The organism is Streptomyces sp. NBC_00829, assembly GCF_045161795.1.
Classification (GTDB): Bacteria; Actinomycetota; Actinomycetes; order Streptomycetales; family Streptomycetaceae; genus Streptomyces.
Map to the genome: position 1 here is coordinate 806,063 of NZ_CP108867.1, position 228,093 is coordinate 1,034,155.

Sequence of the window (228,093 nt, forward strand, 5' to 3'; positions counted from 1 at the left end):
CGGGCACCGACCTCGGGCAGTGGCCTCTCATCGAGAGCGAATTACGCGAGGCGGGCGCCGACAATCCGGTGACCAAGGCGATCGAGGACTTCCTGCCGCACCCGGCGCTCCCCGTCGACATCCGCCACAACGCCAAGATCCGCCGCGAGCTGCTGGCCGGCTGGGCCGAGGACCGGCTCACCGGAAGCCGCCGGCCGAGCGCCGCCACCTGCGCGCTGCGCGCCGTACCGCTGCTCGGGTGGGCCTACCTGGCGGCATGGCCGCTGCTGCCTTGGGACCATGTGGCGCTCACCGCCCTGTGGTGGGTCGACGCCTTCTTGAGCGTCGTCGTCCACGCGGGCCAGATACCGGCCGCCCTGCGCGCGGAGTACGAGCTGGCCACGGGGCGCCGGCCAGGGGCGACCGCCGCGCTCACGATGCTGTTCGGAGCGACGTGGTGGCGTCGGCACAGTCGCGAACCGAAGGGTGTTGCCGCGTGAAGGCGCTCGTGACAGGCGCTTCCGGGTTCCTGGGAAGCCATATCGTCGACGCCTGCGTACGCGCCGGTGACGAGGTCCGGGTCCTTGTGCGCAGGGAAAGCGACCTCACCTATCTGCGCACGGTTCCCGGCGTCGAGTTCGCGTACGGAGATCTGCGTGACGAAGCCTCGGTGCGCCGTGCGACGGACGGCATCGATGTCGTGCACCACAGCGCGGCCCGGGTCACCGACCGGGGTACCAGGGCACAGTTCCAGGACGAGAACGTCGCGGGCACCGAGCGCCTGATGACGGCGGCCCGGGAAGCGGGGGCACGGCGTTTCGTGTTCATCAGCAGCCCCAGCGCGCTGATGGGCGTACGGGGCGGTGACCAGATCGACATCGACGAGAGCGAGCCCTACCCCGCACGCCATCTCAATCTCTACTCGGAGACCAAGGCCGCCGCGGAGCGTCTGGTCCTCGCCGGGGAGCGTGCGGACTTCACCACCGTCGCACTGCGCCCTCGGGCCGTGTGGGGACCGCGCGACCACTCCGGTTTCATGCCGCGGCTGATCGCGAAGATGATGGCGGGCAGCCTGCCCGATCTCTCCGGCGGCAGGCGGGTGTACGCCTCGCTGTGCCACTGCACCAACGCCGCCGATGCGTGTGTGCGGGCGGCGCGCGCCGACGGTGTCGGCGGCCGGGCGTACTTCATCGCCGACGAGGAGCCGGTGGAGGTCTGGAGCATGCTGGCACTCCTCGCGGAGCGGTTCGGGGGCAAGCCGCCTACCAGGCAGGTCTCCCACGGTGTGCTGCGTGCGCTCGCCTTCACGGCGGACATGGTCTGGAAGCTGCCGCCGCTGGCCAAGAACTCCTCGCCTCCATTGTCCCGGTACACGTTGGCCCTGCTGACCCGTTCGGCGACGTACGACACATCGGCGGCCCGCAAGGACCTCGCCGCGCCCCTGGTGGACCACGAAACCGGCATGGCCGAGCTGGAGTCCTGGATCGACAGCATCGGCGGCGTCAACGAGTTCATCAGGAAGGTGCACTAGTCATGACCGCGCAACACGCCGTCGGCAGCGGCGGCACCGGTTCCGGTCCTCGCGGCAGGAGCACCTTCCACAGGCCCGTCTCAGCGACCGAGTGGTCGTATCTCGCCGCCACGCGGCTCGGTGAGCTGCTGGTGCTCCAGCTGGTGGTCGAGGGCACCGGCCCGATCGACGCGCCGGCGCTGAGCCGAGCGGTGGCCGAAGCCTCGGCGGCCTGCCCGGGCTCGCGGCTGGTACGCCGCGGCAGGATGTGGGTCGACAGCGGACGACCGGCCCGCGTCGTGGTCGCCGACGGACGGAGTTTCGAGCGTACGACGCTCACCGGTCTGCCGGAACTCACCGGACCGCTCGCCGAGTCGGAGAGCAGCCCGGGCTGCGAAGTGGTACTGCTCACCGGCGAACCGGGCACCGTGGTCTTCCGGGCCTCCCACGCCGTGATGGATCTCAAGGGCGCATCGATGTGGGCGGCCGAGGTGTTCCGCGCGCTGCGCGGCGAGCCGCTGCACGGCGCCCGCGACCTGCTGGCCGACCATCAACTGCTGGACGCGGTGGGCCGGACCGGGCAACGGCCACGCCTCGGTCTCGACCGGCGCTCGCCACTGGGCGGGCGCCCGGGGAACGAATCGGTGTGGCGACGGCGTACGGTCGCTGGCCGGCACCCGGCGCTGGCCGCGAAGGTGGCCGCCGCGGTCGCCGGAGCGGTCACGGGGTCCGCGGCCCGGATCATGGTCCCGGTGGACCTGCGGCGTCACGCCCCCGGCGTGTCGTCGACGGCCAACCTGGCACTGCCGGTGTTCCTCGACATCGCGGCCGGCCATGGCCCGGACGCGGTTCACCGGCGCCTGCTCCATGCGCTGGCCTCCCGTCAGGAACTGGCGTCCGGCACGGAAGCTGCCCTGGCCCGGCTGCCGCTGCGTGCGGCCGCCGCGCTGGTCGGCGCCTCACGCACCGCCACCACCGCGCGGAACCGCTATCTGGCGTCGGCCATCGTGTCGAACGCGGGCCGGCTCGACCCGTCGGACTTCAGCACGCGGAACTTCACCGCGACAACCGTCTACGCCCTGCCTGTCCATGCGCCCCTGGTGCCGGTCAGCATCGCGCTGCTCGAACTGCCCGAGCACACCGAACTGGTGGTCTCCGCGCGCGGGTCGGCGGATGTCGGCGCACGCTGCGACGCGCTGCTCGACCGCATCGAGTCCGCGCTGGACACCGCGCCACCGGCGCCCTCCGCCCCGGCCATGACACCGCCGCGTGAGACCGGCGCGGCCGAACTGCTGCTGGCACCCGGCCCCGGCGGGCTCTCTTCGCTGGACACCACGGTGGTGCAGCTGTTCCGGGCACAGGCGGCCCGGCGCCCGGACGCACCCGCTGTGCTCGGCGACAAGCCGGAATGGTCGTACGCGGATCTGGACCGCCGCTCCGACGCCGTCGCCGCCGAACTGCTCGACCGAGGAGTCGGGCGCGGCGAGATCGTGGGCGTCCTCGCGGACCGTTCGGCACTCGGTCTGGCCGGAGTCTGGGGCGTCCTCAAGGCGGGCGCGGCCTTCCTTCCCGTCGACGTACGCAATCCGGCGCGCCGGGTCGATGAACTGCTGCACGACGCCCGGGCCCGCTTCTGTCTCGCGGAGGTCACCTCGTCCGCCAAGGCGGAGGGAGGAGACTGCACGACGATCCTCCTGGAGGACCTCGCGGGCGATGGCGCGCGGGGCGGCGTTCAGGACCGGGCGGCACTGATGGCGGCGGCTCCTGGCCCGGACGACCTGGCGTACGTCATCTACACCTCGGGCTCCACCGGCAGGCCCAAGGGCGTCCAGATCGAGCACCGCAGCCTCACCAACGTCGTGGGCTGGATATCCCCCTTCATGCGGTGCGACGAGGACACCCGGGCCGCTTACTCCTACTCCCCCGGTTTCGACCTCTCGATCACACAGATCTTTCCTCCGCTGCTGCACGGCGGCGCGGTCGTACCGGTCCCCGGCGAGCTCGACCATCTCAAGCTGCGCGAGATGTTCTCCGGCCGACAGGCCAACACCCTTGGGCTCACTCCGACCCACCTCGACCTCGCCGCACGTCTCGGCATCCATCCCCAGGGCATCCGGGCACTCCAGTCCGGCGGGGAGAACCTCACGGCGGCCACCGGCCGCCGGACACGCGCGTCCTTCGGACCCGACTGTCTGTTCGTCAACATCTACGGCCCCACCGAGGCGACGGTGGCCTGCACCGTGGCCGTGGTCGACAGCGACAGCGGGCGCACCTCCACACCGATCGGCGTACCGGTGCACCGCACTTCCGTGGCCGTACTGGACGAGCGGCAGAACGAAGTCCCGGACGGTGAGCCGGGCGAGCTTCATGTGACCGGTGTACAGGTGGCCCGTGGCTACCTCGGACGCCCCGACCTCACGGCCGAGCGTTTTGTGTATCTGAAGGACGGGCGACGCGCCTACCGAACCGGCGACCTGGTGTTCCGTCTGCCCGACGGACAGCTGGAGTACGCGGGCCGCATCGACTCCCAGGTGAAGATCCGGGGCCACCGGGTGGAGCCGGGCGAGGTCGAGGCGGCGCTCACCGGTCTGCCCGGCATCGGACAGGCCGCCGTGGTCGCCCGCCTGAGGCCCGACTCCGACACGCAGGCGTTGTGCGCATTCGTGGTTCCCGCGGAGAGTTCGACCGCGTTCGACGAGGCAGCCGTACGAGCGGAGCTGGAGCGGTCGCTGCCGTCGCACCTGGTGCCTTCGGTGGTGCGTGCGGTTTCGTGCCTGCCGGAGACGGCGAGTGGAAAGACGGATCGCAACGCGCTGCCGAATCCGTTCGGCGACGAGGCCGACACCCCGGGGACGGCGGTCGCGTCGGCCGCGGGCGCCCCTGGTCCGGGGCCCGACATCTCGGCGGTGACGGCCGGGATCTGGGCCCGCATTCTGCACTGCGAGACGGCGGACCTCGATCCCTCGTCCGAGTTCCACACGCTGGGTGGCGATTCACTCGCCGTCCTGGAGATGCTCACCGCGCTCGGCGAGGAAGTGCTGGGGCGAGCCTCGGAGCAGCAGTTCCTGGACCGGCTCGGCTCTCTCAGCGAGAATCTGACGCTCGGCCGGGTCGTCGATGCCCTCGAAGCGCTGAGGAGCACGTCATGATCTTCGTCGGGGAAGGCTCGCTGCTCTGGCGCGCCGTACAGCACACGCTCGACAGCGACCTGCCGGTGGACCTGGTCTGCGGCCCCGCCCCGTCCGGACCCGCCGCTCGGCCGGACGTTCCCTTTCGCGCCGTCACGGACGTCAATTCCGTCGCCGACGAGCTGGTAGCCGCCGGCACGGACGGTGTGGTCTGGTCACTCAACAACCGGATGATCTTCCGCGCGCCGGTGCTGTCCGCCGGGCTCCGCATCCTCAACATCCACCACGGCCCGCTGCCCGCCTACCGGGGGATGCCGGAGGTGGCCCTCGTGTACGCGATGCTGCGGGGTGAGCGGGAGTTCGCCGCGACGCTCCACGAGGTGGACGAGGGCATCGACACCGGTCCCACACTGGCCGCCGACTCGTATCCGATCGGCGTGGACGAGCCGTACCACGTGGTGCTGCGCCGCGGACTGGATGTCTGCCACCGGCTGTTCGAGCGCTGCGTGCCTTTGGTGGCGGCCGACCCTGCCTGGACCGGGGAGTCCACCCTGCCTGACGGCGTCAGCGGCGGCGGCAGCTACTTCGGCCGCAGGGCGCTGGCGGACCTGGCTCGGCACCGCGGTGACCCGGACTACCCGCGCGCCACCGATCTGGGTTTTCTGGCCGGCTACCTCCCGGAGCTGGCCGCGGCGCTGCGATGACGTGAGGGGCGTGTGCCCGCAAAGACGAACGTGTGCTGTGCCCGGATCAAGCGTGGGCACAGCACACGTCGTCATTCAATCCTGCTCGGTCAGCGCCTCAGACCGGGCGGGATGCGGTTGGGAGTACCGCTGAAGGCCAGGTCACCCTTGAAGCCCTTGGCCCTGAGGGACCCGGGGACAGGAGTGGTCTGTGCCGTCCAGCCTTCGTCCCAGACGAAGCTCGTGCCCCCGACGTCACCATGCGTCTGGAACACGGTCCCGGCCGTGGTCACCACTCTGACCCACGCGTTGGCGCCCAGACTCGAGATGGTGATCCCACAGACGTTGGAGGGATAGCCCGGATTGTCGCCGTTGCTCAGGTCTGTCCAGGTGATCGTCCCGCCCGCGGTGGCCGCTCGGCCGGCGTAGGCGATGCCGTTGGTGAGCACCGCGCTGAACTCCTCGGTGACCACGGGAATGTAGCTGTCGATCTGGGCGCACGCTCCGGTAGCGCCCGTGGCACCGGTGTCACCCGTCGCACCGGCAGGACCGGTGTCACCCGTCGGACCCGTGTCACCGGTACCGGCAGGACCGGTGTCACCCGTCGGACCAGCAGGCCCGGTGTCACCCGTCGGACCCGTGTCACCGGTACCGGCAGGACCGGTGTCACCCGTCGGACCAGCAGGACCCGTGTCACCCGTCGGACCCGTGTCACCAGTCACACCAGCAGGACCCGTGTCACCCGTCGGACCCGTGTCACCAGTCACACCAGCAGGACCCGTGTCACCCGTCGGACCCGTGTCACCAGTCACACCAGCAGGACCCGTGTCACCCGTCGGACCCGTGTCACCAGTCACACCAGCAGGACCCGTGTCACCCGTCGGACCCGTGTCACCAGTCACACCAGCAGGCCCAGTGTCACCCGTCGGACCCGTGTCACCAGTCACACCAGCAGGCCCAGTGTCACCCGTCGGACCCGTGTCACCAGTCACACCAGCAGGCCCAGTGTCACCCGTCGGACCCGTGTCACCAGTCACACCAGCAGGCCCAGTGTCACCCGTCGGACCCGTGTCACCAGTCACACCAGCAGGCCCAGTGTCACCCGTCGGACCCGTGTCACCGGCAGGACCCGTGTCACCGGTCGGACCAGTGGGACCCGTCGGTCCCGTAGGACCGGTGGGTCCCTTGCACTTGTCGTGACCGTTCCGCGTGAGCGGGTGCTGCCCCGGCATGTACTGCTCGGCGCCTTGCGTGTACTGCAGCAGCTGGCCGTCCATGAAGTTCGGCGGCAGCCCCATGTTCCCGTCCTGCTCGGGGCCTTGGGCCTGCTCGGGGCCTTGGGCCTGCTCGGGGCCTTGGGCCTCCTCGGGGCCTTCGGCGCCGCGCGGAGGCGGACCGTTCTCCTCGTGCGGCGGCGGACCGTCCTCGTGGTGCGGCGGCGGACCGTCCTCGTGGTGCGGAGGCTTGATCACACAGTCGTCGTCGCCGCCCATCGGGCCTGCCAGGGCGACGTCGGCGGTCGTCGTGGCACGCTGCGACACGGCAATCGCGGGATTCGCGACACCCGTGAGCACAAGGGCGAGCGACGCGATGGCGCCGCCGGTCAGCCAGGCACTGCGTCTGGGAAGCGGGCCAAGGGTGGACCTTGTCCTGTGTTCAGGACTCATACATTTGCTCCTTGTCGAACCGGATCGAGTGTTACTCCGGAAGCAAGTTCGAGCTTCCCTAGGGCTCATCGGATCGCATCCGCAACGCCTTGAGACTCCTGCAGTCCTATTAACGGATTGGCGTACAAGGCATGCCGCAATGGATGCGTACGCGGCAGCGAATCCGGCATCGGCCCTCGGCGTGCCGTCACTTGGGCGTTCGTGCCCCTGCATAAGGTCGCCCGGACCGACTCGCCAGGAGGTTGGTGTTGCCGTGAAGCCGTCCATCTGCTTGTGCATGATCGTCAAGAACGAGGCCAACGTCATCGAACGATGCCTCGCCTCCGTCCACGACCTGATCGACACCTGGGTCATCTCCGACACCGGCTCGACCGACGGAACCCAGCAGCTGATCCGCTCGACCCTCCAGGGCATCCCGGGCGAACTCCACGAGGAGCCCTGGGTCAACTTCGGCCACAACCGGAGCCTGAACATCAGGCATGCCCGCGACAAGGCCGACTATCTGCTCCTCCTCGACGCCGACCTGGTGCTCCGACAGGAAGGCCCACTGCCCGAGCTGACCGCCGACTCCTACATGCTTCGGCACGAAGGGACGACGGAGTACCGCATCAAACGACTGGTCCGGGGCCACCTCCCCTGGCGCTATGAAGGCGTGACCCACGAGTACCTGACGGCCGACCAGAACCACGGCCAGGAGAACGTCGACGCGCTCGTCATCGAGGACTTCGCCGACGGAGGCTCACGCCACGACAAATTCGAACGTGACGCACGACTGCTCAGCGCCGAACACCAGCGCGACCCCGCCAACACCCGCACAGTCTTCTATCTGGCGCAGACCATGCGCGACATGAAGAAGACCGACGAGGCGATCGCCCTGTACGAGCGCCGTGCGCAGATGGGCGGTTGGGTCGAGGAGGTGTACTACGCGCTGCTCCAGGTGGGCGTCCTCAAGGCCGACTCCGACGACTGGCCGGGGGCCATGGATGCCTTCTCTCGTGCCTGGGATTCGCGTCCGGAGCGGCTCGAAGCCTGCTACGAGCTGGCCGCGCGGCTGCGCCGGATGAGGCGCCATCACTCCGCTCACGCGATCGTCCGCGCCGGGCTGGACCGGAAGCCGCCGGACGACCTGCTGTTCATCCAGCCGTGGGTGTACCGATGGGGACTGCTGTTCGAGTTCTCGATCACCGCGTATTGGGTGGGCGACTTCACCGGTTCCCTCGCGGCCTGCGACCGGCTCCTCGCGATGCCCGACCTGCCCGAGCCCTATCGCACGCAGACCGTCACCAACCGGGAGTTCGCCGTGCAGCGCCTCTCCCCGATTCCCGAGCCGGCCACGGGCGACCAGGCGGTCGACGCGCTGCCGGTCGGGCCCCCGCAGCGAGACTGAGGCTTCGACATGGCACTTCTCTCCCCGTCCTCGGCCCAGGACCGTACGCCGCCCGCTCGCGACGGCGGCGGCTCCGGGACTCCCGCGGCACGGGACGCCCGCGGAATACTGCGCAGCGTATGGATCTGGCCAACGCTCATCACCTTTGTGCTGACGGTGTACCAGATCGGCATCCCACAGTTGTGGGAGGACGAGCTCAACAGCTGGGACATGGCCGCACGCGGCACCGGGGAGCTGCTGTCCGCCGTGCGGAACGTGGACGCGGTGCTCGGTGCCTACTACCTCTTCCTGCACGGGTGGATGGCGGTCGTCGGGGAATCGGCCACAGCGGTGCGGCTGCCCTCGGCGCTGGCGATGGCGGGTGCCACCGCGTGCACGGCGCTGATCGGGCGGCGTCTGTTCGGCCGGCGCGCGGGACTGACCGCCGGTCTGCTGTTCACGCTCGTTCCGGTGGTGACGCGTTACGGCCACGAGGCCCGCCCCTACGCGCTGGTGGTTCTGGCCGTGGCCCTGTCCACGCTGCTGCTGCTCCGGGCCCTGGACCGCCCCGGAAACCGGTGGCGCTGGGCGGGCTACACGCTGTCCTTGGCGGCGGTGGGCCTACTGCATCTGGTGGCGCTGACCGCCCTGGCCGGACACCTCGTCGTGGTGGCGCTGCATGCCCGCTCGGAGCGCCGGACGGCCGTGCGTTTCGGTCTCGCCGCGCTGATCGGTGTGGCCGCCTCGGCCCCCGTCGCGCTCCTGGGCAGAGCGCAGGCCGGACGGCAGATCGCCTGGATCCCAGAGCCGGACCTGTCGAGCCTGCTCACCTTCTGGCCTCAGTTGTACGCCTCGGCCCTGGCGGCCGGTGCGGTGACGACGCTGGCCGTGCTGGCATGGGGCGAGCGCCGTGACGCCGTCCTGTCCGCCACCGCGCTGGCCGTGCTGCCGCCGCTCGTGCTCTGGGTCGTCTCGCACGGGGACGTCTCGTACTTCTACTACCGCTATCTGCTCTTCACTCTGCCGGCCTGGGTGGTGCTGGCCGGGGCGGGACTCACGGCCGCGCGGTCCCGGGCCCTGGTCGCGGCGGCGCTGGTCGTCGTCGCGCTGCTCACCCTTCCCGAGCACCAGGCGATGCGGAAGCCGTACGCGCACTTCTGGCACGGCGTGGATTACGAGGGCGCGGCGCGCACGATCCAGAAGTACCACCGGCCCGGGGACGCGGTGGTGTACGACCGTGGCCCCGACTACTGGCGCATGCTCGACGTCGGAGTCCGCTTCTACCTTCCCGACGGGCTGCGGATGCGTGATGTCTTCCTGGCGGAGTCGGCCGCCGACCGCAACGATCTGTGGTCCACCGAATGCCCGGATCCGGCCGCCTGTGTGAAGGACGAGCGCCGGATCTGGCTGGTGGTCGGCGGCAACGACGCCGATCCGTTCGAGGCGCTGCCGGGACCCCAGGCGCGGGCTCTGCGGGCGCGCTACACGGCGAGCGGCACCGAGCGGCTGACGGGGGTCACCGTGGCACTGCTGCGGCGCCGGTCATAGGCGCCCGGCAGGTCTCGAAACGGAAGGCTTCGCCGTCGATGTCGCGCTCGACGGCGGGGGCGGCCTGTGGCGGGCGCGGGAGAATTCCTGCACCGCCACCGTCCTCGACATCGTGCTGCCGGGGATCGACGGCCACCGCGTCTGTCCGCCCCGCGCGCCGAGGGCGGCCAAGGGCCTTGGACCTGTACCGGTCCAAGGCCCTTGCGCGGTGGATGGCGTCAGTGCGCCTTGCCCGCCCGTTCCAGGACGAACACCGGGATCTCGCGGTCCGTCTTCTTCTGGTAGTCGGCGTAGTCCGGGTAGGCGGCGACGGCTCGCGTCCACCACACGGCCTTCTCGTCCCCGGTCGCCTCATGCGCCGTCATGTCCTGGCGCACCGAGCCGTCCTGGAGTTCCACCCGGGGGTCGGCGACGACGTTGTGGTACCAGACGGGGTGTTTGGGCGCACCGCCCAGGGAGGCCACCACCGCGTAGGACCCGTCGTGTTCCACCCGCATGAGCGGTGACTTGCGGATCTTGCCGCTTCTGGCGCCGCGGGTGGTCAGGACGATGACGGGCATCCCCCGCATCGTGGTTCCCCTGGTACCGCCGGAGCTCTCGTACAGCTCGACCTGGTCGCGTACCCACTTCTCCGGGCTCGGCTCGTACTCACCCTCAAGAGGCATGGCGTCCTTCCCTCGTCGATGACGCGTGAACAGTTCAACGCATGAGGGCCAGGCAATCATCCCGCCGGGCACTCGTGGCGGAGGAGAACCGTCCGCGCGTCGAGGGTCCGTGACGTGACCAGGTCGAGGTCGGTCCGGTCCTTCCGCCGATCGGGCCGGGCTCCGTGAGCGCGGGTTCTCGCCGAGGGCACTGCAACGGGGTTGCAACCTCACCCGTGCTCCCATGGCCCGATGACCGATGCCCCCCGCGTGGAGCTGACCCCCGCAGCCGCCGATCTGTTGCGGCGGCTGCGGGCCGCCCACGGTCCGTTGATGTTCCACCAGTCGGGCGGCTGCTGCGACGGCAGCGCGCCCATGTGCTACCCGGACGGGGAGTTCCGTACGGGCCAGTCCGACATGCTCCTCGGGGAGCTCCGGGTGGAGGGCGTCGAGGAGACGGTCGCGTTCTGGATCTCGACGAGTCAGTACGCGGTGTGGAGCCACACACGGCTCGTCGTCGATGTCGTCGAGGGCCGGGGCAGCGGCTTCTCGCTGGAGGCTCCGGAAGGCGTACGGTTCCTGATCAGGTCGCATGTGGTGGGCGGCTGATCAGCCCCATCCCGTGCCGCTTCCCGATCACACCATGCGGAAGCCGGGCGGACCCTGAGCCATGGCCTCAGGGCCTGAGGCTGCCGACCACGTCCGCGGTGGCCGCGATGCCCTCCTGGATGGTGGGCGCCATGCTGGTGCTCGCGAGATAGAAGCCGAGCAGGGCGCAGACGATCGCGTGGGACAGCTTCAGTCCGCCGTTGCGCACAAAGATCACTGCGAGAACCAGCAGCAGCAGCACGATCGAGATCGAAATGGCCATGGCCAACCTCCTCCGCCGCGCCAGGAATGCGGCATTCGGCCGTCAGTCTGGCGCAGCGGAGGGCCCGGACGGCCGACTGGCATGTCCGCCGTACGGGTGCTGTCGTGCAGATGTGTTCGATCAGCCGCGAGCGCGCAGGAAGCGCTCCAGACCTGCCAGATCGTCGGTGTTGATGTGATCGACGCCCGCGGCGAGCAGTTCGGTCCACAGTGCGTCGCGGTCCGGCCCGGCCACGTCGGGCGTGGCCCAGAAGCGGACCCGTCGGCCCTGGTCGTGCGCGTGGGCGACGACGGCCCGCAGCTTCTGCCGCTCGGCAGGCGGGAATTGGCCGGTACCGAGCCAGCTGAAGCTCTCCGTCCAGCTGCCGGAGATCAGCGGGATGAAGGAAGCGGGGGCGGCGGTGCCCAGGTCGTCGAGCCGGCCGTCGTAGAAGGCGTACCGCCGTCGCTGGGCCTCCATGGGGACACGGGCCGCGCGGTCACCGGAGACGACGGGGGTGACGGCGCCGAGGCGGACGTGTCCGTGGGAGAAGCCGCTCAGGATGTGCCGGTAGTGCCGGAGCTGGCGGTCGAGTTCGAGATAGGCGTCGGCGCCGTCGGTCTTGATGTCGATCAGGAGCTGCACGGGCCGCCGGTGCCCCCGGTAGACGCTGCCGTGGTTGGCCCTCACGCGGGCGAGCAACGGGTCGAGGTAGAGGGAGCGCAGGGTACGGGTGGGGTCGAGGTCGGCCGGATCATGGGCGACGAGCAGGTCTCCGTCGACGAGGAAGATGTCGGCCTCGACGCTGGTGAAGCCGTGCGACAGAGCGTCGGACAGCGGCCGCGGGTGCAGATAGTCGTTGTGGGCGTGGGCCCGGCGCAGGGGCTGCGGGCCCGATGGCCCGCCGTGCTTCTCCGCGGCCTGCGCGTAGGCGGGCGCGACGAGAGCGCCGGTCAAAGCGGCGGCGAGGGTGGTGACGGCGCTGCGACGGGTGGTCAGCACGATGGTGCCTCCGGGCTCCGGGGGTCGGGAGGGACATCGGTGAGTATCCGTCCGGCAGGGCCCAACAGGCAGTGGTGCGCAAGGAGTTCGGCCATCCGTCACTTGGTGCTCAGTGGGCACACCACGACAAGGGCCGCCGCACCTGGGGTCGGTGCGGCGGCCCGGAGGTGCCCGTGGTCGCGGCTACGGAGCCTGGAGGCCGACCAGTTCGGCCAAGGTGTCCTTGTGGCGGCCCGGTGTGCCGAGCGCGATCTCGTCGGCCTTGGCCCGCTTGAGATACAGGTGGGCGGGGTGCTCCCAGGTCATGCCGATGCCGGCGTGGAGCTGGACGCACTCCTCGGCGGCGTGCACGGCGACACGGGAGGCGTACGCCTGGGCGAGGGACGCCGCGAGAGGGGCCTCGGGGCTGTCGGTGGCCAGCGCGTCGGCGGCGTTGCGCGCCGCGGCGCGAGCGGAGACGACCGCCAGCCACAGCTGCGCCATCCGGTGCTTGAGCGCCTGGAAGGACCCGATGGGCCGGTTGAACTGGTGGCGCTCGCGGGTGTGACGGACCGTCTCCTGAAGACACCACTCGGCAACGCCCAGTTGCTCGGAGGCGAGCAGGGCGGCCCCGGCGAGGAGCCCCCGGCGTACCGCGCGCTCGGCGACGGGCGCGTCGGCGAGGCGGGTGGCACCCGCCGTGTCGCCGGTCGTGACGGCGGACAGCGGACGGGTCAGATCGAGCGGAGTCAGCGCCTCGACGGTGACGTCCGCGCGGCCGAGGGCGTACAGCCCGTCGGACCTCAGCAGGAGGAACACATCGGCGACCGGGGCGTCGGCGACGCCGGTGATCCTCGGGGCGTCGAAGGGGAGCGGCCCCCGCGGCGACGCCGACAGCGGCACGGCGAGCACCGCGGTCTTCGCCCCGGTCGCCAACTGATGGATGAGGGTGGCCACTTCGGTGGATTCGACGTCGAGGTCCAGCAGCGTCGTGGTCGCGATCACCGAGCTCGTGAGGTACGGGATGGGGGTCACGGCGCGGCCGAGCTCCTCCAGGACGACGGCCGCCTCACGGTGGCTCGCACCCTGCCCGCCGAGTTTCTCGGGCACGAGCAGACCGGCCGCGCCCATGTTCCCGGCGAGTGCCTTCCACAGCTCGGGGTCGTACGGTGTCCCGGCCTCGGCACGCACAAGGAGGGACGCCGTGTCGCTCCGCTCGGTGAGCAGGGACCGCACCGCGGCACGCAGATCGTCCTCGGCCTCGGAGTACAGCAGGTCGGGCTGTGTGGGCTGCGTAGTCATCGAGCCAGGTCCTTCCAGGCGACGTCCTTGTCGTTGCGCGGCTCGGAGGGCAGTCCCAGTACCCGTTCCGCGACGATGTTCAGCAGTACTTCGCTGGTGCCGCCCTCGATGGAGTTGCCCTTGGAGCGCAGATAGCGGTAGCCGGCGTCCCGGCCGGTGAAGTCGACGAGCTCCGGGCGGCGCATGGTCCAGTCGCCGTACAGCAGGCCGTCCTCGCCGAGGAGTTCCACCTCCAGGCCGCTGATCTCCTGGTTGAGGCGGGCGAAGGCGAGCTTCATGCCACTGCCCTCGGGTCCTGGCTGGCCTGCGACGAGTTGCTGGCGCAGGCGTTCTCCGGCCAGGCGGGCGACTTCGGCCTCGACCCACAGGGTGAGCAGTCGCTGGTGCAGTTCGTGGGTGCGCAGCTCGGGGCGTTCGCGCCAGGTCCGGGCGATCGGGCCGATCATGCCGCCCTCGCGCGGCAGGCGGCTGCCGCCGATCGAGACGCGCTCGTTCATGAGGGTGGTCTGGGCGACCTTCCAGCCGTCGCCGATCTCGCCGAGGCGGTGCGCGTCGGGGATGCGGACGCCGGTGAGGAAGACCTCGTTGAACTCCGCCTCGCCGGTGATCTGACGCAGAGGCCGCACCTCGACACCCGGGTCGCTCATGTCGCAGATGAAGTAGGTGATACCGCGGTGCTTGGGCAGATCGGGGTCGGTGCGCGCGATGAGGATGGCCCAGCGGGCCACGTGCGCGCTGGAGGTCCACACCTTCTGGCCGTTCACGACCCAGTCGTCGCCGTCGCGGACGGCCCGGGTGCCGAGCGCGGCGAGGTCGGATCCCGCGCCGGGCTCGCTGAAGAGCTGGCACCACACTTCCTCTCCGGCCCAAAGGGGGCGCAGGAAGCGCTGCTTCACCTCGTCGGAGCCGTACGTGAGGATCGTCGGCGCGGCCATGCCGAGGCCGATGCCGATCCGGCGCGGGTCGTTGTCGGGCGCGTTCGCCGCCGCCAGCTCGGCGTCGACGACGGCCTGGAGCGAGCGCGGCGCTCCGAGTCCGCCGAGTCCTTCGGGGTAGTGCACCCAGGCGAGGCCGGCGTCGAAGCGTGCCATGAGGAAGTCGGTGCGGTCGGTCGTGGCCGGAGGGTGGGCGGCCAGCAACTCCTTGGTGCGACCGAGCAGTTCGGCTGCGTCCGTCATCACTTGGCGCCTTCCGGGATGACGACCAGGCGGCCGGTGGTCGTGCCGTCGGCGACCCGCTGGACGGCGTCGGCCGCGTCCTGCATGGCGACGCGTCCGCTGACGAGCGGCTTGATCACGCCCTGGGCCGCGAGCTGGGCCAGTTCCTCGTGGCAGCCGCGGATCGCGGCGGGGTCGAGCTGGTTGTACAGGCCCCAGTGGAGGCCGACGATCGAGTAGTTCTTCACCAGGGCGTGGTTGAGGGCAGGGCTGGGGATCGTGCCGCTGGCGAAGCCGACGATCACGATCCTGCCCTCGAAGGCGACGCACTTGGCGGACTTGGCGTAGGCGTCACCGCCGACCGGGTCGTAGACGACATCGGCACCACGGCCGCCGGTCGTGTCCTTGACCGCGGCGACGATGTCGTCCTCGCGGCGGTCGAGGACGACGTCGCATCCCAGTTCCCGGGCGGTCCGGGCCTTGTCCGCTCCGCCGACGACTCCGATGACACGGGCTCCGGCCGCCTTTCCGAGCTGGACGGCCGCGCTGCCGACGCCGCCCGCCGCCGCGTGCACGAGCAGGGTCTCGCCCGCCCGGATGTGGGCGCGGCGGTGCAGTCCGAACCAGCCGGTCTGGTAGCCGATGTGCAGGGCGGCCGCCTCGGCGTCGTCGAGGGCCTCGGGTGCGTCCAGGACGGCCGCGGCGTCGGCGACGACATAGTCGGCGAGTCCGCCGTTCGGCAGCGCGGGGTTGGCGATCACGCGGCGGCCGTCCTCGGTTTCGCCGCAGATCTCGACGCCGGGTGTGAACGGCAGCGGCGGCCGGATCTGGTACTGGCCGCGGCAGAGCAGGGCGTCGGGGAAGTTGATGTTCGCCGCGCGGACCCTCAGCAGCAGCTGTCCCTCGCCGGGCGTCGGCCGGTCCACCTCTTCGAGCCGCATCACCTCGCTCGGCTCGCCGTTGCGGTGCACTCGCCATGCCTGCATCTCGGGGCCTCCACAAACCGTAGGCAGTACCATGCTCGTCGCATACTAAGCGGTCGCTTGCCGCTCGGGAAGCCCCCGCCGAAAGGCCTGGTCAGCCGCGCTTGGGGCGAGCCCGTACATGCATCCGCTCCCCCTGAGGGCCGAAGAGACTCAGGAACTCCACGGGCCCCTCCCCGGCAGGGCCGAACCAGTGCGGCACGCGCGTGTCGAACTCCGCGGCCTCCCCGGCGTCCAGCACCACGTCGTGGTCCCCCAGGCGCAGCCTGAGTTTGCCGGACAGCACATAGAGCCACTCGTAACCCTCATGGGTCCGCAGTTCGGTGTCGCCGCCGCTGGTCTCCTGCACCACCTTGTACGCCTGGAGCCCGCCGGGCTGACGCGTGAGCGGCAGCATCGTCCGCCCATGCCGGACGATGGGCTTGGCGCGCACCCGGGGATCACCGACCGGCGGAGCGCCGACCAGCTCGTCCAGAGGCACCTGATGGGCGCGGGCAATGGGCAGCAGCAGTTCGAGACTGGGTCTGCGGCGGCCGGACTCCAGCCGCGACAGGGTGCTGACGGAGATCCCGGTCACCTCGGAGAGCGCGCCGAGGGTGGCCCCGCGCTCACGCCTGACCCGGCGCAGACGGGGTCCCACCTCGTTCAGCACGGCATCGAACTGTGTGTCGTCGTCCATGCCTCTATTGCAGAAACGGCAAGCCGCTTTGTCAAATACGCGAGACGGCCATCGGCAGCCCGAGGGACGCCCCGGGAGGACAGCGCACGGTACGGATGCGTCGCGATCCTGACAAACGTCAGGGTCAGGGCACGCCCGGGCCCGGCTACGTTGCATCGCGAACGACAACCACCCACTGAGGGGGACCTTCATGCGCAGGATCGCAAGAGCCGCCGCGGCGATGACGCTGGCCATCGGGGCGCTCACCACCGTCGGTGCAACGAGTGCCCAGGCCGCGACGGAGCACGGGTGTCCTGACGGATACGTCTGCATCTACCCGGAGAACACAGGCTGGAACAACGACACCCCGTCGCACTCCTACTACAACTACGGCACCTACAACCTCAGCGGCATGTACGGGGTCCACCGCATCCTCAACAAGCAGACCGACGGTGCGACCCTGCGGACCTGCACCGGTTACAACGGCACGGGATGCGAGGGCTATCTGCCCGGCGGTGGCTGGTGGATCGACAAGGACATGACGCCGATCAACTCGATCACCCTTCAGCCGTAGGCGCGTTCGACGGCACCGCGGCGCCGGACCGGACCTCCGACGGGAGATCCGGTCCGGCGCCGTCCGTCCTCGCCGTACCGGCACAGGAGACCGAGCCGCCCCGGAACCGGCGCGAACGGCGGCGGAGCGGTCACTGCCGGGAAACGCGTCCCTCGGCCTGATGACGAACCGCCCGATGTCCGCGGCACCCGGCGCCACGACCGTGAGCTTCTCGGTGGCGACGGTTCGGCCGTCACTGGTTGCCGTGATCAGGTACGTTCCCGCGATGTTTCGTCCGCGCTGACCTCGAAAGCCGGCCCGGCCAGCGGGAACGGGACAAGGCCGGCCGTATGTGCGGCCATGGCTGCTCCACGGAACACGAAATCCCCTTTCCCCCGGTGCTCTTCGTCCAGGAAGAGCCCGTCCCGACGGATCGGGTTGCGCCGCTACGCAGACCTTCCGGCCATATCGATCTTGCGGTGTCCGCACATGAGGGTTTCCGGTCAGGAGCCGCTCGCCGAGCATCCGGCCTGATCTCCCTGCCACTGCCGAACGGCATGGGTCGCCGTCGGCTCACACCATCTCCCGGATGTCGGCCGTACACGGGCATGGCGGTTTCGGCCTCAAGCGGCTATCGATGCGCCATGACGGACGAGAGCGCCTCCCCGCGAAGGACCGGACTTCCCGCCCCTCCCCCACTCGGCGCCAGCGCGCTGCAGCCAGGGGCCTACGAAGGCAGCACCGTCCTGGTGACCGGTGGCGGATCCGGGCTGGGCAGAGCCATCGCCGCGGAGTTCGCGCGGCTCGGCGCGGATCTGATGCTGGTGTCCCGCAACGCCGAGCGGCTGAAGGCCGCCCAGGAAGAACTGTCCGCGATCGGCGGGCGGGTGTGCGCCGCCGTGTGCGACATACGCGAGCCCGACCGTATCGCCGAGGTTTTCGACGCCGCCGAGGCGGCCCTCGGTCTGCCTGATGTCCTGGTGAACAACGCGGCGGCCAACTTCCCCGTCCCGGCGGAGGAACTGTCCGCCAACGGCTGGCGCGCCGTCGTCGACATCACCTTGACCGGAACCTGGTTCATGACCCGGGAGTTCAGCCGACGCCATCTCGCTACAGGCCTGCCGGGGTCGGTGATCAATGTGGGGGCGTCGTACGCCTGGACCGGCGGCCCCGGGTTCGTGCACTCCGCCGCGGCCAAGGCAGGCGTGAAGAACCTCGTCGAGACCCTGGCCGTCGAGTGGGGACCCTACGGAATCCAGGTCAACGGGCTGGTCCCCGGGCTTGTCCCGCACGACGACATGACCGCCGAGATCCGTGGCGGCCTGGACAGGGCCGACGGCAAGGACGGGCGTCAGCCCGCTCTGCGGGTCGGGCAGCCGCGCGAGATCGGCTGGGCGGCGACCTTTCTGGCCTCTCCGTACGCCCGGTTCGTCAGCGGGCACACGCTGGTGGTGGACGGGGCGAACTGGCAGCGCCGGACCCTGGTCGCAGCGCCGGTGGAGACGGTCCGGGAGCAGTTGGCGCGCGGAGGGCCCGACGACTGATTCACCCGCCCCCGAAGTGCGGTGACCGCTTCGCCGCACTCGCCGCGTACCCCTCCCGGGAGTCCTCCGAGGTGAGGGTGAGGGCCGCGCCGAGTGCCGTACGGTCGAGTGCCGCCGCCATGCCGGCGTCCGCGTAGGCGTCGATGCCGCGTTTGATCGCGCGGACGGCGAGCGGCGCGTTGGCCGCGATCTCGGCGGCGACCTCTCGCGCGGTGCGTTCGAGCTCGTCACGGGGCACCACAAGGTGGAGGAGCCCACGGCGTTCGGCCGTTCCGGCGTCGATGCGGCGGCCGGTGAGCGCCAGGTATTTCGCCCACCCCGCACCCGCGTCCCGGGCGATCCGCAGATCGCCGCCCGCGTCGACGGCGACCCCGATCTGTGCCTCCGGCAGGGCGAAGACGGCGTCGTCGGCCGCGACGCGGATGTCCGCCATGAGCGCGAGTTCGAAGCCGAAGCCGAGGCAGTAGCCCTGGACGGCCGCGACGATCGGCTGCGGAAGGCGGGCGAAGGCCGCGAACCGTTCGTGCACCCAGCGGATGCCCTCGTAGGAGCGGTGGGTGCGCTCGGCGGGCGTGCGGCCGGTGATCGCACCGCCCGGCGCGGTGACGTCGATTCCGGCGCAGAAGGCGCGCCCCTCGGCGCGCAGCAGCACGGCTCTGATCGTGTCGTCGAAGCGGATCCGGTCGGCCATCAGTCCGAGCTGGCGGCTGGACTCCCAGCTCCAGCCGTTCAGTTTCGCGGGGCGGCAGAGGGTGAGGACCCCGATACCGTCGCTGACGTCGAGGCGTATCCGCTCCTCACCCTCGGCGATCTCCCGGTCCAGCGTGTCGATCATCGCGGCACCCCTTCTGACGCAGCATCAGAATGCGGTGCAGCGTACCTCCTGCGTCAGCGGCCGAACAGCTCGAAGGCGACGGCGGGCCGGCCTCCGAAGCGCTCCGCCATCCGCTGGGCGTTCCCGGTGAGGAAGCTCCGGCAGTACTCCTCGGGGTTCTGGTCCGTCAGCACCTCGATATACGTGCGGTGCTCCATCAGCGACAGGACGGAGCGCTCGAGGCCCGCCGTGGCGTCGACCGCGTGGGTGGGCGTCGTGGTGCCCGCCACGGCCACCCAGCGCACCCCGTTCCATGGCTCAAGGCCCTGCTCGGTGATGAGTTCGGGGAAGATCCAGCGGTTTCCGGCGTCAGCGGTGGCGTCGAGCGTCGCCCGGCCGACGGCCCGGTGGTCGGGGGTGTTCCAGGCCGTCCCGCCCCAGGTGTCCCGGTGGTTGAGCGTGATCACCAGCTCGGGGCGATGACGGCGGACAGCCGCGGCGATGTCCCGGCGGAGCCCGGTCCCGTACTCGATCACACCGTCCTTGTGGTCGAGGAACTCCACCGTCGACACGCCCACGACCGCCGCGCTCGCCCGCTGCTCCCGCTCGCGCAGGGGGGCGCACGTCGCGGGGTCGATCGTGTCGATGCCCGCCTCGCCCCTGGTGGCGAGGAGGTACGTGACCTCCCGGCCGCCGTCGGTCCACCCGGCCACGGCCGCGGCGCAGCCGTACTCCAGGTCGTCCGGGTGGGCGACGACGGCCAGGGCGCGCTGCCAGTCGTCGGGCATGGGTGCCAGCTGTTCGGTCACAGGGTCGGTCATGGCCGCAGGATACGGCGCCGAGTCCTCGTCAGGCGTCCCCGCGGGCCAGCGCGAGCAGCCTGTCGAGCACCCGCGTCCCGCTCGCCCGCACACCGTCGTGCTCGTACTCGTCGGTGACCCAGGTACGCAGTCCACGGACGGTGTCGGCGGTGCGCAGTGAGTGCTCGGCGTCGACGTACATGTCGGCGTGGTAGACGGCGGCGGCGACGGGCACCTCGTTGGCGGCGAGCCGGGCGGGGTCGTACAGCGGCGTCCAGTCGGTGCGGGCGGCCAGCAGCTGAGCGGTCTCGCGCAGCGGGCGCAGGGCGGGGTCCACGTCGAAGTGCCAGGGGTGGATGCTCTCCCCGGTGAACAGCAGGGGACCGTCACCGTTCAGCGGGGCGGCGGCGTCGAACTGCGGGAAGTCGGCGCGGACCCGCTCGGCGGCCCAGTCCGTGGGCTTGCCGCCCTGGGCGTAGATCGCCTCGTGCAGTGCCGCGTACAGCGGATGCCCGGCGAACGAGAGGGTGCCGAGCACGGCTTCCTGGAAGGCGTCGGAGAGTTCGTGTCCGGCGCCCGTGCGGACGAAGGCGTCCTCCAGCAGATAGTGCAGCTGATGGCTGCCGTCCCCGCCGCCGAGCAGGATCCCCAAAGACTGGAAGGCCTCGGGCGTGAGGGTGTAGCCGCCGGGCAGCACGGTCTTGTGCTCGGTGAGGTGCTCGACGATCCGGCGCGCCCGGGGCACGTCCTGCGGGTAGCGGGCGTAGTGCGCCTCCACCTTGCGCTGGATGCGCGGGTACGCGGCGCGGTAGACGTCGTCGGCGTGGGCGTCCAGGGCGGGCAGACCGCCCGTGATGATCACCGTCCGCAGCCCTTCGGGGGCGGTGGAGAGATAGTGCATGGCACAGAAGCCGCCGAAGCTCTGGCCGAGCACGGTCCAGGGCGCGCCGCCGGTGAGCGTCCGGCGGACCGCCTCGCAGTCGCGCACGATGCTGTCGGCCCGGAAGTGGGCGAGGTGAGCCGCCTGCTCCTCGGGGCCGCCGCGCAGGGGAAGGTTCTGACGGTTCTGGGGCGTGGAGCGGCCGGTGCCGCGCTGGTCGAGGAGCAGCACCCGGTACTCCTGGACGGCCCGTGCGAGCCAGGCCTGTTTGCCGGCGAAGCGGCGGGCGCCGAAGCCCGGCCCGCCCTCCAGATAGACCAGCCAGGGCAGATCCGCTCCGCAACGCCCGGCGGCGACGACCTCGCGGCCGTACAGTTCGAGCTGCTCCCCCGCCGGTTCGGCGTGGTCGAGCGGAACGGTGAAGTGCCGGTCGGTGAGGACGAGTCCCGGCTGGCGATAGCTGGTCACTGGCTGCTCCTGTTTCTGTTCTTGTCCGCCCATGGGATCACATGGGCGGACGGGAACCGCAGGAGCGGGGTCAGCCCGTCGGGAAGCCGTCGGACCGGAGCCAGGCCGTGCGTACACGGAACGGGTCCGGGAGGCTGCCGCGAAGGAGTGATGCGTTCCGCCGGGCGGCTCGGCGCGCATCCTCGTCGGCTACGGTGCTGGGTGTGGTGATCAACGGAGGGGACACGGCAGAACCGGGAACGGCGCTGCTCATCGCGGCCGCCCCGGTGGGCAAGGGGCGTCTGATGGACGCCAGCTCCGCACTGCCCGCGCTGGCCGCCGTACCGCCGAGCGCGCTCACCGGCACCCCCGCCGCGACAGTGATCGAGCTCGCCGATCCGCTCGATCCACAGACCGTGCTCACCCGGATCCGGGCAGCCGCAGCCGCCGAGGGACCGCTGTCCGTCTACATCGCCGGCCAGCTCCAACTGGACCGCAAGCAGCGGCTGCTGCACCTGGCCCTCGCCCGGACCACGCCCACGACGATGCGCTATACGGCGCTGCCCTGGCACTGGCTCGCCTCCGAGACCGCGATCCGGCGTCCCGGCACCACCACCGTCGTCGTCGACCTGGTCGCCGACGCCGACGCCTGGCAGCACCTGACCGCGGCGGGCCTGACCCTCGGTCACGGCATCCGGCTCTTCGGCCGGATCATGCCCGCTCCCGCGCGCCGCGTCGCGGCGAGTCCGGACTACCTCAAGGCATGCGCCGCGATCTGGCGGAGCGGAGCGCGGCCGGACCTGGCCACGCTCCACGAGCAGGCAGCGGTCAGGGCGGGGGGCGAGACAGCACTGCTGCTGACGGACGGCGCTCCCTCACGGGCCGGTGCCCCCGAGGCGGCACAGGCGCCATCCCATCCGCTCGCGTCCGCCGCCGAGGATCCGCACCCGGCGATCCTCGCCGCCGCACAGGCCGGGCGCCACGGGGAGGCCGCGTCGGCCGCCGCGGTCTGGGAGCAGAAGGAGGTGCGCACGCACGGTCCGGGGTCGGTGCAGGCGATCCACTGGCTGGAGGTCCGGGCCGACCTCGCCCGGCTCGCCCAGGACCCGGGGCTCAGCTGCGAGTTGTGGATGGCCGCCGCCGAGGCGCGCCTGACGCGGCAGCAGGCCGCCGACGACGCCGATGTGGAAGCCGCGGTCGACCGGGCCCACCACCAGTGGGAGCAGATCCGGGACCTGCCCCGGGCGCGGTCGCTCGCACCGGCGCTCGTCACCCTGCGCCGCAGCGTGCCGGGCCGTCAGCGCGGTGCTCTGCAGGTGCTGCAACGCCGTCTGGAGAGCCTGCACGCCGGACCGGTGGCCTGACCCCGACGCGACGCCTGCCGGCGTACCGCGGAGAGGCCCCGCGCCGGGCCTCCGGACGCCGCGTGAGCCGGGCACGTACCGGCGGTCGGGCAAGGCTCTCGGCCGGACGGTGACCTGTCGGGCCGGGCGGTGACTCTCGGGCCTGGTGCGGTCAGTTCTCGGCAGGGTAGGTCTTGAGCACCGCGCCGTTGAAGTCCGCGGCCAGGTATCCCGACGAGCTGTAGGCGTCCGACAGGTAGATGTTCACCGTCGGCACCGCCTCGAAGACCGGGCCTCGGACGATGACGTAGCGCATGGTCGGCTTCGCGATGCCCAGGTCCTTGTCGGCCTTCTTCATCAGTGCGGGGAGGATGTCCCACTTGACCTTGCTGACGTCGACCGGACCTCCGTCGGTGCCGATGACGGTACCGCCCGGGCCCTCCTTCGCGGCGTAGCCGTTCCTGTAGACCCAGCGGTCGTACTTCTTCCGGCTGCCCTGGACCGGGACTTCGGCGATGGCGTACTCCTCGTACACCGTGAACTCGAAGAACTTCGTCGTCTTCGTCTTGTCCTCGAAGGCCTTGACCGCGGCCCGCACGCTGTCCGGTGTGAGGAGGTTCTTGGTCTCCTTGGAGGGTGGGAGGGTGGCCGTGTCCGCCTGCGCCGCGCCGTCCTGTCCTGCCCCTCCCGTCGCCCGGCCGTTGCCCGCGTCCGTGTCACCGCTGCTGGAGGACGGCGTGTTCGACTTCCCGTTGTCCGTATCGCCTCCGCCCGGCAGGCCGTTGACCGCGAGGACCACCACCGCGGTGAGCGCGGCGGCGGCGCTGACCACGATGGCCGTCGTCCTCCACTGCTTGCGCCGCGGCGGGGGAACCACCGTGGGATATCCGGGAGGCCGGAGGCCGATCACGGGGCCGAAGGGCGCCGGAGGGCCATAGCCGGTCGGCGGTGTGTCGGATACGGGCATGCCGTACGGGCCGGGCTGCGCGGGGTGGCCGGCCGGAGGGGTCGGGTTCTGCGCGGCGTACGGGTTCGAGACAGCCGGCGGAGTCGCGGACGACGCGGCGTACGGGTTCGAGGCGGCCGGCGGAGTCGCGGACGGCGTCACACCCAAGGGTGGGGACGGCGCCCCGACCGCGGACGTGGGCGTCCAGCGCTGAGCGTCGCCCTCGGCTTCGGTGAACATCCGCTCCAGCCGAGCCGCGTCAGGACGCGCCGTGGTGTCCCGCACGAGCAGGGCGTTCAGCACGGGCGTGAGCGCTCCGGAACGCACCGGCGCGGGGATCGGCTCGTCGAGGACCGCGACCAGCGTCGACAGGCTGGTGTCGCGTCTCAGCGGGTGCACCCCCTCCAGAGCCACGTAGAGCAGCATTCCGAGCGACCAGAGATCCGAGGCAGGGTTGCCTTCCTCACCGCGGATGCGTTCCGGGGCGATGTACTCCGGCGAGCCGATGAGATCGCCCGTGGCGGTGAGGCTGCTCGACTCGCGCAGTACGGCGATGCCGAAGTCCGTCAGGACGGGGCTGCCGTCCGTCCGGAGAAGAACGTTGGCCGGCTTCACATCGCGGTGATGGATGCCCGCGTCGTGGGCGGCGCGGAGTGCCGACAGGACGCCGCGGCCGACGCGCAGCGCCTCGAGGACGGGCAACGGGCCCTGGTCGAGTCTGTCGTGCAGGGACTGTCCGCGCACCAGCTCCATGACGATCCACGGATGGGGTTCGTGGGGGCTCTCGACGATGTGGTGGATGGTGACCACCTGCGGATGGGCCAGCCGGGCGAGCGCCCGCGCCTCGCGCAGCACGCGCTCACGCAGCATGCGGACGCGGGCCGGGTCGGTCTCCTGCGCGGAGGGATCCGGCGGGCGTACCTCCTTCAGTGCCACTTCGCGCTGCAGCATGATGTCGCGAGCCCGCCACACGGTGCCCATCCCGCCGCTGCCGAGCCTGTCGAGCAGCTCGAAACGGCCGTCGATGAGCCGTCTGTCAGGCCCCCTGGTGTCCATGGCGGGTCAGCATACGAGGGCCGGGGGCGGCGGCGTGCACCGGACGGCCCTCGCTGCGCCCGAGGGCGTCCCCGGTCGGCGCCCCCGGGACCGCCCTCGTGTTCCGGCGCGCCGGAGCGCGGAGCAGCTCGGCCGGCTGCTCCGCGCCCTCGCCCACCGCGGGCCCCGTGGCCGGAGGTGAACCGGAGTGCCTCGGGCCCCGGTCGTGCGTGTGGAACCCGCGGCCGCTCCTGGCACGTGGTCCGCGGGCCCGGTGGACAGGGCAGCGCGGTCCCGCCCGGACACGTGTGCGTCGCGGGACGGCGACCGAGGCAGCCCCGGTCCACCCGGCAAGACCATCGGCGGGCCTCCCGGACGGGACCACGGGACGGGACGCGGCTGCCCGTCCCGGGTGGCCGAATCCCTTTCGTCCAGGACGTTTTGGCGCATCTTGGTTGTTTGGCGTACGCCTAGTCGAGTAGGTGCTCATGTGTGCGCGCATCACGTTCTGTCGTGTTTCGGTTGCTGATGGGTCCATACGTGGCGTCGCCATGCCGGACCGCCGACCGGATAATCCGCGGTGGCGCCCAGCGCCCCGCCCGACACCAGGAGTGCCGTGAGCCCGATCCTGTTCGTCTACGCCAAGGGTGGCCCGCCGCTGGAGTACGCACTCCCGAGGATCGCGGTGCACGCCGATGTGCACGTACTGGCACTTGCTCCCCTGCCGCACACCACCGAGCCGGCATGGATGCCCTGGTGCGCCTCGGTCACCCAGGCGCAGCCGAGCGACGGCCGGGCACTGGTGGATCTGATCTGTACACACGCGGACCGCGTCGAGGCCGCCGCCGTGCTGACGCTCTCGGAGTACGCGGTGGTGGCGGTCGCCCATGCCTGCGTGCGGCTCGGCCTGGCCGGTGCCGGCGAGAACGTGGCGGCGGCCCGGGACAAGCGGCTGATGCGGCGGACCTGGCGCGACGCGGGGGTGCCTGTTCCGGGATTCGCCGAGGTCCGCTCGGCCGACGACATCGCCCTCGCTTTCGAGCGTCTGACGCCGCCGCTGCTCCTCAAGGCGGCGTGGAGCGCCGGTTCCACCGCGCACCTCACGGTCCGGAACGGGCCTGAGGCGTTACGTGCCTGGCAGATCGGACGCTCCGTCATGGAGGCCTCGTCCGCGCAGGGTTACGCGGAACTGCACTCCGCCGACGACGGCGTGAGCGACTTCCTGCTCGAAGAGATCGTCACCGGAGACACCGGCGCCTGGTTCGAGGGCCCCGGCTGGGGTGACTACGTCAGCGTGGAGGGAATCGTCACGGACGGCACCTACCACCCCCTGTGCATCACCGGGCGGATGCCGACCATCCCTCCCTTCACGGAACGTGCCAGCATCGCCCCGGCCGCGCTGCCGCAGGCACTGCAGCGCCGCATCGAGGAGGTGTCCCGTTCCGCGGTCGACGCGCTTGGGCTCGACACCTGCGCCACCCACACCGAGATCAAGCTCGGCGCGGACGGCGCGATGTGGCTGATCGAGACGGCGGCCCGCTTCGGCGGCGTGATGACCACCCGCCAGGTGGAGAACGTCTTCGGCCTGGACATGATCGGCATGCTGGTACGTCAGCTGCTCGGGGAGAGTGTCGAGTATCCGTCCCGGATGCTCACCGAGGGCTCGGGGGCCGCGGGCTCGCTGGTCGTCCTCGCCGCCGACGGCGCGGGTGAACCATGGCCGCACCTCCCACGCTGGGACTTCGACGCGGTCGACTGGCCCTCCCTGCTCGGTGACGGGTCCCGCATCGAGCTGGTACGCGAGCACAGCCTCGCACCCGGCACGGTCGTGCCCGCCTACGAGGAGGCCGGAGGAGCCAACTCCATGGCAGCCCTGTGCTTCGTCACCGCCGATTCCGGTCCCGCGCTGCTCGCCGACTGCGAGCGCATCGTCGAGGCCCTCCCGCACGCACTCGCCGCCCGTAGGACCTCGCGGAGCGCCTCATGAAGAACACCGGCACACCCCTCCCCCGGACCGGCGCACCGACGACGGCTCCCCAGGGGGCAGTGGTGGGCAGCGTGCTCACCCTTCCCCTGTTCGAGCAGTTGTGCGGCGTCCTCGGCGGCCACCCGTACGTGAAGGTCGTCGTGGACCGGCAGCAGGGTGTCTGGCACATCCTCGACAGCGCCGTGCACTCCTTCCATGTCAACTACATCGCCACCGAGGTCCAGGGACTGACCCTGGAGGAGCTCGACGCCGAGCTCGACCGTTTCAACCACAGCGTCTACCAGGACCCGGAGCGCCGGTTCCTTCTCGGCGTCCTGTCCCTGCACTCCGGCGGCGGGCCGCAGGAGCAGCCGCAGCCGTTCCTGGTGCTGGAGACGACCGAGGCCGACACGATGGGCGCGGAGCTGCTGACCGAGTTCTACCGCTTCGTACGCGAGCAGCTCGACAGCGCGCTGGCTCTGCTGGTCAAACCGGCCAACCACGGCCAGGAGAACGCCCTCACCAGCGTGCCCGAGACCGTGCTGCCCCGCACCCAGGGCCATGAACTCTTCGCGGCGGCCCCCTTCGTACCGCTCACTCTCGGCTCGGCCGTCGGCCGACTCCGTGCCTTCGCCTCCGCCGAGGAGTATCGCGCCGCCCGGCCGCACCTCACGTGGTACGACATCGTTGCCATGCCGGTCGTGCCGGACGACATACCCCGGCTCGCCGGTCTGCTCAACGGCCTGCCCACCACCCCTCTCTCGCACACCAACATGCTGGCGGCCGGCTGGGGCATCCCCAACGCCATCGTGCGGGGCATCCTCGACCGGATCGCCGCCGAGGACCTCGACGGCGCCTGGATCCGCTACGACGTGACGGCGGACAACGCCGTCGTCGAACGCGCTGAACAGCCCTTGGACCTCAGCGAACCGGCCTGGCACACCCAACGCATCAGGCTCGACGCCCCACAGGTGGCGGACGACCCTATCCTGCCGCTGAGCGAACTGCGCTCCCAGGACCGGCGCGGCTACGGCACCAAGGCGGCCAACCTGGGCGAGCTCCACCATGTGCTGCGCCACGGCTCCGCCCGGCTGACCGGTTACTACTCCGTGCCCCGCCCGCCCAGGCCCGACCTCCTGGGCCACCTGGCGGGCCGTCTGCAGGCGCCCGAGCACGTCGATCTGGCCGAGGCCGCGGGCGAGTTCCTGGCCCGGCATGTCAGCGCACCGGAGGGCATCGCCGTTCCCTTCGCGGTCCAGCAGCGTTTCCTCGATTCCTCACCCGCGGTGCAGCAGAGCATCGGCAAGCTGAAAATGGCCCTGGAGCTGGACGCCATGGACGCCGTGGACACTGTCTGCGTCCAGTTGCAGCATCTGGTGCGCACCGTGCCGGTGCCCGACGACCTGGTCCGGGCCCTGGACACGCACCTGGTCAAGCATCTGGCAGGAACGAGCCGCTTCGCCGTGCGCTCCTCCTCCAACGCCGAGGATCTGCCCGGCTTCTCCGCCGCCGGCATCTACGAGTCCCACACCAAGGTCACCGATCTGCCCGGGCTCCTGGACGCCGTACGTCAGGTGTGGGCGTCGCTGCTGTCCCCGCGCAGCGTGCGGTTGCGCCACCAGGCAGGCATCTCGCTCGACGACACCTATATGGGCGTGATCGTCCAGCGCTACGAACCCTCTCCGCTCGGGGGCGTGATGGTCACCTGCAATCCGATCAACAGGGCCGACTTCCGGAACGTGTACCTCAACTGCGCGCACGGTTCCACCGCGGACGTCGTCGACGGCACGACGCTGCCCCTGCAGTACCTCTACAACACCGTGGAGGGCGGCGGCCGTACCATCTCGCTCGGTGCAGCCGCCGAGGATCTGGACCCGGAGACACAGGCCCGCCTCGGCCGGCTCGCGCTCGCCGGACGGCTGCTTCAGTCCCACTTCGCGACCGACTACACCTTCGCGGTACCGCTCGACGTGGAATGGCTGCTCGCGCCCGGCGGCCGGCTGCACATCCTCCAGTTGAGGCCCTACAGCGCCTGAGCCCGGCGGGCGGACCCACCACGACAGGACTCGGTCGGGGTGGCTCCGCCCCGGCGCTCGCCCGCCGCCGGCGCGGAGGCCGGCCACGCTCCCCTCCCGTACACCCACGAAGGTCACCCATGCCCCTTGTCCTGCTCCCGCGCGCGAAACGCCGTACCCGCGTACCCGATGCCGTCGTGCGCGTGGTCCGCCTGAACAACGGCTTCCAGCTCCTGTTCAACCTCCTGTGGTGGATGCCGGTCTTCTACGAGTACCAGAAGCAGGCAGGGCTGTCGGACAGTGAGATCTTCGGTGTCCAGAGCATCTACTACGTGGCGTTCTGCCTGCTGGAGATACCCACCGGTCTCATCGCGGACCGCATCGGGCAGCGCCGTTGCCTGCAACTGGGAGCGGCGGTGATGACCGCCGCCAACCTGGTCCCGGTGGCCTGGCCCTCCTTCACGGGCTTCCTGTTGCACTTCCTGGCCATCGCCGCGGCCCGGTCCCTGGTGTCCGGCGCCTCCAGTGCCTACCTGTACGAGTACCTTCACGCCAACGGCGCGGGCGAGCACTACGTCCAGGCGGAGGGCACCGCCAGAGCCCTCGGACTGTGGGCAAAGATCGCCTGCTGGCCGTTGGTCGGCGTCCTGATGCACGTACAGCACCAGGCACCCTACGTACTGACGGCCCTGTGCACCCTCGGGTCACTGGTCTGTGCCGGAGCGCTCCCCGCCCTCGCCGCCGGGCATGACGGGAAGCGCCCGCCCGGGGGGCGCGCCGGTCTCCTCGGCTCCGCCCGTCAGGCGCTGACAGTGCTCAGGAGCTCAAGGGCTCTTGGGCCTTTGATGGTGCAGGGCGTGGCGATCTTCACCCTGGCACGCATCTGCCAGGTCAACCTCTTCCAGCCGCTGCTCCTCGACAAGGATGTCCCTCTCGCCGACCACGGAGCCGTGCTGTCGGCCATGACGGTGGCGGAAGCCGTCGGTTCGGCGAGGCCGGGCTGGGTCCGCGGCAAGCTGTCCGACACGGCCCTCGTCACCGTCCTGAGTGTGGTGATGGCCCTCTCTCTGGCTGCCACGACGACGTCCGGGGCCATGGCCACGATCGGATGGCTGTGTGTCTTCGCGACGGCGACCGGTCTCGCCTACCCGGTGCAGCGGAACCTGATCAACGCGGCCATCCCGCAGACCCCCTACCGCGCGACGCTCCTGTCGCTGGAATCCATCATCGACCGCGGGGTGTGCGCCCTGGTGGCGCTCGCCGTCGGCGCCTACCTCGCGGCCGGCCGCCTCGACGCCCTTCTGGTCCATGCGGCCGTGGGCACGTGCCTGCTGCTTCTTGCCGTCGGCGTCGTCCTGTGGCTGATCCGTCGCGACCGGGCCCGTACGGCTCCCGATGAATCGTGATCCCCGCTCAACCACCCGAGAGCTCACCCGTCGCCCGCGGCGGCCAGGCAGTGGCGTCAAGGATGCCCAGAGCATAGGCGCGCGCCACCATCGCCGGACGTGATGCCGCGTTCAGCACACCGCGAAGCCGTCGCAGATGATAGTCCAGCGCCTGCCGCGACAGTCCCAGGCAGGAGGCTATGACGCTGTTCGGCTGGCCTCCCGCCATCAAGGTGAGCACCCTGAGCTGCACCGGGCTCACGCACGGGCTGCCGGTGAACTCGGCGCTCAGCGGGGTCAGTACGGCGGTTATACGGTCGGGGGCTCCTTGCCGTCTGACCACCGCCAGGTCCGTACGCAGCACCCTGCTGTCGCCGGAGGCCGTACGGCAGACCACCGACCCGCTGTACCGGGAGGCCTTTCCCGCAACGAGGTCCGCCCACGATCGCCGCACCGCGCCGATGTCGAAGCCGCCGTCCAGATGCTCGGCGGCCCGGCTTCCCTCCAACGTGGTCCGGCCGCTGCCCAGCAATTGGGCGGCGCCACAGCTGACCCGCTGGACCCGGCCCTTCAGGTCCAGCGTCACGACCGCCAGCCCCGAGCGTTCCCGCAGAGCGTGCAGTTCCTCGTCGGCGGCGGCCTTCTCCTCCAGGGCGCGGGCATGGTCGGTGACGTCCACATAGATACCGCCCACGCGCGGTCCGTGGCCGACGTCCAGGACGAAGCGGTGCCCGGTCACCTGGCGGAGCATCCCGTCGGGGTCTCTGAAGGAAAGGGTGTGACGGACGGGTCGGCCGGACAGGAGCACTGCGCGGTCCAGCGCGCTGAACACAGCCGCGTCGGCGGGTGTGTCGACCTCCTCCACGGTCCGGCCCACAACGGCGTCCGGCTCCATGCGGTAGAGGTGCGCATAGGCGGCGTTCACCCAGAGGTACCTGCCCTGCCCGTCCCGTATGAACGCCGGTGCCGGCGCGTACACGGCAAGCGCCTCGAACCACCGAGCGGCTTCGGAACCGTCGTGATCCACCGGCGGCCTCCACCACGGCTCCTCCCACCTGCCGAGCTCCCGCCCGCCCCGCCCGTGATCGGATTCCCCAACCATCCTTGCTCTCCAACTCGCCATCGGAGCCCCCCTTTTCGCGGCCCCGTCCTGACCCGCCGAGATGTGCCCGGCCACACCCGGAACAGGCACCGCACAGCGCGACACCGGTGAGGTTCCGGCCACGGCCTGCGCGCCGCTCCGAAAAGCGTGAACGGTTCATCCACCCGGCTCCCCCCGAGTGTTCACGCAGCTCAACCTAGGGCCTCTCGTTTGGATCTTGCCGGGCTCGCATGCCCGGGCATCGCACCGGGGGTGGGGCCAGTTGCGTTACTCGCCGCGGCGTGCGGCAGGATGACCGGGTCGCGCCGCGTCGAGTTCGTAGCTCCCGCCGCGGGCGCACAACCGCACTCCCAGAATGCACAGGTGGCAAGGTGACGGAACATCACATCCGGCTCACGGCGGCAGGCGCCGCCCGAACGCTTCCCCGTTCGACGGGAGGAGCGCGGTGAACCGGGATCTCACACTGCACGACCTGGTCGTCGCGGGAATCGCGTGCGCGGCCGGCATCGCGGCCGCACTGCTGCTGCGCGTGCTCCTGAAGTGGCTCGGCGTACGGGCCGGCAGAACCCGCTGGAGCGGCGACGACATCATGGTCGACGCGCTGCGGGCCCTGGTCCCCTGGGCCGCGATCACCGGAGGCGCGGCGGTCGCGGCGTCCGTGCTGCCGCTCAACGCCACGGTCGGGCACAACGTCTCGATGACGCTCACCGCTGTGCTCATCATGGCCGCGACCCTCACGGCCACGAGGATCGTGGCCGGGCTGGTGCAGGCCCTGGCACAGTCCAGGTCCGGGGTCGCCGGGTCGGCCACCATATTCGTGAACATCACGCGCGTCGTGGTCCTGGCCATGGGTTTCCTTGTCGTGCTGGAGACCCTGGGCGTTTCCATCGCCCCGCTGCTCACCGCACTCGGCGTGGGAGGTCTGGCGGTCGCCCTTGCCCTGCAGGACACGCTGGCCAACCTCTTCGCGGGTGTGCACATCCTCGCCTCCAGAACCGTGCAGCCCGGTGACTACATCCGGCTCAGCAGCGGCGAGGAGGGCTATGTCGTCGACATCAACTGGCGCAACACCGTGGTGCGCCAGCTCTCCAGCAACCTGGTGATCATCCCGAACACCAAGCTGTCGGGCACCAACATGACCAACTTCCACCGGCCGGACCAGCAGATGACGCTCAACGTCCAGGTGGGAGTCGGCTATGACAGCGACCTGGACCACGTGGAGCAGGTCACCACCGAGATCGTCGAAAGCGTGATGGCGGACATCACCGGCGCCCTCCCCGATCATGAACCGGCCGTCCGTTTCCACACGTTCGGCGACTCCAGGATCGGCTTCACGGTGATCCTGGGGGTCGGCGAATTCAGCGACCAGTACCGGATCAAGCACGAGTTCATCAAGCGTCTGCACCGCCGCTACCGCGACGAGGGCATCAGCATTCCCGCTCCGGCACGGGCGGTTACCGTGCAGCGGGGTGAGCTGCCGATTCCGCACCAGCGCTCCGCCACGGAGCCGGTGCCGACCGACACGCACTGGGACACGACGGCCTGACACCACCACGACACGACCGCGTGGCCGCGTGGCCCGCATGACCGCAGATCAGCGCACTCGCCCGGGCGCGCTGGCCGCTTTCCCGCAGCCGTTGCGGTCGCCCCCGCCCGGCCCTGACTTGGCGACGCCGACTCATTGTGCGATATCCTTACCAAGGAATCTCTGTGCCCGCCGGTCGCTCCTCGAGCAGCTCGACCGCAGCATCCGACCTTCGATTCTGTTGCTTGAGGTTGCACCGGTCCCCGCGCGCGATCGTGACCCCGCCTCGACATTCGCCGAGTGCACCGAGCCGAATGTCCGTAATCGAGAAAGTGTAGTTGGCAGCCCTCCGCGATGTGTCGAACACGGGCGCCTACGGCAACCACGGTGGCGAAACGCTGTACGCGGGCAGCGCTGCCGTCATGATCTACCGCTGCCCCAACAAGAAGTACGACGCGTTCTCCGTCTACACGAACACCGTTCCCAGCGGGGCGCTGCGCGGTTACGGGATGACGCAACCGGCGTTCGCCGTGGAATCGGCGATGCACGAGCTGTCACTCGCCTTGCACATCGATCCACTCGAACTGCGACGACGCAACATCGTGCGACCAGGTGATCCACTCGTCGCCATGCACGACGGCCCCGACGACGTGCTGTTCACCGAGGACGGACTCGCGAAGTGCATCGATCTGGTGGATGACGCCATGGCCCGTACGGCCGATGCGCCACCCCCCGGCCCCGGGTGGCTCGTCGGAGCCGGCGTCGCGAGTTCATTGCACGAGACCGCGCCCCCGACAGAACACATCTCAGAGGCCTGGGTCACCCTCGGCGACGACCTCATCTACGAGCTGGCCGTCGGGACAGTCGAATTCGGCGAGGGCACCTCGACCGCCCATGTCCAGATCGCGGCCAACCAGTTGGGCACGACGCCGTCGCGGATTCGCCTGGTGCAGTCCGACACCGACCGCACAGGATTCGACACCGGCGCCTTTGCGAGTGCGGGTCTTTTCGTGTCGGGCAACGCTGTACTGCGAGCGGTCAACGCCGTGCGCGACCGCATCCTGGAGTTCGCCGCCGCTCACACAGGAGTCCATCTTGTGATGTGCTCGATGGACGACGAGGGTGTCGTCTGCGGCGACCGGCGCGTGTCGTTGGCCGAGCTCGTCGCATCGGCCCGGGCACGGGGCATTCGATTCACCGCCGCCCGCAAAGGCTACGGCTCGCCCCGAAGCGTCGTCTCCAATACGCAAGGGTTCCGAATCGCCGTACATCGGGTGACGGGTGAGATCCGTATCCTCTACAGCGTTCAGGCGACCGACGCTGCGGTAGTCATCAACCCCGCGCAGGTCCGGGGCCAGGTTGAAGGCGGCGTCGCCCAGGGAATCGGCTTCACCCTGACCGAGAATTACCACGTCGACGCGAACGGCGTCATGGTCAACCCGAACTTCCGCAACTATCGCATCCCCGCCTACGCCGATGTCCCCCGCACCGAGTTGCTCCTGGTGGACTCGACGGATTCCGTTGGACCCATGCGGTCGAAGGGAATGGCGGAGTGCTGTATCAACCCGGTGGCCCCCGCGTTGGCGAACGCGCTTCAGGACGCCACGGGCGTTCGCTATCGCGCGCTTCCCCTGACCCCGGAACGCATTTACCGCCGACTCAACGAAAGGCCGGTCGGCGCCGAGGGCCTGAGAAGATGAACACCGAAGCGCACGAGGACGGCGTGGCGACGGCAATCATCGGCCAGAAGGTTCTGCCGGGACTGGAGCGTGAGTACGCAACGTGGCAGGAGGACGTGAACTCGGCTGCCTCCGACTACGCCGGGTACCTCGGCGCCGAGATATCACCGCCGACATCCCTGCAACCCGACTGGGTCGTCGTATACCGGTTCGACTCGATAGCCCATCTCCAATCGTGGATCAACAGCACAACCCGGCAGGCGCTTCTCGATGCCGGCAGCAGGTATTTCGACGGTCCCGCAACCCAGCAGGTTGTCAGCGGCGGCACGCAATCAGCGGATCCGCTTGTGACCGTTGTGATCACCCACCGCGTCCACCCGAGCCACGTCGACGACTTCCTCGACTGGCAACGCCGCATGAGTGAGGAGGAGAGCAGGTTCGAAGGCTTTCGCGGTACCGAGATCTTCCGCCCGGTCGAGGGGCTTCAGGACGAATGGACCACGCTGTACCGATTCGACAACGCCGAGCACCTCGATGCCTGGCTGACATCGGCCAAGCGACAGGAAGTTCTCGCTGAAGGCGAGAAGTTCAACGACTTCAAGCTGCGTACGATCGACAACTCTTTCGGCAGCTGGTTCGCCTTCGAAGAGAACGGCAGGGAAGCGCCGCCGCCCTCGGAAACCAAAACCGCCATCGCGGTCTGGGTCGGCTTGTACCCGACCGTTGTGCTGCTGACGCTCGCCCTGTCGCCGCTGGAGATGCCGCTCTGGCTCGGGCTGCTTGTGGGCAACCTGCTGTCGAGTTTCATCATGAGCTTCTTCACGATGCCCTACTATGTGAACCGACTGCTCAAGCGATGGCTGCGGCCGTCGCCGGACGAACCGGCGGCGAAGAGCAATCTCGTCGGCCTCGGCATCGTCGCCGCGGTGACCATGTTCTGGGGCGTTGTCTTCTACCTCGTGACGACCCAGATCTGGACGCTGCCATGACCTGGGCCGTCGTGCCGCCCCTCACTACGCTGGCCCCGCTCACTGGGCTCCGTTACATACGATCCTGCCCCAGACCCATGTCGTCGGGACTCACGATGGTCTGCTCGGTCCAGAGGACCTTGCCGTCGGCGGTGTACCGGGTGCCCCACCGCTCAGCGAACTGCGCCACCAGGAACAGGCCCCGGCCACCCTCGTCGGTTGCGGCGGCTCGGCGCAGGTGAGGCGAGACACTGCTGCCGTCGGACACCTCGCAGATCAGTGCCCGATCACGGATCAGGCGTACCCGGATGGGGCCGGTGCCGTATCGGATCGCGTTGGTGACCAGTTCGCTGAGGATCAGTTCCGTGGTGAACGCCTCCTCCGCCAGACCCCATTCCACCAGCATTCGGACTGCCTCTCTACGCACATGGCCGACGGCCGAGGGGTCCGAGGGCACATCCCAGGCGGCGGTTCGGTCACCGGCGAGAACCCGGGTCCGGGCGACGACCAGTGCTATGTCATCGCGTGGCCGTTCGGGCAGCAGTGCTCCGAGCACCGCACGACAGGTCTCTTCCGGGTGGCGGCCTCCGTGGGCGAGTGCTTGCCCCAGCAACGTCATGCCCGTGTCGATGTCACGGTCGCGGTCCTCGACGAGGCCGTCGGTGAAGAGCACCAGGCTGCTGCCCTCGGCCAGAGGCAGTTCGGTGGTCTCGAAGGGGAGGTCGGCAAGCCCCAGCGGGAGTCCTCCGGGTATGGCGGGGAAGTGGACGCTGCCGTCGGGGCGCACGAGGGCGGGTTCGAGGTGTCCGGCGCGGGCCAGGGTGCAGATGCGGGTGACCGGGTCGTAGATCGCGTACAGGCAGGTGGCCCCGGTTACCGCCGAGTTTGTGGCGTCGCTGTCCTCGTCCTGGTCGATCCGCGACACAAGTTCGTCCAGGTGCCCCAGAAGCTCATCGGGCGGCAGGTCCAGCGCGGAGAAGTTGTGCACGGCCGTGCGCAGTCGCCCCATGGTGGCAGCGGCGTGAAGTCCATGACCGACGACGTCGCCCACAACGAGTGCCACTCGGGCCCCCGACAACGGGATGATGTCAAACCAGTCTCCGCCGACCCCGCCCAGGCCTGCCTGCGCGGGCAGATAGCGATGGGCGACGTCGAGGGCGTTCTGCTCAGGCAGGGCATGGGGCAGGAGACTGGTTTGAAGTGATACGGCTGTGGTGTGTTCGCGGGTGAAGCGGCGGGCATTGTCGATACTCACCGCTGCCCGCGCGACCAGTTCCTCCGCGAGCGAGAGGTCCTCCTCTGCGAACGGTTCGGGTTGCTCCGATCGCCAGAACGTCGCCACACCCAGAATGACGCCGCGGGCACGCAGCGGAGCCGCGATCATTGAATGGATTCCTGCATCGACAAGCTTTCGAGCTCGCTCCGGGTCCTGCTGCTGCCACCCGGCGAAGGCTGTCATGTCAGCCTCAAGGACAACATCTCCCGTGCCGAAACCGGAGGCCTGCGGCGAAGACGGAACGAACCGGATCAGCTTGCCGGGCGGATAGAAGGGGACTGCGTCACGGATGCCGCTGAACGCGACGCGCTGCATGTCGGGCGTGGTATCGGAGGGCTCCTCCCCGTATACCACCCGATCCGCAAGGTCGACCGTCACGAAGTCCGCGAACCGGGGGACGGCGAAGTCGGCCAGCTCTTGGCATGTCTGCTCCACATCGAGAGTGGTGCCGATCTTGATCCCGGCGTCGTACAGCAGCCCGAGGCGCTGCTGGGCTTCATCCGCCCGGCCGGTGACGGTCCGCAACTCGGTGGTGTCCCGGAACGTGGCGACGCTGCCAGGAGGCCCACCGCCCCGGTCCGTCGGCCGCTGGTTGACGGCCAGCAGCCTGTCTCCGACGGGATGGACCTCGTCCGTGGCCACGCGGCCCGAGACCAGCAGCCGCGCGGTGTCGACGGCGAGCCCGAGCTCGGATACGGAGCGCCCTTCCGCGTCCGGGGGCAGGCTCAGCAGCCGGTGCGCCTCGTCGTTGGCCAGCGCCAGCCGACCCTCTCCGTCGACGATGACCACGCCCTCCCGGACCGCATGCAACACTGCGTCGTGGTGCTCGTACATCCGCGTCATCTCAGCAGGTCCGAGGCCGCGCGTCTGACGGCGTAGCCGTCTGTTCACCAGGGCGGATCCAGCGGTGGCCAGCGCGAGCACACCTGCGGCGGTACCGAGGATCAGCGGGAGCTGGCGCTGGGCCGCGACACTCACCGCGCGGACCGTGATACCGGCCGAAACCAGGCCGATGACCTTGCCCGACTCGTCGGTGACAGGGACCACCGAGCGCACCGAGGGCCCTAGTGTTCCGGTGACGGTCTCCGTAACGATTCCGCCCGCGGCGGCAGGGGCGATCGTGCCGATGTAGTGCCGCCCGATCTGGGCGGGGTTGGGATGGCTGTAGCGGATTCCCTCCGTGGACATCACGACGATGAAGTCAACTCCGGCCGCCTTCCGCGCCGCCTCGGCCTGCGGCTGCAGCACAGCGGAAGGGTCCGGGCCATTCAAGGCCTGGATGACGGTCTGCGAATGTGCCACGGTCTGCGCCACGGCGAGCGACCGATTACGGGCTTCGCGAGTGCTGTCCGCTCGGGACTGCAGCATCAGGGCGGCCACCGCCGCCGCGACGAGCAACACCACGACCGCCACCTGCAGCACGAGCATCTGACCGGCGACGGTGCGTACCCCCGGCAGCGCCCGGCGCCGCCGGGCGGAATTGCCCATATGTTCATATAACACCGTCCCGCCCGCGTGCGCAGGCCGGTGGTGGCCCTGGTCAGACACAGGCAGAGAGGTCAGCGTCACTCATACCGGTGCGATCACGCCCTCGTAGCCGCCCCGCCCGAGCGCGTCCAGCACCTGGGCGTACCGCACCGCCGCGACCGGCATCTCGATGCCCCTCGGCTTCGCCCACGCCACGACTTCGTCGACCAGTGCATGCACGACATCGCTGCGTCCCCGGGCGGCGGCACTGAGCCCGCGGGGCGAGGACCAAGCCCGGCGGCTCAGCGCCGACGACGCCGGACGTGCGAACGACCGTCGTGCCGTGGGCGCGGGCGGTCCTGACAGCCGCGTCCAGCAGTGCGCTCTTGCCCGCACCCGGTTCTCCGTGCATCAACAGCGCCGGTCCTTCCGGTGCCCGCCCGGCCAGCACGTCGGATACGCGCACCAACAGATCCTCTCGACCCACCAGACGTCGACGGGCCGCTCGACGTCCGGCTGCCTCGCCACCGGGCCCCCTCCCGGTGACGGGCGGGTAATTCGCGGATCGGTCATGGTCCGTGCGACCTTCCCGTTGCGATGCGGGGCGGCTGCTATTCACCGTCGACTCGCCCGGTGTCCGGAACGGCGGCCCTCGCCGGTCATCCGTGCGCCGCGCGGGTGGGCACTGTCGGCGGGCGCGATGGTCAGGCTGAAGGACAGAGCAGGTCGAACACGGCTCGGATGCGGGGCGGTTGCTCCCGGCCCCGGAGGGCGGCGAGGTAGATCGAGTTGCCGACGGTCTCGGTGGGGGTGTGCAGCACCGTCAGTTTCCTGGCGTCGAGGGCCTCCTGGGCCAGGTACCGGGGGACGACGCTCAGCCCCGCACCGCCCACCACCGCGGACACCAGCAAGGTGCCCACAGCAGCGATGTCAGCAGTGAAGGATTCGTCACCCACCCCGAGATGCTGTCCGCGTTCGCGTGCTTCGCGGCCCGTTCGGCGCTGGGCAGACGTCCTCACCCGCAGCGAGATCCCAGGTCAGCGCACCCTTCCCCGGGGTTTGAGGGCCACCGGCGGCAGTTCGGGAGCAGGTAGCGGACCCCCGTCGTACCCGTGCACCTCGCCGAAGCGGGATCCCTCCGTCCAGTCTCTCCGGGCTGCCTCGATTTCCTCGTGGGAACGCCCGATGAAGTTCCACCACATGACGATCTCCTCCTCGAAGGGCTCACCTCCGAGGAGCATCAGGCCCGCGTCGGACTCGGCGCGCAGCGGTAGTTCGGTACGTCCGCAGCCGAGGTAGAGCATCGAACCGGGCAGCACGGGCACGCCGTCCACATGGGCCTCGCCCGACATCGCGAGCACGGCGTACTCGAAGTCGGGGTCGAGGGGCACGCGCGCCTCGGCGCCGTGTGCGAGCGCCAGGTCCGCGCCCACGAGAGGGGTGTACGTGGTGCCGGGTGAGGCCGCGCCGTCCAGGTCGCCGAGGATGACGGTGGCGGTCAGACCGGGCGCGGTGACGGTGGGCAGGTCGGTGTGGTGCTGGAAGTGCGGCTCCACATCGCGGTGCTCGTCGGGCAGCGCGACCCAGAGCTGGGCTCCATGGAGGAGACGCGCATGCGGCTTGGGGCTCTCCTCCGAGTGGCTGATCGCGCGGCCCGAAGTCATCAGTCCGAGTTCGCGCGGCAGGATGGTGGCGAGGCTGCCCGTGCTGTCGCGGTGCAGCACCTGGCCCTCGTGCAGCCAGCTGACGGTCTGGAGCCCCATGTGCGGGTGGGGCGGGACCTGCATGCCGGGCTCGTCGGCGATGTCGTCGGGCCCGTAGTGATCGACGAACGCCCAGGCGCCGACCATCCGGCGGCCGAGGTTGGGGAGAAGCCGGCGGACCTCGGTGGACTCGCCGAGCTGGACCCGGCGGGGGCTGAGGAGTTCACGGACGGGCTCGGCGACGACGAAGCCACGACCGCCGCAGACGGAGGGGGTGGCCTGACGATCGAGATTGCTCATGGCGCTCAACCTATTCCCGTACGGGCGGGAGCTGTCCATATCCACGCCCTGAGGAATGATCGAACAGTCAACCATCCTTCTCTGTTGACGAGCGCGCACGCAGCGGCCCGGGTTCCGAGGAGGAGTACACGTGAACGAGACCCGAGCAGCGGCCGGACTGCGATCTTGAGGGCGACCAGTAGCCGGCGCTCGGCGCGGCACACCGCGTCGGGGCGCTCTGTGCGTGCGTTCAGGGACATCCCGAGGGCGAACAGCGCGGCGGGCACGGCCGCGCCGCCGAGCATCTGGGCCGGAGCGGTCACTTCGACAGGCAGTCTCCAGCCCGTCGCGGCGACGCTCACTCCGGCGGCGGAGGCGGCGATGATGGGGTTGCGCAGGGGCAGCCGCAGGATCCGGCCCCACCGCTCGCGCGCGTCACGCCGTACATCGAGGAGGACGGTGACCCGGCCATCCTGCCGGACGACGATCACCGTTCGGCAGCCGCCCCCGGGGCGCTCATGCGTCGAGGAAGTGGAAGCCGGGCCGGGGATGCATCAGGAAGTCATGGTGGGAGATGTTCCAGGCGTACGCCCCGGCCAGCGCGAACACCACGCGGTCACCGGCGCGCAGGCCGGCGGCCGGGACCCCCCGGGCCAGTACGTCCTTCGGTGTGCAGAGCTGGCCGGCCACGGTGACCTGCTCGCGCCGGGCCTCGGACCTCGGCCAGGGGTGGGGCCAGGCGTGCACCGGCAGGACGGTGCAGGGCTGGTCGTGGCCCTTCGTCGCCGGGGTTCGCAGATGGTGCGTGCCGCCGCGGACCACCGCGAACTCCTCGCCGTGGCTCGGCTTCACATCCAGCACCTCCGTGGCGTACCAGCCGCAGTACGCGCTCAGTGCCCGGCCCGGCTCGATCCGCAGCGTCAGGCCGGGGTGTGCGGCGGCCAGAGCACCGAGGCCCGCGCCGTAGGCGGCCCAGTCGAACCGGGTCCGAGGGGCCGCGTAGTCCACGGTCATGCCTCCGCCGACGTTCACCTCGCGCAGGCGGATGCCGTGCCGGGCGCCGAGGTCCACGGTCCAGGCCACGACGGATTCGGCGGCGGCGAGTTGCTGCGGGGCGTTGAGGCCGCTGGCCAGATGGGTGTGGACGCCGAGCAGTTCCAGCCGCGCGCTTGTGCCGTCCGTGAGCATGCGGACGGCCTGGTCCGCCTGAGCCGGGTCGAGACCGAACGGCGTGGGCCGTCCGCCCATGGACAGGGCGCTCGCCTCCAGCGATCCCTCGGCCAGGGGAAGGTTGAAGCGGAGCAGCACGCCCAGAGGTGTGTCGCGGGACCGCCGGGAGGCGAGCTGCGCCAGCATCCGGAGCTCGTACAGGCTCTCCACATGGAATCGCTCGACGCCCAGGTCCAGCGCGGTGTCGATCTCGGCGGGCGTCTTCCCCGGGCCGCCGAAGGCCAGCGGACGGCCGGGAACGGCCTTGCGGACGTGGGCGAGTTCTCCGCCCGAGGAGACGTCGTAGCCGTCGACGTACGGGGCGAGCGCGCAGAGGATCTCCGGTTCCGGGTTGGCCTTGGCCGCGTAGTACAGCTCGATGCTCCGGGGCAGCGCCGACCGGACGGACGCGGCATGCCCGCGGAGCGCGGCGAGGTCGTACACATACGCGGGCAGGCTCTCGGACGGCAGCGAGCGGACGCGGTCGCGTACGGAAGCGGTGGGGGCGGTCATCGGGAGCTCCGGACGTCGTCGGTGCGACGGGCCGGGCTGTGGGCGCGACGCGCCCGCGCCCGGCTGTCGGCGAGGTCTGCCGCGTCGCCGCGGTCCACGCCGGACGGCACGTCCGCGGCGAGCGGAGAGCGGAGACGGACATAGCCCGCCTCACGGTCGGCGGTGCGCCGCCAGCGGGTGAGCAGATTGGCTTTGGCGGGCAGCGGGGCGCCGGCCAGCAGCGCGCCGAGGCGGGGCGGGCAGCCGTGTGTGTCGGCGTACGCCCGGAGCGTGCGGCGGACCTCGGACCACAGGGCGGGTTCGCTCTCCGGGTGGAGATCGGCGAGCGCGCCGAGCACCTCGGAGACATGGTTGACCAGGAGGCAGTAGACGACGCGGTCCCAGCCGCGCCCCGCGTCGTACGTCAGCGGGCCCGCGACGTCGGGCGGCAGCGCGGCGAGCGTGGCGGCGTGGTGCTCGGGGACGAGCTTGGTGCCTTCCAGGTCCCGGAAGAAGACCTGGGAGGGCCGCCCGTCGGCGTCGACGCCCACGAGGACGTTCTGCAGATGTGGTTCGAGGACGAGGCCGTGGTCGAAGTAGGCGGCGAGGACGGGCGGGATCAGCAGCGCCAGATAGTCCCGCCACCATCCAAGGGCCGTTCGGGGGTCCGTGTCGGGCAGGAGCCGGGAGATGTGGGCGGGTCCCGTGGGGTACTCGTCGCCGACGGCGCCGGCGAGCAGCGGCGTGGTGCCGGGCAGCAGACGGCCGGTGAGCCCTTCGCGGACGATCACGCCGAAACCTTCGAGGAGCCGCGGGTCCGGCCGGCCGTCGGGGCCGGGGATCGCGAGGCTGCGGTAGGCGGGTTCACGCAGTACGCCGGTGCCGGGACAGCGGGTGGCCAGGTCGTCCAGGGCCGGTGCGAGCGCCCGGGTGAGGGCGACGGCTCCGGAGAGTTCGTAACTGGCGTTCTTGCGGAGGCAGTTGGTGATGCGGACGTTGAGGCTGAACTTCAGGAACGTCTCGCCGTCGTAGAGGGTGCGTACGGACGCGGTTGCCGCGAAGCGCGTGTGGCCCGGCCCCAGGTCGAGCATGTCGCCGCGGGCGAGAGCGTCCCGCACCGCTGTGTGTCCGTGCAGCAGTTGGTACTGCCAGGGATGTGCGGGCAGCAGCCGGAAGCCCGGCGGCACCGGGTGCAGCCGGTCCAGCGGGTCTGTGGCACCTGGTTCGGCCGACTCCTCGGCGATCAGCTGCTCGCGCACGGCAAGCATCCGCAGGGGGAACACGGCTCCCGCCTCCGGGGCGTACGCGGACCATGCGCCCCGGTCGCCGCCGAGGGCCTTGGGCGTCGGGTGGAAGCGGTGACCGAGCTTGAGCGACTGCTCGGACGCCACGTAGGTGGCGAGCGGGTCCATGCCGGTCGCGGGCCGGGGCGCGGCCAGTGCGGCGCGCACCCCCTGGTGGCTCGCGGCGACCTGCGCCAGGAATTCGTCGTTGGCGACACCGGTTCGGAGCGAGAGCTCGGCATGCATGTGTTCGGCGAGGCGGCGCCAGCCGATCTCGGACCAGCCGTCGTCCGTCTCCTCGGCGACCGGGCCCCTGAAGCGGTGGGCCCCGATGAGGGACGTACGGCGCAGGGCGACCCGCAGGAGCACTCCGCGGCGGGGCAGCCGCAGCAGCAGGCGGCCGTCGATGACGGCGCTCCCGTGGTCCGGGCCGCAGACCTCGCGGAGCAGACAGTTGAGGAGGGTGTGTGCGACCGCCTCGTCGGCGGTGGGCAGCGCGGTGGGCGCGCAAGGGGTGGGTGCGGCGGGACGGGCGGGCGCGGTGCCCGTGGGCTGTGACATCAACGGCTCCAGCGATGCGGCGAGCGACAGGGTGGGTGGTGTACCGGGCCGTCGCCGGTCACCCGCCCCGCAACAGGTAGTTGGGGCCGGTGGTGTAGTGCTTGTTGATGTCGGATGCGCCCGAGCGGGCCTTGGTCAGGAGCGTGCCCGCGGTCACCATCGCTTTGACGGGCAGGCGGGGTGCGTCCAGCAGGTGTTCGCGCAGGACCGCGCCGGGCTTCCCGGGCTCTGTCCCGAGCCGCGCCACGGCCTCGGCGACCCGGTCGCGGACGAGCGCCAGCAACCGTCCGAGCGGGGCGCGGCCGTGGCGGGCGAGCCCGAAGGCGTACGCGCCCGCGCACAGATGGACCGTGATGGTGGTGAACAGGTCGACGACCGGCCGGTCGCACTCACCGAGTATCCGCCTGTCGTCGAACGCAGAAGGGCCGGGCGTCTCCGCGCCGAGGGCCGCGCGCATCCGGACGCTGTTGATGCGCGGTCCGTCATTGTCCTTGAACAGCAGCCTGGTCCGGACCCTTGCCTCGTGCGTGTCCAGGACCAGGGAGATGTTCTGCTGGTGGGACTCCAGCGCGATGCCGTATCCGAAGAGTGTCGTCTGCCAGTCCAGGAGCAGGGTCAGTACGGAGTCGAGCAGGGCGAGCGGATCACCGCCGTGGAAGCGGTCGGCGAGGTGGTCGATGAGAAGTCGCCCGCCGGGGGCCTCGCTCAGCAGGGCCGCCATCGGTACGACGACGGCGTCGTCCAGACCTGCCGGGCAGCGCCGTAGAAGCACGGCGAGCAGCTCGTGGCCCGCGTGCGCGAACGCCGTCTCGTCGGCGTGCAGGATGCTGCCGTGGAAGCGGCGCTCGCGGGCGAGGACCGTCTCCAGCAGGCGCTGGGTCGCGGCGCCGTCGAGGAGGGTGCCGGGCTTGATCGTGCGCCGGTTGAGCAGGCCCAGGGTGGCGGTGGCCAAGGGCAGCTTGAGATGGATGCGGGGGTGCTGGGCGAGGGCTACGGTCCGCATCGACAGCGTCGGTACGGCTTGCAGGTACGCGCGTTCGGACAGCACGGCGCGGTCTTCGAGTCCGGTGGCGCGCAGCGCGTCCCGCAGCGGAGCGCCCACGGTCAGCGGATGGACGGGCAGGGCGATGTGGGTGGAGTCGAGCTCCGGCAGGCCGAGGGCGGACGGCAGCGGCCACGGACCGGCCGGGTCCGACGTGGGAATCGCACCGTGGCGGGTGACCGCGTCCTTGGGGACGGCGAGCCAGCGCAGGGGGAACCGGGGGTGGAACTCCGGTGCGTAGGACCGCAGTTGGTTCGCCGTGAGCCCCAGGCGCCCGCGCGCGGTGGGGTAGACGGGGTGGTCGTGGCGGGCCGCGAGGGTGTCATGGGCAAGTCCGCCCGCGAGGCCTCTCCAGTCCGCGGGATCGCTGCCGTGCGCGGCGGTGAGCATCGCCATGACCTCGTCGTGCGTGGCGGCGTGCAGTCGCAGGGCCGCGAGCGCCTCCCGGCATTCGTCGGCGAACGCGGTGAAGCCGGCGCGGTCCGCCGGATCCGCGAGTGCGCCCAGCGCGTCCAGGATGTCTTCCGTGGTGGCCAGTTCCCTTCCGTCCGACTCACGGAGCAGCAGCGGCAGGCGGGCCGTTTTCTCGTACTGGAATCCGTCTTCGCGTACGGGCAGCAGGAGCGCGTCCCCGTCTCCCGTGTCCAGGCGCAGCCAGCTCCCGTCCGGGCGCTCGACCTCAGTGGTACGGGTGCGCAGGCCGACGGCATCCTCGCGCAGCAGTGCGCCGAGCACGCTCAGCAGGAGGTCCCGCCCGATGGGCGCGTCCTTCACCGTCACGGCGTGATCTCCCAGCGGTGTGCGGCGACGAAGGCGGTCACGGCACGGTCCACGCTCTCCTGGTCGTCGCCTGTGGCCCGTACGACTCCGAGCAGATCGCGGTTGGTGTGGTGGAGTTCGTGCCGCTCGCCCACCGCTCGCAGCGGCCGGTAGGTCAACCGGACGCCGTCGACAGTCAGTTCGGCCGGCGCGGGCGCGGCCGTGAGGGTTCCGGCGCGGTCCGCGCACGGGTAGTCGAGGCGGGCCGCGCCGTCGGTACGGGCCCCGAGGACCGCCGGCAGGGGCTCGCCCAGATGGGTTCGGAGGATGTGCTCGAAGAGCTCCGTGCCCAGGAGTTCGGCGAGGAGCAGGTCGCACTGGTCGCCTATGGCGCGGTAGTTGACCTCGATGATGCGCGCCCGTCCCTCGTGCACGACGAACTCGGTGTGACAGGCCCCGAATCCGACGCCGAGTGCGTCCAGCCGGCGAAGAATCTGTGCGCGGACGGGCTCCGGGTGGGCCGGGACGAAGGTGAGGCGCTCCTCGATGAAGTACGGCGGCGGGGAGAGCTTTGTGCGGAAGCCCCCCAGGACATGGAGGAGACGTCCGTCGCCGAGCGTCTCCAGCGTGAACAGCTCGCCGGGCAGGTACTCCTCGACGACGAGTGCCGCGTGCGGCCGGCGCTCCCGGATCTCCTTGCACCGCTCCACCAGTTCCGTGGGTCCCTCGGCCAGGACGACGTCCTCGCTGGCCACGCCCTCGCGCGGCTTGACGACACACGGGTACGGCACGTCGATAGCGGCCACGGCCGTGTCCGGGTCCTGCCCGGCGAGAATCTCCGCCGACCGGACGTCTCCCATGCCGTGGGCGGCGAGGGTACGGCGCATCTCGGCCTTGTCCTTGGTGCGCAGCGCGGCCTGCCAGCTCTTGGCGGGCAGTCCGAAGTAGCCGGCGGCCAGGGCGGCCTGGGTCTGGAGATGGTCGCTGTTGGTGAAGACGGCGTCCGGGGGCCGGTGGGCCGAGATCCGGCCGATGACAGCGCGGAAGTCACGCACGTCGCAGTCGAGGATCTCGATGTCCGCGCCGGTCGCCCGGTGAGCGGCCGGCTGGTCGGTGAGCAGGGTGACGCTCAGTCCGAGTCGGCGGGCGGCGGGGAGGAACCCTTCGGTGACCGAGTCGGTCGGCTTGAGGGCAAGCAGGTACATCTGCATGAAGGGTTCACTTCCGCGCGCGAGGCCGAAATCGGCCGAATGGGTGACCCAAGTGTTCCGGGACACGAAACGGGAGCCTAAGTTAGGCATACCTAACTCTGTCAATTCGCCACGGCGCGACCCTGATTCGCGGCAGCGAGCGCCGATGTGGTTAAGGTGAGCCTTGCCTTATCCCCTGTGATCATTTCTGGTGTGTGAGGAGTACCCGTGACCCTGGCCCCGGCAGAACCACTGGCCGGACCCGGAGTGAGCTGCTCGGCCCTGCTCGGCTCGGCCTATCGGCGGCTGACCGAGATGTGCGCGCCGCTGCACATGGACATCGTGGCGCCCGGGCCCCCGGCAGCCCAAGGGTGGGCTGACGGCGCCGAACTGGCGGAGCGTCCGGAATTCCTCGACGCCTTCCTCGACGCCGAGGCGTGGCGCATCGAGAAGACACACGCACACACCGCGCGGCGGGATGTCGTCGCCTCACGCGCGCTGCACGACTACCTCTGGTCCGTCGGCCTGTTGATGAGCGGCCCCTGGTACCTGGAGCGGCGCGTGCCGCGGATCCGGCCGCGCGACATCAGGATCAGCCTCACCACGGGCGCGTTCGGCATCGTCCCCGGCGGCTTCGCCTGCCTTCCCGACGACCCGGCGGCCGGGCTGCCCGGCGTGCGGGTGCTGCCCCACGAGGAGGCGCTGCGGGCCGAGTTGCGCGCCGCGTTCGCCGACCACATGGAACCGCTGCTCACCGCGATCGGCCCGCAGGCGCGACGCGGGCCGCGGGCGCTGTGGGGCATGGCGGGCGACGACCTGATCTCGGGCATCTGGTACCTCGGCCGGGTGCTGGGCGAGGAGGAGCGGGCCGTACGGACGGCGGGCGAACTGCTGCCGGGGCCCGTGCCGCCGTTCCCCGGCGGCGCGGACTTCCGTCGGCTGGCGGGCCGGGACGGGCAGGCCTACCCCACCCGGACCCGTATCGGCTGCTGCCTCTACTACACGATCCGCCCGGCCGAGGCATGCGGGACCTGCCCGCGCACCTGCGACACGGAGCGGCTGTGCCGGCTCCAGGGTGACCCGCCCGCGCAGGGGTCGGCCCCGGTGGGGTGACGGGGGTTGACGACACGGCCGTCGGAGCCACGGACGAAGAACCGGCACTGGTCCTGCCTGCCGGCAGATTCGTACAGCGGCCCCCTGCACCCTTCGTGGCGCTGCCGTGGCCTGACCCACGATCAGCCGCGGTACGCCTCCAGAAGCCGCAGCCACACCTCGCTGATCGTCGGAAACGCGGGTACCGCGTGCCACAGGCGTTCGATCGGCACCTCGCCCGCGACCGCCACCGTCGCCGAGTGCAGCAGCTCGCCGACGCCGGGTCCCACGAACGTGACCCCGAGCAGGATCTCGCGGTCCAGGTCCACCACCATCCGCGCGTGGCCGCGGTAGCCGTCGCCGTACAGTCCCGCACCGGACACCGACGCCAGGTCGTGGTCGACGGCGCGGACCCGGTGCCCTGCCGCCTCGGCCTCGGCGAGGGAGAGGCCGACGGCCGTGGCCTCCGGGTCGGTGAAGACGACCTGCGGGACGGCAGCGTGGTCGGCGGTGGCGGAGTGCTTGCCCCAGCGGTCGGTCTCCAGCAACGGGACGCGCTGTGCCCGTGCCTCGATGACCGCGCCGACGATCCGGGCCTGGTACTTGCCCTGGTGGGTGAGGAGAGCGCGCCGGTTCACATCGCCGACCGCGTAGAGCCAGTCGCTGCCCTCGACCCGGCAGCTGTCGTCGACGGACAGCCATGCGCCGGGTTCGAGGCCGACCGTCTCCAGGCCGACGTCGTCGGTGCGCGGGGCCCGGCCGGTGGCGAAGAGGACCTCGTCGGCCTCGATCCGCTCGCCGTCGTCAAGGACGAGCGTGACGGGCCCGGTGCCGCCCATCCGCTCGACGGACGCGACGTTCGTTCGGGTACGGACGTGGGTGCCGGCCTCGGTCAGCGCCTCGACGACATGCTCGCCGACGAAGGGTTCCATCCGGGGCAGCACTCCCCCGCCGCGTACGAGCAGGGTGACCTGGGAGCCGAGCGCCTGATAGGCGGTGGCCATCTCCACACCGACGACTCCGCCGCCGACGATCGCGAGCCGCCCGGGCGCCTTGTGGGCGCTGGTGGCCTCGCGGCTGGTCCATGCCTTCGCGCCGACCAGACCCGGGATGTCGGGCAGCACGGCCCGGCTGCCGGTCGACACGACCACGGCATGCCGGGCGGTCAGTACATGGTGCTCGCCCTCGGGACCGTCGACGCGGACCGTCTTCGGGCCGCGCAGTCTGCCGTGCCCGCGGTAGACGCGGGCACCGATCGAGTCCAGCCAGCCGACCTGGCCGTCGTCCTTCCAGTGGCCGACGTACTCGTCACGATGGGCGAAGACCGCCTCGGCGTCCAGCGGCCCCTGCACAGAGTGGCGCAGACCCGGGACACGGCGGGCGTCGGCGCGGGCGATCGCGGACCGGAGCAGGGCCTTGCTGGGAATACACGCCCAGTACGAACATTCACCGCCGAGCAGCTCGCTCTCCACGACAGCGGTGCTCAGGCCCGCGGCCCGAGTGCGGTCCACCACGTTCTCCCCCACCGGACCCGCGCCCAGCACCACAACGTCGTACTCCACAGGTTCCGTCATAGGGACAGTCTGGTCCCGGGTGTGCGACCTGGCCACAGGGGCAGGGGCAGGAATAGCACGGCCCCGGGCACCGTTGTCCGGGGCGAGTCCGTCGGACGTCAGGAAGAGGTAGCACGTCATGAGCACTGTTGAGCTCACCAAGGAAAACTTCGATCAGGTCGTGAGCGAGAACGACTTTGTCCTGATCGACTTCTGGGCTTCCTGGTGCGGCCCGTGCAGGCAGTTCGCCCCGGTGTACGAGGGCGCCGCCGAGCGCCACCAGGACCTGGTGTTCGCGAAGGTCGACACGGAGGCTCAGCAGGAGCTCGCGGCGGCCTTCGAGATCCGCTCGATCCCGACGCTGATGATCGTCCGCGACAACGTCGCGGTCTTCGCCCAGCCCGGCGCGCTGCCCGAGGCCGCGCTGGAGGATGTGATCGGTCAGGCGCGCGCGCTGAACATGGACCAGGTCCGCAAGTCGATCGAGGAAGCCCGGAGCGGTGCCGCCGGGGCCGAAGCCCCGACGGAGGCCTGAGAAGACGGCTGCGGCCGGCCGGTGCGGACGCCGGCCGGCTCAGCGCTCCAGGACCAGGGCCAGCCCCTGGCCGACACCGATACACAGCGCCGCGACGCCGGTTCCCGAACCGGCTGCCGCCAGCTGGTGAGCGACCGCGCCGGCCAGCCGGGCACCCGACGCTCCGAGCGGGTGGCCGATCGCGATGGCCCCGCCGCGCGGGTTGACCACCGCCGGGTCCAGGCCCGGCCACTCGGCGAGACAGCCGAGCGACTGGGCCGCGAACGCCTCGTTCAGTTCGAACGTGGTGAGATCGGCGAAGGACCTGCCCGCCTTCGCCAGCGCCCGCCTCACCGCCTCCACCGGGCCGAGCCCGAAGAGATGCGGCTCGACGCCGGTCACCGCCGAGGCCCGGATCCGGGCCAGCGGCTCACGGCCGGTGGCCCGCAGCCCCTCCTCGTCGACCAGGAGAAGGGCGGCGGCACCGTCGCTCAGCGGTGAGGCATTGCCCGCCGTCACCGTGCCGTCCTTGCGGAAGGACGGCTTCAGCCTGGCGAGCGCCTCCATGGACGTGGTGTCGCGGATGCATTCGTCGCGCGGGAGCTCCACACCCTCGTACGCGACGACCTCACCGTCGTAGAGCCCCTTGGCCCATGCCTCGGCGGCCTTCTGGTGGCTGGCGAGCGCGAATGCGTCCTGCTGGTCGCGGGTGATGCCGTGCTTGTCGGCGATGAGTTCGGCGCCCTCGCCGAGCTGGACAGTCCACTCGGCGGGCATCTTCGGGTTGGTCATCCGCCAGCCCAGCGTCGTCGAGTACAGCTGCTGGTGACCGGCGGGGAAAGCACGCTCGGGCTTCTGGAGCACCCACGGGGCGCGGGACATCGACTCGACACCGCCGGCGACGGCGATCGACGCGTCGCCGAGTGCGATGGCGCGGGCCGCCTGGATGACGGCCTCCAGTCCGGAGCCGCAGAGACGGTTGACGGTGACACCCGGGACGGTGACCGGCAGGCCGGCGAGCAGGACGGCCATGCGGGCCACATCGCGGTTGTCCTCCCCGGCGCCGTTGGCGTCGCCGAAGACGACATCGTCGATACGGACCGGGTCGAGCTCGGGAGTGCGGTCCACGAGCGCCCTGACGACGTGCGCGGCCAGGTCGTCGGGGCGTACGGGGGAGAGCGCTCCCCCGAACTTGCCGATCGGCGTGCGGACGGCGTCGACGATGTAGACGTCGCGGATGGTCATCGGAACTCTCCCAAGCTTGGCCGAGCACAGCGGGTTGTTCGCCCAGTGAACTATGGTTCATCATTGACTGCCTGCCCGAGTCTCTGCCGGGCATCGCCCGCTGTCAACGGCTGCCCAGAAGGAGCCCCCGGATGCCGCCGCCGCACCGACCGCGGCCACGGTGTGAGAGCCGGGCAGCCGCAGCGGCCACCGACGGTCACACCTGCTCGGCGGGGAAGTCGACGTTCCACCCGTTGTGGTCCCAGATCTGCGCGAGGCGCCCGTCGATGGTGACCGCGTACAAGGACTTCAGATTCCGGGCGAGATCCCTTCCGAACCCGGCCGGGCTGCCCTGGAAACGCAACTCCGGGAAGCCTGCGCGTTCGGCCGGATGGTCGAGATTCCAGCCGTGGTGGTCCCAGATCTGGGTCAGTCGGCCGTCCGTCGTGGTGGCGTAGACGGCCTTGAGGTTCCGAAAGGGGTCGCGCGGGAAGACGGCCGGGGTGCCGAGGAAACGCAGATTGTGTTGCCCGGCCAGCTCGGCGGGGAAATCAAGATGCCAGCCCTCATCGTCCCAGACCTGCGCGAGGCGGCCGTCCGTGGTCGTCAGATAGAGGGATTTGAGATTGCGCACGGGATCCCTGGGGAAAACCGCCGGACTTCCCTGGAACCTGATGGAGGAGAATCCGGCGAGCTCTGCGGGGAAATCTAAATGCCAGCTCTGGTGGTCGTCCCAGATCTGCGCAAGGCGGCCGTCGGACGTGAGCGCGTAGAGGGATTTGAGATTGCGGTCCGGGTCCCTGGAGAAGACGGCCGGGTCCGCCTGGAACCGGAGATCCGGCGCTCCGGCCAGTTCCGCCGGGAAATCAAGATGCCAGCCCTGGTGGTCGTCCCAGATCTGCGCAAGAGCGCCCTCCACCGTGGTCGCGTACAGGGACTTGAGGTTGAGGCAGGGGTCGCGCGGGAAGACAGCCGGACTGCCGCGGAAGCGCAGACCCTGCCCGGCCGCCAGTTCGGCGGGGAAGTCGAGGTTCCAGCCGTCGTGGTCCCAGATCTGCGCGAGACGGCCGTCGTCGGTGGTCGCGTACAAGGACTTCAGATTCCGGGCGAGGTCCCGCGCGAAGACCGTGGGATGACCCTGGAAACGGAGATCCTCGAACCCCGCGAGCTCTGCCGGGTGGTCGACCTGCCAGCCGGCCGCGTCCCAGAGCTGGGTCAGACGGCCGCCGGAGCCGGTCCAGTACAGAGACTTGCGATTGCCGGAGAGGTCCCGTCCGAAGGCGGTGACTCCCTTGCCCGCCCAGTGCAGCGGCGCCAGCGACGCGAGCGCCTGGAAGGCGTTGATCCGGCCGTGGCCGAGCAGGTCGGCCCGACCAGGATTGGCGGCGTCGACGTTGTCGCACGTCGTCTCGATCGCGGCGCGCACCTGCCGGTTGGTGAGGTTCAGGTTCTGTGACCAGACGAGCGCGGCGAGCCCGGCCACGTGCGGGGAGGCCATCGATGTGCCGTCGAGCAGGCGGTATCCGCCGCCGCTGTAGGCCGAGTGGATGTTGACGCCGGGGGCGGACACGTCGACCGCGCGGCCGAAGTTGGAGAACGATGCCCTGCGGTCGTCCTGGTCGGTCGCGGCGACCGCGATGACTTCGGGGTAGACGGCCGGATACTGGGGGACCTGGTCGATGTTCCGGCCCTCGTTGCCCGCGGCATAGACGATGACGACGTTGCTTTTCACGGCGTTGACGATGGCGTTGTGCACTCCGGTGTGGTCGCCGTTCATCCGCCAGCTGCAGTTGACCACATAGCGGCGGTCGGGATGGCCGGCCGCCTGCTGCGCGACATAGTTGATCGCGTCCGCGCGGTTCGCGTTCATGCCCGTGCCGAGGTCCACCCTCAGCGGCATGATGCGGCAGCCGGGGGCGACGCCGATCACCCCTGCTTCGTTGCCGACCGCGGCGGCCGTGCCCGCCACGTGCGAACCGTGGCCGTCGGCGTCCTCCGGGGAGGGATCGCCCGCGTCCGCGAAGTCCCAGTCCTCGGCACCGCGCGGCAGGATGTTCGCCCGGAGGTCCTCGTGGTCCAGGTCGGCGCCGGTGTCGATGACCGTGACGACGACGTCCGGGCTGCCGAGCCCCAGGTCCCAGGCGAGCAGCGCGTCGATGTCCGCATGGGCCGTCCCGGCGGTCTTGTTCACCGTCTGGCCGGTGTTGTCCAGCCCCCACAACAGACCGAAGTCGGCGTCGTCGGGGCGCTGGAGGACGGCGCTGTTGAAGCTGACCTCACTCGGTTCAGCGAACAGCACGTCCTTGTGCGCGCCGATGTCCCGAATGACGTCGAACAGACCGCGGCCTTCGGGAACGGCGATGGTGAAGTAGCCGGGCGTCCGCTGCCTGGTGATCACACGGCTGCCGAACCGGGCGATCTCGCCCTCCGCCTCTTCCTCGCTCACATGGTCGGCGAACTGGACCGTCAGCTCGTCGGGCAGGAAGTGACGCGGCAGACCCTCGTCGTCGATCATGACGGGAATGGCGTTGGCGACCCCGTCGCACGCCAGGGCCGCCGGCATCTGCGTGGTCAGGTCACTCTCCGCGGTCTCGACCGCCGCGAAGCCGCGGTCGAGATTGATACCGGCACTGACCGTGAACGGGGTCGCCCGCATCACCGCGTCGGCCTCGGCCTCGCTCGGCCGGTCATGGAAGGTGATGACCGCCTCTGTGGAACTCGGAACGAAGGACCGGCGTCGTGAGCTGATCTTGTCGGTGTAGAAGAGGTCGCTCTCCTCACGGGCCACAGCATTGCGTCCGGAATGGGCAGGCATGATTTCCCCCTGGTTCGCTAAATTCCGCGTACGTCGAAGCTCGCCGACACAGGTCGAAGCGGCGTACGGCCGCGGCGCGCACGGATCTCAGGAAATCGCCCCCCTGGCGAATTAATGACGGCACTCCGGCGCACGCACTGCCCGCCAGCAAAATATGCCGCGGGGAACGGCCCTGGGAAGGGCCCAAAGGAAAAATCCCGGAAAACCGCAGCATCAGCCAAATCATTGGCCAATGGTGATGAAACCACGGCGACTTCACGGGAATGGCGAGGCGTCAGCTGTCCCGTGGGTCGACGACTCTCACCGAGAGCCCGTAGTCCAGCTCCGTCCCGTCGACCAACAGTGACTCGACGGTGCGTGTCGCCGGGTCGATGTCGGCTTCAACGCCCTCACCCGCGTAGTGCGGATAGCCGGAGGATCCGATCCGGCCGGTGGCCACCACGACGGCCGAGCGGAGGGCACTCGCGGCCGACGTCGCACCGTCCCTGCCCTGGACGTGCTCGGGCACCAGCAGGATCTCGAAGCGCTGCGGATCTGTGCTCATGCAAGCGACGCTAGACAGGCCCGGCCCGGCCCGCACGTCGTCATGCGTGCGAAGGCGCGACGCTTCAGCCGATCCGTTCGACCGGGCTCATTCAGGGGGGCTCATTGAGGCGGGCTCGATCAGCCGGACCCGATCAGCCGGGCTCGTTCAGCTGGACTCCCGGCGCAGGGCCCGCGCACCCATCAGATCCTGCGTGACCGGCCCGGCGCCGGGATCGCGCACCACACGGTCCACCAGTTCGGCCAGGCGCTGGCCGGTCACCATGTCGATCTGGACCGTACTCAGCCGCGGCCGGAGCAGCTTACCGAGCAGCAGATCGTCCGCTCCGACGACCGCGGTCTCGGCCGGCACACCGATGCCCGCGTCCTGGAGCGCGCGCATCAGCAGCATCGCGTACTGGTCGTTGTACGCGTACACACCGTCCAGACCGATCGTGCGCCACCTGTCCGCGAGCGCGGCGGCCGAGTTCTCGTCGTACGCGAGGGGCAGCGGCTCGACGCGGGCGCCGTCCCCCGCCGCGGCGCGCCGGGCGCCCTCCAGCCGCGGCTCGCAGAAGATCTTCATGCCCGGCTCCTCGGGCATGACGACACCGATGGCGCGCCGGCCCCGCTCCACCAGATGGGCCACCGCGCAGGCGCCGATCTCGCTCTGGTCCATGACGAGAGAGTGGGCGCCTTCGACGGGGCGCGGTCCGAGCGTGATGACGGCCTTCGCACCGGAGCGCTTGAGCACCTCGACACCGTGCGGGGTGAGCGCGACCTCGCCGAGGGAGACGACGGCCACGGGGCGCAGTTCGGCCCAGGCGCGGGCGGCCTCGTCCCCGCCGAGACCGAGGCTGCCGTACTGCACGGCGGTGTAGTCGAGGCGGCGCAGTGCCCACTGGAGCTCGTTGAAGAAGCGGCTGTAGAGGGGTCCCGCCGGGACGTGCGCGGTGGGCAGCAGCACCATGCGGGTGTGCCCGGCGCGCAGGCTGCGGGCAGCCGCGTGGGGTACATAGCCGAGCACTTCGGCGGCCTCGCGCACCCGGCGGCGGGTGGGCTCACTGATCCGTACGGCAGTGGTGTTGTTGAGCACGTACGAAACCGTGGCCCGGGAAACTCCGGCCAGCCGGGCGACATCGGCGCTGGTCGGAACGGAGCGTTCTGCGGACTGTTCGGGTGGCTGGCTCATCGCGCTCGGCATCTTTCCAGAACAGTTCCGCACAGGCTCCGGCGGATGGCCGGAAAGCGGTGCCGCAGGGCCGTGCTCACGGTCGAAGACCTACCGTGTGCCACTGCTGAAAGGCACCGACATGGCGCTCGCCGACCCGGTGCACTCGTCTGTGGGGAGCATGCCGCTCTGCTCGCCGGACGCCGCTTCGACGTGCGTACGGCGCGGGTCGCGTCCTGCATCGTGACGGCTTCGCGTGCGTCATGTCCTTGCGGGCCAAGATGTCGGAGGCGACGCGGGACAGCGAGATCCTGCGGGCCGGCTCTCAGGCGGAGCGGGACAAGGCGGCGCGAAGGCGAACCAGGCCCGCGGACTCGCGGTGGCGGCCTCGGTGAGGGCGAAGGGTCTCGCGGAGGCGGGTGAAGGACGAGCCGAAGGAATGAGTGCGGACACCCGCCCTGCGGGCCCGGAACGGCCAGGTCCTACCGTGGGGCGGGTGACGAGCTTCCCTGACGCATCCGACGGCACCGCCGACCTGCCGGGCCGCACCGGCCCCTCGGCCACCACCGAGGCCGATCCCGTCGAGGCCGGCCCGGTAGCCACCTCCTACGCCCCCGACCGCGACGGCGATCCCGACCCGGGCGAGATCGTCTGGACATGGGTGCCGTTCGAGGAGAACGACGGACGCGGCAAGGACCGTCCCGTCCTGGTGGTGGCCCGCGAGGAGGGCGGCACACTGCTCGCCGTCCAGTTGTCCAGCAAGCGCCACGACCGGGACCACGAGTGGGTGCCGATCGGCGTCGGGCCCTGGGACAGGGCCGGACGCGAGTCGTGGGTCGATCTGGACCGGGTTCTGCGGGTGCACGAGGACGGGATGCGCCGCGAGGCGTGTGCGCTCGACCGGCCGCGCTTCGACACGGTCGTGGAACGGCTGCGGGAGCGCTACGGCTGGAGCTGACCGGCGAACGTCCCGCGGAAGGCCGCGAGCGTGGGTCCCTCGTCCGTACGGTCCAGTACGGCGAAGACGATCTGCTCGAACTGGCCCGCGAACCGGCCGCTGCCGGTGAGCAGGGCGTGGAAGGCCGCCGCGACGACGCCGGGGGCGTTGCGGAAGACCCCGCAGCCCCAGGCTCCCAGCACCAGCCGCCGGTAGCCGTGTTCCGCGGCCGTCTCCAGGACCCGCTCGGCACGGGAGGAAAGGGCGGCGGGGACACGGTGGGCCTGGTCGGGGGTGCGGGCTGCTATCACTCCGGCGTTCGGCGCGGGTGAGGTCAGAAAGGCGACCGTGTACGGCGTGTCGAGGAGCCGCCCACGGTCGTCACGGAAGACCGGGACCGCCGGCGAGTGAATCACCCGGTCGGAGTAGAACGGGCTGCGGTCAGCACGGTGGTGTGCGTAGAACTCCGGGGCGCGCAGCAGCGTGGCATAGAGCGCTGAGGCCCGGCAGAGCGCCTCCTCCTGCGCCTGCGCGCCGTTCAGAAAGCCACCGCCGGGGTTGCGTGCCGAGGCGAAGTTCAAGGCGGCGACGGGCGCGGTGTCCGCCGCGGTCAGCCGACGGGCCGCTTGGGTGCTGCTCTCGCCCGTGACTTCGAAGGATGTCGTGCGATCGGTGTCCGGGGTGATGTCCAGCGGCCCGGGTCCGTACATCCGCGTACCGGCCAGTGCGGCGGCCACGTCCCGCCCGATGTCCACTTTCCGGCCGTCCGGGGCCGGATAGTGGCCCCTCGCAACGATCTCTTCGGTTTCTTTCGCGATCCCCCGCAGTCGTGCACTCATGGCGGACATCGTCGGCGGAGCCGGCCTGCGCGGCAATCGGATTTCTTACGTCCCACGAACAACACGGGCACTCTTGTGCGAACCCGCGGCCGTGGCCTTAGGTTGGCAGAGTGCCTTCGAGCAGGAGGAACTGATCATGCACCCACCGGATGCCGGTGACTATGGCCGGCCGATAGATCTGGACGAAGCGGAGGATCTGCTGCGATGTATCTGCTTCAAGACCGGTCCGCCCCGAACCGTAGGGGTCGAGGTCGAATGGCTCGTACATGAGCTGGACCGGCCCGAGCGCCGCCCCGTCCCCCCCGACCGCCTCACCGAGGCACATGAGCAGGTACGTTCGCTACAACTGAATTCGGCCCTCACCTTCGAGCCAGGTGGCCAGCTGGAGCTCAGCTCGCTCCCCGCCGCCTCGCTGATGGAGTGCATCGACTCCACAGCCGCCGATCTCGACGCCGTACGCGCGGTCCTCCGCCCGGCAGGCCTGACCCTCAGCGGATTCGGCCTCGACCCCTGGCACCCGCCGCGCCGACTGCTCCACGAACCCCGCTATGACGCCATGGAGGCGTACTTCGACCGGACGGGTCCGTCCGGGCGCGCCATGATGTGCAGTTCGGCCTCGATCCAGGTGTGTCTGGACGCGGGCGAGGAGGAGCCGGGACCGCTCGGCCACGGCAGGCGCTGGCAGCTGGCGCATCTGCTGGGCGCGGTGCTGATGGCGGCCTTCGCGAACTCCCCGGCGCAGGAAGGGCGTTACACCGGATGGCGCTCGACGCGGCAGGCCGTGTGGGCCGCGCTCGACGACGTACGGCCCATGTCACCCGTACTGGACATGGAGCCGCGTGCCGCCTGGGCCGCCCACGCGCTGGACGCCCCGGTGATGTGCGTCCGCAGGACCGAGGGGGCGTGGGAGCTGCCCGCCGGCCTGACGTTCCGGCAGTGGCTGAGTTCCAGGAGCCCGCGCCCGCCGACCCGCGAGGATCTCGACTACCACCTGACCACCCTCTTTCCGCCCACAAGACCGCGTGGACATCTCGAACTGCGCATGATCGACGCCCAGTCCGGCGACGACGGGTGGCTGGTGCCGCTCGCCGTCACCACCGCGCTGTTCGACGACGCCGAGGCCGCGGAGACGGTCTACCGCGCGGTGAAACCCCTGGCGGAGTACGCCGGTTCGCTGCGCGCACCGCGCAATCCGCTGTGGGCCAACGCCGCCCGTCACGCACTGGCCGACCCCGAGCTGCACGCCGCCGCCGTGATCTGCTTCGCCACCGCCCTGGAGGCACTCCCCCGGATCGGTGCGTCCGACGCCGTGCGGGACGCGGTCGCCGACTTCAACGAGCGCCATGTACTGCGGGGCCGATGTCCCGCCGACGACCTGCGGATTCCCTCCCCGGGGGGTCTCAGGAAGGAACCGAGCACATGACCGAAGACCTCCGGCGCCTTGCCCTGGACGCGCTCACCACCGCCCGAGCCCGCACCGCCACTCTCACGGAGTGCGTCGACGACCATGAACTGACGGCCCAGCACTCGCCGTTGATGTCCCCGCTGGTCTGGGACCTGGCGCACATCGGCAACCAGGAGGAGCAGTGGCTGCTGCGCACGGTCGGCGGCCGTGAGGCGCTGCGGCCCGAGATCGACTCCGTCTACGACGCCTTTGAACATCCGCGGGCCCTGCGGCCCACGTTGCCGCTGCTGGCCCCCGCCGAGGCGCGCACCTACGCCTCCGACGTGCGCGGGCGCGTCCTCGACATCCTTGAGTCCACGCCACTGGAGGGCCGTCGACTCGTCGATTCCGCGTTCGCCTTCGGGATGATCGCCCAGCACGAGCAGCAGCACGACGAGACGATGCTCATCACCCATCAGCTGCGCAAGGGCCCGGCGGCTCTCACCGCGCCCGAGCCTGCGGCCGGCAGCGCGGAAGGTCTGCCGGCCGAAGTCCTCGTCCCCGGCGGACCGTTCACCATGGGCACGTCGACCGAGCCGTGGGCGCTGGACAACGAGCGGCCCGCGCACCAGCGGACGGTACCGGCGTTCTTCCTCGACACCATGCCCGTGACCTGCGGCGCGTACATCGCCTTCATCGAGGACGGCGGCTATGGGGACCGCCGTTGGTGGGCGGCCGAGGGCTGGGACCAGATCCGGCAGCACGACATCGGCGCGCCGCTGTTCTGGCGACGCGACGGCGGCCAGTGGCTGCGCCGGCGGTTCGGAGTGACCGAGCCGGTGCCCATGGACGAGCCGGTGCTGCATGTGAGCTGGTACGAGGCCGACGCATATGCCCGCTGGGCGGGGCGCCGGCTGCCCACGGAGGAGGAGTGGGAGAAGGCGGCGCGCCACGATCCGGCGTCGGACCGCTCGCGCCGCTTCCCGTGGGGCGACGCCGATCCCTCCACGGCACATGCCAACCTCGGCCAGCGCCATCTGCGCCCCGCCCCCGCCGGAAGCTATCCGGAGGGAGAGTCGCCGCTCGGCGTACGACAGCTGATCGGCGATGTCTGGGAGTGGACGGCGAGCGACTTCCTTCCCTACCCGGGCTTTGCGGCCTTCCCCTACCGCGAGTACTCCGAGGTGTTCTTCGGAAGCGCCCACAAGGTGCTGCGCGGCGGCTCGTTCGCCGTCGACGCGGTGGCCTGCCGGGGCACGTTCCGCAACTGGGACCTTCCGGTGCGCCGGCAGATATTCTCCGGGTTCCGTACGGCACGGGACGCAGCCGTACACGGGGAGCGGTCCTGATGTGCCGGCACATCGCCTACCTCGGACCCGAGCTGCCGCTCGGGCGGCTCCTGGTCGAGCCCGTCCACGGTCTGTTCCGGCAGTCCTGGGCGCCGCGCCGGCAGCGCTACGGAACGGTCAACGCCGACGGATTCGGTGTCGGCTGGTACGCGCAGGACGATCCCGTACCCGCCCGGTACCGCCGGCCGGGCCCCATCTGGGCGGATCTCTCCTTCGCGGATCTCGCCCGGGTGGTCCGCAGCGGCGCGTTGCTCGCCGCCGTGCGGGATGCCACCGAGGCGGGTGCCGACGGTGAGGCGGCGGCTGCGCCGTTCGCCGCCGGACCGTGGCTGTTCAGCCACAACGGCGCGGTGAAGGGCTGGCCCGCGGCCCTCGCCCCGCTCGCCGCGACCCTGCCCCCGGCCGAACTGCTCTCTCTGGAGGCCCGCTGCGACTCCGCGCTGGTGTGGGCCCTGGTGCTGCACCGGCTGCGGGACGGCGACGAGATGGGCCAGGCACTGGCCGACACGGTCCGCGAGGTCGCCGCGTTCGCGCCGGACTCCCGGCTCAATCTGCTCCTCACCGACGGCGAGACGGTCGCCGCGACGGCGTGGGGGGACAGCCTCGCGTATCTCGCCGAGCCCGGGCGCCGCACGGTCGTGGCCTCGGAGCCGTACGACGACGATCCGCACTGGCGCGAGGTCCCCGACCGCACCCTGCTGGCGGCGACCCGCACCGATGTCCTTCTGACCCCGCTCAAGGAGCCACCCGCGTGAGCCCGTACCTGCTGACCCGAACCCTGCCCGAGGACGCCACCGACGCCGCTCTGCGCGCGGATGTGCTGAACGGGCTGACCCGAACGCCCAAGACCCTGCCGCCCAAGTGGTTCTACGACGCACGCGGCAGCGAGCTCTTCGAGGAGATCACCCGGCTCCCCGAGTACTACCCGACCCGGGCGGAGCGCGAGATCCTGCTCGCCCGCGCGTCCGAGATCGCCGCGGCGACCGGGGCCCGCACCCTGGTGGAGCTGGGCTCGGGCTCCTCGGAGAAGACCCGGCATCTGCTGGACGAGCTCGGCGCGCTGGAGAGCTATGTGCCCGTCGACGTGAGCGAGAGCGCACTGGCGGGCGCGGCCAGGTCGCTGCTCGCCGAGCGGCCCTCGCTCCATGTCCATGCCCTGATCGCCGACTTCACCCGAGGTCTCACCCTGCCCGGCACGCCGGGGCCGCGGCTGATCGCCTTCCTCGGCGGCACGATCGGCAATCTGCTGCCGGACGAGCGCGCGGTGTTCCTGCGCTCCGTGCGCACCCTGATGGACCCCGGTGACGCGCTTCTGCTCGGCACCGACCTGGTGAAGGACGAGGAGGTGCTGGTGCGGGCGTATGACGACGCCTCGGGCGTGACGGCCGCCTTCAACAAGAACGTGCTCTCCGTCATCGCCCGGGAGCTCGACGCCGACGTCGACCCCGACGACTTCGATCATGTGGCGCTGTGGAACAGCGAGCGGGAGTGGATCGAGATGCGGTTGCGGGCCCGCTCCGCGCTGACCGTGAAAATCCCCGAACTGGACCTCGTGGTCCCCTTCGCAGCGGGCGAGGAGATGCGCACGGAGGTGTCGGCGAAGTTCCGTCAGGAGGGTGTACGGGCGGAACTGGCCGCCTCCGGGCTGGAGCTGACGAACTGGTGGACGGACACGGAGGGCAGGTTCGCGCTGTCCCTGGCAACAGCCCGCTGAGCGGCACGGGCCAGTGAACGGCGGTCGGGGAAACTCGAAGCGGGGATGACGGGCAGCAGCCGGATCTCCGCGGCGAGCCCTCCGGCCGCCGCGACCCGCCACAGGGAGGCGGTCAGCGAGTCCTCACCGACGAAGGCCGCGGCGCCCGTGGGCAGATAGCTGATCGCCACCGGCTGCACTGCGGCACCCGCGTCCAGCGCCGCCTGGAAGACGGCCGGCCTGAAACGGCCCTGGGCACGGCCGCACCAGGTGGATCCCTCGGGAAAGGCGATGACCCTGGCGCCGCCGCTCATGGCCGCCGCCATCTCGCGGACGGTGCCGGGCAGCGCACGGAGCCGGTCCCGCTCCACGAAGAACGTGCCGCCGCGTGCGGCGAGCGGCCCGAGCACCGGCCAGCGCCGGACTTCGCTCTTGGCCAGCATCCGTCCGGGCAGGGCCGCGGCGATCAGTGGTATGTCCAGCCAGGAGATGTGGTTGGCGACGACGAGAGTCGCCCCGGGGCCCTGGGGGCGGCCGACGATCCTGATGCGTACGCCGAAGGCACGGACCACCGCACGGGCCCAGCTGCGGGTCATCAGATGCCGGAACCGTCTCCCGAGCACCGTCGCGGCGAGCGCGACCACCGGCCCGAGCAGGAGGCCGGCAAGCACGGTCAGCGTCCCCGCAAGGAGCCGGGCGGCCACCTGGAGCGAGCCCGCCGCCGGTCCCGGGTGGGTGGCACAGCCCCGCGGGGTGCAGGGCGCACTGGGCAGCCAGACGCTCATCGCACCGGGGCGAGGGAGAGGAAGTGGCGCAGGTAGCGGGGGTTGGTGCGGCGCAGCGAGAGCAGTACGTAGAGGTCCGCCACGCCGAAGTCGGGGTCGTGGGCGGGGGCTCCGCAGACCCATGCGCCGAGCCGCAGATAGCCGCGGAGCAGGGCGGGCAGTTCTGTGCGGCCCTCGGGCCGGGCGACGGAGTCGGGGTTCCAGAGCTTGTGCGGGGTGACCCAGTACTCCTCGGGGGCGAGGTTCCTGGCCCTGACCGTGTCCCAGGTGGCCGCGGCCAGCGTGCCGCCGTCGGCGAGCGGGATGGAGCAGCAGCCGGCCAGCCAGTTGTGCCCGGTACGGCTCATGTAGCGGGCGAGTCCGGCCCAGATGAGGGCGATGACGGCGCCGTTGCGGTGCAGGGGGTGGACGCAGGAGCGGCCCACCTCGACGAGATCGTCGCGGATCGGAGCGAGCCTGGCCAGGTCGAACTCGGTCTCGGAGTAGAGCCGACCCGCCACCCGGGCGCGCTCCGGCGGCAGGAGCCGGTAGGTGCCGACGACATCGCCGGTGTCGGCCTCGCGGACCAGCAGGTGGTCGCAGTACGCGTCGAAGGCGTCGATGTCGAGGCCGGGCTCGGGTCCGTCGAGCCGTGCGCCCATCTCTCCAGCGAACACCTGGTGGCGCAGACGCTGCGCGGCCCGTACGTCCGCCTGGTCCCGGGCCAGGGAGACGACATAGCGCTGGTGGTCCCCCTCGCCCAGAGACGCGGGGGCGGGCGCCGGCAGCGGGGCGGCAAGCTGCGCGGGGACGCTGAGGGGGGCGGGGACGACAGCTGGCGATGCGGGCATGACGGTCTCCTGTGCCGGACGGAAGGGGACGGACCGCGGGTGCGGCGGCCCGGCTCCTTACTTCTTCCGTGGTCGGCTGGATTCGACATGACACCCCGGCGGAGAGTGGATGTGCGACGGCTGAATGGCGGGGAATGGGGCGCCTGCGGGGCGACGGAGGATGGGCGCGGCCGAACGCTCGGTGGATGGCGAGCGGAGCCGCCCGTGAAGACCGCGCCGGGCTTGGCGGCGGTCTTGCCCGGCACGGGGAAGAAGCCGGGTCTGCCCCTTCAGGCGGACCGCTCGTCGCGCTCCGGGCCGCCCGGCAGCTCACGAGGCACCAGGGTCGGATTGACGTTGTCGAGCACGGTGTCGCGGGTGACCACGACCCGGGCCACGTCGTCCCGGCTCGGCACCTCGTACATCACATGCAGCAGTACCTCTTCGAGGACCGCGCGGGCTGCTCGGGCTCCGGTCCGGCGGAGCAGCGCCTGTTCGGCGATCGCGCCGACGGCGTCCTCGGTGAACTCCAGCTCGACGCCGTCGATCTCGAAGAGCCGCTGATACTGCTTGATCAGCGCATTGCGCGGCTCGGTGAGGATGCGCATCAGGGCCGTGCGGTCGAGCGGCCGTACGCTCGTCACCATCGGCAGGCGGCCCACGAACTCGGGGATCAGCCCGAACGCGATGAGGTCCTGGGGCAGCACCTGCGCGAAGACGTCCCGCTCCTCCCGCTCCGCCTGCGTAAGGTGCGTGGCCCCGAAGCCGATGCCCTTGGCTCCGGCCCGCGACTCGATGATCTCCTCGAGACCGGCGAAGGCGCCGCCCACGATGAACAGCACGTTCGCCGTGTCGATCTGGATGAACTCCTGCTGGGGCTGCTTGCGTCCGCCCTGCGGAGGCACGCTCACGACCGCGCCCTCCAGAACCTTGAGCAGCGCCTGCTGGACGCCCTCCCCCGACACGTCCCGGGTGATCGACGGGTTCTCGCTCTTTCGCGCCACCTTATCGATCTCGTCGATGTAGACGATCCCGGTCTCGGCCCTGCGGATGTCGTTGTCGGCGGCCTGGATGAGCTTCAGGAGGATGCTGTCGACGTCCTCCCCCACATACCCCGCCTCGGTGAGCGCCGTGGCGTCGACGATCGCCATCGGGACGTCGAGCATGCGGGCGAGCGTCTGGACGAGATGGGTCTTCCCGCAGCCGGTCGGGCCGAGCAGCAGGATATTGGACTTGCCGAGCTCGACGGGCGGATCCTCCGCAAGGGACCCGCCGCCCACGCGCGCGCGAATGCGCTTGTAGTGGTTGTGGACCGCCACCGCCAGCGTCTTCTTGGCGGTGTCCTGTCCTATGACGTACTGCCCGAGGAAGTCATGGATCTCGCGCGGTGTCGGGAGCTCCCATGGCCCACCGCCGCCGGGCTCGGTGCGGTCCTCGTCGATGAGCTCGGTGCAGAGCCCGACGCATTCGTCGCAGATGCAGAGCCTGTCCGGACCCGCTATGAGCCTCCTGACCTGCTTCTGGGTCTTGCCGCAGAATGTGCACGTCGGCAGGTCGCCTCTGTCGCCGATGACTGCCACTCTGAAACGACTCCTCAAGAGGTACGGGCCCACTCGAAACGGCCAGGCCAGATGACGTCATCATCTGAATGGCCACGGTATCTTGAACCGGAACGGGCGGCAACGCCGGGAATGCTGGAGCGGGTGAGGGCAATGAGCCGGCTCAACAGGGCGCAGGTGCAGGAACGCAACCGTGCCAAGGTACTGGCAGCCGCCAGGGACGAGTTCACCGAGCACGGCTTCCGGGACGCCAAAGTGGATGCGATCGCCGAGCGCGCCGGGCTGACCCGAGGCGCCGTCTACTCCAACTTCCCCGGCAAACGCGCGCTCTACTTCGCGGTGCTGGCCGACGTGGCGGAGCACGCACCCGAACCCCCGCATCCGAAGCCGGGCCGCACCGGGCGCGAGGCGCTGGGCGCATTCGCCCGCTCCTGGATCTCCCAGCTCCCGCTTGCCGGTACGGAGGGACAGCAGGACCCGCCCCGGCTCGGCAGGTACCTGATGCCCGAGATCCTCGCCGAGGAGTGGATCCGGCGGCCGTTCGCCCAGCTCATGAAGCTCGACGCGGTGCTGCTCGGGCTCGCTCTGGAGCAGTCGCCGCGCTCGGGTGTGCGGGCCGCAGACCCGCTCCCCGGCCGACTGGTGCGCATCGCCGAGGCCACGCTCACCACGCTGTACGGCGCGAGCCAACTGGCGGACGCCGCACCGGGCTTCATCGACCCCTTCAACGTCGTCGGCACCTGCGAGCGACTCGCGGACCTCCGCCTTGATGACACCTGGCCCCCACCGCACCTCGCCTTCGTCCCGCCGGCGCTGCCGGCCGACGAGCCCTGGGCACCGCCGCCGGTCGCCGTCGACCTGGTGCGCGGTCGGCCCGTGCGGCTCGGCGGCGACGGTGTACTGGCCGTGCTCGGCCTGCACCGGCTGGAGGCCGCGGAGGAGTTGGTGCGGGCCGCACCGGCGGGTGCGGCCGTCACCGCCGTCCTGGCCACGGCCAGCCCCGGCGAGCTGGGTCCGCTCGCGCGCCTGGCCGTGGCCGATCTAGGCGGCTGTCTGCGCGGCGCCTTCCCCGAGTCGGCGTGGCCCCGCCTTCGGGTGGTCCCCGACGAGTCCGGCGCCGTCGCCGCGGCAGCCGGCGTGGCGGTGGTCGGCGACGGGACGGAGGCCGCCGTCCGTCTCGACGGCGGCCGGATCGTCGCCCGCGCGCACGGCCGCGGAGCCTGCCACGCCGCGGCCTCGGCCCCGGCCGGGAAGCGGACCTGCCGGGCTCCGGCGCCGACCGTGCGGTTCTCCTGACCGGGCGGTTCCCGGAACCGGCGGTTCGGGTGGAACTCAGGCGCCCTTGCTGGAGTCGAGATGGGCGAACACGACCACGTTGTCGCTGTAGTCCTTGGCCTTCCGGTCGTAGGAGCCGCCACAGGTGATCAGACGGAGCTGCGCGTCGGGGGTATCGGTGTAGACCCGATTGTCGGGGAAGTTCGCCTTGCTGAAGGTCTCGACGGAATCGACCTTGAAGGTGGCCACCGTGCCGTCCTCGCGGGTGACGTCGACCTTGCTCCCCTTCTTGAGCGTGTTCAGCAGGAGGAACACGGCCGGTCCCGTCCTGGTGTCGACATGCCCGGCGACGATCGAGGCTCCGCGCTCGCCGGGCGTCACGCCGCCCTTGAACCAGCCGACGAGGTTGTTGTCGTCCGGGGCAGGCGCGTTGAGCTGTCCCGACGCTCCGATGGACAGGCCGGTGAAGGGGGCGTCGACGGCGATGTCGGGGATGGACAGGCGCTTCGGTACGGACCGGGGCAGGCCGGGCGCGGTCTCGGACGCGGGAACCGAGGACGTCGAGGTGGACTGTTCCGTCGTCGAGACGACGGCGCCGGGAGAAACCTGGGCCGTTCCCTGGTCCGAGGTGTCCGGGGAGTTCAGGATGAGCAGGAGGCCCAGCCCCATCGAGGCCACGGACCAGAGCATCTGGCGGCCGATGGGACGCGCGGCGGAGGGGGTTCCGGTCCAGCTGTTCGAACCGGGTTTCTGCTGGACGGCCATGGGTGCGGGCCTTTCGTGGACAAGGCGTCAGCGGGACGCGTGCGGACGGCCCGTCGGGTCCGCCACAGCGCGGGAAGCGGGCACCGCGGCCACCGTCCCGGAGGATGGCGGCCGCGGCCCGACTGCGACTTACGGGAAGAAGGGGCTATCAAGCCGCCGCGCCACCCCCGGCGTTGCGGCGGCGCAGCGTGTACACGCCGGCGCCGAGACCACCGAGGAGGAGCACCGTGCCGGCGGCGAGGCCGCTACCGGACAGGGCCAGGCCGCCGCCACCGGTGTGGACACCGCCGCTGGGCTTCTCCCACTTGCCGGACCACTCCTTGCCGGAGTCTTCCTTGCTCCACTCCTTACCGGAGTCTTCCTTGCTCCACTCCTTGCCCGACTCCTTGCCCGACTCCTTGCCGGCCTCCTTGCCGGACTCCTTGCCGGCCTCCTCCTTGCTCCAGCCGCTGGAGGAGGTACCGCTGGACGAGGTGCCGCTGGAGGAGGTGCTGTCGGAGCCGACGCTGGCGCTGGGGCTGCTGGAGGAAGATCCGGTGTCCTTCTCCCAGTCGCCGGACATCGTCACGGCGCCTGCGACGGGAGCTGAGAGGGCGAGGACCGCGGTCACGGCGGCCGAGGCGAAAAGGGTGCGGGCAGAGCGCATGGGAACACTTTCCTTTCGCCGCTGCTGCGAAGGCTGACACTTCGTCGGCTCATCGGATCGCAGCGCGACATGATCCACCGTCAGCCGGTTTCCCGATCCGCACCATTCGAGAGCACCGCATTCGAGGGACGCCCTGGGCCCTTCGAGTGGCGTAGGGCCGATAATCACCCTTTGGAATGTGCGCCACGCCGAGGCAAGGTTTGGCGCGGAGCGGCTCGCGTCGCCCCGCCCGTCGAGGGCACCGCAGGCTCGGGCGGGCACCTCCGTCCCCGCTCCGGCGGACCGTCCGGCCCGGCTGCGGGCCGCCACTCCCGGCCGACGCCTCGCGCCCCGCGTCACCCTGGGGCACGGTGGAGTGAACGCATCGAGAGGAGTGCGACACACATGTCGAATCACACCTACCGGGTCACCGAGATCGTCGGCACCTCACCCGACGGAATCGACCAGGCCATCCGCAACGGCATCGACCGGGCGTCCCAGACCCTCCGGGCCCTCGACTGGTTCGAGATGACCGAGGTCCGCGGCCAGATCGTCGACGGGCAGATCCAGCACTGGCAGGTCGGCCTCAAGGTCGGATTCCGCCTCGAGAACGGCGAGTAGTCCCGGGGCAGGCCGGGCGGGCGGCAGCCGCCGCAGCTGGACGGGAGGGGGGTCGGAGGGCCGAGGCGGGTGGCCCGGCCCGCTCGGTCGCGTCTCAGCCGGCCGGGGACACGGCAGCGAGGTCTCCTGCGCCCCCGCGCCCCGGCATCAGCGCCCCGGGCGGGCCCGGTCACGGCGTCTTCCGGAGACTCGGGCGGGCCATGACGGCTCCGCAGGGCTCAGGTGCGGCCCTGGTTCTCCTGTGCGTCCTTCAGCGCCTCGGACGCGTCCGTCCACCGCGCCCGTACCACTGTGAAACCCGCCCGCTCGGCCGCGTCGCAGACCAGTTCGTCGTCGTCCACCAGCATCCGGATCTCACGGTCGCCGCCCAGTCTGCGCAGGATCTCCAGTTTGGTGTGGCGGGCGGGCCTGCGGTCGTCGTTGCGCCGCATGAAGATCCGCCCCTCCGGCAGTCCCTGCTCCACGAGCCACGCCACGGTGTCCCGGCGGCAGCGCTCCGGCCTGCCCGTGAGATACATGACCTCGCACTCCCGCGCCGCCTCCTGGCACAGCTCCACGCCCTCGGCGAGCGGAGGGTCCTGCGGGGCCGCCGCGAAAAAGGCGCTCCAGTCGCGCGGCTTGCGCTCCAGGAAGTGTTGCCGGTGGCCGGAGTCGGCGAGCGTTCCGTCCAGGTCGAATACGGCCAGTGGCCTGCTGTTTCGCGTCACGGTGCCCAGAGTAAGGGCTGTCCCGTCATCCCCGGCGGGTCAGCGCACGGCGTCAGATGCGGCGCATCGCACGGCGGAGGGTCGTCCTCATACGGGGCGTATTCGGCTGAGCCCGACAACGCGGCGAGGTGGCGCGGGCGGCCGGGAGCCGCACCGCGCCCTATCTGCTCCGGTCCCTCGGCTGACCCGCGCTACGCCGCCGTGTCGAAGGTGTAGTACCGGGTGTGGTCGAGCATGTCGGCCGGGGTCACGTTGTTCCACGGGCGCATGGTGTCGCGCAGGTCGACGACGTTGGGCGTGCCGGCGGCCGGGAGGTAGGTCGAGCCGGGGTGACGGGCCTGCCACTCGGCCCAGAGCTTGTCGATGAACGCGTGGTGGAGCCAGAACACCGGGTCGTTCGGGGATACCCCGGTGCCCATCTGGCCGCCCACCCAGACATGGACCCGGTTGTGCAGATTGACCCCGCGCCAGCCTTCGAGGTGGTTGCGGAAGCCGTCGGACGCGCTGTTCCACGGCGGTGCGTCATAGGTCGCCATGGCGAGTACGGAGTCGACCTCGGCACGGGTCGGCAGCTGCCGTCCGCCGGCGCCGAGCTCCCGGCGCAGATAACCGCGCCCGTCGACGCGTATGGACACCGGCCACTTGCCGGAGGCGAAGGCGAACGGCCCGTCCATCACCTGGCCGTCCCGGCGGCGGCCGGTGCCGCCGAGGAAGTCGGCCGCCCAGATCGACGAGGCGGCGGTGCGATCCTGCGTCCAGTCCCAGTAAGGGAGCGCCACGGACGGGTCGACGGCCTGGAGCGCCTGCTCGAACTGTATGAGGAACCTGCGGTGCCAGGGCAGGAAGGAGGGCGAACGGTGCCCGACACGGTCGCCGTTGTCGGTGTCGCTCATGATGAAGGCGTTGTGGGTAGTGACGAATGTGTCGTACCGCCCGGAGCGCTTGAGCTCCAGCAGGGCGTCGACGAACCGCTTCTTCTCGGTGGTGGAGAGCTGGGACTGGTTCTTGCGTACGGTCATGGTGAGAGTGCTCCCGGATCAGGCGACGGCGAGGGGGACGAGTTCTGCGCCCTGGAGTTCCAGCACGGCGGCGCGGGCCACGGCGCGGGGCGTGGCAAACGTCTCGTAGTGGTTGACGACGCTGATCCAGGTGCCGTCGGCGTTCTGCATGACGTGCAGTTCCTCGCCGTCGATGCGCACGGCATAGCCGCCGCCGTGTCCGCCCCCGTGATGTCCGCCCCCGTGCGACGGCGCGCCCTGTATACGGCGGCCCTGGTAGACCTCGTCGAACGCCGCGGGATCGGCGGCGGCCGGCTTCGGCCGTACGGCAGCGGCGGCAGTGCCCGCTACGGTCAGCGCGGCGGCCGCTCCGGCGACGGCGCCGAGCGCACGTCGGCGGGTGATTTCAGGCATGGCAAACCCCCAGAGAAAGCTGTGGTCGGTACGTCATGGGCGTGGTCGGCACCCATGACGTCGCCATACCTACCGGCTCGGTCGAACTCCGGGGAAATCGCCGGGAATTGGTTGACTGCTATGCGGACATGTCGCGATACGCTGTGCAGCGTTGAACAAAGTTGATCTTGCTGTCCGCGCCCTCTTTTGCCGTCAAGGACGTAAATCCTGCGGCCCTTATGGCAGTTACGTGAAGATTTTATTGCCGACGTGGGGAAAGTGTGTGCGCCCTCACATGGCAAAGCTGTCCTGATACCCGTGCCTCAGCGGCGTGCCTTCCGGGTCGCCCGCAGCCACTCCTTGTTCATCGCGGCGATGGAGGGCAGCGGGATTCCCTTCGGGCAGGCGGTGGCACATTCACCGGTCAGCGTGCAGCCGCCGAAGCCCTCCTCGTCCATCGTCGCGACCATGTCGAGGACACGGGTCTCGCGCTCGGGAGCGCCCTGAGGCAGCACATTGAGATGGTTGATCTTCGCGGAGGTGAAGAGCATCGCCGAACCATTGGGACAGGCCGCCACACAGGCGCCGCACCCGATGCATTCGGCGTGCTCGAAGGCGAAGTCGGCGTCCGGTTTCGGCACCGCGGTGGCGTGCGCCTCGGGTGCCGCGCCGGTGGGTGCGGTGATGTAGCCGCCGGCCTGGATGATGCGGTCGAAGGCGCTGCGGTCGACCACCAGGTCCTTCACCACAGGGAAGGCCGAGGCGCGCCACGGCTCGACATCGATGGTGTCGCCGTCCTTGAAGGAGCGCATGTGGAGCTGGCAGGTCGTGGTGCGTTCGGGGCCGTGCGCGTCGCCGTTGATGACCAGGCTGCACGCGCCGCAGATGCCCTCGCGGCAGTCGTGGTCGAAGGCGACCGGGTCGTCGCCGCCGAGGATGAGTTCCTCGTTGAGCGTGTCGAGCATCTCCAGGAAGGACATGTCGTCGGAGATGCCTTCGACCTCGTAGGTGGCCATGGCACCGGGGGCTTCGGCGTTCTTCTGGCGCCAGACGCGCAGGGTGAGCTTCATGCGTAGCTCCGCTGAGTGGGGTGGACGTACTCGAAGACGAGGTCTTCCTTGTGCAGGACAGGCGCCCGGCCGGTGAACTCCCAGGCCGCCGCGTAGGAGTACTCCTCGTCCCTTCGGGCGGCTTCGCCCTCCGGGGTCTGGGACTCCTCGCGGAAATGGCCTCCGCAGGACTCGGAGCGGTGCAGTGCGTCGAGGCACATCAGCTCCGCGAGCTCCAGGTGGTCGACGATGCGGTTGGCCTTCTCCAGCGACTGGTTGAACTCCTCGCCGGTGCCGGGCACCTTGACGCGGCGCCAGAACTCCTCGCGGATCTGCGGGATCCGGTCGAGTGCCTTGCGCAGGCCCTCGTCGGTACGCGCCATGCCGCAGAACTCCCACATGAGTTCGCCCAGTTCACGGTGGAAGGAGTCGGGTGTGCGGTCTCCGTCGACCGCGAGCAGCAGGTTGAGCCGGTCCTCGGTCTCGGCCCGTACCTCGGCCGCCACCGGGTGCGAGGCGTCGATCCGTTCGCTGAGCGGATGGCGGGCAAGGTAGTCGTTGATCGTGGACGGCAGCACGAAGTACCCGTCGGCGAGGCCCTGCATCAGCGCGGACGCGCCGAGCCGGTTCGCCCCGTGGTCCGAGAAGTTGGCCTCGCCGATCGCGAAGAGACCGGGGACGGTGGTCTGGAGGTCGTAGTCGACCCAGAGACCGCCCATCGTGTAGTGCACGGCGGGATAGATCCGCATCGGCACCTCGTACGGGTTCTCCGCGGTGATCCGCTCGTACATGTCGAAGAGGTTGCCGTACTTCTCCTCGACCCCCTCCCTCCCCATCCGCCGGATCGCGTCGGCGAAGTCCAGGTAGACGCCCTGCCCGCCGGGGCCCACACCGCGGCCCTCGTCGCAGACGTTCTTCGCGGCGCGGGAGGCGATGTCGCGGGGGACGAGGTTGCCGAAGGAAGGGTAGATCCGCTCCAGGTAGTAGTCGCGCTCGTCCTCGGGGATCTCGTGCGGCGGCCGGCGGTCGCCGTTTGCCTTCGGCACCCAGATGCGACCGTCGTTGCGCAGCGACTCGCTCATCAGCGTCAGCTTGGACTGGTGGTCGCCGGTGCGCGGAATGCAGGTCGGATGGATCTGTGTGAAGCAGGGGTTGGCGAAGTACGCCCCGCGCCGGTGGGCGCGCCAGACGGCGGTGGCGTTGGAGTTCATGGCGTTCGTCGACAGATAGAAGACATTGCCGTAGCCGCCGGTCGCCAGCACGACGGCATCCGCGGTGTACGTGGAGATCTCGCCGGTCACCAGATCGCGGGCCACGATGCCGCGTGCCCGCCCGTCGACGACGATCAGATCGAGCATCTCGGTGCGGGCGTGCAGGGTGACCGTGCCCGCGGCGATCTGCCGGGAAAGCGCCTGGTAGGCACCGAGCAGCAGCTGCTGGCCCGTCTGCCCGCGGGCGTAGAAGGTGCGCGAGACCTGGACGCCGCCGAAGGAGCGGGTGTCGAGCAGGCCGCCGTACTCCCGGGCGAAGGGCACGCCCTGGGCCACGCACTGGTCGATGATCTCGACCGAGATCTGGGCGAGCCGGTGGACGTTGGACTCGCGGGCGCGGAAGTCGCCGCCCTTGACGGTGTCGTAGAACAGCCGGTGGATCGAGTCGCCGTCGTTGCGGTAGTTCTTCGCCGCGTTGATGCCGCCCTGGGCGGCGATGGAGTGCGCCCGGCGCGGGGAGTCCTGGTAGCAGAACTGCTCGACGTGGTAGCCCTGTTCGGCCAGGGTCGCCCCGGCGGCGCCGCCCGCGAGGCCGGTGCCGACCACGATGACGGTGTGCTTGCGGCGGTTGGCCGGGTTGACCAGCCTGGCCTCGAATCGCCGCCGGTCCCAGCGCTCGGCGATCGGGCCGCCCGGAGCCTTGTCGTCGGCGAGGGGAGCGCCGGTCTCGAAGTCCGAAAAGCTCATGTCAGCTCACCATTCCGGTCATGACGGCGACGGGTACGGAGATGAACCCCGCGGTCAGGACGAGCGCGAGAAGGTTGGCGACGGTCTTGAGCACCCGGTCGCGGGTGGCGTTGCCGACACCGAGGGTCTGCGCGGCGCTCCAGAAGCCGTGGCGGACGTGCAGGCCGACGGCGAGCATGGCGACGATGTAGACGACGTTTCCGTACCAGGTGGAGAAGGTCGCGACGACGTTCTCGTACGGATGGCCCGGCTCGGCGTTCTCGTTGACGGTGAGCGTCGTCAGGTCGAGCAGGTGCCAGACGATGAAGAGGGCCAGGATGATGCCGCCCCAGCGCATGGTTCGGGTGGCGTAGCTCGCGCGCCTGCGCCGGTGGGAGTACCGCACCGGGCGGGCCTTGATGTCCCGCCTGCTGAGCTGGAAGGCGGAGACCGCGTGGCCCACGACGGCCGCGAGCAGCACGACGCGGACGATCCACAGCCCCCAGGAGTAGTGCAGGACTGGCTCGCCCATGGTGCGCAGCCAGTGGCCGTAGGCGTTGAACTCCTCCGCTCCGAAGAAGACCTTGAGGTTGCCCATCACATGCGCGACCAGATAGCCGAGCATGATCAGGCCACTCACGGCCATGACCGTCTTCTTGCCGACCGTCGATCCCCAGAAGGTGCGGGAGGGCGACGGTTTTCGATCCGTCCGCGTTGCCAGAGCCATGCGAGGAACGCTAGGGCCGGAGCGCTTCAGAGGTCCAAGACATGATCCGGCTGATCTCCATAGGCATGGCCTATCGTATGGCCATGCAGTTCCAGCAGCTTCTCTATTTCGTGGCGGTCGCGGAGACCCTGCATTTCACCCGTGCCGCCGAGCGGGTGCATGTCTCGCAGCCCTCGCTCTCCCAGCAGATCCGGGCACTGGAGAAGGAGCTCGGGGCCGATCTGTTCAGCCGGGCGCGGGGAAATATCGCGCTGACGGACGCGGGTGAGGCGCTGCTGCCGCTGGCCCGCCGGATCCTCGCCGACACGGACACGGCCCGGCACGAGGTGCAGGAACTGGCGCAGCTGCGGCGCGGCAGGGTCAGGCTCGGCGCCACACCCAGCCTCTGCACCGGTCTGCTCCCCGATGTACTGCGGGTCTTCCACGATCTGCATCCCGGAATCCAGCTGCTGATCGAGGAGAGCGGCTCGCACGATCTCGTACGGGAGCTGGCGCGCGGCTCCCTCGATCTGGCTCTGATCGTGCTGCCGCTGCCTCCGGCATCACCGGCGCTGACCACGGTCGAGCTGCTGCGGGAAGACCTGGTCGTGGTGTCGTCGGCCACGGCGAAGGCACCGCGGCGGCCGGTGCGCGTCGCCGATCTGCGCGATCAGCCGCTGGTGATGTTCCGGCACGGCTACGACCTGCGCGAGCTGACGGTGGCCGCCTGCCGCGCGGAGGGCTTCGAGCCGGCCTTCACCGTGGAGGGCGGCGAGATGGACGCCGTCCTCGGATTCGTACGCGCCGGGCTCGGCATCGCGGTGGTGCCGAGCATGGTGGCCGACCGGGCGGGGCGTGATCTGCGGGTCACCCCGCTCGCCCGGCCGGGGCTGCGGCGCACGATCGCTCTGGCGCACCGCAGCGATGTCGCGCCGCCGCGGGCCGCCCGAGAGCTTCAGCGGGTGCTGTTCGACTCAAGGGCGGCGGTTTTGTGACCTCTCTTTGCCGGGGCTCCGGACCCCCGCTCCCCCATCGCCCCGAGGGCTTGATCGAGGCTGCGCTCGTCGCGGGGGCGTGAGCTCCCGGATACCCGGCCCTGTCACACCGCGTCCGCCAGGGAGAGCGCATGGAGCTTGTCGGGCGGTCCGGGGCGGGCGTAGTACCAGCCCTGAGCCGTGTCGCAGCCGAGCTCCCGCAGCTGTTCCGCCTGCGCGCCGGTCTCCACGCCCTCGACCGTGACCGCGAGCTCCAGGCTGTGCGCCAGCGAGACGATCCCCTCGACGATCTTCAGATCGACGGGATCCGCGGGGTGGCGCTGCATCCCCTGGGTGAAGGAGCGGTCGAGCTTCAGGATGCTGACGGGCAGCCGGCGCAGATTCGCCAGGTTCGAGTAGCCCGTGCCGAAGTCGTCGAGCGCTATGTCCACGCCCATTTCCGCGAGCTGCCGCAGGGGCTTGAGGAGATCCTCGTTCGCGCCGATCAGCGCGGACTCGGTCACCTCCAGGCAGAGGGCACCCGGTTCCAGTCCGGAGCGCTCCAGGACGTCGACCGTGTCGGCGACCAGACCGGGATGGTGAAGCTGGGTGGGCGAGAGGTTCACATTGATCCGCAGCGGCCCTCCGTCGGAGTGGCGCTCCTGCCAGTAGCGGGCCTGGCGTACGGCCTCCTGGAGCACCCAGCGCCCCAGCGGCACGATCAGCCCGGTGTGCTCGGCGAGCGGAATGAACTGGTCCGGCCCGAGGACGCCGTGCTGCGGATGGCACCAGCGCACCAGCGCCTCCGCCCCGTGCACGGTTCCGTCGCCGAGGTGCACCAGCGGCTGGTACTCGATGAAGAACTCACCGCGCTCCAGCGCCGCGGGCAACGCGGTGGTCAGACCGTGCCGGGTGATGGCGCGGGCGTCGGCCTCCGGGTCGGCGGTCTCGAAGCGGTTGCCACCCGCGGACTTGGCCCGGTACATGGTGATGTCGGCGCTGCGCAGCACCTCGGCGGTGGTGCGCTCGCCCGCGGGGCCCTCGACGATGCCGATGCTCCCGCGGACCGTGAATTCCCGGCCGTCGACGCTGATGGGCGAGGCGAGCGCGGCGAGGATACGGGCCGCCAGCTCGTCGACCTCGCGCTCGGTGCCGGGTCCGGTGGTCAGCGCCACGAACTCGTCGCCGCCGAGGCGGGCCACCATCTCGCCGGGCGCGGTGGCGCAGCTCTGCAGCCGGTCGGCGACCTCCACCAGCAACCGGTCCCCCGCCGCGTGGCCGAGGCTGTCGTTGATCGCCTTGAATCCGTCGAGATCGAGGTAGCAGAGACCGAAGCGGGAGCCCTCACCGCCGGACAGGGCCTTCTCCAGGCGTTCGAAGAAGAGCGTCCGGTTGGGCAGCCCGGTCAGGGCATCGTGCGTGGCCTCGTACCGCAGCCGCAGATTGAGGAGCCGGCGCTCCGTGGTGTCCTCCATGAGCGCCAGCTGGTACTGCGGATTGCCTTCGGGGTCCCGCAGCAGAGAGACCGTCAGGTTGGTCCACAGCACCGTGCCGTCGTTGCGGTAGAACGGCTTCTCGACGCGGTAGTGGTCGCGTTCGCCGCGCACGAGCTCCCTGTAAAGCTGCCATACGTGGGGCCGGTCCTCGGGATGGGACCACTCGGTCACCTTCCGCCCGCGCACATGGTGTTCCAGGCCGCCGAACATCCGCGTCAGGGTCTCGTTGACCTCCAGGATGTTGCCTTCCAGGTCGGCGATCCCGATCCCTATGGCGGCTCCCTCGAACACCGCGCGGAAGCGTTCCTCGGTGGTGTGCAGCGCCTGCACGGCGTCGCTGCGGGCCAGCAGCGAGGAGCGGGCGATGGACTCCTGCTCGGCGAGGGTGCGCTCGCGCAGACCCTGGGCGAATCCGGCGGCCAGCGCGTGCTGAAGCTTCGCGCAGCGGGCCCGGCTCTCCTCGGCCGGCTGAGCGGGATCACCGCTGCCGCAGTACAGGACCAGATAGGCATCGACGACGCCGAGCGTGCGGCTGAGTGCCTCGGGGTCCGTGCAGTGCACGTCGATGAGGGCCGCCCCGACGCGTTGCGCGGTCGCCGGGTCGAAGGGCCGCGCGTGAAGTGAGTCGCGCAACCTCCGCGCCAGCGGCAGCAGATGTTCCTCGACCTCGGGCCGGGTCAGCGAGGTGGCCGTCACCGGGAAGACCGCCCGGCTCCAGATCGTCGCGAACCGGCGGAGTCTGTCCTCCAGGCCGTCCGGGTCCGCCGGGAAACCCGCGGCCTGCGTCGGCGCCATCACGCCTTGCGCCCCACCCCGGCGAACCCTGAGAAGGCATATGGATCCTCCTGCTCGGCGGGGGCGTCGGACCGCCACTGCGGCATGGACACCAGACCGGGCTCGACCATCTCGTACCCCTCGAAGAATCGCGCGATCTCCTCGCGCGGGCGCATGACCAGCGGATTGCGTATGTTCCGGTAGACGTCGACGGCGCCGCCCGCCTGCTCCTCGGGCACCGGCACCCCCTCGAACGAGGCGTGCGTGAGAATCACGATACTGCCGGGCGCGAGGGCGTCGCGCAGCTCCGCGACGGCGCTGAAGGGGTCGTCCTCGTCCTCGATGAAATGCAGGACGGCGACGAGAAGCAATGCCACCGGCCTGTCCAGGTCGAGCAGTTGGCCGACCTCGGCGCTGTCGAGTATCTGCCGTGGCTTGCGCAGATCGGCGGAGACGACGGACGCCTGCGGATTGCCGTCGAGGACGGCGCGGCTGTGGGCGACCGCCACCGGATCATGGTCGACGTAGACGACGCGGGACTCGGAACTGGCCTGGTACGCCACTTCGTGGACATTGCCGAAGGTCGGAATGCCGGAGCCGATGTCGAGGAACTGGGTGACTCCCTGATCGGCCGCGTAGTTCACGGCCCGGCGCATGAACGCCCGGTTGGCCTGCATGATCTTGGGGAGGCCCGGCATGAACTCCATGGCCCTGCGCGCGGCTTCCCGGTCGACCTCGAAGTTGTGCGAGCCGCCCAGGTAGTAGTCATAGATGCGGGACACGCTCGGCACCGAAATGTCGATGCCCTGCGGGGCCCAGGCGGGACGCTCCATCGATGTCTCCAACAAGTCGCCACGGGGGGGAGATCGGCCATGTCCATGGCCAGTGTTCGAGCCGAGGCTACTGATCGCCCGCCAAGAGAGCGAGCCCAAACGGAAATTAGCGGTCCGTTCTTGGTCACACGTCTGGGTCATACGTCTCGGTCATAGGGCCGAGGCATGGGTTCCGGTCATGCGCCTCTCACAGCAGCCGGCCCGCCGTCACGCGAGGGGCGTGGGACGGGCCGACCGGGCCGGAGGCGCAGCGTGGGGACTACTTGGGCGCTCCGACCAGCTTGGCCTGGGGCGAGACCACATACCAAGTGCCGCCCACGCCCTGGCCGTTGGTGTCACCCGGCTTCTTGTCGCCGGAGAAGGTGTAGATGGGCCAGCAGTCGACGCTCTGCTGCTTCTGTCCGTCGGGACGGTTGAGGGTGCTGAAGCCCTTCAGCGTGATTCCCTCGACATCGCTCTTGTCGACGGGGGCGACAACCGGCCACTTCTTCAGGCACTCACCGACGCAGGCCGACTTCATGGGCCAGGCGGAGTCCTTCTTGAACCGGTAGACCGTCATGCCGTTCTTGTCGACGATGATCTCGCCGAGCTTCGGGTCCTTGCGGACCGAGAGGCCGGCCAGCTCCGCGGCCTCGCCGCCGGCCTCCTCGCCGGAGCCGTAGTCTGCGCCCTCGCCTGATCCCTCGCCGGACTCCTCGCCTGATCCCTCGCCGGACTCCTCGCCGGATCCCTTGCCGCCTCCGGCCTTCTTGCCGTCGGGAGCGGAGGCGTACCAGGTGCCGCCCACACCCTGGCCCTTGACGTCACCGGGCTTGGTGTCCATGGCGTAGCGGTACATCGGCCAGCCGCCGATGGTCAGCTGCTTGGAGCCGTCGGCCCGGGTGACCTCGCCGATCAGCGAGGCGTCGGTGCCGGGGGCGGCGGAGGCACCGCCGGCGGAGACAACCGGCCACTTCTTCGCACAGTCGCCCTCGCAACTCGCCTTCGGCGGGGAGGCGGTGTCCTTGTCGAAGCGGTAGAGCGTGAAGCCCGCGCTGTCGGTGACGACCTTGCCGAGTTCCTTGCTGTCCCACACGGCCAGCTGACCGGCAGGCTTCGCGGCGGCCTGGTTCGCGGTGCCCGCACCGCCGTCAAGGTCCGAGCCGTAGCCGCCGCTTCCGGGCTGGGCCGCGGCGGCCGCGCCGACCGCCTGGCCATTGGGGTTCTCGGTGCCCTTTTCCTGACCGCACGCCGTCGTCAGCGTGAGTACGGCCGCCGCAGTCACCGCGAGCGAGGCGTTACGCCAGGTGTTCATGTCGACTCCCGTTTTCCCTACTAGCCTGTTGCGACGCCTGGGTGCGCCGTGTTCATGGCCCTAGGTACGGACGCGGGGGTTCGAAGTGTTCAACGCGCGGGAAAAATTTCTTCGGAGTCGCGAACGCGAATAGTGGAAATCCCGCCTCCACCAGGGGAATTCATCCCAAGCCGGAATGGCTGGATCCCAACCGCGCCGCAGGCTTCGCATGCCACTCGGGGCACAGGCGCGGCCTGCGGGAGCGGAGGGCGGCCTGCGCGAGCGGGGGCGCGGTCCGCACCGAGGCCGCCGCGCCTGCCCCGCGGAACCGGCCCCGGGTCACGGTCCTCCCGGCATGGCGCGCTGGCGTGGTGCGCGGATGTCGTGCGCGGATGTCGTGCAGGGACGCAGGGACGGACTCGGCGGACGGCCGGCTCGGGCGGGCGGGGCAGCCGCCGTGGCCGTGCGGCCGGTACCGGCCGCACGGCCACGCCTTTACCTCATCCACCACCCCGCACGACCGCGCGACACGCCTGGGCGTCCGCCACTCGGGGGACATCGGTGCCCCATTCGCCCGTCAGGGATCGCGGGGCGTAACAGCCGCTCCTACCGTTTCCCGCATCGAGGTGCATTTCCCGCCTTATGTGGAAACCGTTCCGCAGCTGCTCCTCGGAGACCCGGAGGACTGACCATGCGCGCGATACGTGCCGCATCCGCCGCTCTGCTGGGAGTGGCCTCACTCGCCCTGACCGCACCCACCGCCACGGCCGACGACGCGAAGGTCTCGTCGCCCGTCTTCAGTGTCATCCCCTCGACCGTCTCGCCGGGCGGACGCGTCACCCTGTCCGCCAGCGGGTGCAACACCACGGCCACCGCCAGTTCCGGAATCTTCGACACCGTCAGTATCAGCCCGCGCTCCTCCGCCACGGTCACCGTCGACACGGGCGCCAGGCCGGGCGCGCAGTACTCGGTGCAGTTCAACTGCCCGGGGCAGGGGACGGGCTCGTTCAACCTGACCATCTCCGGCGGACGCTCCACACCCACCATCAGCACCACCTCGGCCGCAACCGCCGCGGCCACCACGCCCGCGGGTGTCAGGGGCGGGCTCGGAGGCAGCATCGGCGGGCTGAACGGCGGGGAGATCGCCGCAGGCACCGCCCTGGTCGTGCTGGCGGCCACCGGGACGGTCTTCGCCGTACGCCGGCGCGCGGACGGCCGCCGCCACTGATCCCCGCCCGTACCGACCCGTCATACGCCCGCCGCCCCGAGTCCTGGCCAGGACTCGGGGCGGCGGGCGTATGCGGACCGGGAGGTTCGGCCGGTCAGACCTTTCCGCTGATCATGCGGCGACGACGGGCGATGAAGAGAGTGCCGCCGACGGCCGCCGTGGCAACCAGTCCGCCGCCGATCGCCATCTCGGTGCTGCTCGGGCCGACCGAGCCGCCGAGACCGCCGAGCGCACCGCGGCCGGAGAGCACGGTGAACTGCTGGGTCGCGACATTCCGGTTGTCGTTGCACCGGACCGCCAGGTTGTACTGGCCGGGCGCGGCGTCGTCGTGGATACGGGCGGTGGCGGTGGAGACCCCGCCACGGGGACCCGAGAGGTTGCTCTGCGGGAAGGCGTTGGACGTGACGGTGCCGCCGCGGTCGCAACCCCGGACGGTGATCGTCAGGGTGGCACCCTGGTGGACGGACTGAGGGCTGACGGAGACGCTGATCGGACCGTTGTTCGGCTGGTCGCCGCCCGCGGCGGCCAGCGGGGCAGAGAGCCCGACGGCCGCGCAGGCGGCCGCGGCGACTGCGAGAGCGCGTGAAGCACGCATCGTTGAACCTCCAGTGGAAGACGCCCCAAAGCGGCGCTCCGGGAGATTCGACGAGTACGCCTTCCATGACGAACACTCACCGGGGCGGACATGTGGCGCATTTCGGCACCGGTCCGGCACTGGTCCACCCCGGTGAGGCGACACGCCGGAGGATCTGACGGAGCCGCAGGTCACAGACCGTCAGAAGTTTTTGCCCGCCCCAATACCCGGATGGTCCATCGCTCTTGCCCCGCCACCCGTTCGCCCCTCCCTCCTCGCCGCTCCCCCGGCGCTCACTTAGCGTGCGTACAGGGCGCCCCGGAGAGCCGGGCGGCCACTCCTTCGAAGCCACTGATGGCAGAGAACCGTCAGCCACACCCGGCCCTCCCGGGCCGCCTAACAACTTACGGAGAACCATGGGCGAGGACTACAGCGGCTCGGAGTCGAGGAGACGCTCGCCTTGGGGCGTACTGGCTCTCGTCCTGCTCTCAGGGGCGGCGCTGATGCGCAACGGCGCGGATGTGGCCCTGGGCCCGCCGCAGCCGGCCGCAGCCGCCTCGCTGACCCGTCCGGGCGAGACATTCGCTCCGCTCGTCGCCTCGGCGAGCCTGCCGTTCTCGCCGGCGGAGCGGGTGACGATCCCCTCCATCAAGGTCGATGCGCCGATCATGGACGTCGGCCTGGACACCGACGGCTGGATCGAGGCGCCACCGCCCCAGGACCCCAACATCGCCGGCTGGTACCAGAACGGCATCGCCCCCGGACAGCGCGGCACCTCGGTCGTCGTCGGACACGTCGACAACCTCTCGGGCCCTGCCGTCTTCTACGGCCTGGGCTCGATCGAGAGGGGGCAGCACATCGAGGTCAGGCGCTACGACGGCAGGACCGCGGTCTTCGAGGTGTACGGCGTCGAGGTGTTCTCCAAGGAGAACTTCCCCGGGCCCCGGGTGTACGGCGACACAGGCTACGCCGAGCTGCGCGTGATCACCTGCGGCGGCGGCTACTCGAAGGCGCACGGCTACAGCGGCAACGTCGTCGTCTTCGCACGGATGGTCAAGACGCGCTGACCCGGGCTCCGGCCGCCCGCCCAGGAACGTCCGACCCTCTCAGCGGCGTGGAACGGTGATCCGGTACCCGGCGTCCAGCAGCCGCGGCAGATAGCTCCGCAGCGCCGTGACGCTCTGCGAACGATCGCCGCCCGCGTCGTGCGAGAGCACCACCACGCCCGGCCCCGCGCCCTCAAGCACCCTGCGCACGATCGTCCCCGTCCCCGGCTCGGCCCAGTCGAGGGTGTCCACCGTCCAGGCCAGCGGCTCCATCCCAAGTTCCGCGCCGATCTCGAAGGAGTACTTGTTCCATGCCCCGTACGGCGCCCGGTACCAGAGCGGCGCCGCGCCCAGCGTCTGTTCGATCACCTCGCTGGTACGGCCCAGCTCCTCGCGGATCCGTGACGGCGGCAGCTTGGGAATCAGCGGATGCGACCAGGTGTGGTTGCCCACGACATGCCCGGCCCCGGCCATCTCGGCGAGCAGGTCCCGGTTCTCCCTGGCCATCTCGCCGCAGACGAAGAACATCGCGTTCACGTCGTACTCGCGCAGGGTGCGCAGAATGCCGGGGGTGTAGTGCGGATCGGGCCCGTCGTCGAAGGTGAGCACCATCGTGCGCCCGGCGTCCGCCAGCCGCTCGAACGGGCGGGTGCGCACCGGCGGCAGCGCCCGGCGGAACACCGGCGGGGTGTACTCCGTCATGGGCTGCAGTCGGTAGGCCGACTCCTTCTCCGGTGCTCCCGCGACGGCCGGAGGAGCCGCCGCCGGGCGAGGTGCGTCCGCCCGGCCGGGGCCCCGCTCGGTGAAGAGCGCCCCGGCGGTGGCTGCCGCGCCGAGGCAGGCCGCGATACGGAGCACTGACCGACGCCCCGGAATCATCTGGTCTGTTTTCATGAACAACTGCTCGCACGGCGTTCGGGCCAGGCACCCGCCCCACACCGGTGACACGGGGGAAAGCACCCGATGGGAGCAGCGTGAGGGCACACGGCAGGGCGGCGCGGTGCCCGGCCGCCGTCGCTCCCCGGGCTCGCACCGCCGCGTGCCCGTGCGTCAGGTGCGCCGGACCAGGGGGAACGGCAGCGTCTCCCGGATCGTCAGCCCGGTGAGGAACATGACGAGCCGGTCGACCCCGATGCCCAGACCGCCGGTCGGCGGCATCGCGTACTCCAGCGCGTCCAGGAAGTCCTCGTCGAGCTCCATCGCCTCCGGGTCGCCGCCCGCGGCGAGCAGGGACTGCGCGGTGAGCCTGCGCCGCTGTTCCACGGGGTCGGTCAACTCCGAGTAGGCGGTGCCCAGTTCCGTACCGAAGGCGACCAGGTCCCAGCGTTCGGCCAGACGCGGGTCCCGGCGGTGCTGACGGGTGAGCGGGGAGACGTCGGTCGGGAAGTCCTTGTAGAAGGTGGGCATCTTGGTCCGCTCCTCGACCAGCCGCTCGTACATCTCCAGGACCACGTCACCGCGGGTGTCGTCGGGCGTGTGGGGCACCCCGACCCGGTCGCAGTACCGGCGCAGCACCTCCTCACCGGTGTCGGCGTCCACCTCCTCGCCGAGTGCCTCGGACACCGCTCCGTACAGCGTCTTGACCGGCCAGACACCCGAGATGTCGTGCTCCACGAGCCGCCCGTCCGGACCGGCCTTGTGGGCGATCGGCGATCCGAAGGCCGCGATGGCCGCGCCCTGGATCAGCTCACGGGTCAGATCGAGCATCACGTCGTAGTCGGCGAAGGCCTGATAGGCCTCCAGCATCGTGAACTCGGGGTTGTGCTTGTACGAGACGCCCTCGTTGCGGAAGGTGCGGCCCATCTCGAAGACCTTCTCCAGGCCGCCCACGCACAGCCGCTTCAGATACAGCTCGGGGGCGATGCGCAGATAGAGGTCGAGGTCGTAGGCGTTGATGTGGGTGGTGAAGGGACGCGCGTTCGCGCCGCCGTGGATCTGCTGGAGCATCGGCGTCTCGACCTCCAGATACCCGCGTTCCAGCAGCCCCTGGCGGAGCGCCTGGACGGCGGTCGAGCGGTGGCGTACGACGTCGCGGGCGCCGGGGCTGGAGACCAGGTCGAGATAGCGGCGGCGCACCCGGGCCTCGGGGTCGGCGAGTCCGCGCCGCTTGTCCGGCAGCGGGCGCAGGCACTTGCCGGTCAGCTGCCACGCGCCGACGAAGACCGACAGCTCGCCCTTGTCGCTGGTGCCGATCTCGCCCGTGGCGGTGATGTGGTCGCCGAGGTCGATGTCGGACGTGAAGCCCCTCAGCACGTCGTGGCCGGTGCCGTCACGGGTGAGGGCGAGCTGGAGGTCGCCCGACCAGTCGCGCAGCACGGCGAAGACGACGCCGCCCAAGTCGCGCACTGCCATCACGCGCCCGGCGACGGTGGCCTGTCTGCCCGTTCGGGTTCCGGGTTCGGTCACGGGGTAGGCGGCACGGATCTCGGCGAGCGTGTCGGTGCGCGGGGCGATGCCGACGGGGTAAGGGTCGGTGCCGTCGGCCCGGAGCCGCTCCAGCTTGCGATGGCGGACCCGTACCTGCTCGGGGAGCCGCTGTTCCCCCACCGCGGCCTGCGAGTCCGGGCCCACCAGGCCGAGCGAGTCGATGGACGGCAGGCCGTGGGTGGTGACGGGACTGACGACGCCCTTGGGCCGCTCTTTCCCCCTGCCCCAGAGTGTGCGCAGGCTCGGTACGGAGACGAAGCCCTCGGCGATCGCGGAGGCCATGCCGACGCGGGCGAGGGAGCCCGCGTCGCCGAAGCAGAGGAAGCGCGGGTACCACTCGGGCTGGTACTTGACGTTGGACCGGTACAGGGCCTCCAGCTGCCACCACTTGGAGAAGAAGAGAAGCAGCCGCCGCCACAGTCGCAGGACCGGGCCGGCGCCGATCCGGGCACCTTCCTCGAAGGCCGAGCGGAAGACGGCGAAGTTGAGGGAGATCCGGTGGACACCGAGCTTTCCGACATGGGCGCAGAGTTCGGCGACCATGAACTCCATGACGCCGTTGGGAGCTGTGCGGTCGCGGCGCATCAGGTCGAGCGAGATGCCTTCCTTGCCCCAGGGGACGAAGGAGAGCAGAGCGATCAGTTCGCCGTCGCCGTTGAACGCCTCGACGAGCAGGCAGTCGCCGTCGGCGGGGTCCCCCAGGCGGTCGAGCGCCATGGAGAAGCCGCGTTCGGTCTCGGTGTCGCGCCAGGTGTCGGCCCGGTCGACGATGCGCCGCATCTCCTCGTCGGTCAGCGCGGAGTGCCGGCGCACCCGGGTGGTGGCGCCGGTGCGCTGCACCCGGTTGACGGCCTGGCGGATGACCCGCATGTCGCGGCCGTTCAGGTCGAAGCGGGCGACGGTCAGGATCGCCTCGTCGCCGAGCTGGATCGCTCCGAGCCCGGACTGGGCGTAGACCTTGGCGCCCTCCTCGGACGCGCCCATGACAGCGGGCGCCCAGGCATAGCGTTTGGCGACCTCCAGCCAGGCCTCGATGGCGGGGGTCCAGGCGGCCCGGTCGCCGACGGGGTCGCCGCTGGCCAGGGCCACCCCGGCCTCGACGCGGTAGGTGACGGCGCCCTTGCCGTTGGGCGAGAAGACGACGGCCTTGTCGCGGCGGGTGGCGAAGTAGCCGAGCGAGTCCTGGGAGCCGTAGGCGCCGAGCAGGGCGCGGATGCGGGGCTCCTCGTCGCCGTGCAGCGCGGCTTCCATCCGTTGCGAGCGAAACAGCGTGGCTGCGGCGCTGAGCAGGGCGATCGCGCCGAAGAGTCCGAGCAGGAAGAAGAGGAAGCGCGGCGGGCGGCCGTCGAACTGGTCGCCGGAGGCGAGCCCGCCGAGCACCCGGTTGGTGGCCCAGAGCAGTCTCTGGTTGGACGGCAGCCCGCCGGGGAACGCCTCGACCAGGCCCCAGCCGACGAGGATGCCCGCGATGAGCATGAGGACGAGGACGAGGAGTGCGCGGCGCAGCGCCCCTCGCCGGGTCCTCGCGTAGAACTCCCCGCGCGCCCATACGAGCACCGCCAGGCCGAGCGAGCACACCACCAGATTGCCGATCCACGTCCACTCGTGGTCGAAGATCAGCACCAGGACGTCCGTGACCACGAGCAGCGCCAGATAGGCCACGACCAGCCACCACGCGGCCTTCTTGCGGGCTCCGACGGCGGCGGCGAGCAGCAGCAGGAAGACGGCGTAGGCGAGGTTCGCGCTGACCGGGACAGTGACCCGGTCCAGGAACACGACCACCGGGCTCAGCAGGCGTCGAAGCGGCGCGATGAGTGCGAGGACGGCGCAGAAGACACCGAGTGCGGCGAAGAACATCGCGAACGCCTCGGGCACGCTGCCGCGCAAGCCGCCACGAGCCTGAGTGGGCTCCTTCACCGTGACACTCATGCTCTGCACTTTAAGGAGACCGCCCACGGCACGCCTCTCGGAAGCCGATGGCGTCGCCGGTGTGACGGAGCAGCATGAGCAGGGATTCGAACGGGGCACGGACGGTCCGAAGGTGATCGTCGTTTGGGTGGACGGATCCGACTCGTCCCCGCGGGCCGCGGCGTACGCCGGTGGCCTCGCCCGGCGCCAGCACGCCCTGCTCGCCATCGTCTACGTCCAGCCGGTGATGCCCGCGGGCGCGGCGCTCGGGGTCCCGGTCGGGGACACGACCGGGGAGATCGCCGAGGGGCTGGTGGCGGAGATCCGCTCCGCGGCCGAACGGGTCAAGGGGATCTGGGACATCCGCTGGGAGTTCCACACCGTCCGCGGCGATCCGTACAGCGGACTGGTCACGGCCGCCGACGAACTGAAGGCAGACGCCGTGGTGGTGGGCGCCTCGGAACAGGCGGGCCACCGGATCGTCGGCTCGGTGGCGGTCCGCCTGGTGAAGGCGGGGCGCTGGCCGGTGACGGTCGTTCCGTAGCGTCCGGGCGGGGCCGCCCTGCCCATATGAGGCCGCCGGCCACACCACGGCTGAGGACGGCCGTCCGGATGGCCGTCCTGTGCCTCGCTCAGCCCGGCCCGGTCCGCCCCGCGGTGCAGGGCGTCGGACAGGTTGATCACGCGCCGGGCGCCGGTGTCCCGCCACGTCGGGACGAACCGGCAGATCCGGGAGGGCTGTCGCCGGCACCGCTTCCGGCCCGACCGCTCGCCGCACCACTCGTCGCTCCGAGCGACCGCTCACCGAGGACCGCCGTGCGCCATCTGTCCCTTCGCCCGCGGATGCGCTCGTATACGCCACGGAGCAGCGATCACAGCGCGAAAGGGTGGTGGCAATGGCGACGGCGACCGCGACCGCTTCGGCACGGACCGACGAGCGGGCCCTGGTGGAGCTGCAACGTGAGCACGGTCCGGCACTGCTCAGTTTTCTGCTCGGTCTGACCTACGGAGACCAGCAGCGCGCCGAGGATCTGCTCCAGGAGACGCTCGTACGGGCCTGGCAGCACCCCGAGGCCTTCGACGGCCCGTACGAGTCGATGCGGCCCTGGCTCTTCACGGTCGGCCGGCGGCTCGCGATAGACGCCCGCCGCTCCAGGCTGGCCCGGCCGGCCGAGATCGGCGACGGGGTCCTGGCCACCACGCCCGACCCCGCCGACGTCACCGAGACGGCCGTTGCCGCGCTCGACGTGCGTGCCGCCGTCGAGTCCCTGACTCCCGAGCACCGGGCGGTCCTGGTGCAGATCTACTTCCGCGGCCTCAGCGTCACCGAGGCGGCGGAGGTGCTCGGCATACCGGTCGGAACCGTCAAGTCGCGTTCGTACTACGCGCTGCGCGCGCTCGCCGGCTGCCTGCCCGGGTACGCACGGCGGCGGCGCTGACCGAAGTGGGGCAGTACCGCTCGTCGCGGCCTTCGTCGCCCCGATCGGCCGCTCAGCACCGAGCCGGGCCATATACCCCAGGTGGCGGATGACTCGGCGGGCGCGCCCCGCCGATCTCTCGGTTTCCTGCTCGGCCTCACCCACGGAGACCCGCAGCACGCCGAGGACCTCGTCCAGGAGACCCTGGTGCGGGCATGGAGACATCCCGATGCCTTCGGTGCGCGGCGGATCCCTGTCCACCGCGGCACGCGGGGCCCGCGCTGCGGGTCGCCCGGCCTGCGCGGATCACGCTGAACCCGGGCCGGGCCGGGCGCGTAATACCGGTGCAGATGGCCAACGTTTCGACTCACCCGAGGACGGTTCCGTGACCTGTACGCCCCCGGCCCGGCCGACGGCGATCGCCGAGACGGCACTCGCCGCTCTTGCGCTCGGCCGGTGCCCCGACGCGGCCGCCGGCCGGGCTGCGCGGCGGGCACGGCGGTGGCTGCGTGATGTGCGGACCCGTCCGGAGGGGTCCGCGACGGAGTTGATCGAGTCGGCGCTGCGTGCGCTGGCACTGCGGGAGAGCGAGCCGGTCGACCTGGGGCACCCGGTGCTGTCCGCCCCAGGCTGCGCCGCACTGACCCGGATCGTCCACGCGGTCGCCGTCCATGTCGACCTGGGCGTCGTCGGCGGAGCTCCGGTGGGCCGGCTGGGCGGGCTCCTCGCGGGTGACATCGCGTCCGGTACGCCCTGCCCCTTCACCGGGCGGCCCGGCTCCCCCGCGCTCGTCGCGGCACGCCTCCTCGTCGACCATCCGGCCGCCGGCCGGGAGCCGGTGCGTGAGGCGGTGGCCAAGATCGCCGCCCTGCGGTGGGACGACGCCCGAATCGAGGACGAGCCGCCCGCCACGGCGCTCGCTCTGCTCGCACTGAGCGCGGCGGACGCGGGCAGCCCCGCGTGGCGGCGGTGCCGGGCGGGGCTGTTGCGCATTCAGCTTCACGACGGGAGCTGGCGTCCCCGGCCGGTGCCCGTCCGCGTGGCCGTCTGAAGCCGCGCGGTGATGCGCGCCCGTCGCACTCCGTCGGCCGTCGCGACCGTGCCGCCGCCCGCCGCCGGGCGGTCACGCGAGCCCCGGATGTCCCTGCTGTGCCCTCGTCTCACTGGGGCCACGTCCAGGGGGCGACAGTATGCGAAACCTCACGCTCAAGTTGAGTAAAGAAGGGCCCTCAACCGTGTTTGACGGTGGAGGCTCGTCGTCGTGTCGGCACGAAAGTCGTCCGGAAAGAAGGTGGGAAGGGTGCGGCCCGAGAGTACGAACGGCACCAGCGGCGGCGGGCTGGCAGTCCCCATGGCGTGGCTGTGCGCCGAGTACATCGCCGACGAGTTGCTGCGCACGGGTGCGCTCGTGGAAAGCGGCTCGCTCGAATACCGGGCGGGAAGACGGACGCTGGCGCTCACCATCTATCTGTGCGACAGCGCGGAAGAGCTGGCGGGCGTCCGGGTGGTCTCCCGCATCGACGAGTGGCTGTCGCTCACCTCGTACGAACACCCCTGGCGGGAATGGGTGGGCGAGCGGCTCGCGGCGCGGCAGGAGCGGGAGCGCGACCTCGACGAAGGGGCCGACCCCGATCTGGCGCTCGCGCTGGACGCGTGGCGCTGGCTGCGGCGGACGGAACTGCTCGCCGCCGATCTCGGCGAGAGCGAACCATGGCACACACCACGTCCGATGGACTCGGTCGTGGATGAGTACGCACAGGTATGGACCCCGGCCTGGCAACTGGGTCTGCCGCTCAGCCACCTGGCCATCCATCTCTTCTGCTGAGCGGAGGCGGACGGACAGCGGCGACGGCCAACGGCCTGTCGTTCGGCTCGTGCCGGGCCCGATCGGGAGAAAGGCCCTATGCCGGCAACTGCCTCGCGCCACGACTGAGCTGAAGGCGGGAAACCGGTGCCGTCTCAGCCTGTCGAACGGCGTCCGGCCGAGGAGTGCACACCCGAGCTGTACTTGGGAATTCTGACCGTGATCTTCATACCGGCGCCCACACCCGTCTCGATGACGAGTCCGTGATCGTCCCCGTACACCTGGCGCAGCCGTTCGTCGACATTCACGAGGCCGACGCCCGACGACACCGTCCGCTCCCCCGCCAGGATCTTCCGCAGCACGTCGGGATCCATGCCCACTCCGTCGTCCTCGACGGTGACCATCGCCTCGGCCCCGGCGTCCCGCGCCGCGATCGTGACCCGGCACTCGTTCCTGGAGTCCTCCAGGCCGTGCTTGACCGCGTTCTCGACGAGGGGCTGGAGACACAGGAACGGCAGCGTCACCGGCAGCACCTCCGGCGCCACCTGGAGCGTCACCTTGAGGCGGTCCCCGAAACGCGCCCCGGCGAGAGCCAGATACTGCTCGGTGGAGCGCAGTTCGTCGGCGAGGTTGGTGAAGTCGCCGTGCCTGCGGAAGGAGTAGCGGGTGAAATCGGCGAATTCCAGGAGCAGGTCGCGGGCCCGCTCGGGATCGGTACGCACGAAGGAGGCGATGGCGGCGAGCGAGTTGAAGATGAAGTGCGGTGATATCTGGGCGCGCAGCGCACGGATCTCCGCCTCGATCAGCCGGGTGCGGGAGCGGTCCAGCTCGGCCAGCTCCAGCTGTACGGAAACCCAGCGGGCGACCTCGGTAGCGGCCCGCACCAGGACGGCGGACTCCCGCGAGCCGTAGGCGACGAGCGCGCCGAGTACGCCCTCCTCGCCGGTGAGCGGGGCGATGACGGCCCAGCGCAAGGGGCACTCCAGGTCCTCGCACTCCGTGTGCACGCTCTGGCTGCGCCCGGAGTCCAGCATGTCGGCGACGCGGACCCTCACCCACTCCTCGTGATGATCGGCGCCAGGCCCGTCCCAGGCGAGCACGGACTCGCGGTCGGTGAGGCAGAGCGCCTCCGTGCCGAGCAGGGAGCGCAGCCGCCGGGCGGCCTTGCGCGCGGTGTCCCCGGTGAGACCGGCCCGCAGCGGGGGCGCGGCCAGCGAGGCGGTGTGCAGCGTGTGGAACGTGGCCCGCTCCACCGGCGTGCCCAGGTCGAGATCAGGTCTGCTGCCACGCCGTGCCGTCAGCCGGCCGAGCGCGACACCGACGGCGAGCAGGACCGCTCCGGCGGCGGCGAGCGCCGCGATGCCCGTCCCGTTCATCGTTCGGCCCCTTCCGGCTGGGGTCTGCCGACGAGGTCCTCCGGGAGATGCAGCCGCGCCAGGATGGCGGCGGCGCCGGGCGGTATGTGACGCCTGGTGGACAGCGACACCAGCACCATGGTCAGAAAGCCGACGGGCACCGACCACACGGCGGGCCACGCCATCAGTGTGTGCGCCCATCCGGCGGGGGCGAGGCCGGCGCGGGTGGCCATCACCGCGGTGAGGGCCGCGCCCCCACCGACGACAAGCCCGGCGGCCGCGCCGGGCGGTGTCAGACCGCGCCACCAGATCCCGAGCACGAGCAGGGGGCAGAAGGAGGAGGCCGAGACGGCGAAGGCCAGCCCCACCGCGTCGGCGACCGGCACATTGGTGGCCACCACACTCACGGCGAGCGGCACCGCCATGGCGAGCAGGGTCGCGAGACGGAAGTACCGTACGCCGCGCGAGGGCAGCACGTCCTGGGTGATGACGCCCGCGACGGACATCGTCAGACCGGAAGCCGTCGACAGGAACGCCGCGAACGCCCCGCCCGCGAGCAGCGCCCCGAGCAGGTCCCCGGCGATGCCGCCGATCATCCGCTCGGGAAGCACGAGCACGGCGGCGTCGGCGTCCCCGGTCAGCGAGAGTTCGGGCGCGTAGATCCTGCCCAGTGCTCCGTAGACGGGCGGCAGCAGATAGAAGGCGCCGATCAGCCCGAGGACGACGAGCGTGGTCCGGCGTGCGGCACGCCCGTGGGGGCTGGTGTAGAAGCGGACGGCGACGTGCGGGAGGCCCATGGTGCCGAGGAAGGTGGCGAGTATCAGGCCGTACGTCGCATAGAGGTGATAGCCGTCCCTGCCGCCGGAAAGGGGCTGGGACCAACTCGCCGGGTCGGAGCCGGACGTGGCCCGTCGGGGCACTTGGGCGCCCTTCGGGAAGCGCAATGTCGTTCCCGACTCGATGCGATGGGTGCCCTTGCCGAGCGCGGCCGTCCCGTCCTCGTAGGAGGTGTGGTCGACGGTGCCCGAGACGGTGAGGGCGAGCGGTGCGTCGAAGTCGACGCGGACGGTGGTGTCGACGCGTACGGAGGTGTGTTCGCGAAAGAGGGCGGGGGCGTCGAACCGGGCGCGGGGAGTGTCGTCGCCCACCCAGGCCGCGACGAGGAACAGCGCAGGCACCAGCAGTGCGGTGAGCTTGAGCCAGTACTGGAAGGCCTGGACGAACGTGATGCTGCGCATCCCGCCCGCCGCGACCGCACCGGTGACGACGACGGCGACGAGCAGGCCGCCGACCCAGTCCGGCGCGCCGGTGAGGATCTCCAGAGTCAGCCCGGCGCCCTGGAGTTGGGGCAGCAGATAGAGCCATCCGATGCCGACGACGAAGAGGCTGGCGAGCCTGCGCACGGCGGCGGACTCGAGGCGGGCCTCGGCGAAGTCGGAGAGCGTGTACGCGCCCGAGCGGCGCAGCGGTGCGGCGACCAGCACCAGCAGGACGAGATAGCCGGCGGTGTAGCCGACCGGGTACCAGAGCATGTCCGGACCCTGGAGGAGCACCAGTCCTGCTATGCCGAGGAAGGAGGCCGCGGAGAGGTACTCACCGCTGATGGCAGCCGCGTTGAGGCCGGGCTTCACCGTGCGGGACGCGACGTAGAAGTCGGAGGTGGTGCGGGATATGCGCAGGCCGAGCGCGCCGATGAGTACGGTGGCGAGCACCACGACGGTGACGGCGGTCACCGCGTAGGCCTGGTTCACCTGGCTTCCCCCGGGAACACGGGTCAGCGTCCCTCGACGAGCCGGGTGAAGTCCTGTTCGTTGCGTTCGGCGCGGCGGACGTACCAGCGTGCCGTCAGCCACAGCACCGGGTAGACGCCCCCACCGAGGGCCGCCCAGACGAGCGGCTCGGGCGAGGAGAGGCGGCCTCCGAGCGTTGCCGGGAGCGCGAACAGGAGCGGCAGCGAGCCCACCAGCGCGGCGAGCGTTCCGAGGGCGCACAGGGCGGCCCGCAGTTGGCTGCGCATCAGCGAGCGCACATAGGTGGCGCCGAGTGTCGTCTGTTCGCTGATCTCGGACCGGGCCGGTGCGTGCCCCGGCGCGCGCCGGGTGCCGCGCGGCACCCCGGTGACCACTTCGCGGCGTGGCTGTTGGTCTGCAGACATCGTCGTCCGCTCCAGCGTCTGTCGGCGAACCCTCGGGAGCTGTGGAGTCTACGCACCCACGATGACCTGCGGTAGGGACCGGCGGCTCGCCGATAATGAAACGCCGTTTCAGCCCCTGGCGCGGCGGATCAGCAGATCGCGCAGGTGGCGCGCGTGCCGGCGGCTGACCGCGAGCTCGGCCTCACCCACCCGCACGGTCGTCGTCCCGGCGTCCAGGCGCAGTTCGTCGATGCGGGCGAGAGCCACGAGGTGGCTTCGGTGGATGCGGACGAATCCTCGGGAGGCCCAGCGCTCCTCCAGGGTGGACAGCGGGATACGCACCAGGTGGCTGCCGTCCTTGGTGTGGAGCCGGGCGTAGTCGCCCTGGGCCTCGACATAGGCGATGTCGTCGATCGGTACGAACCGGGTGACTCCGCCCAGTTCGACCGGGACCTGCTCCACAGCCGCGGCGCCGCCCGGCGCTGTGCCTGGGGACAGGCCCGCCGCGGCGGGTGCGGGCTGCGGGATGTGCGCGGTGGTGGGCACGGCCGGGTCCGGCGGCCGGGGTTCGCGCGCGGAGACGACCAGGTCACGGACGCGGCGCACGGCTTCGGCCAACCGCTCCCTGCGGACCGGCTTGAGGACGTAGTCGACGGCCTTGAGGTCGAAGGCCTGTACGGCGAAGCCCTCGTGTGCGGTGACGAACACGATCAGCGGTGGGCGGGCGAATCCGGCGAGCAGCCGGGCGACGTCGAGTCCGGTGAGTCCGGCCATGTGGATGTCGAGGAAGACGACGTCGATGCCGTCCTCGCCGTCCGGGCCCGCCTCCAGTGCGTGGCCGATGCGGCGCAGTGCCTCGGTGGCGTCCGTGGCTCCTTCCGCGCTGCGGACGCGCGCGTCGGAGCGCAGCAGGTAGAGCAGTTCCTCAAGTGCCGGTTTCTCGTCGTCGACAGCCAGTACGCGCAGCATGCCGCGGAGTTTATGCGCGGCCGCGGTGCGGGACCACGGTGTGCCGTCGCCGAGACGGTCGAGCAGATCCTCTTCCGAGAACAGGCCAACCCGTCACCTCCCGCACGGCCCCGAACCGCGGTGCGGTTGTGCTCGTAGCGCATGGAGTTGAGCACAGCGCGTCCCTGATGCGTACTCCAGGTCGACAGAACGCAGCGAACGCAGCACCGCGAGAGACGAAACGAGGACGCCATGAGCTTGCAGCAGCGGCATCGGGACGTGGCCGCCTATGCGCTGGGCGTCCTTGAACCCGCCGATGCCTTCCGGTTCGAGGAGCATCTGCCCGAGTGTGTGATGTGCACGGTACAGCTCTCCGAGTTCACGGCGATCGCCGCGTCCGTGGCCGAACTGGCCGGCCCCGACCGGATCGAGGCCCTTCCGAGCCCGCGGCTCCTGGACGGGCTGACGGACCAGGTGGTGGTGGCCGGACGCCGCAGCAGCAGACGCCGGCTGGGGCTGGTGGCGGCGGCCGCAGCGCTCGTCGTCGCCCTGCCCGCGGCGGTGTTCGCGATCCGGGCGGGTGGACTGCCGCCCGCACAGCGGGTGGAGGCGAGCGACGCCAGGACGGGTGTCACCGCGTCCGCCGCGGTGGAGCGCCGGGTCTGGGGCACCGCGGTCGCCCTGCAGATCACCCGCCTTTCCGGTCCGCGCACCTGTCGGCTGGTGGCGGTCGCCAAGAACGGCATCGAGCACCCGGTCCTCACCTGGTCGGTTCCCGCGGGCGGTATCGGGATGCCCGGCTCGGGTGAGCATGAGCAGTCGCTGGAGATCGAGGGAGGTACGGACCTGCCGAGCGCCGAGATCGGCCGCTGGGAGGTCCGCGGCGCCGATGGGCAGGCCCTGCTCTCCATCGAGTGAGTTCTCTGCGCCGGGTGATCACTTCAGCAGGCGGGAGAGCCTGCGGTCGGCGAGCGGTTTGCCGCCGGTCTGGCACGTGGGGCAGTACTGCAACGAGGAGTCGCTGAAGGAGACTTCGCGGATCGTGTCGCCGCAGACGGGACATGGCTGACCGGTGCGTCCGTGGACGCGCAGACCGCTCTTCTTCTCGGCCTTGAGCCGGCCCGCGGCCACCCCGCGGGAGCGCTCGACGGCGTCGGTCAGTGTGGTGCGCAGGGCTGCGTAGAGGGCGGTGGTCTCGTCGTCGGTGAGATTCTGCACGGGCTTGAACGGCGACATCTTCGCCGTGTGCAGGATCTCGTCGCTGTAGGCGTTGCCGATGCCGGCGATCAGGCTCTGGTCGCGCAGCGCGCCCTTGATCTGCCGGCGCTCCCCCGCCAGGAGCGCGGCGAATGCGTCGCGGTCGAAGCCTTCGGCGAGCGGGTCGGGCCCCAGGCGGGCGACGCCGGGCACCTCGGCCGGGTCGTGGACGAGATGGACGGCGAGGCGTTTGGTGGTGCCCGCCTCGGTGAGGTCGAAGCCGGCGCCCGACGCGAGGAGGGTACGCAGCGCGAGCGGCCCCTTGCCGGGGCGGGGCGGCGCGGCCGGGAACTCCTCCTTCCACCGCAGCCAGCCCGCCCGCGCGAGATGGGCGACGAGATGGAGGCCGCCCGCGCTGATGTCGAGCCACTTCCCGTGCCGGTCGACGGCGGTGACCTCGGCGCCTTCGAGTGCCGTCAGCGGCGGGTCGTAGGTCTTGAGGACGCTGATGGCCAACGGCAGGACGCGGACGATCTCCTGTCCCACCAGATGGGTGTCGAGGAACTCTCTCAGCGCTTCGACTTCGGGCAGCTCCGGCATGCGTCCAGGGTGCCGCAGGCGCCGCGTGGCCGCAGGTTCAGCTCGCGGGCAGGCCGTAGACGCGGCACGCCGTGAGCTCGAAGACGGCCCGGCGTTCGTCCTCGCTCAGGCCCTCGGTGAGCGCGCGGGCGGTGGCGACGACCTCGGCGTAGCTCGCGGCGAGTGTGCAGACCGGCCAGTCGGAGCCGAACATCAGCCGGGCGGGGCCGAAGGCGTCGAGGACGGTGTCGGCGTAGGGGCTGAGGCCGGGCACGGTCCAGGTGGACCAGGATGCCTCGGTGACCAGGCCGGAGAGCTTGCAGACGGTGTTCGGCCGGGCCGCGAGGGCCCGTACGTCGGCCGCCCAGGGTTCCATCTCTCCGGAGGCGACGGGCGGCTTGCCGAGGTGGTCCAGTACGAACGTGAGCCGGGGCAGACGGGCGGCGGCCTCGGCAGCCGCGGGGAGCTGGTGCGGCTGCACCACCAGGTCGTAGACGAGTCCGGCGTCGGCGACGGCGGCAAGTCCCCGCAGGACGTCGGGGCGCAGCAGCCAGTCCGGGTCGCTCTCGCCCTGGACCTGGTGGCGGATGCCGACGAGGCGGTCACCGCCGGGAAGGCGGCGCAGCGCCGCGAGGGTGTCGGCGGCATCGGGCGCGGTGAGGTCGGTCCAGCCGACGACACCCGCGACGAGTTCGTTTCCGTCGGCGAGGGCGAGGAATTCGGGGGTCTCCTCCGCGACGGTGATCGTCTGGACGAGGACGGTGGCGTGCACTCCGGCGGCGCGCGCCTGGGGGGCGAGGTCGTCGACGGAGAAGTCACGGCGGATCGGGGCCATCTCGGGGCCGGTGATCCACTCCTGGTCCCGTACGGACAGATCCCACACATGGTGGTGGGCGTCGATGATCGTCATGGGCTCACAGCTCCCAGACGACGGGCAGCGGGGCCTCGGCGCCGTCGGCGGAGTAGTCGTGCACCGTGTCGAGCAGTTCGGCCATCCGGGCCTGCCAGGCGATGTTGACGGGGAGTTTCTCCAGGGAGGCGAGGAGCAGGGCGTAGTCGGCGCAGTCGAGGAGGTGGAAGAGGTCGGTGCCGCTGCGCCAGATGGTCCAGGAGGTGACACCGGCGGCGCGGATGGCGCCGGTCAGCTCTTCGGGGACCTCGCGGTGGGCCGCCTCGTACGCGGCGACGCGGTCGGCGCGGACCGTGGTGTGCAGCGCGACTCTCATCGGGCTTCCCCTCTCATTGGTGTTCCCGGTCGTTGGGCAGCAGTCCTTCGGCGCGCAGCTCGTCCCAGAGCCCGGTCGGGACGGTGCGGGCCAGCATGTCGGCCGCGTCGCGTACTTCGGCCGCGGAGCGCGTGCCGACGAGGACGCCTGCGACGGCCGGGTGGGTGAGCGGGTAGTGCAGTGCGGCTGCGCGCAGCGGTACGCCGTGGCGTTCGGCCACGGCACTGAGCCGCAGGGCGCGCCCGAGGATCTCCTCGGGCGCCTCGGCGTAGTCGTAGGGGGCGCCGGGCCGGGGGTCGGCGAGGAGCCCGGAGTTGAAGACCCCGCCGACGACGACGCTCTTCCCCCGGGCGGCAGCCTCGGGCAGCAGTTCGGTGAGCGCGCTCTGGTCGAGAAGGGTGAAGCGTCCGGCGCACAGGACGGCGTCGACGTCGGTGTCGCGGAGGAAGCGGGTGAGCATGGAGGTCTGGTTCATACCGGCGCCGATCGCGCCGACGACGCCTTCGGCGCGCAGCCGTTCCAGCGCCGGGTAGCCGTGGCGGAAGGCCGCTTCCTCGTGTTCGTCCGGGTCGTGCAGATAGACGATGTCGATCCGGTCGACGCCGAGTCGTTCCAGGCTGGCCTCGATGCTGCGGCGCACTCCGTCAGCGCTGAAGTCCCAGACGCGCCGGTGGTCGGCAGGGACGGCGAAGCCGTGGGCGAGGTCGTCGCCTTCGGCGGGGCAGGGTTCGAGCAGCCGCCCGACCTTGGTGGAGAGCGTGTACGCATCCCGGGGACGGGTCCGCAGCGCCTCGCCGAGCCGGCGCTCGGACAGGCCGAGGCCGTAGTGGGGAGCGGTGTCGAAGGTGCGGATGCCGGCGTGCCAGGCGGCGTCGACCGCCGCCGAAGCGGTAGCGGGCTCGACCGCGGCATACAGATTGCCGACGCCCGCGGCCCCGAAGGACAGCTCCGTGATGGCGACCTTGCTGTGCCCGAGCGTGCTCCATCGCATCCGGTACTGCCCTCTCGCTGAGGTTTCCGCCGACCACGATGAATATTCATCGGATCACTTAAGGGCGTCAACACCCAAGGAGGGGCGAAATCTTGCCCCGGGCGGGCGATCTGTCCGATCTCTGCCTACTGCGGGGCCTATGGGTGCGATCTCTGCCCGCTCGGGGGGCCTATCGGGTGGCCGCGAGGAGTTCGTCGAGCTCCTCCCCCAGGCTCCGCGCGAGCCGGTCGAGGTCCGGGACGGCCTTGCCGTCGGCGACCAGTCCGGCATGCACCCGTCCGCCGTACGTCGACAGGGCGATCGCCAGAGACTGCCCCCGGGCCAGCGGCGCCATCGGATAGATCTCGCGCAGCGGGCTGCCGCCGAGCGAAAGGGCCGAGCGCGGCAGCGGCACGCTGGTCACCAGGACGTCGAAGAGCATCCGGGCCGCACCGCCCGCCAGGGGGGCGCCGAAGCGGTGAGCCAGGGGAGGCAGTTGATCGGCGAGCACGGTCAGCGCCCCGGCGCCGCGCCAGGGACCCGCCGCCTTGTTGCGGTCCATGCCGGTCCGCACGGCATCCAGCCGTGAGCGCGGGTCGGGGTCGCCGACGGGCAGATCGAGGAGATAGGCGGAGAACTTGTTGCCCGACCCGGCGGGGCTGCCGGGCCTGCGCCGGGACACAGGCACAAGGGCGCGCGGGTCGGCGGCCGGCAGCGGTTCTCCGCGCTCCTCCAGCCAGCGCCGCAGCGCACCGGCGACCACCGCGAGCAGCACGTCGTTGGCGGTGCCGCCCATCGCCCGCCGTACTCGCTGGACGTCTTCGAGGTCCAGCACGGCGGTGCCGAGCCGCCGGGTTCCACTGGAGCCGGCCGAAAGCGCGGGCGTGCCACGGGCGTCGAGCCTGCTGGCCCGTACGACGGAGGCGCCGACACCCACGGCCCTGCCCAGCTCCTCGATGCGGCCCCGGGCGAATCCGGCCACCTGCCGGGGACCGGTGAGCCAGTTCCCCGGTTCGGCGGTGCGCGCCCGCCGGACGCCTGCGGTGCGGGCACCTGCGATCTCGTCGAAGATCCCCGCGCCGATGGAGACCGCGCGCATACCGTCGGCCAGGGCGTGGTGCAGCTTGACGAGCACGGCGAAGGGGCCGTCCTCCTCCCCGGTCAGCAGATACATCTCCCAGGGCGGCAGACCTCGTTCGAGCGGACGTTCCATCAGTTCACCGGCGATGGCGGCGGCCTCGGCGGCGAAGTCGCCCTCCGGGATCCGGACCTCGCGCACATGACGTCGTACGTCGAAGTCCTTGGCGACCGCCCAGGCCGCCCCGCCGATGGGAAGCCAGACGTCCCGGACCCGCATCCGCAGCCGGCGGATGGCCGCCGCACGGGTGGCGAGCAGGTCGATGACACGATCACCGCTCTGCGCACCCGGGGCCGGGGCGAAGAAGGCCAGCGCGCCGAGATGCATCGGGTGCCCGGCCGATTCGAGGTGCCAGAACGCCAGATCGAGGGGGGCAAGAAGCTCGCTGCTCAAGGGGGACCTCTTGTCCTAGAAGGTGTCCTGAAAAGACCAGGAGGGTGAAGTCAATCGCCTACGGTCGGTTACGGTCAAGTACGATCAGTTCACGGACAGTTAACAACAGGTAAGCATCAATGGCGCACTCGGACGGGGACGATGAATTCGCACCAGACGCACTTGCCGCTGCCCCTCGACTCCACGCCCCAGGCTTCCGCCAGCCGGTCCACGAGCATCAGCCCTCGCCCGGAGACTCCCGACTCCCCCGCGTCCCGCCTGCGCGGCAGGGCGCTGGAACGGTCCTCGACCTCCACCCTCAGCCTCCGTTCAGGACCCGCCAGCACCCGGACCGTCACGATCGCTCCTCCGTCGGTGTGCATCAGCGCATTGGTGATCATCTCGTCGGCCGCGAGCTCGATCTCGTCCGACCGCTCGCGCGCGCCCCAGGCCCGTACGGCCGCAAGGATCATGTGCCGGGCCGAACGCAGCGCCTCGGGGTCGTTCTGCGCCACATGCTGTTGAAGCCGACCGCCCGACTGGGGGGTGTAGGCACCCTTTCGGCGCAGCAGCAGGAGTGCCACGTCGTCGTCCCCGCCCCGCTCGTCCACCACCTCGCACAGCCGGTCGGCGAGCAGCTGAAGATCTCGCGGGCCGTTGCGCACCATCGCGGTCAGCAGCTGCATCCCGTCGTCCAGGTCGGCGCCCGGCTGCTCGACCAGCCCGTCGGTGTAGAGGAGGAGGGTCTGCCCGGGATCCAAGTCGACCGTGCTGACGGGGTATTCGAGCCGGCCGAACTCCGCCGACAGTCCCAGCGGCAACCCGCCCTCCACCGGCAGTCTGCGGCAGTCCCCGTCGTTGTCCCGGATCAGCGGGTCGACATGCCCGGCACGCACCAGCTGGACGACGCCGGTCGTCAGGTCCACCTCGGCGTACATGCAGGTCGCGAACCGTTCGGTGTCCAGTTCGTGCAGGAACACGGAGGCGCGCGCCATCACGGTGGCGGGGGTGTGCCCCTCCGCGGCGTACGCCCGCAAAACGATGCGCAGCTGCCCCATCACCGCCGCCGCGTCGGTGTCGTGTCCCTGTACGTCGCCGATGACCGCCCCGACGCGTCCCCCGGGCAGCGCGATGATGTCGTACCAGTCGCCGCCGATGTCCCGGCCTATCCGCGCCGAGCGGTAGCGCACGGCGATCTGGGCCCCGGGCACATCGGGGATGCGCCGGGGCAGCATCGCCTGCTGGAGCCCCTCGGCGAGGTCGTGCTCCTGCTCGAACAGGACGGCGCGCTGGAGGCTCTGCGCGATGCTGCTGCCGAGGGCGACCAGCAGATTGCGCTCCTCGGAGCTGAAGCCGGTCTTGTCGCCGTACAGGAGACCGAGTGCTCCGATCGGGCGGGCCTGGGCGATCAGCGGCAGATAGGCGGCGGAGGTGATGTGCAGGTCCTCGATATGCGGCCAGAGCAAGGGATAGGAGTCGGCGAAATCCCGCTCGGACTCGATGAAGCGGGGCGTCAGGGTGCGCACCACCTCGCTCATCGGGTACTCCTCGTCCACCCGGGTGTAGCGGGTGCCGGGCACGAAGGAGCCCTCGGGCCCTTCGGCGACCAGATGGATCCGGCCCGACTCCAGCAGCCCCATGACGAGACTGGTCGCGCCGAAGTGCTCCAGGCCGTGCGAGTCCTTCAGGACGTCGATGACGTCCTGGACGGTGCGCGCGTGGGCGAGGGCGGCCGTGGTGCTCTCGACGACGCTGGTCTGCCTGCGGCGGTCGGTGTCGGCCGCCACGAGCTCGGTGGAGTCGGCGAGCTCCTCGGTGGCATCGCGGACGATGCCGATGATCCGCAGCGGCCGGCCCGTCTCGTCCCGGATGACGGAGGCCTGGGTGTGCGTCCAGCGCAGGGTTCCGTCGCGGAGCCGGATGCGGAAGTACACGCCGTAGCGGTCACTGCCGTTCTTGAGTGCCTGCGACACCAGAGTGTCCAGGCGGACGGCCTCGTCCGCCGGCACGCGGAGAGCCAGGCTCTCCGGACGGCCGTCGTACTCACCGGGGCGCAGATCGAACACCTCGTGACCGGGCTGGTCCAGGTGCATCAGCCCGCTGACCAGGTCCCAGTCGAAGCTCCCCATGCCGTTGACGGACAGACTCAGCTCCGAGCCGGCCGGCCAGTCGTCGGGAAGCGACAAGGCACCCGCTGCCCGATCAACCATGTGGCCACTCTGCCATCATTTGTCTGATTCTTCGACCGGTTCGGACCGATCCGCTCAACCCTGGAAGGTGTCCGGCTCGGCCGGGACCTCGGAGGGGATGAGCAGGTCCGGCTGGGACGGGGTGACCGTGTCCCCGGAGGGCACGTCGGGCGCAATCGGGGGTGGGAACTGCTCGCTCGGTGTGCCCGTCGACGGATCGGCGGGCGGATTGACCGGCGCCGCGGTCGACGGCGGGGCGACGCTGCTCGGCATGTCGGGCCGCGTCGCGTCCCCGGACGGTGTCGGGTCACCGGGCACGAGCGGCTCGGCGGTCGGCGGATAACTGAAGATGTCGTCCGGCGTCACCGGCGGCAGCACATCGGGGCGCTTGTCGGCTTCACCGTTGGTCCCGGTCCTGCGCTCGATCCAGGTGTTGTTGACGACGTCGACGATCACAATGCTGTCGACGATCCGCGAGGTCGGTTTGACGACGACCACCTGATCGGGCAGATAGCCCTGCCACGGTGTGCCGGTTGTGACGACGGCACCCCGGACGGCGACCGGCGGCTTCAGCGGGTTTCCGCAGGCGCAGCGCACGCGCGGCGCCCCGTATCCGTCGACGAGCACAGCGGTGCCCGCCTGCAGCACGGCCTGGTAGCCGGTGGCGGAACCCCCGCGGTAGCCGTTGTCGGTCACGCGGGTGTCGGCGCGCAGGACGACGGGGGTCAGACCGCGCAGGAAATCCGGAACGGCTGACGGCGAGATGCCCGACGCGCGGGCGAAGGCGCGCGCCTTCGCCTGGTCCTCGCCGAGGAACCTGACCTGCTGCTCGACATCGCAGCTGCCCACCGACTGCGTGCCGCCGTAGAGGCCGGGCGTCGCACCCGACAGCGTGCGCAGGGTCAGCCCTCTGGCCGGGCTGCTCGATGCGCTCGACGGGGCGGGCGACGCGGGCGACGGAGCACCCTCGGTGACGGCCGTCGAGCCGGTGAACGGGTCGGGCCCCCGGTCCGCGACGGGCTGGAGGTGGACCTCCTTCGAATCCGTCGCCGCACTGCTTGCGCCGCCGCACCCGGCCGCAAGAAGCGCGACGGACACGGCGGCGGCGACCGCGGCGCACCGCCGACGAATGGGTGGACGCACGAAGATCTCCCGACTCTTCACCCCGATGTGTTCCTCAAGTTCTGCCGGATTCCGCCGACCCCCGCGACTTGAACGCGTTCAAGAATGCCCTTAGTGTCTGGCCAAGGAATTGAACACGTTCAAGCCCAGGGGTGGGGTGCGCGGTGTCCGTACTGGTCAACCTGATCGTGATGCTCGGCATGCTGGTCGTGGTGCCTGCCGGACTGCGGCTGATGGACGCCGACGAGCTCGCACCCATTCGGCGGACGTGGCTGTTCTTCGCCGTCCCGGGTGCGATCTCCCTCTGGCTTCCACGTTCGACCGCGGCCACCGTGCTCGCCGGTGTCTACGCACTGGGCACACTCGCCCTCGCCGCTCGGGCCCCGCGCCGGATCGCCCGCACCCGCTCACTCGCGCCCGCCGAGATCGCGGTCCTCACCGCACTGCTGACACCGTCCGTCGCGGGGGTCGCACTCGTCGCCGAGCGCTCCGGGCACGAGTTGTTCGGCTTCGGCCTCGCGATCCTGGCGCTGACCGTGCTGCACTTCCACTTCGCCGGTTTCACCGCGGCACTGGTCGCGGGGCTGGTCTGCCGGGCGACGGCCGGACAGGCCGCCGGCGCCGGACGCTTCGCGGCGCTGAGCGTGCCGCTCGGCACCCTGCTCGTCCTGGCCGGCTACTTCGTGGACGACTGGGCGGAACTGCTGGGGGCGCTCGTACTGACCGCGGGAATGTGGACCGTGGCCCTGCTGACGTGGCGCGATGTCCGTGCGGGCGAACGCGACCGGTTCGCCCGCACGCTGCTGGCCGTCTCCGCCGCCGTCCTGGTGGCGACGATGCTGCTCGCCGTGAGCTGGGCGCTCGGCGAGGCCACGGGCCTCCCCCACCCCAATCTCACCTGGATGGCCGCCACCCACGGCCTCGGCAACGCCCTCGGCTTCGCGCTCTGCTCGGTGCTGGCCTGGCGACGACTGAAGGAGACAGCCGTATGAGGAACGTCCGCCCACTCAACTACGCGGAGGTCGGGGCGACCCGCCTCGGCCCCCTGCCCGACGGATACCACCACCTCCACCACACCGCCCGGATCGGCCGTGGCCGCGCCGCCTACGAAGAGGCCGGGGAGGCAGTCACCACCTGGCGGATGCACCGGGCGGCGGGCGCCCGGGTGCGCTGCACGGCGACGCGCGCCGAGCCCGGCGTCCGCCTGGAGGTCTCGGCCGGCGCGGGGCCCGTGCGGTTCGCCGCGCCCTGCGAGGTGATCTGGACGGCGTACGGGAGCGACCGCACCGGCTTCGCCTACGGAACGAGGACCGGACACCCCGAGCAGGGCGAGGAGTCCTTCGTCGTCGACCTGCGGGACGACGGCTCGGTCTGGTTCACCGTCATGGCCTTCAGCCGCCCCGCGACCTGGTACACCCGGCTCGCGGGCCCGCTGGTGCCCGTACTCCAGCGCTGGTACGCACGGCGGCTCACCCAGACGCTGCGACGCATCGCCACTGACTGAATACTGGAGGTGATGGAGTGGTTCAGCGAAGGTGACTACTGGCTGAGCCGGCTGGTCTTCCAGCGGGCTCTCGCCGCCGTGTATCTCATCGCCTTTCTCACCGCGGCCCTGCAGTTCCGGGCCCTGATCGGAGAGCGGGGCATGCTGCCGGTGCCCGCGTTCGTACGCCGGGTGCCGATGCGCCGCGCTCCCAGCCTGTTCCAACTGCGCTACTCCGACCGGCTCTTCGCACGCTGCGCTTGGACGGGCTGCCTGCTCTCGGCCGCGCTGGTCGCGGGCGCCGCCGACCGGCTCCCCCTGGCGGTGGCGATGGCATGGTGGGCGGTGTTGTGGGCGCTGTATCTGTCGATCGTGAATGTGGGTCAGACCTGGTACGGCTTCGGCTGGGAGTCGCTGCTCCTCGAAACGGGCTTCCTCGCCGTCTTCCTCGGCAATGAACGCACGGCCCCACCGGTGATCGTGCTCTGGCTGATGCGCTGGGTGCTGTTCCGGGTCGAATTCGGCGCGGGAATGATCAAACTCCGTGGCGACCGGTGCTGGCGCGACCTGACCTGTCTGTACTACCACCATGAGACCCAGCCGATGCCTGGTCCGCTGAGCTGGTACTTCCATCATCTGCCCAAACTCTTCCACCGGGTGGAGGTGGCGGCCAACCATGTGACCCAACTCCTCGTGCCGGTTCTGCTGTTCACCCCTCAGCCGATAGCGAGCGTGGCCGCCGCGACGATCGTGCTGACCCAGCTCTGGCTGGTCCTCTCGGGCAATTTCTCCTGGCTGAACTGGCTGACCATCGCGCTGGCACTCTCCGCCGTGGACGGCTCCCTGATCGCCGGTCCGCCCGCGCTGCCCGCCCCACCGCTCTGGTACGAGATCGTGGTGATCGCCGTCGGCGCTCTGCTCATCGCTCTGAGCCACCGCCCGGCGCGCAATCTGTTCTCCCGGCGGCAGTCGATGAACCGCTCCTACGACCCTTTCCATCTGGTCAACGCCTACGGTGCGTTCGGCACCGTGGGACGGGTGCGCCACGAGCTGGTGATCGAGGGCACGGACGACACGGTGCTCCACCAGGGCTCGGTGTGGCGGGAGTACGCGTTCAAGGGCAAGCCCGGCGATGTGCGCCGGCTGCCGCGCCAGTTCGCTCCGTACCATCTGCGGCTCGACTGGATGATGTGGTTCGCCGCGCTCTCCCCCGCCTATGCGGGCTCCTGGTTCGGCCCCTTGGTGGAGCGGCTGCTCGACGGGGACCGGGACACGCTGCGGCTGCTGGGCCGCAATCCCTTCCCGGCCGCGCCGCCCGCGTACGTCCGCGCCAGGCTGTACCGCTACCGGTACACGACCTGGCGCGAACGGCGTGACACCGGTGCCTGGTGGCACCGGACCCCGGTACGCGAATTCCTCAGGCCGACCAGGCTACTTTGAACACCCAGGCGATCCTTCCGGCCTTGCGGGCCGCGGCGGGCACATCGATCACGAGCGCCCCGCCGGTCGTCCGCCAGGACAGCGGACGCCCGTACCCGAGCATGGTCACCTTGTCACCGGCCCGGACCGGGACCGGCGCCTCGACGGTGAGGGTACTCCCGGGCTCGGCGAGCGAGTGGATGTAGAAACCCTTGTCGGGACGGACGGTGAAACGCAGATCCTCGCCCAGCTGCGGCATCCGCGCCCAGTACGTACTGCCGTAGATCGCCTCGCCGTTGACCTTGAGCCACTGGCCCGTCTCACGCAGCCTGCGCTGCATGATCTCGGGGATCGTGCCGTCGGCACGCGGCCCGATGTCGAGAAGGAAGTTCCCGTTCTTGGAGACGATGTCGACCAGTGAGTGCACCACTTCCTCGGTGGTCATGTAACGGTCGTCGGGCGTGGCCGCGTTGTAGCCGTAGCTGAAGGGGTCGAGTCCGCGGCTCGACTCCCATTTGTCGGTGACGATGGAGTCGTACGTCGTGTACTCGGGGGTCGTGAAGTCGTGCGGGCCGATCCCCGAGCGGTTGTTGACGGCCACGTCGATCGGCCGGGCCCTGTTCTTGGCGTGGTTGAAGTACTCCGCGAGGACCCGGTGGCTGTCGTTGGCGCCGCCGATGTCGCACCACAGCAGCTCGGGGTCGTAGTCGTGGATCAGCTCCAGCATCTGCGGGGCCTGGAGATCCTTGATGTAGTCGCCGGGCCGGTGGCCGGTGTACGGCACGGACTCCAGGGTGTACGGATTGCGCGGGGCGTGTCCCATCCAGGGGCTGTCGGGGTTGAACCACTCCGGCATGGAGAAGTACAGGCCGCGGTGGAGCTCGGGGGTGTAGCGGCGCGAGGCGTCGAAGAGCTCCCTGATCAGGTCCCGCCTGGGCCCCATCTTCACGGAGTTGCGGTCGCTGACCTTGGTGTCCCACAGGGCGAAGCCCTCGTGGTGCTTGGACGTCAGGACGTGGTACTGCGCGCCCGCGTCACGGAACAGCTCGACCCAGGAGCGGGGATCGAAGCGTTCGGCCCTGAAGCGCGGGATGAAGTCGTCGTACGCGAAGGACTCGCCGTACATCTGGCGGTGATGGGTGTGCGTGGGGTTGCGGGGGTCCTGCATGTGGTTCCAGTACCACTCGGCGTACTGCTTGCCGACGGGTGCCCACGCGGGCACGGAGTAGATGCCCCAGTGGATGAAGATGCCGAACTTCACGTCCTGGAACCAGTAGGGCGCCTGGTGGGCGGTGAGCGAGGCGTCGGTCGCCCGGTAGTCGGGCACACCGAGGGTGAGGGGTCGTTTCACGGCCGCCGCCTGCCCGCCCCGGCCGCGTGCCACGACGGTGCCGTCCTGGACGGTGCCGGGCCGGGTGCCGGGTCTGCTGCTGATGCCGATGCGGACTCTGGCCTGTTCGCCGGGGGCGAGGCGGCGCACGGAGGCGGGGGCGGTGGTGCGGGCTCCGGGCACGTTCACCGAAAGGGTGAGGCGGTCGGCGGCGAGGACGGGAACGGTACCTGCGTTGACGACGGTGGCTTCGACGCTCTGCGCGCCGGCATCGAGCAGGGAGGCCGTGGAGCGAGCGTCACGCAGGGCCAGCGCCCGTCCCTGGGCGGCTGGTTGGAGGGTGAGGGCGAAGATGTGGAGCGAGGTCCTGTTCGGCTCGGCGGGGTTGGTGACGGGCAGGGTCACTGCCACGGCTTCTCTGGTGGCGTCCATGGCGAGTTCGGCGGTGGCGATGACGACCTGGTGGGGGTCCTTCTGCCCGTCCGGCCGATAGCGGTAGGCGGCGGTGAGCGGACCGCTTCCGGAGTACCAGTCGGGGCCGCCGAGCCCGGCGCGCTGAGTGGTGCCGTCCGCGTAGTGCACGGTGGCCCCGCCGGATGCGGCGCCGTAGCTGCCCGAGACGAGGAACAGGCCGGAGAGATAACGGCCCTTGGGGAGTTCGATGCGCTGTCCGAGAGCGACGATGTTGTTCTTGGCTCCCGCGGTAGCGGTGGGGAAGCGATAGGCGATGCCGTCGATCTCCAGCCGCCCGGAGGGGAGTTCCTCACCGGGGAAGGTGTAGCCGGAGCCGTCGAAGTTGCCGCCGCGGGCGTCCGCGGTGTCGATGCCGTCGTTGTCGAACCAGCGGTCGAGCGGGACGGGCACGGCGGCGGGGACCGTGCCCCAGTCGCCGCCCCGGGGGTGCTGCTGCTCCTTCTGTGATCGAGGGCTCGCATCGGCCGTGGCCGGGAACACAAAGGCGGCGCCGACTGCCGCCCCCGTCGTCATTCCGAGTACGTGGCGCCTGGGGAGTTCGGTCATGACATCCGATGATTGGAGCACGACAGGGTCATGTCAATGCTCACAACCAGACATCCGCCAACTTTCCCCCCTCAGCCATCGGATGACCAGCGCCTCACTTCACCGAGTAACTCTGTTAGTTGTAGTCTCACGGCGGAGCCGGCGCACCGGAACACCTGGGTACCGGGCGGCTTTCAGAGCGGCTTCACCCGCAACTGCCCCCGCGAGGGACCGGACTTGGCGGCTCGCGTACGAATAGCACGCGGGCCGCCGCGCGACCGGCACGGCGGAGGAGTCACAGGCACCAGGGGCGCGCCGCTTCGGCGCCGCTCACCATCGGAGGCACTACGACCGCCACGGTCCGCCTCGTCGTGGAAAGGGACCACACCCATGGACGTTGAGCTCGTCTCCCGCGCACTGACGACGCTTCCGGCGGACGACGAACATCCGTACCGGACCGGACCGTGGCGGCCGCAGACCGCCGAGTGGCGGGCCGACGACCTGGAGGTGGCCGGCGAGATCCCCGCCGATCTCGACGGCGTCTACCTCCGCAACACCGAGAACCCGGTTCATCCCGCGCTCACGCTCTACCACCCCTTCGACGGGGACGGGATGATCCATGTGGTGGGATTCCGGGACGGAAAGGCCTTCTACCGCAACCGTTTTGTGCGCACGGAGGGCTTCCTCGCGGAACAGAAGGCGCGACAGTCGCTGTGGGCGGGCATCGCGGAGCGCCCCTCCCTCTCCCTGCGTGAGGACGGCTGGGGCGCGCGGACCCGGATGAAGGACGCCTCCAGCACGGACATCGTCGTCCACGCCGGCCACGCGCTGACCAGCTTCTGGCAGTGCGGCGACGTCTACCGTCTCGACCCGCTCACGCTGGACACGCTCGGCACCTCGCCCTGGGCGCCCGACTGGGGAGTGTCCGCGCACACCAAGGTCGACGAGGCGACCGGCGAGCTGCTCTTCTTCTCGTACGCGACCGAGGCGCCGTATCTGCGCTACGGCGTCGTCGGACCCGACAGCCGTCTCAAACACCTCACCGATGTCCCTCTCCCGGGCCCCCGCCTCCCGCACGACATGGCGTTCACCGAGAACTACGCCGTGCTCAACGACTTCCCGCTCTTCTGGGACCCGGAGCTGATCGCCCGGGGCAAGTACGCCTCGCGCTTCCACCCGGACCTGCCGAGCCGCTTCGGCGTCCTGCCCCGCCTGGGCACCGAGGTCCGCTGGTTCGAGGCGGACCCCACCTACGTCCTGCACTTCACCAATGCCTACGAGGACGGCGACGAGATCGTCCTCGACGGCTTCCACCAGGGGTGCCCGGAACCGGAGGACCCGCGCGGCGAGGGCATTCATCAGCGGATGTTCCGCTTCCTCGCGGTGGAGCGGCTGCAGACCCGGCTGCACCGCTGGCGGCTCAACCTCCGTACGGGACAGGTCAAGGAGGAGCGCCTCAGCGAGCGTTTCACCGAGTTCGGAATGATCAACCCGGGTCACGGCGGGCGCTCCTACCGCTATGCGTACGCCTCGACCCAGCAGCCGGGATGGTTTCTCATGGACGGCATCGTCAAGCACGATCTCAGGACGGGGAGCGAGGAGCGGTACGCCTACGGGGACGGGGTGTTCGGAAGCGAGACGGCCATGGCTCCGCGCGTCGGCTCGGCCGGGGAGGACGACGGCTACCTTGTTACGCTGACCACCGACATGAACGCCGATCGTTCCGAGTGCCTGGTCTTCGACGCCGCACGTCTGACCGACGGTCCTGTCGCCCGGGTGCGCCTTCCGGAGCGGATCTCCAGCGGCACACACTCCACCTGGGCGCCCGGCTCCGCGCTCCCCGGCTGGCTCGAAGGGCCCGCGGACGTCTGAGAGTCTGGAAGCACCGTGACCGACGAGGCGCCGACCCCGCTGCCGGCCGGCGGGCAGAACGCGATCGCGGTCACCTTCGGCCTGCTGGGCGACGAGTGGACGCTGCTGATCCTGCGCCACGCCCACCTGGGTGTGCGCCGCTACCAGGACTGGCACGCCCTCCTCCCGATCTCGGACGCGGTGCTCACCGGACGGCTCGGCAGACTCACCGAGCACGGGCTGCTGACCCGGTACGCGTACCAGCAGCGGCCCGTGCGCCACGAGTACCGCCTCACCGCGCGCGGGCTCGGTCTCTGGCCGGTGCTGGTCTCCATCTGGGGCTGGGAGTTCCGCTGGGTCGCCGGCCGGCGCGAGGAACTTCCGTGGATGGGGCACCGCTCCTGCGGACGCACCAGCGAACCGGCGATGGCATGCGACGGCTGCGGCGGTGCCGCCGGGCCGCGCGAGGTGCGCTCGGTGACCGGGCCGAGCGGTGCGGCCGTCCGGTCCGTCCCGGCGGGCGTGACACGGCGCCGCAGCACGGCGGGGGACTCGGGCGCGGCCGGTCTCTTCCCGGAGACGACGGCACTGATCGGCAACCGCTGGTCGGTCGGTCTGCTGGGGGCGGCCTTTCTCGGCGACCACCGCTTCGGGGAGTTCCAGGAGCGGCTCGGGGCGCCCCCGGCCATGGTGGCGGACCGGCTGAAGACCTTCTGCTCGCTGGGAGTTCTCTCGGCGACGGGTTCGACGTACCGGCTCACCGCCAAGGGCCGGGCGTTCTTCCCGGTGGTGATGACGCTCATCGACTGGGGTCAGCGCTGGTACGCGGCGCCGGAGGGGCCCGCGCTGGTGTCCGTACACCGCTCCTGCGGGCGGGAGTTCTCGCCGAGGCTGGTGTGCGACGCGTGCGGTGAGCGGCTGGTGGGGCGCGATGTGCTGGTGCTCGACCAGGTACGTGCGGCTCCCTGACCGTCCGTACCCCCTGCCCGTCGGCAGGGGGTACGGGGGCGAAAGCGCACCACTCAGTCGATACCGGGCAGGATGTGCGGCTCCGCGAGGTCTTCCTCGTAGCCGGCGAGGCGGATCGGGGCCGACCGGGCCCAGACTTCGAGACTTCCAAGCTCATTGGACCGGGCGGCCCGGTCGCCGCTGCGTTCTTGCGGCCGCTTCTCGTGCTTCGTCACTTCTGATGTCACCGCGCACTCCTCTGTGTCGCGTAACTGGGACAAGGGCAGTTCGGTCGCGGTGGCGCCGGCACTCGGGCGGGACCGCAGCCCGGTTGAAGGCTTGTCCCAGGACGGCCAAGGGAGATTCGTGGATCCCTTGGTGGCGTCCGTTCACCCCAGAGTAACCATATGAGCAGAGCCCCGCTCGATGGGGCCTGTAAATCTCCTGTAAAGCAACTCAAACCCGGCCAACAATCTGTCCCTGTACGGGGCTTCGCGGGATCGTGCGCGGATGACCTCCGGGACAGGCGCACGGCCGCCTCGACGGCAGAACAGCCCTGGTGACCGGGGTATCCCGCGGCATCGGCCTCGCCGTCGCCGAAAGACCGGCCGAAGCGGGGCCAAGATGGTGGTCACAGCCGGGACACGGATGGAGTAATGCGGGCGACAGCCGGGCTGCGGACGGCGGGCGCCCAGGCCGCGGGCCGCGCGGGCGACATCGGCGGCGACCCGGGCGATGTGGCGGGGGCGGTGCGGTGGCTGGTTTCGGACGAGGCGGCGTGGGGGACAGGGGCGGATCTGCTGGTGGACGGCGTACGAGGTGCGCGCCGCGGCGGGCACCCTCGTACGCCGTCCACGAGGTGCTGAGATCTACCAGTTCGCCGGAGCGTAGTCCTTGAGGAAGCAGCCGTAGAGGTCCTCGCCGTCCTCGCCGCGCACGATCGGGTCGTAGACGCGGGCCGCGCCGTCGACCAGGTCGAGCGGGGCGTGGAAGCCCTCGTCGGCCAGGCGCATCTTGTCCGGGTGGGGACGCTCGTCGGTGATCCAGCCGGTGTCGACGGCGGTCATCAGGATGCCGTCGGTCTCGAACATCTCCTGCGCGCTGGTGCGGGTGAGCATGTTCAGCGCGGCCTTGGCCATGTTGGTGTGCGGGTGGCCGGCGCCCTTGTAGCCGCGGCTGAAAACGCCCTCCATGGCGGAGACGTTCACCACGTAGCTGCGCTTGGCGGCGGCTGCCGCCATGGCCGGGCGGAGCCGGCTGATGAGGATGAAGGGCGCGGTGGAGTTGCACAGCTGCACCTCGAGCAGCTCGACCGGGTCCACCTCGGAGACCGTCTGGATCCAGCTGTTGGTGTCGTGCAGATCGGGGACGAGGCCACCGGCGTCGATGGCGGTCCCCGCCGCGATGCGCTCCAGCGAGGCCGAGCCGCTGACCAGCGCCAGATCGGTGACGTCCTGGGCGGTCAGACCCTCACCGGCGGCCGACGGCAGCGCCGCGACCGAGTCCACCGCGCCGCTGCCGAAGGTGCCGATGACCTGGGCGGGCGGCAACTCTCCCGCGGGCAGCGGGGCGGACTCGGCGGCGACCAGTTCGCTGTACGCCTGCGGGGAGCGGCGTACCGTCTGCGCGGCGTTGTTGATCAGGATGTCGAGCGGGCCCTCGGCTGCGACGGAGTCGGCGAGGGCGACGACCTGCGCGGGGTCACGCAGGTCGATACCTACGATCTTGAGGCGGTGGATCCACTCGTCGCTGTCCGGCATCGCTTTGAAGCGGCGGATCGCGTCGTTGGGGAAGCGGGTGGTGATGGTGGTGTGAGCACCGTCACGCAGCAGCCGCAGGGCGATGTACATGCCGATCTTGGCCCGGCCGCCGGTGAGGAGGGCGCGCCTGCCGCTCAGGTCGGTGCGGGCGTCGCGGCGGGCGCGGTTCTCGGCCGCGCACTTCTGGCAGAGCTGGTGGTAGAAGGCGTCGACCTCGACGTACCGGGTCTTGCAGATGTAGCAGGACCGGGGCCGCTGGAGTATTCCGGCGATCTCGCCGCTGACCGAGGAGGAGGGCAGCAGGCCCTCGGTCTCGTCGTCGATGCGCTCGGCGGAGCCGGTCGCGGTGGCCTCGGTGACCGATTTGTCGTGGGCGGTCTTGGCGGCCCTGCGCTCCTGGCGGCGGCGCTGTTTGACCGTCCGGTAGATGCCGGCCGTGGCACGGCGGACCGCGATCGCGTCGGGGTGGTCGACGTCCAGCTTGTCGAGTTCGTCGAGCACGCCGAGGCAGACGGCCAGGCGCTCCGGGTCGATGCCCGGGCCGAACACCGGGCTGTCCTCTGTCACCGTCATTGCCTCTGCCGTTTCTCGATCACTCACACGCCATGGTTTTCAAAAGCGCAACTTTACTGAGCAAAAGGGTGACGGCAAAATCCGGACGGGCCGGAGAATCCGGCCCGTCCGCCGCTCGGTGACGTTTGCGACGTCTACGCGAAGAGCTGGGCCAGCCAGGTGCGCCAGGCGTCCTCGTTCCTGGCCGCGTCCGCGCCGGGGGCGAAGTCGTGCACGCTCACCCCGACCGGCGCGCCGAAGTGGTTGCGGCCGAAGACGCGGTACATCGCCTCGTCCGTGCGCAGCCCGATGAAGTACGCGTTGCGGTAGTCGAGCACCGCGTCGACGCGGCCTGCTCCGGGCAGCTCGACCTGCACCGCAGCGCCCTGGGTGGCGTCGTCGGACAGGCCCAGTCCGCGGCCGACGACCTCCAGGCCCTGCGGCGCCTTCGAGGCGTCGGGGGCGTCGAGCGTGGCGAAGGCGGCACCGCGTCCGCCGAAGTGCTCCAGATACTGGCGCAGGGTGTGCAGATAGAAGTCCGTGTGCTTGTCGGCGCCGTCGTACTGGTTCTCCCAGTCGTCGACGAAGATGCCGCTGTGCACATAGCGCACCCAGGAGCCGCCGCCCTCGCGCGGTTCGATGACATGGTCGAGCTGGTTGAGGGTCTGCTGCGCGAAATCCTGGAGGTTCTCGGTACGGCCGGTGAGCCGGTGCGGCGGGTCCCACTCGGCGATCGTGCTGCCGAAGGGGCCCGCGCCGCCCTTCTTGGGCTCGTACTCCAAGGGCCAGAGCCAGCCGCCCGTGCCGGTGGTGATCGCGTCCCACACCTCCTGGGGGCTCGCGTCGGTCTCGAACTCCCGGACGATCTCGAATTCCTTGGACATGGTGACTCCTGATGCTCGGGCGCGCTCGGGCGCAGGGACGACGTGCCCGTCCTGGACAGGCGCTTGCCGGTGCCGGCGGTGACGGGGGGTCGATCAGGCCGACGGCTCCTCCGCCTCGACGGCGGGTGCCGCGGGCGGGTTCTTCACGGTGGGGTGGAGGGCGACGACGATGCGGTGCTCCCGGCCGCCGGGGGCGTCCTCGTCGTGGTACTTGGCGATCAGGGCGCCGACGCCCTGGGTCAGCTCCTCCACGAACGCGGCCCTCGCGGCGGCGGACGCGAAGCGCACCTCGCCGTCGAGCGCATAGGTCGCAAGCCGCTTGCGGGCCTTGGCGGCGCCCGTGATGAGGGTGCCGACATCGCGGACGAGGCGGGCGGCGACCGCGAGCATCCAGCGGGCGGAGAGCTGGTCGCGGAAGCGGCCCGGGTCGGGCTGCACGGCGGCCAGGGCGAGCGGCGAGATGACGTACGAGGCCGCGGTGGCCCGCATGAGCCGCTCGGTGACATTGCCCTTCCTGCGCTCGCCGGCGAGCTCGACCAGGCCATGCCGCTCCAGGGCCTTGAGGTGGTAGTTCACCTTCTGGCGGGGCAGCCCGACGCGGCCGGCGAGCATGGTCGCCGACGCCGGACCGGCGGCGAGCTCGGCAAGGAGCCGGGAGCGCATGGGGTCCAGCGAGACGGCGGCAGCCGCCGAATCCTCGATCACGGTCACGTCCAACATGGCTCCACCCTCTCACCGACAACTTTTTTTGTCCAGACTCAATTCCTGTTCGGCGAGCCGCGCCCCCGGCGAGCAGGGGGAAGGTGGCCGAATCCCGTGAGTGACCAGGAGAATTCACCTTGGTCTAGACCCTTGAAGGTCATCGGGCGACGCAAACCCGCCATCATCTCCCCGACCTGGGCTCCCTCCCCCGGTGCCGCGCCCGGCCCGGGGCGAAGTGGGCCGCCCGCGAGGGAGATCCGGGAACGGCCTCGACTGGGGCATTGCATCCGTTTCTCGCCAGGTTTCACAATGTCCACACAGGTTCACCGGCTCTCGCCCCACTATGTGATCCGACAGAGCGGTGGCACGGGGCGTCGTCGACACGCCCCGACCACCGCAGGGGGGCAAGGGCATACCGGACTCCGGTCCGGCATGCCCTCCGGGGAGGAACCGACACTCATGAGGCGCAGCGTCCGCACGGCTGCCTTGTCCACTACGAGCGCACTACTGCTGGCCCTCGCCGCACCGACCGCCACAGCGGCCGGGGCGCCGGCACCGCGTATCGATCTGAAGGTCCTGGTGGTGGACGACGGAGGACCGGCCACCGCCGCCATCGCCGCCGAACTCGACGGCTCGGGAACGCCGTACACCCTGCTCGACCTGCAGCAGGCGGACCGGCCGGTGATCGACGCGGGGTTCCTCGCCGACACCGTGGACGGCCGGCCGCGCGCCAGGTTCCAGGCCGTGGTGCTGCCCAACGACAACCCGTTCGGGGGCGGTTCGGCGGAGATGGCCGCCCTCGCCTCGTACGAGAAGACCTTCGCGATCCCACAGGTGGACGCCTACACCTACGCGCGTCCGGCCGTCGGACTCGACGTCCCGTTCAACGGCGGCTACGCCGGGCCGCTCGACGGGGTGCGCGCCCAGGTGACCGCGGCAGGAAAGGCCGGGCCGTTCGGCTACCTGGAGGGAGCCGTGCCCTTCGAGGACAACTCCCCCTCGGTCGGCGAGAGCTGGGCGTACGCGGCCCGCCCGGCGGCGGGCGCCGACTACACCAGCTACATCGACGTGCCGCTGCCGAACCTGCCGGGACAGCGGGGATCCGTCGTCGGCGAGTACCGCCACGACGGGCGCCGCGAACTAGTCGTCACCTTCGTCTACAACCAGTACCAGCAGCAGTTCCGGCTGCTCGCCAAGGGCATAGCCGCCTGGCTGACCCAGGGCGTGCAGATCGGCGCCGCGCGCAACTACTTCTCCGTCCACGTGGACGACGTATTCGCCGAGGACGACCGCTGGGACACCGTCCTCAACTGCACCCCGGGCGACGTCGACTGCCCGCCGGGGCAAGGTGTGCAGAACCCGATCCGGATGACCGCGGCGGACGCCCAGCACGCGGCGCAGTGGTCCGCGTCCAAGGGCTTCACCCTCGACATGGTCTACAACGGCGGCGGCAGCGAGCAGTACAAGGTCGAGAACGGCGGCACCGACCCGCTCGCCCAGCAGCTCACGGCCGACCGGAACGACTACCGCTGGGTGAACCACACCTACAACCACCCCTTCCTCGGCTGTGTCCAGGACGTCAGCGTCGTCCCGTGGGTCTGCTCCAAGAACCCCGACGGCACCACCCAGTACGTCACCACCGCCGAGATCTCCCAGCAGATCGGGGACAACCGCGCCTGGGGCGAGCGGACCGGACTTCCGCTGCACAACGACGAACTGGTCACCGGGGAACACTCGGGGATGCGTGTCCTGCCCCAGCAGCCGGACGACAATCCCCAGCTCACACCCGCGCTCGCGGCCGGCTCCATCGCCTGGCTCGCCTCCGACAACTCCCGCGAGCCCGCCCAGCGCAAGGTCGGCCCCGCCCTCACGGTGCCCCGCTACCCGATGAACGTCTTCTACAACGCGGGGCACGTCGCCGAGCAGATCGACGAGTACAACTGGATCTACACCCGCAGGGCGGACGGCGGCAGCGGCATCTGCGAGACCGCGGCCAACTCCACCTGCCTCGACGAACCGCTGGACGCCACCACCGGCTACGCCCAGTACGTGGTGCCGCTGGAGGCCAGGATCGGGCTCGGCCACGTCCTCGCCAACGACCCCCGGCCGCACTTCGTCCACCAGTCCAACCTGGCCGAGGACCGTATCGCCTACCCGGTGCTGAACCGCATCCTCGACGACTACGCCTCGCTGTACGCGGACAACACCCCGCTCGTGAACCTGCGCCAGCGCGACATCGGCGCGGAGCTGCGCGACCGGGCCGCCTGGAACACCGCCGTCAAGGACGGCCGGGTGACCGCCTACCGCATCGGCGACACCGTCACCGTGCAGGCGCCCAGAGGCGTTCAGGTGACCGCGACCATGCCCTCCGGCACCGTCCAGGAGCTGTTCCTCGGCACGGCCGCCTTCGGGAGCCCCTACGCGGGCTCTCTCTCCGGCTGGGTCTCGCCCGGGGAGTTCCAGGACCGGGTCACGCTGAACCTGCCCACGGCAGCGCCGGCCGCCGCCCGCACCGCGAAGGCCGCGCCGGTCCAGGGCAGCGCTCCCCGGCTGCCACTTCCTGTCGGCGTGCGCCGCCACGTCCCGTACGGCACCACCCGCTGAAGGATTCGGCGACCGGTCCCGGGCACCGTCACCCGCCCGGGGACCGTGCTCGACGCGCCCCCGCCCGTCCCGCGGGCGGGGCGCTCCCTTCCCTTCTCGCTCTCAGGGGAGCAGTTCCACATGGCCGAATCCCTTGGCGCGCCGAGCTCCGGCGCGCCCCTGGTCACCCTCTTGACCGAAGGCACCTATCCGCACAGCCACGGCGGCGTGAGCGTGTGGTGCGACCAACTCGTAGTCGGAATGCCGGACTTCGACTTCCAGGTCATAGCGGTCACCGGCACCGGGCGGGAATCCCTCGCCTGGGAGCTGCCCGCGCATGTCGCCGAACCCGTCAGCGTCCCGATGTGGGGTCCCGACCCCACCGGGGCACCGCCGCGCGGCCGCAGGCTGCGCCGGCTGATGACCACATACGAACGATTCCTGACCGCGCTCCTCGATCCGGCAGCCGAGGAGCACTTCGGCTCCTGCCTGTACGAACTGGCCCGCTCGGCGCGCGAGGGGGGACTCGCCCCGGCACTGCGCACCGACGGCGCCGTGCACACGCTGGTGCGCGTGTGGAACCGGCCCGAGCTGCCGGTGTACGCGGCCCGGCCCACCCTCCACGACGCCCTCACCGCCACCGACCTGCTCGAACACGCGCTGCGGCCGCTCACCGCCGCGCCACCGGAGCGGGGCGTCGCCCACGCCGTCAGCGGTGGCATAGCCGTGCTGCCCGGTCTGGTCGGCAGCCATCTGCACGGTGTGCCGCTGCTCCTGACCGAACACGGTGTCTATCTGCGCGAGCGCTACCTCGGCTACCGCACCGGCCCCTACCGCTGGCCGGTGAAGGCGCTGCTGCTCGGCTTCTTCCGGCTGCTCGCCGAGGAGACGTACCGCGTCGCGGCCCTCGTCACCCCCGGCAACCGCTACAACCGGCTGTGGGAGGAGCAGGGCGGGGCGCCCCCTGAGCTCATCCGGACGGTCTACAACGGCGTCGATCCGGCCGCGTTCCCGCCCGCCGGCCCCGAGCCCGGGACGCCTACGCTCAGCTGGGCGGGACGCGTCGACCCGATCAAGGACTTGGAGACCCTGATCCGGGCGTTCGCCCTCGTACGCAAGGAGCTGCCACAGGCACGGCTGCGACTGTTCGGCGGCACGCCCCGCGGCGGTGAGGCCTACCGGGAGCGCTGCGAGTCGCTCGCGGCGGAGCTCGGGCACCAGGACGCCGTCGCCTTCGAGGGCCGGGTCGACGACATCCGGGACGCGTACGCGGCGGGCAGTGTCGTGATGCTGTCCAGCATCAGCGAGGGCTTTCCGTTCACCCTGATCGAGGCCATGTCCTGCGGGCGCGCCACGGTCTCCACCGATGTCGGCGGGGTACGCGAAGCCGTCGGCGACAGCGGTCTGGTGGTGCCGCCGCGGGAACCGGAGGCGATGGCCCGCGCGGCACTGGAGCTGCTGCGCGATCCCGGGCGGCGGACCGCGATGGGCGAAGCGGCGCGGCTGCGGGTGATCGAGCAGTTCACCCTCCGCCAGACCGTCGACACCTTCCGCTCGATATACCTCGAACTCGCCCTGGGCGCACAGGAGTCGACGGCCGCTGCCTGGCGGGCGGAGGTACTCGCATGAGTGGCCCGCTGCGCCTTCTGCCGGGCGACGGCGACACCCTGCCGGCCCTGCCCAGACCCCGCGCCCGCACACGGCGCCGGCCCAGCTGGGCCGAGGACCCGATCGACGAGCTCGCCGAGCGTCTGGTCGAGCAGGTCGCCACGGCCGTCCACCCCTACGAGGTGGCAGCTCTGCTGGAGTCCGACGGCCTGACGGGCGATCAGATATCCGAACGCTACGGTCGTCCCGACCTGTTCACGCTCGCCGGCGACCTGTACGCGCGCGTGCCCCGCCACTATCCCGAGCCGCCGCCCGCGCCCGACCCCTGGCGGCCCGACCATCTGCGCTGTGCGCTGCGGGGTCTGGTCTTCGCCCTGCCCGGCCTCGCCTATGTGCTGGGCGCCGGGCTGTGGCACGGCAGGGCGGACCTCTCCGGACTGATCGCATCGGCGCTGGCGGCCTGGGCGTGGAACCAGGGGCTCAGCCACCGGGCGTATCTGCGGCTGGCCGCCGAGGGCCGGGCCGCCGCCGGGCGGACCCTGCGCATCGGCGCACCGGCCGGAGCGCTGGGGGCCGCGGCCACGGGCCTTGCCGTGTCCGGGCCGGGTACGAGCGCGGCCTTCGCGGCCGGGCAGTCCTGCTATCTGGCGGCGGCGAGTGTTCTGCTGGTCTTCGGCCGCGAACGTGCCCTGCTGCTCACCCTGGTGCCCGTCGCGGCGGGCGCGGGGGCCGTGCAGGTGTGGCAGCTGCCGATTGCACTCGTCCTGGGACTGCTGCTGGCGACCGTGCTGCTCGCGGTGCTGGCCGCCGCTCACGCGATCCGCGCGGCCGTCGGGTCGGAGCCGACGGCCGCGGGTACCACTCCTCCCCTTCTACGGTCGCTCCCTTACGGCCTGTTCGGACTGGCGGCGGGCGTTCTCGCGGCACTGGCGGGGGCCGAGGATCCTCGCTCGGTCGTCGTCCTCACGCTCAGCATGGGCTTCGCCGAGTGGCTGCTGTACCGCTACCGCTCGCTCGCGCTGACCGCGCTGCGCGAGAGCACCACCGGACGCGGCTTCGTCCTGCGCTCCGGCCGGGCCCTGGCGTACTGCCTGGGCGCCTATCTCACGGTGCTCGGTGCCGGCGCGCTCCTCGCGGGAACCTCGCCCGCTGCCCTGCTCGCCCTGGGGGCCCTGCTCTGGACCGCGCTGCTGCTCCAGGCGTTCTCACTGGCCTGGGTCCCCGCCGCGCTCACACTCGCCACGGCCGTGGCCGAGGCGGCGGCGCCCTTCGCCGGGATTCCGTCAGGCCCGGCCCAACTGATCTTCCGTACCGCCGCGGCCTCGGTCCTGGTCGCCGCCGCCTGCCGGCTCCTCGGCCGGCCCACCCCACACCGCTGAACCACCGCACCCGACCCACGACAACAGGAGCAACGCCTGTGACATCCAACGCGCTTGTCGCCGTCACCGGAGCCGAGGGCTTCATCGGATCGCATCTCACCGAAGCCCTGGTGGCCTCCGGTTTCCGGGTCCGCGCCATGGCCCAGTACAACTCCTTCTCCTCTTACGGATGGCTGGAGACGCTCGCCCCTGACGTCCTCGAACAGGTCGAGATCGTCCTCGGCGACGTCCGTGACGCGGGCTCCGTGCACCAGCTCGTCGAGGGCACCGAAGCCGTCTACCATCTGGCCGCGTTGATCGCGATCCCGTACTCCTACCAGGCGCCGCACAGCTACGTGGACACCAATGTCACGGGCACCCTCAATGTGCTGGAGGTGGTGCGCAAGCTGGGGATCCCCCGTCTGGTGCACACCTCCACCAGCGAGACGTACGGCACCGCCCAGACCGTCCCGATCACCGAGGACCACCCGGTCAACACCCAGTCCCCGTACGCCGCTTCCAAGGCGGGCGGCGACCGGCTGGCCGACAGCTACCACGCCAGCTTCGGCACCCCCGTCGTCACCCTGCGCCCCTTCAACACCTTCGGGCCCCGCCAGTCGATGCGCGCCGTCATCCCGACCGTGATCGGTCAGGTCGCGGCGGGCGAGAGGGTCATCACCCTCGGGGACCTGCGCCCCACCCGCGACTTCCTGTACGTCAAGGACACCGCCCGCGCCTTCCTCGCCGCGGGCACCGCGCCCGCCGAGGCCGTCGTCGGCCGCACCTTCAACGCGGGCACCGGCTCGGAGATCTCGGTGGGCGAACTCACCCGGCTCATCGGCAAGCTGATGGACACCGACCTCGACGTGCGAGAGGACCCCGAGCGCATCCGGCCGGCGGCATCCGAGGTGATGCGGCTGGTGGCCGACGCCACCCGGCTGCGCACGGCCACCGGCTGGGCGCCCGGACACGACCTGGAACAGGGGCTCGTCCGCACCATCGCGTTCTTCCGCGACCCCGCCAACCTCGCCCGGTACAAGACCGGCATCTACAACATCTGAACGCGTCCGCAAGCGCCACCCACCCGCAACGACAGGGGAGTCTCCATGCACGCAGTGATCCTGGCCGGAGGCAAGGGCGTCCGGCTGCGCCCGTACACGACCGCACTGCCCAAGCCGCTGGTGCCCATCGGCGACCAGCACGCCATCCTGGAGATCGTGCTGCGCCAGCTGGCAGCGGCCGGATTCAAGACCTGCACCATCGCGATCGGCCATCTGGGCCACATCATCCGCGCGTATGTCGGCAACGGCTCGCAGTGGGGGCTGCGCGTCGGCTACTCCACCGAGGAGAGTCCGCTCGGGACCATGGGACCGCTGCTCACCATGATGGACCGGCTGCCCGAGGAGTTCCTCGTCATGAACGGCGACATCCTCACCGACCTCGACTACGGAGACGTGATCGAGCAGCACCGCAACTCCGGCGCGCCCCTCACCGTGGCGACGTACGCCCGCAAGGTCTCCATCGACTTCGGAGTACTCACCACCGAGTCGGGCCGGGTCGTCGGTTTCGCCGAGAAGCCGAGCATGGACTACCGCGTCTCCATGGGCGTGTACGGCCTCAACCGGGAGACACTGGCCGGCTACACGCCCGGACTGCCGCTCGGCTTCGACGAGCTGGTCCTCGACCTGCTCAAGGCGCAGAACCCGCCGCACGCCTACGACTTCGACGGCTACTGGCTCGACATCGGACGGCCCGACGACTACGACAGGGCCAATGCGGAGTTCACCACCCACCGCGGCCTACTCCTCAAGGGAGCGTGAGGGGTTCCGTGCGCATCCTCCTCCTGGGCTCCACCGGATTCCTGGGCGGTCACACCGCCGAGCGGCTGCGCGCCCTGCCGGGCGTGCGGCTGCTCGTCGGCGGACGGTCCGCGGGCGCCGATGTGCCCCTCGACCTCACGGACGGGCCCGGCCGGCTCGCTGACGCGCTGCACGCCGCCGCGCCGTCCGTCGTCGTCAACTGCGCCGGTTCGGTGGCCGGCAGCGCCGTGCACCTCACCGACGTCAACGCGCGCGGCCCGGCCGCGCTCTGCGAGGCCCTGCGGGACGCGGCGCCCGACGCCCGGCTCGTCCACCTCGGGTCGGCCGCGGAGTACGGTCCGACGGCGCCCGCCGAGCCGGTCACCGAAACCGCGGCGACGCGGCCGTCGAGTCCGTACGGCGCCACCAAACTCGCCGGCACGGTCGCCGTCACCTCCTGCGGCCTTGACGCGGTCGTGCTGCGCGTCTTCAACCCGGTGGGCCCGGGGGCTCCCGCGGCGGGCCTGCCCGGGCGGCTGGCCGCGGAGCTGCGGCGGGCCGGTGACACGGGCGACGCGGTCCGGGTGGGTGATCTGTCCGCGCACCGGGACTTCGTCGACGTACGGGACGTGGCGGAAGCGGCGGTGCGGGCGGCGACCGCCGAGCGAGGGCTGCCGCCCGTGCTGAACATCGGCAGCGGCCGGGCCACTCAGGTGCGGGAGCTGGCCGACGGGCTGGTGCGGACGGCCGGATTCCGGGGCCGGCTGGAGGAGTCGGGCGCGGGGTCCGCGCGTTCGACGGCGGTCTCCTGGCAGTGTGCTGACATCACCGCAGCCTGCGACGCGCTCGGCTGGCGGCCCGAGCGCACCCTGGAGGACTCGCTGTGCGATCTGTGGGCGTCCTCGCTCCCGGCCGGGGCGGCCCGATGAGGGTCGCGGCGAGGGCCGAGGGCGGAGCGTCGTGACGCTGCTGGTGCCGATGTATGTCCACCCCGCCGTCGATCCGGGTGCCTGGCGTGTCCTCGCCGCGTCCTCGTCCCGGCTGTACGGCGTGGTGCTCAATGTCGACGACGGTCCCGGAGCCTCGCCCGACCCGGCTTTCGTCGCCGCGGCCGAGGATCTGCGGGCGGCCGGAGTGCGTCTGCTCGGGTACACGGACACCGACTACGGACGACGCCCGGCGCGTGCGGTCGCCCGGGACTTCGAGTGCCATCGCGACTGGTACGGCACGGACGGGTTCTTCCTCGACCAGGTCGCCCCGGACCCGGCCGGGCTGCGCCACTACCGGCGTCTCGCCCGGGCCGCCCGCTCGCGCGGGGGCCGGACTCTCGTCCTCAACCCGGGCGCCCATCCCGCACCCGGGTACGCCGCAGTCGGCGATCTGCTGATCACCTTCGAGGGCGACTGGGACGCGTACTGCACCGCACCGGCCGCTCCGGCCTGGACCAAGGACCATCCGCCCAGCAGGTTCGGGCATCTGGTCCACGGCGTTCCCAGCGGGCTCTGCCGTCTCGCGGCCCGGACGGCCGAGATGCGCCGTGCCGCCGTCCACTGCGCCGTGTCCGGCCACGGCCCCAATCCCTGGTCGGCTCTGCCGCCCGCCCTCCGGAAGGCCCCATGACGCTCCCCACTTCCCGTCGCCGGACGGCGCTGTCCGCTCTCGTCCTGGCTCTCGTCGTCCTGGCGGGCTGCTCGTCCTCCCGGCCGGAGCCCGCTCCCCGGCAGGGGCGCTGGGTGCCGCGGCCGGGCACGGCATGGCAGTGGCAGCTCGACGGACGGATCGACACGGATGTCGACGTGCCCGTCTACGACATCGACGGGTTCGAGAACGACGCGAGCACCGTCCGCACGCTCCACCGAGACGGCCGCAAGGTGATCTGCTACGTCAACGCGGGCGCCTGGGAGTCCTTCCGCCCCGACCACGGTGACTTCCCGGCGTCCGTACGCGGCCGGCCCAACGGCTGGTCGGGCGAGCGCTGGCTCGACATCCGGCGGATCGACATCCTCCGCCCGCTGATGGCCGAGCGGATGGATCTCTGCCGCGACCGGGGCTTCGACGCGGTGGAGCCCGATCTCCTGGACGCCTATCTCAACGAGACCGGCTTTCCACTCACTCCCGCGCATCAGCTGGCGTACAACCGCATGATCGCCGGCCTCGCCCATGACCGCGGGATGTCGGTGGGCCTCAAGAACGATCTGCCTCAAGTCGCCGAACTGGTCGGGGACTTCGACTTTGCCGTGAACGAGGAGTGTGCACAGTACGGCGACTGCGCGGCGCTGACGCCCTTCGTGAAGGCCGGGAAGGCGGTCTTCCACGTGGAGTACGCACTCCCGGTCGACAAGTTCTGCAAGCGGGCGCGCCAGTTGGGTCTCAGCTCCATGCGCAAGAAGCTCGATCTGGGCGTGTGGCGGCAGCCGTGCTGAGGCCGAACGGCGCTGCTGGGGGCGGCGGCCGGAGCCACTCGCTCAGGACGCGGCGAGCACGGCCTGTACGGTCTTGCCGCCGCCGGGTCCGCATCTGACGGCGAAGTGCTGGGTGAGCTCACGCACCATCACGATGCCCCGCCCGCTCTCGTCCGTCTCCAGGGGGGAGCACAGTCTCGGACATATCGGACTGTCGTCCTCCACTTCTACGGTGACCAGCCCGGGGTCGACGTGCAGTCGCAGCCTGCAGCCGCTGTGGCCGTGCCGGGTGGCATTGGTGACCAGTTCGGACACGACCAGCGTCGCGTCCTTGACCTGGTCGCCGGACACCCCGCCGCCGCAGCCTCGGGTGAGGAAGGTCGTGGTCAGATGCCGAGCCCAGCGAGCGGACGTCTCCGCCTGTGGCAGGAGATACGTCGCGCGTGCGGCGCGCCGACGGGAGCGCCTGGGCGCACGCATGTCATCACTCCGTTCCGATAGGAATCAGCCAGTAGGGCGGAGCAGGGCGGCCGCCGGCCATCGCTTGCGCAACGACAGGCCCCTCACCCCTGTGATTCCCCGGGGACGTGATCGGCAATCGGCCACGGGCCTCAGAGCACCGGCGCTCCCCTGCCACGTGCGATGAAGCCGTTCTTGGAAATGGTGCATTGCTCCTGGTCACGCCCGGGGTTGCCTGCCTATGCCTGCTTGAGCAACTCCTCGTACACCTCGTACGTCCGCCGGGCCACCTGGTCCCAGCCGAACTCCCGCACCGCCCGCTCCCGTCCGGCCGCGCCCATCCTGGCGGCTCCGTCCGGGTCGTCGAGAATCCGGTTCACCGACTGGGTGAGGCCGGTCTCGAAGGCTTCCGGGTGCCTGGCGTCGTACGGCACGAGCAGCCCGGTGCGTCCGTCGTCCACGACCTCCGGAATACCGCCGACCGCGGACGCGACGACGGCCGTGCCGCAGGCCATGGCCTCCAGGTTGACGATCCCCAGCGGCTCGCACACGGAGGGGCAGATGAACACCGCGGCGTGGCTGAGCAGTTGGATGACCTGGGGGCGCGGAAGCATCTCGGGGATCCAGTGGACCCCGTCCCGTACCCGGTCCAGCTCCTCGTAGAGCTCGCGGAACTCAGCTCCGGTCTCGGGCGTGTCCGGGGCTCCCGCGCAGAGCACCAGCTGGGTCTCCGGGTCGAAGGAGCGGGCGGCGCGCAACAGGTGCGGCACGCCCTTCTGGCGGGTGATGCGCCCGACGAAGAGGGCGAAGGGGCGGTCCGGGTCGAGCCCGATCCGCTCCAGCGCGTCCGTGTCGTCGTCGGGGCGGTACATCCGGGTGTCGATGCCGTTGTGGACGACGCGTACGCGGTCCGGGTCGAGGGCCGGATAGCAGGCGAGGATGTCGGCGCGCATCTGGTGGGAGACGGCGATCACGGCGTCGGCGGCCTCGATCGCGGTGCGTTCGGCCCAGCAGGACAGCGCGTAGCCGCCGCCCAGTTGTTCGGCCTTCCAGGGGCGCAGCGGTTCCAGGGAGTGGGCGGTCACCACATGCGGTACGCCGTAGAGCAGTTTGGCGAGATGTCCGGCGAGGTTCGCGTACCAGGTGTGGGAGTGGACCACATCACGGCCGTGCAGTTCGGCGGCCATCGCCAGGTCGACGGAGAAGGCGCGCAGCGCGTCGTTGGCGTTCTCCAGGCCGGCGAGGACTCGGTGGCGCAGGACTCCTTCGGCCTCACCCTCGCCCCAGCAGTGCACCTCGAGATCGGCGAGGGCACGTAATTCGCGGGCGAGGAACTCCACATGGACTCCGGCGCCGCCGTAGACGTCCGGCGGGTACTCGCGCGTGAGCAGTCCCACCTTCACCGGTAATCACCTCGCGAAGGCGTTCGGCTCGGACCCGGCGGCCCGATGCGCAGCCAGGAGTCCGGGGGTCGGCCCCCGGGAAGAAACAGCACTCCATGATGGTCACTCACCGAGGGCGTGCGGGGAAGAGCACGGTCAGTGTCACTCCGCATCCGTCGGCGTCGATCGGCGTGGGTGGGCTTCGGTCCGCTCATCGGGCGGACCGCCGGGGCGGGTGGTCGAAAAGGCAGTCGCCGCAGAGACCGCCGCCGGGGCAGCGGTAGTAGAGACAGCAGGTGCGCCGCCGCATGGCGGGGCCCGCGACCGTGTCCGAGAGATCGGGGTGGGCGAAGAGTCCGACGGCGAGCGCCGAGGTGCGCTGCGCCACGTCGGTGCGCCCGCCGCGCAGCGCCCAGGCCCGCAGTTCGCGTACGGCTCCGGCGAGCGCGGAGCCCGCGTTGCCCCACAGCAGCCGCCGTGAGATCCGGGTGTCGGCGGTGAGCGCGTCGGCGAGCGGGACGAGATGGCCGTACTGCACCGCCTCGCGGACCGTGTCGGCGCTCGCCTGAAGGGTGCCCGAGCCGGTCAGGCACAGATCGTCGGGCGAGCCGAGCCGCGGGTCCCAGAGCAGACCGGCCGGATCCAGGTCGGGAAGCTCTCCGTTGATCGCGGCGGACCCGAGGGCCACGGACCAGAGCCGGGCCGCGAGCCCGAGGTGCGCGACCGAGGCGGCGACCCGGCGCTCGGGGGTCCGCAGCCGTGTGGCGACCGTGTCGACCCGGTCCTTGAGGGGGACGGAGTCGCCCGCGTACAACCGAGCCAGCGGCATATGCCCCTCGCCGGGTTCCCCGGTCCGCAAGGCGAAGAATCCGCCCACGGACCCCACCTCGTGCAGGTCCACGCCCACGTTCCGCCCTTCTGCCGTCAGCTTCGTGTCAGCCCTTTGTCCCCCGCTGTCCCCGCCCGCCACCGTAGCGATAGCGTCGGCACAGCTCACCCCCGCTGACCTGCCCACCCGTCGCAAGGGGGACTTTTGACCTAGGCTCGTACTACGTCGGCAGTACGTCCAAGTGCCTGCTCAAGGACGACGACGCGAACGCTGAAGAGGGAGATCGTGGTCCCTATGAGTTCCCTCGCGCTGGCCGTGGTGCTGTCCCTGGTCTCCGCGGTCGCCTACGCGGCCGGGGCGATCATGCAGGAGCATGTCGCTGCCTCCACATCGGCCCGTCCGTACGCCCCGCTGCACCATGCCGCGTGGTGGGTCGCCGTCGCCCTCAACGGCCTCGGCGCCCTCCTGCATGTCGTGGCACTGGCGTACGGCCCGCTGAGTCTGGTCCAGCCGCTCGGCGCGCTGACGATCGTCTTCGCCCTGCCGATGGCCGCGCTGTTCGTCCACCGCAAGGCCGGTGCCGCCGCCTGGCGCGGCGCGATCACGGCGACGGTCGGTCTCGCGGGCCTGCTGGCGCTCACCGGCACGGCGGAGTCCCACTCACTGGACGGCGGGCAGCGCGGGGTGCTGGCCGGAGCGACCTTGGGCGGTGTGGCGCTGCTCTTCCTGGTCGCCCAGACCGTGAACCGGCCGATCATCCGCAGTGTGCTGCTGGCCGCCGCCGCAGGTACGGCCTTCGGCATCGCCTCGGTGTTCACCAAGACCGTCGCGGTGGACTGGTCGTGGTCCTCGCCGTTGGCCCAGTGGCCCAGCCTGCTGGTGATCGCCGCGCTGGCCATCGGAGGTCTGCTGCTCTCCCAGGCCTCCTACCGCGGCGCGGGCCTCGCGGCCCCGCTGGCCACGGTCACGGTCGTCAACCCCGTGGTCGCCGCGGCGGTCGGCCTCACGATGTTCGGCGAGTCCTTCCGGTACGGCGTGCCGGGAACCGTGTGCGCCCTCGCCTTCGGCGTCGTCGCGGCGAGCGGGCTGATCCTGCTCACGACGGAGCGGATCAAGGCGACGCGGGCCGAGGCGGCGGCCGAGGCCGAGGCGAAGGTGCGCTCATCGGCGTCACCGGCGCGCCCCTCCCGGCAGCCTGCGCGCCGCCGGGAGCCGCGTCTGCTCCACACCGACGCGCGGGTGCTCCCCTCAGAGCGAGACTCCGCCGGACCTCAGGTAGGCGACGGGATCGATGTCGGACCCGTATCCCGGACCCGTACGAACCTCGAAATGGAGATGCGGCCCTGAGGCGTTGCCGGTGGACCCGGACCGGCCGATCCGCTGGCCGCTGCCGACCTGTTGGCCGGAACGCACGGTGAGCGCCGACAGATGGGCGTACTGGCTGTACTTGCCGTCATTGTGAAGGATGACGACCTGGTAGCCATAGGCTCCGCCCCAGCCGGCCGAGACGACACGGCCGGCCGCGACGGCCTTGACGGAGGTTCCGGTGGCGACAGGGAAGTCCACGCCGGTGTGGTAGCCACTGGCCCAGGAGGATCCGGCCTTGCGGTACGGGGTGCCGGGGTTCGCGTCCACCGGCGCGCTGAGTCCGCCCCGGTGGGCCGGCGCGGCCGCGTGCACCTGCTTGGCAGGGTGCTGCCTGGGCTTGGCCTGCTGCTTCGGCTTCTCCTGGTGCGGGCGCTGCTCCCGCGGCCTGGGCCTCGGCTGCGTCTGCGGCTTCTGTTTGCCGGGCACCTCGATACGCAGGATCAGCTTCTGGCCGGGGCGGATCAGATCCGGATCGCTTCCGATCACGGTGCGGTTCTGCGTGTACAGCCGGTGCCAGCCGCCGACGACGTCCTCGGCGTTCGCGATCCTGGAAAGCGAGTCTCCGAGGGCGACGGTGTAGCCCTCGCGGTGGGTGGGCACGGTGGTCGGGGTGGCCTTGCGGGGTGCGGCGGGCTTGCGCGGCGCGGGCGCCCTGCGCTGGCCCTTGGCCTCCTGCCCCTTGGCCGGCGCGATCTCGGGGGCAGCGCCTTGGCGGGTGAGGCCGGCGCGGTCGGAGCAGACGGGCCACGCGCCGGGTCCCTGGCCCTTGAGGACCTTTTCGGCGATGGCGATCTGCTGGTCCCTGCTGGCGAGGTCCGCGCGCGGGGCGAACTGCCTGCCGCCGTACGCCTCCCAGGTGGACTGGGTGAACTGTAACCCGCCGTAGTACCCGTTGCCCGTGTTGATCTTCCAGTTGCTGGTGGACTCGCAGGCCGCGACCTTCTCCCAGACGTCCACCGACGCGGCATGGGTGGTGCCCGCGCCGATGAGCGGTAGCGCCATCCCCGCCCCGCCCACGGTCACCGTCAGAGATGCACGATTGATGCGGCTCGGCTGGTATCGGCGGTGCCGACCGGTTGCGGCCATGGTGAAACTCCCCCACTGACATGTTGGTCACGCATGCAGTCACGTAGCAAGCGGCAACCTAGGTGCTGGGCACGGACCGTGACAAGGCTTCAGGCCCGGCGCACTGAGGACGGACGGCCGCCCCCTCGCGCCAGGAAGTCGGCGAGCGGCAGGGTCGCCGCGCCGACGGTGACCGCGTCCGGTCCGAGCCGTCCCAGCTCGATGCCGGTGCGGTGGGCGGCGTGCCGCAGGGCGTACTCCCCGGCGTACCGACGCACCTCGGTCAGCAGGTGCGGGCCGATGAGCAGCCCGGCCCAGCCACCGATGAGGCTCACGGGAGCCGCGCCCGCCGCCGAACCACATCTCGGCCTGGCCGAGGGTCTTGGCGCCGGTGTCGATGAACAGGGGTACGTCGGCGGGTACTTCGACAGCCTCCCGGAGCAGCTTCTCGAACGGCACGGCACTCCAGCCGATGGTCTGGCCGTACACGATCGCGCCATGCGCGCCCTGCTCGATGATGCCGGGGACGCCGATGCCGATCAGCAGTCCAGCGGTGGGCGCGACCCGCAGCAGGGTGCGCGGGAGGCTCGGCGTACTCGGACGTCCGCGCGGACGGGACCGTCGACGACCCGGACCGCGCCCGGTACCTGGAGGAGCATCTGGCCGCGTGCGGACGCGCCGCACGCCAAGGGGCCCCGGTCGCCGGGTACTTCGCGTGGTCGCTGATGGACAACTTCGAGTGGGCGTACGGCCACGACAAGCGGTTCGGGCTCGTCCATGTCGACTACCCGACGCAGCGCCGCACCATCAAGGGGAGCGGGCACCGGTACGCGGGCATCATCCGCTCGGCGGCGCTCCGGGCGCGCCGGGCGGCCTGGTCCCGGGCGGACTCGTCATCCGTGGGCCGACGAAGAAATCCGGGTCGGACACCGTCCGACCCGGATTCTCTTCGTCACCGGCCTCCGCCGCCCGCTCCGGCCACGAGGCGCGGGCCCGGTGCACGAGTTCCTCGGCGCATCGGTCGGGGGCGGGCCCTCCGAGACCCGGCTCAGCCGGTCGCGGCCTCGTCGATGCGCCGCCGCAGGCGCCGCATCCCGCGGAGCCACCGCTCGGTGTCGGTTGCCCGGAAGGCGTAGTGGTCCCGTACTTCCGCGTGGGGAAGGATGAGGAACCGCCCGTCCGCGAGCCCCTCCATCACGGAGTCGGCGACCTGCTCGGGTTCGAGGACGGTGCCGCCCAGCACCGCCTTCGCTGCACCGCCGGTCTTCTCGTACATCTCGGTGCGGACACCCAGCGGGCACACGACCTGGACCGTCAGACCCCGGTCGCCGTAGGTGGCCGACAGCCACTCGGCGAAGGCCAGCGCGCCGTGCTTGGAAACGGAGTAGGGGGCCGATTCGAGGTGGGTGAGCAGGCCGGCGGCGGAGACCGTGGCCAGGAAGTGACCACGCCCCCGCTCCAGCCACGGGCCGATCAGCTGACGCGCGACCCGCACGTGGCCCATGACGTTCACCTGCCAGACCTGGTCCCACACATCCTCGGGGGCATGCTCCCCACCGCCGGGCTCGATGCCCGCGTTGGCGCAGAAGAGGTCGATCTCGCCGAGGTGGGCGCGCGCCGCCTTCACCATGGCGGCCACGCTCTCCTCAGCGCCCGCGTCGCCCGGTACCGCGAGTCCGCCGACCTCTGCTGCCACCCGGGCGGCTGCCGCCGCGTCCAGATCGTTGACCACCAGCCGGGCCCCCGCGGCGGCGAACCGGCGGGCGAGCGCCGCCCCGATCCCCGACCCGGCACCCGTGACGACCACACCTGCGTCTTCGAGCTCCATGGCTGCCACCCCCTACTCCGCGATCTTGAGCACGAGCTTGCCGAGGTTCTCACCGCGGAACAGCCGCAGCAGGGTCTCGGGGAATGTCCCGACTCCGCCGGAGACCACGTCCTCCACCGACTTCAGCCGCCCCTCCGCCTGCCATCCGGCGAGCTCCTTGACGGCCTCGGCGTAGCGGTCGGCGTAGTCGAAGACCACCATGCCGGTCATGGAGGCGCGGTTGACCAGCAGCGACATGTAGTTGCTCGGGCCCTTGACCGGCTCGGTGTTGTTGTACTGGGAGATCGCGCCGCAGATGACGATCCGGGCGCCGCGCGCCAGCCGGGTCAGCACCGCGTCGAGGATGTCGCCGCCGACGTTGTCGAAGTAGACGTCCACACCGTCCGGCGCGTGCTCGCGCAGAGCCTTGCGCACATCCTCGCTCTGGTAGTCGATCGCGGCGTCGAACCCGAACTCCTCCACCACCGAACGGCACTTGCGCTCGCCGCCGGCGATGCCGATGACCCGGCAGCCGAGGATCTTGGCGATCTGGCCGACCACGTTGCCGACCGCGCCTGCCGCGCCGGAGACCACGACGGTCTGGCCCGGCTTCGGGCGCCCGATGTCGAGCAGGCCGAAGTAGGCCGTCATGCCCGACATGCCGAGCAGGCCGAGATGCACGGGCAGCGGAGCCAGCGCCGGATCGACCTTGGTGACACCCCGCCCGTCGGAGACGCAGTACTCCTGGACACCGAACAAGCCAGACACGTGGTCTCCCACCGCGAACCCGGGGTGCCGGGAGGCGACGACGCGGCCCACGGCGCCGGCGCGCATCACCGCGCCGATGTCCACCGGCGGAATGTATGACCTGCCCGCGTTCATCCAGCCGCGCATCGCCGGGTCGATCGACAGACAGAGCACCTGCACCAGAAGTTCGCCGTCGCCCGGCTCACCCACTGGCTCCTCGACGTGCTCCCAGTCGGTGGGCCGGGGCTGCCCCACAGGGCGTGCGGCCAGGCGCAGTTGGCGGTTGGTGCGGCTCATCTCCGCGGCTCCTTGGCGGTGGTGGGCGAATCCGGCATGCGGCGCGAGGCCGCAGCGGGGTACTCGGGCGACTACAACGTACCAACTGGTCGGTACGTGGTAGTCGTGAGGCTAGGTGCTGCCCTGCCGGGAGGCAAGTGGTCCCGGCGGCGCGAGTGGCCGGCGTCACATCACCGGCGAGGTGGGGCCCGGTGGCGTGCGTCCTCGGGCGGTGGTGGGGCGCTGCCGGACCGGACCCGGAGCCGAGCGCGCTGCCCGCTCGGCTTCCGGGCAGCGCCCGAAACGTTGCCCGCGGGCGGACACCTCCGCCCCGGGCCGGTGGGCCCGGCCGGAATGCGGAAGAATCCGCAGGGCTTGAGGATCAATGAATGGCTGGCTTCGCCTGTACGTATGCGTAGGGGCGGACAGGGATTTTCGACGGACATCCAGGAGCACACGCATGAGTGGAACAGCCCAGATCGGTGTCACGGGGCTTGCGGTGATGGGGCGCAACCTCGCCCGGAACTTCGCCCGGAACGGCTTCACGGTCGCCGTGCACAACCGCACGGCGGCGAAGACGCGGGCGCTGGTCGAGGAGTTCGGCAACGAGGGCGGCTTTGTGGCCGCCGAGTCGGCCGAGGAGTTCGTCGCGGCTCTGGAACGGCCCCGCCGTCTGGTCATCATGGTCAAGGCGGGCGATCCGACGGACGCCGTGATCCAGGAGTTCGCGCCGCTGCTGGAGGAGGGCGACGTCATCATCGACGGCGGCAACGCGCACTTCGCCGACACCGTGCGCCGGGAGAAGGAGCTGCGGGAGCGCGGCATCCACTTCGTGGGCACGGGCATCTCGGGCGGCGAGGAGGGCGCGCTGCACGGGCCGAGCATCATGCCGGGCGGCTCCGCCGAGTCGTACGCCTCGCTGGGCCCGATGCTGGAGAAGATCGCGGCGAAGGCGCCCGACGGGACGCCGACCGTGGCGCACATCGGGCCGGACGGCGCGGGTCACTTCGTGAAGATGGTGCACAACGGCATCGAGTACGCCGACATGCAGCTGATCGCCGAGGCGTACCACCTGCTGCGAGCGGTAGCCGGTTACTCCCCCGCGCAGATCGCCGAGACCTTCCGCACGTGGAACACCGGCCGTCTGGACTCGTATCTGATCGAGATCACGGCGGAGGTGCTGGCGCACACGGACGCCGACACCGGCAAGCCGTTCATCGACATCGTCACGGACCAGGCCGAACAGAAGGGCACCGGCCGCTGGACAGTCCAGATCGCGCTCGATCTGGGAGTGCCGGTCTCCGGGATCGCTGAGGCGGTGTTCGCCCGCTCGCTGTCGGGACACGCGGATCTGCGTGAGGCGTCACGTCAGCTGCCGGGGCCGACGGCGCGGCCGCTCGACGCGGACGAGGCCGCGCGCTTCGCCGAGCGGGTCGAGCAGGCGCTGTACGCCTCCAAGATCGTGTCGTACACCCAGGGCTTCCACCAGATCCAGGCGGGCAGCGATGCGTACGACTGGAGGATCGACCTCGGTTCGGTGGCCGCGATCTGGCGCGCCGGCTGCATCATCCGGGCGGCGTTCCTGGACCGCATCCGTGCGGCGTACGACGCCCAGCGCGACCTGCCGAGCCTGCTCTCGGACAAGCAGTTCGAGCAGGAGATCGGCGCGGCCCAGGACGACTGGCGCGAGGTGGTCGCGGCAGCCGCCCGGCAGGGCGTCCCGACGCCGGGCTTCTCGGCGGCCCTCGCGTACTACGACGCCCTGCGGGCCGAGCGGCTGCCCGCGGCACTCACCCAGGGGCAGCGCGACTTCTTCGGAGCGCACACCTACCGGCGGACCGACCGTGAGGGTTCGTTCCACACCCTGTGGGGCGGCGACCGCTCCGAGGTGAGCACCGGCTGACCGACGCGTGGGCCGGGACGGTCAGGCGGGTCCGGGCGCCGGCTCCGGCTCGGGCGCCGGGGCGGGGTCCGGGCCCGGCGGCCTCGGGAAGGGGTCGGGCGCGGGCCCCGGAGGCGGCGGGGGCGTCGGCACCGGACCCGGGCCGGGCAGCGGACCCGGAGTGGGTCCGGGCGGGCCCGGTGCCGGGACGGGCGAAGGCGGTACGGGCGGCTGGGTCATGCCGGACCTCCAGAGGTGCGGAGTCTTGCGTTCCCAATGTCTCCCGATGCGCGTGCCCACGCGCGCCGGGTCCACGCGTCAAGATCCGGACGACATGGATGCGGCGGCGGCCCGCAGTCCGGGCCGGGGGCTGGACAGCAGGGGGACGGCAGTCGTCGTACGCGATGCCGCGTCGGCCGTCGACGCCTGCGCCAGCACGATGACATCGGCGTCACCCACCCGGTCCACCGCGGCGGCGACCGCGTCCAGATACCCCTCGCGGTCGCCCCCCTCCAACAGCGCCCAAGCACCCTCCACCAGCAGGGCACGCAGCCCGATGTCCCGGCCCTTCGCCTCTTCGCGGATCAGCGCGAGGGTCGGATCCAGGGTGCTGCGCAGGGTCGCCACCACCACGATCCGCCGCGCCGCTGTCGCCGCTTCCGCGGCCATCGGACGGTCGACCCGCAGCACCGGCACCCCGAGCTCCCCTGCGCATGCCTCGGCGACACCGCCGATCGTCGAGCAGGTGCACAGCACGGCGCCCGCGCCCTCGTCGACGGCCCGCGCGAGCAGCCCGGCGACGGCCGGGGCGACGGCTTCGGGGCCTTCTTCGCGGGCCCTGGCCAGCAGATCCTCACGCACCAGATGGCGCAGCCGCAGACCCGGGTGGTCCTCGTCCCGCAGGGCCTCGAAGACCGGGACGTGCGCCGACGAGGTGTGCAGCAGCGCGAGCACCGCGGACGGCCCGGACGGCACTACGAGAGCTCCGGGTGGTCGGCCTTCAACTGCGTCCGAGCCTCCCCCACCAGCTCGGCCGGGGCCTCGGGGGCCTCGTCCGGGTGGCGCTCGGCCCACGTGGCGGCGTACGGACACAGCGGCACGACCGGTACGCCCGCACGCGCCGCCATCGCGTAGAACTCCCGCACCAGGGCGCCCGCGATGCCCCTGCCCTGGTACTCCGGCTCCACCACCGTGTGCACGGCGACCAGCGCGGGCGGGGTGGCGTCGAGGGTGAAGTAGACGTCGAGGGTGAAGTAGACGATGCGGCCTGCCACCCGGCCGTCCGCGTACGCCTTGAGAAGACCACCGGGCCGGTCGTCCCGGATGTCGGGCTCTGCCATGACGACTGCTCCTTCGGGCTGCGGGAGGGGAGATCCGCGGGGCCTGACGGGCCGCGGAGGGGTCAGACGACGGCGTGCGGGCTGCGCTCGGTGCCGCTGCCCGGCACCGGGGCGCCGAGGTCGGAGCCGAGGTCGACGATGCGGTTACCGGCGTCGACGTGGACGACGCTGGGCACCAGCGCGCGGGCCTCGGCGTCCTCCACCTGCGCGTAGCTGATCAGGATCACCAGGTCACCGGGGTGTACGAGGTGGGCGGCCGCGCCGTTGATGCCGATGACGCCGGAGCCGCGCTCGCCCTCGATGACATAGGTCTCCAGGCGGGCGCCGTTGGTGATGTCCACGATGTGCACGAGTTCGCCGGGCAGCAGATCGGCGGCTTCCATCAGCGCCGCGTCCACGGTGACGGACCCGACGTAGTGGAGGTCGGCCTGGGTCACGGTGGCCCGGTGGATCTTGGACTTGAACATGGTGCGCAGCACGGCGTCACACTCCTGCGGGACGAAAGGGTCGCGCCCCCGTGCGGGGTACGCGCCGACGCCACACAGGGTACGACTACTCCTGTGTGCCCTCCGAGGGGTGTCCCTCGAAGGCGTCCTCGGACGGCTCGTCGTGATCGTCTTGGCCCTGAGCCTCCTCCTGGGCGGCCTGCACCCGGCTGCCGACCACGGCCGCCGCGGCGAGCGCGCTGCCGATGAACGCCACGGCCACCACCCATGGCTTGTCCAGGACGTGGTCGGTCGCGTGGTCGAGGGAGTAGCGGCCGGCTCCGGCGATGCCGACGGCGGCCGCGGTGAAGCCGAGGAAGGCCGGGTACTCGAAGCCTCCGGACTGGTTGAAGAAGCCCGCGGGGGCGTGGACCGAGACCGCTCCGGCCATGGCGCCGGCCGCTGCCGCGCCTGCGGCCGGGGTGGCCAGGCCCAGCGCGAGCAGTGCCCCGCCGCCCGCCTCGCCGAGACCGGCGGCGATCGCGCTCTCGCGGCCGGGGTGGAAGCCCATGGCTTCCATGCCCTGGGCGGTGCCTTCGATGCCGGCGCCCCCGAACCATCCGAACAGCTTCTGTGTGCCGTGCGCGGCGAGGACCGCGCCGGTACCGACACGCAGGACGAGCAGGCCGAGGTCACGTCGGTTGAGCGGGGCCATGGCGTTCTCCCGGTGCGGATGGGGGGAGTGGGCGCGGGTACAGGACCCGCTCCGATCCACTCTCGTACGGGCCGGGCGGTCGTCCGCTGCGGTGCTGCTCCATTGCGGTGACACCGGAGCACGCGGTACTGGTGATCCACTGGCCGAAACCGTGCGGTAGATTTTGCGCGCCCTTGACCGGCATCACCTCATCGACATGGAGACCGGCCCCTCAATGAGCGACATCGTCAACGGACTTGGCCGCGCGAGCGCGTACGGCGCCCTCGGGGTAGTCCTTCTGATCCTCGGCATCGTCCTGATCGATGTCCTGACGCCCGGAAAGCTCGGCCGGCAGATATGGGAGGACCGCAACCGCAACGCCGCCCTGCTGCTGAGTTCAGCGCTGCTCGGCATCGGGGGCATCGTGTTCACCTCGATCTGGACGACGTACGAGAACTTCGGGAAGGGTCTTGCCTCCACCGCCGCGTTCGGTCTGCTGGGCCTGGTGATGATGGCGGTGGCGTTCCTCGTGGTGGACCTGGTCACGCCGGGCAAGCTCGGAGCCACCCTGGTCGAGCCGGAGCCGCATCCCGCGGTGTGGGTCACGGCGTGCTGCAACATCGCCGTGTCGGCCATCGTTTCGGCGTCCATCGCCTGACGCCTCCCCGAACCGCAGGACCCAAGCCCCGACCGGTACGGCAATCGACATCGTCGTGGCTCGCCCGGAGCCCCCGGGCGAGGCTGTGGGTGACGTGACGAAGCGGCGTCAGGTGCTCGTCGTCACGACGCGTTCCAGAAGTGATGCATCGCGTACGAACTCCAGGGCCGCCACCTCTGCGCACCCTCCTCGGATGCTCCCGCGCGCCGCATCCCCGCCTGAACCGCCACGTCCCCGGGCAGCAGCACATCCGGGTCGCCCAGTCCCCTCATACGGATGTAACCGGCCGTCCAGGGACCGATCCCCGGCAGGGCGAGCAGCTGCCGTTCGCTCTCGTCGCGGTCCGCGCCCGGATCGAGCGTGACCGAGCCGTCGGCCAGTGCGGCCGTCAGTGTGCGAAGTGCCGACCGACGGGCGTCGGGCAGGCCGAGTTCGCTCAGGGATGCCTCCGCGAGGTCTTCCGCGCGCGGGAAGAGGCGTGTCAGTCCCCCGCTCGGCTCGGGCAGGAGCTCTCCGTACGCGGCCACGAGCGCGGCACCCAGCCGGCGTCCGGCGGGCACCGACACCTGTCGGCCGAGCACGGCCCTTACCGCGAGCTCGTGCGGATCGGTCGCGCCAGGGGCGCGCAGCCCGGGGCGTGCGGCGACCAGAGGGGCCAGGGCCGGGTCCGCGCCGAGGCGTTCGGCGACGGCGCACGGGTCGGCGTCCAGGTCGAAGAGGCGGCGCACCCGCTGGGTCGCGGTCGTCAGGTCCCGCAGGTCCGCGAGGTGGAGCCGGCATTCGAGCCAGCCTCCCGGGCCGGGCTGTTCGCCGACCTCGGCGACCGCGGGGCCGCCGGGCAGGCGCAGGGTTCGCCGGTGGATGCGGGAGCCGCGCTCGCCGACGGTCTCCTCGATGCCGGAGATCGCATGGGCGGCGAGGTGGTCGAAGACCTCGACCGCGGCGTAGGGACCGCGGTGGGCGAGCCGCAGGGGCACTCCCGCGGCGGCGTTGACGGGGGCGACCGGGCCGAAGCGCGAGGACCGTCCCGGCCGGGCCGAGCGCAGTTCACCGGGGGTGGCCGCGTAGATCTCACGGATGGTGTCGTTGAACTGGCGTACGCTCGCGAACCCCGCCGCGAACGCGATCTCCGCCGCCTGCATGGTGGTCGTCTGCAGCAGGACGCGTGCCGTGTGGCCGCGCTGGGCGCGTGCGAGGGCGATGGGCCCCGCGCCGAGCTCGGCGTTCAGCTGACGCTGGACCTGGCGGGCGCTGTAGCCGAGCCGTTCGGCGAGGCCTGCCACTCCCTCCCGGTCCACGATTCCGTCGCCGATGAGCCGCATGGCGCGGCCGACGACATCGGCGCGGGCGTTCCACTCCGCCGAACCCGGCACGGCGTCGGGGCGGCAGCGGCGGCAGGCGCGGAATCCCGCGCCCTGAGCGGCCGCGGCGGTCCGGTAGAAGGTCACGTTCCGGCGCTTGGGCGTGATCGCGGGGCAACTGGGCCGGCAGTAGATCCCGGTGGTGGACACGGCGAAGAAGAACACACCGTCGAAGCGGGCGTCCCTGCTGCTCACCGCCTCGTACCGGCTGTCCTCGACTCCACGGTCCCCGATGGTCATACGGCAAGTATGGGCAGGTTCCGCAGGGCGGGGCTGGCGGGAATCGGACATGGCGTTCGGGGCCCCGGGCGTCAGCGCACGGTGATCACCACCGGTCCGCCGGGGTCGTTGGCCCCGCGCCTCCAGTCGACGGACAGGCGCAGGGCGCGGCCGGGCGCAGCAGGCACTGTCGGTGCAGCACTCTGCCGTCCTGGACGACGACGAGGGTAGGGAGGACCAGTGGCTCGGCGGTGCGGAGGCTGAACCGGCCGTGCGGGGGCCGGGGGCACGACGGGTGGGGCGGCGCCGACGACGAGAACGTCGACATGGCGCCCGGGGCGGCTCACCGGCGTGCCTCGAACAGCGCGCGCGAACCTCTTCGGGGTGCGGCCGGTCAGCCTGCTCAACTCGGTCAGCGTGTGGTGGCACCTCGGCGGTGTGGCGCTGATCGTCGGCGCGCTGGCGATCGTGCCGTCCGGTCACCGGTCCCATGGCACAGATCCTGCGCTTCAACGGCGCGGCGGCGCCGGGCCGTTGACCTGCTGGGGGACGGTTGCGCGTCCGAGTTCCCGCCGTGCGGGCGACTGCCTGTACACGGGTTCACCAAGGGTGACCATGCACGGTGCCAGTACCGTCATGCCTGTCCGGATGCCGCCGGACCCTTGGGGATGGACGCTTGAGACATGGCCGTACACCCACCGATCGTCGTGCACCGCATCTCCCCGTCGGGTGGCCGCCGGGTCACCGTGCGTGACCAGATCATGGGTCTCGCACACTCCGACCTGCAGTTGCTGGAGTTTCTTCGCCGAGCCGGGCTGCCGGACGCCGACGCCCTTCTCGACGACCCGACCTGGACGGAGTGGGTCGGCGACCGGCCGCACGAGTACGAGCCCCTGGAGATCACGCCGTGAGCCGGCACACCCGGGGGGCCGCTGGGCCCACCCGGGCCCCGGGGCGGCGGACCGGCCATTGTCAGTGCCACGCGATTCGATGCCCTGCCCGACCGGTCAACCGAGGGTCATCGGCAAGACCGGAGACAAAAGGGACTGGGACACAGCTGCGCCTGGGGGCGATCGCCCCCAGGCGCACAGCCCCGCCCGGCAGATCTACCGGGCTGACGGCTTCTGGACCCGCTCGGCAACCCGCTGCGCGGACTCCTGGGCCTTGCCCATGAGCTGCTCGCCGCTGCCCTCGGCCTGCGTACCGCGGTCGTCCATGACCCTGCCCGCGGTCTCCTTCATGCGGCCCTTGGCCTGCTTCGCCTTTGCCTTGCCCTTACCCATGACGGTTGTCCTTTCGTGTGGGTGGATCGGCGTATCCACCTTGCGCCCATCGCCGTCAGTGCGCAAACGGACGCATAACGTGACGATTGACTCAGCCTGCGAACTCCGGGACGAAGGCCTCGGAGAAGACCCTGTCGGCCGGTGGCGTCCCGGCCTTGTCGAGGCGATGGAAAGCCCTCGCACGCCCGGACTCCCCCGGGAGCAGCTCCGGTTCGCCGCCCGCGTCGGCGAGCGCCCGCCGCGGCTCGGTGAGTTCGATCCGCTCGACCCCTCCGGGGTGATGAGGAACGCCGCTCGCACGGGCCTCACGTCGTTCGTGGGCGTCTCGACGGGATGCGCCCCGCCGTCCACGTCGGCCTTCATCGGGCGCGCCCGGAGTACGGTGAAATATCCCCACGTTCTCACCGTTCTCACTGTTCTCATCGGGCAGCACAAAGAGCAGCGACTGATGGCCCGGCGGTCTGCACGGGCCATCAGCCGCTTGTGGGCGTGGGCGACTACCGCGGGGAGGTGCCCCCGCCGCCCATGCCGCTCTCCTGCTCGCTCTGCTCCTGCAGCTTCCGGGCCTTCTCCTGGAGCCGCTTGCGCTCCTGCGGGTCGGTCATGCGCTCCGCTGCCTCGTTCATCTGCTGGGCCTTCTCGCGCATCTGACGGACTCGGCCACCGGATTCACCTGCAACGCTCATCGTCGTCACTCCTTGGACGGTCGGGAAGAGCGGACCCCTTCAGCGAACCAGCGCCTCGTGACACCCGCATCTCGAACGGTCACGCACCGCAACCAGCGCCCGATCCGGCGCATTTGCGGTGGCGAGTTGCTTCGCCACCACCCTCGGCGTGGCGGTCCCGGCCGGCATGCGTTTCGGTTGCGCCGGCCGTCCACGCACTGCTCCCCAAAACAATCAAGGGGCCGTTTCAGATTGCTCTGAAAAGGCCCCTTGATCTGCGACTTCGAAAAGTCGGGACGACAGGATTTGAACCTGCGACCCCTTGACCCCCAGTCAAGTGCGCTACCAAGCTGCGCCACGTCCCGATGCGCGGTTCCATCCGGTTTCCCTGCCGGGCGCGCAAGAGAACACTACCTCACTCCGCGGGGCCCGTCGGACGCCCCGCCTGCGGTCATGTCCCCTGAGCCGCCGCAGTGTCGACCGGTCCGGCCGCGTTCCAGCCAGGCGCCCGCACCTGTGTCCGAAGGTCCCCGGGGACCGCGTCTTCGCCGCGGTGGCGGCACGCGTGGACCATGTCCGGGCCGTCGTCGCCGCGGTTCGGCGTCCTCGACCGGGAGCACCCGGCCCGGAGCCCGAGCCGACACCTGAACCGGCACCCAGGCCGAGGCCTGAGCCGACTCCTCACCGGCACCACCCCGGCGGCCCGGGGGACAATCGAGACGTGGACACGGAAGACGACACGGCACGCAGGGACCGCGACTCCGAGGGCCGCGCCCGAAACGCCCGGCCGCGCGACGGGCTGGGGCGGCCCCTTCCATACGGGACGCCGGGGGTCGAGCGGCAGCCCGAGGGTGTTGTGCGCACCCCCGGCCAGACGCTCACCGAGGCGCAGCGCCTCCTGGACGCGGGCATGCCCTTTCACGCGCACGAGGTCTTCGAGGACGCCTGGAAGTCCGGGCCCGACGCCGAACGTGAACTCTGGCGCGGACTCGCCCAGCTCGCGGTGGGGCTCACGCACGCCGCCCGCGGCAATACCGCGGGCGGCGCGCGGCTGCTCCTGCGGGGAGCCGACCGTATCGGTGAGTACCACGATCCGTACGCCATCGATGTGGCCGGACTGACCGCCTGGGCCCGGGAGCTGGCGGCCCGCCTCGACGGTCCCGTCGACGCGGGCGCCGAGTCTCCCCGGCTGACCTCAGTCCTGTAGCAGGACGACGTCGAAGGTACGGGGGCCGTGGACGCCCTCGACCCGGTCCAGCTCGATATCGCTGGTCGCGGACGGACCGGAGATCCAGGTCAGCGGGCGGGTCGGATCGAGCCGGGGCATCGCCTGCGGCACTGACGCCACCACCTGGTCCGGAGCCCGTACGACACAGATGTGCAGGTCGGGGACGAGGGTGAGCGCCCGGCGGCCCTGTCCCGGGCCGGCGTCGAGGACGATCGTGCCGGTCTCGGCGACCGCGAGGGCGCAGCCGGTCACCACGGCGTCGACGGCATCGAGCTCGTACGGGGTGAGGGGTCCGTCGTCGCCGCGCTGCTCCACGGCGGACGCGGCGAGCCAGGCGGTGGGCAGGCCGCCGGGAACGGCGACGGATCGGACGCCGCGACTGGTGAGCAACTCGGCGATCAGCCGGGGCAGTTCGGCCTCGGTGGAGCGGTGCACATGGGCCCGGTAGTCGACAAGGTTCTCGTGCAGCAGATCGAGGATCACGGCCGGGTCGTCGGGTGTGTGGCTGTCCAGATAGTCCCGGGCGGCCTCCGGTGCCTCCGGCGCGTCGGCGACGGCGGCGCGGACGCGGGCGAGGATGCGCTCACGCGAGGAGTTGCTCATCGGCGGTTCTTCTTCCACCAGTCACGGAAGGATTGGGCGGGCAGTTCCGGCAGTTCACGGTCCGCGGTCCAGGCCCCGGCTCCCGGCAGCCTCTTCGGGTGCAGTCGGCGGGTCGTCCCGGCCGCCTTCTCGCCCGCGGCGAGCGCGGCGGGATGGTCGAGAACCCAGCCCGCGGCCTTGATCATGGCCTTTTCGATGCGGTGCCCCTTGCCTCCCCGGTCGGCGACCCTCTCACGCAGGTGGACGAGCACCTCGGGGATGTCGATGGCGACCGGGCACACCTCGTAGCAGGCCCCGCAGAGCGAGGAGGCGTACGGCAGTGACGCGTCGATCTCGCTCTGGATTCCACGGAGTTGGGGGCTGAGGATGGCTCCGATCGGACCGGGGTAGACGGAGCCGTACGCATGACCGCCCGCCCGCTCGTACACCGGGCAGACATTGAGACAGGCGGAGCAGCGGATGCAGCGCAGGGCCTGGCGGCCGACCTCGTCGGCGAGGGTCTGGGTACGGCCGTTGTCGAGCAGGACCAGATGGAAGGTCCGCGGTCCGTCCGCGTCGGCTGTGCCGGTCCACATCGAGGTGTAGGGATTCATTCGCTCGGCGGTCGAGGAGCGCGGCAGCGTCTGGAGGAAGACCTCCAGATCGCGCCAGGTGGGCACCACCTTCTCGATGCCGACGACGGAGATCAGGGTCTCGGGGAGGGTCAGGCACATCCGGCCGTTGCCCTCCGACTCGACGACGACGAGGGTGCCGGTCTCGGCGACCATGAAGTTGGCCCCGGAGACGCCGACCTTCGCGCGCAGGAACTTCTCCCGCAGGTGGAGGCGGGCGGCCTCGGCGAGTTCGGCGGGGGTGTCGGCGAGCCCCTCGGGAGCCGCCCTTCCCCAATGGCCCATCTCCTTGCGGAAGATGTCGCGGATCTCGCCGCGGTTGCGGTGGATGGCGGGGACGAGGATGTGGGAGGGGCGGTCGTGGCCGAGCTGCACGATGAGTTCGGCGAGATCGGTCTCGTACGCCGCGATGCCCTCGGCCTCCAGGGCTTCGTTGAGGCCGATCTCCTGGGTGGCCATCGACTTGACCTTCACGACCTCGCTCTCGCCGGTCGCCTTGACCAGGCCGGCGACGATCCGATTGGCCTCGTCGGCGTCGGCGGCCCAGTGGACGGTCCCCCCGGCCGCGGTGACCGCCGCCTCCAGCTGCTCCAGATAGCGGTCGAGATGGCGGAGCGTGTGGTTCTTGATCTGCTTTCCCGCCTCGCGCAGCAGGGCCCAGTCCTCGAGTTCCGCCACCGCCCGGGCGCGCTTGTCGCGGATGGTGTGCGTGGCGTGCCGGAGGTTGGCGCGCAACGTCGCGTCGTTGACGGCCTCCGCGGCTGCGCGGGGAAAGGACGGCATGCCGAGATACGTACCGCTCACAGCAGGGGCTCCTCTTCGGTGCTCGCGAGGATGTCGGCGATGTGCAGGGCGCACTGGGGGGAGTCCTGGCGGCGCAGGATGCCGCCGAGGTGCATCAGACAGGAGTTGTCGGCCCCGCAGAGCACCTCGGCGCCGGTGGAGAGGGCGTTGCGGACCTTGTCGCGGCCCATGGCTGCGGAGACGGCGGCGTTCTTGACGGCGAAGGTGCCGCCGAAGCCGCAGCACTCCTCGGCGCCGGGCAGCTCCCGAAGCTCCAGCCCCTTGACGGCTTCGAGGAGCCTGCGGGGGCGCTCCCCGAGCCCCAGCGCGCGCACTCCGTGGCAGGAGGGGTGGTAGGTGACGGTGTGCGGGAAGTACGCGCCGACGTCGGTGACCCCGAGCACGTCCACCAGGAACTCCGTCAGTTCGTACGTACGCGACGGAAGCGCCGTCTCCCCGAATGCCGGATAGTGCTCCCGCACCATCGCCGCGCACGACCCGGACGGTGTCACCACGTACTCGTACCCCTCGAAGGCGCGTGCCGTCCGGCGCACCAGGGGCTCTGTCTCTCTGCGGTAGCCGGTGTTGTACTGCGGCTGACCGCAGCAGGTCTGCGCGGCTGGGAAGTCCACCTCCACCCCGAGCCGCTCCAGTAGCCGTACCGTCGCGATGCCCGTGGCCGGATACACCGCGTCGTTGACACATGTGACGAAGAGTGCGACACGCATGGTCGGAGGATATGCCCCGACCGGCGGCCCCGGTAGGTCTCCGCGTCAGCCGGGTGCGGCAGACTCGGAGAGTGAGAAAGATCTATGTGATCGGCATCGGGGCGGGCGACCCCGACCATCTGACGTTGCAGGCGATCAAGGCGCTGAACAAGGCGGATGCGTTCTTCATCCTCGACAAGGGTGAGGAGAAGGCGGATCTGACGCGGCTGCGGCGGGACATCCTCGACGCGCATGTCGAGGACCGTTCATACCGTCTCGTTGAGGCACGCGACCCCGAGCGCGACCGGCAAACATCGGACTACTCCCCCGCTGTCGACGACTGGCGCCACCGCCGGGCCGATCTGTACGAGCGGTTCATCGCCGAGGAGCTCGGTGAGACGGAGTGCGGTGCGTTCCTGGTGTGGGGGGATCCCGCGCTGTACGACTCGACGCTCGCGGTCCTGGAGGAGGTCGCCGGCCGGGGCTCGGTCGCCTTCGAGCACGAGGTGGTACCGGGCGTCAGCAGTATCTCGGCGCTGCTGGCCCGGCACCGCACCGGGCTGAACCGGGTCGGCCGCCCGGTTCAGATCACCACGGGCCGTCGGCTCGCCGAGGGCTGGCCCGAGGGCGTGGACGACGTGGTCGTGATGCTCGACGCGCGGCAGGCGTTCACCCGCCATCTCGACCAGGACCTCTTCATCTACTGGGGCGCCTACGTGGGCACGGAGGACGAGATCCTGGTGTCGGGGCGGCTCGCGGAGGTGTCGGGGCGGATCGAGGAGCTGCGGGCCGAGGCGCGGGCCCGCAAGGGCTGGATCATGGACACCTATCTGCTGCGCCGCGACTGAGGGGCGCGGGATCCTCGTCCCGACGCGCTCGGCGCGTCGGGACGGGACGTTTCACCAGGCGAGGTGAAGCGCTTCGGGCGAGCGGTGGATGAGGGTGGGCCGCATCACGGCCGGCGGCTTGCTCTCATCGATCCGCAGTCCGGGCAGTCTGCGGGCGAACAGCTCGATCGTCAGCCGGAGTTGCTCACGGGCGAGCTGCGACCCGGGGCATCCGTGGGGCCCGTGGCCGAAGGCGACGTGCTGCCGCGAGAGGGGACGGGTGACGTCGAAATCGTCCGGCCGCTCGTAGCAGTCCTCGTCGCGGTTGGCGGAGCCGAATGCGACGAACACGGTCGCTCCGGCTGGGAGTTCGGTGCCGGCAACGGCGACCGGCCGCGTCGTCGTCCGCCGGAAGCCCTGGACGGGCGTGTCGTATCGTGCGGCCTCCTCGACCGCGCCCGGAATCAACGCGGGGTCCGCGCGGATCAGCTCCCACTGCCGCCGGTCACGCAGCAGATGCAGCAGCGTGGAACCGATGAGGGCGGTGGTGGTCAGATGGCCGGCGATCAGAAGGTTCTGCACGTTCGACACGAGCTCATGGCGCTGGTCGAGGGTGAGCTCGCCCACTCCGGGCGCGAGCGCGGCGACCAGTCCGGACAGGAGATCATCACGCGGGCTCGCACGCCGGTTCCGTATGTACTGATCGAGCAGCCGTTGCAGCGCGACGACGTCCTCGGCCGCGCGTATCTGCTCCTCGGGGTCCAGCGGCCGAAAGAGCAGCTCCTCGGCGCGGTAACCGCCGTGGACCGCCTGCGGCACATCCTCGGGGTCGAAGCCGAGCAGCCGCCCGATGACCTGTCCGGGTAACCGCCGGGCGTATGCCGCCATCAGCTCGGCACGGCCGTCGGCTTCGAAGGTGCCGACCAGCGCTTCGGCGCACTCCGTGGCGTACGGGACGAGGGCGGCGATCCGGGCGGCGGACAGGCCGCGGTTGAGCGGGGCGCGGTGGCGCTGGTGGGCGGGGCCATCCGTGGAGACGACGGTGGGCCGCTTGCCATACCCCTTGGCGAGCACCTCCAGCGCGTCGGGCGACGGCAGGACGTCGGGGAGCAGCGCGTGGGCCGACGAGAAGTCGTCGGAGCGCCGCAGGACTTCCCGTACGTCCGCGTTGCGCGCGACGAGCCAGGCGTCGAGTTCGGGTACGAAGGTCAGGCCCTCGGCCCGGCGCGCCCGCGCATAGAGCGGATAGGGATCGCGTTGCAGCTCGTCGAGCCTGGCGTGATCATTGCTCGCCACGCGGCGCCTCCAAGACGGAAGGGTTCTGGTGGGTACAGCCGTTCGTGCGGCCATCGTGCCTCAGGCCCTCCGTGCCGGGAAGAGCCCCCTGGGGCCCGTGTCCCGCCGCTCAACTCCGCGGCGGGGCCGCGCTCTTGGGCGCAGAACACCCGGCCGCCGCGCCACGGCGGCGGAGAGGCGGAGGGGGGGAGGGTTGGACCATAGTTCTGTGCGGCCCGCTGCCCCGCCGACAAGAATCCCGCCATGAACACGATCACGGGCACCGGGCCGACGGAACCCCACGGCGCGCTCGCCGAACTGCTCGGCCCCGCCCGACGATGTGGCTCATGACGGGCCTGCTTGCCCGCTGCGGCTGTTCCTGGCGCTCGGCCCGATGCGTGGCCGCCGCGACCTTCCCACGGCGAAGCGGGCCGACCCCTCCCTCGGAGCCGCGCCTGAGCCCGCGCAGGCGCCCGCGTCGACCGTTCAAAGCCACGGGGAGGCGGCGGCCTCCAGATGAAGGTGATCAGGCGCGGGCGAGCTCTTCCACCCGGGCATGAAGATGGTCGACGTACGACTCGGATTCGGGCTTCATCAGCACACTGCGCAGGATGCGGGCGCCGTCGGCGTCGGCGGTGAGCTTCGGGTGCCGGGCGGTCAGCCGTCCGGCGCCGACCCGCAGCGTGCTCAGGAAAACGGGGTCGACCGGGTCCGTCATACCGGCCTGAAGGATCCGCGCGCTCGCCGCGTCCACCCGGGACAGCGTGAGGGGTTCGGTCAGGGCGAAGTAGCCGACGATGTCCAGCTCGGGGGGCTGGTACAGCTCCAGGTGTTCCGACTTCTCGATCAGGTCGGCCCACCGCAGTGCCGCCCTGCGCCCGGCGGCGAGCGCCTGCCCGAGCCCGTCCGGGGTGGGCGGCAGCAGCTGGAAGGTGAGCCACAGCGCCGCCGCGGCCGCGCCGGCCCGTGAGCATTCCAGGCTGATCTCGCCGAGGTGCAGATCATCGGACGTGAAGTAGGTGTAGGGCGAGTCGTGCAGATAGAAGCGCCCGACCGAGGGATCACGGAACAGGACCGCTCCGCAGCCGTAGGGCTGGAGCCCGTGCTTGTGCGGGTCGACGACGATCGAGTCGCACTGGCCGATGGCTCGCCACGGAGCGGCCGGCAGCCCCGCGGGGCCTTCCGCACCGGCGAGCAGGGTGAAGAACCCGCCGTACGCGGCGTCGACATGAATGCGTACCCCGTAGCGCTCGCGCAGCGCCAGTGCTTCGTCGACGGGTTCGACGGCGCCGAGCGCGGTCGTGCCCGCGGTGAGTACGACGGTGCCCACCCGGCCGGTGCGCAGCAGCTCCTCCAGCGCGTCGAGGTCCATCCGGCCGCGGTCGTCCACCGGAACCGCGTGGCCCTCCACACCGAGGACCCCGCACATCCGGCCGTGCGTGTAGTGGGCTTCGGTGCTGTAGGCGACGCCCTTGCCGGGATGGAGCTCCCGGGCCACGAAGAGCGCTTCGAGGTTGGCGACCGTCCCGCTGGTGGTGAGGTGCCCGAGGTGGGTGTCGTAACCGAACATGGTGGCGAGCTGCTGAACCGCCTCGCGCTCCATCTCGGCGGTGGCCGGTCCGCCGTCCAGCGCATGATTGTTGGGGTTGATCAGCATCGTGGCCAGATATCCGACGACCGCGGCCGGGTGCGGCGGCTTGAGCATCTGCCCCGCGTAACGCGGATGGAAGAAGGGGTAGTTGTCCTTCAGCCGCTCGGAGAACGTGGCGAACGCGGCGGCGAAGCGCGCGTCGTCGACTTTCAGCGACGGATGCTCCCGGAGGCGGCCGAAGCCGCTCGACCATGCCTCGTTCGATGCCACGGCCTCTTCGAGCCAGTAACGCAGATCCATGGGTCTCCTCAGCCAGATTTGGCCGGGGCATCAACAGCGGCCCCGAACCTTATCTCGTTTGGCTCCAAATAAGCTAACCATCCGTACACGAGGGGTCAATACCCCTCCCGCCCCGGACGGGACGGGCGGCCCGCAGTTTGGATCCATACGAGCCACAGAGGCCGAATCCGGAGCCGATGCGAGAATCCAGGCCCGCGGAGTCAGGCCCGCGGAGTCAGGCCCGCGGAGTCAGGCCGGGGCCGGCGGCCCGACCGTCGGGGCAGCGGCCCCGACTCCGCGAGCAGTTCCTGCCGCCGCTCCTCCCCGCGCTCCTCCAGCTGGGCGAGGATCGCCCGGAGCCCGTCCGCGAGCTGCACACACTCCTCCGTACTGAGACGCGAGACCACGAACGCCTCCTCGGTGTTGAACGCCGGGAAAAGCTCCTCCATGAGCGCCTCGCCCTCGGGAGTCAGCACCAGCAGCACCCGCCGGCCGTCCTCGGGGTGGACCGAGCGCGCCACCAGCCCCCGCGACTCCAGGGTCCTGGCGACACCGGTGAGCGTGCCCTTGGTGATGCCCGCCTCCTCCGCCACATGGCGCGTCTCCGTCTCGCCCCAGATCCACAGCACCCAGAGCACCACGAAGCCGGTCCAGGTCAGTTCCGAGGGGCGCAGCACCGAATTCTCCAGATGCTGCCTGACGGCAGCGGCGGCCCGGTGAATGTTGGCGACCGCCGCCATCTGCTCCCGCTGGAGCCGGAACGTACCGAGCTTCGCCTGGACAGCCGTCTCGGTGTCGACAATGGAACGGTGGCCGGTCACGGGCTCCCCCTCGGTCGCGGGCCGGGCGCTCGCAGGGCCGGCGCTGGTTCGCTTGCCGCCAAATCTAAGCCCATACCAGGCCGCCCCGGCCACGCCGGGCACCCCGCAGCCAGGGCAAACCCCGGGTCGGCGGCGTGCCGATCTTCCAGCGCGACGCATGTGCCCGGCGTGCGGTCGGAGGGATCCAGGCGGAAAAGGCCGCTCACTCATCTCTGAGAAAGCGGCCTTCGACGCGCGCCGCGGCCGTTCGGGACCGCAGGACGTGAACGTGCACCGATCGGACACCAGCCGCTGATGCCCAGCCTTCCCCGTTCAATCACAACGGAGAAACGGCGGCGATTGAATTCATCTTTCACATTCGCCGTGCATCGCGTGCAGGAAATACGGGGAGTCTCATGCCTCCGTGATCGGTACGGTGATGTTCAGATTACGGATCTCGACCCGCTCGACCTTGTCCTGGATCTGGAATTTCTCTTCGACTTCGGTTTTCGTCTCGACCTCGATGGTGGTCCCACCGGGCGCGCGCTCAACCAGGTTCAGCGTCAGGACATCAGGGGTCGCGACGGTGCCCGGGGATGCAAGTTCCAGGCTGAGCTGGAAGCCCGGCTTCGGGCAGATACAGGTGCCTTTGACAGTCACCTGTCGTTTACCTTCGTACCGCGAAGCCGTGGCGGTGAAGTCTCCACTCTCACATGTACATGCGGGGCCGTTCGCGGTCTCAGACATTTCTTCTCCCGACCGTCGGATCTGATAGTTCACCTACGAAATCCACCATCGACGCCCGCGCTGATTCCCGCAAACCGGAGTGACCTTACTCATCCATGCGGGTGCGCTTGATGTGCGCGACGGATCATTCCGTGCTTGATGGGGGCGACGACTCAAAGGGAAAGAAGCAGGATATTCTCGCCCATGATTCGCCCGCCCGAACACGAGCGCTGGACGGCGTGACCGGACGGAGGGGCCGAGCCGCCCAGGTGTGCGCGGCGGCTGCGGAAGCGCAAGGTGACCCATCCACCTGCAGAAATAGTCAAGGGCCCTGCCTCACCTCAGTGAAGCAGGACCCTGATCTGCGACTACGGAGCGAACTCCCAGTCGGGACGACAGGATTTGAACCTGCGACCCCTTGACCCCCAGTCAAGTGCGCTACCAAGCTGCGCCACGTCCCGGTGCCCGTCTGACCTGGGGTTTCCCCCCGGCTGAACGCGCATGAGAACAATACCGCACTTCCGCCGGTGGTCACGAACCACTTGTTCGCGCCCGGCCACGGCCCGACGACGTCCGCGACCGCTCAGAGCACACTGGCCTCGCCCTCGTCCTGGCCGAGATCAGCAGGGACGGCTTCGACCGGGCCGCCAACGGCACCCGGATCGGTGATCAACGTGGGGATCCGGGATCCCGCTCCGGGGCCTGGGGCTGGGTGTCGGCCGGGAGGGCTTCGGCGCTACGGCCGTCTCGACGAGCGCCTGGCAGCGTACCGGCCGGATCCGAAGGGCCTGCGGGAGCGCATCACAGACTTCCTCGACGGCGCCCCCGCGTAACCAGGTCCACCGGGCGGGACCCGGCGGACCACCTCCGGTCGCCTGGGCACGCGCCGGTGGCCGAACCACGCGCCAGAACCGCGCCGCCCGCACCGTCCCGCACGCCAGGACCGCGCCGCCCGGGGCGAGTCCGGCGAGATCCGAACGGCAGGCCCCGGCCGCTCAACCCGCAGGCGGGCGTGCCACGTCGGGGTGCTGGTCCTGGAGTCTGCGCGGGGCCGCCTGACGCCAGGAGTCGAGCAGGATCGCGTACAGCTCCTCCTCGTCCTCCAGCTCCGCCAGGCGTACCCGCAGCCAGGCGTAGTTGTCGTCGTGTCCCGCGCGGATGAAGAACTTCTCCGGCTCGGCGGCGATCAGCTCATCCCGGTCCTCCTTGGGGCACTTCACACCTATCACCTGGTCGTCGTCGCCCAGCGAGGCGAAGATCTTCCCGCCGATCCCCACGCGGAAGGTGGGCATCCCCCAGGCGAGCTTCTCCGTCGCACCGGGCAGGGAGAGCGCGAGTCTGCGTACGTCGTCGGCAGTAGCCATACGAAGACCGTACGACGCGGCACTGACACTCGCGCCGTCGTCGCCGTCGCCGCCAGCGGCCCGTCGTCGCCGTCGCCCACAGCGCATCACAACGAGCGCTTCCGACCCATGGGACCCGCCCGTGACCAGGGATGGGTAGGGGTGCGGGAAACACGGCGCCGCGCGCAGGCGCAAATGAGGGCAGCGCTCAGGGGATGGGCACGCCGGAGCGGGCGCCCCTGCCACCCCTTGCATGGCCACACGCCGGGCGCCGCTCCCGCGCGCCTGCACCGCCCGCATCCGAGCCCTGCGCGTCCGGCGGCATGCGTTCGTTTCGGGCTGGGTCTGCGCCGTATCGGTTCTTCCGGTGCTCCCCGGATGTCACCTCCGCGCCCGTCCTACGTCCCCTCTTGTCCTTCAGTGCCATATACCCACGAAACCTTTGCCCTTGGCATGTGGCAGAAGGAGACAGACGGGGAATGCCGTACGGCAGAACGGGAGGGACTTTCTATCTCACAGACCACAGGCGCAATCAAACGTCAACGGTCTGCGTCTCGGCCAGAGTCGGCATCGATCTTGTGTCACCCAAGAACGGTCAACACCATGTTGTGGTCGGCCTGTTCGGGACGGGACCACCGCCGATGCACTATCTGCTCGAACAACCGACCGGGCAGGCGTTTCGCAGAGGAGGACTCGCGATGGACGGATATTTCGCAAGTCGACTGCATCATCAGTTACGTGACCAGGTCCGCGCATTCGCGGAGACGGAGATACGTCCGCGGATCCCGACCATGGAGGCCACCCGCTCGGTCCACCGGGACCTTTCCCGGCTCGTCGCCCGACAGGGCTGGCTCGGAGCCACGATCAGCAAGGACCACGGTGGCATGGGAGCCGGCCACCTCGCCAAGACGATCATCATCGAGGAACTGTCCAGGGTCAGCGGGGCGATGGGCGCAATGCTGCAGGCCTCTCAGCTGGGCGTCGCCAAGATCGTCCACTTCGGCAGCGACGAGCAGAAGAAGACCTGGCTCCCCTCCATTGCCGCCGGCGACTGTCTGCCGACCATAGCGGTCACCGAACCCGGGTCGGGCGGCCACGTACTGGGCATGAGCGCCAGCGCCGAACGGGACGGCGACGACTACATCCTCAATGGCCGAAAGGTGTTTGTCGGCAACAGCCACATCGGGGATCTGCACGGAGTGGTCGCGCGGACAGGACCGGGATCCAAGGGGCTGACGGCCTTCCTGGTGGAGTCCGACCGGCCGGGTATCAGCATCGGCGAGCAGCGGCCCACCATGGGGCTCCACGGCTTCGGTTTCGGCGAACTGCGCTTCGACAACTGCCGTGTGCCCGCGCCGAACCGGCTCGGCGACGAGGGCGACGGGCTGGCCGTCGCCTACTCCTCCAGTGTGCTGTACGGACGCGCCAACCTCACTGCCGTCTCACTCGGCATCCATCAGGCGATCCTGGAGGAGACCACGCGCTTCTGCTCCCAACGACAGCGCTACGGCAAGCCGCTGCACGATCTGCAGTCCGTCAAGCTCAAGCTGGGAAAGATGCAGTCCCTGCTGATGAGCGCGCGCCTCACCGCCTACCACGCCGTGCATCTGCTCGACCGGGGACTGCCGTGCGACGCGGAGCTGATGAACGCCAAGCTGGTCAATGTCGAGTCGGCGATCGACACCGCGCGCAGCGCCATGGAGGTCCACGCCGCGTCCGGGCTCTTCACCGACCGCCCCATCGAGCGGTACCTGCGCGACGCGCTGCACCTGGTCGCACCCGCGGGCACCTCCGACATCCAGTTGCTGCGACTGGCCGAGGTGGCGCTGGGGGAGGCGAAGGGGCAGTGGTCGCAGCGGCTGTCGGACACGCTCAGGCTCGAACCGGCGATCTGAGCGGGGGCGCGGACCCGGCCGGCGTTTCCTGCGCGCCGGGCGGTCCGGCGCGCAGGCCGACCGTCCGCAGCCCCTGGCCCGCCGCCTCGGTCGCCGGACAGAACCGAATCCGGCCCGACCGGCGACCGAGGACATCTCCGACTCGGGACAATCCACTCCGACTCGGGAAAATCCGGCAACGAGAGACCCAAGGGCTGTCCCGTCATCCCCACCGCGCGCCCGACGCCGGCTACGGCACTCGCCGCGTTGTCGGGCTCACCCGAACACGCCCAGTATGAGAACGACCTCCGCCTTGCGATGCACCGCATCTGACGCCGTGCGCTGACCCGCCGGGGATGACGGGACAGCCCTTAGATGCCGCCGTCCTCGCGGCGGTGGATCTGCTCGATCAGCTCCGCGGCCAGGGATTTGATGGTCTCCAGGCCCGCCCTGCCCCAGGGCCTCGGCTCGGTGTCCACGACGCAGATCGTGCCGAGCGCGATTCCCGTACGGTCGATGAGCGGCGCACCGAGATAGGAGCGGATGCCGATCTCGTCGACGACCGGGTTCCCCGCGAACCTCGGATAGTCGCAGACGTCCTCCAGCACCAGCGCCTTGCGCCGGACGACCACATGCGGGCAGTAGCCGTGGTCGCGCGCCATGAACCGGCTGACCCCGCCCTCGACCGACGCGGCCGCCGCGTTCAGATCGGCGCCGGTGTGCATACCGGCGGGGGTGTGCAGCCCGGCGAAGAACTGCCGCCGCTCGTCGATGAAGTTGACCATGGAGTACGGCGCCCCGGTCACCTCGGCGAGCTTCCGCGCGAATTCGTCGAAGGCGGGGTCCGGCCGGTCGCCGAAACCGAGCTGGCGCAGCCGCCGCACCCGCACGGGCGCCTCGCGGTCGACGGGGGTCAGCAGCAGATGACCGGTCGGGTCGTATGTCATGTCGGTGCTCCGTAGCTCGGTGCCGGGGCGGCGGGGACCGCGGTGGTGGTGATCAGATGCTGGACGAGGGTGACCAGGGCCCCTATCCCCGAGCTGGCGATCCGTGCGTCGCACAGCACGACGGGCACCTCCGGCTTGAGGTCGATCGCGGCCCGTACCTCTTCCGGTTCATACCGGTAGGCGCCGTCGAACTCATTGACGGCGACGACGAATCCGATCCCGCGCCGCTCGAAGAAGTCCACGGCGGAGAAGGAGTCCTCGAGACGGCGGGTGTCGGCCAGAATGACGGCGCCGAGCGCTCCTTCGGAGAGCTCGTCCCACATGAACCAGAAGCGCTCCTGGCCGGGTGTGCCGAAGAGATAGAGCACATGACTCGCGTCCAGCGTGATCCGGCCGAAGTCCATGGCGACCGTCGTGGTGGTCTTGGACTCGATGCCCTCCAGACTGTCGGTCGCCGCACTGACCTGTGTCAGCAGCTCTTCCGTGCTCAGGGGTTCGATCTCGCTGACGGCCCCCACGAAGGTCGTCTTGCCCACCCCGAATCCGCCCGCGACCAGGATCTTCAGTGCGGTGGGGAAGAGCTCGTCCGGATCACAGACGTCGTCGTAGGCCATCGAGCACCGCCTCCAGCAAAGAACGGTCGGTGGGTGTGTGGTGGCTGCGGGGCGCCCGCGCGGTGACGGCGCCGCAGTCCACGAGATCGGACAGGAGCACCTTGGTGACGACCGCGGGCAGCCTGAGGTGCGCCGAGATCTCGGCCACCGAGGTCGGCCCGTCGCAGAGCCCGAGGGCGAGCGCATGCTCGGGCCCCAAGTGCGTCTGCGGTACGGTCCCGGTGGCCATCACCAGAGAGAGCAGATCGAGTGCGGCCGTCGGACGGGTGCGGCCGCCGCTCACCGTGTAGGGACGGATGAGGCGGCCGGCCGCGTCGTCGAGCAGTGGCCCTTCCTTGGGGGCCGGCATTTTCATTGCCCCGCGACGCTCGGAGCCCCCGCCGATTGTCTGGCCGGCGTTGCCAGATAGGGCCGTACGCTCTTGACCAGCATCGCCATCTCGTAGCCCAGGACCGCGGCGTCCGCCTCGCGCCCGGCGAGGACCGCCAGACAGGTGCCGGAGCCCGCGGTGGAGACGAAGAGAAGGGTGGAGTCGAGCTCGACCACGACCTGGCGCACCTCTCCCCCGTCACCGAAGCGTGCTCCGGCGCTGCGGCCGAGGGAGTACAGGCCGGAGGCGAGGGCTGCCATGTGGTCGGCGCTGTCGGGGTCCAGGCCGTGTACGGATTTCACCAGCCCGTCGGAGGAGAGCAGTACCGCGTTCCGGGTGTAGGGCACCCGCTGGACCAAGCCGCTGAGCAGCCAGTCGAGGTCCGAGGCATGGCCGTTCGGCACATCGCTCGCCATGGTGCATCTACTCCTTGGAAGTGTTGTCGTGGCGCCCTGGCCCCGGTGGTGGGGCGTCCGCGCGGGACTGGGACTCGGCCAGTCCGATTCCGCGCTGGAAAGCCGCCATCAGACCGGGGTCGTGGAGGGCGTGGTCGTCCTTGCGCGGTGACGGGGCGTCGCGCAGTTGCGGGACGAGGTGTTCCTGACTGCGTCGTTTGGGCAGTTGGGGCCGGCCCATGGTGCCGCGCACCACCTGTTCGGAGGGCGCTCCCGCGGCCGGGCGCGGCGCCTCGTCGGCCGGATGCCCCGCGGATGCCGCGTGGTCGGGGCCGGGGTGGTGCCCACCGGAGTGGCCGGCGCCGGTGTGGTGGCCGCTCGCACGGCTGACGCCCGGAACGGCCGCGGCCGGGTTGGGCCGGTCCGCATGCTCGCCCCGTACGGGCAGGGGGCCTCCGGTGAGCGTGGCGTGCGCCGGCTCCCGCTGCGGGTGCCGCTGCTGCTGGTGCGGAAGCTGCGGCGGGGAGTGCGGCTGCTGAGGAATCGGGGCCCTGGTCGCGGTCGCCCGGGTGGCGGTCGTCTGCCCGGCCGGGCTGCCCGACGTGCCGGCCGCCGCGGCGGTGACGGGCTGCTCCAGCCCGTCGGGCTCGGAGCCGAGGAGCCCTTGCGGCAGTACGAGGATGGCCTGGACGCCGCCGTAGATGTTGGCCTGGAGCCGGACGGCGATGCCGTGTCTGCGGGCCAGCGCCGAGACGACGAACAGCCCGATCCGTCCGTCCTGGAGGAGATGGGCGACATTGACCTGATCGGGGTCGGCGAGCAGCGCGTTCATCTTGTTCTGCTCGCCCGTGGGCATGCCGAGCCCCCGGTCCTCGACCTCGACGGCGAGTCCGGCCGTGACGAGCTGGGCACGCATCAGCACCTGAGTGTGCGGAGCGGAGAACAACGTGGCGTTCTCGACGAGTTCGGCGAGGAGATGGATCACGTCGGCGACGGCGTGGCCTCGCAGTGTGCCGTCGATCGGCGGCACCAGCTTGACCCTGGGGTACTGCTCCACCTCGGCGATGGCCGAGCGCAGCACCTCGGTCATGGTGACCGGGTTGGACCACTGCCGCCGGGAGATGGCTCCACCAAGGACGGCGAGGTTCTCCGCGTGCCTGCGGATGCGGGTGGCGAGGTGGTCGACATGGAAGAGCCCCTTGAGCAGCTCGGGGTCCTCCACCTCGTTCTCCAGCTCGTCGAGCAGTTGGATCTCGCGATGGACCAGCGACTGCAGACGCCGGGCCAGGTTGACGAAGACTTCGACCTTCTGTTCATTGCCGACGCTGCTGGAGAGGCGGGAGGCCTGCACCACCGCCGCGACCGCCGCGTCGTGCGAACGTCCCAGTTCCTGGGTGAGCAGGTCGAATTCGTCGCCGCCCGATGTCGGGGGGAGCGGGGCGCGCCGGGCGGGCGGTCCCTCACCCCGGCGGAGCTGTTCGACGACGGTGCGCAGGTCGGCCTGTCCTCGCGCGGTGGAGCGGCGCAGGGCCGCACAGCGGTCGGCCACCGCCCGTGCCGCGCGGTCCGCGCCCATCGCCGCCGCCGCGACGGCGGCGATGGAGATCACTGCTGATCCCGTGAGCACGGCCCACAGCTCGGCGGTCGGCCGGGGCGCGACGGCGCGGATCGTGAAGAGCACCGCTGTGGTTCCGCTGAGGGCGGCGGCGACCGCCGGCAGCACCGCGGTGCGCAGAAGTTGAGGGCGTATACGGGCTTCGGGTGACGACGGCGTGGTCTGTGACCTTCCCGCTGACGGCAGAGAGCGGGCGCCTGGCCGGCCGTGGCGCCCGCCCTCACGGCGGTCCGGCCGCGCGGCGGGTGCGCGTAGTTGAGACATCAGCGTCCTTGGTACGTGGGGCCCCAGGTTCGGCGTGGTGCAGTTGGTCGGTTCGGCTCATCGGGAGACTCCGGATACGCAATATGAGCCCACCGTTGATCACCGGGCACACACGGTAGTCGCCAAGCGCGCAGGTGCGACGGGCAGTTGACAAACTTGCCCGTCATTCGTCCCGCTCTGGTATGAGGGTTCGCACGGCAGCGCGAAAAAGACGTCCGCCCCCTGTTGACGCGCGAAGGCCGCGGGGACCGCGCCAACTACACCGACATCGCCCACTTCATGGCCGGACTGCCCCTGCATGAGGCCCCTCATCAGGCGCACGTTGGATCAACGGAGAAGAAGCCGTCCGCGAGCGGTGGCGGAGCCGTGTCACCGCACGGCGCGACCGCACTCCTCGTTACTGGCTGGCTGAGGTCGCCGAGACCATCGACAACCGGGACACCGCCACGAATCGGTTGGATCTGTAGCCGCGTTCGCAATGCAAGGCGATGCCGGTGGCGGGGGCTCCAGAGTCAGGCGCGGGATCGCCTGCGCCGGATGATGAGCAGCGCGCCGGCGACTGCGGCGAGGGTCGCGCCGCTGGCTGCGGTCCATGTCACCAGCTTCGTACTGGAGTTCGCGCCCGCGAGGGCCGGTTTTCCGGCCGTGCAGGAGCGGCGGGTCGATTCGTCGGCGGGGGCGACGCGGTAGCGCGCCCAGACTTCCTGCTTTGTGTCAGGCGCGTCCTCGTCCTGCTCGTAGACGGGGTAGAGGCCGGGTTTGGCGTCGCATTTGATGGTCACGGTTGCCCACTCCTCGGATTTGCGCTCATGCATGACGGGCCGGTCGGCAAAGGCCGGGGAGACGAGGGGCCCGTCGAAGGAATGGAGGGTGCTGTGGGCCTCGACCTTGCTGCCGGCCGGGAAGACCCTTACGTCCCAGTCGGTCGCGGGCCAATCGGTCTCCTTGGGCCACTGTTCTTCCTTCGAGTCGGGCGGCAGGTTCTTCAGCTTGCTGCGGCAGGTACTCGCGGTCGCGGCGTCGGCTTTCTCCACCCGCACCTGGGTGAACAGCGGGCCGTGATTACTGTCCCGTGCCCCGGCCGGGGGCAGGATCTCCACCTTCTGAACGCCGGGCTTCGCGTCGCATTTGATGGCGACGGTCGCGGTCAGGAGCGGGGCATGTATCCGCAGGACGCCGTCGGTGAGGAAGGCCAGCGAGGTGACGACATCTCTGTTGTGCCGCAGCCCGTCGGGCAGCTTCCCGTCGGGCAGGGTCGCGGTGAGGATGTCGCCGGGTCTGACGGGGAGGACTTTCCCTGGGGCGTAGGGAAGCGTCCCGTCTGCGGCCGCCGGACCGGCCGTGCCCACTGTGCACCCGAGGGAGAGCACGGTGGCGACGACTGCACGCGAAATGCCCATGATAGCCCTCTACATCCGCTCTATCATCGAACTGGTGTGTGATTATTGTCCAGTTGGAGGGGCGGGTCCCCCGTTACTAGAGGACAGTTCATTGCGCTCCTGTTGGTTGCCTGCGCTCGCGCTCGTCCTGTGCGCCGGTGCACTGGGCACCGGTCCTGCCGCCGCAGCGACCCCCGCCCCCACGCCAGCCACGTCCGCAGCATCGGCTTCGCCACCGGCCCCCGATTCCCCCACCCCCACGCCGCCGCCGTCCACCGCGGCGACATCGTCAGCGCCTCCTGCCGAACCCTCCCCCACGCCGTCGGCTGCGCCAGCTCGGCTGGACCAGGAGCCCGATACCGCAGCGAGTTCGTCCCTGAGCGAGGAGGAGGAGTACTGGACGGCCGAAAGGATGGCCGAGGCCGTGCCGGTCGACGCTCAACGGGGCGAAGGGCCCCGAAGGGCCTCCGCCCGGTCCAAGCGCGCTGCGTCCTCGTCAGGTGTCAAACAGGGAGAGCATTTCGGCGGGCTGCCGTTGGTGGGCACCTTCTTCTACAAAGGCCGGGAACTGGGAGGCAAATTGACGTACTGCACGGGCAGCGTTGTCCATAGCAGCACCCGTGACCTGGTCCTGACCGCAGTGGCACTGCGCCGTGAGCCTGAAGGTTGCAATACGAGCGCCCCCAGCACAGCTGCTGGGGGCGCTCTGTCCGAACGGCAGCAAAAAACAGAAACAACCCGTCGCCGTCCCCGATGACGCGCCGCTCGTCTTCGGCTCCGAGCGGCACGGGATCCCGCGTGAGCTGCGGGGCCGGGCGACCAGGCTGCTGTCGCTTCCCGTGACTTCACCGCATTCTCACCGAGGTCCGCATGAACGCCCGCCACGCGACCACGCTCCTACGGGCCCTCCTCGTGCTGACCGCCGCCAAGATCCAGCGTTGACGGTGATCACCTGCTACCGATCACACCCAGGACCGGCACGAGGACCCCAGCCCTCGCCCACGCCAGCCCCATGACCAGCGAATTCAGGTTGAACAACCCTCAATGGCGTTTGCTTCTGCGGCTATTTCTAGATTTGAGTAAGATCTGAGCCGGAAGTGTGGCCTCCGACACGAGACTTGGTGTCGGCCGGTGATCACATGGTCGATGACCACTGAGGACGCCAACGGCCCTGCACACATGCAGGGTTGGGGGAACCGGCGTCCGACCATTGCCATACGTGGAGTTACACACATGACCAGAGGTGCAACCACGCCTCGAAGCGCGTTCACTGGCACCAGCGCCGTGATCGTCGCGGCTGGCTCCCCTGTTCATCACCGCCGCCGGCGCTCAGGCGACACCTCAGCCGGCGTCGTCGCAGCCCGCCGCCAGTACTGTGCTGAGTGTCAACGGAGATGCCGATTTCTCGCCGGAGGAGCAGCAGAGTGCCAAGGCAATCGCGCAGGGTATAGCCAAACTCGGCCTGACCGAGGAGCAGTTCGCCGCCGCGTTCGATGCGGCGCTCAACCGCGAAGTTGATCCGGCAGGCCTGCACGACCGCCTGGCGGCACTGCCCGACAAGCCCACCGCGCAGCAGACGGCGCAGGCGGCTTTCCCCGACGACGGCGCGGCCCAGGCGGCGCTTCTGCCTGTTCTGGCCAATGAGGAAGCGCGTGCTTCCGCTCTCGTGCTGCTTGCCGGGAGTACGGCGGAGAAGGCGCCGCGAGTCGCGTTCGGATGGTGGGACAAGACCAAGTTCATCGTCAAGTGCAGCGCGGCCATCGCGGCCGTCCTGATCTCCTTCGCGCCTGCCGGGTCCAGTATCAAGGTCGTCCGGGCTGTGGCGCTGTTCAGAGGTACGGGGCGAAGAAGACCGCCAGCATCATCTGGCGTTTCGTCAACGGCAAGAGGGTCGGCTCGGCCGAGCGCGAGGCAGTGAAGGCCTTCATCGGAATCAGCGCCATATCCAGCGCCTGCAAGAAGTGAGGCTGATGCAATGACCGTCGAGCAGATTGCCGTGGTGGCCTTGGCGGTCGAGGTGGCCGTCATGGTTCTCGCCCGCGTCGGCACCGAACGGCGTCACTGGATCCATTTCAAGAAGCGCGGGCGCGCTCCGCAGAGCCGGGACGACGTGACGCGTGTGTCCGCGGTGCTGTACGCGGTCGCGGCCGTCGCCATGGCGGCCGCGACTGCAGGCACCCGGGTGGAGCTGACGCTGTCGGCGGTAGGGACGTTCGCCTTCTTCGGCGTCCTGATCCCTGCTTTTGCTGCCAACTCCGTCATGGTGCTGGCCTCCCGGGGCCAGATGAACAACGCCACCGGATGGCACCGGGGGCTCGCCTTCACGGTGGCCGCGGCAGGAGGAGTCGTGTCGGTCGGCCTCCTCTGACCCACACGCCGGCACAGAAGGTCCTGCGAGCAGGTTCCACCGTGACGGGTGGCACTCGTCAAGGGACAGGCAATGAGCGTGAAGGGCCGGAACTTCCCGGTCCCTCACGTCACGACATCTTCCGCGATGAGGCCGACGCCAGACGGCGCGCCCTCCACGAGGCAAGCCAGGCCGAACGAGGGCGGCAACGCCCCATGTGAGCCACCTTGCTGGCACGGCAATCGACGGCGTTGGCCCCCTACCGCAAGCGCGCTCACCTGCCAACGCCCCTCGCCCGGGGCCGTCTGCGGCCTGGCCGTAGCCATGGCTGCGGTCCATCACCCGCCACAGCCCCGACGACCCCGGACGGATAGGTGACGACGGTCCGGGTAACCAGCCCACCTGTGGTTTCACCAGGGCGATACGCGAGTCGATTTCCGTTTCGTCGTTGCGATTGGGCAAGTGAGCCGGTCGTGGACTCAGCGGCTAAGACTTGTCCGGGCGATCAAGTTGCTGGTTAGGGTGCGAGCCTGTCCAAGACGAGCGTGAGCAACGAGACCAGCAGCCTGCTCTGCCTGTGGGTTGAGCCGTGGGAACGGATCACTGGATGTGTCCTGGTGAGGAGTTCACCGTGGTGACCGGGAAGGAGCCGGAGGAGTCGCCGTTCAACGTGGTCGTGCATGAGCAAGGCATCACGGTGTGGGTGAACTCGGGTAACGATGCCGAGGTCTTCGACAAGAACGGTGTCCCGGTGCCGTGTGGGCACCAGCGGCCGGCCGAGGATGGTCTGTGAACTGCGGGACGCGTGTGGCCGCCCGTCCCACCGCCCGTGGCGATCAGTGTGCGGCGATGAGGACCAGGCGCAGGTGGGACCATCCCCGCGGGTGCGGGGAGCAGCAACCCGGCCGCGCCTCACTCGTACGGAACGTGACAACCCTGTTGGAGTCCGAAGACGCCAGGCGCCTTCGGCAAGCCGACCGCAAGCCCGAACTCGCCGACGCCCTCGCCTTCCTGGGGGCCGGTACTCCACAGCTGCTCGGCTACGCCGACGCGCGCAATCCGGAGTCCGCACACGAGGAGCCCCGTCTCGTCGAAGCGCCGCTCGACGAGGCCGTCGGCCGGCTCGTAGCCCACATCCGCGCGTTCAAACCCGACCTGCGCCACCGCACTCCACTTCGGCGTCGAACGGCCCGTAACGCACTATGTGAAGCGACGCACCCGCGCAATGCCAAGGGCCACCACCGACACCCCGGCCAGCCACCCGGCGCGGCTCTGACGGATGCCGTGCACGGATGCAGTGCACGGATGCAGTGCACGGATGCAGTGCACGGCATAGGCCGGGTGTTGGCCAGGTGTGGCTGAGCTGCTGCCGCAGCGCATTCACGACGTGTATGGCGAGCTTGTTCACCTGGCGTAACCACCCGTACAGACCGATTGCCGGGCTGAGGCCGACGGGAAAGGCTTTCTCGGCCGAGTGCCTCATCGCGCGGGACACCCGCGCGATGGCTCGTCCCCTGGCTGATCGGAGATCGGGTGATGGTACGGAGGAAACCCCGCAGGCGGCACGCCGCCCGCGTCGCTTCGACGGCTGCGGCGGCGTTGCTTGTGGTGGCCGGGCCGAGCGCGACGGAGTCCTCCGCAGCGCCCGCCGCATCCGGCACCTACGCCGCACCCGAGACAGGTACCGCACCCGCCGCACCCGAGGCAGACACACCCTCCTACCTGCGGCGGGACACCGAGGCGGTGCACCGGGCGGGGGCGGTCGGGGTTCTGGCGGATCTACGGGACGGGGACAGACGCGCACGGGCCCGTGCCGGAGTGGCGGAGCTGGGCACTGACCGGCCGGTGGCGTGGCACTCCTCGATCCGGGTCGGCAGTGCGACCAAGGCGTTCACCGCGACAGTGGCGCTGCAACTGGTGGGCGAGGGACTGCTCTCCCTGGACGACACCGTCGAGCGCTGGCTGCCCGGCCTGGTCACCGGCAACGGCAACGACGGCCGCGCCATCACCATCCGCCACCTCCTCCAGCACACCAGCGGACTCCCTACCGTCTCCGACCTGCCGGGCTGGGAGAACGCGGAGCAGTTCGAGAAGCACCGCTACGACGCGCACGACCCCCGGTACGTGGTGAAGCTGGCCATGCGGCACCCGCCCAGCAGCGTCCCCGGCGCCCGGTGGGAGTACTCCAACACCAACTACACGCTGGCCGGACTGGTCATCGAAGCAGTGACGGGACGCTCCTGGGATCACGAGGTCACTTCGCGCATCATCGTCCCGCTGGAGCTGACCGGTACCTTCGTCCCTGGTCACCGCCCCTATCTGCCGCTACCGCACCCGCACACGTACTACCAATTCGCCGAGGGTGAGCCGTGGTTCGACACCACGGTGCTCAATATGAAGGACGCGGACGCCGAGGGCTCCATGGTGAGCACCACGGAGGATCTGGGCCGGTTCCACACAGCGCTGATCGGCGGCAAGCTGCTGAAGCGAGCCGAGCTCGCCGAGATGATGAAGACCGTCCCGGTACCCGAGTTCACGCGGTGGGGGATGCGCTACGGCCTCGGCCTGATGTGGTTCGACCTCAGCTGTGGAGGTGGCTACTGGACGCACTGGGGGGACACCCTCGGCGCCTCCACCCGTGGCGGGATCACCCCGGACGGAAAGCGCGGCATCGTGGTCTCCACCAGCGGAAACGGTGATCACTTGAAGATCCCGATGGAAGACGACGCGCTGCATCCCCTGGTGGACAACGCACTGTGCCGAGGGCTGTCGTGAACCTCAGCAGACGGACCGTCGTCACCGCCTTCGGCCTCACCGCTGTCTCCAGCGCTCTCCCGGTCACCACCTCCGCCGCGGCGGACAGTTGCCCGGCGGATGGTGGGCTCCAGGCAGATGTGGACGCGGTAGCCGCTACCGGTCCCGTGGGGGTGCTCGCGCGCGTCACGACCCCGCACGGCACCCACACCGCCCGAGCCGGAACGGCCGTGCTGGGCACCGCCCTGCCAGTGCCCTGGCAGTCGCAGATGCGGATCGGCAGTACGACCAAGGCGTTCACCGCGACAGTGGCGCTGCAACTGGTGGGCGAGGGACTGCTCTCCCTGGACGACACCGTCGAGCGCTGGCTGCCCGGCCTCATCACCGGCAACGGCAACGACGGCCGCGCCATCACCATCCGCCACCTCCTCCAGCACACCAGCGGACTGTACGACTACCCCGCGGACGCGGCCGGAGTGCCTCAGCTGCGTACGGCGGAGGCGTTCCGTACGAACCGGTTCCGGACGTATTCCGCGGCGGAACTCATCGCCATCGCGCTGCGTCATCCGCCGGACTTCCCACCCGGCACCGCGTTCAACTACTCCACCACCGGCTACCAGGTGATCAGTTTGATCATCGAGAAGGTGACCGGCGAAAGCTGGGAACAGCACGTCACCCGGCGCATCATCCGGCCCCATGGCCTGCGTGGCACGACCGCTCCCGGTACCGACCCGCTGATCCACGGCCCGCACCCAAGCGGCTACCGCCCCTTCCCCGACGAGCCGCGCCTGGTCGATGTCACCGTCTGCAACCAGACGCTCGGCGGTGCGGGCGGTGCGCTGGTCGGCACACTCGCCGATGTGAACAGCTTCTTCGCTGCGTTGCAGCGCGGCGATCTGCTGCGCCCGGCCGAACAGGCCGAGATGCACCGGACCGTGCCGACAGCCGGAGACGTCGCGGAAGCATGGCCGGGCTCCCGATACGGCCTTGGCCTGATGTGGACGCCCTCCCCGGACGGCGGGTACTGGGGTCACCACGGTGACACCTTCGGCTTCCACACCCGTGCCGCGACCACCCCCGACGGGCGGCGCGGCTTCACCCTGGTATGGACCGGCCCCGGCGACGAGGCGACCGACGCCGCGGCCAACACCCTGGCCACACACGCGCTCACGGCCGAACGCAGCGGTGGACCGGAACGCGGCTAAATGTAGTTCAGGAACTCAGGTGGTCCCCGCACTCGCGGGGATGGTCCCGGGTTCGGACGATCGGGTGGCGATGCGCTGATGGCAACCTTGAGTGGCTGTGGGCAGTCCAGCGCCTTCTGCTCGACCGGCAGAGGCTGACGTGCACCGAGAACACCAGATCGGTGGCAGCGCGCCTTCCACCACTCCGTCCGCGGGAGACGCACACAAGCGGTCCGCGGGAGACGTACGCAAGCGCTCGATCAAGCGCGTCACCTCCGCGGTGAGGGAGGGAGCCACGGCCGTGCGACTGGTACACGAGTACCTGGACACCTGAGCCGACCCGACCCGGATCCCGCGGGATCATCAGCCGCCGACACCGCTGTCCGACCCGCAACGGGGGCCGGTCCGCCAGACGCCCCGGACCTTGACCGGTCCGGGGCGTATCTGTGTCCAGTGTTTCCCACCGCGTCGCCAGGAACGCGGGCCTCGGCGCGCGGTGCCACCAGCGCCTCGACTGCCTGCGCAACACGCAGAACAGCAGGTGGATCCGATGAGCCGGCCAGCTCGCCATGACCGCGCCCCTCCCTTCACCCGGAGACCAGATGAATGGTGAAAACTGAGTTCACAGGAAAAATTCTGTGAACCCATGGAACCAGCGTGCTGCTGTGTGCGTGATTCAAGGCATAGAAGGTAGTTGACCGCTGCCGTCGATACGCACAGCACGTCCCCATACACAGGAGGCTTCATGTCAGCCCTCAACGCACAGCCGCCGCGTCGGAATCACGGGCACGCAGGGTGGGGAGCCCGTCGGCTCGGATCGGGTCTCGCCGCCTGCGCCCTCTCGCTCGCCCTCGCGGCGACCGCGACGGCCTGCCAGAACAAATCCGGTGTGAACGCACCGACTTCGGGCAGCAAGGCGGAGCAGGTTCCGGCCGGCAAGAAGGGCTTCGGCGATCAGGGCGTCACGGACCCCACACCTCAGACCGTAGAGGCCAAACCGGTCGCCACGCCCTACAGCGGCAGCAAGTTCGGTGGCGCCGTGGGCAGGCTGTTCAGCGACCTTCCCAAGGGGGAGACCGAGGGTTGCACCGCCACAGTGGTGAAGGATCCGGCGCACCCGGGCAAGTCGAACCTCGTCTGGACGGCGGGGCATTGCGTCCACGAGGGCAAGGGAGGAACCTGGCGCCCCAACATAATGTTCTTGCCCGCGTTCAACGACAACGGACTTCCGGTCAGCCGCATCAAGGACGCGGCGCCGGAGGACCTCCTGCCGTTCGGAAGCTGGAAGGCAGACGATGTCTCGACATCCTCCCAGTGGATCTCCGAGGGGAGCACCGGGGAGTCGGGCGATGGCATGCCCTACGACTTCGCCATTGTGCATGTGACGGGCGCCGAGGGATCCAAGTCCCTTGAGGAGACGGTCGGTTCGGCGGTGCCCATCGACTTCGACGCTCCTCGGATGAAGGGCATCGGGAAGGTGGCCGTGCCGGGATACCCCGATGCCAAGCCGTTCAACGGCGTCACGATGCTCTCATGTGAGGACCGGCCAACGCGCCTGACCATGAAGGCCGGCCAGCCGACGCTGTACCGCATCGGCTGCACGATGACGAAGGGTGCGTCGGGCGGCGGCTGGTTCATGGAGGGCGCGGACGGCAATCCCGTGCTGGTGTCGAATAGCTGCTATGGCCACTTCAAGGGGGCGCGATGGCTGGCGGGACCGCACCTCGGCCCCGAGGCGAAGGCCCTCTTCAACACCATGAGCAAGAAGCACGCCGACGCATAGGCCCGGTGGGGCGAACCGGTCGTCGTCGACCGGCCCGAGGCCCGCATGGCGTCGAGCTCTCGGTCCAGGAGGTGGCGGATTCTAGGGATCGTTGCAACACGTGGTCGGTTTGATCAGGCCGCGAGCAGTTTATGCAGGCGCTCGGCTGGGGTGTCCCAGCCGAGCGTTTTGCGTGGGCGGCCGTTGAGTTCGGCGGCGACGGCGTCGAGGTGCTGGCGGGTGTGGACGGACAGGTCGGTGCCTTTGGGGAAGTACTGGCGGAGCAGGCCGTTGACGCTTCTATGTCAAGCGGCGAGCTGGTGTTGGGTGATGTGGTGCTGCCAGGTAGCTCGATCTTGAATCATGGCGCGGTGGATGACATCGATCAGATGGCGTTTGAGGATGCGTCGGGCTCCGCGGGCTCCCTTGGTCGGCTCGTGGCGGGCCAGGAGTGCTCGCGCGCCCGCATGGAATCGCTGCTGGACGATGGACGTCGTGTAGAGCACGCTGTTGAGCCGCCGGTTGCCGCCTCGGTGCAGTCGGTAGCGTTCCTTGTCGGAGGAGTAGACCGGGATCGGTGCGGTCCCGGTGTAGCGGGCGAGCTTTGCTGAGCTGGTGAAACGGGTGATGTCACCGATCTCGGCAAGGAGGACCGCTGCGGAGACGTGGCTGATCCCTGTTATCTCCAGGAGCGCGGGTGCCAGCGGGGTGACCAATTCCCGGATCGTGGTTTCGAGTCCCCGGACACGTTTGTTCAGCCCGTCTCTCTCCGTGATCATCTCGATCAGCACCCGGCGGACGTGCCAGCTCATGTCCGTGGTGTCCACCAGCGCCGTCAGCAAGGTCATGCCAGGCCGGCGGGTGAGGTCGCCCGGGGTGTGGTCGAGCCAGAGGTGCGTGTATGCCTTGATCTGGTGGATCACCATGGTGCGGCGTCGGACGAGGTCGGCCCGTGAGTCGACCAGAACGCGCAGCTCGCGCACGCGGTCATCGATGCGGTGACGGTCAAGGCCGGGTGTGGCGATAGCGGCGTGGGCGACCGCGGCAGCGTCGACGGGGTCGGACTTCGAGCCGGTGGCGGCGTGCAGTTTGCGGTGGGCGGCCATCAGCCGGGTGGGGACCCAGACCACCTCGTGGCCGGTCAGCAGCAGGCCGTCGGCCAGGCGGCGGGCGAAGCCACGGCCGTCCTCGATGGCCCAGGTGACGGGGGTGCCGTCGGCGATCGTGCGGATCCACTTGAGCAGGACGCCGATCAGGTTCGCGTCGTACTTGACGGTCAACGGCCTGGTCAGCCGCCTGCCGTCAGCATCGACGGCCACTGCGACGTGGACGTGCTTGTGCGGGTCGATCCCCACTGTCACCATCGAGTTGTCCTCTTGTCTGCTGTCGCGGATGACGGGACAGATGCGAGGGCCCTGGCCAGGGGACAGACCTATTGCGAGTTGACGGCTCAGCAGGCTTCTATCAAGTCACTCCCGGCCAGGACTCTCGCCCTGTGGACCGCCGTGGACATCTCAACGGAAAGCCTTTCGGCACGTGTTCTCCGAGTCACCCGACGGTCCCGCCGAACCTCTCCCGTCGAAGAAGTCCGGCCCGCCAAGGCTGCACCAATAGGTGTTCTCGTTGGAGCCGCGCTGCCACGGACTGCGCGGGGTCGCAGAAGTAGACCGGGATGTCGGTGGTTACGGTGAAGGATCCGTGGGCGGCCATCTCCGCGCCCTGGTCCCAGGTCAGGGACCGCACCAGAGGTGTGGGCAGCGTCTTCACCGTTGCCACCAGGGCGTCGCGGACGTGTTCGGCGCTGCGGCCGTCGGGCAGGTGCAGCAGCATCACGTAGCGGGTGGCGCGTTCGACCAGGGTGCCGATGGCGGAGCCGTTGTCCTTGCCGATGATCAGGTCGCCTTCCCAGTGGCCGGGCACGGCCCGGTCCTCAGCCTCGGCTGGACGTTCGCTGATCATGACCATCGGGGTGGAGAAACGGGGCTGACGCTGCTGTGCCTGACGGCGGGGCCGCCGTGTGGCCCGCCCCGACCGCAGGGCGCGGGCCAGTTCGCGCCGCAGTTCACCGCGGCCTTGGACGTAGAGCGCCTGGTAGACCATTTCGTGGGCCACGTGCATCTCCGGCCGGTCGGGGAAGTGTCCGCAGAGTCTGGCAGATCTGCTCGGGGCTCCATCGCCGGTCCAGGTGGTGCTGGATGAAGTTCCACAGTTGCGGGGTCCGGCTGATCATCCCCGGCTTGGGGCGGGGCCGGCGGGCGTCGGCGCGGGCCTGGGCGGCGTACGGCCGGTAATGGCCGCTGGCCGGGTGCCGGTTGCGGCGGATCTCCCGGCTGACCGTGGAGGGGCTGCGGCCCAGCTCGGCCGCGATCGCCCGGACTGTGGCCTTCTCCCGCAGCCGGTCGGCGATGTGAATGCGGTCGGACTCGCGCAGATAGCGAGAAGGGCCGGGCGGAGGCGCCACCGTGGTGATCGGTGGCGCCCCGGCATCTCTGCCGGACGGGGCGCGGCCGTTGCGCCACCGCTTCCCCGTCCGGGCGTTAATGCCGACGATCCGGCATGCCTCCGCATTGCTCACGCCTTGCTGCATGAGCTGAAGGTAGAGGCGCCTTTCCTCGGACAAGGGACGGCGCCCCTGATTGACGGACCGGTCCCGGATCTTGAAATCCATCGCATCCCCTGAGCTGGGGTGTTGCGAGGACCACTAGAACTCAAGCCAACTCGGTCAGGGGCCGTTCACCTGAGCGTGGTCCGCTATCGACGAAAAACTGATGCGCGCCCTCGTCTCCGTCCAGACCGTGACCGGGGCAAGCAAGCGGGTCGACGTCCGGGCCGCAGTGACGGCCGGCTTCGACGTGCACTACAGCGGCTTCCCCACCACGGCACCGCACGACGGGGCCCGGCTCGCCGCGTACGAAGACATCCTCACCGCCGCCTACCTCTCCGGCGACGGAGCCCACTGGGGCATGATGGGCCCCGACCTGCTCGGGGCCGCCCTGGTCGCCGAAGTCGAACCCAGCGACCAGCAGTTCATTGCCCCACGGCCACATGCACCGCGCCGCCGACGCCGCAGCCCGACGGGAGGCCGAGGACCACGGCATCGCCGGTGAACGCGCCACATCCCAGGGCCCAGCGCGCCTTCACCCTCGCCTTCACCCTCGCCTTCACCGACCCCACCCACGCAGACGACGGAATCGACCTCGCCCACCAGCTCCTGACCGGCCTCACCCTGCGCGTGACCACCGCGAACATCCATGCGGCCGAACTCATCCGCGATGCCGGCACCACCCACGACATCGAAGACCGTGCCGAACAGCTGCGCACCGAGATCCGTCTCGCCGGTGTCACCGTCGCCGAGCCGATCCTCGAACTCGCCCTCGCCTTCCACCACTCCGTCCGCGAAGACCACGAGACGTCCGCACCGTCATTGCCAGGCTGCGGGAACTGACCCGGAGCAGTGGGCGGAGGCCGGTCGAACGTTCGAGGGATCAGACGGTCGGTGCGGCCTCCGGGCTGCCCGTGCCTGCGGTGGTGACGACCCAGCCCTGGGCGGGCGCGGTCGCCACCGCACGCCACCACAGCTCGGACGGAACGGCCTCGGCGGTCGGCTCGAAGGGCTCGCCAGGTCGCGGCAGCGCGACCCGCGCGCCTTCCACGGCCGCGGCGGCCACCGTGCCCTCACCGGGCTCGGCCCACGGATGCGGTGCGAGGTTGAAGGTCCCCCAGTGGATCGGCAGCATCACCCCGGAGGGCTCCCCGCCCTGGAGGTCCAGGTGGGCGCGCATGCCTTCGGCGAGCGTCATATGGATGTCGGGCAAGAACCACACGAGTTGCATACTGGAACGGTCGTACCTCCTATGGATGTTCGTCTACACCCACACGAAGTGCGTTGGTAACAGAGCGTCAACTATGAGGACTTGTCCAGGGCCACCCCTACTGTTCCGATTGATAGGAATCACAAGTGCATGACGTTGAGTGGTCCACTACTGAGCTGCGAGAACTGGAAGACTTGCGGAAGCGGGAGGCGTCCCTACCTGCCGATGCCCCCCGAGCCCTCCTCTCCATTCGACTGTCTGTCCTCACGGATGAGACAACCTCCCCTGCGCGGCAAGAACTGGACCTTCGCCGCTTCGCCCTCATGCGGGGCTGTCAAGTTGTCGGCGTTGCCCGAGACCTGAACGTGTCGGCAACCAAGGTTCCGCCGTGGAAGCGTCCCGAGCTCGGAGAGTGGATCAACAACCGCGCCCCAGAGTTCGACCAGATCCTCTTTTGGAAGTTGGACCGGTTCGTCCGCCGAATCTCAGACCTGCACCTCATGATCGAATGGTGCAAGGAATTCGGAAAGATCCTTGCGGCCGACAAAGACCCCATCGACCTTGACAGCGCCTATGGCGAAATGATGGTCACCATGATTGCGGGCATGGCTCGCATTGAGGCAGCCAACACAGGCGTTCGCCTTGAATCCCTGTGGAAGTACGCGCGTACAACCGAACGATGGGTGATCGGGAAGCCGATCTACGGATACAAGTCCATCGACACGCCTGAGGGGCGCAGGCTCGTCCACGACCCGAACAAGGTTCGTGTGCTCCGCTGGGTCTTCGGCATGCTCAAGCGCAAGCGATCGCTGCACAACATCACGAAGATACTAAACCGTGCCCAGCTACCCGCGGCTCACGGCGGTAAGTGGTATGCACGAAACCTTCAGTCGATCCTCAACAATCCCGCTCTCAAGGGTGTGCGCACCATCCGGCCCCCCAAGGCCAAGACGAAGGAGATCTCCCGCGTCGTCTACGACACGGAAGGCCAGCCGATGAGGGTTGCCCCAGCGATCTTCGAGGACGCCGAGTTCAACGAGATCCAAGACATGCTCAAACGCAATGCCAAACATGGGAGCAACAGGAGCAGGAACAAGAAGTCTATGTTCCTCAAGGTCGTCAAATGTGGTGTCTGTGGCGAGAACATGTACAAGCACACATCCAAGAAGAAACTCGCATCTGGCGAGACGCGCGTATATCACAGCCTGCGGTGCGCTTCCTACACGAAGACACCGTGCGGAGGTCCGTCCCACCCTGACTGTGACAGCATCTATGCGGCGCTCTCTGACACCGTGCTGGAACAGATCGGGGACTACGAGGTTGTACATCGCCAGTACAGCCGTGGTGCCGAGAACCTAGCCCGCGTCACAGAACTACAGGAGTCGATCAAGCATTACATGAGCGGCTTGGCTCCCAACGGCATGTACCACAACGCCGGGTTCATAACGAAGCAGGCTCAGGAGTCCCTTCAAAATCTCAATGCCGAACTGGCTACCATCGCCCCGGAGACAACCGAGGATCGTTGGGAGTACAAGTCAAAGGGTGTCACCTACCAGCAGCAATGGGCCGCGCGAGGAGTTGCCCAGATGGAGGAAGATCTACTCAGGGCAGGCATCACATTCGTTGTCCATGAAGATCGCGCGGAACTGTTGATCCCCGATGATGTAAGGAAACGCCTCGTGGTCAAAGAGGACTACTTCGCGAGGAAGCTCTAATAGCAAGGGCCCCGCCTACAGGCGGGGCCCTTCTCGTCTAGCGCTCAACAACCTTAACCAGGATGCGCTCTCCGGTCTCGCTGACTTTGTATACGTGAGCATTCAGACGGACTCAACCCGATCCCTCTCAGCGGGGTGAAAGGCAAGGTTCACCGGGTGCCCTCTCTGATCCTGACTGTCCATAAGGAAGTCGACGGCATGAATAGTCGCTATCTGATCGCCCGGCGTGATCGGGTCATCCTCGCAATAACGGGAGTCCCACTCGGCCTTACTCATCCAGCCGTCAGAGGACTCAGCGATTTGGTTGAAGAAGAACCGGCAATACGTGCTGTCCGGGGTCGTACGGTCGTAGAGGATTGTTCGCGTCAGGCCGTCGATGTCGGCCCATACCGCGGATCCATGAGTGCGAATCACACACCGCCCGGGCCCCAGCAGAACGAATCCACTGGGGCCCGGACAAAGGTTGGGCGATTCCCCTCGTTGGTCCTGCCGGCGGTCGCCTTGGGCTTGACAGAGCCCGGCTTGCCACTCTTGAACTGGACGATCGACTTACCGATGTCCAGGCCGTATTCAGCCTCAGCAGGAGACTCCGAGAGCATTCCTCGCATCATGTCTAGGGTCTGATCGGTCTGGTCGAGCGCAGTAGCACCGATCTGCACAACAGGCAGAGGGACGGACTTACCGACAGGCAGACCGAAGGCGTCGAAGTGAGAGAAACCTGCAAGGGCCTAGGAACTCAACGATCGCCAGAGCCGCGAGGAGGGGCGTCTTGCCCCATCCCTTTGCACGGCGGAGGGTTGCAGCGCTGAACTTCCAGGTTCCATCGGGACTGATGGCGTAGAACCACAACACGAACCGGAGCTGTTCCGGAGTGAACTGCCAAGACTCCCCGGCCCGGTCTCCATCAGGCTGGACAATGTACTTCTGAGCCCAACGGATGATCTGGTACCCGAGCGTCTCATTCGGCTTCGGGACTCCTGCGGGGAGATTGCCGGTCTGCACAGGCAATCACCCGCCCCTCTAACCCCCGTTGAGAAGCTTGTAAAGCTCTTCGTCCATGTTCACTTCGGGAGACTGCTCAGGAGCCTTCTCAGGCTCTTCCGTGGACTCAGGGTCCTTGTCGATGGTCATTCGGAGTCGGGCGCGGTCTTCAACCGTTGCGCCCCACTTGGCAACTCGCTGCCGGATCTCACCGGCCAACTTCAGGTCACCGAGAAAGAGGCCATCCACCAACTTGGTAGTGATCTCCAGCTCAGCCCAGTCGGTCTCAGTCCAAGTGGATGTCTGAGGGGCAGAAGCCCAGGTCTTCCAAAAGCGCTTGGCTCCGCCGGTCGTGATACCGAGGGCCTTCGGCAGCTCGCGGCCCGGCTGGGTGCCGGCGGGCAGCTGCTGCGCGTGCGGGTGAGCGTTGCGGCGTACGGCGTTGTCCTTGGGGGCTGGGCCTCGGGTCATCGGATCCTCACCCCAGATGCATCGATGCCGTACAGGTCGCCCAGCTCCTCAAGCTCAAAGAGCGCGTCCTGACGCCAACCCCGGCTCCGCTCAGCACGGTTGGGCTCGTCGGCCGCCCTCAGGCGTGGGCCCTCGGGCTCGTCCTGGTGCATCGCTGCATCACTTCCTTGAGGTAACAACAACAAAGGCCCCTCACGGGGGCCTGGTGGTGGTCTGATCAGCAGGGCTCGAACCTGCGGAGGACGCATGTTCCCTGGGACTGACCTCGTACACATCGAGGTCTACGGAGCGCCTGTCACTGACTCCGCACTCCGCCTACACCTCTCGTCCCGACTGGGACCAGGCCGTCAGGACCTGGGAGGGGCAGGGATCGGTACAGCCCCTCAGGTCCCGAGACCAGTCCAGTGAAACCCCTTCCCCCGCACGGAACTTGGTCCCGTGAACGTCTCTCTGTCTGGCTTCCGCTGGAGGCCTCCGTCGGGGCCTCAGACAGGCTCCTGATCGGGCTCACTCTGGTACGAGGTCGACGGGGAGCCCCAGAGGCACTCACAGACCTCACGAAGGCACACGCGCCTCATGGCGTGGAGAGCGGCTCAGCGAAAGGTTCGCAGAACTCTGAATCAGCACCTTTCGAGCCAAGCGCAATAGCCTCGCCAATAGTTCTAGATTGAACAAATATTCGCACAATTGGAATCAGACGACATCTGGACAATCTGTTTCATTTTGGAATGAAACTGCAAGTGATGATCACGTGATAGCGTTCCGAACGACCAATCATCGGCTCGATGCGTCTCGATTAGAACTGACGCGTGGGGGAAATAATTCAATGCGCATTCAATGCGCAAATTCCTAACACTCCTGATTAGCCTTGCCGTAGCAATGGGGATAGGGCTAATTGCCGCCCCGGCGGCCAGCGCCACTCCAAAGGGCTGTGGGGACCTGACGAATGGTCAGCTCTGTGTCAACAAACTGAGCTCTACCGCCGCGGGCGACTTTGAGACATTGTATTGGAGGCACGGCGGGAAGGGATCAATTGAGGTTAAACTTGGCGTGCAGTTCAAGAACTCTAGCGGTAAGATTTACGGCATTGACTGGCTTGCTACGAGGACCGTCAAGTCGGGTGGACTTGTCAAGGCGAAGAGGTATTTCACAACCGATCCTGGTTGGTGTGTCCGGGGAACCATGGTGTCCGGCGACAGCGCTACTTTCATCACCAAGTGGCTGTGTTACTGATGTAAGCTGACGTTTTGCGGCTAGTGGAGTTCGGCTGGCCGCAACCAGCTACCGCAACCAGCTAGCTACGGGATGCGTATGTGGGAAATTATTCTTTACGTCAATCCACTCACCGTCACCGCCGGAATCCTGGTATGTCAATTTGTGTGCGTGCTAGCTGTCAGGTTTGAGCAAAAGGGCCATGAGTCGGTTACGCGCATCGCGAAGATTCCCCTAGGGATCTTTTTGGGAATCACCCTCCTGGCAACACTCATTCCGTCGCAAGGAATCGGCACGGGTGATTCTACGGTGTGGGTGATCCCGGGCCAAGGAATTTTGTTCGACAATTCGGCAATGGGTGACATGGAGCGATCCATGTACATCTTGCAGCAGGTCGCCAACGCGGCGATGTTTCTTCCGCTGGGCATTTGCTTCAGATTTGCTTTCACGCGAGCCAATCTCTCAACAGCAGCGATCGCAGGGTGCGGACTAAGTCTAATTATCGAGCTTGCGCAGTGGATGATGAATGCGGGACGAGTGGTTGACATTGACGATGTGATTGTCAATACCGCAGGAGCTTTTATCGGTGCCCTGCTCTACACGCTGGCCAAGCATTTCACTCCACCGCAATCAAAAGCGGCCGGAAAATCTCCTCAGCATCGCCGTGGGGTTCAACTCTAATTCTGGACCGTCACCTCCTCCCCCGGCACGTCCGCCCTGCTCCCTTGCTTTTGATCGGCCATCGGATGCGGCCCCCTGCGCAGGGGCAGGGGGCCGCACGGTGCTACTGAGCTACCGTCGTTAGACGGTCAGGTGGTCGAAGTTGCCCGCCTTAGCACCCTCGATCAGAGCCGCGATCTCGCTGCGGCGGAAGACCAGTGGAGTAGCCCCCGCGTCCTTGGTGTCCGCGATGGCCACCATGTTGTTTGCGGCCTCAGCAAGGCCAACGCAGTCGTCCAGAGTTCCAGGGGTGGACTCTGACGACTTCACCCAGTGAAGGCCGGGCATTGCCTTCGGGTTGAATCCTTCGATTGCCACAGCCTTGGCCATAGCGGTCTCCTTCTTTGCCGCGGTACGGGGTACTTCCCCGCGCCGTTGTGTACTTGCTGCCGGCCCGCCCCTAGGGCGTGTGTGGAGTTGTGATCAATGCTGTGATCCGAGGTGTCGGATCCAGAGGAGGCCGGCGCATAATTCGAGTCCGGCCTGGTAGCTTTCAGGCTTTTTGTCGTAGCGGACGGCAAGGCCGCGCCAGTCCTTGATCTTGTTGATGGTGCGTTCGACGCTGTTGCGGAGCTTGTACAGCTGCTTGTCCCAGGTGACGGGCCGTCCGCCGCGTGAGCCGCGGTTCTTGCGATGGGCGGCCTGATCCTTCTTCTCGGGGATGACCGCCTTGATCCCACGCTTGCGCAGGTGGGAACGGTTCTTGCGGGACGAGTACGCCTTGTCGCCCGCGACCGCGTCGGGCCGGGTACGGGGCCGGCCGGCCGGGCCGGGGACGCGGATCTTGTTCAGGACGGGGATGAACTGCGGACTGTCTCCCGCCTGCCCTGCGGTGATCTTGAGTGACAGGGGCAAGCATTGCGGCACACAGGAAAGGTGCGTCTTGGTGGTCAGTCCACCGCGGGAACGCCCCAGGTCAGCAGCGGCGAGCCGGGCCCTGCGGCGACGCCTCACGCGTCGTCGTTCTTCCCGCTCCGGGTCCAGTTGCCCGTCTTGTTCCTCGCTGGTGCCCCTTTTTCCGCGGCGGCCTTCTCCACCGCGTCCAGGGTCTCGGGCTTCATGATCATCCCTGCGGCGTCATGATGGGCCCGGGCTGTGGTCGAGTCCACGCTGACCAGCGACAAGTCCACCAGGCCCCGCTTCGCCGCCTCGGCGATCGCGCCCTGGAACACCGCGGTGAACACCCCGGCATCCCGCCACTGCCGAAACCGGCCGTAAACGGTGGACCAATGCCCGAATCGTTCGGGCAACTCCCGCCATTTCGCGCCGTTCCTGAACCGCCACACGACACCCTCGAAGTGTGCCCGCAGGTTCTCCGGGTACGGCCCGTACTCACCGACCGGCAGAAACGGAGAGATGAACTCCCACTCGGCATCCGAAAGTTGAGGTCGAGACACCCCACCGTTCTACTCCAAGGGCCCCGACCCTCCCAAGCCGGGGGACCCACGAGATCACAACTCCACACACGCCCTAGTCCTGCCTGCTTTGGCGCATAGGCGAACGGGTCGGCGTCTAGCCCGTCCCTGCTGGGGTTCCCTGGGGCGGGATACGTCCCGGCAGGGACGGAGATCAGGCGGGGCTAGTGCCCCGTAGGCGCTGAGCATGGAGCCGGGCTATGGCCCGGAGCTGCTCGTACTCGGTAGCCGGTCTCACGGCTGTCCATCGGGTCTGCCACCGAAATTTGGTGGGGCGGACAAGGGAGAACATCGGCCCATTTATTTCGGCAACAGTTGCGGGCATGTCCATACAGCTGTCGTAGACCACGCTTCCGATTTTCAGGCCGTGTGGGTTCACGTTCGCGCTCACGGCACATCCCCTAACGGGTCCAGGAGATTGGGACCGTGGCCCCTACCGGGATCAGAGCGCGGGGGTCGCTAAGGACATCCGACAGGGGCCACGGGTCTATGGGGCGACGAGATCGCCCAAGTCTTTGGTTCTGAGCTGCTGCTCAATCCTGTAAGTCAGCTCTGCGATACACACCGCGAACGAACATGCCTTCATCTCAGTCGGGCGACGGCAGTCAGGTCACAGGGTTGCTGTCCATCCGCCGCGCGAGAGGGTGAGCGCGCCGTCCGGGTCGATCTGAACCCGAGCCCCGTACACAGGCAATCCGCCCTCGCGGTTGAGGCGGTGCCGGATGCGCTCCAGCTCCTCCCATAGCCGCCGTGGGCCACCCTGGTGCACAGTCGGTGAATCCAGGAAGCCGGTCGCTGTGGCGCGGGCCCACGAGCCGTCAGGGTGCAGCATCCACACGGTGCGCGTGTCCCCATCGGTGGCGGTGCGGTGGTCGATGCCCGGCGCCGTGAGTTCGAGCAGCGACATGATGTCCCACGCGTCCGGCACATACAGCAGTGGATACCGGCTCGTCGTCACCTCCTCGCCGTCTGCCCCCCTTCACCTTCTCCCACAGCACATCGTGGGCCGTGGCGCGTAGTCTTCGCCGTGCCGCGTGCGCATGAACCCGCCCGGTTCTGTGAGGTCTGGCCGATCGCACCGCCGTCCTCAGTCTTGTCGGCTGTGATGATCAGCCCCGTCCCTGCGAGCGTGGTCACCAGGCGCCCGCCGGGACGCAGAGCTGCCGGCCATGACGCCGGCACGGGCCGCACGGACACCGTCGACACGATTCGGTCGAACTCCCCAGGCAGGAGGCCGGTGATGTCACAGACGGCCGTCTGAGGGTGTAGTCCGATGGACTCCAGCCGGTCATCTCCGGTCTCTACAAGGTGCGGGTCCACATCGACGCTCGTCACCTGCCTGTCGCCGAGACGTTGGCAAGCAAGCGCAGTTCCGTACGGGGAACCGGTCGTCACCAACGCGTCCGAGCCGTCCGAGATCATCGCGTGCCGGTACATGTCCACGACCAGAACGGGCAGCGTTGAGGATGACGTGGGGTGCCCTCTGTCACGGTGCCCGGCTTACGGCCTCGGGGGAAATTGAGATCTGGGTGTGCTGGCCTGGCGGTTCGGCTGGGGGGTGATCAGCAGGCAGCGTCGCGGACGAGGACGAGCTCGGTGCTCGCCTGTCGGCGGGTGGCCCGCTGGGCGGATCGGTCGGAGACGAGGCCGGCGATCGCGAGGTGGGTCTCGGCGTAGGTGTCGCGCCGTCCGGTGAACCGGCGCAGGGGCGCCCACTGGCGGAGCTCGGCGTTGGTGTGCTCGACGCAGATCCGGGCCGAGGACTGGCGGCGCCTGGCCTCCTGCCAGGCGTACTTGTCGCCGTCGCACGCCTCGTCCGCGGGCTTCTTCGGCGGTGCGCTGACCTGGTCGGGGAACTCCTTGGCCAGCCCCTGGTACCCGGAGTCGACCCGGGCCTTGACCATGGGACGGGTCCGGAACTGCTCGGCGATGCCCTCGGTGCGTAGGGCGGTCTGATCGTGCATGCGGCCCGGCCGGACCGCGCCGGACAGCAGCATGCGGCCCTGGCCGTCGCTGAACGTGGTGGTCTTGATGGTGTTCTGCCTGCGCTTGCCGGAGACGAACGCCCGGCGGCCCGGGCGTCCCGCCTGAGGGCGGCGGACCTGGGTCTCGGCCCCGTCCATCCGCAGCTCGACGCCCTCGGCCTCGGCATAGGCGAAGACGTCCTCCAGGGTCTTCAGCCGCAGTCCCGCCCGGTCGGGTACGGCGAACCCGCGGGCCGCGAGGAGCGGACGGACCTCACGGATGGCCTCGGAGACGGTGGAGCGGTCCACGGCGAAGAGTTCGGCGAGGACCGCGTGCGGCAACTGGTGGCGCAGATGGACCAGGGTGACCAGCAACCGTTCGAAGAAGACCAGCTTCGGCTTGCGCCCAGCCCCTTCCGCCCGCCGGCGCGGGCCACCCCGTGCCGCACGCAACGCGGACTGGCGGGCCGCTTCCCACGGCCTGGCGAGTTCGGCGAACAACTCGCCGAAATGTGCGCGGGAGACACCGGACAGGGCAGGATGGGAACAGACCGCACGGGCCCAGGTCAGCTTCACAACTCACCCAACCCGTGCGGTCCTTCTCATGTCACGGCCCGACCGGGGCGATCACTATTTCCCCCAAGGCCGTTAGCGTTATCTGCGTACAGCGGTCCTACCCGGGTCACCAACGTGTCGTTGGCGTAGGCCGCTTGCATCCACGCTTCCGGGTCGTCCGTGCCGATCCGCAGATGCCATCGGCCGCCCTTGTTTCCCACCAGCGGGGCACGAACACGTGCCTCGGGGTGGTGGCCAGCGGCTCGTACCAGCGGGATTCGGGCCGGACGGTATCGGCCGCCAGGCGTCGCGCGTGCGTCTTCCATTCCATGGGCGGCTCCTCCTAGTTGTACTTGGGGTTACATGCCGGGGTGCGGGACGGGTCGCAATCGTTTGAGTCCGCAGGTGTACACGCTGCTGTCGCCTCGGTCGCGCCCGGCGAGGGCATGCACGAGTCCTCATCGGGCGTGCATCCGGGTCCCCGGCGCGGGGGGATCGCTGCCGCGATCTCTGCCCACCGGTGAGACGTGAACACGCCCGCGAGGCCCTGAGTCTTAACGTCACCGGCAGGGAGGAACCGCCCCAGTACGCACGGGGTAACCTGCCCGTCCGGCATGATCGCGGCCCGGCCGCGGGCGCAGTTCCCACACAGTTCCGACGTGGACGGAATCATGACCTTCGCCGCGTTGCCGACGCCGCGAACTCGGTCGGTGTTGATGTCGGTCACGCCGAGCGCTTCGAGGTCTGCGCGCGCTGGGACGACGCGCTGACCATCGTGCACGTCCACGATGCCCACCTGCACGTGGATGCTTCGGCGTAGGGCCTCGATGATGTTCGCGCGGGTCGCCGCGTGAGAGCCCTTCCGGTCGGTCACGGGGTCGTGGTCGGCGGCCTCGTCGCTGTAATACGAGGTGGCCAGGCTCAAGCGCGGGTGCTCGAATAGGGCCCAGTGTTCGAACCGGACCCGGTAGAGGTTGCTGTAGACCTGGACGGAGAGTCCGGCGTCCAGGGCGTGGTGGACGAGGTCGGCGAACTCGGGGTGCATGGTGGGATCTCCAGCTCAAGGAAGGTGACGCCGCTAGGCGCGGTCTTGGTCGGTGTTTCCAGTAAGGCGGTCATGAAGTGCTGTCCTCCTACGTTGTTAGTGGCCCCACCCCGGCGCACTCAGCCGGTCCAAGGGTGTGAGATCCACCGGGGTGGGTGTCTGAAGAGCAGTCCCTCACCGGGAGAGGTCGGGGGAACCTCGTCGGTGCCGTCCGGCGAGGGACTGCCGTTTGTGCGCTCAGCATGAGTACTGCTGAGCGTTGTGCTGCTCGACCATGTGTGCCAGTTCGTAGATGCAAGTTGCGCAGGCGAACAGGGGGGCGGTACCGCCCGGACCAGTGACAGGGCCGATCCAGAGAACTCGAATCTCTCTGCGGCGGCAGTACAGCCAGCACATGCCCGTGACCCAGTGGTTTCGGTCGTCAGTTGTGGGGGGACCAGCCGAGAGGGCTGCTGGTAAGTCGATCACTGGTCGGCAATCGACGGGGGGTGACTGCGCCTCAGGTGGTCACAGAGGGACTTGTTAATTTCCCGGACCAGATCGGGATTCCCGATGAGAACGGCCCCTGTAGCTGCCGGTTTTTGCGCGCACAGTAGGAGCAGTTACTCACGCTGCCTGCCGTATCGGTTGTGCTTGCCATCTTCAGTCCAAGTGCGGGTTCAGGTTGGGCCGGTACAGCTCCGCGGGCGTCGTCTTGCCTCCCTGGCGGGCCTTCACCTCTGGACACACATCTCTCCCACAAGCGCAGGGGGACCACGATCCGGCCTGGTGCGCAAACGTTTGGGGCTGCCGGGCTTGCTCGTGGACGCTCACGCCGCCTTCTCTGCAAGGGCCGCCGTCAGCTTGCGGGCGGTTTCCAGGTTGCAGCGGCTCAGCTCGATCAGTGGTGGAGCGGTCCCCATGCAGGAGGCCGGATCAATCCGGAGCGACGGCAGCACTATGCCGACGGCACGTAGGGAGGTTGACAGCTCGTCGCGAACTGTCTCGGCCTCTCTCACCTTGTCGACTGTCGTCCGTTGCTTCTGCGTGCTCGCCATGGGTTTGCCTCTCCCCGGTACCCCGGTGCTTCACCGTGTGTGTCCCACCGTGGACCCAACGCGAGTAGCCTGACCAGTGGTTTGCGTCCCGACCTGCTGTTTGGTCAGCCCGTCATATGCCAAGGCTTCTGACCAGTGGGGATGCGGTGTCAGTCGTGGGCGACCAGAAACGTGGTCATGGGGGATCTAATGCTTTTGGAACACAACTCCGAGGACTCCATGAGCCCTCGGCAGCTCTTCGCCGAGGAGTTAACCTGGATCTTTCGTGACGGTCCGTCGGTTTCTTCGGCGGGCCGTTTCGGTTGTTCGGGCTGGTGGTGGCCAGGCTGATGGCCCGGCTGTCGCGTCGGGTGGGCGCCGGGTTCCACGGCTCCGGTCGGGATGGTGCTGCTTGCAGGGACGGGAAAGTGCTGGTCGGCCGGGGTTGGGGAGAGTCCCCGTCAGCAAGCTGACGGGGACTCATGAACGATCGAGGTTAGAGCCGTCCTCTGTGAGTCAGTGATCAAGCGTCGGATTGCACCAGCCGATGTGATGCGAGATCAGTTAGCCGCGCTTCTGGCGTACGGCGAGGGCCGTACGACGCGGATTCAGGTCCTTCCGCTAGATGCGGAGGCTCACCTACTCATTGATGGCCCCACGTCTTTCCTGACCGGATCAAATCACGTGACGATGGTCTGTGTTGAGACGTACCGTACGGCCTCGATCATTGAGGATCCGGAGCACGTTCGTGTGGCAGCACGAGCCTACGATGACCTCACGGGCGAGGCGCTATCAGCACGGGATAGCGCGGACCTCATCAAAGACCAGATGGAGACACTGTGAACACGAACCCGCCCCTTCAGTGGGTGAAGTCCTCATACAGCAGTCCTGAAGGAGGCAACTGCCTTGAGTGGGCTCCCTCCGTCGCTGCCGCCTCGGGTCTCGTGCCCGTCCGCGACAGCAAGAACTCCGAGGGCCCGGCCCTCACCGTCTCCGCCGATAAGTGGAGTCACTTCGTGGAGTACGCCAAGGGGCAGCCAGTCTGACCTCGTACACTACGGACTGAGGGCTCTCCCCCGTACCCCTGGGGAGGGCCCTCGTCGTGTCTGAGAGAGGCTAGGCCTTTCGGTCCTGGGTAGCGCGCAGAAGCGTCCTAGCTCCGCCCTTGAGGCACCACCCGCGCTGTGATTCGCAGGCGGCAGCCTTGCCGTGTTCGCGGGATCGGTGCGTACTCCTGCGCCTTCTGGACTACCTGCCGAGGCGGCCCGTCGATGGCCCGTAAGACCTGGTTCCGCTCCGCCTCGGTCATCGCGGCGAGGCCATCCGCAACGCGCTTCAGATCGTCCACGATCAGACCTCGCCAACAAGGCCGAGGTCGTCACGAAGGGTCTCCGGGATCGCCTCCGGTGTGGGCCAGTTACGGCTGAGAGGCAGGGAAACATCCCGCCACCACGGGCGTGTAGGGAGTTCTCCAGCGGGCTCGAAGGGCTGGCCTGGGACGGCCGCTGCGACTGCCTGGCCGACTGCCTTCGCGGCGGCCATAGTCCACTCTCCGGGCTCGGCCCACGGGTGCAGTGAGAGGCTGAAGGTCCCCCAGTGGATCGGAAGCATGACGCCGCTCGGCTCACCTTTTTGCAGGTCAAGGTGTGATTGAACGCCCTGAGCGGGGGTCATGTGGATGTCTGGCCAGCCTCCGGGCAGCGGTGTATAGTCCGTGTGGTTCTTGGGCCAGTACTCGCTGTAGGCGCCGATCTGGATCATGGTGGCATCGAAGGGGCCGTGCTCGGCGCCGATGTCCTTGAAGCCCGGGAAGTATCCGGTGTCTCCGCTGTGGTAGATGCGGTGCTCGGTGCCGACGACGGCCCAGGACGCCCAGAGGGTGTGCTGCTGGTTGCGCAGGCCGCGCCCGCAGAAGTGCCGGGCCGGGGTCGCGGTCAGCTTGAGGCCGGCCGCCTCGGTCGATTCGTTCCAGTCCAGCTCGCTTACACGGTCACGGGACACGCCCCAGCGCTCCAGGTGCGCGCCGACGCCGAGCGGCACCGCGAAGACGGTGTCGGTCGAGGCCAGGGCGCGGATGGTGGGCAGGTCGAGGTGGTCGTAGTGGTCATGGGAGATCACGACGACGTCGACCGGGCCGAGGGAGGCGAGCGGGACGGGTACGGGGTGCAGTCGCTTGGGTCCGACGAAGGAGAAGGGCGAGCAGCGGCTGCCCCAGACCGGGTCGAAGAGCACCCGCCGCCCGTCGATCTCGGCCAGGACGCTGGAGTGGCCCATCCAGGTCAGCCGTAGCCCGGTGGCGGGCGGCTTCGCCAGGTCGGCGAGGGTGGTGGGGTGCACGGGCACGCGGCCGATCGGTGAGCGCCGGGCCCGGGCCTCCTTGCGGAAGTAGATCTTGGCAAATTCGATCATGGAGCCACCGGACGGCCGGGTCCTGGCTCCCACCGGGTTCTGGAAGACCCCGTCGGCGAAGTTCGGAGAGCGCTGGATCCGCTCCCACCTCTCTCCGGACGGATCGGCGCCGAACGCGGCGGGCCTCAGCGAGCGCAGCCGGGATCTCAGCGAGTGAGGGGAACCTGCACCGGTCACGGCACCTCCTGGTGTCGGTGGGGTCTCTTCATTATGTGCGGGAGGTACGACAGCGCGGGAGGGAGATCCGCCCGCGGCGCACCCCGCCTTGACCGGCTCAGCCGCGCGGCTGACCGTAGGCCCGTTCGACGCGCAGCCTGAGCACGAGGCGGCGGTCGCGGACCATGGCGCTGCGGTAGTCGTCCCAGTCAGGGTGCTCGCCCTGGATGTCGCGGTAGAGCGCGATCAGTTCCTCGACGGTGTCGTCGTGCGGGTCTGCGGCTACCGGCGAGAGCTCGGCGGTGCCCTCGGCGACGGTCCAGGCCCAGCGGTCGGGGCTGGTCACGTGGTACGACGCGCGGGGGTCCCGGCGCAGATTCGCCGTCTTGGCCCGGCCGTCCGTGAGGGACACCCGGATGATCCGCTCGTTGGGGTAGTAGAAGTGGTTCACATTGGAGAGCTGGGGCCTCCCGTCCCGTTTGAGGGTGGCCAGGACGCCTCCGCCCGAGTCGGCGACCAGTTTGAGCAGTGCGTCCTGCTGCGCGTCGGTTTCCGTCATGACCAGGCAACGCCCGTCCTCGTCCGGGTGTTCCTGAAGCAAGCCCGTCCTCGTCCGGGTGTTCCTGAAGCAAGCCCGTCCTCGTCCGGGTGTTCCTGAAGCAAGCCCGTCCTCGTCCGGGTGTTCCTGAAGACCCCTCCGGGGTTTCCGAAGGCCCTCCGGCAGCCGGAACTGCCGCCCGCCCCGATGCCGACGATCATGTTGACAGGGGCCCCCGCGCCTCCAGATACTGACTCACTATTCAGTTACTCCCCTTGTCGTCCGTGCCGGGAGGCACCATGTCCGAACGTCCTGCCGCGCCACTCCGCTGGATGCTTCGCGCCAAGCTGGAGGAGGTCGAGGACGGCACCCCGGACATCATGGGGCTGATCATTTCGAGGAGCGTGTGACCATGGCCCCTGTGACGGGCGGCGAAGCCGCCGTACGGGCGCTGGCCGCGCACGGCGTGACCCAGGCCTTCGGGATTCCCGGCACGCACAATCTGGAGCTGTACCGGCATCTCACCGCCTACGGAATCGCCCATGTGGCGCCCCGCCACGAGCAGGGCGCGGGTTACGCGGCCGACGCGTACGCCCGGGTCACCGGCCGGCCCGGCATCGCGATCACCACCACCGGCCCCGCACTCCTGAACATCGCGGCCGCGGTCGGCCAGGCGTACTCCGACAGCGTGCCGCTGCTCGTCATCTCCCCGGGCATGCCGCTGCGCCACCCGCGTCAGTCGACCGGGCTGCTCCACGAGATGCGCAGCCAGACCGAGGCGCTGCGGGGCGTGGCGGCCTTCAGCCACCGGGTGTCGAGTGTCGACGAGATCGGCGCGGCACTCGCCCGGGCTTTCACGCTCTTCTCCACCGGGCGCCCGCGGCCCGTGCACATAGAGATTCCGCTCGACCTGCTGGAGGCCGCGGAGGCGGCGGGCGAGGTCCGCGGCGCCCCGCCCGCCGGATCGTCGGCACCCGACGCCACCGAGCTGCGTCAGGCCGCCGACGTGCTGCGCTCCGCCTGCCGTCCCGCGCTCGTCCTCGGCGGCGGGGCACGCGAGGCGGCGCACGACCTGGTCGCCCTCGCGGAGGAGTTGAGCGCACCCGTCGTCACCACCGCCAACGGCAAGGGGATCGTGGACGAGCACCATCCGCTGGCCCTGGGCGTCGCGCTGCACAGTCCGGCCGTGCAGAAGTGGCTGACGGACCGCGATGTGGTGCTGGCCGTGGGTACCGAGCTGGCCGAGTCGGACTTCTGGTCGGCACCGCCCCGGCTCGGCGGGACGCTGGTGCGCATCGACCTCGACCCTGCGCACATGTACGGCGCGGTACCCGCGGACATCGCCCTGGTGGGCCGCGCCCAGCAGGCGGTCGGCGCGCTGCTCGCCGCATACCGCGACGCCGTGACGGGGGAAGCCGGCACCGACGGCACCCCGGTCACCCCGCTCAGTCGTGCGCGGGGCACCGGAACCGGTGCGACCGGGGGAGTCGACCTGCGGCTCGTACGGGACGCCGGGGCCGGCGCCGACGACGGAACGGCCAACCGCGCAGGGAGCGTCCCCTCCGCCGGCCTCCGGCTCGCCGCCGCGGCGGACGGCAGGGAACGGGCCACTCGCGCTGCCGCGCAGGCCGCCGAGGTCCGCGGCGCACGGGACGCCGAGACCAGGGAACGGGACGCGCGCTGGCTCCCTTACCTCCGGGCGATCCGTAGCGTGATCGACGACGACGCCGTCATCACCTCCGACAGCGCCCAGTGCTGCTACTACGGCGCTCTCCCACACCTCACCATCGGGCCCGACGCCCGCTATCTGCACCCCACCGGCTTCGGCACGCTCGGCTACGCCCTGCCCGCCGCCATCGGCGCCAGGACCGCCTGCCCGGACCGTCAGGTGATCGCGCTCAGCGGGGACGGCGGGCTCCAGTTCTCCGTGCAGGAGCTCGCCACCGCCGCTCAGCTCGGACTGCCGTTGCCCGTCGTGGTGTTCGACAACGGCGGCTACGGAGAGATCCGCGACGAGATGACCGCACGCGGAGACGTCCCCGAGGCGGTCGATCTCGCTCCGGTCGATCTGCCCGCCCTCGCCCGGGCCTACGGCGGACACGGCGAGCACGCCACCACCCCCGGCGCGCTCGCGACCGCCCTCACCCGGGCACTGGCCACCCCCGGCCCCACCGTGATCACCGTTCCCGAGGAGACCCCCCGATGACCACCGCTCCCCTGTTGTCGCTCAGCTGGACCGACCATGTCACCGGCCGCCGGGGCCATCTGGTCGTCGACCGGCTGGTGCGCGGGGTCTGCAGCGGCGGGCTGCGGATGCGCGAGGGCTGCACGCTGGAAGAGGTGGCCGGGCTGGCCCGCGGGATGACGATGAAGGAGGCCCTGCACTACAACCCCGACGGCCGGTACATCCCGCTCGGCGGCGCGAAGGGCGGCATCGACTGCGATCCTCAGGACCCCCGGGCGTACGGAATCCTCGTTCGCTATCTGCGCGCCGTGCGCCCGTACGTCGAGACGATGTGGACCACCGGGGAGGACCTCGGCCTCACCCAGGAGGTCGTCGACCGGGCCGCAGCCGAGGCCGGGCTCGTCTCCTCCATCCAGGCCGTCTATCCCTTGCTCGACGACGAGGCAGCGGCGCGGAAGCGGCTGGCCGACGCGTTCGCCGTCGAGGTCGACGGCATCGGCCTCGCCGAGTTGGTCGGCGGCTGCGGAGTCGCCGAGTCGGTGCTTGCCGCGCTCGACCGTGCGGGTACGGCGCACGAAGGCGCCCGCGTCTCGGTCCAGGGGCTCGGCACCATGGGCGGGGGGACCGCCCGGTTCCTGTCCCGCGCCGGGCTCAACATCGTCGCTGTCGCCGACGTCAAGGGCACGGTGGCCAACGCCGAAGGCCTGGACATCGACGCGCTGCTGGCCGCGCGCGACGCGTACGGCACGGTCGACCGTACGGCGCTGCGCCCCGACGATCTGGAACTGCCGGGCGACGCCTGGCTTTCGGTGGACGCCGATGTGCTGGTGCCCGCGGCGGTCTCGTTCGCCGTCGACACCGCCAACCAGGCGCAGATCACGGCCCGTTGGATCGTCGAGGCCGCGAACATGCCGGTGCTGCCGGATGCCGAGGAGATGCTCGCGCGGCGCGGCATCACGGTGCTGCCGGACGTCGTCGTCAACTCGGGTACGAACGCCTGGTGGTGGTGGACCCTGTTCGGTGACATCGGCGCCGACGCGGACGAAGCCTTCGCGCACACCCGACGTTCGATGCGGGCGCTGACCGCTCACATGCTGGCGCGGGCGGAGGCGGACGGAATCACCCCGCGAGCCGCCGCCCACGCGATCGTCGATGACCGGCTGCCGGTCATCGCCGCACGATTCGGCCAGTACCGGTGACGCGCCCTGCACGGGGCGCTGCCGGGAAACCGGGGTCGACGGGTCTGACCTCCGGCAGACCACACCCCGTACAAGATCGGCTGTGTAGGGTGACGGCGTGGCCAGAGTCCGGTTGAACGTCGCGGAACGACGCGATCTGCTCCTCGGCGCTGCCGTCGAGCAGATCGAGGAGCACGGGGTGGCGGCCGTACGGATCGCCGATGTCGCCTCCGCGCTCGGGGTGAGCAACGCCTTGGTCCTCTACCACTTCTCCACCAAGGAGAAGCTCGTCGCTGCGGCCTTCGCCCATGCCGCCGACGGCGATCTCGCACATCTGCGCAAGCTGCTGGGCCGCCGCACCTCGGCACTGCGCCGACTGCGCTCGGCGGTCCGCTGGTACGCGCCGACGGGCACGGCCAAGGGCTGGCGGCTGTGGATCGAGGGCTGGGGGGCGGCGCTGCGCGACCCGGCCCTGCGCGATGTGGCGCGCGATCTCGACCAGCAGTGGAAGGCCGCACTGACCGAGGTCATCGCGGAGGGCGCGGCTGCCGGGGAGTTCTCGTGCGAGGACCCGGCGGCAACGGCCTGGCGGCTCACGGCGTTCCTGGACGGGCTCGCCGTACAGATGACCTCGTACGCCGGGTCGCTGTCGCGCGCCGCGATGCTGGAGTGGACCGACGAAGCGCTCGCCCGCGAACTGGGCGTGGAGCGCGAGGCGCTCACCACCGCCGCCCACTGATCGCCCCTGATTCGACCTTGATCCGCTGAACGCCCGCCCCCGGGCCGCCGGGACACCCATACTGGGCAACTGTGTCTCAACAGTCGCAATACCAGCAGACAGATCATGTCCCTCACGACAAGCGGGGGGTGCTGATCGTTGGCGGCAGCGGTGTCGACACCGTCGTCCGCGTCGATTCCCTGCCCGTACCGCTCGTGGACTCCGTGGGCGTCGGCCCGATCCGCGAATGGCCGGGCCACACCGGCGGCAATGTGGCCCTTGGCTGCCGCGCCCTGGGACTTGACGTCACCTTCCTGGACTTCATCGGCGACGACTGGCCCGGCCGCCAGGTCCAGGACCGGCTGGCGGCCGGCGGGGTGGCTTTCGAAACGCTCATCTCCCCGGCCGGCACCCGGCGCGCGGTCAATCTCGTGGATCCCTCGGGCCGCCGGATGTCCTTCTACGACGCCCGCGATCCAGCGGAGTTGCGCATGCCTCGCGATGTCTATCTCCCCCATCTGCGCCGTGCCCGGCACGTCCATCTCTCGATCGTGAACTTCGCGCGGTTCCTCTACGATGACATCGAGGCACTGGGAGTCCCTGTCTCCACCGATCTGCACGACTGGGACGGACTGGACGACCACCACCGGGAGTTCGCACTCCGCTCGGACCTGGTCTTCCTGAGCGCCGCGGGGGCCGGCGAGCGGATAGCGTCGGTGATGCGGGAGATCCTGCGCGAGGGACGGGCCGAGGCGGTGATCGCGACGGCCGGTGCGGGAGGCTCGTATCTCCTGACCCGCGACTCCAGCACCCCGCGCCCCGTGCCCGCCTCGGTGCCCCCCGCTCCCGTGGTCGACTCGAACGGCGCGGGCGACGCCTACGTCTGCGGCTTCCTCTACGGGCGGCTGGCCGGTCGTGATCTCCAGGAGTGCGCTCGGCTCGGAGCGCTGGCGGGAGCACGCGCGTGCACGGGCGAGGGCAGTACGGAGCTGATCGGCCAGGCGGAGATTCTCGCGGCCCAGGTCTGACCGGACCGGGGCCGCCGGGCTCGGCCCCGGCCTGCCGGGCCACCGGGCCGCACCCGATCCGGCCGGATCATGTCTGTAGCAGGGGTTCGTACGCCTCGCCCGCCAGGCCGAACGTCCAGGCGACGCCCTCCCTCGCGGTCCCGGTCGTCGGCGGCACCCGCAGCCAGTACGTGCGGTGGGTGCCGTCCGGCTCCGGAGTGGAGTTGAGCACTTCGACCATCGCCACGTCCTCGTCGGCGTCGAGTGCGATCCGCCACAGCGTGCCGGTCTCGTCGCTGTGCACGGGCTGGGCTCCCGACTCGGCCAAGTAGCGGTCGTAGCCGTAGTACTCAAGCATCACGCGGCGCAGTTCCGCGTTCTCCTCGGTGCGTATGCGCGGGGGTGTGAGCGAGGACAGCTCGTCGAGGAAGGCGGCGGGCACGGGCATTCCGCGCCATGCGTGAAGCGCGAAGCCGTCGGGGGACGCAAGCGCGGGGCCATCGCCGCTGTCGAGGCGGCCCGCTTCGTCGCGGTGGAGCTCGGCCGGGCGCTCGCAGATCACCACCGCCTTCTCGAACGGCCACCACCAGCCGGCCTGGGAGGCGACTCGGGCCAGGCCCTCCAGGCGCTCGCTGCGCCCGTCGAAGGCGGCCAGCCACGCAGCGTCGTGCTGTCCGAGCACGGCGTCGAGGAGCAGCAGACGGATCTCTGTACCGGCGGCCCGCGTCGCGGCGGGACCGGTCCGTGCCGCGGGGGTGTCGGCCGACGCCCGCCCCGGCTGCTGTGCTGCGGCCAGTTCCTCCACGATCCCGGCCCGTATGCGATCGGCGAGCGCTCGGGTGCCGTCCCAGAGCCGCGCGCCCGTCTCGCTCCACAGCTGTGTCCAGCCCGCGGGTCCCAACGCGTCGTGGATGCGCCGGCGCTCCTCGGCCCAGGGCCGGGTGCGCACCTCGTCGCGGACCGAGCGCCCGGCGCCGTCGAGGTCACGGACCGCGATCACGCCCGCGAGGGGCGAGTCCGCCCAGATGACCCGCTCCGGCTCGGCAAGGCCGGCGGTGCGGTAGGCGAGTCTCAGCCCCTCTTCGGCGGCCGCCCGGTCCGCCAGGCCGGTTGCCGCCACGACGGCCCGCCACTTGTCCACGTAGCTCATGTTCTTCCCCGTCCCCTGTTGTCCGGCCTTGTCGCTCTGTTGCCGTGTCGCTCTGTTGCCGTGTCGTTGGTCGTTCTGTCGACCGCGGCTCCGCCGACTGTCATCCCTCCGCCGCCATCGGCCGCGTATGGGTGCGCCGGTGGCTCGAGCTGTCGCTCAGTCCGCGACGATGCGTACCGCGCCCGGCAGGTACTGGCGCTGTCGCACCACGCGGTACCAGCCCTTCGGGAGCGTGATCGCCGCATGCTCCTCGTGCACCACCCGGCCGCCTTCCGGCAGTTGGAGAACCATCGGGCCGAACGGTCCGGGCTCGCGGACCAGTCGGCCCGGTCCGGTCACCGCGTGGGCGTGGCCCGTCACCTCGCCGAGCGCGAGCACCAGCCGCCCACGCGCATCCCTCGCCTCGCCGGGTGTGTCCGCGATGTGCGACGGCACGGCTTCCTCCGCGACGGGCACGATGAGCACGTCTCCCTGCCGGTACATGGCTCTCCCCTCCACGCCCGGCGCCGAGTGCACCGAAGCTGAGAACGACGCTAACGGGAGGGTCTGACAACGCCGTTCGGACGATCCGTACGCGGCCCCGCGACGGTCTGTGTCAGTGGGGCTTGGTAGAACTCTGCTCGTCAGCACTACATGCCTTCTCGATCGCACCGCCCGGTGTCTGGAGCCCGTCATGACCATTTCGGAGCATCTGCAGGAGCTGCACGGCCTGCCTGTGTTCGACTTCCCCGACGCCGAGTCGAAGGTCGAGCTGCCGAGCGTGCCTTCTGTTGCGTGGCGGATCGCGGTCGACGCGTACGACAGCGAGGAAGAGTGGGAGGACGCCTTCGCCCGTTTCCTCGGCACGGTGAACCCGGGCGAGGTGCGCGCGCTGATCATCGGGTCGTGGAGCGAGGCGTACGACTCCGGCCCCGAGCCCATCGTCTCCGCGCTGCTCGATGCACGCGAGCAGTTGTCGCAGCTGCGGGCGCTCTTCATGGGCGACATCACCTACGAGGAGTGCGAGATCTCCTGGATCAACCAGGGACATGTCACTCCCCTGCTCGACGCATTCCCCGGACTGCTGGAGTTCGGCGTTCGCGGTGGCCAGGGACTGGTCTTCCCGGCCGTGCGGCACGAGAGGCTCCGCTCGCTCACCATCGAGGCGGGCGGGCTGGACGAGCAGGTCGTGCGCGGTGTCGCGGCAAGTGATCTGCCTGCCCTGGAGCACCTGGACCTCTGGCTCGGTACGTCCTGGTACGGCGCGAACGCCGATGTGTCGGACCTGGAGCCGATCCTCGCGGGCACCCGGCTTCCCGCCCTGAAGCATCTCGCCCTGCGCAACAGCGAGATACAGGACGAGATCGCCGTGGCAGTGGCCGGCGCGCCGGTCGTCGCACGCCTGGAGACGCTCGACCTGTCGATGGGCACGCTCGGCGACGAAGGCGCGGAAGCCCTGTTGAGCGGGCAGCCGCTGACGCATCTGAGGAAGCTCGACCTGCACCACCACTTCATCGGTCAGCCGATGGCGCGGCGGCTGGCCACGGCCTTCGAGGCGGACGGAGTGGAGGTCGATCTGACCGACGGCCAGGCCGGCGAGCGGGATTCGGCTGGCCGGGAGGACCGCTACACGGCCGTGGCGGAGTGACCGCGGCCCGCCCGGCGCCCGGGCCGCGGTTGGCGGTGGTCGGCAATCCGGACAACCGCCGCGTCACCCTGTTCCAGGGCGCGGCGCGTGCGGCCCGGCTGCCCGCGGTGCGTGCCGTTCCCTGGATCGACGTGCTGCGGAACCGGGCCCGGTTCCGTCCTGACGAGTGGGTACGCATCGAGTCTCCCGGCGAGGATCCGCTGGTGGACCGGGAGTTGCGGGGTGCCGACGATCCGGCCCGGGTCGAGGGGACGGCCCTCTGGTACGAGCGGTTCGTCGCGGCGGCCGGTGAGGTGGCGGAGCTCGCGCGGTCCGCGGGAGCGTCACTGCTGGACGACCCGGCCGATCTGGCTGTGCTGTTCGACAAGCGGCTCTGCCACGGAGTGCTGCGCGAGGCCGGGGTTCCGGTCCCCGAGTCGCCCACATCCGGTGCCGGCGCACCGAAGGTGCGCGGCTGGGACGACGTCCGCGCCCTGCTGGAGCGGACCGGGATGCGCCGGGTGTTCGTCAAGCTCGCCCATGGCTCCTCGGCCTCGGGTGTGCTCGCCGTGGAAACCGCGAGCGGCGGCCGTGTACAGGCGACCACCTCCGTGGAGCGTGACGATCAGGGCCGGCTCTTCAACTCCCTGCGCGTACGACGCTATACGGCCGAGTCGGAGGTGGCCCGGCTGGTCGACGCCCTCGCGCCGGACGGTCTGCACATCGAGCGCTGGCTGCCCAAAGCCTCGCAGGGCGGCAGAACCGCCGATCTGCGGGTCGTCGCCGTCGCGGGCCGTGCCACCCACGCCGTCGTCAGGACCAGCCGCTCCCCCATGACCAATCTCCATCTCGGCGGCGCCCGCGGGGATCTGGCGGCCGTCCGGGCGGCTGCCGAGGCCGCGGGCTCCGACTGGGCGGGGGTGCTGGAACTCTGCGAGCGGGCTGCGGCGTGCTTCCCCGGCTCCCTCCGTGTGGGCGTCGATCTGCTGCCGGCCACGGGTTGGCGACGATTCGCCGTGGGCGAGGTCAATGCCTTCGGGGATCTCCTGCCGCGTCTGACCGGCCTGCCGGGCAGCGGCGCGGAGGGCCTGGACACCTATGCGGCCCAGATCGCCGCCGTACGACGCAGAATCGCCGCACCCGGCAGAACGAGGAACGACCACCGTGCCAGCGCCTGACCTTCCCACCCGCCCCACGAACCGCGCCCCCGATCCGAACGGCCGGGCCGTGCCCGCCCCGGTCACGAAGGGACCGGACCCGGCCGCCCCGGACATGAACGAGGTCGTCGGCCGGGACGATCTTCTGCTCGTCACCTTCGACACGCTGCGCTTCGATGTCGCGGCCGAACTCGCCGCCTCCGGACGGATCCCCCACCTGGCCCGCCATCTGCCCGGTGGCCGCTGGGAGGAACGGCACGCGCCCGGCAGCTTCACCTACGCCTCCCACCAGGCGATATTCGCGGGCTTTCTGCCGACTCCGGCTGTGCCCGGCCCGCACCCGCGTCTGTTCGCCGCGCGCTTCGCGGGCAGTGAGACGACCGCCCCCGGAACGTACGTCTTCGACGCGCCCGACCTCGTCTCCGGTCTCGCGCAGGCCGGTTACCGCACGGTGTGCATCGGCGGCGTCGGCTTCTTCAATCAGCGGGGCCCGCTGGGGTCGGTGCTTCCCGGGATGTTCCAGGAGAGCCACTGGGAGCAGGAGTTCTCGGTCGCTTCGCCCACGTCCTTCGAGGCGCAGGTGACCCGCGCGGACCAGGTCGTCGGAGACCTTCCCGAGGACCGGCGGCTGTTCCTGTTCGTCAATGTGGCCTCACTGCATCAGCCGAACTGGTTCCATCTCCCGGGCGCCACCCGGGATGCGGGCGACTCGCGCGAGACTCACGCGGCGGCCCTGGAGTACGTCGACCGCCACATCGGGCGCCTCTTCACCGCCGCACGCAGCCGTCGGCGCTGCTTTGCGATCGTCTGCTCCGACCACGGCACGGCCTACGGGGACGACGGCTACACCGGGCACCGCATCGGTCACGAGGCCGTCTGGACCGTGCCATACGCCCACTTCTTCCTGGACGCCGACGAATGAGCCGACCCATGAGCCGACCCCTTGGCACCTTCCCGAACCACCCGCGCCCGTACCAGAGTTATGTCTACGCCTATCCGCACAAGACGGCGTACCGCCCCCTCGAAGACCGCCCGTCGCTGCGCGAGCTGTGGGCGGCGGAGCGCAAGGACATGCTCTCCCTCTATCTGCACATACCGTTCTGCGAGGTCCGCTGCGGCTTCTGCAATCTCTTCACCCGCATCGGCGCCCCCGACGAGCTGAGCACCCGCTATCTCGACGCACTCGACCGCCAGGCGAGCGCCGTGCGCGAAGCGCTCGGAGATACCGACCCGGTGCGCTTCGCCGCAGCGGCCTTCGGTGGCGGCACCCCGACCTTTCTGACCGCCGACGAGCTCGACCGGCTCTGCGACATCGCCGAGAAGCGGACGGGCGCGGATCTGCGTGCCGTTCCGCTCTCCGTCGAGACCTCCCCGGCCACCGCCACCGCCGACCGGCTCGCCGTGCTCGCCGCCCGCGGAGCCACCCGCCTCAGCATCGGCGTTCAGAGTTTCGACGACCGGGAGGCCAGAGCCGCGGTCCGCCCTCAGCGCCGCGCCGACGTCGAGTCGGCCCTGGCGTGCATCCGCGACGCCCGGATTCCCGTCCTCAACATCGACCTGATCTACGGCATCCACGGACAGACGCCGCTCAGCTGGCGCAGTTCCCTCGATGCGGCGCTCGCCTGGGAGCCGGAGGAGCTGTATCTCTACCCCCTGTACGTCCGGCCGCTGACGGGCCTCGGCCGCCGCGCGCAGGACGGCGACAACGCCTGGGACGCCCAGCGCCTGCGGCTGTACCGCGAGGGCCGCGACCTCCTGCTCGATCAGGGCTACGAGCAGGTGTCGATGCGGATGTTCCGCCGGGCGGGGGCGCCTTCGCATGCCGCGGACGACCATGCCTGCCAGACCGACGGCATGATCGGCCTGGGCTGCGGCGCCCGCTCCTACACCTCGTCCCTGCACTACTCGTTCGACTACGCCGTGGACATGCACCAGATACGCGGCATCATCGACGACTACACGGAGACCAAGGACTTCAGCCGGGCCGAAGTGGGCCGCCGGGTCGACGAGGACGAGGCCCGCAGACGTCATCTGCTCCAGTCCCTGCTCCAGGCCGGGGGAATGGAGATCTCGGGCTACCGCGAGCGGTTCGGACACCACCCGGCCGAGGTCTTCGGAGCCGAGCTGGACCGGTTCGCCGCGTTCGGCTGGCTCGACGAGGCGGCCTCACCGGACCGGCTCAGGCTCAGCGCCGATGGACTCGCGTACTCAGACGCGCTCGGCCCGGAGCTCTTCTCACCCGATGTGCGCGCCGCAATGGCCGCGTACGAACCGAAGTGACCGCCGCATGGATCTGACCGTTCTGTACCGGGGCCCGCTCGCCTCGTGCGACTACGACTGTCCCTACTGCCCGTTCGCCAAGCGCCGGGACAGCACCGAGCAGCTGCGTGCGGACCGGGCGGCGCTGGAGCGCTTCGCGGGCTGGGCGGCGCGGCAGACCGACGACCGTCTCGCCGTGCTCTTCACGCCCTGGGGCGAGGGCCTGGTCCGCTCCTGGTACCGCCGGACGCTCGTGGAGCTGTCACGGATGCCGCACATCGGCCGGGTGGCGATTCAGACCAACCTCAGCTGCCGTACCGAATGGCTGGCGGACGCCGATCCGGAAACGCTGGCCCTCTGGTGCACCTATCACCCGGAGCAGACCCCTTATGGACGGTTTCTTGCCAAATGCCAGGATCTGGCCGCGCAAGGCGTCCGGTTCAGTGTCGGCATCGTCGGCTTTCCCGAGCACCTGGAGCACGCCCGCCGCCTGCGCGCCGACCTGCCGGCCCATGTCTACCTTTGGGTGAACGCGGCGGAAGGGCGCGCGTACACCGACGCCGAGGCCGCCGAGTGGACGGAGCTGGACCCTCTCTTCCCGTACAGCCGCCACCCTCACCGCTCGGCCGGACTGCCCTGCCGGACCGGCGAGTCGGTCGTCTCGGTGGACGGCGACGGCACGGTGCGCCGCTGCCACTTCGTTCCCGACGAGCTGGGCAGCCTCTACGACGGCTCCTACCGGCGCGCGTTGCGCCCCCGCGCCTGCCCGCTGGCCGTCTGCGACTGTCATATCGGCTACGTGCATCTGGACTCATTGCCGCTGTACGACGTGTTCGCCGGCGGAGTGCTGGAACGGATACCGGCCCAGCACGGAGCCGGCCTGCGACTGCCCGGCGGGCGGTAGCCGGCCCCACCCTGGCGAACGGTCAAAGTGGCAGCAGATCCGGGCGCTTGGCCTCGACATGGTCCCCGGAGCTCTCGCCGCGCAGCCGTCGGCCGATCCACGGCACCAGGTGTTCGCGCGCCCAGTGGATGTTGTCCCGGCGCACTTCGAGCGACCCGCGGGGCGGCAGCGGCGGCCACGGCTGATCGGGGTCGGCGGGCACCTCGATGCCGAGGACCTGGGCGGCGCGCAGCGCGACCCGGGTGTGCCCCTCGGGCGAGAGGTGGAGCCGGTCGCCGTCCCAGGCCCGCCTGTCCTGGACGGACTTGAGCGACCACAGGTCGAGAACGGGGCAGTCGTAGCGGTCGGCGATGGCGCGTACGTGAGCGGTGTACGTGGCGATCTTGCCGCGGAGGTGGCGCAGCACCGGGACTCCGCGGGTGTCGAAGCCGGTGGTCACCATGACCGTGCCGACAGCGCCCGCGAGGTCGGCGACGGCCCGCTCGAACCGCTCGGCGACATCGTCCGGGTCGGTGCCGGGGCGGATGATGTCATTGCCGCCCGCGCAGAACGTCACCAGATCCGGGGCGAGTTCCCTGGCCCTCGACACCTGCTCGTCGACGATCTGGTCGAGGAGCCGGCCGCGGACGGCGAGATTGGCGTACCTGAAGGCGTGTTCGGGCATCCGGTCGTCGAGCAGGACCGCGAACCGGTCGGCCCATCCGACGTACATCCCGTCGGGTCCCGGGTCTCCGACGCCCTCGGTGAAGCTGTCGCCGATCGCCGCGTACGACCCGAATACGCCGCTCGTCCTTGTTCTCGAATCGTCTGCCACGCGACCATATCTTTCCCTTACGGGTGTGACCTACGCGACCGTAAGGAGGGGTTGACGAGGGGTGATCTATGACACCGGTCAAGATTCACCCAACGCGGAATACGCCGAGTCCCCCCGCGCCGCGGGTGCGGCACGGGGGGACGAGGTGTGGTGCGGGTCGCCAGGTGGCTCAGATGGTGACGCCGTGCTGGCGAAGGTAGGCCAGCGGGTCGATGTCGGAGCCGTAGCCCGGGCCGGTGCGGATCTCGAAGTGCAGGTGCGGACCAGTGGAGTTGCCGGTGGTGCCGGAGAGGCCGATCTGCTGGCCGCCGCTCACGCTCTGGCCGGAGGAGACGGCGAGCGAGGAGAGGTGGGCGTACTGCGAATAGGTGCCGTCGCCGTGCTGGATGACGACCTCGTTGCCGTACGCGCCGCCCCAGCCCGCGGAGACGACGGTGCCCGGGCCGACGGCCTTGACCGGCGTGCCGGAAGCAGCCGCGAAGTCGACGCCGGTGTGGTAGCCGCTGGACCACATGGCGCCGGCCAGGTGGTACGGGGTGATGACGGACGGGCTGTCCACGGGAGTGGTGAAGCCGGAGCCGCTGGTCTTGGCCGGGCTCTTCGCCGCGGTGTCGGAGGCGGGCTGCGCCGTGGTCTTCTCGGCCGCGTCCGAGCCCGTGCCGGAGGAGCCGGTGGAGGCCGGGCGGTCGCGCTTCTCCTTGCGAGGCTGCGACTCCTCGTGCGTCTTCGCCTTCGACTTCGCGCCCAGGGTGAGCTTGAGGCCCGGGTGGATCAGCGACGGGTTCTCACCGACCTGCCGGCGATTGTCCTCGTACAGCTTGTGCCAGCCGCCGGGGACGTGGCGCTCGGCGGCGATCTTCGAGAGACAGTCGCCGGCGACGACGGTGTACGTGGCGGGGCCGGCGGCAGGCCTCTGCGCGGTCTTCTGCGCGACCGGGGCGGCTGCGGCGGTCACGGCCGTGTGCGGCGTCGTGGCGGGGGCCGTCTTGCCCGCGGCGTGGGCGCCGGTGGCAACCGTGAGCGGCAGCGCGATGGCGGCGCCACCCGTGCCGGCGGCGACGAGGCCGCGCGTGATCGGGCTGGTCCTGGGACGGCGATGCTTACCCTTTGCGGGCATGGCGCTTTCCTCTCCGGCGCCGGCGAGGTGAGCTGTCGGGTTCGGGCTGGAGATGCCCGGCCGCGCTGTGCGCGACTTGACCCCTAGCCGTCCGGAGGTCCGGATTCGGCGTACTACCTGGGTCCCCCGCTCCTGCCACGCGTGGGTGGGTTCGAATTCCGGTCGGCGGCAGGATTAGGCGGTCCGTCCGGATTGACCGTGAACGTAAACGAGTGGAGCCGAATGGAACAAGCCGCCGCATTTTCCGATCATTGTTTGCCGGGAAATCGCCGGAGAATTCCCGTTACGCTCCGTGAATTAATGATCTTCCCGCGCCCGCAGGGCAAAGGAATTCGCGGCGGCGCCCCCGCCACGCACCGTCACGGATGAGATCCTGCTCACGAGCCGCGCGCCGCCCTCATTACAGACGGGGCACGCCATACTTAATCGCTCAATTCGGACAGAACAGTCATTCAATGACTATCGACCGAATAGTCTCGTTCACCGCCTAAGCGCTCACAATGCCGATGGAATTCCGCGGAGCCGGGCTGCCCATTTCGACCATTTCATCCCTTAGGGGCAGATCAGTGGCGGCGCAACCGGATCACCGTCGCGTCCATGTCGCCCTTCAGCCCGGTGTGCAGTCCGTGATGCAGCAGGACGGATCCGCGGTGCAGCGCGCCGGTGTCCAGGTCCTCGTAGGCCGCCGCGGAGTCGATACCGCGCAGCCGGAGCCGCGGCGGCTGCTCTCCGTAGTGCTGCGCCTGAAGCCAGGCGAGGACGACTGATTCATCGCCCTTGACGTACTGCACAGCGCTGAGCCCGCCCTCGGGCGCCCGCAGCCGGTACAGCTCGCCGTGCTGCACCAGCGGCCTGATCTTCTTGTAGAGCTCCACCCAGACACGGGCCTCGGCGAGCTCCTCCTCGGTCCACTCGGTGAGGTCGCCGCCGACCCCCAGGACACCGGCCATGGCGCTGACAAACCGGAAACGAAGCGTGCTGAACCTGCCGTTGAGCTGGACATTCGGACTGTCGGTGACCCACGCGGCCATGACCCTCGCGGGATGCAGCTGGGTGAAGCCGTGCTGGATGGCAAGCCGGTCCAGCGGGTCGGTGTTGTCGGAGGTCCACACCTGGTCGGTACGGGAGAGGATGCCGAGGTCGATCCGGCCACCGCCGCCCGAGCAGGACTCGAAGGCGACGGAGGGGTGCGCGGCCCGCAGCCGGTCGAGCAGTGCGTACAGCGCGTGCACATGCTCGACCCACAGCTTCTGGGGATAGTCCTCCCCCGGCCATCCGGCATCCGTGAAACAGCGGTTGAAGTCCCATTTCACATAGTCGACGGGCGTGCTACTCAGTAGGCCGTCCAACTGCCCCCAGAGGTATTCCTGCACGTCCTCGCGCGCGAGGTTGAGCACCAGCTGATTGCGGAATTCGATCCTGGCGCGTCCGGGGTGGTGCTGCACCCAGTCGGGGTGCGCGCGGTAGAGATCGCTGTCCGCATTGACCATTTCCGGTTCGACCCAGATACCGAACTGCATACCCAGCCCGTGCACTTCGTCGGCGAGCGGCCCCAGGCCGTCCGGAAAGCGCTCGGGATTGGGGGTCCAGTCGCCGAGTCCGGCCCGGTCGCTGGTGCGCTGCCCGAACCAGGCGTCATCGACGACGAACAGCTCGACGCCCATGGCCGCCGCCCTGCGCGCGAGAGCCCGCTGCTGCTTCTCGGAGATGTCGAAGCCGGTGGCCTCCCAGGAGTTGTAGAGGACGGGCCGCTCGGCCGCCGCGTCCGGTACGACGTGCGCCAGCTGCCAGGCGTGCCAGGCGCGGCTGGCCCCGCCGAATCCCTTGTCGCTCCACAGCCCGGCGAAGACGGGCGAGGTGTACGACTGTCCCGGTGCGAGTCGCAGCAGCCCGGAGTCGTCGTGGCCGACTCCGCCGGTGATCTGCACCACGCCGTCGGGCAGCTGCTGTACGGAGATCCGCCAGGACCCCGACCAGCCGAGCGCGCAGCCGTAGACCTCGCCCCGCTCCTCCGTGGCCCCTTCGGCGTCCAGCGCCACCCACGGCAGATGCTGGTGCCCGGTGTGGCCCCGGCGGCTGCCGATCACCTTCTCGCCGTAGGTGAGCTCCGACCGTACGAGCAGGGACTCGGCCGCCCACCGCCCGTGCAGCTGGCTGAGCCGCCAGCCGTCGCGCCGTGGGAGCGTCCAGGCCGCCGCGTCGGCCCTCAGCAGCTCCAGATCCGGTCCGTCGCCCGTGTGGGTGACGGTGACCCAGCGCTCGATGACATCGGTGTCGTCGCGCATCCGGTGGTGCAGGGTGAGATCCAGCCCGTGAACGGCGTCGGCGAGGCGGACCCGCAACTCGTCGCCGTACACCGCGGCCTCGGCGAAGCACCACTCGGTGCCCCGCACCTCGGGCGTGCGGACGGACAGCGCCGGACGTACGAAGCGCGGCCCGCCCTCGACCGGATACTCCTCACGGCCGTCGAGCTGGGACTCGAACGGCCAGGAGGGCGGAGGCCCCTGGGCCGCCAGTGCCTCGGCGTCGGCCCCGGAGATCCGTGGCCCCCAGTGGAGATGCAGCAGGTCGTCATCGTCCGTGAGGTGGAGTGCATAACTGCTTGTCGGTCCGGAGAGAACCCACGTACGACCCTTGCCCACACTCTCGATCATCCCGACCCCTCAGATATTCACAGGTTCGCACAGACTCGCACATCATCCGGTGGAAGTCGCCGCCGTGCAACGCCCTTGCGGGGACGGCAGCCGAAATGATTGCCCGATAAAGCAATGTCGTATCGTCAGGAACACGCCTTCGTCGGCGGCCAGCGTCGACGGCAGTCACTTCAGGAGCCCATGTGACGCAGCAGCTGCCGCAGGCCCCCTCGACAGAGCCCGAGCTGACCGGTGTGCGCAACTTCCGGGACGTGGGCGGACTGCCGACCGTCGACGGCCGACGCGTGCGGCGCGGACGGCTCTACCGCAGCGGGCACCTGGCGCACGCGACCGAGTCCGACGCCTCGTTCCTCGCGACCCTGGACCTGCACACGATCTTCGACTTCCGCAACGCCGCCGACATGCGGCTGGAGGGACCCGACGTCGAGCTGCCGGGCGTACGGAATGTGAATCTGCCGCTCAGCGATCCGGCCGACGGCGCGGAGTTCTGGAGGATGGTGCGGGACGGCAGTATCGACCAGCTGCGGTCGATCCTCGCCGACGGGAAGGCGGCCGGCCGGATGTCGGCGTCCTACCGGACGATGATCAGGCACCGCACGGCGGAGCACAGCAGGGTGCTGCACTCGCTCGCCGAGGACAGCGTCCCGGCCCTGATGCACTGCGCAGCGGGCAAGGACCGTGCCGGACTGTCGGTCGCGGTGTCCCTGCTGGCCGTCGGTGTCGAGCGGGACGCGATCGAGGCGGACTACCTGAAGTCGAATGATCCGCACCGCCGATACGTGGTCCGCCGCAGCGACAACTCCCCGGCCGGCATGTCACCGGAGGTGATGGAGCTGCTGTCCCCGCTCTTCGACGCCCGTGCCGAGTATCTCGCCGCCGCCTTCGACACGATCGAGCAGACCTGGGGCACCACCGAGCGCTATCTCGGCGAGGGCCTGAAACTCGGTGACGAGACGCGGGAGCGGCTGCGCGAGCGGCTTCTCGACGAGGTGTGAGGCTTCGGCGGCAGGGGCGTCCGCCCTTGCCGCCGGTTGCCCGTCGGCTTCCGCCGCCGGTTCTCGGCCGCCGCCGGGGTTCTCAGCCCTTGCTGCCGGTTGCGGCCCCTTGCCTCCGGTTCTCAGCCCTTGCCGCCCAGCGTGAACAGCAGATACAGGAACGCGGCGAACAGATGGCCCGCCACCAGGTAGGCGAAGAGCCGGATCACGAGGCCTCGGGGAAACTTCCCCTCCTCGTTGTATACGGACATGACGTGCCTCTCGGTCGTTTCGGAAGCGCCGGACGCGCCGGAAGTGCCAGACGCGCCAGACGCATCTGGGGCGTCGGACGTCTCGTGTGTGTCAGACATGGGGATGGATGTCGGGGCTCTGGAGCAGGGTGTGCACGAACAGCAGCTCCGCCCCGTCGGGGGTGGCCGCCGCGATGCGGTGCGGGGTCATCGAGTCGAAGTGCGCGCTGTCGCCGGGGCTCAGCTCGTGCACCGCGTCCCCCAGGGCCAGCCGCAGCCGGCCGTCGAGGACGTAGATCCACTCCTCGCCGGGGTGGACCCGCACCAGTTCGCCCTGGGAGGCGAAGGGCACGACCAGCCGCAGGGCCTGCATCGCCCGGCCCGGCCCGCCGGCCCGGTGGTAGGTCCAGCCGTCCGCGGCGGACGGTTCGCGCGTCCCGGCGCGGGTGATCGGGTCACGCTCCGGCGCCGACTCGCCGAGGAGCTCGGCGACCGTCGTACCGTAGACGCGGGCGAGGCCGAGCAGCATCGGCAGCGACGGCTGGCGACGGCCCGTTTCCAGCCGTGACAGATGGGCCGGGGACAGTCCCGCACGGTGGGCCGCGACCTCCAGGGTGAGACCGCGGCGGCGGCGCAGATCGCGCAGCTTCGGCGCGACGTCGGTCAGCGCTGCGTCGTCCGCCGCGTCAGCGGTTCTGGGGCCGGGGCGCGCTCCCCCGGGATGGCTGAGCATGCTCCCATTGGGCCAGCATCTTTCCCCTGAGGCAAATTTCTTGCCTCAGAGGCAAATGATCGACCAGCGGGCCGCTCAGCGGTTGGCGACCGCCTGCTTGACCAGGGTCTTTCCAAAGTCCCACATCAGGCCGCCACCGCCGTGCGCATCATCCATCACCGCGGTGAAAGCGTCCACGAACCGCTCCACCTCACGCTCTCCGACGGTCAACGGCGGAATCAGCTTGATCACTTCCAGGTGGTCGCCCGAGACCTGCGTGAGGATCCGGTGCTTCTGCAGCAGCGGCACGACGACCATCTGTGCGAAGAGGCCCTTGCGGGCCGCCTGGAGCATGGCCCAACGGCTGCGCAGCTTGATCGAGTCGGGCCTGCCGAACTCGATGCCGATCATCAGGCCCCGCCCGCGCACCTCGTGGAGCAGTTCGTAGCGCGGGACGAGCGCGGCCAGCCTGGAGCGCAGCAGCTCACCCGTCATCCGCGCGTTGGCGACGACCTGCTCGTCCTCGATCACCGACAGGACGGCGAGCCCGGCGGCCATCGCCTGGGCATTGGATCCGAAGCTCGCCGAGTGCACCAGCACCCGGTCCATCGAGGAGTAGACCTTCTTGAAGATCCAGTCCTTGCCGAGGGTCGCCCCGACGGGGACGTAGCCGCCCGAGAGCGCCTTCGCCACACAGACCAGATCCGGCTCGACGCCGTCCTCGTGCTGGTACGCGTAGAAGTCGCCGGTCCTGCCGAGGCCGGTCTGCACCTCGTCGGCGATCAGCAGCGCCTTGTGCCGGTGCAGCAGTTCCTGGGCCGCGCGGAGGAATCCGGGCGGAGTCGCATGCACGCCCTTGCCCTGGAGGGGCTCCACGACGAAGGCCGCCACATCGCCGCGCTTCAGCTCACGCTCCAGCGCCGCAAGATCACCCATCCCGATCGCCGTGTCGGGCAGCAGCGGCGCGAACCCGTCCCGGAAGCACGCCTCCCCGTTGACCGAGAGGGACCCGGTGGTCAGCCCGTGGAAGGCGTGCGCGCAGTACAGGATCCGCGGCTTACCCGTGGCGTAGCGGGCGAACTTCAGGGCGGTCTCCACGGCTTCGGTGCCGCTGTTCCCGAAGAACACCCGGTCCAGGTGCGGGCTGTGCGCCAGCAGTCTCTCCGCAAGCAGCCCGGGCAGCGGCTGGCAGTCGAAGCGGGTCAGGTCGGCGAGCGAGGCGTCCAGGACGTCGTGCAGCGCCTTGCGTACAACCGGGTGGTGCCGCCCGAGCCCCATCACACCGAAGCCCGCGAGCATGTCGAGATAGTCGTTGCCCTCGGAGTCCCAGAAGTACGCGCCCTCGGCCCGCTCGTAGACCTTGTCGAAGCCGATGGTGTGCAGCATCCGCGGAAGCTGGTGGTTGAGATGTCGCGCATGCAGCTCATAGCGCTCGGCGCCGCGCTCGGCGAGCAGCGTCGCGAGGTCGAACTCCTTGCTCATCGGCCGTTCTCCTTGCCTGCCAGGGCGGCACTGATCCGTCCCGCGATCTCCACCGGGGTGAGGCCGATGTCGGCAAGCACCTCACCGCGCTTGGCGTGCGCCAGGAACTGTTCGGGGATGCCGAAGGTCCGCAGCGGTACATCCACGCCCGCGTCGCGCAGCGCCTGTCCCACTGCGGAGCCCACACCGCCGTTGCGGCTGTTGTCCTCCACCACGGCCACCAGCCGGTGCTGCGCGGCGAGCGGCGCGAGTTGTTCGTCGACGGGCTTGACCCAGCGCGGGTCCACGACCGTGCAGGCGATCCCGCGCCCCTGGAGCAGTTCGACGGCCTTCAGACACACGGACGCGAGCGCGCCCACCGACACCAGCAGCACACCGGCGTCCTGCGCCCGGTGCAGTACGTCCATCCCCCCGATGCGGGCGATGGCCTCGACCGGCTCGCCCACCGACTCCTTCGGGAAGCGCAGTACGGTCGGCGCGTCGTCCACGTCGACGGCCTCGCGCAGTTCCTGGCGCAGCCGCTCCGCGTCGCGCGGCGCGGCGATCCGCAGGCCCGGGACGACCTGGAGGATCGACATGTCCCACATGCCGTTGTGGGAGGGCCCGTCGACGCCGGTGACACCCGCCCGGTCGAGGACGAAGGTCACTCCGCACCTGTGCAGGGCCACATCCATCAGCAGCTGGTCGAAGGCCCGGTTGAGGAAGGTGGCGTACACGGCGACGACCGGATGCAGGCCTCCGGTGGCGAGCCCGGCCGCGGAGACCGTGGCGTGCTGCTCGGCGATCCCCACGTCCCACACGCGATCGGGAAAGCGCTCGGCGAACTGCGTCAGCCCCACGGGGTGCAGCATCGCGGCGGTGATCGCCACGACATCGGGACGCTCGGCCCCGATGTCGGCGATCTCGTCGCCGAACACCGAGGTCCAGGAGGGTCCGTTGGACGGCGCGAGCGGTTCGCAGGTCAGCGGGTCCATCACGCCGACGGTGTGGAAGCGGTCGGCCTCGTCCTCCAGCGCGGGCTGGTAGCCGCGGCCCTTCTCGGTCCGGCAGTGGACCAGGACGGGCCCGTGGAAGCGCTTGGCCCGGCGCAGCGCCGATTCGACGGCCGCGATGTCGTGCCCGTCGATCGGCCCGAGGTACTTCAGGCCCAGGTCCTCGAACATCCCCTGCGGCGCGAAGGCGTCCTTGAATCCCTTCTTGGCGCCGTGCAGCGATTCGTACAGCGGCTTCCCGACGACGGGGGTGTGCTCCAGGACGTCCTTGCCCCAGGCCAGCACCCGCTCGTAGCCGTCGGTGGTGCGGAGGGTTGCGAGGTGGTTGGCGAGGCCCCCGATGGTCGGCGCGTAGGACCGCTCGTTGTCGTTCACCACGATGATCAGCGGCCGGTCCTTCGCCGCGGCGATGTTGTTGAGCGCCTCCCAGGCCATGCCGCCGGTGAGCGCACCGTCCCCGATGACGGCGACGACATGGTCGCTGCGGCCGAGCACCTGATGGGCCTTGGCCAGCCCGTCGGCCCAGCCGAGCACGGTGGACGCGTGGGAGTTCTCGATGACGTCGTGTTCGGACTCCTCGCGCGAGGGGTAGCCGGAGAGCCCGCCCTTGCCGCGCAGCTTGGAGAAGTCCTGCCGGCCGGTGAGAAGCTTGTGGACGTAGCTCTGGTGCCCGGTGTCCCACAGGATGCGGTCGGCGGGCGAGTCGAAGACCCGGTGCAGGGCGACGGTCAGCTCCACCACCCCGAGGTTGGGGCCCAGATGCCCCCCTGTCCTGGCCACGGCGTGGACCAGGAACTCTCTGATCTCCTCGGTGAGTTCTCCGAGTTCCGTTTCGGTCAGCGCCTTGAGATCGCGCGGCCCCCGGATGGTCTCAAGAATCGTCACGGTCGGACCCCCTTCACATGCTGGTTCAGCTCACGGTGACGGCGGGCGGACCCGAGACCGTCCCTGCGTCCTCCATCTGCTCGGCGATCTTCATCGCCTCTTCGATGAGGGTCTCGACGATCTTCGACTCGGGCACCGTCTTGATGACCTCGCCCTTGACGAAGATCTGCCCCTTGCCGTTGCCGGAGGCGACACCGAGGTCCGCCTCACGAGCCTCCCCGGGACCGTTGACGACACAGCCCATGACGGCGACACGCAGCGGCACCTCCATCCCCTCAAGTCCCGCGCTGACCTGGTCGGCAAGCTTGTACACATCCACCTGAGCCCGCCCACAGGAAGGACAGGACACGATTTCCAGCCGCCGCTGCTTGAGATTCAACGACTCCAGGATCTGGATACCGACCTTGACCTCCTCGGCGGGCGGCGCGGACAGCGAGACCCGGATCGTGTCGCCGATGCCCTCACTGAGCAGCGCACCGAACGCGACCGCGGACTTGATCGTGCCCTGGAACGCCGGCCCCGCCTCCGTGACACCGAGATGAAGGGGGTAGTCGCACTGGGCTGCAAGCTGACGGTAGGCATTGACCATCACGACCGGATCGTTGTGCTTGACCGAGATCTTGATGTCACGGAAGCCGTGCTCCTCGAACAGGGACGCCTCCCACAACGCCGACTCGACCAGCGCCTCCGGGGTGGCCCTGCCGTACTTCTTCAACAGCCGCGCATCGAGCGAACCCGCGTTCACCCCGATACGGATCGGGGTGCCCGCATCGCCCGCCGCCCTGGCGATCTCCTTCACCTTGTCGTCGAACTGCTTGATGTTCCCCGGGTTCACCCGCACCGCGGCACAGCCCGCGTCGATCGCCGCGAAGACATACTTCGGCTGGAAGTGGATATCGGCGATCACCGGGATCTGCGACTTGCGCGCGATGACCGCCAGCGCGTCGGCATCATCCTGCGTCGGGCACGCGACCCGCACGATCTGGCACCCCGACGCCGTCAGCTCGGCAATCTGCTGAAGCGTCGCACCGACATCCGACGTCCGCGTCGTCGTCATCGACTGCACGGACACGGGCGCGTCCCCACCGACGGCCACCGAACCGACCTGGATGCGCCGCGAGGTGCGGCGCAACGCGATCGGCCGGGCCGGCAGCTCCGGGAGTCCCAGGGCGACTGTCTCTCCTGGGGCCATCACGTCACCCGCGGTTTCCCGAGACGGTCTCACGGGCCGCCCTGAGGGACTCCTTGAGGGAGCCCATCGTGGCGAGGACGGCGGTGGGCTCGTAGCCGCAGTGCGCCATGCAGTTGGCGCAGCGTGGGTCCTTGCCGCGGCCGTACTTGCTCCAGTCGGTCTCCTCGATGAGCTCCCGGTAGGTCGGGACGTATCCGTCGCTCATCAGATAGCAGGGGCGCTGCCAGCCGAAGAGGGAATAGTTGGGAATCGCCCACGCGGTGCACGGGAAGTCGGCCTTGCCCTCGAGGAAGTCGAGGAACAGCGGCGAGTGGTTCAGCCGCCAGCGCCGCCGGTTGCCGCCGGCGAAGGACTTCTTGAAGAGCTCACGAGTCTGCTCGACACCGAGGAAGTGCTCCTGGTCGGGCGCCTTTTCGTAGGCGTACGCGGGCGAGATCATCATCTCGTCCACCTTCAGCTCGTCATTGAGGTAGTTGAGCACCTCGATGACGGTCTGAGGGGTGTCGGTGTTGAAGAAGGTCGAATTGGTGGTGACCCGGAAGCCGCGCTTCTTGGCCTCCTTGATCGCCTCGACTGCTTCGTCGAACACTCCCTCCTTGGCCACCGATTCGTCGTGCCGCTCGCGCAGACCGTCGATGTGCACGGCGAAGGCGAAGTAGGGGGAAGGGGTGAAATTCTCGATCTTCTTCCGCAGAAGCATCGCATTCGTGCACAGGAAGACGTACTTCCTCTTCGCCACCAACTGGCGCACGATCTCATCGATCTGCGGGTGCATCAGGGGCTCGCCGCCCGCAATGGAGACCATCGGCGCCCCGGACTCCAGCACCGCCCCGACCGCCTGCGCGACCGGCATGCGCTGCTTGAGGATTCCGGCCGGATGCTGGATCTTCCCGCACCCCTCGCACTTCAGATTGCAGGCGAAGAGAGGTTCGAGCTCGACGATGAGCGGAAACTTCTCACGCTTGCGGAGCTTCTGTTCAAAGAGGTACGTCCCGACCCTGATGGTCTGACGGAGCGGCATGGCCATCTAGCTCACCTCCTGGGGAGCAGCAAAGAACGGTGCCATTCGAAGAATGCAGGAAGGACGGCACGAAGAACACGGAAGGCTGATATTCCACCGCGCACCGTGCCAATACGGACCAGCTCATGCTCTGGAGCGTCCACGACCACCCGGACGGCCGCAACCGGGCGGGGCCCGGCGCGCAGAGCGCTGCGGAGCGTGGCCGCGGACTCCATGTCCACCGCGATCGCCCCGGTGGCGCGCAGTTCTGCCCTTTCGTGCCCCCGCACGACATGATCGGAGCCGGTCAGCGGGCCGGTGTGCACGGTGCGGCCGGGCACTGCCCGGGACACCGCCTTGACCAGCAGTTCCGTGTCCGTGCAGGCCGTCGAGCCGTCGGCGTGGCGGGTCTCGTCGGCGACCACCAGATCCCCGGGGTGCATCCCCGGGGCGAGCCCCGCACAGAAGCCGGACGCGACGACCACCGCGTCCCGCAGGCGCCCCTCACCCAGCGCGCCGAGCACGGCACGCTCCGCACTCTGCGGACCCATTCCGGTGCGCAGCACGGTCAGCGGACCGCGCGCCCCGCTGCGGTCGCCGCTGCGCAGGGCGAGCTTCTCGATGCCGAGCGCGCAGGCGATCAGCAGCGGAGCGGTGGAGCCGGACAGCTCCGCGGATCCGTCCATCAGCCCCCCTTACGGTGGTCCGCACGGCCTGCGAAGGGCTCACCGTGGACGTAGCGGCCGAGCGCCGTGAGCGGGAACACCTGACGGTAGAGGTGGTAGTTGATCGAGAAGTCCCAGGGGAAGCCGGTGCCGGTGAAGTAGGGCTCGTCCCAGGACCCGTCCGCCTGCTGCGTCCCGGTGAGCCAGGCCACGCCCCGCTCGACCGTCCTGCTCTCCCGCTCCCCCGCCGCGAGGAGCGCCATCAGCGCCCAGGCCGTCTGGGAGGCGGTGGAGGCGCCATGGCCGATCCACCGCTCCTCCCGGTAGGAGCGCAGGTCCTCTCCCCAGCCTCCGTCGTCGTTCTGTACGGATTCGAGCCAGCGCACGGCCCGGCGGATCGCCGGGTGCGAGAGGGGCAGTCCTGCCGCGGTCAGCGCGGGCACCACCGACCCCGTGCCGTAGACGTAGTTGACGCCCCAGCGTCCGAACCACGCCCCGCTGGCCTCCTGTTCGGCGAGGAGCCAGTCGATACCGCGCCGGGTGCGCGGGTGGTGGGCCCTGCCCTCGTACGCCAGCATCTCGACGACATGCGCGGTGACGTCGGCGGAGGGCGGATCGATCACCTCGCCGAAGTCGCAGAACGGCAGCCGGTCGGGGAAGGCGCTGGTGTTGTCGGCGTCGAACGCGGCCCAGGCGCCGTTCTTCGACTGCATCCCCATGGTCCAGCGGCCGGCCCGCGCGACCGCCGCGTCGACCTGATGCGGGTCCGGGTGCCTGACCCGGCGCAGGGCGAGGATGACCTCGGCCGTGTCGTCGATGTCGGGGTAGTTGTCGTTGTGGAACTCGAACGCCCAGCCGCCCGGGGCCAGCCCCGGCCTGCGCACAGCCCAGTCGCCAGGCCTCACGATCTCCTCTCCGAGCATCCAGTCGGCGGCCCTGACGAGCGCCGGGTGGTCGGCGGGCAGTCCCGCGTCGGCCAGTGCGATGGTGGCGAGGCAGGTGTCCCAGACGGGCGACTGGCAGGCTTCGATCATGCGGGCGCCGTCCTCGCGCCAGATGGCGAAACGGTCCAGCGACTCAAGCCCGGCGCGCATCACCGGATGGCCGAGGTCGTAACCGAGCAGATGGAGCGCGATGACGGAGTACACCGCGGGCGGCTGGATCCCGCCCCAGCAGCCGTCGTTCTCCTGGCGTTCGATGATCCAGCGCGCCGCGGCGTTCATCGCGAGCCGACGCACCCCCCGCGGTGCGACCTTGTGGTACGCATGCAGCAGCTTGTCGGTCCGCTGGAAGAAGCCGTCCCAACTCACGGCCGGGGCAAGGGGCTTGGCTGGGTTCGGAAGCCGTGCGTCGGTGTGCAGCTCGTCGAGCGCGAAGGGCGCGGGCCGCACCGGGCGCTTCGCCGAGACGACCGTGAGCGGCACGATCGTCTGACGCGCCCAGCAGCCGAAGTCATAGATGTTCAGCGGAAGCCACTTGGGCAGGAAGATCAGTTCGGGCGGCAGCTCGGGAAGGTCGTCCCACTTCCACCAGCCGAAAAGCGCCAGCCAGATCCGGGTGAACACCCGGCTCGCGGCGATGCCGCCCTGGTCCCTGATCCAGGCGGATGCGCGGGCCATGTGCGGGTCGTCCGGCCGGTCACCGGCCAGCCGCAGGGCGACGTACGCCTCGATGGTGGCGGACAGTTCGCCGGGCCCTCGGTAGAAGGTGGCCCAGGTGCCGTCCTCGCGCTGCTCTCCCCGGATGAAGCGGCCCGCCGCCCGGGCGGTCTGGGTGTCCAGGATTCCGAGGAACTGACGCAGCAGCAGATCCTCGGCGTCCATGGTCACATTGGTCTCGAGGTCGCCCTTCCACCAGCCCTGGGCGTCCTGCCGGCCCAGGAGGTACTCGACGGAGCGTTCGGCCGCGTGACCGGCGCTCCGCAGGACGTCGCTCGTCTCAAGGGCCGTGTCGGTCGTTTCACTGGCCGCGGTTGCGCCGGCCCCCGCGGGCCCGCTGCTTCCGTCGGTCGTCGCTGTCATGGCTTCCCCTTCGATGCAGTGGGTCTCTGCTGTGCTGGGGTCTCCGTCGGCCGGCACCCGGTTTCCCGTGCACCGGCCGGCGACTGCGATTCATATGAGGGTGATGGCGATCATCTCTTTCGTACGACGACGAAGTCGGCGAGCGCGGTGAGCTGAGCCCTTACCTTGCCCGGCATGTCGACGCGGTCCAGCGCCTCGATGGCGATCGCATGCTGCCTGCGGGCCTCCTGGGAGGTCCACTCGCGTCCGCCCGACTCCTCGATCAGGGCTGCCCTGGTGGCGAACTCCTCCTCGGAGAAGCTCTCGAAGTCACTGCTCTTCGCGTCGGCCGCGAGCAGCTCGCCGAGGCGCTGCGACGCCGCACCACCCGCGGCGAGGGCGGCCACGACCGGCAGGGACTTCTTGCGCTGACGCAGATCGCTCCAGGTCTGCTTGCCGGTGGCCACCGGGTCGCCCCAGATGCCCAGCAGATCGTCGACCGCCTGGAAGGCGAGGCCGAGGTGGTAGCCGTACGCCTCCAGCGTGTCGGCCATCTTGTCGTCCGCCCCGCCGAGGACCGCGCCGATGGAGCAGGCGCAGGCCAGCAGCGCGCCCGTCTTGTTGCCCTCCATCTCCAGGCACTCCTCGACGGTGACCCGCTCACGAAGCTCGTAGGAGATGTCCTGGGCCTGACCGTCGATCAGCTTGCGCGTGGCGGTGGTCAGCCGGCGCGTGGCGCGGCCCGCCTCCACGGTGCCGAGCTCCAGCAGGATCTCACCGGCGAGGGCGAACAGCGCGTCGCCGACGAGGATCGCCTGGGCGGGTCCATGGACCTTCCACACGGTGTCGCGGTGGCGGCGCTGCTCGTCGCCGTCCATCAGGTCGTCGTGCAGCAGCGAGAAGTTGTGCACCAGCTCCACGGCGACGGCGCCGGGAACGCCGACCTCGGGCGCCGCCCCGGCCGCCTCGGCGGACAGGAGCGCGAGCGCGGGCCGTACGGCCTTGCCGCCGTCGCCGTCGGCGGGCCGCCCCTCGGCGTCGATCCAGCCGAAGTGATAGGCGGCGACGGTGTCCATGGGGGGCGCGAGCCGGTCGACTGCGGCACGCAGCACCGGGGTGGACATCGTCCGCCCGCGCTCCAGCAGCGCAAGGATGTCCAGGCTCTCTCCTCCGGCTGCGGTGACATCAGCCGGGTTCGCCGAGGGCACAGTCGGCACGGTCTCTCCTCTTGTTCCAGTACTGGTGCTCACGCCGCCTCCTTGAGCGGATGTTCATGGGGACGGCCGAGCGCGGAGAGCGCGGCGCCGGCGGCGCTGAAGCCGCTGCGTACGGCACTCTCCATGGTCGCGGGCCAGCCGGTGGCGGTCCACGCGCCCGCAAGGTACAGGCCCGGGGCGCGCGTGCGCGCGGCGGGGCGCAGCCTCCCGACGCCCGGGGCGGGAGCGAAGGTCGCCGTCCGCTCCCGGGTGACGAAGAAGTCCCGCACCTGGGCACCACGAGCGCCGGGCAACAGCCGCTCCAGCTCGGGCAGATACCGCTCACGCAGGGCGGCGACCGGCGTGTCGATCTCGTCTTCGGCGGCGGACTGGGACAGGGCCAGATACTGCCCGTCGGCGAGCCCCGACGCCTCGGTACGGTCGAAGACCCACTGGACCGGTGTGCCCAGCGCGGCGAAGAAGGGGCGGCGCAGCACCTTGCGGTCGTACAGCACGTGGATGTTGAGGATCGGTGCGGTGCCGATGTCGAGGAGTCTGTCGGGGTCCTCGAGGGCGCCTTCGGGCAGCAGGGCGTGGGCCTCTCGCTGCGGTACGGCGAGGACGACGGTGTCCGCGTCGAGCTGCTCGCCGTCCACGTCGACGCGCCAGCGCCCCGATTCGCCGCGGGAGACGGCACGGACCCGGGTGGACAGTTCGGTGCGTACGCCGGCCGAGTCGAGGGCCTTGCGGGCGAGCGTGTCGTGGAGTTCCCCGAGGGGCACGCGCGCCCAGCCGATGTCGGCCGCACCGGGCTCGGAGAGCAGTCCGGTCTTGAAGACCATCGCGGCGAGGCCCATCGAGGCGTTCGGCGCCGTGGCGTTGAGTGTGGCCACGCCGACCAGGTCCCACAGGGCCTCGACGGTGCGCTGCGACTGGCCGTGACGGCACAGCCAGGTGCCGAAGTCGATGCCGTCGAGCGCCGGGTCGGCCGGGTCGAGCCTCTTCAGGGCGAGTGCGGCGCGCCCGACACTCGCCCGCTCGGCGAGCGACAGATGCGGATACGTGGCAAGGCTTGCGGCGAGGTGCAGGGGCACGGGCAGTGCGGTGCGGCGCAGCCGTCCGAGGCGCGGGCCGTGCGGGCGTGCGACGTCCAGCACGGGGACGTCCAGCCGGTCCTGGAGGGGAGCGAGGCCAGCGCCGTCGATCCGGTCGAGGAACCAGCGGTAGGCGGTGCAGCAGCGCAGGTACACATGCTGACCGTTGTCGACGGTGAGGTCGCCGCGGCGGAAGGAGAAGACGAGACCGCCCAGTCGCGGGCGGCCCTCGACCAGAGTGACGCCCACTCCCGCGTCGGCGAGCCGCAGCGCCGCGGTGACTCCGGCGATTCCGCCGCCGACCACCACCGCGTGCCGTGACCGCATGTCGTCGTCCCTCATGCGACCTCCCCCGGGCCGGTGACGGCCGTCGCAGTCAGGGACGCCGCGCCGGGCGGGACGGTTGCGCGCCGCTCGTGGGCATACGTCCGCATCAGACCCGCCCCCTGTGGGTCTGCCGGGTGATGTGCCGGGCGTCAAGTCCGGACAGCCCGCGGACGGCGACGTACGCCTTCTCGCGGCCGGGCAGGGACACCCGGCCGCGCAGCACCGCCTCGGGGTCGCGTTCGATGCGGTCGAGCAGGCGCCGGTAGATGCCGGCCATCGCGGCGACACAGGCGCCGCTGCGCCGGTCGAGCATGGGCAGCAGCCGGTATCCCTCGGCGAACAGGGTGCGGGCGCGCCGCACTTCGAAGTGGACCATGCCCGCGAAGTCGGAGCCGGGCGGCGGGGTGGCGGTGTGGAAGCCCTCGGAGCAGCCGAACTTGGCAAGGTCGTCCGCGGGCAGATAGGTGCGCCCGTTGGCCGCGTCCTCGCGAACGTCCCTGAGAATGTTGGTGAGTTGGAGGGCGAGCCCCAGGGTGTCGGCGTACTCGGAGGCACGCTCGATGCCGCGTGCGCCGGGCTGGGTGCCGAACACGCCGAGCGAGAGCCGCCCGATCGCGCCCGCGACGCAGCGGCAGTAGACCTTGAGGTCGTCCCAGGTCTCGTAGGTCTTGCCGCTGACGTCCATCAGCACGCCGTCGATGAGCTCGTCGAGTCCGCCGAGCGGGATCGGGAAGCGGTGCGCCGCGTCCGCGAGGGCGACGGCCACGGGGTCGGTGTCGTCCTCGGCGACGACGCCTTCGCGGATCCGGTGCAGGACGTCGCGGGTACTTTCCAGCCGCTCCCGCTTGGCCTCGGGCGTGAGCGCTCCGTCGCCGATGTCGTCGATGCGCCGCGAGAACGCGTAGAGCGCCGACATGGCCTGCCGCTTGTCGGTCGGCAGCAGTCTGATCCCGTAGGCGAAGTTACGCGCCTGCTGACCGGTGACGGTTTCGCAGTAGCTGTACGCGGCCTGCACCGGCGCCGACACCTCTGTCGGTCCCTCCATCGTCCGGCTCACCCCTCTCTACGCGCTCTTCGCAAGACTGCTCCCACTTCACGCAGCAGACGCGCCTTGGTCGGCCTGGGCGGTCCGGGCAGGACGTCGTGTCCGGTCGCCGCGATCGCGGTGAGGGCCGCTCGTCCCCCGGCCACGAACCCGGCGAGCAGAAGCCGCAGCCTGCCTTGGACGCTCCCCACGAGCGGAGTGCCTTCGTTCAGCAGTTGGCGGGCGCGTCCGGCTTCGTACGCGATCAGCGCGCGCACCGATGCGCCCGCGGCCGGGGCGGCGAGGTCGGCCTCGGTGACCTGGAAGCGCCGCATGTCCTGCGCGGGCAGATAGATCCGGTCACGGCCGAGGTCCTCGCGCACGTCCTGGAGGTGCTCGACGATCTGGAGCGCGGTGCAGACGGCGTCGGAGCGGCGCACGCGCTCGGGACTGTCGGCCCCGGTGATCTTGAGCACGAGCCGGCCGACCGGATTGGCGGAGAGCTCGCAGTAGGCCACGAGCTCGTCATAGGTCTCGTAGCGCCCGACCAGCTGGTCCTGGCGGTTGGCCTCGATCAGCCCGATGAAGGGCTCGGGGGTCAGCGAGCGGCGGCGCACGACCGGCTGGAGCGCGCGCAGCAGCGGGTGGCGCGCCGTGCCGCCCGTGGCGAAAACGCGGCGCAGGTCCGTCTCGAAGGCGTCCAGCATCATGAGCCGGTCGTCGGCGTTCGCGGGGTCGACGCCCAAGTGGCGGGCGTCCGCGCCGCCGGGAGCCAGGTCGCCGTCGCCGATGTCGTCGACAAGACGGGCGTAGCCGTACACCGCCATCAGGTCGTCGCGCCAGGCGCGCGGCAGAAAGAAGGGGGCTACGGGAAAGTTCTCGTCCGCGGCCTTGTCGAGCGTGGCGCGCGCGGACGCGGCGGGGCCCGCCTGCCGGGTGCCCGTCATACGGAGCTGCCCGGTGCGGGGACGGCGAAAGCCTCGCGGAGCTGGAGATTTTCCGTCATTGCCGTCACATCTCCCGTTCTACACTGCCGATCCAATCCATCCTATTTCGGACACGCCGCCGGTCCTCCCGACTGGGGGAGACCGCCTGGCGGACGGGATGCCTAGGGGGTATCGCCCCGATTGCCGCGATTCAGCACCGGTACAGCTTACGTTGTACAACGCCCAGTGATACGTCGGGGTGTTCCGCGCATTACAAGAACACTTCAATCCCGGCCAACCTTCCCCTGCGAAAGGGGAGTTGACCTTGGCTTGACGACCGGGCCCGGTTGTCGACCGCGGCACACGCCTTCGTCCCCCCAGAGACGCGGAAGGCCCCCGCCAGGATGCAGCGGCGGGAGCCTTCTTCGGGAGATTCTCCTGGAACTGAGGGGTCCGGCCGCCTGCCGGTCACCGTCACGTCCGGCTACTTGCCGGTCTCCTTCTCGTACGCCTTGAGGACCTCGCCCGTGGGCCCGTCCATCAGGAGCTCGCCCTTTTCCAGCCACAGGACGCGGTCACAGGTGTCCCTGATCGAGCCGAGGCTGTGGCTGACCAGGAAGACCGTGCCCGCTTCCTTGCGCAGCTCGCGAATGCGCTGCTCGGAGCGGATCTGGAACTTCCGGTCACCGGTGGCCAGCGCCTCGTCGATCATCAGCACGTCGTGGTCCTTGGCCGCCGCGATGGCGAACCTCAGCCGCGCGCCCATGCCCGAGGAGTAGGTGCGCATCGGGAGGGTGATGAAGTCGCCCTTCTCGTTGATCCCGGAGAAGTCGACGATGTCCTGGTAGCGCTCCCGGACTTCCTCGCGGGACATGCCCATGGCCAGTCCACCGAGGATGACGTTGCGCTCACCGGTCAGGTCGCCCATGAGCGCGGCGTTCACGCCGAGCAGGGAGGGCTGGCCGTCGGTGTAGACCTTGCCGTGCTCCGTGGGCAGGAGTCCGGCTATGGCGCGCAGCAGGGTCGACTTGCCGGAGCCGTTGGTTCCGATGAGACCGATCGCCTCGCCGCGGTACGCCGTGAACGAGACACCGCGCACGGCGTGCACCTTGCGCACCCGCCGGGACTCGCCCTTGTCCCGCCCCACGATCCGGCTCAGTGCGGCGGTGGCGCTGCCCTTGCCGCCCGCTCCGCCGTGCACGCGGTAGACGATGTGCACGTCGTCCGCGATGACGGTGGGGATGCGTTCCTGGATCTTGTCTTCAGCCACGGCCGTACCGTTCCTCAGCCTTCCAGAAGTACACGAACCCGACGACGCCGAACAGAACCGCCCAGCCGACCGCGAACGCCCAGACGTGCGGCGGCAGGTTCTCGGATCCGTAGCCCTTGATGAGCCCGAAACGGACGAGATCCATGTAGATGGCCGCGGGGTTCCATTGCAGCACATCGGCGATCCAGGACGGCTTGCCCTTGAGCATCACCGGGATGGAGAACATCACGCCGGACGCGTACATCCAGGTCCGCATGATGAACGGCATCAGCTGCGCGAGGTCGGGCGTCTTGCTGCCCATCCTCGCCATCATCAGCGCGAGGCCGGTGTTGAACACGAACTGCAGCACCAGGGCCGGAATGATCAGCAGCCAGGACAGCGACGGATAGCTGCCGAACGCGATCGCGATCAGGAACAGCACGACCATCGAGAACATCAGCTGCTGGAGCTGCTGCAGGGCGAAGGAGATCGGCAGGGACGCCCGTGGGAAGTGCAGTGCGCGCACAAGCCCGAGATTGCCCGCGATCGCCCGCACGCCCGCCATCACCGAGCTCTGGGTGAAGGTGAAGACGAAGACACCCGTCACCAGAAACGGAATGAAGACCTCGTTGGAGATACCCTTCTTCGTCCCCAGGATCAGCGCGAAGATCAGGTAGTAGACGAGCGCGTTGAGCAGCGGGGTCGCCACCTGCCACAGCTGGCCCAGCTTCGCCTGGCTGTACTGGGCGGTCAGCTTGGCCTGCGAGAAGGCCAGGATGAAGTGGCGCCGGCTCCACAGCTGCCCGATGTACTCGACAAGCCCGGGCCGGGCACCGCTCACCGCGAGGCCGTACTTGGCGGCGAGCTCCGCCGAGGAGAGGCCCTCGTCGGGGGATGGCGGGGCGCTCATCACGATCACACCACCGTCGTGGATTGTGTCACTCACAAGTTGAAACTTTCGTGTTCAAGATGCGCGGCAGTTCGGGCGCGGCTTGGGGCGTCGCCGGTTCCCGGAGTACGCCCGAATGGTCTCAGAAACCGAGCTTGTCAGACGATGGGAGGTCGGCCCAGTCGGGTGAGCCGCCATACCGTACGCCACTTCATGGGCCGACGGGGACCGCAGGGTGTCCGCCAGCCCTCCTTGAAGCCGCCGAACCAGGCCTTCAGGGCAGCCTTCGAAGGGCGGCGCAGCAGCGTGAGGAGCACCCAGACACCGAGGTAGAGGGGGACCAGGGGCGCGGGCAGATTACGGCGGGCGAGCCAGACCCGGTTGCGGGCCACCATGCGGTGGTAGACCGCGTGCCGGGACGGCGGCATCGTCGGGTGGAACAGCACCATGTCGGAGCGGTAGTCGATCGCCCAGCCCGCGTCCAGCGCACGCCAGGCGAGATCCGTCTCCTCGTGGGCGTAGAAGAACTCGTCGGGCAGGGTGCCGACCTCGGCGAGGACCGTCGTCCGCACGGCGTTGGCACCGCCGAGAAACGTTGTCACGCGCGAGGAGCGCATGGGGTCGGAGGCGCGCAGCCGCGGGACGTGGCGGCGCTGGGTGAGCCCGGTCTCGGGGTCGGCGATACGGAAGCTGACGATGCCGAGGCCCGGATCGGCCGCGAAGGCCTCGCGCACCAGCTCGCCGGTGTCACTGTTGGGCAGCAGGCCGTCGTCGTCGAGGAAGAGCAGCACGTCGACGTCCGAGCCGCAGGGGCCGAACGCCTCGATGCCGACGTTGCGACCGCCGGGGATGCCCAAGTTGTCGGGCAGGTCCACCGTGCGGACGGCCTCGGGCACGCCGGTCACGGGGGCTCCGTTGCCGACGACGACCACCTCGATCGGGTCACCGTCCTGCTTGGCGACCGAGTCGAGGAGGGCGCGCAGATCGTCGGGGCGGTTGCCCATCGTGATGATGACGGCGCCGAGCTTGAGCGGCTTCACGGCGGCACTCACTTCAGCCTGCTGGAGACGAGGACGGACACCAGGTGCAGCACCGTCTGCAGCAGCGCGATGCCGGCGAGGACGGCGACGCCGAGCCGCGAGAAGAACAGGTCGCCCCGGACCTGGTCCACCACGGCCAGCGCGAGGATGAGCAGCGAAGCCTCGATGCCGAGGATCAGCCGGTGGAACTTGAGCGCGGCGGCGGCCCGGCGGGCGAGCGCCATGCCGGAGGAACGCGGCTCGGCGGCGGCGTCCTTGACCGGCGGCAGCCCTCCCTGGTGGCGGGCGACGCCGACCAGGTCGGTCTCGGCTTTGATCAGGATCGCGCCGAGCGCGGCGAGGGTACCGAGGAAGGCCCAGAGCCAGTCGATCTGTCCGGGTCCCCAGAGGTCGGCGGCGCGCAGGCCGAAGCCGACCAGGACCGCCGCGTCGCACAGGTAGGCGCCGACACGGTCCAGATAGACGCCCGAGAGCGAGAACTGCTGCTTCCAGCGGGCGACCTCTCCGTCGACGCAGTCCAGCAGCAGGTACAGCTGAACCGCGACGACGCCGAGGACGGCGCCCCAGATGCCCGGCACCAGCAGGGCCGGGGCGGCGAGAACACCGCAGATGGTCATCACATAGGTCAGCTGGTTCGGCGTGACCTTGGTGGTGACCAGGCGACGGGTGATGCGCAGGGAGATCTCGCGCATGTACAGGCGTCCGCCCCAGTGCTCTCCGCTGCGCCGGTCCTTCACTCCCGCCGGGTGAACGACCGGGCGGAGTTCAGCTACGGATGGTCTTGGCATAGTCGGCGTACGCGTCCCTGATCTGGTCGGTGGAGAGGTCGAGGTGCTCAAGGATGGTGAAGCGGCCGGGGCGGGTCTGCGGTGCGTAGGCGACGGCCCTGACGAACTCGTCCACGCTGAAGCCGATCTCCTCCGGCAGCACGGGCAGGCCGTGCCTGCGCAGTACCTCGGCGAAGAGCGCGGACTGGTCGTGCGCGCCGCGCAGATGCATGGCGAAGGCCGCGCCGAGGCCGACCTGCTCTCCGTGGCTGGCGGCGCGCTGGGGAAAGAGCAGGTCGAAGGCGTGGCAGATCTCGTGGCAGGCGCCCGAGGAGGGCCGGGTGTCGCCGCTGATCGACATCGCGATACCGGAGAGCACGAGCGCCTCGGCGAGGACCGTGAGGAACTCGTCGTCGCCGACCCCGCCCGGGTGGCGCAGCACGGACTCTCCGGCGACGCGCCCCATGGCGGCGGCGAGGCCGTCGACGGCTTCGCCGGTGACCTGGTGGGACAGCTCCCAGTCCGCGATGGCCGAGATGTTCGAGATCGCGTCCCCGATGCCGGAGCGCACGTACCTGCCGGGGGCCTCGCGGATGACGTCGAGGTCGATGACGATCGCGATCGGCGTCGGGACGCCGTAGGAGCCGCGCCCGTTGTCGTTGTCCAGCGTGGACACCGGCGAGCAGAGGCCGTCGTGGGACAGGTTCGTCGCGACGGCGACCATGGGCAGCCCGACCCGCGCGGCGGCGTACTTGGCCACGTCGATGACCTTGCCGCCGCCGAGGCCGACCACGGCGTCGTACCGCTTGCCCCTCATGTCGTCGGCGAGTTTGACGGCCGAGTCGATGGTGCCGCCGGCGACCTCGAACCAGGCGGCGCCCGGCAGGACCGGCGAGAGCTTCTCGCGCAGCGCCTGGCCGGAGCCGGCGCTGATCGCGACCGCGAGCTTGCCGGAGCTGGAGATCCGCTGGTCGGCCAGGAGGCCCGCCAGATCGTCCAGGGCGCCACGGGTGATGTCGACGACGACCGGCGACGGGATCAGTCGGGTCAGTACAGGCACGCGATCTCACGGCCCTTCGCGAGGTCGTCGTGGTTGTCGATCTCGACCCACTTGACGTCGCCGATGGGGGCCACGTCCACGGTGAAGCCGCGGTTGACGAGCTCCTGGTAGCCGTCCTCGTAGTAGAGGTCGGGGTCGCGCTCGAAGGTGACCTTGAGCGCGTCGGCCAGTTCCTCGGCGGCCTCGGGCTCGATCAGCGTGACGCCGATGTACTCGCCGACCGCGGTGGCCGGGTCCATCAGCTTGGTGATGCGCCGCACGCCCTTGCCCTCGGCGGTGATCACCTTCATCTCCTCGTCGGCGAGGCTCTTCACCGTGTCGAGCGCAAGGATGATCTTCCGGCCGTGGCCGCGGGCGTCGAGCAGCGTCCGCTCGACCGAGACCGGGTGGACGGTGTCTCCGTTGGCGAGGATCACGCCCTGCTTGATGACGTCACGGGCGCACCACAGCGAGTAGGCGTTGTTCCACTCCTCGGCCTTGTCGTTGTCGACGAGGGTGAGCTTGAGGCCGTACTTCGCCTCCAGGGCGGCCTTGCGCTCATAGACGGCCTCCTTGCGGTAGCCGACGACGATCGCGGCCTCGGTGAGGCCGATCTCGGCGAAGTTCCCCAGGGTGAGGTCGAGGACGGTGGTGTCACCGTCGACGGGCACGAGGGCCTTCGGGAGCGTGTCGGTGTAGGGGCGAAGACGCCGTCCGGCACCGGCTGCCAGTACGAGGCCGATCATGCGGGTTCTCCTTCGTCATGTACGGCGGGTGCTCCGGAGGACACCCAGAAGCGGATGCTCTCCGCAAGCACCACGAGTGCGACGGCGCCCGCGAGCGCCGTCAGCGCGATCGTGAAGTCTGCGTCGGTGACCAGGACGGCCAGCAGTGCGACTGCCAGTACCCGCCCCTCGTGCCCGCCGATGACCCGCACCAGCCAGTGCGGGGGCGCGCCCGTACCGCCGCGGATGCGGTACACCGTGTCGTAGTGATGGTAGGCGACGGCCGCCACCAGCCCGAATGCCGCGGGCAGGGCCTCCTTCGACCCGGCGTGGGCCGCGAGCGCCAGGATCGTGCAGTACTCGGCGGCCCGGAAGACCGGCGGCACGAGCCAGTCCAGCGCGCCCCCCAGCGGACGGGCGACGGCGATGCCCGACGTCAGGACGTACACGACGGCCAGGACGAGGGGCCAGGGCGAGCCGTAGCCGGTGAGCGCCGCGGTCGCCACGAGGGCGGCTCCGCCCGCCAGGGCGATCGCGAACGGCGCGAGCGCGGGGAGCACGCGCACTCTCGGCGCGAGGGAGTGGGCGACGCCCTCGGCGAGCGGGCCGGAGTCGGCAAGGTCCGCGAGGGCGCGGGCCGCGCGGTCCGTGCGCTGCGCCTTGCGGGTCAGGGAGCGCAGCACGCGGCCGGCGGTGGTGTAGCAGGCGGCGAACCCGCAGCCGATGAGCAGCGCGTAGAAGACGATCCGGGGCGTGGCCACGGCGGTGAGCACGGCGATCATGGCCCAGCGCTCGCCGATCGGAAGCACGATCATCCGGCGCACCCAGACCGTCCAGCCGACGCTGTCGAGCTTGTCGGACAGGGCGGCGGTGGGGCTGGTGTTGGAGACCGCGTCGTGGTTCGCCTCGTTGAAGGAGAAGTCCACGACATGGCGGCAGGTCTGGAGCACCATCGCGCCGAGCGCCAGCGCCCATACGTCGTCGCCGCCACGGGCGGCGCCCAGTGCCAGGCCCGCGTAGTAGGCGTACTCCTTGGCTCTGTCGAAGGTCGCGTCCAGCCAGGCGCCGAGCGTCGAGTACTGCAGCGAGTAGCGGGCGAGCTGCCCGTCGGTGCAGTCCAGGACGAAGGAGAAGATCAGCAGCAGACCGGCCGCGATGTAGCCGCCTCGGGTGCCGGTCGCCGCGGCGGCTGCCGCGATCAGGGCGGTGAGCAGCGAGGCGGTGGTGACCTGGTTCGGGGTCAGTCCCCGGCGGGCGCACCAGCGGGCGATGTAGCGGGAGTACGGGCTGATGCAGTAGGTCGTGAAGAAGCCGTCGCGGGCCTTCACCGCCGAGCGCAGGCGTACGGCCTCGTCGTCGACGGCGGCGACGGCCTGCCGGGCCTCGTTACGGGTCTGGGGGTCGTCGGGCACGGTCGCCACGAGCGATCCGAGTTCGGGCCGGTGCACGGTGGTGCCGTCGGCGTCGAGGGCATCGGCGAGCACGTCGGGCAGCACGTCCATGCCCGCGGCGCCGGTCCGCACCGGGGTCCGCACCCCCGAGGGGGCGCCGCCGGCGTCGGCCTCGGCACCGGCCGCGGTCCCGTCGTCCGGCACGGCCGCGGCGGGCGCCCCGGCCGGGGCCGCGACAAGGGCGCGGGTCAGCGCGGCCCGCGCCTGCGGCTGCACGGTCAGGGCGCCGGTGACCGAGGCGGCCGGGAAGCGGGGATCCGTGAGGGCCAGGCGCAGGGCGTGGACGTGGCCGACGAACCGGGCGTCCACGACGGCGACGCGTTCGGAGCCCGGGAGCGAATCGAGGAGCGCGGCGACATGGGCGGCCCCGGGCGCGGGCTGCACGTCGAAGCCCAGCGACCGCAGATCGCCCTCGAGCGACGATCCGGGTACCGGCGGACCGGTGAGGATGGCGGTCGACAGACGAACTCACTCCTTGGAGCTGAGGGTGCGGGGCGCGGCGGCTCGGCCCGGCTACGGGCGGCGGCTCGTCGGCAGAGGCTATCGGATGTACGGAAACGGGAGTTCACTGACCGTTTTCGCACCGCTCGACATGTTCATGGTCGCCGAAGGTGACCATACCGAGATCATCATTGTCGATCCAAGCCTCGGCCCACAAACCGCGTACCCCCAGGGCCTAGGCTGGCCGTCATGACTTGGCTGATCACAGGTGGAGCGGGGTACATCGGCGCGCACGTGGCGCGGGCGATGACAGCAGTCGGTGAACGCGTCGTCGTCCTCGACGACATCTCGTCGGGCGTCCCCGAGCGGCTCCCCGAGGAGATTCCGCTGGTCCGGGGGACCGTCCTGGACCGGGAACTCCTGGACCGCACCCTCGCCGAGCACTCCGTGACCGGTGTCGTGCATCTCGCGGCGAGGAAGCAGGTCGGGGAGTCCGTCGAGCAGCCGCTGCGCTACTACCGGGAGAATCTGCACGGTCTGACGCTGCTGCTCGAAGCGGTCGTCGAGGCGGATGTGAAGCAGTTCCTCTTTTCGTCGTCGGCCGCCGTCTACGGGGTGCCGGAGATGGATCTGATCACGGAGTCCGCTCCGTGCGAGCCCATCAACCCGTACGGCGAGACCAAGCTCGCGGGCGAGTGGCTGGTCCGTGCCACGGGCCGGGCGCACTCCCTGTCGACGGCCTGTCTGCGCTACTTCAATGTGGCCGGATCCGCACGGCCGGAGCTGGCGGACACGGGGGTGTTCAACATCATCCCGATGTTCTTCGACCGCATCACCCGTGGTGAGGCCCCGAGGATCTTCGGCGCGGACTACCCCACCCCGGACGGCACCTGCATCCGCGATTACATCCATGTCGCGGATCTCGCCGAGGCCCACCTCGCGGTTGCCCGCAGGCTGGCCGAGCAGGACGGCGCCGGGGACCTGACGGTCAACATCGGCCGCGGAACCGGCGTCTCGGTGCGCGAGCTGGCCGATCTGGTGGCCGAGGTGACCGGATTCACCGACAGGCCCGTGGTCGAGCCGCGCCGCGCCGGCGATGCCGCCAGGGCTGTCGCCTCGGTGGATCTGGTGGCCAAGGAGCTCGGCTGGACGGCCTCGCGCGGGGTGCGCGAGATGGTCGGGTCGGCCTGGGAGGGCTGGTGCCTCCGGCACCCCGCGGCCCGCCTGAACTGATCTTGCAGCACCCTGACCTGCACAGCGTTTCCGCAGGTCAGGCGATATGACAACGGTGTTCAGTCCCGTGTTGCCCCATACCCCCCACCCGTAGTTGACTGAGGTCTCGGCAGTCACTTCCGATGACCAGGAGGCGTCTCTCATGGGGGCTGGGCACGACCACGGGCACTCACACGGCGGGCCGCTGCCGACAGGCACCGCGGCGTCGGCCTACAAGGGACGGCTGCGTATCGCCCTGTCGATCACGCTGGGCGTGATGGTCCTGGAGATCGTCGGTGGTGTCCTGTCCGACTCGCTCGCCCTGATCGCCGACGCCGCGCACATGGCGACGGACGCGGTCGGGCTGGCGATGGCGCTGCTGGCGATCCACTTCGCCAACCGTCCCGCGGGAGCCAATCGCACCTTCGGTTTCGCGCGGGCCGAGATCCTGGCCGCGCTCGCCAACTGTCTCCTGCTGATCGTCGTCGGCGGCTTTCTGCTGTACGAGGCGGTGCAGCGCTTCATCACCCCGGCCGACACCCGGGGCGGACTGACCGTCGTCTTCGCGCTGATCGGTCTGGTGGCCAACATGATCTCGCTCTCCCTGCTGGTGCGCGGCCAGAAGGAGAGCCTCAATGTGCGCGGGGCCTATCTGGAAGTACTCGCCGACACCCTCGGCTCCCTGACCGTGCTGGTGTCGGCCGGCATCATCATCGCCACCGGCTGGCAGGCCGCGGACCCCATCGCCTCCCTGCTCATCGGCCTCATGATCGTGCCGCGCACCTGGAAGCTGCTGCGCGAGACGCTCGACGTCCTGCTGGAGGCGGCCCCGCAGGGCGTCGACATGGCCGAGGTGCGCGCCCACATAGTGGCGCTGCCCGGGGTCGAGGACGTACACGATCTGCATGCCTGGACGATCACCTCGGGGATGCCGGTGCTCTCCGCGCACGTGGTGGTGAGCCAGGACGTTCTGGACGCGGTGGGGCACGAGAAACTGCTGCACGATCTCCAGGGCTGCATCGGGGGCCACTTCGACGTGGAGCACTGCACCTTCCAGCTGGAGCCGGTCGGCCATGCCGAGCACGAGGCCAGGCTCTGCTACTGACACGTCAGGTTCCGCCACCGACAGGCCCTGCCACCGACGGAAGGTTCACCCGTTGTCCGACACCGCTTCTCACGACGCGTTCTTCGCCCTGCACCACGGCCTTCCACGGCAGGGCCCCGGTTCCGACAACACCTCCCGGCGGCTGCTCCTTCTCGCCGGGCCGCTGCCGGAGCGGCCTCGTGTGCTCGATCTGGGGTGCGGGCCGGGCCGCGGTGCGCTGCTGCTGGCCGCCGAGGCCGGCGCACAGGTGACAGCCGTCGATCTGCACCAGCCGTTCCTCGACGAGTTGCGCCGCACCGCCGAGGCCCGCGGGCTCTCCGGCGCGATCAGCACCCTCAACGCCGACATGGGCCGTCTCCCCTTCCCCGACGGATCGTTCGACCTTGTCTGGGCGGAGAGCTCCGCCTACAGCATCGGCTTCGACACCGCGCTGGAGCGGTGGCGGCGGCTGCTCGCGCCGGGCGGATCGCTGGTGATCACCGAGTGCGAGTGGACGGCCGAGAACCCCTCGGGCGAGGCCCGCGCCTTCTGGGACCGGCACTACGCGCTGCGTACGAGTGCAGCGAACACCTCGGCGGCCCTCGCGGCGGGCTACAACGTCCTCGGCGTTTACCGGCAGCCCGAGAGCGACTGGCAGGAGTACTACGGCCCGCTCCGCGCGCGGGCGGATACAGCTGACGCATCGGCTCCGGGCATGGCCGAGGCGCTCGCCGCCACCCGGGAGGAGCTCGCGATACGCCGCGACCACGGCGCGGAGTACGGCTACGCCGGCTATGTGCTGCGCCCCGCCGACGCGCGCTGGCACACCCGTCCCGAGACCGCCGCCGACATACCCGCGGTGCGCGCGCTCAACGCTGCCGCCTTCGCGACCGCCGACGAGGCGGGTCTGGTCGACGCCCTGCGCGGGGACGCCGGCGCATGGCTGCCGGGACTCTCGTACGTCGCCGAGGCGGCGGACGGCTCGGTCGCGGCGTACGCCCTGGTCACCCGATGCCGGGTGGGTGACGTTCCGACGGCGGCGCTCGGTCCCGTGGCGGTGGCTCCGGGGCACCAGCGCGGCGGCGCGGGCCAGGCGGTCGTACGGGCGGTGCTCGATGCGGCGCGGGTGCGCGGGGAGCGGCTGGTGCTGCTCCTCGGGCACCCGTCGTACTACCCGAGGTTCGGCTTCGTGCCCGCGTCGCGGTACGGAATCAGGGCGACTTTCGAGGTGCCCGACGAAGCTCTGATGGCGCTGTCCCTCGACGGTTCCGAGGGT

At 70.1% G+C, this 228,093-nt stretch carries 203 protein-coding genes, 2 tRNA genes, 7 pseudogenes and 1 riboswitch (2 of these 213 only partly in view); of the genes and pseudogenes, 82 read left to right on the forward strand and 130 right to left on the reverse strand.

All coding sequences use genetic code 11. The features are described from left to right. The 4 genes in view from OG293_RS03295 to OG293_RS03310 are tightly spaced (at most 2 nt apart) and all read left to right on the forward strand, a layout consistent with a single transcriptional unit that may run on beyond the window. Positions 1-479 carry the 3' portion of a fatty acid CoA ligase family protein gene (locus OG293_RS03295; RefSeq protein WP_405997233.1) on the forward strand. The gene continues 1,477 nt to the left of window position 1, outside the view, so only the last 479 of its 1,956 coding nucleotides appear in the window; its start codon lies off the left edge, out of view; the stop codon is at positions 477-479. Continuing rightward, entirely contained in the window at positions 476-1,510 is a 1,035-nt protein-coding gene (locus tag OG293_RS03300; RefSeq protein WP_405997234.1) for an NAD-dependent epimerase/dehydratase family protein, read from the forward strand. The genes OG293_RS03295 and OG293_RS03300 overlap by 4 nt, the downstream gene beginning before the upstream one ends. A gap of 2 nt (positions 1,511-1,512) precedes the next feature. After that, entirely contained in the window at positions 1,513-4,638 is a 3,126-nt protein-coding gene (locus OG293_RS03305; RefSeq protein WP_405997235.1) for an amino acid adenylation domain-containing protein, read from the forward strand. Then, positions 4,635-5,321, forward strand: coding sequence for a formyltransferase family protein (locus OG293_RS03310; RefSeq protein ID WP_405997236.1), 687 nt, complete (start codon positions 4,635-4,637; stop codon positions 5,319-5,321). Before OG293_RS03305 ends, OG293_RS03310 begins: the two co-directional genes overlap by 4 nt. An 89-nt stretch (positions 5,322-5,410) precedes the next feature. Here the strand turns inward: OG293_RS03310 and OG293_RS03315 are convergent, their stop codons facing one another. Further along, positions 5,411-5,773 carry a hypothetical protein gene (locus tag OG293_RS03315; protein WP_405997237.1) on the reverse strand — a complete coding sequence of 121 codons (363 nt, stop codon included), beginning with the start codon at positions 5,771-5,773 and terminating at the stop codon, positions 5,411-5,413. 1,471 nt (positions 5,774-7,244) lie between these two features. Between OG293_RS03315 and OG293_RS03320 the strand changes: the two genes are divergently transcribed. Further along, complete coding sequence (locus OG293_RS03320; RefSeq protein WP_405997238.1) at positions 7,245-8,354, forward strand: glycosyltransferase; 1,110 nt, start codon at positions 7,245-7,247, stop codon at positions 8,352-8,354. Between the two features lie 9 nt (positions 8,355-8,363). After that, on the forward strand, positions 8,364-9,881 hold the full coding sequence (locus OG293_RS03325) for a glycosyltransferase family 39 protein (protein WP_405997239.1): 1,518 nt from the start codon (positions 8,364-8,366) through the stop codon (positions 9,879-9,881). Between the two features lie 218 nt (positions 9,882-10,099). On the opposite strand, the gene OG293_RS03330 is transcribed toward OG293_RS03325, so the two are convergent. Continuing rightward, positions 10,100-10,546 carry a nitroreductase family deazaflavin-dependent oxidoreductase gene (locus tag OG293_RS03330; protein ID WP_405997240.1) on the reverse strand — a complete coding sequence of 149 codons (447 nt, stop codon included), beginning with the start codon at positions 10,544-10,546 and terminating at the stop codon, positions 10,100-10,102. A 231-nt stretch (positions 10,547-10,777) separates the two neighbouring features. On the opposite strand from OG293_RS03330, the gene OG293_RS03335 reads away from it, so the two are divergent. Beyond that, positions 10,778-11,134, forward strand: coding sequence for a DUF779 domain-containing protein (locus tag OG293_RS03335; RefSeq protein WP_405997241.1), 357 nt, complete (start codon positions 10,778-10,780; stop codon positions 11,132-11,134). A 67-nt stretch (positions 11,135-11,201) separates the two neighbouring features. Here OG293_RS03335 and OG293_RS03340 read toward each other — a convergent pair whose 3' ends face one another. The 6 genes from OG293_RS03340 to OG293_RS03365 all read right to left on the reverse strand — a co-directional run bounded on the left by OG293_RS03340 (position 11,202) and on the right by OG293_RS03365 (position 16,477). Continuing rightward, positions 11,202-11,396, reverse strand: coding sequence for a hypothetical protein (locus tag OG293_RS03340; protein WP_405997242.1), 195 nt, complete (start codon positions 11,394-11,396; stop codon positions 11,202-11,204). A gap of 120 nt (positions 11,397-11,516) precedes the next feature. Next, positions 11,517-12,380, reverse strand: a complete 864-nt coding sequence (locus tag OG293_RS03345) for a phosphatidylinositol-specific phospholipase C/glycerophosphodiester phosphodiesterase family protein (RefSeq protein ID WP_406003489.1) — start codon at positions 12,378-12,380, stop codon at positions 11,517-11,519. 180 nt (positions 12,381-12,560) lie between these two features. Beyond that, a complete protein-coding gene (locus OG293_RS03350) occupies positions 12,561-13,658 on the reverse strand; it encodes an acyl-CoA dehydrogenase family protein (RefSeq protein ID WP_405997243.1) in 1,098 nt (365 codons plus the stop codon). Then, positions 13,655-14,836, reverse strand: coding sequence for an acyl-CoA dehydrogenase family protein (locus tag OG293_RS03355; protein WP_405997244.1), 1,182 nt, complete (start codon positions 14,834-14,836; stop codon positions 13,655-13,657). The genes OG293_RS03350 and OG293_RS03355 overlap by 4 nt, the downstream gene beginning before the upstream one ends. Continuing rightward, complete coding sequence (locus tag OG293_RS03360) at positions 14,836-15,801, reverse strand: NADPH:quinone oxidoreductase family protein (protein WP_405997245.1); 966 nt, start codon at positions 15,799-15,801, stop codon at positions 14,836-14,838. The genes OG293_RS03355 and OG293_RS03360 overlap by 1 nt, the downstream gene beginning before the upstream one ends. A 91-nt stretch (positions 15,802-15,892) precedes the next feature. Then, complete coding sequence (locus OG293_RS03365) at positions 15,893-16,477, reverse strand: helix-turn-helix domain-containing protein (protein WP_405997246.1); 585 nt, start codon at positions 16,475-16,477, stop codon at positions 15,893-15,895. 190 nt (positions 16,478-16,667) lie between these two features. Between OG293_RS03365 and OG293_RS03370 the strand changes: the two genes are divergently transcribed. Both OG293_RS03370 and OG293_RS03375 read left to right on the forward strand, forming a co-directional pair. Continuing rightward, on the forward strand, positions 16,668-17,030 hold the full coding sequence (locus OG293_RS03370; protein ID WP_405997247.1) for a hypothetical protein: 363 nt from the start codon (positions 16,668-16,670) through the stop codon (positions 17,028-17,030). Positions 17,031-17,653: 623 nt separating this feature from the next. After that, positions 17,654-18,553, forward strand: coding sequence for an SDR family oxidoreductase (locus OG293_RS03375; RefSeq protein WP_405997248.1), 900 nt, complete (start codon positions 17,654-17,656; stop codon positions 18,551-18,553). A gap of 1 nt (position 18,554) precedes the next feature. Here OG293_RS03375 and OG293_RS03380 read toward each other — a convergent pair whose 3' ends face one another. Genes OG293_RS03380 through OG293_RS03390 form a run of 3 tightly spaced genes read right to left on the reverse strand, consistent with a single transcriptional unit; the run spans position 18,555 to position 21,515 of the window. Continuing rightward, entirely contained in the window at positions 18,555-19,388 is an 834-nt protein-coding gene (locus tag OG293_RS03380; RefSeq protein WP_405997249.1) for an enoyl-CoA hydratase/isomerase family protein, read from the reverse strand. A gap of 53 nt (positions 19,389-19,441) precedes the next feature. Then, positions 19,442-20,188, reverse strand: coding sequence for a PIG-L deacetylase family protein (locus OG293_RS03385; protein WP_405997250.1), 747 nt, complete (start codon positions 20,186-20,188; stop codon positions 19,442-19,444). A gap of 28 nt (positions 20,189-20,216) precedes the next feature. Next, positions 20,217-21,515 carry an alpha/beta fold hydrolase gene (locus OG293_RS03390; protein WP_405997251.1) on the reverse strand — a complete coding sequence of 433 codons (1,299 nt, stop codon included), beginning with the start codon at positions 21,513-21,515 and terminating at the stop codon, positions 20,217-20,219. Positions 21,516-21,718: 203 nt separating this feature from the next. On the opposite strand from OG293_RS03390, the gene OG293_RS03395 reads away from it, so the two are divergent. Further along, positions 21,719-22,858: a hypothetical protein gene (locus OG293_RS03395; RefSeq protein ID WP_405997252.1), complete on the forward strand. Its 1,140-nt coding sequence runs from the start codon at positions 21,719-21,721 to the stop codon at positions 22,856-22,858. A gap of 151 nt (positions 22,859-23,009) precedes the next feature. Here the strand turns inward: OG293_RS03395 and OG293_RS03400 are convergent, their stop codons facing one another. Next, a complete protein-coding gene (locus tag OG293_RS03400) occupies positions 23,010-24,839 on the reverse strand; it encodes a protein kinase domain-containing protein (protein ID WP_405997253.1) in 1,830 nt (609 codons plus the stop codon). A gap of 595 nt (positions 24,840-25,434) precedes the next feature. Between OG293_RS03400 and OG293_RS03405 the strand changes: the two genes are divergently transcribed. From OG293_RS03405 to OG293_RS03415, 3 genes are all read left to right on the forward strand, one after another. Next, complete coding sequence (locus OG293_RS03405) at positions 25,435-26,805, forward strand: acetyl-CoA carboxylase biotin carboxylase subunit family protein (RefSeq protein ID WP_405997254.1); 1,371 nt, start codon at positions 25,435-25,437, stop codon at positions 26,803-26,805. Then, entirely contained in the window at positions 26,802-28,820 is a 2,019-nt protein-coding gene (locus tag OG293_RS03410; RefSeq protein WP_405997255.1) for a PEP/pyruvate-binding domain-containing protein, read from the forward strand. The genes OG293_RS03405 and OG293_RS03410 overlap by 4 nt, the downstream gene beginning before the upstream one ends. A 119-nt stretch (positions 28,821-28,939) precedes the next feature. Then, complete coding sequence (locus tag OG293_RS03415; protein WP_405997256.1) at positions 28,940-30,205, forward strand: MFS transporter; 1,266 nt, start codon at positions 28,940-28,942, stop codon at positions 30,203-30,205. A 7-nt stretch (positions 30,206-30,212) separates the two neighbouring features. Here the strand turns inward: OG293_RS03415 and OG293_RS03420 are convergent, their stop codons facing one another. Further along, entirely contained in the window at positions 30,213-31,211 is a 999-nt protein-coding gene (locus OG293_RS03420) for a PAS domain-containing protein (RefSeq protein ID WP_405997257.1), read from the reverse strand. Between the two features lie 520 nt (positions 31,212-31,731). Between OG293_RS03420 and OG293_RS03425 the strand changes: the two genes are divergently transcribed. The 3 genes from OG293_RS03425 (at position 31,732) to OG293_RS03435 (ending at position 35,479) form a co-directional block, all read left to right on the forward strand. Then, the gene (locus OG293_RS03425; RefSeq protein ID WP_405997258.1) at positions 31,732-32,832 is read left to right on the forward strand and encodes a mechanosensitive ion channel family protein; all 1,101 of its coding nucleotides are present in this window, start codon (positions 31,732-31,734) and stop codon (positions 32,830-32,832) included. 317 nt (positions 32,833-33,149) lie between these two features. After that, entirely contained in the window at positions 33,150-34,511 is a 1,362-nt protein-coding gene (locus OG293_RS03430) for a xanthine dehydrogenase family protein molybdopterin-binding subunit (protein WP_405997259.1), read from the forward strand. Continuing rightward, positions 34,508-35,479: an antibiotic biosynthesis monooxygenase gene (locus tag OG293_RS03435; protein ID WP_405997260.1), complete on the forward strand. Its 972-nt coding sequence runs from the start codon at positions 34,508-34,510 to the stop codon at positions 35,477-35,479. The genes OG293_RS03430 and OG293_RS03435 overlap by 4 nt, the downstream gene beginning before the upstream one ends. A 52-nt stretch (positions 35,480-35,531) precedes the next feature. Here OG293_RS03435 and OG293_RS03440 read toward each other — a convergent pair whose 3' ends face one another. From OG293_RS03440 to OG293_RS03480, 9 genes are all read right to left on the reverse strand, one after another. Continuing rightward, positions 35,532-38,222: a SpoIIE family protein phosphatase gene (locus OG293_RS03440; RefSeq protein ID WP_406003490.1), complete on the reverse strand. Its 2,691-nt coding sequence runs from the start codon at positions 38,220-38,222 to the stop codon at positions 35,532-35,534. Positions 38,223-38,303: 81 nt separating this feature from the next. Then, a complete protein-coding gene (locus OG293_RS03445) occupies positions 38,304-38,441 on the reverse strand; it encodes a hypothetical protein (protein ID WP_405997261.1) in 138 nt (45 codons plus the stop codon). Between the two features lie 464 nt (positions 38,442-38,905). Then, positions 38,906-39,157, reverse strand: a complete 252-nt coding sequence (locus OG293_RS03450) for a LysR substrate-binding domain-containing protein (RefSeq protein ID WP_405997262.1) — start codon at positions 39,155-39,157, stop codon at positions 38,906-38,908. 81 nt (positions 39,158-39,238) lie between these two features. Then, positions 39,239-40,204: a pirin family protein gene (locus OG293_RS03455; protein WP_405997263.1), complete on the reverse strand. Its 966-nt coding sequence runs from the start codon at positions 40,202-40,204 to the stop codon at positions 39,239-39,241. Positions 40,205-40,209: 5 nt separating this feature from the next. Beyond that, positions 40,210-40,674, reverse strand: coding sequence for an AEC family transporter (locus OG293_RS03460; protein ID WP_405997264.1), 465 nt, complete (start codon positions 40,672-40,674; stop codon positions 40,210-40,212). A 25-nt stretch (positions 40,675-40,699) separates the two neighbouring features. After that, positions 40,700-41,905: a type III PLP-dependent enzyme gene (locus tag OG293_RS03465; protein ID WP_405997265.1), complete on the reverse strand. Its 1,206-nt coding sequence runs from the start codon at positions 41,903-41,905 to the stop codon at positions 40,700-40,702. Then, entirely contained in the window at positions 41,902-43,728 is a 1,827-nt protein-coding gene (locus OG293_RS03470) for an IucA/IucC family protein (protein ID WP_405997266.1), read from the reverse strand. The genes OG293_RS03465 and OG293_RS03470 overlap by 4 nt, the downstream gene beginning before the upstream one ends. 58 nt (positions 43,729-43,786) lie before the next feature. Continuing rightward, positions 43,787-45,550 (reverse strand): IucA/IucC family protein, encoded by a 1,764-nt coding sequence (locus OG293_RS03475; protein WP_405997267.1) that lies wholly within the window; start codon positions 45,548-45,550, stop codon positions 43,787-43,789. Continuing rightward, positions 45,547-46,740, reverse strand: a complete 1,194-nt coding sequence (locus tag OG293_RS03480) for an acetyl-CoA carboxylase biotin carboxylase subunit family protein (RefSeq protein WP_406003491.1) — start codon at positions 46,738-46,740, stop codon at positions 45,547-45,549. Before OG293_RS03480 ends, OG293_RS03475 begins: the two co-directional genes overlap by 4 nt. 207 nt (positions 46,741-46,947) lie before the next feature. Here OG293_RS03480 and OG293_RS03485 point away from each other — a divergent pair, with 207 nt between their 5' ends. Continuing rightward, positions 46,948-47,832 carry a (2Fe-2S)-binding protein gene (locus OG293_RS03485; protein WP_405997268.1) on the forward strand — a complete coding sequence of 295 codons (885 nt, stop codon included), beginning with the start codon at positions 46,948-46,950 and terminating at the stop codon, positions 47,830-47,832. Between the two features lie 122 nt (positions 47,833-47,954). On the opposite strand, the gene OG293_RS03490 is transcribed toward OG293_RS03485, so the two are convergent. Beyond that, the gene (locus OG293_RS03490; RefSeq protein ID WP_405997269.1) at positions 47,955-49,385 is read right to left on the reverse strand and encodes a dihydrolipoyl dehydrogenase family protein; all 1,431 of its coding nucleotides are present in this window, start codon (positions 49,383-49,385) and stop codon (positions 47,955-47,957) included. Between the two features lie 118 nt (positions 49,386-49,503). Between OG293_RS03490 and trxA the strand changes: the two genes are divergently transcribed. After that, positions 49,504-49,899 (forward strand): thioredoxin, encoded by a 396-nt coding sequence (gene trxA / locus OG293_RS03495; protein WP_405997270.1) that lies wholly within the window; start codon positions 49,504-49,506, stop codon positions 49,897-49,899. Between the two features lie 39 nt (positions 49,900-49,938). Here the strand turns inward: trxA and OG293_RS03500 are convergent, their stop codons facing one another. The 4 genes from OG293_RS03500 to OG293_RS03515 form a co-directional block, all read right to left on the reverse strand. Beyond that, positions 49,939-51,123 carry a thiolase family protein gene (locus OG293_RS03500; protein WP_405997271.1) on the reverse strand — a complete coding sequence of 395 codons (1,185 nt, stop codon included), beginning with the start codon at positions 51,121-51,123 and terminating at the stop codon, positions 49,939-49,941. Positions 51,124-51,319: 196 nt separating this feature from the next. Then, positions 51,320-53,917: a S8 family peptidase gene (locus tag OG293_RS03505; protein WP_405997272.1), complete on the reverse strand. Its 2,598-nt coding sequence runs from the start codon at positions 53,915-53,917 to the stop codon at positions 51,320-51,322. Positions 53,918-54,191: 274 nt separating this feature from the next. Then, positions 54,192-54,461, reverse strand: a complete 270-nt coding sequence (locus tag OG293_RS03510) for a hypothetical protein (RefSeq protein ID WP_405997273.1) — start codon at positions 54,459-54,461, stop codon at positions 54,192-54,194. 147 nt (positions 54,462-54,608) lie between these two features. Next, a complete protein-coding gene (locus OG293_RS03515; protein WP_405997274.1) occupies positions 54,609-55,631 on the reverse strand; it encodes a LacI family DNA-binding transcriptional regulator in 1,023 nt (340 codons plus the stop codon). Between the two features lie 418 nt (positions 55,632-56,049). Here OG293_RS03515 and OG293_RS03520 point away from each other — a divergent pair, with 418 nt between their 5' ends. Continuing rightward, entirely contained in the window at positions 56,050-56,568 is a 519-nt protein-coding gene (locus OG293_RS03520) for a type II toxin-antitoxin system PemK/MazF family toxin (protein WP_405997275.1), read from the forward strand. On the opposite strand, the gene OG293_RS03525 is transcribed toward OG293_RS03520, so the two are convergent. Next, positions 56,553-57,386: a TIGR02452 family protein gene (locus tag OG293_RS03525; RefSeq protein WP_405997276.1), complete on the reverse strand. Its 834-nt coding sequence runs from the start codon at positions 57,384-57,386 to the stop codon at positions 56,553-56,555. The two genes, OG293_RS03520 and OG293_RS03525, sit on opposite strands and share 16 nt — an antisense overlap. Before the next feature lie 136 nt (positions 57,387-57,522). On the opposite strand from OG293_RS03525, the gene egtA reads away from it, so the two are divergent. The 4 genes from egtA to egtD are packed head-to-tail and all read left to right on the forward strand — an operon-like array spanning position 57,523 to position 61,833. Next, positions 57,523-58,809 (forward strand): ergothioneine biosynthesis glutamate--cysteine ligase EgtA, encoded by a 1,287-nt coding sequence (egtA, locus tag OG293_RS03530; protein ID WP_405997277.1) that lies wholly within the window; start codon positions 57,523-57,525, stop codon positions 58,807-58,809. Continuing rightward, positions 58,806-60,119 (forward strand): ergothioneine biosynthesis protein EgtB, encoded by a 1,314-nt coding sequence (gene egtB / locus OG293_RS03535; RefSeq protein WP_405997278.1) that lies wholly within the window; start codon positions 58,806-58,808, stop codon positions 60,117-60,119. The genes egtA and egtB overlap by 4 nt, the downstream gene beginning before the upstream one ends. Then, positions 60,119-60,874 (forward strand): ergothioneine biosynthesis protein EgtC, encoded by a 756-nt coding sequence (gene egtC / locus OG293_RS03540; RefSeq protein WP_405997279.1) that lies wholly within the window; start codon positions 60,119-60,121, stop codon positions 60,872-60,874. The genes egtB and egtC overlap by 1 nt, the downstream gene beginning before the upstream one ends. Then, positions 60,871-61,833, forward strand: coding sequence for an L-histidine N(alpha)-methyltransferase (egtD, locus tag OG293_RS03545; RefSeq protein ID WP_405997280.1), 963 nt, complete (start codon positions 60,871-60,873; stop codon positions 61,831-61,833). The genes egtC and egtD overlap by 4 nt, the downstream gene beginning before the upstream one ends. Here egtD and OG293_RS03550 read toward each other — a convergent pair. The 3 genes from OG293_RS03550 to clpX form a co-directional block, all read right to left on the reverse strand. Beyond that, a complete protein-coding gene (locus OG293_RS03550) occupies positions 61,728-62,597 on the reverse strand; it encodes a lysophospholipid acyltransferase family protein (protein WP_405997281.1) in 870 nt (289 codons plus the stop codon). The two genes, egtD and OG293_RS03550, sit on opposite strands and share 106 nt — an antisense overlap. Then, complete coding sequence (locus tag OG293_RS03555; protein ID WP_405997282.1) at positions 62,594-63,427, reverse strand: GNAT family N-acetyltransferase; 834 nt, start codon at positions 63,425-63,427, stop codon at positions 62,594-62,596. Before OG293_RS03555 ends, OG293_RS03550 begins: the two co-directional genes overlap by 4 nt. Positions 63,428-63,696: 269 nt before the next feature. Next, positions 63,697-64,986 (reverse strand): ATP-dependent Clp protease ATP-binding subunit ClpX, encoded by a 1,290-nt coding sequence (gene clpX, locus OG293_RS03560; protein ID WP_405997283.1) that lies wholly within the window; start codon positions 64,984-64,986, stop codon positions 63,697-63,699. Positions 64,987-65,118: 132 nt separating this feature from the next. Here clpX and OG293_RS03565 point away from each other — a divergent pair, with 132 nt between their 5' ends. Then, positions 65,119-66,261, forward strand: a complete 1,143-nt coding sequence (locus OG293_RS03565; RefSeq protein ID WP_405997284.1) for a TetR/AcrR family transcriptional regulator — start codon at positions 65,119-65,121, stop codon at positions 66,259-66,261. 36 nt (positions 66,262-66,297) lie between these two features. Here OG293_RS03565 and OG293_RS03570 read toward each other — a convergent pair whose 3' ends face one another. Further along, complete coding sequence (locus tag OG293_RS03570; protein ID WP_405997285.1) at positions 66,298-67,005, reverse strand: class F sortase; 708 nt, start codon at positions 67,003-67,005, stop codon at positions 66,298-66,300. 148 nt (positions 67,006-67,153) lie between these two features. Next, the gene (locus tag OG293_RS03575; protein ID WP_405997286.1) at positions 67,154-67,651 is read right to left on the reverse strand and encodes a hypothetical protein; all 498 of its coding nucleotides are present in this window, start codon (positions 67,649-67,651) and stop codon (positions 67,154-67,156) included. A gap of 384 nt (positions 67,652-68,035) precedes the next feature. Here OG293_RS03575 and OG293_RS03580 point away from each other — a divergent pair, with 384 nt between their 5' ends. Continuing rightward, positions 68,036-68,251: a dodecin gene (locus OG293_RS03580; protein WP_405997287.1), complete on the forward strand. Its 216-nt coding sequence runs from the start codon at positions 68,036-68,038 to the stop codon at positions 68,249-68,251. A gap of 218 nt (positions 68,252-68,469) precedes the next feature. On the opposite strand, the gene OG293_RS03585 is transcribed toward OG293_RS03580, so the two are convergent. From OG293_RS03585 to OG293_RS03610, 6 genes are all read right to left on the reverse strand, one after another. Continuing rightward, positions 68,470-68,958 carry an HAD family acid phosphatase gene (locus tag OG293_RS03585; RefSeq protein WP_405997288.1) on the reverse strand — a complete coding sequence of 163 codons (489 nt, stop codon included), beginning with the start codon at positions 68,956-68,958 and terminating at the stop codon, positions 68,470-68,472. A gap of 191 nt (positions 68,959-69,149) precedes the next feature. Further along, on the reverse strand, positions 69,150-69,977 hold the full coding sequence (locus tag OG293_RS03590) for a tyrosinase family protein (protein WP_405997289.1): 828 nt from the start codon (positions 69,975-69,977) through the stop codon (positions 69,150-69,152). 18 nt (positions 69,978-69,995) lie between these two features. After that, entirely contained in the window at positions 69,996-70,370 is a 375-nt protein-coding gene (locus OG293_RS03595; protein ID WP_405997290.1) for a tyrosinase cofactor, read from the reverse strand. A 302-nt stretch (positions 70,371-70,672) separates the two neighbouring features. Next, positions 70,673-71,419: a succinate dehydrogenase/fumarate reductase iron-sulfur subunit gene (locus tag OG293_RS03600; protein WP_405997291.1), complete on the reverse strand. Its 747-nt coding sequence runs from the start codon at positions 71,417-71,419 to the stop codon at positions 70,673-70,675. Continuing rightward, positions 71,416-73,356, reverse strand: coding sequence for a fumarate reductase/succinate dehydrogenase flavoprotein subunit (locus OG293_RS03605; protein ID WP_405997292.1), 1,941 nt, complete (start codon positions 73,354-73,356; stop codon positions 71,416-71,418). The genes OG293_RS03600 and OG293_RS03605 overlap by 4 nt, the downstream gene beginning before the upstream one ends. Before the next feature lies 1 nt (position 73,357). Beyond that, positions 73,358-74,062, reverse strand: coding sequence for a succinate dehydrogenase (locus tag OG293_RS03610; RefSeq protein ID WP_405997293.1), 705 nt, complete (start codon positions 74,060-74,062; stop codon positions 73,358-73,360). An 83-nt stretch (positions 74,063-74,145) separates the two neighbouring features. Between OG293_RS03610 and OG293_RS03615 the strand changes: the two genes are divergently transcribed. Further along, positions 74,146-75,036, forward strand: a complete 891-nt coding sequence (locus tag OG293_RS03615) for a LysR family transcriptional regulator (RefSeq protein WP_405997294.1) — start codon at positions 74,146-74,148, stop codon at positions 75,034-75,036. A gap of 104 nt (positions 75,037-75,140) precedes the next feature. On the opposite strand, the gene OG293_RS03620 is transcribed toward OG293_RS03615, so the two are convergent. The 3 genes from OG293_RS03620 to OG293_RS03630 form a co-directional block, all read right to left on the reverse strand. Further along, positions 75,141-77,306, reverse strand: coding sequence for a putative bifunctional diguanylate cyclase/phosphodiesterase (locus OG293_RS03620; RefSeq protein WP_405997295.1), 2,166 nt, complete (start codon positions 77,304-77,306; stop codon positions 75,141-75,143). Then, positions 77,306-78,118, reverse strand: coding sequence for an SAM-dependent methyltransferase (locus tag OG293_RS03625; RefSeq protein ID WP_405997296.1), 813 nt, complete (start codon positions 78,116-78,118; stop codon positions 77,306-77,308). Before OG293_RS03625 ends, OG293_RS03620 begins: the two co-directional genes overlap by 1 nt. 259 nt (positions 78,119-78,377) lie before the next feature. Next, on the reverse strand, positions 78,378-79,412 hold the full coding sequence (locus OG293_RS03630) for an SCO0930 family lipoprotein (RefSeq protein WP_405997297.1): 1,035 nt from the start codon (positions 79,410-79,412) through the stop codon (positions 78,378-78,380). 670 nt (positions 79,413-80,082) lie between these two features. On the opposite strand from OG293_RS03630, the gene OG293_RS03635 reads away from it, so the two are divergent. Next, on the forward strand, positions 80,083-80,619 hold the full coding sequence (locus OG293_RS03635) for a hypothetical protein (RefSeq protein WP_405997298.1): 537 nt from the start codon (positions 80,083-80,085) through the stop codon (positions 80,617-80,619). A gap of 94 nt (positions 80,620-80,713) precedes the next feature. On the opposite strand, the gene OG293_RS03640 is transcribed toward OG293_RS03635, so the two are convergent. Beyond that, entirely contained in the window at positions 80,714-81,214 is a 501-nt protein-coding gene (locus OG293_RS03640; RefSeq protein WP_405997299.1) for a hypothetical protein, read from the reverse strand. A 395-nt stretch (positions 81,215-81,609) separates the two neighbouring features. Between OG293_RS03640 and OG293_RS03645 the strand changes: the two genes are divergently transcribed. Then, positions 81,610-82,260: a class F sortase gene (locus OG293_RS03645; protein ID WP_405997300.1), complete on the forward strand. Its 651-nt coding sequence runs from the start codon at positions 81,610-81,612 to the stop codon at positions 82,258-82,260. Positions 82,261-82,299: 39 nt separating this feature from the next. Here the strand turns inward: OG293_RS03645 and OG293_RS03650 are convergent, their stop codons facing one another. Beyond that, positions 82,300-83,133 carry a polysaccharide deacetylase family protein gene (locus OG293_RS03650; protein ID WP_405997301.1) on the reverse strand — a complete coding sequence of 278 codons (834 nt, stop codon included), beginning with the start codon at positions 83,131-83,133 and terminating at the stop codon, positions 82,300-82,302. A gap of 156 nt (positions 83,134-83,289) precedes the next feature. Continuing rightward, positions 83,290-86,595 (reverse strand): bifunctional lysylphosphatidylglycerol synthetase/lysine--tRNA ligase LysX, encoded by a 3,306-nt coding sequence (gene lysX, locus OG293_RS03655; RefSeq protein WP_405997302.1) that lies wholly within the window; start codon positions 86,593-86,595, stop codon positions 83,290-83,292. Positions 86,596-86,656: 61 nt separating this feature from the next. On the opposite strand from lysX, the gene OG293_RS03660 reads away from it, so the two are divergent. The 5 genes and pseudogenes from OG293_RS03660 (at position 86,657) to OG293_RS03680 (ending at position 89,817) form a co-directional block, all read left to right on the forward strand. Then, the gene (locus tag OG293_RS03660) at positions 86,657-87,118 is read left to right on the forward strand and encodes a universal stress protein (protein ID WP_405997303.1); all 462 of its coding nucleotides are present in this window, start codon (positions 86,657-86,659) and stop codon (positions 87,116-87,118) included. A 352-nt stretch (positions 87,119-87,470) separates the two neighbouring features. Then, on the forward strand, positions 87,471-88,013 hold the full coding sequence (locus tag OG293_RS03665) for a sigma-70 family RNA polymerase sigma factor (RefSeq protein ID WP_405997304.1): 543 nt from the start codon (positions 87,471-87,473) through the stop codon (positions 88,011-88,013). A 72-nt stretch (positions 88,014-88,085) separates the two neighbouring features. Continuing rightward, positions 88,086-88,235 (forward strand): annotated as a pseudogene (locus tag OG293_RS03670) (sigma factor); the annotation flags it as partial. A 142-nt stretch (positions 88,236-88,377) separates the two neighbouring features. After that, a complete protein-coding gene (locus OG293_RS03675; protein ID WP_405997305.1) occupies positions 88,378-89,043 on the forward strand; it encodes a hypothetical protein in 666 nt (221 codons plus the stop codon). A 249-nt stretch (positions 89,044-89,292) separates the two neighbouring features. Continuing rightward, a complete protein-coding gene (locus tag OG293_RS03680; RefSeq protein WP_405997306.1) occupies positions 89,293-89,817 on the forward strand; it encodes a hypothetical protein in 525 nt (174 codons plus the stop codon). A gap of 134 nt (positions 89,818-89,951) precedes the next feature. On the opposite strand, the gene OG293_RS03685 is transcribed toward OG293_RS03680, so the two are convergent. From OG293_RS03685 to OG293_RS03700, 4 genes are all read right to left on the reverse strand, one after another. Then, positions 89,952-91,172, reverse strand: a complete 1,221-nt coding sequence (locus OG293_RS03685; RefSeq protein ID WP_405997307.1) for a sensor histidine kinase — start codon at positions 91,170-91,172, stop codon at positions 89,952-89,954. Further along, positions 91,169-92,902 (reverse strand): cation acetate symporter, encoded by a 1,734-nt coding sequence (locus tag OG293_RS03690; RefSeq protein ID WP_405997308.1) that lies wholly within the window; start codon positions 92,900-92,902, stop codon positions 91,169-91,171. Before OG293_RS03690 ends, OG293_RS03685 begins: the two co-directional genes overlap by 4 nt. A gap of 23 nt (positions 92,903-92,925) precedes the next feature. Continuing rightward, positions 92,926-93,306: a hypothetical protein gene (locus OG293_RS03695; RefSeq protein ID WP_405997309.1), complete on the reverse strand. Its 381-nt coding sequence runs from the start codon at positions 93,304-93,306 to the stop codon at positions 92,926-92,928. Between the two features lie 108 nt (positions 93,307-93,414). Then, on the reverse strand, positions 93,415-94,254 hold the full coding sequence (locus OG293_RS03700) for a LytR/AlgR family response regulator transcription factor (RefSeq protein WP_405997310.1): 840 nt from the start codon (positions 94,252-94,254) through the stop codon (positions 93,415-93,417). A gap of 231 nt (positions 94,255-94,485) precedes the next feature. On the opposite strand from OG293_RS03700, the gene OG293_RS03705 reads away from it, so the two are divergent. Further along, positions 94,486-95,151 carry a hypothetical protein gene (locus OG293_RS03705; RefSeq protein WP_405997311.1) on the forward strand — a complete coding sequence of 222 codons (666 nt, stop codon included), beginning with the start codon at positions 94,486-94,488 and terminating at the stop codon, positions 95,149-95,151. 18 nt (positions 95,152-95,169) lie between these two features. Here OG293_RS03705 and OG293_RS03710 read toward each other — a convergent pair whose 3' ends face one another. From OG293_RS03710 to OG293_RS03740, 7 genes are all read right to left on the reverse strand, one after another. Beyond that, positions 95,170-96,030 (reverse strand): Fpg/Nei family DNA glycosylase, encoded by an 861-nt coding sequence (locus OG293_RS03710; protein WP_405997312.1) that lies wholly within the window; start codon positions 96,028-96,030, stop codon positions 95,170-95,172. A 37-nt stretch (positions 96,031-96,067) separates the two neighbouring features. Then, positions 96,068-96,919: an amidohydrolase family protein gene (locus tag OG293_RS03715; RefSeq protein WP_405997313.1), complete on the reverse strand. Its 852-nt coding sequence runs from the start codon at positions 96,917-96,919 to the stop codon at positions 96,068-96,070. A gap of 4 nt (positions 96,920-96,923) precedes the next feature. After that, positions 96,924-97,235, reverse strand: coding sequence for an L-rhamnose mutarotase (locus OG293_RS03720; protein ID WP_405997314.1), 312 nt, complete (start codon positions 97,233-97,235; stop codon positions 96,924-96,926). A gap of 13 nt (positions 97,236-97,248) precedes the next feature. Then, positions 97,249-98,226, reverse strand: a complete 978-nt coding sequence (locus OG293_RS03725) for an aldo/keto reductase (RefSeq protein WP_405997315.1) — start codon at positions 98,224-98,226, stop codon at positions 97,249-97,251. A gap of 169 nt (positions 98,227-98,395) precedes the next feature. After that, a complete protein-coding gene (locus OG293_RS03730) occupies positions 98,396-99,736 on the reverse strand; it encodes a wax ester/triacylglycerol synthase family O-acyltransferase (protein WP_405997316.1) in 1,341 nt (446 codons plus the stop codon). 116 nt (positions 99,737-99,852) lie between these two features. Beyond that, entirely contained in the window at positions 99,853-101,925 is a 2,073-nt protein-coding gene (locus tag OG293_RS03735; protein WP_405997317.1) for a SpoIIE family protein phosphatase, read from the reverse strand. Positions 101,926-101,979: 54 nt separating this feature from the next. Next, positions 101,980-103,047 (reverse strand): DUF6777 domain-containing protein, encoded by a 1,068-nt coding sequence (locus tag OG293_RS03740; protein WP_405997318.1) that lies wholly within the window; start codon positions 103,045-103,047, stop codon positions 101,980-101,982. Between the two features lie 143 nt (positions 103,048-103,190). On the opposite strand from OG293_RS03740, the gene OG293_RS03745 reads away from it, so the two are divergent. From OG293_RS03745 to OG293_RS03755, 3 genes are read left to right on the forward strand one after another with little or no spacing between them, the layout of a single operon-like run. Then, complete coding sequence (locus tag OG293_RS03745; protein ID WP_405997319.1) at positions 103,191-104,018, forward strand: YndJ family protein; 828 nt, start codon at positions 103,191-103,193, stop codon at positions 104,016-104,018. Continuing rightward, positions 104,015-104,530: a DUF1990 family protein gene (locus OG293_RS03750; RefSeq protein WP_405997320.1), complete on the forward strand. Its 516-nt coding sequence runs from the start codon at positions 104,015-104,017 to the stop codon at positions 104,528-104,530. The genes OG293_RS03745 and OG293_RS03750 overlap by 4 nt, the downstream gene beginning before the upstream one ends. Before the next feature lie 12 nt (positions 104,531-104,542). After that, positions 104,543-105,949 carry a lipase maturation factor family protein gene (locus OG293_RS03755; protein ID WP_405997321.1) on the forward strand — a complete coding sequence of 469 codons (1,407 nt, stop codon included), beginning with the start codon at positions 104,543-104,545 and terminating at the stop codon, positions 105,947-105,949. Here OG293_RS03755 and OG293_RS03760 read toward each other — a convergent pair. Continuing rightward, positions 105,927-108,278 (reverse strand): alpha-L-fucosidase, encoded by a 2,352-nt coding sequence (locus OG293_RS03760; protein ID WP_405997322.1) that lies wholly within the window; start codon positions 108,276-108,278, stop codon positions 105,927-105,929. The genes OG293_RS03755 and OG293_RS03760 overlap by 23 nt on opposite strands. Before the next feature lie 369 nt (positions 108,279-108,647). Between OG293_RS03760 and OG293_RS03765 the strand changes: the two genes are divergently transcribed. Next, the gene (locus OG293_RS03765) at positions 108,648-110,129 is read left to right on the forward strand and encodes a carotenoid oxygenase family protein (protein WP_405997323.1); all 1,482 of its coding nucleotides are present in this window, start codon (positions 108,648-108,650) and stop codon (positions 110,127-110,129) included. Positions 110,130-110,144: 15 nt separating this feature from the next. Next, entirely contained in the window at positions 110,145-111,077 is a 933-nt protein-coding gene (locus tag OG293_RS03770; protein ID WP_405997324.1) for a winged helix-turn-helix transcriptional regulator, read from the forward strand. Positions 111,078-111,130: 53 nt separating this feature from the next. Here OG293_RS03770 and OG293_RS03775 read toward each other — a convergent pair whose 3' ends face one another. After that, positions 111,131-111,304 carry a hypothetical protein gene (locus OG293_RS03775; protein WP_405997325.1) on the reverse strand — a complete coding sequence of 58 codons (174 nt, stop codon included), beginning with the start codon at positions 111,302-111,304 and terminating at the stop codon, positions 111,131-111,133. Between the two features lie 408 nt (positions 111,305-111,712). Between OG293_RS03775 and OG293_RS03780 the strand changes: the two genes are divergently transcribed. Then, the gene (locus OG293_RS03780) at positions 111,713-111,922 is read left to right on the forward strand and encodes a hypothetical protein (RefSeq protein WP_405997326.1); all 210 of its coding nucleotides are present in this window, start codon (positions 111,713-111,715) and stop codon (positions 111,920-111,922) included. Positions 111,923-111,925: 3 nt separating this feature from the next. Here the strand turns inward: OG293_RS03780 and OG293_RS03785 are convergent, their stop codons facing one another. The 3 genes from OG293_RS03785 to OG293_RS03795 all read right to left on the reverse strand — a co-directional run bounded on the left by OG293_RS03785 (position 111,926) and on the right by OG293_RS03795 (position 114,972). After that, positions 111,926-113,389: an SDR family NAD(P)-dependent oxidoreductase gene (locus OG293_RS03785; protein ID WP_405997327.1), complete on the reverse strand. Its 1,464-nt coding sequence runs from the start codon at positions 113,387-113,389 to the stop codon at positions 111,926-111,928. Between the two features lie 134 nt (positions 113,390-113,523). Then, positions 113,524-114,252 carry an SRPBCC domain-containing protein gene (locus tag OG293_RS03790; protein WP_405997328.1) on the reverse strand — a complete coding sequence of 243 codons (729 nt, stop codon included), beginning with the start codon at positions 114,250-114,252 and terminating at the stop codon, positions 113,524-113,526. A gap of 93 nt (positions 114,253-114,345) precedes the next feature. Next, positions 114,346-114,972 carry an ArsR/SmtB family transcription factor gene (locus OG293_RS03795; RefSeq protein ID WP_405997329.1) on the reverse strand — a complete coding sequence of 209 codons (627 nt, stop codon included), beginning with the start codon at positions 114,970-114,972 and terminating at the stop codon, positions 114,346-114,348. A gap of 441 nt (positions 114,973-115,413) precedes the next feature. Between OG293_RS03795 and OG293_RS03800 the strand changes: the two genes are divergently transcribed. The 8 genes from OG293_RS03800 to OG293_RS03835 all read left to right on the forward strand — a co-directional run bounded on the left by OG293_RS03800 (position 115,414) and on the right by OG293_RS03835 (position 124,725). Continuing rightward, positions 115,414-117,558 carry a hypothetical protein gene (locus OG293_RS03800; RefSeq protein WP_405997330.1) on the forward strand — a complete coding sequence of 715 codons (2,145 nt, stop codon included), beginning with the start codon at positions 115,414-115,416 and terminating at the stop codon, positions 117,556-117,558. Positions 117,559-117,678: 120 nt separating this feature from the next. After that, entirely contained in the window at positions 117,679-119,166 is a 1,488-nt protein-coding gene (gene pelF, locus OG293_RS03805) for a GT4 family glycosyltransferase PelF (RefSeq protein ID WP_405997331.1), read from the forward strand. Next, positions 119,163-120,524 carry a hypothetical protein gene (locus OG293_RS03810; RefSeq protein ID WP_405997332.1) on the forward strand — a complete coding sequence of 454 codons (1,362 nt, stop codon included), beginning with the start codon at positions 119,163-119,165 and terminating at the stop codon, positions 120,522-120,524. The genes pelF and OG293_RS03810 overlap by 4 nt, the downstream gene beginning before the upstream one ends. Before the next feature lie 38 nt (positions 120,525-120,562). Further along, positions 120,563-121,564 (forward strand): SDR family NAD(P)-dependent oxidoreductase, encoded by a 1,002-nt coding sequence (locus OG293_RS03815; RefSeq protein ID WP_405997333.1) that lies wholly within the window; start codon positions 120,563-120,565, stop codon positions 121,562-121,564. Between the two features lie 45 nt (positions 121,565-121,609). Beyond that, positions 121,610-122,323, forward strand: coding sequence for an NDP-sugar synthase (locus OG293_RS03820; protein ID WP_405997334.1), 714 nt, complete (start codon positions 121,610-121,612; stop codon positions 122,321-122,323). An 8-nt stretch (positions 122,324-122,331) separates the two neighbouring features. Next, positions 122,332-123,231 carry an NAD-dependent epimerase/dehydratase family protein gene (locus OG293_RS03825; protein WP_405997335.1) on the forward strand — a complete coding sequence of 300 codons (900 nt, stop codon included), beginning with the start codon at positions 122,332-122,334 and terminating at the stop codon, positions 123,229-123,231. Between the two features lie 31 nt (positions 123,232-123,262). Continuing rightward, entirely contained in the window at positions 123,263-123,922 is a 660-nt protein-coding gene (locus OG293_RS03830; protein ID WP_405997336.1) for a spherulation-specific family 4 protein, read from the forward strand. Continuing rightward, positions 123,919-124,725 carry an endo alpha-1,4 polygalactosaminidase gene (locus OG293_RS03835; RefSeq protein ID WP_405997337.1) on the forward strand — a complete coding sequence of 269 codons (807 nt, stop codon included), beginning with the start codon at positions 123,919-123,921 and terminating at the stop codon, positions 124,723-124,725. Before OG293_RS03830 ends, OG293_RS03835 begins: the two co-directional genes overlap by 4 nt. 42 nt (positions 124,726-124,767) lie before the next feature. Here the strand turns inward: OG293_RS03835 and OG293_RS03840 are convergent, their stop codons facing one another. The 3 genes from OG293_RS03840 to OG293_RS03850 form a co-directional block, all read right to left on the reverse strand. Beyond that, complete coding sequence (locus tag OG293_RS03840; protein ID WP_405997338.1) at positions 124,768-125,184, reverse strand: ATP-binding protein; 417 nt, start codon at positions 125,182-125,184, stop codon at positions 124,768-124,770. A 218-nt stretch (positions 125,185-125,402) separates the two neighbouring features. Next, positions 125,403-126,566, reverse strand: a complete 1,164-nt coding sequence (glgA, locus tag OG293_RS03845; RefSeq protein WP_405997339.1) for a glycogen synthase — start codon at positions 126,564-126,566, stop codon at positions 125,403-125,405. 190 nt (positions 126,567-126,756) lie between these two features. After that, the gene (locus tag OG293_RS03850) at positions 126,757-127,446 is read right to left on the reverse strand and encodes a (2Fe-2S)-binding protein (RefSeq protein ID WP_405997340.1); all 690 of its coding nucleotides are present in this window, start codon (positions 127,444-127,446) and stop codon (positions 126,757-126,759) included. 222 nt (positions 127,447-127,668) lie between these two features. Between OG293_RS03850 and OG293_RS03855 the strand changes: the two genes are divergently transcribed. After that, positions 127,669-128,721, forward strand: coding sequence for a DMT family transporter (locus tag OG293_RS03855; RefSeq protein ID WP_405997341.1), 1,053 nt, complete (start codon positions 127,669-127,671; stop codon positions 128,719-128,721). Here the strand turns inward: OG293_RS03855 and OG293_RS03860 are convergent. Both OG293_RS03860 and OG293_RS03865 read right to left on the reverse strand, forming a co-directional pair. Further along, the gene (locus OG293_RS03860; RefSeq protein WP_405997342.1) at positions 128,623-129,828 is read right to left on the reverse strand and encodes a transglycosylase family protein; all 1,206 of its coding nucleotides are present in this window, start codon (positions 129,826-129,828) and stop codon (positions 128,623-128,625) included. The genes OG293_RS03855 and OG293_RS03860 overlap by 99 nt on opposite strands. 89 nt (positions 129,829-129,917) lie before the next feature. After that, positions 129,918-130,365, reverse strand: a pseudogene (locus OG293_RS03865) (sugar kinase); the annotation flags it as partial. Between the two features lie 26 nt (positions 130,366-130,391). Between OG293_RS03865 and OG293_RS03870 the strand changes: the two are divergent. Next, positions 130,392-130,682, forward strand: a pseudogene (locus OG293_RS03870) (family 1 glycosylhydrolase); the annotation flags it as partial. A 173-nt stretch (positions 130,683-130,855) separates the two neighbouring features. Here the strand turns inward: OG293_RS03870 and OG293_RS03875 are convergent. Together OG293_RS03875 and OG293_RS03880 are read right to left on the reverse strand one after the other, a co-directional pair. Continuing rightward, complete coding sequence (locus tag OG293_RS03875) at positions 130,856-131,635, reverse strand: SDR family oxidoreductase (protein WP_405997343.1); 780 nt, start codon at positions 131,633-131,635, stop codon at positions 130,856-130,858. A 12-nt stretch (positions 131,636-131,647) separates the two neighbouring features. Beyond that, entirely contained in the window at positions 131,648-132,658 is a 1,011-nt protein-coding gene (locus OG293_RS03880; protein WP_405997344.1) for an NADP-dependent oxidoreductase, read from the reverse strand. Between the two features lie 439 nt (positions 132,659-133,097). On the opposite strand from OG293_RS03880, the gene gndA reads away from it, so the two are divergent. Beyond that, positions 133,098-134,540, forward strand: a complete 1,443-nt coding sequence (gndA, locus tag OG293_RS03885) for an NADP-dependent phosphogluconate dehydrogenase (RefSeq protein WP_405997345.1) — start codon at positions 133,098-133,100, stop codon at positions 134,538-134,540. Positions 134,541-134,837: 297 nt separating this feature from the next. Here the strand turns inward: gndA and OG293_RS03890 are convergent, their stop codons facing one another. The 4 genes from OG293_RS03890 to OG293_RS03905 all read right to left on the reverse strand — a co-directional run bounded on the left by OG293_RS03890 (position 134,838) and on the right by OG293_RS03905 (position 136,999). Next, complete coding sequence (locus tag OG293_RS03890) at positions 134,838-135,473, reverse strand: aspartate/glutamate racemase family protein (protein WP_406003492.1); 636 nt, start codon at positions 135,471-135,473, stop codon at positions 134,838-134,840. Positions 135,474-135,493: 20 nt separating this feature from the next. Continuing rightward, positions 135,494-135,859 carry a GNAT family N-acetyltransferase gene (locus OG293_RS03895; RefSeq protein WP_405997346.1) on the reverse strand — a complete coding sequence of 122 codons (366 nt, stop codon included), beginning with the start codon at positions 135,857-135,859 and terminating at the stop codon, positions 135,494-135,496. Between the two features lie 62 nt (positions 135,860-135,921). Continuing rightward, positions 135,922-136,338: an aspartate 1-decarboxylase gene (panD, locus tag OG293_RS03900; RefSeq protein WP_405997347.1), complete on the reverse strand. Its 417-nt coding sequence runs from the start codon at positions 136,336-136,338 to the stop codon at positions 135,922-135,924. Between the two features lie 73 nt (positions 136,339-136,411). After that, a complete protein-coding gene (locus OG293_RS03905; protein WP_405997348.1) occupies positions 136,412-136,999 on the reverse strand; it encodes a DoxX family membrane protein in 588 nt (195 codons plus the stop codon). A gap of 214 nt (positions 137,000-137,213) precedes the next feature. Between OG293_RS03905 and OG293_RS03910 the strand changes: the two genes are divergently transcribed. Continuing rightward, entirely contained in the window at positions 137,214-137,636 is a 423-nt protein-coding gene (locus OG293_RS03910; RefSeq protein ID WP_405997349.1) for a DUF350 domain-containing protein, read from the forward strand. 122 nt (positions 137,637-137,758) lie between these two features. Here the strand turns inward: OG293_RS03910 and OG293_RS03915 are convergent, their stop codons facing one another. Then, positions 137,759-139,237 (reverse strand): AlkA N-terminal domain-containing protein, encoded by a 1,479-nt coding sequence (locus OG293_RS03915; RefSeq protein WP_405997350.1) that lies wholly within the window; start codon positions 139,235-139,237, stop codon positions 137,759-137,761. Between the two features lie 662 nt (positions 139,238-139,899). Here OG293_RS03915 and OG293_RS03920 point away from each other — a divergent pair. Further along, on the forward strand, positions 139,900-140,127 hold the full coding sequence (locus OG293_RS03920) for a hypothetical protein (RefSeq protein WP_405997351.1): 228 nt from the start codon (positions 139,900-139,902) through the stop codon (positions 140,125-140,127). A gap of 195 nt (positions 140,128-140,322) precedes the next feature. On the opposite strand, the gene OG293_RS03925 is transcribed toward OG293_RS03920, so the two are convergent. The 3 genes from OG293_RS03925 to OG293_RS03935 all read right to left on the reverse strand — a co-directional run bounded on the left by OG293_RS03925 (position 140,323) and on the right by OG293_RS03935 (position 141,529). Next, positions 140,323-140,499, reverse strand: a complete 177-nt coding sequence (locus tag OG293_RS03925) for a CsbD family protein (RefSeq protein ID WP_405997352.1) — start codon at positions 140,497-140,499, stop codon at positions 140,323-140,325. 497 nt (positions 140,500-140,996) lie between these two features. Continuing rightward, on the reverse strand, positions 140,997-141,185 hold the full coding sequence (locus OG293_RS03930; RefSeq protein ID WP_405997353.1) for a DUF6381 family protein: 189 nt from the start codon (positions 141,183-141,185) through the stop codon (positions 140,997-140,999). 270 nt (positions 141,186-141,455) lie between these two features. Next, positions 141,456-141,529 (reverse strand) — tRNA-Pro (locus OG293_RS03935). 356 nt (positions 141,530-141,885) lie between these two features. Here OG293_RS03935 and OG293_RS03940 point away from each other — a divergent pair. Then, positions 141,886-142,371, forward strand: coding sequence for a DUF309 domain-containing protein (locus OG293_RS03940; protein WP_405997354.1), 486 nt, complete (start codon positions 141,886-141,888; stop codon positions 142,369-142,371). On the opposite strand, the gene OG293_RS03945 is transcribed toward OG293_RS03940, so the two are convergent. From OG293_RS03945 to OG293_RS03955, 3 genes are read right to left on the reverse strand one after another with little or no spacing between them, the layout of a single operon-like run. Then, the gene (locus OG293_RS03945) at positions 142,360-142,995 is read right to left on the reverse strand and encodes a lactate utilization protein C (protein WP_405997355.1); all 636 of its coding nucleotides are present in this window, start codon (positions 142,993-142,995) and stop codon (positions 142,360-142,362) included. The genes OG293_RS03940 and OG293_RS03945 overlap by 12 nt on opposite strands. Further along, positions 142,992-144,410 carry a LutB/LldF family L-lactate oxidation iron-sulfur protein gene (locus OG293_RS03950; RefSeq protein ID WP_405997356.1) on the reverse strand — a complete coding sequence of 473 codons (1,419 nt, stop codon included), beginning with the start codon at positions 144,408-144,410 and terminating at the stop codon, positions 142,992-142,994. The genes OG293_RS03945 and OG293_RS03950 overlap by 4 nt, the downstream gene beginning before the upstream one ends. Next, a complete protein-coding gene (locus OG293_RS03955) occupies positions 144,407-145,117 on the reverse strand; it encodes a (Fe-S)-binding protein (protein WP_405997357.1) in 711 nt (236 codons plus the stop codon). Before OG293_RS03955 ends, OG293_RS03950 begins: the two co-directional genes overlap by 4 nt. Positions 145,118-145,188: 71 nt before the next feature. Between OG293_RS03955 and cobF the strand changes: the two genes are divergently transcribed. Then, positions 145,189-145,944 (forward strand): precorrin-6A synthase (deacetylating), encoded by a 756-nt coding sequence (cobF, locus tag OG293_RS03960; RefSeq protein ID WP_405997358.1) that lies wholly within the window; start codon positions 145,189-145,191, stop codon positions 145,942-145,944. Between the two features lie 51 nt (positions 145,945-145,995). On the opposite strand, the gene OG293_RS03965 is transcribed toward cobF, so the two are convergent. From OG293_RS03965 to OG293_RS03990, 6 genes are all read right to left on the reverse strand, one after another. Then, the gene (locus tag OG293_RS03965; RefSeq protein WP_405997359.1) at positions 145,996-147,219 is read right to left on the reverse strand and encodes a cytochrome P450; all 1,224 of its coding nucleotides are present in this window, start codon (positions 147,217-147,219) and stop codon (positions 145,996-145,998) included. A 505-nt stretch (positions 147,220-147,724) separates the two neighbouring features. Further along, positions 147,725-149,089, reverse strand: coding sequence for a pyridoxal phosphate-dependent decarboxylase family protein (locus tag OG293_RS03970; protein ID WP_405997360.1), 1,365 nt, complete (start codon positions 149,087-149,089; stop codon positions 147,725-147,727). Between the two features lie 200 nt (positions 149,090-149,289). Further along, entirely contained in the window at positions 149,290-149,889 is a 600-nt protein-coding gene (locus OG293_RS03975) for a MarR family winged helix-turn-helix transcriptional regulator (protein ID WP_405997361.1), read from the reverse strand. Positions 149,890-150,282: 393 nt separating this feature from the next. Then, the gene (locus OG293_RS03980) at positions 150,283-150,528 is read right to left on the reverse strand and encodes a hypothetical protein (protein ID WP_405997362.1); all 246 of its coding nucleotides are present in this window, start codon (positions 150,526-150,528) and stop codon (positions 150,283-150,285) included. Between the two features lie 453 nt (positions 150,529-150,981). Further along, a tRNA-Pro gene (locus OG293_RS03985) sits at positions 150,982-151,055 on the reverse strand. 534 nt (positions 151,056-151,589) lie between these two features. After that, a complete protein-coding gene (locus OG293_RS03990) occupies positions 151,590-151,958 on the reverse strand; it encodes an MmcQ/YjbR family DNA-binding protein (RefSeq protein ID WP_405997363.1) in 369 nt (122 codons plus the stop codon). Positions 151,959-152,635: 677 nt separating this feature from the next. On the opposite strand from OG293_RS03990, the gene OG293_RS03995 reads away from it, so the two are divergent. Continuing rightward, positions 152,636-153,832: an acyl-CoA dehydrogenase family protein gene (locus tag OG293_RS03995; RefSeq protein WP_405997364.1), complete on the forward strand. Its 1,197-nt coding sequence runs from the start codon at positions 152,636-152,638 to the stop codon at positions 153,830-153,832. 350 nt (positions 153,833-154,182) lie between these two features. Here the strand turns inward: OG293_RS03995 and OG293_RS04000 are convergent, their stop codons facing one another. The 6 genes from OG293_RS04000 to OG293_RS04025 form a co-directional block, all read right to left on the reverse strand. Next, on the reverse strand, positions 154,183-154,758 hold the full coding sequence (locus tag OG293_RS04000) for a GAF domain-containing protein (RefSeq protein ID WP_405997365.1): 576 nt from the start codon (positions 154,756-154,758) through the stop codon (positions 154,183-154,185). Next, on the reverse strand, positions 154,755-155,372 hold the full coding sequence (locus OG293_RS04005; protein ID WP_405997366.1) for a GTP-binding protein: 618 nt from the start codon (positions 155,370-155,372) through the stop codon (positions 154,755-154,757). Before OG293_RS04005 ends, OG293_RS04000 begins: the two co-directional genes overlap by 4 nt. After that, on the reverse strand, positions 155,350-155,721 hold the full coding sequence (locus OG293_RS04010; protein WP_405997367.1) for a DUF742 domain-containing protein: 372 nt from the start codon (positions 155,719-155,721) through the stop codon (positions 155,350-155,352). The genes OG293_RS04005 and OG293_RS04010 overlap by 23 nt, the downstream gene beginning before the upstream one ends. A 2-nt stretch (positions 155,722-155,723) precedes the next feature. Beyond that, complete coding sequence (locus OG293_RS04015) at positions 155,724-156,158, reverse strand: roadblock/LC7 domain-containing protein (RefSeq protein ID WP_405997368.1); 435 nt, start codon at positions 156,156-156,158, stop codon at positions 155,724-155,726. 7 nt (positions 156,159-156,165) lie between these two features. Beyond that, the gene (locus OG293_RS04020) at positions 156,166-158,016 is read right to left on the reverse strand and encodes an ATP-binding protein (RefSeq protein WP_405997369.1); all 1,851 of its coding nucleotides are present in this window, start codon (positions 158,014-158,016) and stop codon (positions 156,166-156,168) included. A 512-nt stretch (positions 158,017-158,528) separates the two neighbouring features. Further along, positions 158,529-159,416 carry a hypothetical protein gene (locus tag OG293_RS04025; protein ID WP_405997370.1) on the reverse strand — a complete coding sequence of 296 codons (888 nt, stop codon included), beginning with the start codon at positions 159,414-159,416 and terminating at the stop codon, positions 158,529-158,531. A gap of 1,354 nt (positions 159,417-160,770) precedes the next feature. Here OG293_RS04025 and OG293_RS04030 point away from each other — a divergent pair. The 3 genes from OG293_RS04030 to OG293_RS04040 all read left to right on the forward strand — a co-directional run bounded on the left by OG293_RS04030 (position 160,771) and on the right by OG293_RS04040 (position 162,535). Further along, a complete protein-coding gene (locus OG293_RS04030) occupies positions 160,771-161,313 on the forward strand; it encodes a hypothetical protein (RefSeq protein ID WP_405997371.1) in 543 nt (180 codons plus the stop codon). 57 nt (positions 161,314-161,370) lie between these two features. Next, positions 161,371-161,763, forward strand: a complete 393-nt coding sequence (locus OG293_RS04035) for a hypothetical protein (protein WP_405997372.1) — start codon at positions 161,371-161,373, stop codon at positions 161,761-161,763. Positions 161,764-162,373: 610 nt separating this feature from the next. Then, the gene (locus tag OG293_RS04040) at positions 162,374-162,535 is read left to right on the forward strand and encodes a hypothetical protein (RefSeq protein WP_405997373.1); all 162 of its coding nucleotides are present in this window, start codon (positions 162,374-162,376) and stop codon (positions 162,533-162,535) included. Positions 162,536-162,654: 119 nt separating this feature from the next. Here the strand turns inward: OG293_RS04040 and OG293_RS04045 are convergent, their stop codons facing one another. Beyond that, positions 162,655-162,906: a hypothetical protein gene (locus OG293_RS04045; RefSeq protein ID WP_405997374.1), complete on the reverse strand. Its 252-nt coding sequence runs from the start codon at positions 162,904-162,906 to the stop codon at positions 162,655-162,657. A gap of 372 nt (positions 162,907-163,278) precedes the next feature. Between OG293_RS04045 and OG293_RS04050 the strand changes: the two genes are divergently transcribed. From OG293_RS04050 to OG293_RS04065, 4 genes are all read left to right on the forward strand, one after another. Beyond that, entirely contained in the window at positions 163,279-164,517 is a 1,239-nt protein-coding gene (locus tag OG293_RS04050; RefSeq protein WP_406003493.1) for a serine hydrolase domain-containing protein, read from the forward strand. Then, on the forward strand, positions 164,514-165,701 hold the full coding sequence (locus OG293_RS04055; protein WP_405997375.1) for a serine hydrolase domain-containing protein: 1,188 nt from the start codon (positions 164,514-164,516) through the stop codon (positions 165,699-165,701). The genes OG293_RS04050 and OG293_RS04055 overlap by 4 nt, the downstream gene beginning before the upstream one ends. A 139-nt stretch (positions 165,702-165,840) precedes the next feature. Beyond that, on the forward strand, positions 165,841-166,014 hold the full coding sequence (locus tag OG293_RS04060) for a hypothetical protein (protein ID WP_405997376.1): 174 nt from the start codon (positions 165,841-165,843) through the stop codon (positions 166,012-166,014). A 411-nt stretch (positions 166,015-166,425) separates the two neighbouring features. After that, positions 166,426-167,463 (forward strand): trypsin-like serine peptidase, encoded by a 1,038-nt coding sequence (locus OG293_RS04065; protein ID WP_405997377.1) that lies wholly within the window; start codon positions 166,426-166,428, stop codon positions 167,461-167,463. Positions 167,464-167,576: 113 nt separating this feature from the next. Here the strand turns inward: OG293_RS04065 and OG293_RS04070 are convergent. The 3 genes and pseudogenes from OG293_RS04070 to OG293_RS04080 form a co-directional block, all read right to left on the reverse strand. After that, positions 167,577-167,747: pseudogene (locus tag OG293_RS04070) on the reverse strand (transposase); the annotation flags it as partial. After that, the gene (locus OG293_RS04075; RefSeq protein ID WP_405997378.1) at positions 167,748-168,806 is read right to left on the reverse strand and encodes an IS110 family transposase; all 1,059 of its coding nucleotides are present in this window, start codon (positions 168,804-168,806) and stop codon (positions 167,748-167,750) included. Positions 168,807-169,055: 249 nt separating this feature from the next. Continuing rightward, positions 169,056-170,110 (reverse strand): annotated as a pseudogene (locus OG293_RS04080) (IS30 family transposase); the annotation flags it as partial. 100 nt (positions 170,111-170,210) lie between these two features. Between OG293_RS04080 and OG293_RS04085 the strand changes: the two are divergent. Both OG293_RS04085 and OG293_RS04090 read left to right on the forward strand, forming a co-directional pair. Beyond that, on the forward strand, positions 170,211-170,549 hold the full coding sequence (locus OG293_RS04085) for a hypothetical protein (protein ID WP_405997379.1): 339 nt from the start codon (positions 170,211-170,213) through the stop codon (positions 170,547-170,549). Beyond that, positions 170,546-170,887, forward strand: a complete 342-nt coding sequence (locus OG293_RS04090; protein ID WP_405997380.1) for a hypothetical protein — start codon at positions 170,546-170,548, stop codon at positions 170,885-170,887. The genes OG293_RS04085 and OG293_RS04090 overlap by 4 nt, the downstream gene beginning before the upstream one ends. 40 nt (positions 170,888-170,927) lie before the next feature. Here OG293_RS04090 and OG293_RS04095 read toward each other — a convergent pair. Next, a pseudogene (locus OG293_RS04095) lies at positions 170,928-171,260 on the reverse strand (MBL fold metallo-hydrolase); the annotation flags it as partial. A 140-nt stretch (positions 171,261-171,400) separates the two neighbouring features. Here OG293_RS04095 and OG293_RS04100 point away from each other — a divergent pair. Next, entirely contained in the window at positions 171,401-172,969 is a 1,569-nt protein-coding gene (locus tag OG293_RS04100) for a recombinase family protein (protein WP_405997381.1), read from the forward strand. A 1,020-nt stretch (positions 172,970-173,989) separates the two neighbouring features. Here the strand turns inward: OG293_RS04100 and OG293_RS04105 are convergent. Further along, positions 173,990-174,421 carry a hypothetical protein gene (locus OG293_RS04105; RefSeq protein ID WP_405997382.1) on the reverse strand — a complete coding sequence of 144 codons (432 nt, stop codon included), beginning with the start codon at positions 174,419-174,421 and terminating at the stop codon, positions 173,990-173,992. A 1,311-nt stretch (positions 174,422-175,732) separates the two neighbouring features. On the opposite strand from OG293_RS04105, the gene OG293_RS04110 reads away from it, so the two are divergent. After that, on the forward strand, positions 175,733-176,314 hold the full coding sequence (locus OG293_RS04110) for a VanZ family protein (protein ID WP_405997383.1): 582 nt from the start codon (positions 175,733-175,735) through the stop codon (positions 176,312-176,314). A gap of 120 nt (positions 176,315-176,434) precedes the next feature. On the opposite strand, the gene OG293_RS04115 is transcribed toward OG293_RS04110, so the two are convergent. The 7 genes and pseudogenes from OG293_RS04115 to OG293_RS04145 all read right to left on the reverse strand — a co-directional run bounded on the left by OG293_RS04115 (position 176,435) and on the right by OG293_RS04145 (position 182,369). Then, positions 176,435-176,683, reverse strand: a complete 249-nt coding sequence (locus tag OG293_RS04115; RefSeq protein ID WP_405997384.1) for a DUF397 domain-containing protein — start codon at positions 176,681-176,683, stop codon at positions 176,435-176,437. A 93-nt stretch (positions 176,684-176,776) separates the two neighbouring features. Then, positions 176,777-177,750 (reverse strand): annotated as a pseudogene (locus OG293_RS04120) (IS5 family transposase). Positions 177,751-178,378: 628 nt separating this feature from the next. After that, positions 178,379-178,726, reverse strand: coding sequence for a hypothetical protein (locus OG293_RS04125; protein ID WP_405997385.1), 348 nt, complete (start codon positions 178,724-178,726; stop codon positions 178,379-178,381). Next, entirely contained in the window at positions 178,723-179,205 is a 483-nt protein-coding gene (locus tag OG293_RS04130; RefSeq protein WP_405997386.1) for a hypothetical protein, read from the reverse strand. Before OG293_RS04130 ends, OG293_RS04125 begins: the two co-directional genes overlap by 4 nt. Before the next feature lie 125 nt (positions 179,206-179,330). Further along, positions 179,331-180,308: a transposase family protein gene (locus OG293_RS04135; RefSeq protein WP_331752170.1), complete on the reverse strand. Its 978-nt coding sequence runs from the start codon at positions 180,306-180,308 to the stop codon at positions 179,331-179,333. Between the two features lie 322 nt (positions 180,309-180,630). Next, positions 180,631-181,332 (reverse strand): SPASM domain-containing protein, encoded by a 702-nt coding sequence (locus tag OG293_RS04140; RefSeq protein WP_405997387.1) that lies wholly within the window; start codon positions 181,330-181,332, stop codon positions 180,631-180,633. Positions 181,333-182,141: 809 nt separating this feature from the next. Beyond that, a complete protein-coding gene (locus OG293_RS04145; RefSeq protein WP_405997388.1) occupies positions 182,142-182,369 on the reverse strand; it encodes a hypothetical protein in 228 nt (75 codons plus the stop codon). Between the two features lie 468 nt (positions 182,370-182,837). Between OG293_RS04145 and OG293_RS04150 the strand changes: the two genes are divergently transcribed. Both OG293_RS04150 and OG293_RS04155 read left to right on the forward strand, forming a co-directional pair. Beyond that, the gene (locus OG293_RS04150) at positions 182,838-183,191 is read left to right on the forward strand and encodes a Scr1 family TA system antitoxin-like transcriptional regulator (RefSeq protein ID WP_406003494.1); all 354 of its coding nucleotides are present in this window, start codon (positions 182,838-182,840) and stop codon (positions 183,189-183,191) included. Then, on the forward strand, positions 183,188-183,394 hold the full coding sequence (locus OG293_RS04155; protein WP_405997389.1) for a DUF397 domain-containing protein: 207 nt from the start codon (positions 183,188-183,190) through the stop codon (positions 183,392-183,394). The genes OG293_RS04150 and OG293_RS04155 overlap by 4 nt, the downstream gene beginning before the upstream one ends. Before the next feature lie 304 nt (positions 183,395-183,698). On the opposite strand, the gene OG293_RS04160 is transcribed toward OG293_RS04155, so the two are convergent. Then, complete coding sequence (locus OG293_RS04160; protein ID WP_405997390.1) at positions 183,699-184,934, reverse strand: MBL fold metallo-hydrolase; 1,236 nt, start codon at positions 184,932-184,934, stop codon at positions 183,699-183,701. A 97-nt stretch (positions 184,935-185,031) separates the two neighbouring features. Beyond that, positions 185,032-185,472, reverse strand: coding sequence for a PPOX class F420-dependent oxidoreductase (locus OG293_RS04165; RefSeq protein WP_405997391.1), 441 nt, complete (start codon positions 185,470-185,472; stop codon positions 185,032-185,034). Positions 185,473-185,863: 391 nt separating this feature from the next. Between OG293_RS04165 and OG293_RS04170 the strand changes: the two genes are divergently transcribed. The 4 genes from OG293_RS04170 to OG293_RS04185 all read left to right on the forward strand — a co-directional run bounded on the left by OG293_RS04170 (position 185,864) and on the right by OG293_RS04185 (position 190,560). Next, on the forward strand, positions 185,864-187,657 hold the full coding sequence (locus OG293_RS04170) for a thiamine pyrophosphate-dependent enzyme (RefSeq protein ID WP_405997392.1): 1,794 nt from the start codon (positions 185,864-185,866) through the stop codon (positions 187,655-187,657). Further along, positions 187,654-188,835, forward strand: a complete 1,182-nt coding sequence (locus OG293_RS04175; protein ID WP_405997393.1) for a Glu/Leu/Phe/Val dehydrogenase dimerization domain-containing protein — start codon at positions 187,654-187,656, stop codon at positions 188,833-188,835. The genes OG293_RS04170 and OG293_RS04175 overlap by 4 nt, the downstream gene beginning before the upstream one ends. A gap of 97 nt (positions 188,836-188,932) precedes the next feature. Next, the gene (locus tag OG293_RS04180) at positions 188,933-189,553 is read left to right on the forward strand and encodes a TetR/AcrR family transcriptional regulator (RefSeq protein ID WP_405997394.1); all 621 of its coding nucleotides are present in this window, start codon (positions 188,933-188,935) and stop codon (positions 189,551-189,553) included. Positions 189,554-189,684: 131 nt separating this feature from the next. Further along, positions 189,685-190,560 carry a carbohydrate kinase family protein gene (locus OG293_RS04185; protein ID WP_406003495.1) on the forward strand — a complete coding sequence of 292 codons (876 nt, stop codon included), beginning with the start codon at positions 189,685-189,687 and terminating at the stop codon, positions 190,558-190,560. 67 nt (positions 190,561-190,627) lie between these two features. Here OG293_RS04185 and OG293_RS04190 read toward each other — a convergent pair whose 3' ends face one another. Next, positions 190,628-191,689 carry a DUF6745 domain-containing protein gene (locus OG293_RS04190; RefSeq protein ID WP_405997395.1) on the reverse strand — a complete coding sequence of 354 codons (1,062 nt, stop codon included), beginning with the start codon at positions 191,687-191,689 and terminating at the stop codon, positions 190,628-190,630. 156 nt (positions 191,690-191,845) lie between these two features. Continuing rightward, on the reverse strand, positions 191,846-192,172 hold the full coding sequence (locus tag OG293_RS04195; protein ID WP_405997396.1) for a hypothetical protein: 327 nt from the start codon (positions 192,170-192,172) through the stop codon (positions 191,846-191,848). A gap of 190 nt (positions 192,173-192,362) precedes the next feature. On the opposite strand from OG293_RS04195, the gene OG293_RS04200 reads away from it, so the two are divergent. From OG293_RS04200 to OG293_RS04220, 5 genes are all read left to right on the forward strand, one after another. After that, on the forward strand, positions 192,363-193,316 hold the full coding sequence (locus tag OG293_RS04200; RefSeq protein WP_405997397.1) for an STM4015 family protein: 954 nt from the start codon (positions 192,363-192,365) through the stop codon (positions 193,314-193,316). After that, positions 193,313-194,473 (forward strand): STM4014 family protein, encoded by a 1,161-nt coding sequence (locus OG293_RS04205; protein ID WP_405997398.1) that lies wholly within the window; start codon positions 193,313-193,315, stop codon positions 194,471-194,473. Before OG293_RS04200 ends, OG293_RS04205 begins: the two co-directional genes overlap by 4 nt. Positions 194,474-194,567: 94 nt before the next feature. Beyond that, the gene (locus OG293_RS04210) at positions 194,568-195,374 is read left to right on the forward strand and encodes an STM4013/SEN3800 family hydrolase (RefSeq protein ID WP_406003496.1); all 807 of its coding nucleotides are present in this window, start codon (positions 194,568-194,570) and stop codon (positions 195,372-195,374) included. 8 nt (positions 195,375-195,382) lie between these two features. Then, entirely contained in the window at positions 195,383-196,732 is a 1,350-nt protein-coding gene (locus tag OG293_RS04215; RefSeq protein WP_405997399.1) for an STM4012 family radical SAM protein, read from the forward strand. A gap of 7 nt (positions 196,733-196,739) precedes the next feature. After that, entirely contained in the window at positions 196,740-197,615 is an 876-nt protein-coding gene (locus OG293_RS04220) for an STM4011 family radical SAM protein (protein WP_405997400.1), read from the forward strand. A gap of 22 nt (positions 197,616-197,637) precedes the next feature. Here OG293_RS04220 and OG293_RS04225 read toward each other — a convergent pair whose 3' ends face one another. From OG293_RS04225 to OG293_RS04235, 3 genes are all read right to left on the reverse strand, one after another. After that, positions 197,638-198,429, reverse strand: a complete 792-nt coding sequence (locus OG293_RS04225; RefSeq protein ID WP_405997401.1) for an SGNH/GDSL hydrolase family protein — start codon at positions 198,427-198,429, stop codon at positions 197,638-197,640. 169 nt (positions 198,430-198,598) lie between these two features. Continuing rightward, positions 198,599-199,546, reverse strand: a complete 948-nt coding sequence (locus OG293_RS04230; protein WP_405997402.1) for a peptidoglycan DD-metalloendopeptidase family protein — start codon at positions 199,544-199,546, stop codon at positions 198,599-198,601. A 4-nt stretch (positions 199,547-199,550) separates the two neighbouring features. Next, a riboswitch (cyclic di-AMP (ydaO/yuaA leader) is annotated at positions 199,551-199,704 on the reverse strand. 405 nt (positions 199,705-200,109) lie between these two features. Then, entirely contained in the window at positions 200,110-202,200 is a 2,091-nt protein-coding gene (locus OG293_RS04235) for an alpha-galactosidase (RefSeq protein WP_405997403.1), read from the reverse strand. A gap of 182 nt (positions 202,201-202,382) precedes the next feature. Here OG293_RS04235 and OG293_RS04240 point away from each other — a divergent pair, with 182 nt between their 5' ends. Continuing rightward, entirely contained in the window at positions 202,383-203,195 is an 813-nt protein-coding gene (locus OG293_RS04240; protein ID WP_405997404.1) for a tyrosine-protein phosphatase, read from the forward strand. Between the two features lie 122 nt (positions 203,196-203,317). Here the strand turns inward: OG293_RS04240 and OG293_RS04245 are convergent, their stop codons facing one another. From OG293_RS04245 to OG293_RS04335, 19 genes are all read right to left on the reverse strand, one after another. Continuing rightward, complete coding sequence (locus OG293_RS04245; protein WP_405997405.1) at positions 203,318-203,446, reverse strand: DUF6126 family protein; 129 nt, start codon at positions 203,444-203,446, stop codon at positions 203,318-203,320. Between the two features lie 91 nt (positions 203,447-203,537). Then, positions 203,538-204,158 (reverse strand): XRE family transcriptional regulator, encoded by a 621-nt coding sequence (locus OG293_RS04250; RefSeq protein WP_405997406.1) that lies wholly within the window; start codon positions 204,156-204,158, stop codon positions 203,538-203,540. A 75-nt stretch (positions 204,159-204,233) separates the two neighbouring features. Next, positions 204,234-205,619 (reverse strand): aspartate aminotransferase family protein, encoded by a 1,386-nt coding sequence (locus OG293_RS04255; protein WP_405997407.1) that lies wholly within the window; start codon positions 205,617-205,619, stop codon positions 204,234-204,236. Continuing rightward, complete coding sequence (gene dxs, locus OG293_RS04260) at positions 205,616-207,496, reverse strand: 1-deoxy-D-xylulose-5-phosphate synthase (RefSeq protein WP_405997408.1); 1,881 nt, start codon at positions 207,494-207,496, stop codon at positions 205,616-205,618. The genes OG293_RS04255 and dxs overlap by 4 nt, the downstream gene beginning before the upstream one ends. Positions 207,497-207,521: 25 nt before the next feature. After that, on the reverse strand, positions 207,522-208,688 hold the full coding sequence (gene ispG, locus OG293_RS04265) for a flavodoxin-dependent (E)-4-hydroxy-3-methylbut-2-enyl-diphosphate synthase (protein WP_405997409.1): 1,167 nt from the start codon (positions 208,686-208,688) through the stop codon (positions 207,522-207,524). A gap of 4 nt (positions 208,689-208,692) precedes the next feature. After that, positions 208,693-209,715: an adenosyl-hopene transferase HpnH gene (gene hpnH, locus OG293_RS04270; protein WP_405997410.1), complete on the reverse strand. Its 1,023-nt coding sequence runs from the start codon at positions 209,713-209,715 to the stop codon at positions 208,693-208,695. A 5-nt stretch (positions 209,716-209,720) separates the two neighbouring features. After that, positions 209,721-210,374 (reverse strand): 1-hydroxy-2-methyl-2-butenyl 4-diphosphate reductase, encoded by a 654-nt coding sequence (locus OG293_RS04275; protein WP_405997411.1) that lies wholly within the window; start codon positions 210,372-210,374, stop codon positions 209,721-209,723. Then, positions 210,374-212,374 carry a squalene--hopene cyclase gene (gene shc, locus OG293_RS04280; RefSeq protein ID WP_405997412.1) on the reverse strand — a complete coding sequence of 667 codons (2,001 nt, stop codon included), beginning with the start codon at positions 212,372-212,374 and terminating at the stop codon, positions 210,374-210,376. Before shc ends, OG293_RS04275 begins: the two co-directional genes overlap by 1 nt. 110 nt (positions 212,375-212,484) lie before the next feature. Further along, the gene (locus OG293_RS04285) at positions 212,485-213,561 is read right to left on the reverse strand and encodes a polyprenyl synthetase family protein (RefSeq protein ID WP_406003497.1); all 1,077 of its coding nucleotides are present in this window, start codon (positions 213,559-213,561) and stop codon (positions 212,485-212,487) included. Positions 213,562-213,599: 38 nt separating this feature from the next. Continuing rightward, positions 213,600-214,985, reverse strand: coding sequence for a hydroxysqualene dehydroxylase HpnE (hpnE, locus tag OG293_RS04290; RefSeq protein WP_405997413.1), 1,386 nt, complete (start codon positions 214,983-214,985; stop codon positions 213,600-213,602). Positions 214,986-215,076: 91 nt separating this feature from the next. Further along, positions 215,077-216,015, reverse strand: coding sequence for a presqualene diphosphate synthase HpnD (gene hpnD, locus OG293_RS04295; RefSeq protein ID WP_405997414.1), 939 nt, complete (start codon positions 216,013-216,015; stop codon positions 215,077-215,079). Positions 216,016-216,023: 8 nt separating this feature from the next. Further along, positions 216,024-216,941 carry a squalene synthase HpnC gene (hpnC, locus tag OG293_RS04300; protein ID WP_405997415.1) on the reverse strand — a complete coding sequence of 306 codons (918 nt, stop codon included), beginning with the start codon at positions 216,939-216,941 and terminating at the stop codon, positions 216,024-216,026. A gap of 463 nt (positions 216,942-217,404) precedes the next feature. Then, positions 217,405-218,190 carry an ABC transporter ATP-binding protein gene (locus tag OG293_RS04305; RefSeq protein ID WP_405997416.1) on the reverse strand — a complete coding sequence of 262 codons (786 nt, stop codon included), beginning with the start codon at positions 218,188-218,190 and terminating at the stop codon, positions 217,405-217,407. Further along, positions 218,183-219,115 (reverse strand): ABC transporter permease, encoded by a 933-nt coding sequence (locus tag OG293_RS04310; protein ID WP_405997417.1) that lies wholly within the window; start codon positions 219,113-219,115, stop codon positions 218,183-218,185. Before OG293_RS04310 ends, OG293_RS04305 begins: the two co-directional genes overlap by 8 nt. Before the next feature lie 101 nt (positions 219,116-219,216). Then, complete coding sequence (locus OG293_RS04315) at positions 219,217-220,062, reverse strand: glycosyltransferase family 2 protein (protein WP_406003498.1); 846 nt, start codon at positions 220,060-220,062, stop codon at positions 219,217-219,219. Between the two features lie 44 nt (positions 220,063-220,106). Then, positions 220,107-220,886, reverse strand: coding sequence for a CDP-alcohol phosphatidyltransferase family protein (locus tag OG293_RS04320; RefSeq protein ID WP_405997418.1), 780 nt, complete (start codon positions 220,884-220,886; stop codon positions 220,107-220,109). Then, the gene (locus OG293_RS04325; RefSeq protein WP_405997419.1) at positions 220,864-221,925 is read right to left on the reverse strand and encodes an iron-containing alcohol dehydrogenase family protein; all 1,062 of its coding nucleotides are present in this window, start codon (positions 221,923-221,925) and stop codon (positions 220,864-220,866) included. Before OG293_RS04325 ends, OG293_RS04320 begins: the two co-directional genes overlap by 23 nt. After that, on the reverse strand, positions 221,913-222,650 hold the full coding sequence (locus OG293_RS04330) for a sugar phosphate nucleotidyltransferase (RefSeq protein WP_405997420.1): 738 nt from the start codon (positions 222,648-222,650) through the stop codon (positions 221,913-221,915). Before OG293_RS04330 ends, OG293_RS04325 begins: the two co-directional genes overlap by 13 nt. Continuing rightward, positions 222,647-224,542 (reverse strand): DUF5941 domain-containing protein, encoded by a 1,896-nt coding sequence (locus tag OG293_RS04335; RefSeq protein ID WP_406003499.1) that lies wholly within the window; start codon positions 224,540-224,542, stop codon positions 222,647-222,649. Before OG293_RS04335 ends, OG293_RS04330 begins: the two co-directional genes overlap by 4 nt. Positions 224,543-224,770: 228 nt before the next feature. Between OG293_RS04335 and galE the strand changes: the two genes are divergently transcribed. The 3 genes from galE to OG293_RS04350 form a co-directional block, all read left to right on the forward strand. Continuing rightward, a complete protein-coding gene (galE, locus tag OG293_RS04340) occupies positions 224,771-225,754 on the forward strand; it encodes a UDP-glucose 4-epimerase GalE (protein WP_405997421.1) in 984 nt (327 codons plus the stop codon). 142 nt (positions 225,755-225,896) lie between these two features. Beyond that, positions 225,897-226,838 (forward strand): cation diffusion facilitator family transporter, encoded by a 942-nt coding sequence (locus tag OG293_RS04345; RefSeq protein ID WP_405997422.1) that lies wholly within the window; start codon positions 225,897-225,899, stop codon positions 226,836-226,838. 52 nt (positions 226,839-226,890) lie between these two features. Continuing rightward, a protein-coding gene (locus OG293_RS04350) for a bifunctional class I SAM-dependent methyltransferase/N-acetyltransferase (RefSeq protein WP_405997423.1) crosses the window boundary here: on the forward strand, positions 226,891-228,093 show its 5' portion. It continues 45 nt past the right edge of the window; 1,203 of the gene's 1,248 nt are visible here — the first part of the coding sequence; it begins with the start codon at positions 226,891-226,893; its stop codon lies beyond the right edge, outside the window.

Coding starts and splice junctions, on each gene's coding strand:
- OG293_RS03620 (WP_405997295.1), bottom strand. CDS start 77,306: ATGGCGCCGACGCAGGCCGCGGGTTTCCCGGCGGACCCGGACGGCCTG.
- OG293_RS04085 (WP_405997379.1), top strand. CDS start 170,211: ATGCGCGCCCTCGTCTCCGTCCAGACCGTGACCGGGGCAAGCAAGCGG.
- OG293_RS04255 (WP_405997407.1), bottom strand. CDS start 205,619: ATGAGCAAGGAGTTCGACCTCGCGACGCTGCTCGCCGAGCGCGGCGCC.
- OG293_RS03355 (WP_405997244.1), bottom strand. CDS start 14,836: ATGACGGACGCAGCCGAACTGCTCGGTCGCACCAAGGAGTTGCTGGCC.
- OG293_RS04245 (WP_405997405.1), bottom strand. CDS start 203,446: ATGTCCGTATACAACGAGGAGGGGAAGTTTCCCCGAGGCCTCGTGATC.
- OG293_RS03810 (WP_405997332.1), top strand. CDS start 119,163: ATGAGTGGCCCGCTGCGCCTTCTGCCGGGCGACGGCGACACCCTGCCG.
- OG293_RS03715 (WP_405997313.1), bottom strand. CDS start 96,919: ATGACGATCATCGACGCCCACCACCATGTGTGGGATCTGTCCGTACGG.
- OG293_RS03695 (WP_405997309.1), bottom strand. CDS start 93,306: ATGTCTGCAGACCAACAGCCACGCCGCGAAGTGGTCACCGGGGTGCCG.
- OG293_RS03955 (WP_405997357.1), bottom strand. CDS start 145,117: ATGCGTGTCGCACTCTTCGTCACATGTGTCAACGACGCGGTGTATCCG.
- OG293_RS03780 (WP_405997326.1), top strand. CDS start 111,713: ATGCGGGCGACAGCCGGGCTGCGGACGGCGGGCGCCCAGGCCGCGGGC.
- OG293_RS03515 (WP_405997274.1), bottom strand. CDS start 55,631: ATGAGCCAGCCACCCGAACAGTCCGCAGAACGCTCCGTTCCGACCAGC.
- OG293_RS04190 (WP_405997395.1), bottom strand. CDS start 191,689: ATGAGCTACGTGGACAAGTGGCGGGCCGTCGTGGCGGCAACCGGCCTG.
- OG293_RS03650 (WP_405997301.1), bottom strand. CDS start 83,133: ATGAAAACAGACCAGATGATTCCGGGGCGTCGGTCAGTGCTCCGTATC.
- OG293_RS03350 (WP_405997243.1), bottom strand. CDS start 13,658: ATGACTACGCAGCCCACACAGCCCGACCTGCTGTACTCCGAGGCCGAG.
- OG293_RS03570 (WP_405997285.1), bottom strand. CDS start 67,005: ATGGCCGTCCAGCAGAAACCCGGTTCGAACAGCTGGACCGGAACCCCC.
- OG293_RS03610 (WP_405997293.1), bottom strand. CDS start 74,062: ATGGCTCTGGCAACGCGGACGGATCGAAAACCGTCGCCCTCCCGCACC.
- OG293_RS04345 (WP_405997422.1), top strand. CDS start 225,897: ATGGGGGCTGGGCACGACCACGGGCACTCACACGGCGGGCCGCTGCCG.
- OG293_RS03480 (WP_406003491.1), bottom strand. CDS start 46,740: ATGCAGATGTACCTGCTTGCCCTCAAGCCGACCGACTCGGTCACCGAA.
- OG293_RS04165 (WP_405997391.1), bottom strand. CDS start 185,472: ATGACGGAAACCGACGCGCAGCAGGACGCACTGCTCAAACTGGTCGCC.
- OG293_RS04235 (WP_405997403.1), bottom strand. CDS start 202,200: ATGATCGAGAGTGTGGGCAAGGGTCGTACGTGGGTTCTCTCCGGACCG.
- OG293_RS04000 (WP_405997365.1), bottom strand. CDS start 154,758: ATGACATACGACCCGACCGGTCATCTGCTGCTGACCCCCGTCGACCGC.
- OG293_RS03580 (WP_405997287.1), top strand. CDS start 68,036: ATGTCGAATCACACCTACCGGGTCACCGAGATCGTCGGCACCTCACCC.
- OG293_RS03310 (WP_405997236.1), top strand. CDS start 4,635: ATGATCTTCGTCGGGGAAGGCTCGCTGCTCTGGCGCGCCGTACAGCAC.
- OG293_RS03760 (WP_405997322.1), bottom strand. CDS start 108,278: ATGACCGAACTCCCCAGGCGCCACGTACTCGGAATGACGACGGGGGCG.
- OG293_RS03330 (WP_405997240.1), bottom strand. CDS start 10,546: ATGCCTCTTGAGGGTGAGTACGAGCCGAGCCCGGAGAAGTGGGTACGC.
- OG293_RS04195 (WP_405997396.1), bottom strand. CDS start 192,172: ATGTACCGGCAGGGAGACGTGCTCATCGTGCCCGTCGCGGAGGAAGCC.
- OG293_RS03385 (WP_405997250.1), bottom strand. CDS start 20,188: ATGACCGACCCTGTGACCGAACAGCTGGCACCCATGCCCGACGACTGG.
- OG293_RS03720 (WP_405997314.1), bottom strand. CDS start 97,235: ATGAGAGTCGCGCTGCACACCACGGTCCGCGCCGACCGCGTCGCCGCG.
- OG293_RS03625 (WP_405997296.1), bottom strand. CDS start 78,118: ATGGAGCGTCCCGCCTGGGCCCCGCAGGGCATCGACATTTCGGTGCCG.
- OG293_RS03305 (WP_405997235.1), top strand. CDS start 1,513: ATGACCGCGCAACACGCCGTCGGCAGCGGCGGCACCGGTTCCGGTCCT.
- egtB (WP_405997278.1), top strand. CDS start 58,806: ATGACCGAAGACCTCCGGCGCCTTGCCCTGGACGCGCTCACCACCGCC.
- OG293_RS03925 (WP_405997352.1), bottom strand. CDS start 140,499: ATGGGTAAGGGCAAGGCAAAGGCGAAGCAGGCCAAGGGCCGCATGAAG.
- OG293_RS03765 (WP_405997323.1), top strand. CDS start 108,648: ATGGACGTTGAGCTCGTCTCCCGCGCACTGACGACGCTTCCGGCGGAC.
- OG293_RS03595 (WP_405997290.1), bottom strand. CDS start 70,370: ATGCCTGAAATCACCCGCCGACGTGCGCTCGGCGCCGTCGCCGGAGCG.
- OG293_RS03875 (WP_405997343.1), bottom strand. CDS start 131,635: ATGGAGCTCGAAGACGCAGGTGTGGTCGTCACGGGTGCCGGGTCGGGG.
- OG293_RS03320 (WP_405997238.1), top strand. CDS start 7,245: ATGATCGTCAAGAACGAGGCCAACGTCATCGAACGATGCCTCGCCTCC.
- OG293_RS03800 (WP_405997330.1), top strand. CDS start 115,414: ATGAGGCGCAGCGTCCGCACGGCTGCCTTGTCCACTACGAGCGCACTA.
- pelF (WP_405997331.1), top strand. CDS start 117,679: ATGGCCGAATCCCTTGGCGCGCCGAGCTCCGGCGCGCCCCTGGTCACC.
- OG293_RS03880 (WP_405997344.1), bottom strand. CDS start 132,658: ATGAGCCGCACCAACCGCCAACTGCGCCTGGCCGCACGCCCTGTGGGG.
- OG293_RS03915 (WP_405997350.1), bottom strand. CDS start 139,237: ATGACCATCGGGGACCGTGGAGTCGAGGACAGCCGGTACGAGGCGGTG.
- OG293_RS04320 (WP_405997418.1), bottom strand. CDS start 220,886: ATGCCAAGACCATCCGTAGCTGAACTCCGCCCGGTCGTTCACCCGGCG.
- OG293_RS03710 (WP_405997312.1), bottom strand. CDS start 96,030: ATGCCGGAGCTGCCCGAAGTCGAAGCGCTGAGAGAGTTCCTCGACACC.
- OG293_RS03835 (WP_405997337.1), top strand. CDS start 123,919: ATGACGCTCCCCACTTCCCGTCGCCGGACGGCGCTGTCCGCTCTCGTC.
- OG293_RS03755 (WP_405997321.1), top strand. CDS start 104,543: ATGGAGTGGTTCAGCGAAGGTGACTACTGGCTGAGCCGGCTGGTCTTC.
- OG293_RS04115 (WP_405997384.1), bottom strand. CDS start 176,683: ATGGCCAAGGCTGTGGCAATCGAAGGATTCAACCCGAAGGCAATGCCC.
- OG293_RS03860 (WP_405997342.1), bottom strand. CDS start 129,828: ATGGCCGCAACCGGTCGGCACCGCCGATACCAGCCGAGCCGCATCAAT.
- OG293_RS03370 (WP_405997247.1), top strand. CDS start 16,668: ATGCGCAGGATCGCAAGAGCCGCCGCGGCGATGACGCTGGCCATCGGG.
- OG293_RS03435 (WP_405997260.1), top strand. CDS start 34,508: ATGAACACCGAAGCGCACGAGGACGGCGTGGCGACGGCAATCATCGGC.
- trxA (WP_405997270.1), top strand. CDS start 49,504: ATGAGCACTGTTGAGCTCACCAAGGAAAACTTCGATCAGGTCGTGAGC.
- OG293_RS03400 (WP_405997253.1), bottom strand. CDS start 24,839: ATGGACACCAGGGGGCCTGACAGACGGCTCATCGACGGCCGTTTCGAG.
- OG293_RS04210 (WP_406003496.1), top strand. CDS start 194,568: ATGAACGAGGTCGTCGGCCGGGACGATCTTCTGCTCGTCACCTTCGAC.
- OG293_RS03615 (WP_405997294.1), top strand. CDS start 74,146: ATGCAGTTCCAGCAGCTTCTCTATTTCGTGGCGGTCGCGGAGACCCTG.
- OG293_RS03415 (WP_405997256.1), top strand. CDS start 28,940: ATGCCCCTTGTCCTGCTCCCGCGCGCGAAACGCCGTACCCGCGTACCC.
- OG293_RS04110 (WP_405997383.1), top strand. CDS start 175,733: ATGTGGGAAATTATTCTTTACGTCAATCCACTCACCGTCACCGCCGGA.
- OG293_RS04035 (WP_405997372.1), top strand. CDS start 161,371: ATGACCGTCGAGCAGATTGCCGTGGTGGCCTTGGCGGTCGAGGTGGCC.
- OG293_RS04275 (WP_405997411.1), bottom strand. CDS start 210,374: ATGGACGGATCCGCGGAGCTGTCCGGCTCCACCGCTCCGCTGCTGATC.
- OG293_RS03705 (WP_405997311.1), top strand. CDS start 94,486: ATGAGCTTGCAGCAGCGGCATCGGGACGTGGCCGCCTATGCGCTGGGC.
- OG293_RS03380 (WP_405997249.1), bottom strand. CDS start 19,388: ATGATCGACACGCTGGACCGGGAGATCGCCGAGGGTGAGGAGCGGATA.
- OG293_RS03525 (WP_405997276.1), bottom strand. CDS start 57,386: ATGAGTGCACGACTGCGGGGGATCGCGAAAGAAACCGAAGAGATCGTT.
- OG293_RS04020 (WP_405997369.1), bottom strand. CDS start 158,016: ATGTCTCAACTACGCGCACCCGCCGCGCGGCCGGACCGCCGTGAGGGC.
- OG293_RS03920 (WP_405997351.1), top strand. CDS start 139,900: ATGGCCGTACACCCACCGATCGTCGTGCACCGCATCTCCCCGTCGGGT.
- hpnE (WP_405997413.1), bottom strand. CDS start 214,985: ATGAGGGACGACGACATGCGGTCACGGCACGCGGTGGTGGTCGGCGGC.
- OG293_RS04075 (WP_405997378.1), bottom strand. CDS start 168,806: ATGGTGACAGTGGGGATCGACCCGCACAAGCACGTCCACGTCGCAGTG.
- OG293_RS03505 (WP_405997272.1), bottom strand. CDS start 53,917: ATGCCTGCCCATTCCGGACGCAATGCTGTGGCCCGTGAGGAGAGCGAC.
- OG293_RS03970 (WP_405997360.1), bottom strand. CDS start 149,089: ATGGATCTGCGTTACTGGCTCGAAGAGGCCGTGGCATCGAACGAGGCA.
- OG293_RS03635 (WP_405997298.1), top strand. CDS start 80,083: ATGCGCGCGATACGTGCCGCATCCGCCGCTCTGCTGGGAGTGGCCTCA.
- OG293_RS04005 (WP_405997366.1), bottom strand. CDS start 155,372: ATGGCCTACGACGACGTCTGTGATCCGGACGAGCTCTTCCCCACCGCA.
- ispG (WP_405997409.1), bottom strand. CDS start 208,688: ATGGCCCCAGGAGAGACAGTCGCCCTGGGACTCCCGGAGCTGCCGGCC.
- OG293_RS03645 (WP_405997300.1), top strand. CDS start 81,610: ATGGGCGAGGACTACAGCGGCTCGGAGTCGAGGAGACGCTCGCCTTGG.
- OG293_RS03605 (WP_405997292.1), bottom strand. CDS start 73,356: ATGAGCTTTTCGGACTTCGAGACCGGCGCTCCCCTCGCCGACGACAAG.
- OG293_RS03565 (WP_405997284.1), top strand. CDS start 65,119: ATGAGCCGGCTCAACAGGGCGCAGGTGCAGGAACGCAACCGTGCCAAG.
- OG293_RS03455 (WP_405997263.1), bottom strand. CDS start 40,204: ATGAGCAATCTCGATCGTCAGGCCACCCCCTCCGTCTGCGGCGGTCGT.
- OG293_RS03795 (WP_405997329.1), bottom strand. CDS start 114,972: ATGTTGGACGTGACCGTGATCGAGGATTCGGCGGCTGCCGCCGTCTCG.
- hpnH (WP_405997410.1), bottom strand. CDS start 209,715: ATGGCCATGCCGCTCCGTCAGACCATCAGGGTCGGGACGTACCTCTTT.
- OG293_RS04200 (WP_405997397.1), top strand. CDS start 192,363: ATGACCATTTCGGAGCATCTGCAGGAGCTGCACGGCCTGCCTGTGTTC.
- OG293_RS03895 (WP_405997346.1), bottom strand. CDS start 135,859: ATGGCAGAGCCCGACATCCGGGACGACCGGCCCGGTGGTCTTCTCAAG.
- OG293_RS03500 (WP_405997271.1), bottom strand. CDS start 51,123: ATGACCATCCGCGACGTCTACATCGTCGACGCCGTCCGCACGCCGATC.
- OG293_RS03945 (WP_405997355.1), bottom strand. CDS start 142,995: ATGAGCAACTCCTCGCGTGAGCGCATCCTCGCCCGCGTCCGCGCCGCC.
- OG293_RS04220 (WP_405997400.1), top strand. CDS start 196,740: ATGGATCTGACCGTTCTGTACCGGGGCCCGCTCGCCTCGTGCGACTAC.
- OG293_RS03550 (WP_405997281.1), bottom strand. CDS start 62,597: ATGAGCGTCTGGCTGCCCAGTGCGCCCTGCACCCCGCGGGGCTGTGCC.
- shc (WP_405997412.1), bottom strand. CDS start 212,374: ATGACAGCGACGACCGACGGAAGCAGCGGGCCCGCGGGGGCCGGCGCA.
- lysX (WP_405997302.1), bottom strand. CDS start 86,595: ATGAGTGTCACGGTGAAGGAGCCCACTCAGGCTCGTGGCGGCTTGCGC.
- hpnC (WP_405997415.1), bottom strand. CDS start 216,941: ATGACGGGCACCCGGCAGGCGGGCCCCGCCGCGTCCGCGCGCGCCACG.
- OG293_RS03735 (WP_405997317.1), bottom strand. CDS start 101,925: ATGGTTGATCGGGCAGCGGGTGCCTTGTCGCTTCCCGACGACTGGCCG.
- OG293_RS03590 (WP_405997289.1), bottom strand. CDS start 69,977: ATGACCGTACGCAAGAACCAGTCCCAGCTCTCCACCACCGAGAAGAAG.
- galE (WP_405997421.1), top strand. CDS start 224,771: ATGACTTGGCTGATCACAGGTGGAGCGGGGTACATCGGCGCGCACGTG.
- OG293_RS04145 (WP_405997388.1), bottom strand. CDS start 182,369: ATGGCGAGCACGCAGAAGCAACGGACGACAGTCGACAAGGTGAGAGAG.
- OG293_RS03640 (WP_405997299.1), bottom strand. CDS start 81,214: ATGCGTGCTTCACGCGCTCTCGCAGTCGCCGCGGCCGCCTGCGCGGCC.
- OG293_RS03490 (WP_405997269.1), bottom strand. CDS start 49,385: ATGACGGAACCTGTGGAGTACGACGTTGTGGTGCTGGGCGCGGGTCCG.
- OG293_RS03360 (WP_405997245.1), bottom strand. CDS start 15,801: ATGCAGGCATGGCGAGTGCACCGCAACGGCGAGCCGAGCGAGGTGATG.
- egtA (WP_405997277.1), top strand. CDS start 57,523: ATGCACCCACCGGATGCCGGTGACTATGGCCGGCCGATAGATCTGGAC.
- OG293_RS03510 (WP_405997273.1), bottom strand. CDS start 54,461: ATGAGCACAGATCCGCAGCGCTTCGAGATCCTGCTGGTGCCCGAGCAC.
- OG293_RS04025 (WP_405997370.1), bottom strand. CDS start 159,416: ATGGGCATTTCGCGTGCAGTCGTCGCCACCGTGCTCTCCCTCGGGTGC.
- OG293_RS03325 (WP_405997239.1), top strand. CDS start 8,364: ATGGCACTTCTCTCCCCGTCCTCGGCCCAGGACCGTACGCCGCCCGCT.
- OG293_RS03685 (WP_405997307.1), bottom strand. CDS start 91,172: ATGAACGGGACGGGCATCGCGGCGCTCGCCGCCGCCGGAGCGGTCCTG.
- OG293_RS03575 (WP_405997286.1), bottom strand. CDS start 67,651: ATGCGCTCTGCCCGCACCCTTTTCGCCTCGGCCGCCGTGACCGCGGTC.
- OG293_RS03465 (WP_405997265.1), bottom strand. CDS start 41,905: ATGACCGCCCCCACCGCTTCCGTACGCGACCGCGTCCGCTCGCTGCCG.
- OG293_RS03375 (WP_405997248.1), top strand. CDS start 17,654: ATGACGGACGAGAGCGCCTCCCCGCGAAGGACCGGACTTCCCGCCCCT.
- hpnD (WP_405997414.1), bottom strand. CDS start 216,015: ATGGAGGGACCGACAGAGGTGTCGGCGCCGGTGCAGGCCGCGTACAGC.
- OG293_RS03340 (WP_405997242.1), bottom strand. CDS start 11,396: ATGGCCATTTCGATCTCGATCGTGCTGCTGCTGCTGGTTCTCGCAGTG.
- egtC (WP_405997279.1), top strand. CDS start 60,119: ATGTGCCGGCACATCGCCTACCTCGGACCCGAGCTGCCGCTCGGGCGG.
- OG293_RS03725 (WP_405997315.1), bottom strand. CDS start 98,226: ATGCGATGGAGCACGCTCGGGCACAGCAAGGTCGCCATCACGGAGCTG.
- OG293_RS03630 (WP_405997297.1), bottom strand. CDS start 79,412: ATGAACACCTGGCGTAACGCCTCGCTCGCGGTGACTGCGGCGGCCGTA.
- OG293_RS03600 (WP_405997291.1), bottom strand. CDS start 71,419: ATGAAGCTCACCCTGCGCGTCTGGCGCCAGAAGAACGCCGAAGCCCCC.
- OG293_RS04065 (WP_405997377.1), top strand. CDS start 166,426: ATGTCAGCCCTCAACGCACAGCCGCCGCGTCGGAATCACGGGCACGCA.
- OG293_RS04230 (WP_405997402.1), bottom strand. CDS start 199,546: ATGCCCGCAAAGGGTAAGCATCGCCGTCCCAGGACCAGCCCGATCACG.
- OG293_RS04250 (WP_405997406.1), bottom strand. CDS start 204,158: ATGCTCAGCCATCCCGGGGGAGCGCGCCCCGGCCCCAGAACCGCTGAC.
- OG293_RS04140 (WP_405997387.1), bottom strand. CDS start 181,332: ATGCACCCCGAGTTCGCCGACCTCGTCCACCACGCCCTGGACGCCGGA.
- OG293_RS03820 (WP_405997334.1), top strand. CDS start 121,610: ATGCACGCAGTGATCCTGGCCGGAGGCAAGGGCGTCCGGCTGCGCCCG.
- OG293_RS03910 (WP_405997349.1), top strand. CDS start 137,214: ATGAGCGACATCGTCAACGGACTTGGCCGCGCGAGCGCGTACGGCGCC.
- OG293_RS04330 (WP_405997420.1), bottom strand. CDS start 222,650: ATGATCGGCCTCGTACTGGCAGCCGGTGCCGGACGGCGTCTTCGCCCC.
- OG293_RS04010 (WP_405997367.1), bottom strand. CDS start 155,721: ATGCCGGCCCCCAAGGAAGGGCCACTGCTCGACGACGCGGCCGGCCGC.
- OG293_RS03840 (WP_405997338.1), bottom strand. CDS start 125,184: ATGCGTGCGCCCAGGCGCTCCCGTCGGCGCGCCGCACGCGCGACGTAT.
- OG293_RS03905 (WP_405997348.1), bottom strand. CDS start 136,999: ATGGCCCCGCTCAACCGACGTGACCTCGGCCTGCTCGTCCTGCGTGTC.
- OG293_RS04215 (WP_405997399.1), top strand. CDS start 195,383: ATGAGCCGACCCCTTGGCACCTTCCCGAACCACCCGCGCCCGTACCAG.
- OG293_RS03990 (WP_405997363.1), bottom strand. CDS start 151,958: ATGGCTACTGCCGACGACGTACGCAGACTCGCGCTCTCCCTGCCCGGT.
- OG293_RS03520 (WP_405997275.1), top strand. CDS start 56,050: ATGAGTGCGGACACCCGCCCTGCGGGCCCGGAACGGCCAGGTCCTACC.
- OG293_RS03470 (WP_405997266.1), bottom strand. CDS start 43,728: ATGTCACAGCCCACGGGCACCGCGCCCGCCCGTCCCGCCGCACCCACC.
- OG293_RS04130 (WP_405997386.1), bottom strand. CDS start 179,205: ATGTACCGGCACGCGATGATCTCGGACGGCTCGGACGCGTTGGTGACG.
- OG293_RS03335 (WP_405997241.1), top strand. CDS start 10,778: ATGACCGATGCCCCCCGCGTGGAGCTGACCCCCGCAGCCGCCGATCTG.
- OG293_RS03700 (WP_405997310.1), bottom strand. CDS start 94,254: ATGCTGCGCGTACTGGCTGTCGACGACGAGAAACCGGCACTTGAGGAA.
- OG293_RS04175 (WP_405997393.1), top strand. CDS start 187,654: ATGACCACCGCTCCCCTGTTGTCGCTCAGCTGGACCGACCATGTCACC.
- gndA (WP_405997345.1), top strand. CDS start 133,098: ATGAGTGGAACAGCCCAGATCGGTGTCACGGGGCTTGCGGTGATGGGG.
- OG293_RS03410 (WP_405997255.1), top strand. CDS start 26,802: ATGAAGAACACCGGCACACCCCTCCCCCGGACCGGCGCACCGACGACG.
- OG293_RS03790 (WP_405997328.1), bottom strand. CDS start 114,252: ATGTCCAAGGAATTCGAGATCGTCCGGGAGTTCGAGACCGACGCGAGC.
- OG293_RS04050 (WP_406003493.1), top strand. CDS start 163,279: ATGGTACGGAGGAAACCCCGCAGGCGGCACGCCGCCCGCGTCGCTTCG.
- OG293_RS03930 (WP_405997353.1), bottom strand. CDS start 141,185: ATGAGCGTTGCAGGTGAATCCGGTGGCCGAGTCCGTCAGATGCGCGAG.
- OG293_RS04015 (WP_405997368.1), bottom strand. CDS start 156,158: ATGGCGAGCGATGTGCCGAACGGCCATGCCTCGGACCTCGACTGGCTG.
- OG293_RS03750 (WP_405997320.1), top strand. CDS start 104,015: ATGAGGAACGTCCGCCCACTCAACTACGCGGAGGTCGGGGCGACCCGC.
- OG293_RS03665 (WP_405997304.1), top strand. CDS start 87,471: ATGGCGACGGCGACCGCGACCGCTTCGGCACGGACCGACGAGCGGGCC.
- OG293_RS03995 (WP_405997364.1), top strand. CDS start 152,636: ATGGACGGATATTTCGCAAGTCGACTGCATCATCAGTTACGTGACCAG.
- OG293_RS04315 (WP_406003498.1), bottom strand. CDS start 220,062: ATGGGCAACCGCCCCGACGATCTGCGCGCCCTCCTCGACTCGGTCGCC.
- OG293_RS03785 (WP_405997327.1), bottom strand. CDS start 113,389: ATGACGGTGACAGAGGACAGCCCGGTGTTCGGCCCGGGCATCGACCCG.
- OG293_RS03855 (WP_405997341.1), top strand. CDS start 127,669: ATGAGTTCCCTCGCGCTGGCCGTGGTGCTGTCCCTGGTCTCCGCGGTC.
- OG293_RS03440 (WP_406003490.1), bottom strand. CDS start 38,222: ATGGGCAATTCCGCCCGGCGGCGCCGGGCGCTGCCGGGGGTACGCACC.
- OG293_RS03555 (WP_405997282.1), bottom strand. CDS start 63,427: ATGCCCGCATCGCCAGCTGTCGTCCCCGCCCCCCTCAGCGTCCCCGCG.
- OG293_RS04170 (WP_405997392.1), top strand. CDS start 185,864: ATGGCCCCTGTGACGGGCGGCGAAGCCGCCGTACGGGCGCTGGCCGCG.
- OG293_RS03365 (WP_405997246.1), bottom strand. CDS start 16,477: ATGGACGACGACACACAGTTCGATGCCGTGCTGAACGAGGTGGGACCC.
- OG293_RS04105 (WP_405997382.1), bottom strand. CDS start 174,421: ATGACCCGAGGCCCAGCCCCCAAGGACAACGCCGTACGCCGCAACGCT.